This is a genomic window from Phycicoccus sp. M110.8 (genome assembly GCF_032464895.1).
Lineage (GTDB): Bacteria > Actinomycetota > Actinomycetes > Actinomycetales > Dermatophilaceae > Pedococcus.
Map to the genome: position 1 here is coordinate 1417713 of NZ_JAWDIC010000001.1, position 226003 is coordinate 1643715.

The 226003-nt window shown below is 73.8% G+C and carries 217 protein-coding genes, 3 tRNA genes, 1 pseudogene and 1 riboswitch (2 of these 222 only partly in view); of the genes and pseudogenes, 87 read left to right on the forward strand and 134 right to left on the reverse strand.

What is annotated here, in order from left to right:
- The 4 genes from RKE38_RS06740 to RKE38_RS06755 all read left to right on the forward strand — a co-directional run.
- Positions 1 to 681 carry the 3' portion of a hypothetical protein gene (locus RKE38_RS06740; protein ID WP_316006676.1) on the forward strand. Its footprint begins 246 nt before the window's first position, so only the last 681 of its 927 coding nucleotides appear in the window; its start codon lies off the left edge, out of view; its stop codon occupies positions 679 to 681.
- Positions 678 to 1052 (forward strand): GntR family transcriptional regulator, encoded by a 375-nt coding sequence (locus RKE38_RS06745; protein ID WP_316006677.1) that lies wholly within the window; start codon positions 678 to 680, stop codon positions 1050 to 1052. Before RKE38_RS06740 ends, RKE38_RS06745 begins: the two co-directional genes overlap by 4 nt.
- Positions 1053 to 1171: 119 nt before the next feature.
- A tRNA-Glu gene (locus RKE38_RS06750) sits at positions 1172 to 1244 on the forward strand.
- 29 nt (positions 1245 to 1273) lie between these two features.
- Positions 1274 to 1347 (forward strand) — tRNA-Asp (locus tag RKE38_RS06755).
- Positions 1348 to 1411: 64 nt separating this feature from the next.
- Here RKE38_RS06755 and RKE38_RS06760 read toward each other — a convergent pair.
- The 4 genes from RKE38_RS06760 to RKE38_RS06775 all read right to left on the reverse strand — a co-directional run bounded on the left by RKE38_RS06760 (position 1412) and on the right by RKE38_RS06775 (position 5547).
- The gene (locus RKE38_RS06760) at positions 1412 to 2992 is read right to left on the reverse strand and encodes an AbgT family transporter (RefSeq protein WP_316006678.1); all 1581 of its coding nucleotides are present in this window, start codon (positions 2990 to 2992) and stop codon (positions 1412 to 1414) included.
- 12 nt (positions 2993 to 3004) lie between these two features.
- On the reverse strand, positions 3005 to 4003 hold the full coding sequence (locus RKE38_RS06765; RefSeq protein ID WP_316006679.1) for a PHB depolymerase family esterase: 999 nt from the start codon (positions 4001 to 4003) through the stop codon (positions 3005 to 3007).
- An 81-nt stretch (positions 4004 to 4084) separates the two neighbouring features.
- On the reverse strand, positions 4085 to 4858 hold the full coding sequence (locus tag RKE38_RS06770) for a creatininase family protein (protein WP_316006680.1): 774 nt from the start codon (positions 4856 to 4858) through the stop codon (positions 4085 to 4087).
- On the reverse strand, positions 4855 to 5547 hold the full coding sequence (locus RKE38_RS06775; protein ID WP_316006681.1) for a FadR/GntR family transcriptional regulator: 693 nt from the start codon (positions 5545 to 5547) through the stop codon (positions 4855 to 4857). Before RKE38_RS06775 ends, RKE38_RS06770 begins: the two co-directional genes overlap by 4 nt.
- A gap of 96 nt (positions 5548 to 5643) precedes the next feature.
- On the opposite strand from RKE38_RS06775, the gene RKE38_RS06780 reads away from it, so the two are divergent.
- Complete coding sequence (locus RKE38_RS06780) at positions 5644 to 6594, forward strand: SDR family NAD(P)-dependent oxidoreductase (RefSeq protein WP_316006682.1); 951 nt, start codon at positions 5644 to 5646, stop codon at positions 6592 to 6594.
- Between the two features lie 90 nt (positions 6595 to 6684).
- Here RKE38_RS06780 and RKE38_RS06785 read toward each other — a convergent pair whose 3' ends face one another.
- A complete protein-coding gene (locus RKE38_RS06785) occupies positions 6685 to 7608 on the reverse strand; it encodes an NADP-dependent oxidoreductase (RefSeq protein WP_316006683.1) in 924 nt (307 codons plus the stop codon).
- Positions 7609 to 7747: 139 nt separating this feature from the next.
- On the opposite strand from RKE38_RS06785, the gene RKE38_RS06790 reads away from it, so the two are divergent.
- Entirely contained in the window at positions 7748 to 8383 is a 636-nt protein-coding gene (locus RKE38_RS06790) for a TetR/AcrR family transcriptional regulator (protein ID WP_316006684.1), read from the forward strand.
- Here the strand turns inward: RKE38_RS06790 and RKE38_RS06795 are convergent.
- The 7 genes from RKE38_RS06795 to paaA are packed head-to-tail and all read right to left on the reverse strand — an operon-like array spanning position 8371 to position 14392.
- Positions 8371 to 9246 (reverse strand): 3-hydroxyacyl-CoA dehydrogenase family protein, encoded by an 876-nt coding sequence (locus tag RKE38_RS06795; protein ID WP_316006685.1) that lies wholly within the window; start codon positions 9244 to 9246, stop codon positions 8371 to 8373. The genes RKE38_RS06790 and RKE38_RS06795 overlap by 13 nt on opposite strands.
- Positions 9243 to 10421, reverse strand: a complete 1179-nt coding sequence (locus RKE38_RS06800) for a thiolase family protein (protein WP_316006686.1) — start codon at positions 10419 to 10421, stop codon at positions 9243 to 9245. Before RKE38_RS06800 ends, RKE38_RS06795 begins: the two co-directional genes overlap by 4 nt.
- 27 nt (positions 10422 to 10448) lie before the next feature.
- A complete protein-coding gene (gene paaE / locus RKE38_RS06805) occupies positions 10449 to 11546 on the reverse strand; it encodes a 1,2-phenylacetyl-CoA epoxidase subunit PaaE (RefSeq protein WP_316006687.1) in 1098 nt (365 codons plus the stop codon).
- A complete protein-coding gene (gene paaD / locus RKE38_RS06810; RefSeq protein WP_316006688.1) occupies positions 11547 to 12110 on the reverse strand; it encodes a 1,2-phenylacetyl-CoA epoxidase subunit PaaD in 564 nt (187 codons plus the stop codon).
- Positions 12107 to 13057, reverse strand: coding sequence for a 1,2-phenylacetyl-CoA epoxidase subunit PaaC (gene paaC, locus RKE38_RS06815; protein ID WP_316006689.1), 951 nt, complete (start codon positions 13055 to 13057; stop codon positions 12107 to 12109). The genes paaD and paaC overlap by 4 nt, the downstream gene beginning before the upstream one ends.
- A gap of 7 nt (positions 13058 to 13064) precedes the next feature.
- Complete coding sequence (gene paaB / locus RKE38_RS06820) at positions 13065 to 13406, reverse strand: 1,2-phenylacetyl-CoA epoxidase subunit PaaB (protein ID WP_316006690.1); 342 nt, start codon at positions 13404 to 13406, stop codon at positions 13065 to 13067.
- Positions 13403 to 14392, reverse strand: coding sequence for a 1,2-phenylacetyl-CoA epoxidase subunit PaaA (paaA, locus tag RKE38_RS06825; RefSeq protein WP_316006691.1), 990 nt, complete (start codon positions 14390 to 14392; stop codon positions 13403 to 13405). Before paaA ends, paaB begins: the two co-directional genes overlap by 4 nt.
- Positions 14393 to 14538: 146 nt before the next feature.
- Here paaA and paaZ point away from each other — a divergent pair, with 146 nt between their 5' ends.
- Complete coding sequence (gene paaZ, locus RKE38_RS06830; protein WP_316006692.1) at positions 14539 to 16575, forward strand: phenylacetic acid degradation bifunctional protein PaaZ; 2037 nt, start codon at positions 14539 to 14541, stop codon at positions 16573 to 16575.
- Between the two features lie 139 nt (positions 16576 to 16714).
- On the opposite strand, the gene RKE38_RS06835 is transcribed toward paaZ, so the two are convergent.
- A complete protein-coding gene (locus RKE38_RS06835) occupies positions 16715 to 17392 on the reverse strand; it encodes a TetR/AcrR family transcriptional regulator (protein WP_316006693.1) in 678 nt (225 codons plus the stop codon).
- A 51-nt stretch (positions 17393 to 17443) separates the two neighbouring features.
- Here RKE38_RS06835 and RKE38_RS06840 point away from each other — a divergent pair, with 51 nt between their 5' ends.
- The 6 genes and pseudogenes from RKE38_RS06840 to RKE38_RS06865 all read left to right on the forward strand — a co-directional run bounded on the left by RKE38_RS06840 (position 17444) and on the right by RKE38_RS06865 (position 21880).
- On the forward strand, positions 17444 to 18370 hold the full coding sequence (locus RKE38_RS06840; protein WP_316006694.1) for a diiron oxygenase: 927 nt from the start codon (positions 17444 to 17446) through the stop codon (positions 18368 to 18370).
- 142 nt (positions 18371 to 18512) lie between these two features.
- Positions 18513 to 18589, forward strand: a tRNA-Phe gene (locus tag RKE38_RS06845).
- A 261-nt stretch (positions 18590 to 18850) separates the two neighbouring features.
- On the forward strand, positions 18851 to 19474 hold the full coding sequence (locus RKE38_RS06850; protein ID WP_316006695.1) for a hypothetical protein: 624 nt from the start codon (positions 18851 to 18853) through the stop codon (positions 19472 to 19474).
- A gap of 28 nt (positions 19475 to 19502) precedes the next feature.
- Positions 19503 to 21098, forward strand: a complete 1596-nt coding sequence (locus tag RKE38_RS06855; protein ID WP_316006696.1) for a hypothetical protein — start codon at positions 19503 to 19505, stop codon at positions 21096 to 21098.
- A gap of 58 nt (positions 21099 to 21156) precedes the next feature.
- Positions 21157 to 21336 (forward strand): annotated as a pseudogene (locus RKE38_RS06860) (SAM-dependent methyltransferase); the annotation flags it as partial.
- A 67-nt stretch (positions 21337 to 21403) separates the two neighbouring features.
- Positions 21404 to 21880 carry a hypothetical protein gene (locus RKE38_RS06865; RefSeq protein WP_316006697.1) on the forward strand — a complete coding sequence of 159 codons (477 nt, stop codon included), beginning with the start codon at positions 21404 to 21406 and terminating at the stop codon, positions 21878 to 21880.
- Between the two features lie 33 nt (positions 21881 to 21913).
- On the opposite strand, the gene RKE38_RS06870 is transcribed toward RKE38_RS06865, so the two are convergent.
- Positions 21914 to 22819, reverse strand: a complete 906-nt coding sequence (locus tag RKE38_RS06870) for a LysR family transcriptional regulator (protein WP_316006698.1) — start codon at positions 22817 to 22819, stop codon at positions 21914 to 21916.
- Positions 22820 to 22912: 93 nt separating this feature from the next.
- Here RKE38_RS06870 and RKE38_RS06875 point away from each other — a divergent pair, with 93 nt between their 5' ends.
- The 3 genes from RKE38_RS06875 (at position 22913) to RKE38_RS06885 (ending at position 27682) form a co-directional block, all read left to right on the forward strand.
- The gene (locus RKE38_RS06875) at positions 22913 to 23974 is read left to right on the forward strand and encodes a YeiH family protein (RefSeq protein WP_316006699.1); all 1062 of its coding nucleotides are present in this window, start codon (positions 22913 to 22915) and stop codon (positions 23972 to 23974) included.
- A 172-nt stretch (positions 23975 to 24146) separates the two neighbouring features.
- Positions 24147 to 26360: a glycosyltransferase family 4 protein gene (locus tag RKE38_RS06880; protein ID WP_316006700.1), complete on the forward strand. Its 2214-nt coding sequence runs from the start codon at positions 24147 to 24149 to the stop codon at positions 26358 to 26360.
- Complete coding sequence (locus RKE38_RS06885) at positions 26357 to 27682, forward strand: glycosyltransferase (RefSeq protein WP_316006701.1); 1326 nt, start codon at positions 26357 to 26359, stop codon at positions 27680 to 27682. Before RKE38_RS06880 ends, RKE38_RS06885 begins: the two co-directional genes overlap by 4 nt.
- Before the next feature lie 27 nt (positions 27683 to 27709).
- Here the strand turns inward: RKE38_RS06885 and RKE38_RS06890 are convergent, their stop codons facing one another.
- From RKE38_RS06890 to RKE38_RS07050, 33 genes are all read right to left on the reverse strand, one after another.
- Entirely contained in the window at positions 27710 to 28189 is a 480-nt protein-coding gene (locus RKE38_RS06890; RefSeq protein WP_316006702.1) for a hypothetical protein, read from the reverse strand.
- A gap of 1 nt (position 28190) precedes the next feature.
- Positions 28191 to 30242 carry a flagellar biosynthesis protein FlhA gene (gene flhA, locus RKE38_RS06895; protein WP_316006703.1) on the reverse strand — a complete coding sequence of 684 codons (2052 nt, stop codon included), beginning with the start codon at positions 30240 to 30242 and terminating at the stop codon, positions 28191 to 28193.
- A 93-nt stretch (positions 30243 to 30335) separates the two neighbouring features.
- The gene (locus tag RKE38_RS06900; protein WP_316006704.1) at positions 30336 to 31481 is read right to left on the reverse strand and encodes an EscU/YscU/HrcU family type III secretion system export apparatus switch protein; all 1146 of its coding nucleotides are present in this window, start codon (positions 31479 to 31481) and stop codon (positions 30336 to 30338) included.
- A complete protein-coding gene (locus RKE38_RS06905) occupies positions 31478 to 32251 on the reverse strand; it encodes a flagellar biosynthetic protein FliR (RefSeq protein ID WP_316006705.1) in 774 nt (257 codons plus the stop codon). The genes RKE38_RS06900 and RKE38_RS06905 overlap by 4 nt, the downstream gene beginning before the upstream one ends.
- On the reverse strand, positions 32251 to 32520 hold the full coding sequence (locus RKE38_RS06910; RefSeq protein WP_316006706.1) for a flagellar biosynthetic protein FliQ: 270 nt from the start codon (positions 32518 to 32520) through the stop codon (positions 32251 to 32253). Before RKE38_RS06910 ends, RKE38_RS06905 begins: the two co-directional genes overlap by 1 nt.
- Positions 32521 to 32527: 7 nt before the next feature.
- Positions 32528 to 33439, reverse strand: a complete 912-nt coding sequence (gene fliP, locus RKE38_RS06915) for a flagellar type III secretion system pore protein FliP (RefSeq protein WP_316006707.1) — start codon at positions 33437 to 33439, stop codon at positions 32528 to 32530.
- Complete coding sequence (locus tag RKE38_RS06920; RefSeq protein ID WP_316006708.1) at positions 33432 to 34007, reverse strand: flagellar biosynthetic protein FliO; 576 nt, start codon at positions 34005 to 34007, stop codon at positions 33432 to 33434. The genes fliP and RKE38_RS06920 overlap by 8 nt, the downstream gene beginning before the upstream one ends.
- Positions 34004 to 34723, reverse strand: coding sequence for a flagellar motor switch protein FliN (gene fliN, locus RKE38_RS06925; RefSeq protein ID WP_316006709.1), 720 nt, complete (start codon positions 34721 to 34723; stop codon positions 34004 to 34006). The genes RKE38_RS06920 and fliN overlap by 4 nt, the downstream gene beginning before the upstream one ends.
- Positions 34724 to 34877: 154 nt before the next feature.
- Complete coding sequence (locus tag RKE38_RS06930) at positions 34878 to 35747, reverse strand: flagellar motor switch protein FliM (protein ID WP_316006710.1); 870 nt, start codon at positions 35745 to 35747, stop codon at positions 34878 to 34880.
- 104 nt (positions 35748 to 35851) lie between these two features.
- Positions 35852 to 36319 (reverse strand): flagellar basal body-associated protein FliL, encoded by a 468-nt coding sequence (gene fliL / locus RKE38_RS06935; RefSeq protein ID WP_316006711.1) that lies wholly within the window; start codon positions 36317 to 36319, stop codon positions 35852 to 35854.
- A gap of 1 nt (position 36320) precedes the next feature.
- Positions 36321 to 37241: a flagellar motor protein MotB gene (locus RKE38_RS06940; protein WP_316006712.1), complete on the reverse strand. Its 921-nt coding sequence runs from the start codon at positions 37239 to 37241 to the stop codon at positions 36321 to 36323.
- Positions 37238 to 38014, reverse strand: coding sequence for a motility protein A (locus RKE38_RS06945; protein ID WP_316006713.1), 777 nt, complete (start codon positions 38012 to 38014; stop codon positions 37238 to 37240). The genes RKE38_RS06940 and RKE38_RS06945 overlap by 4 nt, the downstream gene beginning before the upstream one ends.
- Before the next feature lies 1 nt (position 38015).
- The gene (locus RKE38_RS06950; protein ID WP_316006714.1) at positions 38016 to 38267 is read right to left on the reverse strand and encodes a flagellar FlbD family protein; all 252 of its coding nucleotides are present in this window, start codon (positions 38265 to 38267) and stop codon (positions 38016 to 38018) included.
- Between the two features lie 94 nt (positions 38268 to 38361).
- The gene (locus tag RKE38_RS06955; protein WP_316006715.1) at positions 38362 to 39981 is read right to left on the reverse strand and encodes a hypothetical protein; all 1620 of its coding nucleotides are present in this window, start codon (positions 39979 to 39981) and stop codon (positions 38362 to 38364) included.
- Between the two features lie 223 nt (positions 39982 to 40204).
- The gene (locus tag RKE38_RS06960; RefSeq protein WP_316006716.1) at positions 40205 to 41449 is read right to left on the reverse strand and encodes a flagellar hook protein FlgE; all 1245 of its coding nucleotides are present in this window, start codon (positions 41447 to 41449) and stop codon (positions 40205 to 40207) included.
- A gap of 6 nt (positions 41450 to 41455) precedes the next feature.
- Entirely contained in the window at positions 41456 to 42022 is a 567-nt protein-coding gene (locus tag RKE38_RS06965) for a flagellar hook assembly protein FlgD (protein ID WP_316006717.1), read from the reverse strand.
- A gap of 7 nt (positions 42023 to 42029) precedes the next feature.
- Complete coding sequence (locus tag RKE38_RS06970) at positions 42030 to 43514, reverse strand: flagellar hook-length control protein FliK (protein ID WP_316006718.1); 1485 nt, start codon at positions 43512 to 43514, stop codon at positions 42030 to 42032.
- On the reverse strand, positions 43511 to 44632 hold the full coding sequence (locus RKE38_RS06975; RefSeq protein ID WP_316006719.1) for a transglycosylase SLT domain-containing protein: 1122 nt from the start codon (positions 44630 to 44632) through the stop codon (positions 43511 to 43513). The genes RKE38_RS06970 and RKE38_RS06975 overlap by 4 nt, the downstream gene beginning before the upstream one ends.
- Positions 44629 to 45057, reverse strand: coding sequence for a hypothetical protein (locus tag RKE38_RS06980; protein ID WP_316006720.1), 429 nt, complete (start codon positions 45055 to 45057; stop codon positions 44629 to 44631). Before RKE38_RS06980 ends, RKE38_RS06975 begins: the two co-directional genes overlap by 4 nt.
- Entirely contained in the window at positions 45054 to 46352 is a 1299-nt protein-coding gene (locus RKE38_RS06985) for a FliI/YscN family ATPase (protein ID WP_316006721.1), read from the reverse strand. The genes RKE38_RS06980 and RKE38_RS06985 overlap by 4 nt, the downstream gene beginning before the upstream one ends.
- The gene (locus RKE38_RS06990; protein ID WP_316006722.1) at positions 46349 to 47011 is read right to left on the reverse strand and encodes a FliH/SctL family protein; all 663 of its coding nucleotides are present in this window, start codon (positions 47009 to 47011) and stop codon (positions 46349 to 46351) included. The genes RKE38_RS06985 and RKE38_RS06990 overlap by 4 nt, the downstream gene beginning before the upstream one ends.
- On the reverse strand, positions 46998 to 48029 hold the full coding sequence (fliG, locus tag RKE38_RS06995) for a flagellar motor switch protein FliG (RefSeq protein WP_316006723.1): 1032 nt from the start codon (positions 48027 to 48029) through the stop codon (positions 46998 to 47000). Before fliG ends, RKE38_RS06990 begins: the two co-directional genes overlap by 14 nt.
- Positions 48026 to 49621, reverse strand: coding sequence for a flagellar basal-body MS-ring/collar protein FliF (gene fliF / locus RKE38_RS07000; RefSeq protein WP_316006724.1), 1596 nt, complete (start codon positions 49619 to 49621; stop codon positions 48026 to 48028). Before fliF ends, fliG begins: the two co-directional genes overlap by 4 nt.
- Positions 49618 to 49971 carry a flagellar hook-basal body complex protein FliE gene (locus RKE38_RS07005; protein WP_410055434.1) on the reverse strand — a complete coding sequence of 118 codons (354 nt, stop codon included), beginning with the start codon at positions 49969 to 49971 and terminating at the stop codon, positions 49618 to 49620. The genes fliF and RKE38_RS07005 overlap by 4 nt, the downstream gene beginning before the upstream one ends.
- Before the next feature lies 1 nt (position 49972).
- Positions 49973 to 50374, reverse strand: coding sequence for a flagellar basal body rod protein FlgC (locus tag RKE38_RS07010; RefSeq protein ID WP_316006725.1), 402 nt, complete (start codon positions 50372 to 50374; stop codon positions 49973 to 49975).
- Positions 50374 to 50733, reverse strand: a complete 360-nt coding sequence (locus RKE38_RS07015; RefSeq protein WP_316006726.1) for a flagellar basal body rod protein FlgB — start codon at positions 50731 to 50733, stop codon at positions 50374 to 50376. The genes RKE38_RS07010 and RKE38_RS07015 overlap by 1 nt, the downstream gene beginning before the upstream one ends.
- A gap of 199 nt (positions 50734 to 50932) precedes the next feature.
- Positions 50933 to 51841: a flagellar hook-associated protein FlgL gene (gene flgL, locus RKE38_RS07020; RefSeq protein WP_316006727.1), complete on the reverse strand. Its 909-nt coding sequence runs from the start codon at positions 51839 to 51841 to the stop codon at positions 50933 to 50935.
- Between the two features lie 76 nt (positions 51842 to 51917).
- On the reverse strand, positions 51918 to 53285 hold the full coding sequence (gene flgK / locus RKE38_RS07025) for a flagellar hook-associated protein FlgK (RefSeq protein WP_316006728.1): 1368 nt from the start codon (positions 53283 to 53285) through the stop codon (positions 51918 to 51920).
- Positions 53285 to 53626 carry a hypothetical protein gene (locus tag RKE38_RS07030; protein WP_316006729.1) on the reverse strand — a complete coding sequence of 114 codons (342 nt, stop codon included), beginning with the start codon at positions 53624 to 53626 and terminating at the stop codon, positions 53285 to 53287. The genes flgK and RKE38_RS07030 overlap by 1 nt, the downstream gene beginning before the upstream one ends.
- Complete coding sequence (gene fliS, locus RKE38_RS07035) at positions 53623 to 54024, reverse strand: flagellar export chaperone FliS (RefSeq protein WP_316006730.1); 402 nt, start codon at positions 54022 to 54024, stop codon at positions 53623 to 53625. Before fliS ends, RKE38_RS07030 begins: the two co-directional genes overlap by 4 nt.
- A gap of 26 nt (positions 54025 to 54050) precedes the next feature.
- Positions 54051 to 55934, reverse strand: coding sequence for a flagellar filament capping protein FliD (fliD, locus tag RKE38_RS07040; protein WP_316006731.1), 1884 nt, complete (start codon positions 55932 to 55934; stop codon positions 54051 to 54053).
- A 94-nt stretch (positions 55935 to 56028) separates the two neighbouring features.
- On the reverse strand, positions 56029 to 56856 hold the full coding sequence (locus tag RKE38_RS07045; RefSeq protein ID WP_316006732.1) for a flagellin: 828 nt from the start codon (positions 56854 to 56856) through the stop codon (positions 56029 to 56031).
- Between the two features lie 134 nt (positions 56857 to 56990).
- Positions 56991 to 57863, reverse strand: coding sequence for a sigma-70 family RNA polymerase sigma factor (locus RKE38_RS07050; RefSeq protein ID WP_316006733.1), 873 nt, complete (start codon positions 57861 to 57863; stop codon positions 56991 to 56993).
- Positions 57864 to 58007: 144 nt separating this feature from the next.
- Between RKE38_RS07050 and flgN the strand changes: the two genes are divergently transcribed.
- The 3 genes from flgN to csrA are packed head-to-tail and all read left to right on the forward strand — an operon-like array spanning position 58008 to position 59408.
- Positions 58008 to 58604, forward strand: a complete 597-nt coding sequence (gene flgN / locus RKE38_RS07055; RefSeq protein ID WP_316006734.1) for a flagellar export chaperone FlgN — start codon at positions 58008 to 58010, stop codon at positions 58602 to 58604.
- 16 nt (positions 58605 to 58620) lie between these two features.
- On the forward strand, positions 58621 to 59025 hold the full coding sequence (gene fliW / locus RKE38_RS07060; RefSeq protein ID WP_316006735.1) for a flagellar assembly protein FliW: 405 nt from the start codon (positions 58621 to 58623) through the stop codon (positions 59023 to 59025).
- A gap of 53 nt (positions 59026 to 59078) precedes the next feature.
- Positions 59079 to 59408 (forward strand): carbon storage regulator CsrA, encoded by a 330-nt coding sequence (gene csrA / locus RKE38_RS07065; protein WP_316006736.1) that lies wholly within the window; start codon positions 59079 to 59081, stop codon positions 59406 to 59408.
- A 3-nt stretch (positions 59409 to 59411) separates the two neighbouring features.
- Here csrA and RKE38_RS07070 read toward each other — a convergent pair whose 3' ends face one another.
- Complete coding sequence (locus tag RKE38_RS07070; protein WP_316006737.1) at positions 59412 to 59792, reverse strand: LysE family translocator; 381 nt, start codon at positions 59790 to 59792, stop codon at positions 59412 to 59414.
- A 223-nt stretch (positions 59793 to 60015) separates the two neighbouring features.
- Between RKE38_RS07070 and RKE38_RS07075 the strand changes: the two genes are divergently transcribed.
- A complete protein-coding gene (locus RKE38_RS07075; RefSeq protein ID WP_316006738.1) occupies positions 60016 to 63303 on the forward strand; it encodes a response regulator in 3288 nt (1095 codons plus the stop codon).
- An 81-nt stretch (positions 63304 to 63384) separates the two neighbouring features.
- On the opposite strand, the gene RKE38_RS07080 is transcribed toward RKE38_RS07075, so the two are convergent.
- The 3 genes from RKE38_RS07080 to RKE38_RS07090 all read right to left on the reverse strand — a co-directional run bounded on the left by RKE38_RS07080 (position 63385) and on the right by RKE38_RS07090 (position 65368).
- Positions 63385 to 63771, reverse strand: a complete 387-nt coding sequence (locus RKE38_RS07080) for a hypothetical protein (RefSeq protein ID WP_316006739.1) — start codon at positions 63769 to 63771, stop codon at positions 63385 to 63387.
- A 122-nt stretch (positions 63772 to 63893) separates the two neighbouring features.
- Entirely contained in the window at positions 63894 to 65018 is a 1125-nt protein-coding gene (locus RKE38_RS07085; protein ID WP_316006740.1) for a CaiB/BaiF CoA-transferase family protein, read from the reverse strand.
- A 161-nt stretch (positions 65019 to 65179) separates the two neighbouring features.
- The gene (locus RKE38_RS07090; protein ID WP_310151424.1) at positions 65180 to 65368 is read right to left on the reverse strand and encodes a BldC family transcriptional regulator; all 189 of its coding nucleotides are present in this window, start codon (positions 65366 to 65368) and stop codon (positions 65180 to 65182) included.
- A gap of 295 nt (positions 65369 to 65663) precedes the next feature.
- Here RKE38_RS07090 and RKE38_RS07095 point away from each other — a divergent pair, with 295 nt between their 5' ends.
- The 4 genes from RKE38_RS07095 (at position 65664) to RKE38_RS07110 (ending at position 69363) form a co-directional block, all read left to right on the forward strand.
- Complete coding sequence (locus RKE38_RS07095) at positions 65664 to 66755, forward strand: Glu/Leu/Phe/Val dehydrogenase dimerization domain-containing protein (protein ID WP_316006741.1); 1092 nt, start codon at positions 65664 to 65666, stop codon at positions 66753 to 66755.
- A gap of 244 nt (positions 66756 to 66999) precedes the next feature.
- On the forward strand, positions 67000 to 67191 hold the full coding sequence (locus RKE38_RS07100) for a DUF3073 domain-containing protein (protein WP_316006742.1): 192 nt from the start codon (positions 67000 to 67002) through the stop codon (positions 67189 to 67191).
- 154 nt (positions 67192 to 67345) lie between these two features.
- Positions 67346 to 68809 (forward strand): purine-cytosine permease family protein, encoded by a 1464-nt coding sequence (locus RKE38_RS07105; protein ID WP_316006743.1) that lies wholly within the window; start codon positions 67346 to 67348, stop codon positions 68807 to 68809.
- A complete protein-coding gene (locus RKE38_RS07110; RefSeq protein ID WP_316006744.1) occupies positions 68806 to 69363 on the forward strand; it encodes a cysteine hydrolase family protein in 558 nt (185 codons plus the stop codon). The genes RKE38_RS07105 and RKE38_RS07110 overlap by 4 nt, the downstream gene beginning before the upstream one ends.
- Here the strand turns inward: RKE38_RS07110 and RKE38_RS07115 are convergent.
- The 7 genes from RKE38_RS07115 to RKE38_RS07145 all read right to left on the reverse strand — a co-directional run bounded on the left by RKE38_RS07115 (position 69360) and on the right by RKE38_RS07145 (position 74997).
- On the reverse strand, positions 69360 to 69842 hold the full coding sequence (locus RKE38_RS07115; RefSeq protein WP_316006745.1) for a hypothetical protein: 483 nt from the start codon (positions 69840 to 69842) through the stop codon (positions 69360 to 69362). The two genes, RKE38_RS07110 and RKE38_RS07115, sit on opposite strands and share 4 nt — an antisense overlap.
- Positions 69843 to 69927: 85 nt before the next feature.
- Entirely contained in the window at positions 69928 to 70419 is a 492-nt protein-coding gene (locus RKE38_RS07120; protein ID WP_316006746.1) for a hypothetical protein, read from the reverse strand.
- A 24-nt stretch (positions 70420 to 70443) separates the two neighbouring features.
- Complete coding sequence (locus tag RKE38_RS07125; RefSeq protein WP_316006747.1) at positions 70444 to 70884, reverse strand: hypothetical protein; 441 nt, start codon at positions 70882 to 70884, stop codon at positions 70444 to 70446.
- A 49-nt stretch (positions 70885 to 70933) separates the two neighbouring features.
- Entirely contained in the window at positions 70934 to 72046 is a 1113-nt protein-coding gene (gene purM / locus RKE38_RS07130) for a phosphoribosylformylglycinamidine cyclo-ligase (RefSeq protein WP_316006748.1), read from the reverse strand.
- Between the two features lie 178 nt (positions 72047 to 72224).
- Complete coding sequence (locus tag RKE38_RS07135; RefSeq protein ID WP_316006749.1) at positions 72225 to 72725, reverse strand: VCBS repeat-containing protein; 501 nt, start codon at positions 72723 to 72725, stop codon at positions 72225 to 72227.
- A 409-nt stretch (positions 72726 to 73134) separates the two neighbouring features.
- On the reverse strand, positions 73135 to 74673 hold the full coding sequence (gene purF, locus RKE38_RS07140; RefSeq protein WP_316006750.1) for an amidophosphoribosyltransferase: 1539 nt from the start codon (positions 74671 to 74673) through the stop codon (positions 73135 to 73137).
- A 96-nt stretch (positions 74674 to 74769) separates the two neighbouring features.
- Complete coding sequence (locus RKE38_RS07145) at positions 74770 to 74997, reverse strand: hypothetical protein (RefSeq protein WP_316006751.1); 228 nt, start codon at positions 74995 to 74997, stop codon at positions 74770 to 74772.
- Between the two features lie 86 nt (positions 74998 to 75083).
- Between RKE38_RS07145 and RKE38_RS07150 the strand changes: the two genes are divergently transcribed.
- The 4 genes from RKE38_RS07150 (at position 75084) to RKE38_RS07165 (ending at position 79109) form a co-directional block, all read left to right on the forward strand.
- The gene (locus tag RKE38_RS07150) at positions 75084 to 76751 is read left to right on the forward strand and encodes a molybdopterin-dependent oxidoreductase (RefSeq protein ID WP_316006752.1); all 1668 of its coding nucleotides are present in this window, start codon (positions 75084 to 75086) and stop codon (positions 76749 to 76751) included.
- A gap of 232 nt (positions 76752 to 76983) precedes the next feature.
- A complete protein-coding gene (locus RKE38_RS07155) occupies positions 76984 to 77625 on the forward strand; it encodes a fasciclin domain-containing protein (protein ID WP_316006753.1) in 642 nt (213 codons plus the stop codon).
- A gap of 15 nt (positions 77626 to 77640) precedes the next feature.
- The gene (gene sigK / locus RKE38_RS07160) at positions 77641 to 78246 is read left to right on the forward strand and encodes an ECF RNA polymerase sigma factor SigK (protein ID WP_410055452.1); all 606 of its coding nucleotides are present in this window, start codon (positions 77641 to 77643) and stop codon (positions 78244 to 78246) included.
- On the forward strand, positions 78243 to 79109 hold the full coding sequence (locus RKE38_RS07165) for an anti-sigma factor domain-containing protein (protein ID WP_316006755.1): 867 nt from the start codon (positions 78243 to 78245) through the stop codon (positions 79107 to 79109). Before sigK ends, RKE38_RS07165 begins: the two co-directional genes overlap by 4 nt.
- 96 nt (positions 79110 to 79205) lie before the next feature.
- On the opposite strand, the gene RKE38_RS07170 is transcribed toward RKE38_RS07165, so the two are convergent.
- Positions 79206 to 80069, reverse strand: coding sequence for an LLM class flavin-dependent oxidoreductase (locus RKE38_RS07170; RefSeq protein ID WP_316006756.1), 864 nt, complete (start codon positions 80067 to 80069; stop codon positions 79206 to 79208).
- A 63-nt stretch (positions 80070 to 80132) separates the two neighbouring features.
- Here RKE38_RS07170 and RKE38_RS07175 point away from each other — a divergent pair, with 63 nt between their 5' ends.
- From RKE38_RS07175 to RKE38_RS07185, 3 genes are read left to right on the forward strand one after another with little or no spacing between them, the layout of a single operon-like run.
- Complete coding sequence (locus tag RKE38_RS07175; protein ID WP_316006757.1) at positions 80133 to 81179, forward strand: zinc-dependent alcohol dehydrogenase family protein; 1047 nt, start codon at positions 80133 to 80135, stop codon at positions 81177 to 81179.
- 2 nt (positions 81180 to 81181) lie between these two features.
- Positions 81182 to 81985, forward strand: a complete 804-nt coding sequence (locus tag RKE38_RS07180) for a fused MFS/spermidine synthase (protein WP_316006758.1) — start codon at positions 81182 to 81184, stop codon at positions 81983 to 81985.
- Positions 81986 to 82012: 27 nt separating this feature from the next.
- Positions 82013 to 83056, forward strand: a complete 1044-nt coding sequence (locus RKE38_RS07185) for a Gfo/Idh/MocA family oxidoreductase (protein ID WP_316006759.1) — start codon at positions 82013 to 82015, stop codon at positions 83054 to 83056.
- Positions 83057 to 83156: 100 nt separating this feature from the next.
- Here RKE38_RS07185 and RKE38_RS07190 read toward each other — a convergent pair whose 3' ends face one another.
- The 5 genes from RKE38_RS07190 to purS all read right to left on the reverse strand — a co-directional run bounded on the left by RKE38_RS07190 (position 83157) and on the right by purS (position 88200).
- Entirely contained in the window at positions 83157 to 83519 is a 363-nt protein-coding gene (locus tag RKE38_RS07190; protein ID WP_316006760.1) for a sterol carrier family protein, read from the reverse strand.
- Between the two features lie 187 nt (positions 83520 to 83706).
- Complete coding sequence (locus tag RKE38_RS07195; RefSeq protein ID WP_316006761.1) at positions 83707 to 84870, reverse strand: GAF domain-containing sensor histidine kinase; 1164 nt, start codon at positions 84868 to 84870, stop codon at positions 83707 to 83709.
- Positions 84871 to 84944: 74 nt separating this feature from the next.
- Entirely contained in the window at positions 84945 to 87260 is a 2316-nt protein-coding gene (purL, locus tag RKE38_RS07200) for a phosphoribosylformylglycinamidine synthase subunit PurL (RefSeq protein ID WP_316006762.1), read from the reverse strand.
- On the reverse strand, positions 87257 to 87940 hold the full coding sequence (gene purQ / locus RKE38_RS07205) for a phosphoribosylformylglycinamidine synthase subunit PurQ (RefSeq protein WP_316006763.1): 684 nt from the start codon (positions 87938 to 87940) through the stop codon (positions 87257 to 87259). The genes purL and purQ overlap by 4 nt, the downstream gene beginning before the upstream one ends.
- On the reverse strand, positions 87937 to 88200 hold the full coding sequence (gene purS, locus RKE38_RS07210) for a phosphoribosylformylglycinamidine synthase subunit PurS (protein ID WP_316006764.1): 264 nt from the start codon (positions 88198 to 88200) through the stop codon (positions 87937 to 87939). Before purS ends, purQ begins: the two co-directional genes overlap by 4 nt.
- A gap of 217 nt (positions 88201 to 88417) precedes the next feature.
- Here purS and RKE38_RS07215 point away from each other — a divergent pair, with 217 nt between their 5' ends.
- The 3 genes from RKE38_RS07215 (at position 88418) to RKE38_RS07225 (ending at position 91899) form a co-directional block, all read left to right on the forward strand.
- Positions 88418 to 89239: a histidine phosphatase family protein gene (locus tag RKE38_RS07215; RefSeq protein WP_316006765.1), complete on the forward strand. Its 822-nt coding sequence runs from the start codon at positions 88418 to 88420 to the stop codon at positions 89237 to 89239.
- The gene (locus tag RKE38_RS07220; protein ID WP_316006766.1) at positions 89232 to 90230 is read left to right on the forward strand and encodes an NAD(P)H-hydrate dehydratase; all 999 of its coding nucleotides are present in this window, start codon (positions 89232 to 89234) and stop codon (positions 90228 to 90230) included. Before RKE38_RS07215 ends, RKE38_RS07220 begins: the two co-directional genes overlap by 8 nt.
- 586 nt (positions 90231 to 90816) lie before the next feature.
- A complete protein-coding gene (locus tag RKE38_RS07225; RefSeq protein ID WP_316006767.1) occupies positions 90817 to 91899 on the forward strand; it encodes an HNH endonuclease signature motif containing protein in 1083 nt (360 codons plus the stop codon).
- A 405-nt stretch (positions 91900 to 92304) separates the two neighbouring features.
- Here the strand turns inward: RKE38_RS07225 and RKE38_RS07230 are convergent, their stop codons facing one another.
- The 3 genes from RKE38_RS07230 to RKE38_RS07240 are packed head-to-tail and all read right to left on the reverse strand — an operon-like array spanning position 92305 to position 95040.
- Positions 92305 to 93216, reverse strand: coding sequence for a phosphoribosylaminoimidazolesuccinocarboxamide synthase (locus tag RKE38_RS07230; RefSeq protein WP_316006768.1), 912 nt, complete (start codon positions 93214 to 93216; stop codon positions 92305 to 92307).
- A 22-nt stretch (positions 93217 to 93238) separates the two neighbouring features.
- Positions 93239 to 94531 carry a hypothetical protein gene (locus RKE38_RS07235; protein ID WP_316006769.1) on the reverse strand — a complete coding sequence of 431 codons (1293 nt, stop codon included), beginning with the start codon at positions 94529 to 94531 and terminating at the stop codon, positions 93239 to 93241.
- Complete coding sequence (locus tag RKE38_RS07240) at positions 94531 to 95040, reverse strand: SigE family RNA polymerase sigma factor (protein ID WP_316006770.1); 510 nt, start codon at positions 95038 to 95040, stop codon at positions 94531 to 94533. The genes RKE38_RS07235 and RKE38_RS07240 overlap by 1 nt, the downstream gene beginning before the upstream one ends.
- A gap of 165 nt (positions 95041 to 95205) precedes the next feature.
- Here RKE38_RS07240 and RKE38_RS07245 point away from each other — a divergent pair, with 165 nt between their 5' ends.
- Positions 95206 to 96666: an MFS transporter gene (locus RKE38_RS07245; protein WP_316006771.1), complete on the forward strand. Its 1461-nt coding sequence runs from the start codon at positions 95206 to 95208 to the stop codon at positions 96664 to 96666.
- Between the two features lie 163 nt (positions 96667 to 96829).
- Entirely contained in the window at positions 96830 to 97576 is a 747-nt protein-coding gene (locus tag RKE38_RS07250; RefSeq protein ID WP_316006772.1) for a phosphotransferase family protein, read from the forward strand.
- 21 nt (positions 97577 to 97597) lie between these two features.
- Here the strand turns inward: RKE38_RS07250 and purD are convergent, their stop codons facing one another.
- Positions 97598 to 98881 (reverse strand): phosphoribosylamine--glycine ligase, encoded by a 1284-nt coding sequence (purD, locus tag RKE38_RS07255; protein ID WP_316006773.1) that lies wholly within the window; start codon positions 98879 to 98881, stop codon positions 97598 to 97600.
- Positions 98882 to 99138: 257 nt separating this feature from the next.
- Here purD and RKE38_RS07260 point away from each other — a divergent pair, with 257 nt between their 5' ends.
- Both RKE38_RS07260 and RKE38_RS07265 read left to right on the forward strand, forming a co-directional pair.
- A complete protein-coding gene (locus RKE38_RS07260) occupies positions 99139 to 100182 on the forward strand; it encodes a helix-turn-helix transcriptional regulator (protein WP_316006774.1) in 1044 nt (347 codons plus the stop codon).
- A 181-nt stretch (positions 100183 to 100363) separates the two neighbouring features.
- Positions 100364 to 102580: a HelD family protein gene (locus RKE38_RS07265; RefSeq protein ID WP_316006775.1), complete on the forward strand. Its 2217-nt coding sequence runs from the start codon at positions 100364 to 100366 to the stop codon at positions 102578 to 102580.
- 122 nt (positions 102581 to 102702) lie between these two features.
- Here the strand turns inward: RKE38_RS07265 and RKE38_RS07270 are convergent, their stop codons facing one another.
- The 10 genes from RKE38_RS07270 to RKE38_RS07315 form a co-directional block, all read right to left on the reverse strand.
- Positions 102703 to 103266, reverse strand: a complete 564-nt coding sequence (locus tag RKE38_RS07270; protein ID WP_316006776.1) for a DUF402 domain-containing protein — start codon at positions 103264 to 103266, stop codon at positions 102703 to 102705.
- Positions 103259 to 104560 carry an adenylosuccinate synthase gene (locus tag RKE38_RS07275; RefSeq protein WP_316006777.1) on the reverse strand — a complete coding sequence of 434 codons (1302 nt, stop codon included), beginning with the start codon at positions 104558 to 104560 and terminating at the stop codon, positions 103259 to 103261. The genes RKE38_RS07270 and RKE38_RS07275 overlap by 8 nt, the downstream gene beginning before the upstream one ends.
- 98 nt (positions 104561 to 104658) lie before the next feature.
- Complete coding sequence (locus tag RKE38_RS07280) at positions 104659 to 105498, reverse strand: hypothetical protein (protein ID WP_316006778.1); 840 nt, start codon at positions 105496 to 105498, stop codon at positions 104659 to 104661.
- A 222-nt stretch (positions 105499 to 105720) separates the two neighbouring features.
- Positions 105721 to 106131, reverse strand: coding sequence for a DUF3151 domain-containing protein (locus RKE38_RS07285; protein ID WP_316006779.1), 411 nt, complete (start codon positions 106129 to 106131; stop codon positions 105721 to 105723).
- Positions 106128 to 107153, reverse strand: coding sequence for a class II fructose-bisphosphate aldolase (fbaA, locus tag RKE38_RS07290; protein ID WP_316006780.1), 1026 nt, complete (start codon positions 107151 to 107153; stop codon positions 106128 to 106130). Before fbaA ends, RKE38_RS07285 begins: the two co-directional genes overlap by 4 nt.
- Before the next feature lie 81 nt (positions 107154 to 107234).
- Positions 107235 to 108572, reverse strand: coding sequence for an RNA polymerase sigma factor (locus RKE38_RS07295; RefSeq protein ID WP_316006781.1), 1338 nt, complete (start codon positions 108570 to 108572; stop codon positions 107235 to 107237).
- Positions 108573 to 108585: 13 nt separating this feature from the next.
- Positions 108586 to 108948 carry a YciI family protein gene (locus RKE38_RS07300; protein WP_316006782.1) on the reverse strand — a complete coding sequence of 121 codons (363 nt, stop codon included), beginning with the start codon at positions 108946 to 108948 and terminating at the stop codon, positions 108586 to 108588.
- Positions 108949 to 108955: 7 nt separating this feature from the next.
- On the reverse strand, positions 108956 to 109318 hold the full coding sequence (locus RKE38_RS07305; RefSeq protein WP_316006783.1) for a YciI family protein: 363 nt from the start codon (positions 109316 to 109318) through the stop codon (positions 108956 to 108958).
- 10 nt (positions 109319 to 109328) lie between these two features.
- Positions 109329 to 109688 (reverse strand): YciI family protein, encoded by a 360-nt coding sequence (locus tag RKE38_RS07310; RefSeq protein ID WP_316006784.1) that lies wholly within the window; start codon positions 109686 to 109688, stop codon positions 109329 to 109331.
- Positions 109689 to 109703: 15 nt separating this feature from the next.
- On the reverse strand, positions 109704 to 110468 hold the full coding sequence (locus RKE38_RS07315; protein WP_316006785.1) for a TrmH family RNA methyltransferase: 765 nt from the start codon (positions 110466 to 110468) through the stop codon (positions 109704 to 109706).
- Positions 110469 to 110567: 99 nt separating this feature from the next.
- Between RKE38_RS07315 and RKE38_RS07320 the strand changes: the two genes are divergently transcribed.
- The 3 genes from RKE38_RS07320 to RKE38_RS07330 all read left to right on the forward strand — a co-directional run bounded on the left by RKE38_RS07320 (position 110568) and on the right by RKE38_RS07330 (position 114261).
- On the forward strand, positions 110568 to 111443 hold the full coding sequence (locus RKE38_RS07320; RefSeq protein ID WP_316006786.1) for an LLM class flavin-dependent oxidoreductase: 876 nt from the start codon (positions 110568 to 110570) through the stop codon (positions 111441 to 111443).
- 132 nt (positions 111444 to 111575) lie between these two features.
- The gene (locus RKE38_RS07325; RefSeq protein WP_316006787.1) at positions 111576 to 113486 is read left to right on the forward strand and encodes a TetM/TetW/TetO/TetS family tetracycline resistance ribosomal protection protein; all 1911 of its coding nucleotides are present in this window, start codon (positions 111576 to 111578) and stop codon (positions 113484 to 113486) included.
- Between the two features lie 85 nt (positions 113487 to 113571).
- Positions 113572 to 114261: a DedA family protein gene (locus RKE38_RS07330; protein WP_316007607.1), complete on the forward strand. Its 690-nt coding sequence runs from the start codon at positions 113572 to 113574 to the stop codon at positions 114259 to 114261.
- Positions 114262 to 114314: 53 nt separating this feature from the next.
- Here the strand turns inward: RKE38_RS07330 and RKE38_RS07335 are convergent, their stop codons facing one another.
- The 7 genes from RKE38_RS07335 to RKE38_RS07365 all read right to left on the reverse strand — a co-directional run bounded on the left by RKE38_RS07335 (position 114315) and on the right by RKE38_RS07365 (position 121360).
- Entirely contained in the window at positions 114315 to 115835 is a 1521-nt protein-coding gene (locus RKE38_RS07335) for a multicopper oxidase family protein (protein WP_316006788.1), read from the reverse strand.
- Entirely contained in the window at positions 115822 to 116307 is a 486-nt protein-coding gene (locus tag RKE38_RS07340) for a hypothetical protein (RefSeq protein WP_316006789.1), read from the reverse strand. The genes RKE38_RS07335 and RKE38_RS07340 overlap by 14 nt, the downstream gene beginning before the upstream one ends.
- A gap of 130 nt (positions 116308 to 116437) precedes the next feature.
- Positions 116438 to 117064, reverse strand: a complete 627-nt coding sequence (locus RKE38_RS07345) for a response regulator transcription factor (RefSeq protein ID WP_316006790.1) — start codon at positions 117062 to 117064, stop codon at positions 116438 to 116440.
- Positions 117061 to 118296 (reverse strand): sensor histidine kinase, encoded by a 1236-nt coding sequence (locus RKE38_RS07350; protein ID WP_316006791.1) that lies wholly within the window; start codon positions 118294 to 118296, stop codon positions 117061 to 117063. The genes RKE38_RS07345 and RKE38_RS07350 overlap by 4 nt, the downstream gene beginning before the upstream one ends.
- A gap of 38 nt (positions 118297 to 118334) precedes the next feature.
- Positions 118335 to 119144 (reverse strand): ABC transporter permease, encoded by an 810-nt coding sequence (locus RKE38_RS07355; protein ID WP_316006792.1) that lies wholly within the window; start codon positions 119142 to 119144, stop codon positions 118335 to 118337.
- Positions 119141 to 120130 (reverse strand): ABC transporter ATP-binding protein, encoded by a 990-nt coding sequence (locus tag RKE38_RS07360; RefSeq protein ID WP_316006793.1) that lies wholly within the window; start codon positions 120128 to 120130, stop codon positions 119141 to 119143. Before RKE38_RS07360 ends, RKE38_RS07355 begins: the two co-directional genes overlap by 4 nt.
- 33 nt (positions 120131 to 120163) lie before the next feature.
- Complete coding sequence (locus tag RKE38_RS07365; protein ID WP_316006794.1) at positions 120164 to 121360, reverse strand: MFS transporter; 1197 nt, start codon at positions 121358 to 121360, stop codon at positions 120164 to 120166.
- Between the two features lie 55 nt (positions 121361 to 121415).
- On the opposite strand from RKE38_RS07365, the gene RKE38_RS07370 reads away from it, so the two are divergent.
- On the forward strand, positions 121416 to 122042 hold the full coding sequence (locus tag RKE38_RS07370) for a helix-turn-helix domain-containing protein (RefSeq protein ID WP_316006795.1): 627 nt from the start codon (positions 121416 to 121418) through the stop codon (positions 122040 to 122042).
- A 348-nt stretch (positions 122043 to 122390) separates the two neighbouring features.
- Here RKE38_RS07370 and RKE38_RS07375 read toward each other — a convergent pair whose 3' ends face one another.
- Genes RKE38_RS07375 through RKE38_RS07385 form a run of 3 tightly spaced genes read right to left on the reverse strand, consistent with a single transcriptional unit; the run spans position 122391 to position 124555 of the window.
- Positions 122391 to 123137: a LemA family protein gene (locus tag RKE38_RS07375; protein WP_316006796.1), complete on the reverse strand. Its 747-nt coding sequence runs from the start codon at positions 123135 to 123137 to the stop codon at positions 122391 to 122393.
- A gap of 51 nt (positions 123138 to 123188) precedes the next feature.
- Positions 123189 to 123743, reverse strand: a complete 555-nt coding sequence (gene pyrE / locus RKE38_RS07380) for an orotate phosphoribosyltransferase (protein ID WP_316006797.1) — start codon at positions 123741 to 123743, stop codon at positions 123189 to 123191.
- 44 nt (positions 123744 to 123787) lie between these two features.
- Complete coding sequence (locus RKE38_RS07385) at positions 123788 to 124555, reverse strand: SDR family oxidoreductase (RefSeq protein WP_316006798.1); 768 nt, start codon at positions 124553 to 124555, stop codon at positions 123788 to 123790.
- Between the two features lie 46 nt (positions 124556 to 124601).
- Between RKE38_RS07385 and RKE38_RS07390 the strand changes: the two genes are divergently transcribed.
- Positions 124602 to 125387 (forward strand): exodeoxyribonuclease III, encoded by a 786-nt coding sequence (locus tag RKE38_RS07390; RefSeq protein ID WP_316006799.1) that lies wholly within the window; start codon positions 124602 to 124604, stop codon positions 125385 to 125387.
- Between the two features lies 1 nt (position 125388).
- Complete coding sequence (locus RKE38_RS07395; RefSeq protein ID WP_316006800.1) at positions 125389 to 126285, forward strand: alpha/beta hydrolase; 897 nt, start codon at positions 125389 to 125391, stop codon at positions 126283 to 126285.
- On the opposite strand, the gene RKE38_RS07400 is transcribed toward RKE38_RS07395, so the two are convergent.
- Positions 126282 to 127910 (reverse strand): MFS transporter, encoded by a 1629-nt coding sequence (locus RKE38_RS07400; protein WP_316006801.1) that lies wholly within the window; start codon positions 127908 to 127910, stop codon positions 126282 to 126284. The two genes, RKE38_RS07395 and RKE38_RS07400, sit on opposite strands and share 4 nt — an antisense overlap.
- A complete protein-coding gene (locus RKE38_RS07405; RefSeq protein WP_316006802.1) occupies positions 127891 to 128601 on the reverse strand; it encodes an LppX_LprAFG lipoprotein in 711 nt (236 codons plus the stop codon). The genes RKE38_RS07400 and RKE38_RS07405 overlap by 20 nt, the downstream gene beginning before the upstream one ends.
- A gap of 106 nt (positions 128602 to 128707) precedes the next feature.
- Here RKE38_RS07405 and RKE38_RS07410 point away from each other — a divergent pair, with 106 nt between their 5' ends.
- Positions 128708 to 129544 carry an NlpC/P60 family protein gene (locus RKE38_RS07410; RefSeq protein ID WP_316006803.1) on the forward strand — a complete coding sequence of 279 codons (837 nt, stop codon included), beginning with the start codon at positions 128708 to 128710 and terminating at the stop codon, positions 129542 to 129544.
- A 79-nt stretch (positions 129545 to 129623) separates the two neighbouring features.
- Here RKE38_RS07410 and RKE38_RS07415 read toward each other — a convergent pair whose 3' ends face one another.
- The 3 genes from RKE38_RS07415 to clpB form a co-directional block, all read right to left on the reverse strand.
- On the reverse strand, positions 129624 to 131312 hold the full coding sequence (locus tag RKE38_RS07415; RefSeq protein ID WP_316006804.1) for an alpha-amylase family protein: 1689 nt from the start codon (positions 131310 to 131312) through the stop codon (positions 129624 to 129626).
- 33 nt (positions 131313 to 131345) lie between these two features.
- A complete protein-coding gene (locus RKE38_RS07420; protein WP_316006805.1) occupies positions 131346 to 131810 on the reverse strand; it encodes a hypothetical protein in 465 nt (154 codons plus the stop codon).
- A 141-nt stretch (positions 131811 to 131951) separates the two neighbouring features.
- On the reverse strand, positions 131952 to 134540 hold the full coding sequence (gene clpB, locus RKE38_RS07425; RefSeq protein WP_316006806.1) for an ATP-dependent chaperone ClpB: 2589 nt from the start codon (positions 134538 to 134540) through the stop codon (positions 131952 to 131954).
- 211 nt (positions 134541 to 134751) lie between these two features.
- Between clpB and RKE38_RS07430 the strand changes: the two genes are divergently transcribed.
- Positions 134752 to 136290, forward strand: coding sequence for a glycoside hydrolase family 3 protein (locus RKE38_RS07430; RefSeq protein WP_316006807.1), 1539 nt, complete (start codon positions 134752 to 134754; stop codon positions 136288 to 136290).
- A gap of 94 nt (positions 136291 to 136384) precedes the next feature.
- Here RKE38_RS07430 and RKE38_RS07435 read toward each other — a convergent pair whose 3' ends face one another.
- The 6 genes from RKE38_RS07435 to dnaK all read right to left on the reverse strand — a co-directional run bounded on the left by RKE38_RS07435 (position 136385) and on the right by dnaK (position 142698).
- Entirely contained in the window at positions 136385 to 136720 is a 336-nt protein-coding gene (locus RKE38_RS07435; protein ID WP_316006808.1) for a ribonuclease E inhibitor RraB, read from the reverse strand.
- A gap of 115 nt (positions 136721 to 136835) precedes the next feature.
- A complete protein-coding gene (locus tag RKE38_RS07440; protein WP_316006809.1) occupies positions 136836 to 138551 on the reverse strand; it encodes a formate--tetrahydrofolate ligase in 1716 nt (571 codons plus the stop codon).
- 61 nt (positions 138552 to 138612) lie between these two features.
- The gene (locus RKE38_RS07445) at positions 138613 to 139071 is read right to left on the reverse strand and encodes a heat shock protein transcriptional repressor HspR (protein ID WP_316006810.1); all 459 of its coding nucleotides are present in this window, start codon (positions 139069 to 139071) and stop codon (positions 138613 to 138615) included.
- 2 nt (positions 139072 to 139073) lie between these two features.
- Positions 139074 to 140093, reverse strand: coding sequence for a DnaJ C-terminal domain-containing protein (locus RKE38_RS07450; RefSeq protein WP_316006811.1), 1020 nt, complete (start codon positions 140091 to 140093; stop codon positions 139074 to 139076).
- A 62-nt stretch (positions 140094 to 140155) separates the two neighbouring features.
- Complete coding sequence (locus RKE38_RS07455) at positions 140156 to 140806, reverse strand: nucleotide exchange factor GrpE (RefSeq protein ID WP_316006812.1); 651 nt, start codon at positions 140804 to 140806, stop codon at positions 140156 to 140158.
- Positions 140803 to 142698 carry a molecular chaperone DnaK gene (gene dnaK, locus RKE38_RS07460; RefSeq protein WP_316006813.1) on the reverse strand — a complete coding sequence of 632 codons (1896 nt, stop codon included), beginning with the start codon at positions 142696 to 142698 and terminating at the stop codon, positions 140803 to 140805. The genes RKE38_RS07455 and dnaK overlap by 4 nt, the downstream gene beginning before the upstream one ends.
- 278 nt (positions 142699 to 142976) lie before the next feature.
- Between dnaK and RKE38_RS07465 the strand changes: the two genes are divergently transcribed.
- From RKE38_RS07465 to RKE38_RS07490, 6 genes are all read left to right on the forward strand, one after another.
- Complete coding sequence (locus RKE38_RS07465; RefSeq protein ID WP_316006814.1) at positions 142977 to 143654, forward strand: class I SAM-dependent methyltransferase; 678 nt, start codon at positions 142977 to 142979, stop codon at positions 143652 to 143654.
- A gap of 163 nt (positions 143655 to 143817) precedes the next feature.
- The gene (locus RKE38_RS07470) at positions 143818 to 143958 is read left to right on the forward strand and encodes a hypothetical protein (protein WP_316006815.1); all 141 of its coding nucleotides are present in this window, start codon (positions 143818 to 143820) and stop codon (positions 143956 to 143958) included.
- Positions 143959 to 144060: 102 nt separating this feature from the next.
- Positions 144061 to 144462: a DUF488 domain-containing protein gene (locus RKE38_RS07475; RefSeq protein ID WP_316006816.1), complete on the forward strand. Its 402-nt coding sequence runs from the start codon at positions 144061 to 144063 to the stop codon at positions 144460 to 144462.
- A 136-nt stretch (positions 144463 to 144598) separates the two neighbouring features.
- Positions 144599 to 145240, forward strand: coding sequence for a hypothetical protein (locus tag RKE38_RS07480; protein WP_316006817.1), 642 nt, complete (start codon positions 144599 to 144601; stop codon positions 145238 to 145240).
- 163 nt (positions 145241 to 145403) lie between these two features.
- Entirely contained in the window at positions 145404 to 146810 is a 1407-nt protein-coding gene (locus tag RKE38_RS07485) for an HNH endonuclease signature motif containing protein (RefSeq protein WP_316006818.1), read from the forward strand.
- Positions 146811 to 146984: 174 nt separating this feature from the next.
- Positions 146985 to 147569, forward strand: coding sequence for a dihydrofolate reductase family protein (locus tag RKE38_RS07490; protein WP_316006819.1), 585 nt, complete (start codon positions 146985 to 146987; stop codon positions 147567 to 147569).
- Between the two features lie 99 nt (positions 147570 to 147668).
- Here the strand turns inward: RKE38_RS07490 and RKE38_RS07495 are convergent, their stop codons facing one another.
- From RKE38_RS07495 to mmsA, 4 genes are all read right to left on the reverse strand, one after another.
- Positions 147669 to 148724, reverse strand: a complete 1056-nt coding sequence (locus RKE38_RS07495) for a GDSL-type esterase/lipase family protein (protein ID WP_316006820.1) — start codon at positions 148722 to 148724, stop codon at positions 147669 to 147671.
- Between the two features lie 151 nt (positions 148725 to 148875).
- Positions 148876 to 149973, reverse strand: coding sequence for a sugar-binding protein (locus tag RKE38_RS07500; protein WP_316006821.1), 1098 nt, complete (start codon positions 149971 to 149973; stop codon positions 148876 to 148878).
- A 71-nt stretch (positions 149974 to 150044) separates the two neighbouring features.
- Positions 150045 to 151295, reverse strand: a complete 1251-nt coding sequence (gene mmsB / locus RKE38_RS07505; protein WP_316006822.1) for a multiple monosaccharide ABC transporter permease — start codon at positions 151293 to 151295, stop codon at positions 150045 to 150047.
- Between the two features lie 103 nt (positions 151296 to 151398).
- Positions 151399 to 153006: a multiple monosaccharide ABC transporter ATP-binding protein gene (gene mmsA / locus RKE38_RS07510; RefSeq protein WP_316007608.1), complete on the reverse strand. Its 1608-nt coding sequence runs from the start codon at positions 153004 to 153006 to the stop codon at positions 151399 to 151401.
- A gap of 197 nt (positions 153007 to 153203) precedes the next feature.
- Between mmsA and RKE38_RS07515 the strand changes: the two genes are divergently transcribed.
- On the forward strand, positions 153204 to 154214 hold the full coding sequence (locus RKE38_RS07515; RefSeq protein WP_316007609.1) for a LacI family DNA-binding transcriptional regulator: 1011 nt from the start codon (positions 153204 to 153206) through the stop codon (positions 154212 to 154214).
- Positions 154215 to 154329: 115 nt separating this feature from the next.
- Here RKE38_RS07515 and RKE38_RS07520 read toward each other — a convergent pair whose 3' ends face one another.
- The 3 genes from RKE38_RS07520 to RKE38_RS07530 form a co-directional block, all read right to left on the reverse strand.
- Positions 154330 to 156417: an elongation factor G-like protein EF-G2 gene (locus tag RKE38_RS07520; protein WP_316006823.1), complete on the reverse strand. Its 2088-nt coding sequence runs from the start codon at positions 156415 to 156417 to the stop codon at positions 154330 to 154332.
- A 56-nt stretch (positions 156418 to 156473) separates the two neighbouring features.
- Positions 156474 to 158777, reverse strand: a complete 2304-nt coding sequence (locus RKE38_RS07525) for an ATP-binding cassette domain-containing protein (protein ID WP_316006824.1) — start codon at positions 158775 to 158777, stop codon at positions 156474 to 156476.
- A 157-nt stretch (positions 158778 to 158934) separates the two neighbouring features.
- Positions 158935 to 159603, reverse strand: coding sequence for an ECF transporter S component (locus RKE38_RS07530; protein WP_316006825.1), 669 nt, complete (start codon positions 159601 to 159603; stop codon positions 158935 to 158937).
- Positions 159604 to 159693: 90 nt separating this feature from the next.
- A riboswitch (TPP riboswitch) is annotated at positions 159694 to 159796 on the reverse strand.
- Between the two features lie 69 nt (positions 159797 to 159865).
- Between RKE38_RS07530 and RKE38_RS07535 the strand changes: the two genes are divergently transcribed.
- A complete protein-coding gene (locus RKE38_RS07535; RefSeq protein WP_310151677.1) occupies positions 159866 to 160144 on the forward strand; it encodes a DUF4235 domain-containing protein in 279 nt (92 codons plus the stop codon).
- A 30-nt stretch (positions 160145 to 160174) separates the two neighbouring features.
- Here the strand turns inward: RKE38_RS07535 and hutI are convergent, their stop codons facing one another.
- From hutI to RKE38_RS07550, 3 genes are read right to left on the reverse strand one after another with little or no spacing between them, the layout of a single operon-like run.
- A complete protein-coding gene (gene hutI / locus RKE38_RS07540; protein WP_316006826.1) occupies positions 160175 to 161461 on the reverse strand; it encodes an imidazolonepropionase in 1287 nt (428 codons plus the stop codon).
- The gene (locus tag RKE38_RS07545; protein WP_316006827.1) at positions 161458 to 162783 is read right to left on the reverse strand and encodes a formimidoylglutamate deiminase; all 1326 of its coding nucleotides are present in this window, start codon (positions 162781 to 162783) and stop codon (positions 161458 to 161460) included. Before RKE38_RS07545 ends, hutI begins: the two co-directional genes overlap by 4 nt.
- Positions 162780 to 163973, reverse strand: coding sequence for an allantoate amidohydrolase (locus RKE38_RS07550; protein WP_316007610.1), 1194 nt, complete (start codon positions 163971 to 163973; stop codon positions 162780 to 162782). The genes RKE38_RS07545 and RKE38_RS07550 overlap by 4 nt, the downstream gene beginning before the upstream one ends.
- Before the next feature lie 227 nt (positions 163974 to 164200).
- Between RKE38_RS07550 and RKE38_RS07555 the strand changes: the two genes are divergently transcribed.
- The gene (locus RKE38_RS07555) at positions 164201 to 165232 is read left to right on the forward strand and encodes a LacI family DNA-binding transcriptional regulator (RefSeq protein ID WP_316006828.1); all 1032 of its coding nucleotides are present in this window, start codon (positions 164201 to 164203) and stop codon (positions 165230 to 165232) included.
- Positions 165233 to 165361: 129 nt separating this feature from the next.
- On the opposite strand, the gene RKE38_RS07560 is transcribed toward RKE38_RS07555, so the two are convergent.
- Complete coding sequence (locus RKE38_RS07560) at positions 165362 to 167299, reverse strand: glycosyl hydrolase family 28-related protein (RefSeq protein ID WP_316006829.1); 1938 nt, start codon at positions 167297 to 167299, stop codon at positions 165362 to 165364.
- Positions 167300 to 167451: 152 nt separating this feature from the next.
- Here RKE38_RS07560 and RKE38_RS07565 point away from each other — a divergent pair, with 152 nt between their 5' ends.
- The gene (locus RKE38_RS07565; RefSeq protein WP_316006830.1) at positions 167452 to 167925 is read left to right on the forward strand and encodes a YbaK/EbsC family protein; all 474 of its coding nucleotides are present in this window, start codon (positions 167452 to 167454) and stop codon (positions 167923 to 167925) included.
- Between the two features lie 44 nt (positions 167926 to 167969).
- On the forward strand, positions 167970 to 168092 hold the full coding sequence (locus RKE38_RS07570) for a hypothetical protein (protein WP_316006831.1): 123 nt from the start codon (positions 167970 to 167972) through the stop codon (positions 168090 to 168092).
- 12 nt (positions 168093 to 168104) lie between these two features.
- Here RKE38_RS07570 and hutU read toward each other — a convergent pair whose 3' ends face one another.
- On the reverse strand, positions 168105 to 169763 hold the full coding sequence (gene hutU, locus RKE38_RS07575) for a urocanate hydratase (RefSeq protein WP_316006832.1): 1659 nt from the start codon (positions 169761 to 169763) through the stop codon (positions 168105 to 168107).
- A 129-nt stretch (positions 169764 to 169892) separates the two neighbouring features.
- Entirely contained in the window at positions 169893 to 171458 is a 1566-nt protein-coding gene (hutH, locus tag RKE38_RS07580; protein WP_410055435.1) for a histidine ammonia-lyase, read from the reverse strand.
- Positions 171459 to 171661: 203 nt separating this feature from the next.
- On the opposite strand from hutH, the gene RKE38_RS07585 reads away from it, so the two are divergent.
- Entirely contained in the window at positions 171662 to 172669 is a 1008-nt protein-coding gene (locus RKE38_RS07585) for a hypothetical protein (protein WP_316006834.1), read from the forward strand.
- Between the two features lie 96 nt (positions 172670 to 172765).
- Complete coding sequence (locus RKE38_RS07590; protein ID WP_316006835.1) at positions 172766 to 173572, forward strand: hypothetical protein; 807 nt, start codon at positions 172766 to 172768, stop codon at positions 173570 to 173572.
- Between the two features lie 82 nt (positions 173573 to 173654).
- Here RKE38_RS07590 and RKE38_RS07595 read toward each other — a convergent pair whose 3' ends face one another.
- From RKE38_RS07595 to RKE38_RS07610, 4 genes are read right to left on the reverse strand one after another with little or no spacing between them, the layout of a single operon-like run.
- Positions 173655 to 174047, reverse strand: coding sequence for a universal stress protein (locus RKE38_RS07595; protein WP_316006836.1), 393 nt, complete (start codon positions 174045 to 174047; stop codon positions 173655 to 173657).
- Positions 174048 to 174056: 9 nt separating this feature from the next.
- Complete coding sequence (locus RKE38_RS07600; RefSeq protein WP_316006837.1) at positions 174057 to 175700, reverse strand: tripartite tricarboxylate transporter permease; 1644 nt, start codon at positions 175698 to 175700, stop codon at positions 174057 to 174059.
- A complete protein-coding gene (locus RKE38_RS07605) occupies positions 175700 to 176212 on the reverse strand; it encodes a tripartite tricarboxylate transporter TctB family protein (protein ID WP_316006838.1) in 513 nt (170 codons plus the stop codon). The genes RKE38_RS07600 and RKE38_RS07605 overlap by 1 nt, the downstream gene beginning before the upstream one ends.
- Positions 176209 to 177219: a tripartite tricarboxylate transporter substrate binding protein gene (locus RKE38_RS07610; RefSeq protein ID WP_316006839.1), complete on the reverse strand. Its 1011-nt coding sequence runs from the start codon at positions 177217 to 177219 to the stop codon at positions 176209 to 176211. Before RKE38_RS07610 ends, RKE38_RS07605 begins: the two co-directional genes overlap by 4 nt.
- 130 nt (positions 177220 to 177349) lie before the next feature.
- On the opposite strand from RKE38_RS07610, the gene RKE38_RS07615 reads away from it, so the two are divergent.
- From RKE38_RS07615 to RKE38_RS07660, 10 genes are all read left to right on the forward strand, one after another.
- Positions 177350 to 178969 (forward strand): ATP-binding protein, encoded by a 1620-nt coding sequence (locus RKE38_RS07615; protein ID WP_316006840.1) that lies wholly within the window; start codon positions 177350 to 177352, stop codon positions 178967 to 178969.
- Positions 178966 to 179685, forward strand: a complete 720-nt coding sequence (locus tag RKE38_RS07620) for a response regulator (protein WP_316006841.1) — start codon at positions 178966 to 178968, stop codon at positions 179683 to 179685. Before RKE38_RS07615 ends, RKE38_RS07620 begins: the two co-directional genes overlap by 4 nt.
- 61 nt (positions 179686 to 179746) lie before the next feature.
- Positions 179747 to 180538: an IclR family transcriptional regulator gene (locus tag RKE38_RS07625; RefSeq protein ID WP_316007611.1), complete on the forward strand. Its 792-nt coding sequence runs from the start codon at positions 179747 to 179749 to the stop codon at positions 180536 to 180538.
- Positions 180539 to 180707: 169 nt separating this feature from the next.
- Complete coding sequence (locus RKE38_RS07630) at positions 180708 to 181466, forward strand: D-alanyl-D-alanine carboxypeptidase family protein (protein ID WP_316006842.1); 759 nt, start codon at positions 180708 to 180710, stop codon at positions 181464 to 181466.
- Positions 181467 to 181481: 15 nt separating this feature from the next.
- Positions 181482 to 182069 (forward strand): molybdenum cofactor guanylyltransferase, encoded by a 588-nt coding sequence (locus RKE38_RS07635; RefSeq protein WP_316006843.1) that lies wholly within the window; start codon positions 181482 to 181484, stop codon positions 182067 to 182069.
- Positions 182066 to 183043 (forward strand): NAD(P)H-quinone oxidoreductase, encoded by a 978-nt coding sequence (locus RKE38_RS07640; RefSeq protein WP_316006844.1) that lies wholly within the window; start codon positions 182066 to 182068, stop codon positions 183041 to 183043. The genes RKE38_RS07635 and RKE38_RS07640 overlap by 4 nt, the downstream gene beginning before the upstream one ends.
- Positions 183044 to 183357: 314 nt before the next feature.
- Complete coding sequence (locus RKE38_RS07645) at positions 183358 to 184656, forward strand: MFS transporter (protein WP_316006845.1); 1299 nt, start codon at positions 183358 to 183360, stop codon at positions 184654 to 184656.
- A gap of 5 nt (positions 184657 to 184661) precedes the next feature.
- On the forward strand, positions 184662 to 185024 hold the full coding sequence (locus RKE38_RS07650; protein ID WP_316006846.1) for a DUF1304 domain-containing protein: 363 nt from the start codon (positions 184662 to 184664) through the stop codon (positions 185022 to 185024).
- 10 nt (positions 185025 to 185034) lie between these two features.
- Positions 185035 to 185556 carry a nitroreductase family deazaflavin-dependent oxidoreductase gene (locus RKE38_RS07655; RefSeq protein WP_316006847.1) on the forward strand — a complete coding sequence of 174 codons (522 nt, stop codon included), beginning with the start codon at positions 185035 to 185037 and terminating at the stop codon, positions 185554 to 185556.
- A gap of 15 nt (positions 185557 to 185571) precedes the next feature.
- Positions 185572 to 186177, forward strand: a complete 606-nt coding sequence (locus RKE38_RS07660) for a bacterial proteasome activator family protein (protein WP_316006848.1) — start codon at positions 185572 to 185574, stop codon at positions 186175 to 186177.
- A gap of 51 nt (positions 186178 to 186228) precedes the next feature.
- Here the strand turns inward: RKE38_RS07660 and RKE38_RS07665 are convergent, their stop codons facing one another.
- Positions 186229 to 187500, reverse strand: coding sequence for an MFS transporter (locus RKE38_RS07665; RefSeq protein ID WP_316006849.1), 1272 nt, complete (start codon positions 187498 to 187500; stop codon positions 186229 to 186231).
- A gap of 154 nt (positions 187501 to 187654) precedes the next feature.
- Between RKE38_RS07665 and RKE38_RS07670 the strand changes: the two genes are divergently transcribed.
- On the forward strand, positions 187655 to 189355 hold the full coding sequence (locus RKE38_RS07670; protein ID WP_316006850.1) for a DUF885 domain-containing protein: 1701 nt from the start codon (positions 187655 to 187657) through the stop codon (positions 189353 to 189355).
- 27 nt (positions 189356 to 189382) lie between these two features.
- Here RKE38_RS07670 and RKE38_RS07675 read toward each other — a convergent pair whose 3' ends face one another.
- Positions 189383 to 190141 (reverse strand): DUF6498-containing protein, encoded by a 759-nt coding sequence (locus tag RKE38_RS07675; protein ID WP_316006851.1) that lies wholly within the window; start codon positions 190139 to 190141, stop codon positions 189383 to 189385.
- Positions 190142 to 190339: 198 nt separating this feature from the next.
- Between RKE38_RS07675 and RKE38_RS07680 the strand changes: the two genes are divergently transcribed.
- Positions 190340 to 190930: a TetR-like C-terminal domain-containing protein gene (locus RKE38_RS07680; RefSeq protein WP_316006852.1), complete on the forward strand. Its 591-nt coding sequence runs from the start codon at positions 190340 to 190342 to the stop codon at positions 190928 to 190930.
- On the forward strand, positions 190927 to 192081 hold the full coding sequence (locus RKE38_RS07685) for an SGNH/GDSL hydrolase family protein (protein WP_316006853.1): 1155 nt from the start codon (positions 190927 to 190929) through the stop codon (positions 192079 to 192081). Before RKE38_RS07680 ends, RKE38_RS07685 begins: the two co-directional genes overlap by 4 nt.
- A gap of 120 nt (positions 192082 to 192201) precedes the next feature.
- Here the strand turns inward: RKE38_RS07685 and RKE38_RS07690 are convergent, their stop codons facing one another.
- Both RKE38_RS07690 and RKE38_RS07695 read right to left on the reverse strand, forming a co-directional pair.
- The gene (locus RKE38_RS07690) at positions 192202 to 193857 is read right to left on the reverse strand and encodes an FAD-binding dehydrogenase (RefSeq protein ID WP_316006854.1); all 1656 of its coding nucleotides are present in this window, start codon (positions 193855 to 193857) and stop codon (positions 192202 to 192204) included.
- A gap of 10 nt (positions 193858 to 193867) precedes the next feature.
- Positions 193868 to 194551: an HAD-IA family hydrolase gene (locus RKE38_RS07695; RefSeq protein WP_316006855.1), complete on the reverse strand. Its 684-nt coding sequence runs from the start codon at positions 194549 to 194551 to the stop codon at positions 193868 to 193870.
- A 59-nt stretch (positions 194552 to 194610) separates the two neighbouring features.
- On the opposite strand from RKE38_RS07695, the gene RKE38_RS07700 reads away from it, so the two are divergent.
- The gene (locus RKE38_RS07700; RefSeq protein WP_316006856.1) at positions 194611 to 196281 is read left to right on the forward strand and encodes a metallophosphoesterase; all 1671 of its coding nucleotides are present in this window, start codon (positions 194611 to 194613) and stop codon (positions 196279 to 196281) included.
- Positions 196282 to 196308: 27 nt separating this feature from the next.
- On the opposite strand, the gene RKE38_RS07705 is transcribed toward RKE38_RS07700, so the two are convergent.
- The 4 genes from RKE38_RS07705 to RKE38_RS07720 all read right to left on the reverse strand — a co-directional run bounded on the left by RKE38_RS07705 (position 196309) and on the right by RKE38_RS07720 (position 199410).
- Positions 196309 to 196701 (reverse strand): YkvA family protein, encoded by a 393-nt coding sequence (locus RKE38_RS07705; RefSeq protein ID WP_316006857.1) that lies wholly within the window; start codon positions 196699 to 196701, stop codon positions 196309 to 196311.
- Between the two features lie 78 nt (positions 196702 to 196779).
- Positions 196780 to 197694 (reverse strand): sucrase ferredoxin, encoded by a 915-nt coding sequence (locus RKE38_RS07710; protein ID WP_316006858.1) that lies wholly within the window; start codon positions 197692 to 197694, stop codon positions 196780 to 196782.
- Positions 197695 to 197740: 46 nt separating this feature from the next.
- Positions 197741 to 198991: a cupin domain-containing protein gene (locus RKE38_RS07715; RefSeq protein WP_316007612.1), complete on the reverse strand. Its 1251-nt coding sequence runs from the start codon at positions 198989 to 198991 to the stop codon at positions 197741 to 197743.
- Between the two features lie 20 nt (positions 198992 to 199011).
- A complete protein-coding gene (locus RKE38_RS07720) occupies positions 199012 to 199410 on the reverse strand; it encodes a hypothetical protein (protein ID WP_316006859.1) in 399 nt (132 codons plus the stop codon).
- Positions 199411 to 199652: 242 nt separating this feature from the next.
- On the opposite strand from RKE38_RS07720, the gene RKE38_RS07725 reads away from it, so the two are divergent.
- A complete protein-coding gene (locus RKE38_RS07725) occupies positions 199653 to 200711 on the forward strand; it encodes an SGNH/GDSL hydrolase family protein (protein WP_316006860.1) in 1059 nt (352 codons plus the stop codon).
- Positions 200712 to 200868: 157 nt separating this feature from the next.
- On the opposite strand, the gene RKE38_RS07730 is transcribed toward RKE38_RS07725, so the two are convergent.
- The 7 genes from RKE38_RS07730 to RKE38_RS07760 all read right to left on the reverse strand — a co-directional run bounded on the left by RKE38_RS07730 (position 200869) and on the right by RKE38_RS07760 (position 209791).
- A complete protein-coding gene (locus RKE38_RS07730) occupies positions 200869 to 202725 on the reverse strand; it encodes a glycoside hydrolase family 3 protein (protein ID WP_316006861.1) in 1857 nt (618 codons plus the stop codon).
- Between the two features lie 106 nt (positions 202726 to 202831).
- A complete protein-coding gene (locus RKE38_RS07735) occupies positions 202832 to 204496 on the reverse strand; it encodes a glucoamylase family protein (RefSeq protein WP_316006862.1) in 1665 nt (554 codons plus the stop codon).
- Positions 204497 to 204528: 32 nt separating this feature from the next.
- Positions 204529 to 205350 carry a carbohydrate ABC transporter permease gene (locus RKE38_RS07740; RefSeq protein ID WP_316006863.1) on the reverse strand — a complete coding sequence of 274 codons (822 nt, stop codon included), beginning with the start codon at positions 205348 to 205350 and terminating at the stop codon, positions 204529 to 204531.
- Between the two features lie 7 nt (positions 205351 to 205357).
- Positions 205358 to 206317: a sugar ABC transporter permease gene (locus RKE38_RS07745; RefSeq protein WP_316006864.1), complete on the reverse strand. Its 960-nt coding sequence runs from the start codon at positions 206315 to 206317 to the stop codon at positions 205358 to 205360.
- Positions 206318 to 206319: 2 nt separating this feature from the next.
- Positions 206320 to 207594: a sugar ABC transporter substrate-binding protein gene (locus tag RKE38_RS07750; RefSeq protein ID WP_316006865.1), complete on the reverse strand. Its 1275-nt coding sequence runs from the start codon at positions 207592 to 207594 to the stop codon at positions 206320 to 206322.
- A gap of 146 nt (positions 207595 to 207740) precedes the next feature.
- Entirely contained in the window at positions 207741 to 208772 is a 1032-nt protein-coding gene (locus tag RKE38_RS07755; RefSeq protein ID WP_316006866.1) for a LacI family DNA-binding transcriptional regulator, read from the reverse strand.
- A gap of 77 nt (positions 208773 to 208849) precedes the next feature.
- The gene (locus tag RKE38_RS07760) at positions 208850 to 209791 is read right to left on the reverse strand and encodes a sugar-binding transcriptional regulator (protein WP_316006867.1); all 942 of its coding nucleotides are present in this window, start codon (positions 209789 to 209791) and stop codon (positions 208850 to 208852) included.
- Positions 209792 to 209980: 189 nt separating this feature from the next.
- Here RKE38_RS07760 and RKE38_RS07765 point away from each other — a divergent pair, with 189 nt between their 5' ends.
- From RKE38_RS07765 to RKE38_RS07795, 7 genes are all read left to right on the forward strand, one after another.
- Positions 209981 to 211345 (forward strand): sugar ABC transporter substrate-binding protein, encoded by a 1365-nt coding sequence (locus RKE38_RS07765; protein WP_316006868.1) that lies wholly within the window; start codon positions 209981 to 209983, stop codon positions 211343 to 211345.
- A complete protein-coding gene (locus RKE38_RS07770; RefSeq protein ID WP_316006869.1) occupies positions 211345 to 212286 on the forward strand; it encodes a sugar ABC transporter permease in 942 nt (313 codons plus the stop codon). Before RKE38_RS07765 ends, RKE38_RS07770 begins: the two co-directional genes overlap by 1 nt.
- Before the next feature lie 178 nt (positions 212287 to 212464).
- Complete coding sequence (locus RKE38_RS07775) at positions 212465 to 213259, forward strand: carbohydrate ABC transporter permease (RefSeq protein ID WP_410055453.1); 795 nt, start codon at positions 212465 to 212467, stop codon at positions 213257 to 213259.
- 56 nt (positions 213260 to 213315) lie between these two features.
- Positions 213316 to 214833, forward strand: coding sequence for a mannitol dehydrogenase family protein (locus tag RKE38_RS07780; RefSeq protein ID WP_316006871.1), 1518 nt, complete (start codon positions 213316 to 213318; stop codon positions 214831 to 214833).
- Between the two features lie 4 nt (positions 214834 to 214837).
- On the forward strand, positions 214838 to 215860 hold the full coding sequence (locus RKE38_RS07785) for an NAD(P)-dependent alcohol dehydrogenase (protein WP_316006872.1): 1023 nt from the start codon (positions 214838 to 214840) through the stop codon (positions 215858 to 215860).
- Positions 215857 to 216912: a zinc-binding dehydrogenase gene (locus RKE38_RS07790; RefSeq protein WP_316006873.1), complete on the forward strand. Its 1056-nt coding sequence runs from the start codon at positions 215857 to 215859 to the stop codon at positions 216910 to 216912. Before RKE38_RS07785 ends, RKE38_RS07790 begins: the two co-directional genes overlap by 4 nt.
- A complete protein-coding gene (locus RKE38_RS07795; RefSeq protein ID WP_316006874.1) occupies positions 216913 to 218343 on the forward strand; it encodes a xylulokinase in 1431 nt (476 codons plus the stop codon). It abuts the gene before it with no gap.
- A gap of 34 nt (positions 218344 to 218377) precedes the next feature.
- On the opposite strand, the gene RKE38_RS07800 is transcribed toward RKE38_RS07795, so the two are convergent.
- Complete coding sequence (locus tag RKE38_RS07800) at positions 218378 to 219604, reverse strand: MFS transporter (RefSeq protein ID WP_316006875.1); 1227 nt, start codon at positions 219602 to 219604, stop codon at positions 218378 to 218380.
- 240 nt (positions 219605 to 219844) lie between these two features.
- Here RKE38_RS07800 and RKE38_RS07805 point away from each other — a divergent pair, with 240 nt between their 5' ends.
- Positions 219845 to 220294 carry a MarR family winged helix-turn-helix transcriptional regulator gene (locus tag RKE38_RS07805; protein WP_316006876.1) on the forward strand — a complete coding sequence of 150 codons (450 nt, stop codon included), beginning with the start codon at positions 219845 to 219847 and terminating at the stop codon, positions 220292 to 220294.
- Between the two features lie 125 nt (positions 220295 to 220419).
- Here RKE38_RS07805 and RKE38_RS07810 read toward each other — a convergent pair whose 3' ends face one another.
- Positions 220420 to 221334, reverse strand: coding sequence for a peptidase inhibitor family I36 protein (locus RKE38_RS07810; protein ID WP_316006877.1), 915 nt, complete (start codon positions 221332 to 221334; stop codon positions 220420 to 220422).
- A gap of 233 nt (positions 221335 to 221567) precedes the next feature.
- Here RKE38_RS07810 and RKE38_RS07815 point away from each other — a divergent pair, with 233 nt between their 5' ends.
- Entirely contained in the window at positions 221568 to 222056 is a 489-nt protein-coding gene (locus tag RKE38_RS07815) for a cupin domain-containing protein (protein ID WP_316006878.1), read from the forward strand.
- 36 nt (positions 222057 to 222092) lie between these two features.
- On the opposite strand, the gene RKE38_RS07820 is transcribed toward RKE38_RS07815, so the two are convergent.
- Positions 222093 to 223616 (reverse strand): helix-turn-helix domain-containing protein, encoded by a 1524-nt coding sequence (locus RKE38_RS07820; RefSeq protein ID WP_316006879.1) that lies wholly within the window; start codon positions 223614 to 223616, stop codon positions 222093 to 222095.
- 103 nt (positions 223617 to 223719) lie between these two features.
- On the opposite strand from RKE38_RS07820, the gene RKE38_RS07825 reads away from it, so the two are divergent.
- From RKE38_RS07825 to RKE38_RS07840, 4 genes are all read left to right on the forward strand, one after another.
- A complete protein-coding gene (locus RKE38_RS07825; RefSeq protein ID WP_316006880.1) occupies positions 223720 to 224997 on the forward strand; it encodes an FAD-dependent oxidoreductase in 1278 nt (425 codons plus the stop codon).
- A gap of 180 nt (positions 224998 to 225177) precedes the next feature.
- Positions 225178 to 225480 (forward strand): metal-sensitive transcriptional regulator, encoded by a 303-nt coding sequence (locus tag RKE38_RS07830; RefSeq protein WP_316006881.1) that lies wholly within the window; start codon positions 225178 to 225180, stop codon positions 225478 to 225480.
- Between the two features lie 44 nt (positions 225481 to 225524).
- Entirely contained in the window at positions 225525 to 225743 is a 219-nt protein-coding gene (locus RKE38_RS07835) for a heavy-metal-associated domain-containing protein (protein WP_310151819.1), read from the forward strand.
- Between the two features lie 59 nt (positions 225744 to 225802).
- A protein-coding gene (locus RKE38_RS07840; protein WP_316007613.1) for a heavy metal translocating P-type ATPase crosses the window boundary here: on the forward strand, positions 225803 to 226003 show its beginning. 2022 nt of this gene lie beyond the right edge of the window; only the first 201 of its 2223 coding nucleotides appear in the window; the start codon lies at positions 225803 to 225805; its stop codon lies beyond the right edge, outside the window.

Consider the following 226003-nt stretch of genomic DNA (forward strand, 5'->3'; position numbering starts at 1 on the left):
GTGGCCACGCTCGCCGGCGCGGTCGCGGAGCTCACCTGGCCCCACCCTGCCGGCACCGTCCGCACGGCGTCGCTGGACGCCCGGCGGCTCGCGCCGTCGCTCCTGCAGCGGCTGCTGGGGCTCGGGCTGGCCGCGAGCGCCGCCGCCCTCGTGGTGGGCACCCTGACCGCGGGCCCGGACGGCCGGTCCGTCACCAGGTCCGCAGGCGACGCCAGCAGCACCGCGAGCCCCTACCCCGGTGCCACGTATGCCGTGCCCGTCGGCATCGCCCTGGTCGTCCTCGGAGCCGCCGCCTGGTGGGCGGTGCGCCGGGTCGAGGCACGGCCCGCGCTGCCGGGGGGCTCGCCCGAGCTGGACCGCGCGGTGCGGCAGGAGTCGCAGGTACGGGTGCTGCGCCCGGCCGCCACGGGCGCACTGCTCACCGCTGCCGGCCTGTGGCTCACGCTCGGGCCGGCGGTCAACCGGGTCACCCAGAACCTGCGGATGGCCAGCGAGGACGCGCCACGGTCCCCCGGGGACTGGGTGCAGTGGCTGGGCTTCGCGGGAGCCGGCCTCGGTGTCCTCCTGGCCCTCGCGGCCGGTGTCGCACTCTTCTGGGTCGGCCCGGGCCTGCCCCGACCGGCACGCCCGGCGCACCCGGTGGCCGAGGCCACGCGTGGCGCCTCCGGGGGCGCGGCGTGAGCGAGCTGGCCGTGAGCGTCGACCTCTCGGCGCCGACCCCGCCGTACGAGCAGGTGCGCACCCAGATCGCCGGGCACATCGCCACCGGGTCGCTCGCCGAGGGCGACCGGCTGCCGACCGTCCGCGCCCTGGCCGCCGACCTCGGCCTGGCGGTCAACACGGTGGCGCGCGCCTACAAGGAGCTCGAGGCCGAGGGACTGGTCACCACCCGGCGTCGCGCGGGGACGATGGTCGCGCCGGGGTCGCAGTCCACGGACGTCGCCCTCGGTCGCAGCGCTGCGGAGTACGCCCAGCGGGCCGTCCGCGCCGGGCTGAGTGAGTCGGCCGCAGTGGACCTGGTGCGCGCGGCCCTGCGCGAGGCGCGGGCCTGAGGGCCTCCCGGGACCGAGGCGCGACCCCGTTTTGGAGATCGGGGCGGGGTACCCCTATGCTTTCCGAGTCCTCGACGGATCCGAGCGCAGTCGCTGGGCGAGGGTTCGGCGAAGTGCCGGTCCCCATCGTCTAGCGGCCTAGGACCCCGCCCTTTCACGGCGGTAGCACGGGTTCGAATCCCGTTGGGGATACTGTTTTGCAAGGCCTCAGAGCCATCCGAGGCCCCGTAGCGCAGTTGGTTAGCGCGCCGCCCTGTCACGGCGGAGGTCGCGGGTTCGAGTCCCGTCGGGGTCGCCCAGAGCGAAGGGCCCACACGAGAGTGTGGGCCCTTCGTCGTTCCCCGCTCGAGGGTGTGCGGTCAGCGCACCGGGGCACCGGGACCCAGCGGGACGCCGAGGGCCCACCACGCGTAGAACAGCAGGGTCCACGTGACCGTCATCGCCACCGCGAGCGGCAGCGTGTACGACGCGAGCGTCCCGATGCCCGCCGTCTTGCGGTAGCGCTGCAGGAAGCCGAGCGCCATCACGAAGTACGGGCTCATCGGCGTGATGGCGGTCGACCCCGAGTCGGCGATCCGGAAGATCGCCTGGGTCGTCTCCGCCGGCACGTCGAGCAGCAGGAGCATCGGCACCACCACGGGGGCCGCGATCGACCACATCGCCGACCCGCTCGTGACGAGGACGTTCACGACCGACATGAGCGCGAGGATCAGCAGGAACACCAGCGCGATCGGCACGCCGCTGGTCCGCAGCGCCTGCGCCGACTCGACCGCCACGACGTCGCCGATGTGGGTCCAGTCGAAGTACGCGAGGAACTGGGCGATGGCGAAGAACAGCACCAGGACCGGTGCCATCTGCCGCACCCCGTCGGCCATCAGCCGCGGGACGTCGCCCGGCTTGCCGATCGACCCCGACCGCCAGCCGTAGGTGATGCCGACGACCGCGAACAGCAGGGCCACAACGGCCGCGATGCCCTCGAGGAACGGCGAGTCGGTGATGCTGCCGTCCTCGCCGCGCAGGGGCGAGGACCCGGGCAGCAGCACGGCGACGAACGCGAGCAGCACCACGGCTCCCGCGGTCAGCGCGAGCCACAGCGCGGACTGGTCGCGGCGCGACAGCCTGAGGTCCTCGACGTCGTCGAGCTCAGCGTCGGGGTCCGCGTCGAGGTCGGGCCGCTTGGCCAGGACCCACTTGGTCACCAGCGTGATGACCGTGGCCAGCAGCAGGGAGGACGCGATGTTGAAGTACCAGTTGCTCACCGGGGACACGTACGCGTCGGGGTCCACGATCTTGGCGGCCGCGGTGGTGATGCCCGCGAAGATCGCGTCGTTGGGGGTCGGCACCGGGCTGGCGTCGTAGCCGGACGCGATGGAGGTGTACGCCACCACGACGCCGAGGATCGGGGACCTCCCCACGGCGCGGAACGCCAGGCCGCCGAGCGGCACGAGGATGATGTATGCCGCGGCGCTGGCCACGTGCGAGACGGTGCCCGCGAAGGCCACCGCGAAGACGACCCACGAGACCGGGACGCGCGACACCGAGACGCGCATCAGGGCCGCGAGGAACCCCGAGCGCTCGGCCACGGCGACGCCCATGATGACGACGACGATCGTCGCCATGGGCCCGAAGGACGCGAAGTTGTCCACGGCCGTGGAGACGGCCATCGCGAGCCCGTCGCCGCTGAGCAGGTTCTGCACCGTGACGCTCTTGCCGTCCTTGGGCGAGACGACGGTGACGCCGGCCGCCGACAGGACGGCGCTGACGACGGCGAGGACGCCCGCAAGGATCCAGAAGAGCCAGAACGGGTGCGGCAGCGCGTTGCCCAGGCGCTCGACGACGGCGAGCGCGCGCAGCACGCGGGGCAGCCGGTCCGCCGGTCGCTCGTCGGTCTCCGGGCCCTGGGCGGGGCTCGGCACGGGTGTCTGTGAGGTGGTGGTCATGTCGTCCTCCGGTCAGTGCTGCGGCAGTCGCTCGTCACGCAGGAACTCCCACATGACCTCGTGCGCCTCGATGGAGTGGGTGGCGTAGCCGCCACCGGAGTAGCTGTCCTGGCCGGGCCACGTGTGGCCCCCGCCGAGCACCGCCACGTGGGTCACCTCGGCACCGGCACGGCAGCCGACCCAGCGGCTCGTCGTCACGTCGGGCGCGGTGTCCTCGACGAGCGGGCCTGCCTGGCAGCCGTTGCGCGCCGCCCAGGCGGCGACCCAGTCGGGGATGGCGGGGAGCCCCCGGTCGGCGTCCCCGGCATACGGGATGGTCACGTCGCCGGTGCCGTGGAAGTCGATGACCGGCACGGGCCTGGTGGGTGTGCACGTGGGGTGCCCGGTGCCGTAGAAGGCGCCGGAGACCGGCGCGATGGCGGCGATCCGGTCGGAGAGCTCGCAGGCGAGGATGCCCGTGAACCCCGCGCCGTTGGACTTGCCGGTGGCGTAGACCCGCCGCGTGTCGACGCACAGGTCCGACTCGAGGGTGTCGAGCAGGTCTGCGGTGTACCTGACGTCGTCGACGCCCTCCGCGGCGTACGGCGCCCCCTCCCACGCCTGTCGCTCACCGCTGCCCGTGCCCACCACGCCGTTGCCGTAGGCGACGACCGCGGGCAGGTTGTCCAGCCCGGAGAACGCCTCGGTGCCGACGCCGGTGTTGCCGCGGCCGTGGAACACGAGCACGACCGGCCAGGCGCGGTCGGGGCGGTAGCCGTCGGGCAGGTGCAGCTGGTAGGTACGTTCGCGCCCACCGCTGGCCAGGGTGCGCAGGACGCTGTCCCCCGGCTGCTGCGGGGCGGCCGTCCCACAGCCGGCCGACCGGGTGGGGGCGTCGCCCGCCCCCGTCGCGGCCGCCCCGGCCCCTGCCGGGACGGCCAAGGCTGCGGTGACGCCTGCGGCGACCAGGGCGGCGCGCACAGCGGTACGCACCGCGGTGGTCCGGTGTCTCGCCGATGTCGTCGTTGACATGTGGACTCCTCTCGGCCGCGTGCGAGGGCACGGCGGCATGGCCCCGGGGCGCGGTCGCACCGGGAGTGGGTGGGGGTGGGGTCAGGCGGCCAGCCAGTCCTCGACGAAGGAGGTGATCCGGCTGGTGATGGCCTTGACGACGGCGGCCCCGTCGTCGGCGGTGGCCCGCCGGGGGTCGCCGAGCACGCCGATGGCACTCAGGCGGTCGTAGGGCAGCGTCAGCGCGGGCTTGCCGTGGGTGCGGGCGACCCGGCCGAGGCGGTCGAGCTGGTCCAGGGAGGTCGTCCCCGGCTCCAGGAGGTCGGGGTGGACGAGGTGGGGGGCGACGTGGAGCATCTGCGCCGTCTCGGCCTCGCCGGAGTGCCCGTGGACCTCCGGCGGGTCGAGCGCCGCGACCTCCTCGGCGGCCAGTGAGGTGAGGGGTGTCCAGGCCAGCTCGAGGTCGGGCAGGTCGACGAGCATGTCCTGCGCGAGGGTGGTGAGGGCGGCGTTGTTGCCGCCGTGTCCGGTCACGACGAGGACCCTGCGCCAGCCGTGGCGGTGCAAGCTCGTGACGTAGTCGCGCACGACCGCCACGAAGGTGCTCGTGCGCAGGCTCACCGTGCCGGCGAAGGCGAGGTGGTGCGGGGAGATGCCGACCGGGACCACCGGTCCCACCACGGCGCGGCCACTCAGCTCCGCGGCGACCGCGGCGCACACGGCCTCGGCGCGCACGAGGTCGGTCGAGAGCGCCATGCCCGGGCCGTGCTGCTCGAAGGCCCCCGCGGGCAGCAGCACGACCGTCCCGGCTGCCACCGCCTGCGCCGCCTCGGTGGTGGTCATGTCGGCCAGGTGGTGGGGTCGCCGGGTGCTCACGCGTCCTCCGCCTCGGGCAGGTCGGCGGCCGCGACCGAGTCACGGATGGTCGTGAGGTGCTCGCGGGTCAGCCGCTCGGCGGCCGCCGCGTCGCCCTCGCGCACCGCGGCGAGGATGTCGAGGTGCTCGGCGTGGTCGCGCTCGCGGTCGTCGTACCGGAACCGGATCTCGACCTGCTCCTCGGCCCGCAGGTGCAGGAGCGCCTCGACCGTCTGGTGCAGGAGCGGGTTGCCGCTGGCCCTCGCGAGCTCGGTGTGGAAGTGCAGCGCCGGCCGGACGCCGCGGGCGGGCGGCTCCAGCGCGTTGCCGGCGGCCTGCTCGAGCCGGGCCAGCGACTCTGGGTCGCGCGCCGTCGCGGCCAGCGCCGCGATGCCGGGCTCGATCACCAGGCGGGCCTCGGCCAGCTCCAGCACGGACTGCCGGGTGATCGACGGGCGGTGCGGGTTGGCGAGCAGCGAGCGCTCCAGCCCGGGCCCGATGTAGGTCCCCGACCCGTGACGGAGCTCGACGACCCCGGTGGCCTCGAGACGGCGCAGCGCCTCGCGCAGGGTCGGCGTCGTCACGTCGAAGCGGCGGGCGAGGTCCCGCGAGGACTCCAGCGCGTCACCGGGCGCGAGCCGCTCCGCGCGGATGAGGGCGACGATGTCGTCGGCCAGGCGTTCGGAGAGGGAGACTCGCGCTTGGGTCATAAAGTGACTAAATCACTTGGTCTGTTCCGGCGTCAAGGGTCGCCGAGGGAGCCCCGTCCGGAGCGCCTCCCCGAGGGCCTGCCTAGGGTTGGTCCCATGGCAGCGGTGACGGACGGGCTGGACTGGCTCCTCGACAAGTCGGTGGTGCTCGGCTACAGCAAGGTGGGCCCGGCGCTACGCCGTGCCTGGTGGCCGGCCGACCCCAGGCCGGGTGTCCTCGCCGGCCGCTCCGTGGTCGTGACCGGCGCCAGCGGCGGCCTCGGCCTCGCCACCGCCGCGGGCCTGGCCGGCCTGGGCGCCCACGTGCGCCTGGTCGGCCGCGACGCCGAGCGCCTGGAGGCCGCGCAGCGCCGGCTCGTCGCCGAGGTGCCGTCCGCCCAGGCCGACCTCGACGTGTGCGACCTCAGCGACCTCGACGCGGTGGAGGCGTATGCCGCGCGGCTGCGCGAGGAGCTGCCCTCGCTGCACGCCCTGGTCCACAACGCCGGCGTCCTCCCGCCGGAGCGCCGGGTGAGCCCGCAGGGGCACGAGCTGACGTACGCGACCCACGTCCTCGGCCCGCACGCCCTGACCTTCGCCCTCGGCGACCTGCTCGCGGGCGGCCGCGTCGTCGTCGTCTCCTCGGGCGGCATGTACGCCCAGCCGCTGCCGGAGGACGACTACGAGTACACCCGCGGCACGTACTCGGGGACCACGGCATACGCGCGCACGAAGCGGATGCAGGTGGTCCTGGCCGAGCGCTGGGCCCGCGAGCTCGACGGGCAGGGAACGGCCGTGCACTCGATGCACCCCGGCTGGGCGGACACCCCCGGGGTCACCGACTCGCTACCCGGTTTCGCCAAGGTGGCCGGCCCGATCCTGCGCGACGCCCGCGGTGGCGCCGACACCGTCGTCTGGCTGGTCGCGACGGAGGAGCCCATCGGGACGGGCCGGTTCTGGCACGACCGCCGGGCCCGGGCCACGCACTACGCGCCCGTGCGCGTGGAGTCCGAAGCCGCTCGTGAACGGCTCTGGCAGGCGGTCACCGAGGCGACCGGCCGGCCGTGACACGAGAGCGCCCCGGGAGGGGTCCCGGGGCGCTCTCGTGTCGTTCCTCACCCGGATCCCGTTGGTGCGCAACGGTTCCGGACCCTCGGGTCACTCGCTGACGCGGATCGCGATCTTGCCGCGGACGTGACCGCCCTGGCTCAGCTCGAAGGCCTTGGCCGTCTCCTCCAGGGGGAAGGACGCCGCCACCGGCACGCTCAGCTTGCCCTCGTCGGCGAGGTCGGAGAGCACCTGCAGGTCGGCCGCGTTCGGACGCACCCAGGCGTACAGGCCGCCCTTCTCCGCGACCGAGCCGTCCGCCACGGAGCCGTGCCGGCCACCCTCGGCGAGCACCGCGAGAGTGCTGTCGAGCACCTCGCCCACGAAGTCCGCGACGACGTCGACGCCCTGCGGCGCCAGCTTCCGCACCCGCTCGACGAGCCCGTCGCCGTAGGTGACCGGCTCCACGCCGAGCCCCCGCAGGAACTCGTGGTTGGACTCCGACGCCGTCCCGATGACGCGGGCGCCGAGCGCGCGGGCGACCTGCACGGCCAGCACCCCGACGCCGCCGGCGGCCGCGTGCACGAGGACCGTCTCACCCTCGCGCAGGCCCAGCCGCGTGAGCAGCTGGTATGCCGTGAGGCCGGCCAGCGGGAGGCCCGCGGCCTGGTCCCAGTCGAGGGAGGCGGGCTTGCGGGCGGCCGTGCGAGCCGGCACCGACACCACCTCGGCGAACGTGCCCTGCTGCACCCAGTCCTTGCGCGCGTAGGCGATGACCTCGTCGCCGACCGCGAACTCCGGGGTGTCCAGGCCGACCGCCTCGACGACACCCGCGACGTCCCACCCCGGGATGGCGGGGAAGTCCACCTGCATCAGCGGGTCGAGGTAGCCCGCCATCACCTTCCAGTCCACCGGGTTGACCGACGCCGACCGCACCCGGACCAGGACCTCGCCCGGGCCCACCCGGGGGTCGGGCCGCTCGGTGACCTCGAGGACGTCGGGACCGCCGTACTGCGCATACGTGATTGCTCGCATGGAGGGGACAACAGCGCACGCCCCGACTCCTCTTCCGCGACCTGTCCGAAATGAGACGTGACCTCCCGCACGTGTGCCGAGGTCCCTTTCCCGTCGCGACGACCCCTGAGGCACGAGGCCGTTGTGGGACAGTGGCCGCGTGAGCACGACCGACGGCGGGACGACCGCACCGCGGCGGGGGCGTCCCGGGCGCGACCAGCAGACGGTGCTGCGCCGGGCGGTCGACCTGTTCAACGAGCAGGGCTACGACGGCACCAGCATGGGTGACCTGGCTCGCGCCCTCGGGTTCAGCAAGTCCGCGATCTACCACCACGTCCCCGGCAAGGAGCACCTGCTCTCCCAGGCGCTCGACGAGGCGCTCGACGGCCTCACCGCGGTCATCGACGAGGCCGAGCGCCACGAGCCGGGATCCACTGCGTACCAGCGACTTCGCCGCGCCGTCCAGCTGTCGGTCGAGGTGCTCGTCGAGCACCAGCCCGCGGTCACCCTGCTGCTGCGCGTCCGCGGCAACAGCGAGGTCGAGGTGGAGGCCCTGCGCCGCCGCCGCGCCATCGACGCCCGCCTCGCGGCCCTCGTGCAGGAGGCCGTCGACGAAGGTTCACTCCGCTCGGACGTGTCGCCCCAGCTCGTGAGCCGGCTGCTCTTCGGGATGGTCAACTCGCTCGTCGAGTGGCACCGTCCCGGCGGCCCCGCCGACGCGCGGCAGCTCTCCGAGGCCATCACGACGATCGCGTTCGACGGCTTGGCGACCGCCACGGCCCGTCACCAGTCGTAGAAGCCGCGCCCCGCCTTGCGACCCAGCTCGCCGGCAGCGACCTTGTCCCGCAGCAGCTGCGGCGGCTCGAACCGCGGGCCGAGCTCGCGGGCCAGGTGCTCGGCGATGGCCAGCCGCACGTCGAGCCCGACGATGTCGGTGGTCCGCAGCGGCCCCACGGGGTGGCGGTAGCCGAGCGTCATGGCGGTGTCGATGTCCTCGGCACTCGCCACGCCCTCCTGCACCATCCGCATGGCCTCGAGCGCGATCGCGACCCCGAGCCGGCTGCTGGCGAACCCGGGCGCGTCCTGCACGGTGATCCCCGTCTTGCCCAGGGCCTCGACCCACGCGCGGGCGTCGTCGACGAGGGCCGGGTCGGTGCGCCTCCCGACGACGACCTCGACGAGGTCGCTGACGGGCACGGGGTTGAAGAAGTGCAGCCCGACGAGCCGCTCCGGACGCGACAGCCCGTCGGCGATCGAGTCGATCGACAGCGAGCTCGTGTTCGTGGCGAGTGCCGCGTCCGGCGCCGCCTGCTCCACCGCCGCGAACACCTGCCGCTTGAGCTCGACGTCCTCGGGCACCGCCTCCACGACCAGCGTCACCTCGGCGAGGTCGGCCGGGTCCGTGGTCGTCCGGTATGCCGCGCCCGCGGCCTCCGCCTCGACCCCGAGGGTCCCGCGCTCGGCCGCCTTCGCGAGGCTGCCGGCGATGCGCTCCCCCGCCGCCTGGGCCGCCGCTTCCGAGCTCTCGACGACGACGACCTGCGAGCCTGCGGAGACGAAGGCGTGCGCGATGCCGGCGCCCATGCGGCCACCCCCGTAGACGCCGACGTGGGCCGGCAGCCGGCGCCCGGCCGCGCCGGCCGCGCCCGCGGCGCTCACGGGCGCTCCAGCAGCAGCGCGGTGCCCTGCCCGACGCCGACGCACATCGTCGCCAGGCCACGCCGGGCGCCGGCGCGCTCGAGCCGGCCGAGCAGCGTCACGACGATCCGGGTGCCGGAGCAGCCGAGCGGGTGGCCGAGGGCGATGGCGCCGCCGTCGGCGTTGACGACCTCCTCGTCGAGCTTGAGGTCGCGGACGCAGGCGAGGGACTGCGAGGCGAAGGCCTCGTTGAGCTCGACGGCGTCGAGGTCGTCCACCGTCCAGCCGGCCCGGTCGAGGGCCTTGCGCGTGGCGGGCACCGGCCCGATGCCCATGACGTCCGGTGCGACCCCGGCACTGGCACCGCCGACGATGCGCGCCCGCGGGGTGAGGCCGTGCTTCTCCACGAACGCCTCCGACGCGACGACCACCGCCGCTGCGCCGTCGTTGAGGGCGCTGGAGTTGCCGGCCGTGACGAGGCCGTCCGGGCCGTGCAGCGGCCGCAGCCGGGCCAGCTTCTCCAGGCTCGTGTCGGCGCGGGGGCCCTCGTCGACCGCGACCTCGCCGTCGCCGACGGGGACCGCGACGGTCTCGGCCTCGAACCGCCCCGCCTCGATGGCCGCCACCGCCCGCTGGTGGGAGCGCAGCGCGAAGGTGTCGAGCTCCTCGCGGCTCAGCCCCCACCGCTGTGCGACCCGCTCCGCGGTCTGCGGCATGGTCAGCGTGGTGTCGGCGTCGAACCGCGGGTTGGTGAAGCGCCAGCCGATCGAGGTGTCGAACGCCGCACCCGGACGGGCGAACGCCTTCGCCGGCTTCTCCTGCACCCACGGCGCCCGCGTCATCGACTCGACCCCGCCCGCGACGACGACGTCGGCGTCGCCCGCCGCGACCATCTGCCGGGCGGTGGTGATCGCCGTCATGCCCGAGGCGCACAGCCGGTTGACGGTGAAGCCGGGCACCGAGTCGGGGAAACCGGCGAGCAGCCAGGCCATCCGGGCGACGTTGCGGTTGTCCTCGCCTGCCTGGTTCGCGGCACCGAGGACCACCTCGTCGACCAGAGCCGGGTCGACGCCTGCCCGACGGACGACCTCGCCGACCACGAGGGCAGCGAGGTCGTCGGGGCGCACGGACGCCAGCGCACCGGCATACCGGCCGATGGGGGTGCGGACGGCGTCGACGAGAAACGCTTCGGGCACGTCAATCTCCTTGCGGGACAGGGTCGGTCACGCGTCGAAGTCGACGGTGACGCGCTCGCTGACGGGGTAGGACTGGCAGGTCAGGACGAAGCCTTCGTCGACCTCGCCGTCCTCGAGGGCGTAGTTGCGGCGCATGTCGACCTCGCCCTCGCGGACCAGGGCGCGGCAGGTGCCGCAGACGCCGCCCTTGCAGGCGAACGGCAGGTCGGTGCGGGTGCGCTGGGCACCGTCGAGGATGCTCGTCGAGCGCGAGATCGGGGCGGTGCTGGTGAGCCCGTCGAGGACGACGGTGACCTCGCTCGTCTCCCCGGCGAGCTCCTCGTCGGGCCGGTGCAGCTCCGGCGGCGGCGCGTCGACGTAGAAGAGCTCGAAGTGAACGCGCTTCGGCTCGACCCCCAGGTCGGCCAGCGCCTCGCGTGCACCCTCGATCATGGCGTGCGGACCGCAGAGCCAGACGTGGTCGATCGAGTCGATCGGCACGAACGCCCCGGTGAGGGCGCGGATGCGGTCGGCGTCGAGGCGGCCGGAGAAGAGCGGGACGTCGCGCGGCTCACGGGACAGGACGTGGACGAGCTGGAACCTCGAGCCGTAGCGGTTCTTCAGGTCGGCGAGCTCCTCGGCGAACATCACCGAGCCGGTGGTGCGGTTGCCGTAGAACAGCGTCAGCTCGGCGTCGGGGTGGGCGAGCACGCTGGCGGCGATCGACAGCATGGGCGTGATGCCGGACCCGGCGGCGATGCACAGGTGCCGCTCGCCGACGCTCGGGTCGGCGCGGAACGAGCCCGACGGCGTCTGCACCTCGAGCACGTCCCCGGCCCTGACCTCGCGGACCAGCCAGCGGCTGAACAGCCCGTCGGGGATCTCACGGACCCCGATGCGCGGGCGCTCCCCCGCGGCGGCGCAGATGGAGTACTGCCGCCGCTCCTCCACCCCGTCGACGGTGCGCCGGATGGTGAGGGACTGGCCCGGCGCGAAGTCGTACTCGGCGGCGAGCTCCTCGGGAACGTCGAACGTGACGGCCGCAGAGTCGTCCGTGAGGCGCTCGACCGAGTGCACGGTGAGCTCGTGGAACCGCGGCCCGCGCCGGCGGCCGGCGGGGACGAGGAGGGAACCCGTGGCGGTCACTCAGATCTCCTTGACGTGCTCGAACGGCTCGAGGCAGGACGTGCAGCGGTAGAGCGCCTTGCACGACGTCGGCCCGAACTCGGAGGTGAGGGCGGTGTCGGCCGACCCGCACCGGGGGCAGGTCACGGCACGCCGGGTGGGCGCGAGGGTGAGCGGCACGGGTCCGCTGCCGACGCGACGGCCGACCGGGTGCGGGGCGGAGATCCCCGCCTCGGCGAGGGCGGCGCGACCCCGCTCGCTGATCCAGTCGCTCGACCAGGCCGGGGACAGGGCCACCGCCACCCGCGCCTCGAGGCCCGCCTCGGCGAGCGCACGCACGAGGTCGTCGCGCATCGTGGCCATCGCCGGGCAGCCGGAGTACGTCGGGGTGATCGAGACGACCACCGTGCCGTCGGCGTCGACCTCGACCCCGCGCAGGACCCCCAGGTCCTCGAGCGTCAGCATCGGCAGCTCGGGGTCGGTGACGGTGCGCGCCACGGCATACGCCCGCTCCTGCAGCCCAGCGGCCCCTCGCCGTGCCGGGGGCTCATGCAGCCCGTCGACGCGGGTGGACACGGCGGTCACCACTGCCCCATGGGGTGCGCGCGAGCGACGGACTGCATCTCGGCGAGGAGCCGGCTCAGCGCCTCGGTGTGCATGCCGTCGCGCCCGGTGCGGCCGGCCACCGCGGCGAGGCGCCCCGGGGCGGGCTGCTCGACGCCGCTCATCGCGAAGACCTGCGCCAGGACGACGCCGACCTCGTCCGCCACCGTGGACGGGTCCACCCCGACGCCCTGCTCGGCTGCGGCCCGCTCCGCGTCGTGGGTGTCGAAGAGCTCGGCGAACAGCGGCCAGACCGAGGTCAGGGCGGCGTCGAGCCGGCGGCGGGACTCCTCGGTCCCCTGCGCCAGGGTGAGGAACCACCGGCCGGCGAAGTCGCGGTGGTACGTCAGCTCCTTGACGCCCTTGGCTGCGACCGCGGCGAGCACGTGGTCGCGGCTGTCGGCGAGCCGCTCGAACACCGCGATCCGCGCGCAGGAGAACAGCAGCAGCTTGACGATCGTCACGGCGAAGTCGCCGTTGTCGAGCTCGACGAGCCGGACGTTGCGGAACTGCTGGTCGCCACGGAAGAACGCGAGCGCGTCCTCGGGCGGGACGGGCGAGCCCTCGGGCAGCGCCGGCACGAGCGAGGGGTCGGCCGCCGCAGCCCGGGCGAGCAGCAGCCGGGCCTGGCCGAGCAGGTCCAGCGCGATGTTGGCGAGGGCGATGTCCTCCTCGAGGTCGGGCGCGCGGCTGCACCACTCCGACAGCCGGTGCGAGGCGACGAGCGCGTCGTCGGCCAGCATGAGCGAGTACGCGCCGAGGACGGCGGGGTCGACACCCTCGGGGATGGTCGTGTCGACGCCGGCGAGCGGGTCCTCGAAGTCGGTGCCGAAGGCCCAGTGGGCGGCGTCGCCGGCCGGTTCGTGCTCGAGCAGCCCGTCGTAGACGGAGCCGTCGGCGGCGTTCGGGTCGGGGGTGGGGTGGCTCATCGGTCGCTCACATGTGGGGGACGTCGTCGGGGATCGTGTAGAAGGTCGGGTGCCGGTAGACCTTGTCGCCGCTGGGGGCGAACAGCGGGTCCTTCTCGTCCGGGCTCGACGCCGCGATGTCGACAGACTTCACGACCCAGATGCTCACGCCCTCGTTGCGCCGGGTGTAGACGTCGCGGGCGTGCATCAGCGCCATCTGGTCGTCGGCGGCGTGCAGCGACCCGACATGGACGTGGTTGAGCCCCCGCTTGCCGCGCACGAACACCTCGTACAGCGGCCACTCCGCGCGGACGCCCGAGCCGCCGTGCGCCGTCGTGCCGGCCTGCGCCGTCGTTCCCTGCTCGCTCATGCCGCACCCTTCTCGTCGTTCGCGGCGGCAGCCTGCTTCGCGGCATACGCGGTCGCGGCCTCACGCACCCACGCGCCGTCCTCGTGGGCCTTGCGGCGGTGGGCGATCCGCTGGGCGTTGCACGGCCCGTTGCCCTTGACCACCTGCATGAACTCGCTCCAGTCGGGCTGGGTGAAGTCGTGCGCGCCGCGCTCGGCGTTCCAGCGCAGGTCGGGGTCCGGCAGGGTGACGCCGAGCGCCTTCGCCTGCGGCACCGTCATGTCGACGAAGCGCTGGCGCAGGTCGTCGTTGGTGTTGCGCTTGATCCCCCACGCCATCGACTGCTGCGTGTTGGGCGACTCGGCGTCCGGCGGCCCGAACATCATCAGTGCCGGCCACCAGAACCGGTCGACCGACTCCTGCACCATCGCCCGCTGCTCGTCGGTGCCGCGCATCATCGTCATGAGCAGCTCGTAGCCCTGCCGCTGGTGGAAGGACTCCTCCTTGCAGATGCGGATCATCGCCCGGCCGTACGGCCCGAACGAGGTGCGGCACAGCGGCACCTGGTTGCAGATCGCGGCGCCGTCGACGAGCCAGCCGATCGTGCCGACGTCGGCGTACGACAGGGTCGGGTAGTTGAAGATCGAGGAGTACTTCTGCCGGCCGTCGATGAGCATCTCGGTGAGCTCCTGGCGCGAGACGCCGAGCGTCTCGCACGCGGAGTAGAGGTACAGCCCGTGGCCGGCCTCGTCCTGCACCTTGGCGAGCAGGATCGCCTTGCGCCGCAGGGAGGGCGCGCGGGTCAGCCAGTTGCCCTCCGGCTGCATGCCGATGATCTCCGAGTGGGCGTGCTGCGCGACCTGCCGGACCAGCGTCCTGCGGTAGCCCTCGGGCATCCAGTCCCGTGGCTCGATGCGGTCGCCTCGTGCGATGGTGGCGTCGAAGCCCGCTTCGTATGCCGCGTCGTCGCCCGCGTCGCCGCGGGTGCGTTCCGGAGCCGTCGTCATCGCGTCCTCCCGAGGGTGGTGGGAACCAGCATCCCGCGCCACCGAGAAGGAGCACAGACCGGTGGCACGGGAAGGGCCGCGCGGGCATTTACTGACCGAGCGGTCTGTAATAGTGTGGCACGCACCGAGGGAGAGGACAACACCCCATGTCGATGCTCGAGAGCTATGCCGCGGGCCGGTGGTTCCGCGCCACCGACGAGGGCGCCCCGCTGCGGGATGCCACGACCGGCGAGGAGGTCGCCCGGATCTCGTCCACCGGCCTCGACGTCGGCGCGATGGTGGAGCACGCGCGCAGCGTCGGCGGTCCCGCGCTGCGTGACCTGACGTTCCACGAGCGCTCGGCCCTCATCAAGGAGCTCGCCAAGCACCTCACCGCACACAAGGACGAGTTCTACGAGCTCTCCACCCGCACGGGCGCGACGAGACGCGACTCGGCAGTCGACATCGACGGCGGCTTCGGCACGCTCTTCTCCGTGGCGAGCAAGGGCACCCGCGAGATGCCGGCCGACACGGTCTACCTCGACGGGGGCCTCGAGCAGCTCGGCCGTGCGGGCCAGTTCGTCGGCCAGCACGTCTACACGACGCGGCCGGGCGTCGCCGTGCAGATCAACGCCTTCAACTTCCCGGTCTGGGGCATGCTCGAGAAGCTCGCGCCCGCCTTCATCGCCGGGGTGCCGAGCATCGTCAAGCCGGCCAGCCAGACGGCATACCTCACCGAGCTCGTGGTCCGGCGGATCATCGAGTCCGGGATCCTCCCCGAGGGCACCCTGCAGCTGCTCAGCGGCAGCGCGTCCGGCCTGCTCGACGCGCTCACCGTGCAGGACTCGGTCGCGTTCACCGGGTCGGCGCACACGGCCGGCATCCTGCGCAGCCACCAGAACGTGCTGCACGGCGGCGTCCAGCTCGGCGTCGAGGCCGACTCGCTCAACTGCTCGGTCCTCGGCCCGGACGTGACGGCCGACGACCCCGAGTTCGACCTGTTCGTCAAGGGCGTCGTCACCGAGATGACGGTCAAGGCCGGCCAGAAGTGCACCGCCATCCGGCGCACCATCGTCCCGGCGGCCATCGCCGACGAGGTCGTCGAGGCCATCGGCGCCCGGCTGTCCTCAACCACTGTCGGCAACCCGGCGAACCCGGACGTGCGCATGGGCGCGCTCGCCTCGGTGGACCAGCGCGACGAGGTCCGCAAGGCCATCGCGTCGCTCCAGGCCTCGAGCGACATCGTGTGGGGCAACCCCGACTCCGCCGAGCTCGTCGACGCGGACTTCGCGGTGGGCGCCTTCCTCGCTCCGGTGCTGCTGCGGGCCCGGGAGGGTGCGGTCGAGCCGCACGACGTCGAGCCGTTCGGTCCGGTGAGCACCGTCATCTCCTACGAGACCGTCGACGAGGCGATCGCGCTCGCGGCCCGCGGCAAGGGCTCGCTGGTGGGTTCGCTCGTCACGCACGACCCCTCCGTCGCCCGCGACGTGACCCTCGGCCTCGCGCCTTGGCACGGCCGGATCCTCGTGCTCGACCGCGCGGCCGCGCCGGAGTCCACCGGCCACGGCTCCCCGCTGCCGATGCTCGTCCACGGCGGTCCCGGCCGGGCGGGTGGCGGCGAGGAGCTCGGTGGCGTGCGCGGCATCCTGCACCACATGCAGCGCACCGCCCTGCAGGGCTCCCCCGACATGCTCACCGCCATCACCGGGCGCTGGACCAAGGGGGCGCAGCGTCGCGTCGAGGAGGTCCACCCGTTCCGGAAGTCGTTGGCAGAGCTGCGCATCGGCGACACGGTGCAGTCGGCGTCGCGCCGGGTGACGCTCGAGGACATCGAGCACTTCGCCGAGTTCACGGGCGACACGTTCTACGCCCACACCGACGAGGCGGCAGCTCAGAAGAACGAGCTCTTCGGCGGGATCGTCGCGCACGGCTACCTCGTGGTGTCGCTGGCGGCTGGACTGTTCGTCCAGCCGGACCCGGGCCCCGTCCTGGCCAACTTCGGCGTCGACAACCTGCGGTTCCTCACCCCCGTCAAGGTCGACGACGAGATCTCTGTGCTGCTCACCGTCAAGCAGCTCTCGCCGCGGCGCTCGGCCGACTACGGCGAGGTCCGCTGGGACGCCGTCGTGAGCAACGCCGACGGCGAGCCGGTCGCGACCTATGACGTGCTCACGCTGGTGGCCAAGGAGCAGCCGCAGTACTGACGAGCCAGGGGTGCCGCCGACCGGCGAGGCGCAGGGATCGCGCGTTGACGCCCAGTGGCTCCTCGGCCCCAGGGCCACCCTTGGTGATCGAGAAACGAACCTGGGTTTCGGAGTTCCGAAACCCAGGTTCGTTTCTCGATCACACCACCCTGGGGGCCAGCCCCTCCCACGCGAGCGAGGTGAGCAGCTCCACGAGCCGCTCCTCGGGAATGGTGGGCCGGTCGAGCCAGCGGTGGGTCGCGAGCTGCACGAGGCCCACCACGGCATACGCCACGTGCTCGTCGTCGTCCGCGGGCTCGCCGCGACGGGTGGCGAGCAGGGCGACGAGGGCCTGCGCGACCGCTGACTCCACGCCGCCCACGAAGTCACCGCCGTCGCCGAGTCCGTTGTGCGCGAAGGCGAACCGGTAGAGGTCGCGGTCCTCGCGCACGGTGGCGACATACGCGCGGACTGCCGAGGCGACGACGGCGCGGTCGTCGGCGGACTCGGCCTCGAACGCCTCGGCGAGCCGCGGGAGGAAGACGTCCTCGGCGGCGGACTCGAGGACGGCGCGGAACAGGTCGTCCTTGTCCTTGAAGTGGCGGTAGACCACCGGCTTGCTCACCCCCGCCACCGCGCAGACGTCGTCGAGGCCGATGCGTGGCCCGTGCTGGCGGATCGCCGCGATGGCCGCCTGGACGAACTCGCGGCGCCGCTCCTCGCGGTGGGTCCGCCAGCGCTCCGAGCGGCCGTCCGGGCGTGCGACCTCCGCGGGGGCCGAGCGCCCGCGCTCCGTGACGTCCGGTCGGGCGTCCCCCTTGACGGCGTCGCTCTTCATGTGAACCATAGTAGGCGTTACTCGGATTCACACATATCCTGAGGAGCCTCCATGACCCCCACGACGACCACCGCGCCGGCGCTCGAGCGCGTGCGCCCCCGGCACGACCGCGACACCACCGCCCGCCGCTTGCTCGCCTCTGCGGCGAAGACCTCCTACGACCCGCAGAAGGACATCGACTGGTCCGAGCCGCTCGAGCCGGGCCTGTTCGGCATGTCGGCGCAGTGGTCGACGCTCTACGGCACCGCGCTGTGGGACGACCTCACCCCCGAGCAGCGGGTCCGCCTGACCGAGCTGGAGTTCTGCTCGATCTCGGGGGTGGGCATCTGGTTCGAGATGATCCTGATGCAGATGATCCTGCGCGACGTCTACGACCAGGACCCGGCCACGCCGCACGTGCAGTTCGCGCTCACCGAGATCGGCGACGAGTGCCGCCACTCCGTCATGTTCGCGCGCACCGCGGAGAAGTTCGGCGCGCGGTCGTACCAGCCCACCGGACTGGACCACCAGCTCGGCCGGCTCTTCAAGACCCTCGCCACGGGGCCGTCGCTCTACGCCTCGATCCTCGTCGCCGAGGAGGTTCTCGACATCTTCCAGCGCGAGGTGATCGACGACGAGCAGGTGCAGCCGCTCACCCGTGCCGTCAGCCGGATCCACGTCGTGGAGGAGGCGCGCCACATGCGGTTCGCCCGCGACGAGATCGCGCGCCGTGCCGAGACGATGGGCCGCGCCGAGCGGGCGCGGCAGCGGCTCGTCCTCGGCGTCGTGGCCAACGTGATCATCCACAACCTCGTCCAGCCCGACGTGTATGCCGAGGTGGGCCTCGACCCCGACGTCGCCGTGCGCGTCGCGAGGGCCAACGAGCACCACACCGCCAAGCTGCGGGGCGCGGCCGAGAACCTGACCTCCTTCCTCACCGACTGCGGCCTCGTCGGGGGCACCTCGGCCCGGCTCTGGCGCCGCGCCCGGCTCGTCTGAGCCGCGGCCGGCCGCGCTTCCGAGCGCGAGCCCGCACCACCTCCGGGCGCGGACTCGCGGTGTCGGAGGGGGTCGGCGGATGGGCTATGATCGTCCGGTCGCGGCGGGCCACCCCGTCGCGATGGTGCGCCCGGCGCACCACGGCCAGGTAGCTCAGTTGGTACGAGCGTCCGACTGAAAATCGGAAGGTCGGCGGTTCGACCCCGCCCCTGGCCACCACCGAACCCGCAGGCCAGAGCACTGGCCCGCGGGTTTCGTGTTTGCCTGACAGGCCCTTGCGATGTCGATTGCCGCGGCCTGCGCGCCTCGTCGCCTGGCCGACTGACATTTGTCACGCGTGCGTCGAATCGCGTCCGAGGCCTGCTGCCGCGCCCCTACCGTGGTCCACGTCGGGGGCCGGCCGGAGCAGGTCCACAGAGGCTGTCGGCGGTGGGGCGCACGTCCCGGGGCTCGCCGACCACGGTGTCTTGGGGGGCCAGGATGATGACGGACGACCGGCCGCCGGCCGATGGCCGGCAGAGGTGGAAGTCGTACGGGTACGGCCCGCAGGTCAGGCGGCAGTTCCTCCTCACCTACGCCGTCTTCGGTTCGTTCCTGCTCGTGCTCGTGTTGGAGGCCGTGAGCGCCCTCGAGCAGCACCCGTGGGTGGGCGCGGTGGCAGCGGCTCTCGCGGCGTGGCTGTCCTTCTACCTCGGCAGGGCTGTCTACCGACACCTGTGGCTCATGACGCACCGCGAGGTCGTCCCCGTGACGCCACCCGCCCCCGACCCCACGAAGCGGGCCTGGGTGTGGTCCGCGGTGCGACAGGGACGGGTGCTGGAGCCCGAGGAGAGGGAAGTGGCGGCCGCGACGGCACGCAAGGTGCTGTGGAAGCCGTGGCAGATGGTGCTGAACGTCGTCGCACCGGCGTACTTCGCAGTGCGGATCCTCGTCCACCTCAACAACAGCCGGCTGACCGTCACGAGCGTCACGTGGTCCCTCATCGGCCTGGCGTTGGTGTGCGGCAGCCTGCTCGCGTGGGTCATGCAGGCCCGGCTGCGTCGGTGGATGGCGGCCAATTCGCTGTTGCCGGGACAGGCGGCCCCGCTGCAGCCCCCTCGGTGACGACAGGCTCCGGGATTACTGTCTGCGCATGACAGCGGCTCCAGCGGTGCCGTCCTCCCCCTCCGGGCCGAGGGCGCCCCGAACCGTCGCCCGGCTGTCCCGGCGACACCTGCTCCTGGTGGTCCTCGCGGTCGGCGTGCTCGCGGTCGCCGTCCGGGTCGGGACGATCCTCCGGGGCGGCGGGCCGCACGCCCTCTCGGTGTTCTACGACGACGGGGTCTACTACGCGGCGGCGAGCGCGGTGGCGTTCGGCCGGATGCCGTACCGGGACTTCGTGCTGCTGCACCCCCCGGGCATCGTGTGGGCGCTGCTGCCGTTCGCGTGGCTGGGACGGGTGACGACCGACACGGACGGCATGGCCGCCGCGCGGCTCGCCTGGGCGGTCCTCGGAGGTCTCAACGCTGCCCTGGTCGTGGTGGTCACGCGCAGGTTCGGCCTGGTCGCCGCGCTCGTCGGTGGCGTCTTCTATGCGTTGTGGCCCACCGCGATCCGCGTCGAGTCGGGGCCGTTGCTCGAGCCGGTGGGGACCTTGGCGCTGCTCGCCGCCCTGGCGCTCCTCTCCGCCCGGGGTGTCGCGGACCGCCGCGGTGTGCAGGTGGCCGCCGGCGCCGCGCTGGGCCTCGCCCTCGTCGTGAAGATCTGGTGGGCCGTACCGGTGGTCATCGTCCTCGGGTACGTCGCGCTGCGGTGGCGGGGCCGGGTGCTCCTGCGGGTGGTCCTCGGGGCTGCGGCGTCGGCATCCGTCGTGTGCCTGCCGTTCTTCCTCAACGCGCCGGGGACCATGTGGCGGATGGTCGTGCTCGACCAGCTGGGCCGCGGCCGGGTCTCGGACACCACGCTGGAGCGCCTGAGCCAGATCGGCGGGGCGGAGACGTTCAAGCTCCTGGGACGCAGTGCCACCCAGGTGGCCGGGGTGGGCTGGCTCGTGCTCGTGGTCCTCACGATCGCATGCGCCCTGGCCGCCTGGGGGTCGGTGGAGGGTCGGCTCTTCGCGGTCCTCACCGTGTCGGTCGTGGCCGTGCTCCTGACCGCCCCGTCGTTCTTCGGCTTCTACGCCGCGTTCGCGGCACCGGTGTTCGCCCTCGTGGTTCCCGCCGCCATCCACGGCGCGGCGGGTCTGGTCCCCGGCCCCGCGACATACGGGCGCCCGCGCAGGCGGCCCGTCGTGGCGGTGGCCGTCATTGCCGGCCTGTCCCTGGTGGTGGGCGCGGTCGAGGGCAGCACGTATGCCGCGGGCAAGCCGTTCCCGGAGCGCCGGCTCCAGCCGGTGGTGGCCGGCACTCGCTGCGTCACCTCGGACTCACCGTGGGGGCTCATCGAGCTCGACGCCCTCTCGAAGGACTTCCGGGACGGTTGCCGGGTCGAGATCGGCGTCAGCGGTGTCACGCACGACACGCTGCACCTCACCCGGGCCAACGGCAGCGAGGTCGCGCGGTCTGGCAACGCCGCCTGGCGGCAGTACCTGCTGACCTACCTGCGAAGTGGTGGCGCGACCATCATCATGCGCGCACCGAGCGGCGACGGGATCACCGGCAGGGAGCGCACGGTCATCGAATCCTGGCCCGTCCGCGGCCGGGCAGGCGGGTACGCAGTCCGCGACCCCGCCGCCGCACCGGCCGGGTAGGTCGCGCACGTGGGTCGCGGACGCCCGCCGCGGCAGCCCCCGGGCCTACGCTCCAACGGTGCCCGACCCCCTGTTCGCTGAGCCGCGCCTCGCACGTCTCTACGACGCGGTCGACGGCGAGCGGGACGACCTGGCGCACTACCTGGCGCTGGCCCACGAGCTGCGTGCGCGGCACGTCCTGGACCTCGGCTGCGGCACGGGAAGCTTCGCCGTCCTGGCGGCCAGGGAGGGTTTCACCGTGACGGGCGTCGACCCGGCGCAGGCCTCGCTCGACGTGGCCCGGACCAAGCCGGGGGGTCGAGCTGGTGACGTGGCACCTGGGCGAAGCCCACACCATCCCTCCGCTCACCGTCGACCTCGCCGTCATGACGGGCAACGTCGCCCAGGTCTTCCTCACCGACGACGACTGGGTCCGGGCACTCGAGGCGGTCCACGCGCAGCTCACGGCAGACGCGTGGCTCGTCTACGAGACGCGACGGGTCGAGGACCGGGCGTGGGAGCGGTGGGGTCGCGACGCCGACGAGAGGACGGTGACTATCGCGGGGACCGGTCCCGTCCGGCACCGCACCGAGGTCCTCGACGTCGACCTGCCGTTCGTGACGTTCGAGCACCACTTCGCATTCCCCGACGGCACCAGCCTCAGCTCGCGCTCGACGATCAGGTTCCGCCCCGACGACGAGAACCGGCAGTGGCTGGCCAGCACCGGGTACGACGTCGCGGACGTCCGGGACGCACCCGACCGCCCCGGACGGGAACGGGTCTACCTCGCCCGACGTCGCTGACCACCGCGCGGCGCGCCCGGTGCGTCCCTGACGTCAGCCGTCGCGACGGGCCACGACGACGAAGTCCGCTGCGTGGCCGACCGGTCGCCGACCACCGGCCCAGACCGCACGCAGCCTGCGCCGCATCGGCAGGTCCGGCACCGGGACGACCGCCAGGTCATCCGCGGCCACGGCGTCGAGCACCGCCAGTCGGCTGAGCACGGCCGGTGCCGTTCCCGCCATCGCGGCGACGCGGACGGCGGTGTTGCTCGAGAGCGCCTGCGCCGGCTCGGCGAGCGTGAGACCGCGGGCACGGCAGGCCTCCACCAGGGTCTGCAGCGTCCCCGAGCCTTCCTCCCGCACCACGAGCGCAGTGCGCGAGAGCTCCTCCGCCGTCACGGGATGGGTCCGGCGGCGGGTCCACGGGTGACCGGGGGCGACGACGACCACCAGCTCGTCGGTCGCCACCGTCGCCGAGCTCAGGGCGCGCGGGGCGCCCGCCGTCTCGACGAACCCGAGGTCGCGGCTGCCGTCGCGCACCGCCTCGACCACCCCCGCCGAGTTCATGACGGCGAGGTTGACGTCGACGTCGCCGTGCTCGCGCCTGAAGGCGGCCAGCCACCGAGGCACGAGGTGCTCGGCGGTCGTCATGCTCGCCGCGAGCGCCAGGTGCGAGCTGCGCTCCGCACGCAGGGCGTCGGTCGCCAACCGCAGCCGGTCGGCCGCGGCGAGGACGTCCCTCGCCCAGTCGACGTAGAGGGACCCCTCCGGAGTCATCGCCGAGCCGCGGCTCGACCGCTTCACCAGGGCCAGGCCCAGCCGCCGCTCCAGCCGCGCGATGCTGGTGCTGGCGCTCGGCTGCGAGACGCCCAGCCTGGCAGCAGCGGCGCCGATGCTGCCGACCTCCGCCACGGCGACCAGCAGCTCGAGCACCTCGAGGTCGGGCCAGCGAGCACTCACCCCACACCCCCGGTCCCAGCCATAGCCATGGCTATGAGTGTATGCCGGAATGCCCGGTACCAGCCGACGACCGCGTCCGTGAGGGTTGGCACCGTGGACGCGACTGCCGACCCCGACCGACCCCCGAACCTCCTCGCCGACCGTGAGGCGGACGCGGAGGAGGACCGACCCCCGGGCCGGCGGCCCTCGCTCCCGTGGCCCGGACTTGCCCTCGCCCTCGGCGTCGCCGTGGTCGCCGTCCTGCTGCAGCGCGTGGTCCCCGGCCTGAGCCCGTTGCTCGTCGCGGTCCTCGCCGGGGCCGTGCTGTCGAACACCCGAGCCCTCCCGGCGTCGCTCGGCCCCGGGCTGCAGGTCGCCTCGCGCCGGCTGCTGCGGGTCGGCATCGTCCTGCTCGGGCTCCAGCTCTCGCTCGGCGACATCGTCGCCCTCGGGGGCGGCACGATCGCCGTGGTGGTGGGCGTCGTCGTGCTCGGCATCCTCGGCACCCTGGCCGTCGGCCGGTGGCTGCAGGTGCCGCCCGCCCTGAGGCTGCTCATCGCCACCGGCTTCTCCATCTGCGGGGCCGCGGCGGTCGCCGCCATGGAGGACACGGCCGACGCCGACGAGGAGGAGGTCGCGACCGCGATCGGCATGGTGGTGCTCTTCGGGACCCTGATGATCGCCGTGGTGCCGGCGGTGACCGGACTGTGGGGCCTCCCCTCGCAGGCGGCCGGCTTGGTCGCCGGGGCGTCCATCCACGAGGTGGCACAGGTGGTCGCCGCCGCGGGCGTCATCGGCAGCGGCGCGCTCAAGGTGGCCGTCGTGACCAAGCTGGGCCGGGTGCTGATGCTGGCACCGGTGATCCTCGTCGCCGGCGCGCTCCGTCGCCGGGGCGCTGCCCGCGACACCACCTCGCGGCCGCCGCTCCTGCCGCTCTTCGTCGTGGGCTTCCTCGCCGCCGTCGTCCTGCGCAGCACCGTGCACCTCGGCCCGGCCCTGCTGACCGCGGCCTCCACCGTGCAGACCCTGCTGCTCGCGGCCGCGATGTTCGCCCTCGGCTGCGGCGTCCGGTTCGACAAGGTCCGGGGCATGGGCGCACGACCCCTGGTGCTCGGCACCATCTCTACGGCGTGGGTCCTCGAGATCGCGTGCGCGGGGGTCGCCCTCACCCGCTGACCGCACGACCGGCACCCGCCCACTCCAGCCACCCCACTGCAGCCAGCCCACGGCATACGGACCCCTGCGGACGGCACCACGAGGGCACCGGAAAGGGACGCGCGGGCCGCGCGACGCAGCCGGGTCTCTCTCCCGCGGGCGGATCCGGCCGCGCCGACTTACCGTTCCAGACATGGACCTCGGGGCGTCGATCGCCGCAGTCGCGTCCGCGCCCACCCTCCTCGAGGGCATGCGAGCCGCGGACGGGCTCGCGCGCGCCGCCGCGGCGGCCGGCGGCGACGCGGTGCCGACCCTGCGCTCGACGGTCCGGACCGCTGACCCCCTCACGGCCATCGCGGCGGTGCACGCGCTCGGCGCCTGCGCGGACGCGACCGCCGGCGAGGCCCTCGCCGACCTCCTCGGGGACGAGCGCCCGTTCGTCGCCGAGCACGCCCTCGACGCCCTGCGGCTCGCACCCGTGGTCGGGCGCGCGCTGCCCGCGCTGGTGGGCAGGTGCGCCGCCGGCGGCTTCCCCGGGATGCTCGCCCAGCGCACCCTCGAGCACTGGGCGGTGCAGGACCCCGACCGGGTGCGGGCGGCCCTGGCCACGGGGATCGCGTCCGCGGCCGGGATCGAGGAGCAGGCGCGGCTGGTCGAGACCGTCGGGCTCGTGCCCGGGGCGGCCTCGTCCCGGCTGCTCACCAGCCTCGCCTCGGGCGAGGTCGAACAGCCCGTCGCGGTGCGCCGGGCCGCCCTGGCGGCCCTGGGCGAGGGGCCGGCCGACGACCCAGGCGCCGAGGAGCTCCTGCTGTCGTACTCCCGGTGCGTCGGACCGCTGGCCGAGACGGCCCGGCTCGCCCTGCACGACCTCTTTCCCGGGCCCGACGCGCTGGTCCCGGACGGACCGGCGGTCGCCCAGCTGTTCCTCCACGCGGACGTCGACGGGCAGCTCCACCAGTCCGGCCGTGGCGACACCGGCGGCATCGCCACGCTGCTCGTCCAGCTCGGTGACGCCCTCGTCCGCCAGCGCCCCCACGGTGCACGGGTCCTCACGATCTCCCGCACCCGTGCGGACCTGGCGCACTACCCGCTCGGCCGCGGTCAGGCCGCGCTCGGCGCCCCGGGTGCGGCCACCGGGCACCGCGACCTCGGGCTGCGCGACCCCGGCCACCACTACGCCGGCGTCCCGCTCGTGGGGTCCCCGCAGGGCATCGCCCGGGCGTGGCCGGCCCGGGTCGCCGCGCGACGCGGCATACGTCGCATCCTGCGCGCCGCGGGCAGGGTGGACGCCATCCACCTGCGGATGGCCGACGTCGGCTCGATGGCGGCTGCGGAGGCTGCCCGCGAGCTGGGCGTGCCGTTCGTGCTGACCGCGGCACCGGACCCGCAGGCCCTCATCGAGGCGCGGGACACCGCGGGCACGCTGACCAGGGACGGCTTCGGCGAGGCGGACCTCGTCGAGCACCTGTGGTTCCGCGACCGGCTGCTGCGGGACCTCGCCGCCGATGCCGCCCACCTGGTGGTCCTGCCGCGGCTCGAGGTCGCCGGCGACCTGCAGCGCCTCCTCGGGATCGACCTGTCGAGCCGTGGCGTGCCCGTCTCGGTCGTGGGCGAGGGCATCGACCTCACCAGCGTCGACCGGGCCGTGCGCGAGGTCGGCGAACCGGCGCTGCGCACGCGCGGCACGGCCACCGCCCTCGCGCAGCTGGAGGACCTGCTCGAGACCCTGCCGCCTGCGCGCCGCGCTCTCCCGGTCGCGGTCTCGGTCGGCCGCCTGAGCCCCGTGAAGGGCATGGCCACCCTGGTCCGGGCCTGGGCCGACGACGCGACGCTGCGCAAGCGCTGCAACCTGCTGGTCGTCGGCGGGGACCTCGACGAGCCCAGCGACGACGAGGCCGCCGAGCTCGGCCGGATCGCCGACGTCGTCGACCTGGACCGCGCGGCATCGCTCGGGCTCCTGCTGGCCGGCCACCGCCCCAACGCCACCACGGCCGCCTGGCTGGCCGCGGTTCGCCGGGGCGACCCGGCATCCGGCCGACCGCCCGGCGCCTACGTCAGCGCCAGCCTCAAGGAGGAGTTCGGCATCGCGATCCTCGAGGCGATGGGGGTGGGCTTGGTCGTCGTCGCACCGGACGGCGGCGGTCCCGCGACCTACGTCGCGGACGGGCAGACCGGGTTCCTCGTCGACACCTCGTCCCCCGCCGCGCTCGTGCGGGGCGTCCACGCCGCCCTCGACCTCGCGGCCGTCGACGGCGCCGAGGACCGGGCCAGCCGGTCGCGCGCCATGGTGCGCAGCCGGTTCGGCATCGACGCGATGGCTGCGGCGCTGGCAGACGTCTACGACGACGTCGCGCGCCTCAGCGGCGCAGGCCGGGTGGCACCCGAGGCCGTGGAGGACGTCTCGTGACGCTGCTCGTGGTCAGCCCCGACTACGCCTCGCACCTCTACCCGCTCGCCACGCTCGCCACCGCCTGGCGCGACGCCGGTGAGCGGGTCGTCGTGGCCACGGGGCCCGCCACCGACGCCCACGTGCGCGGGTTCGGGTACGAGCGGGAGCACCTGCAGCTCGGCCGCGGCTCGAACCCCGGTGTCATCCGGGCCGAGGAGCAGCCGCCCGGCGAGGACGACGCGCTTCGAGGGTTCTTCGACGCCACCCGGCGGGGAGCGGTCGAGGCCCTGACGTTCCAGGCCTCGGCCCGGCGCGACGACCTGCTGTGGAACCCGGTCGGGGTCGGGCGCGCCGTGCAGGACGTCGTGGACCGGGTGCGCCCCGACACCGTCGTCGTCGACCACCTCGCCTTCGGCGCCCGGCTCGGGCTGACCGCCGCCGGCGTCGCGTACACGGACGTGGTGCTGGGGCACCCGTCCGCCCTGGTCGTCGGGGACGAGGTCTACGGCTGCCCCGAGGACTGGCCGGCCGCCTTCTCCCCCGACCCCGACGGCCTGGCCCGGCTCCGCCGGCTGTGCGAGCAGGTGCGCGACGAGTTCACGGCTCAGTGGAACGACGCCCTGGCCCAGCTCGACCCGGGGGCCGCCGCGAGCTCGGACGCGTTCGCGGAGACGGGCGACGTGCTGCTGCTCAACTACCCCGCGGAGCTGCACGACCCGCGACGCACCGCGCTACTGCCGCGGCACGAGTTCCTCGGGTCGTGCGTGCGGGACGAGTCGCGCGACGACGAGGTCGAGGCGTGGCTGGCCGGGGGCGCGGACGAGCCGGTCGTCTACGTCAGCCTGGGCAGCTTCCTCTCGGCCCGCAGTGACGTCCTCGCCCGCATCGTCGACGCCCTGCGCGGCCTCGACGCCCGGGTCGCCCTCGCCCACGGGTCGACCCCGCGGGCCGCCCTCGAACCGCTGCCCGGCCACTGGCTGGTCCGGGAGTCGCTCCCCCAGGTGACGCTCCTGCGGCACGCGGCGGTCGCGGTGACCCACGGCGGCAACAACAGCGTGACCGAGGCGCTCACCGCCGGGGTCCCCCTGCTCGTGCTGCCGCTGTCCACCGACCAGTTCTCCGGCGCTGCCGCGATCGAGCGGCACGGCCTGGGCGAGGTCCTGGACCCCAACGCCGCCGGACCCGAGGCTCTGCGCGCAGCCGTCGGCCGGCTGCTCGCGGGGGCGACCCGGGAGGACGCGGGTCGCGCACTGCTGGGTGAGCTGTCCACGTCGCTGCGCGAACGGCCGGGCCCGCTCCGCGCGTGGGAGGCGCTCGGCGAACGCCTGCCCGCGTCGTAGGCGCGCCCGGGCGGGGACGGGCGGGTCTCAGTCGGCCCGCGTCGCGGCCGCGCCGTCCACCCGCGCGGGGTCGGCGGGTGCCGGGCCTGCGTATGCCGGGTCGGCGCCTGCCGGTCCGGCGGGTGCCGGGTCGGCGGCCGCCGGTCCGGCGGGTGCCGGGTCGGCGACCTCTTCCGGTGCGAGCTCCGCCTGGTCGCCGCCGGCGGCGGAGGACCCGCCCCCCACTGTCGACAGCACGAGCGCGACCCCAGCGGTCGCGAACGCCCAGGCGCAGCCGAACCGGACCAGGGCGTCGTGCGGCGACAGCTCGCCCTTGGCGACGAGGTAGACCGCAGGGCCGGTGAGCAGCAGGGCCAGGACGACCGCGGCCCGGAAGCCCGACGGGGTGGACCCCGCCTGTGTCGCGCCGGGTGTCCTGACGGACCCCGCGGAGGCCGACGAGGCAGCGGCAGGGGCGGGCCGTCCGGCGGGGCGGGCGGGCGTGCCGGGCGCGGCAGTGGTCGTCACGTCAGGCCGCCGTCACGGTCTCGGCGAGGTCGACGACCCCGGCAGGCGTCAGGCGCAGGTTGCCGCCCAGCTCGGGGTAGGCGAGCACGGCGAGCTGCGGGGCACCCGGCTCGACGAGGCGGCGCACGGCCCGCCGCAGCGGCTGGGCGCAGACGAGCACGGGCAGGACACCCCGCTCCTCGGCGACCTGTGACACCCGCAGCGCCTCCGTCGCGAGCCGCTCGGCGAACCACGGGTCGAGCAGCAGCTGGCCGCCGCCCTCGCCGGCGCGCAGGGACTCGAGCAGCCGCTGCTCGAGCTGCGGGTCGAAGGTGAGCACGTGCAGCTCCCCGCCCACGGCGTGCGACGCGGCGATCGCGGGACCCAGCGCGCCGCGTACGACCTCCACCAGGCTGTCGGGGTCGGTCGTGGCGCGCGCCCGCAGCGACATCGCCTCGAAGATCCGGACGAGGTCGCGGATGCACACGCCCTCGGCGAGGAGCGCCTGGAGGCACCGTTGGACCTCCCCGAGCGCGAGCGGGGTCGGGGTGAGCTCGTCGATGACCGCCGGGTGGGTCGCCCGGACCGTCTCGACGAGCAGCTTGACGTCCTCGCGACCGAGCAGGTCCGAGGCGTTCTGGCGGACCATCTCGGCCAGGTGGGTCGTCACGACCGAGGACCGGTCAACCACGGTGGCGTCGACCTGCTCGGCCCGCCCGCGCTGGTGGATCGGCACCCACTTGGCGTCGAGGCCGAAGACCGGCTCGCGGGTGGGCGTGCCCTCGAGCTGACCGATCCGGTCACCGATGGCGAGCACCATGCCGGGCGGCGCCTCGCCGCGGGCGACCTCGACGCCGTGGATGCGGATGGCATACGTGTGCCGCGGCAGGTCGACGTTGTCGCGCGTGCGCACGAGCGGGATGAGGATGCCGAGCTCGTGGGCGAGCTTGCGCCGCAGGGCGCGCACCCGGTCGAGCAGGTCCCCGCCGGCGCTGGCGTCGACCAGGCCGATGAGGTCGTAGGCCAGCTCGAGCTCGATGGGCTCGACGCGGATGTCGTGGGCGATCGCCTCGGGGCTGTCCGGGGAGGGGGCCGGGGCCGCCGTGGCGGCTGCCTTCGCCGCTGACTCCTTGTCCTCGGGCTTGGGCAGCTGGCGGGCGATGAGCAGGGCGGCGCCGCCGACGAGCAGGAACGGCAGCTTCGGCAGGCCCGGGACGAGGGCGAGCCCCATGACTGCCGTACCGGCAAGCTGCACGGCCTGGCGCTGCTGGCCGAACTGGTGCAGCAGGTCGCTGCCCATGTCCCGCTCCGTGGTGGCCCGGGTGACGATGAGGCCGGTCGACATCGACATGAGCAGCGCGGGGATCTGCGAGACCAGGCCGTCGCCGACGGACAGCAGGCTGTACCGCGTGATCGCCTCGGAGAACGGCATGTGGTTCTGCACGACGCCGATCACGAGGCCGCCGACCAGGTTGACCAGGGTGATGACGATGGCCGCGATCGCGTCGCCCTTGACGAACTTGGACGCACCGTCCATCGCGCCGTAGAAGTCGGCCTCGGAGGACACCTCGGCCCGGCGCCGACGGGCCTCGTCCTCGTCGATGAGCCCCGAGTTGAGGTCGGCGTCGATCGCCATCTGCTTGCCGGGCATCGCGTCGAGGGTGAAGCGGGCGGCAACCTCAGCGACGCGTCCGGCACCGTTGGTGATGACCACGAACTGGATGACGATGAGGATGACGAAGATGACCAGGCCGACCACGATCGAGCCGCCCACGACGAAGTGACCGAACGCGTCGATCACCTTCCCCGCGAAGCCGTCGAGCAGCACCAGCCGGGCCGCGCTGACGTTGAGCGCGAGCCGGAACAGCGTGGCCACGAGCAGCAGCGACGGGAAGACGGCGAAGTCGAGCGGCTTCTGCACCCGCAGCGCCACGAGCAGGATGAGCACCGAGCCGGTGAGGTTGACCGCGAGCAGCAGGTCGAGCAGCACGCTCGGCAGCGGCACCACCATCATCACGACGATGCCGACGATGGCCGCGGGGATGCCGATCTGGCCGATCCGGTTGCGGGTCATCGCAGGCTCCGGCGCGGCGAGCGGCCGGTGGTCCGGCCGGTGGTGCGGCGCCGCAGGGCGGCAGGCGGGGCGACAGGTGTCATGACATCGGTCCTATCGGCGCACACGGCGCCCTCCTGAGGTGTGGCGGCCGGGATCGGCCAGCTCGCGCCGCGCGTGCGCTCCGGGGTTGCGGTGGAAGCCGGTGGTGAGGCCGCGCTGGCGCAGGCCCATGAGGAAGACGAAGACGCCCGCCACCGCGTCGTACAGCTCGGCCGGGATCTCCTGGCCCAGTGCGCAGCTGCGGTAGAGCATCCGCGTCAGCGGGACGTCCTCGACGAGCGGGAGCCGCTTCTCCGCCGCCTCCTCGCGGATGCGGGCGGCGACGAGGCCGGCCCCCTTGGCCACGACCCGGGGTGCACCGCGACCCGGTTCGTATGCCAGGGCGACCGCGACGTGGGTCGGGTTCACCATGACGACGTCGGCGGCCCCGAGGTCGGCGAGCATCCGGTTGCGGCTCAGCTCACGCTGCTTGCCGCGCAGCAGCCCCTTGAGCAGGGGGTCGCCCTCGGACATCCGGTTCTCGCGCTTGACGTCCTCGCGGCTCATCTTCAGCTGGGACCCGACCCGCCGCCGCTCCATCACGTAGTCGGCTGCAGCGAGGACGATCCCGACCACCGCGATGGTCCGCAGCACCGACAGCGCCGACTCGGTGGCCGCGGCGGCGGAAGCCCCGAGCGACCACTGTCCGGCCCCGGTCACCCGGTCGGTGATGCCGAGCACTGCGCCGTAGGCCACCCAGCCGAAGACGACGAGCTTGATGAGGGTCTTGGCGAAGGTCCACGCGGCGTGCGCCCCGACGAGGTTCTTCAACCCCTTGGCGGGGTTGAGCGTCTCGAACCGGGGCTTGAACTTCCCCGGGTACACGCGAATTCCGCCCTGCGCGGCATTCGCCACGACGGCGACGACCACCATCGTCGCGAGCAGCGGGGCCAGCACGGCGAGCGCTCCGGTCGCGGCGTCGTGCCCGACCTGCATGGCGACGGCGGTCTCCGGGTGCACGACGACCTTCTGCAGGTCGGCCATGGTGCGGCCGAACCGGTCCGCCAGTCCGCGCACGAGGTGCGGCACCACGACCGTGAACGCCAGCACCGACAGCCACGCCCCGAGCTCCTGGGTGCGCGGCACCTGCCCGTCGCGCCGCGCCTTGCGCAGCCGCTGGGCGGTGGGCTTCTCGGTCCGCTGGGACTTGTCGCTCAACTGGTCCCCAGCATCCTGGCGACCGCGCCCATGTCCTGGGCCGCCTGGCCGACGAGCCGGCTCACGGCACCGGGCAGCAGCGCGAAGGCGACCCCGCTCAGCGAGACCGCGAGCAGGATCTTCACGGGGAAGCCGACGGCGAAGATGTTGAGCGTCGGCACCGCCCGGCTGACCAGGCCGAGGGCGAGCTCGGCCAGGAACAGCACCACCATGACGGGAGCGGCGATCTCGAGCGCGGCGGTGAGGAACCGGCCGAGCCCGTCGGTCACGAGCCGCCCCACGTCGCCGAGCGCCATCGGCCGCAGGGGCGCGGTCCGGAAGCTCGTGACCAGCCCGCGCACGAGCAGCAGGTGACCCCCGGAGGCGAACAGCAGCGTGGTCGCCAGCAGCGCCTGCACCCGGCCGAACATGCTGCTCGACACGTTCGTCATCGGGTCGTAGAGGCTGCTCAGGGTGAACCCGCTGGCGAGGTCCACCAGCTCGCCGGCCGCCTGCACGGCGCTGAAGGCGAGGTAGACGACGAACCCCATCGTGGCCCCCACGAGCACCTGGTATGCCGCGCCGCCCAGGAGGCCGGTGAGGTCCAGCGTGGGCCCCTGGCCCTTGAGCCGCGGGGCGACGAGCAGCGCGATCGCGAAGGACAGGGCTGCCTTGACCCGGGCGGGGACGGCCCGGCTGCTGAACGGCGGGGCGATCGCGAAGAAGGCCGACAGCCGGACCGTGGCCATGAGGACGACCCCGAGGGTGTCGCCGCCGACGAGCGCCTCCATCAGTCGAGCAGCTGGGGCAGCAGGGCGAACAGGTCGCGGGTGAACCCGACGGTCTCCTGCAGCATCCAGTGACCGGAGACGAGCAGGACGAGGGCCACGCCGATGAGCTTGGGGACGAAGCTGAGGGTCATCTCCTGCACCTGCGTGACGGCCTGCACCAAGGAGACGGCGAAGCCGATCCCCAGCGCCACCAACAGGATCGGGAACCCGAGCTTGGCGCTGAGCAGCATGGCCTGCAGGCCGATGTGGACGACGTCTGAGTCGGTCATGGCGCCCTCAGTGGTAGCTCTGGACGAGGGCGGTGGCGATCATGCTCCAGCCGCTGACCATGACGAACAGCAGCAGCTTGAACGGCAGCGAGATCAGTGCCGGCGGCAGCATCATCATGCCCATCGACATCAGCGCCGACGAGACCACGACGTCGATCACGAGGAACGGCACGAAGATGACGAACCCGATGATGAAGGCCGACTTCAGCTCCGACAGCACGAAGGCCGGGACCAGCGTCGTCATCGGCACGTCGGCCGGCGTGGCGGGTGCCTCCTCCTTGCTGAGCTTGACCATCGTGGCGAGCTCGGCCGGCCGGGTCTGCTTCATCATGAAGTCGTGCAGCGGCTTGACGCCCGCGTCGTAGGCCTGGGACTGGGTGAGGTCGCCCTTGAGGTAGGGCTGCACGCCGGCGTCGTTGATGGCCGACAGGACCGGCGACATGATGAACAGGCTGAGGAACAGCGCGAGGCCGGCCAGGACCTGGTTCGGCGGGATCGTGGTGGTGCCCAACGCGTTCCGCGTCAGCGAGAGCACGACGATGATCTTGGTGAACGACGTGCACAGCACGAGCAGGGCGGGAGCCACCGACAGCACGGTGAGCAGCAGGATGACGTTGACGGCCTGGCTCGGCTTGCCGAGGTTGGGGTCGACCTTCACCGACACGGTGCCGGACGGCGACGGCGAGGGAGAGGGCGGCGTCGGGGCCGCCACCGCGGACGCGAACTGAGCCGCGGGCGTCGCGGAGAGCGCGGGCGTCGCGGAGAGCGCGGGCGTCGCGAGCCGCGAGGGGAGGCTCACGGCCACCGCCGTGGAGGGTGCGGGGGCGGCGGACGCCGCCGTGGCGCACGCGAGCACGCCGCCGAGCGCCAGGGCCGCTGCGGCGACGCCGCGCAGCAGGCGGGTGGACCGGTCAGCCACGACGGGCCTGCAGGGTCCGCAGGACGAACGACGCGGCCGACCACGGCCAGCCGTCCGGCACGGGGATCCGCGACGCGACCCCGTGCGGCCGCGACGTGGCAGCCACCGCGGGTGCGGCCACCCTGGCCGCCACGGGGGCACCGAACGCGGGTGCGGCGAACGGGCCGTCCACCGCCCCAGCGGCGAGCGGACCACCGGCCGCTTGGACCGCCTGCGCCGCGAGCAGCTGCTCGAACGCGTGCCGTCCGGGCACCTCGACCTGCCGCTGCGCGGCGACCGGCTCGGGCACGACGAGGTCCTCGTCGCCGAGCTCGCCCAGCACCGAGACGCCGTGCTCGGTCACGCCGAGCACCATGGTCCGGCGGCCGACCTGCACCACCTGCACCGAGGAGGTGCGGCCGAGCGAACGGCGGGACAGCACGTCGACGCTGACTCCCCCGCGCGGTGTGCGCGCGCCCCCGATGCCGCGTTTGGCGGCATACCGGGCGACCCACACCACGAGGGTGAGGACGGCGCCGAGCGAGACCAGCAGGCGCAGGACCGCGACGACGGTGGACCCGTCACTCATGCGCGCAGGCGGGCGTCGGCCTCGGGGCCGACGACCTCGGTGACGCGCACGGCGAACTCCTCGTCGACGACGACGACCTCGCCGCGGGCCATCAGGGTGCCGTTGACGAGCACGTCCACGGGCGCACCGGCCGGACGGTCGAGCTCGATCACCGCACCGGGCGCGAGGCCGAGCACGTCCTGCACGGTCATGCGCGTGCGGCCGAGCTCGACGCTGATGCCCATCTCGACGTCGCGCAGCAGGTGCAGGCGCCGGGGGTCGATGTCGGTCACGGGGGTGGAGGCGCCGAGCGGCGGCAGCGCGGCGGCCTGCACGGCCCGCGGGGTGAGCACGAGCGCGGCGACGAGTACATCGCCGTCGAGCACCGCCGCGACCCGCACGCCGGCACCGGCCGGGACGACCTCCCCGACCTCGACCTCGTGCGTCGCCGAGGGGACCAGGGGACCGAGCTCGAGGGCCATCGAGGAGATGCCCGCGGTGAGGGCCGTCTGCCGGTCGGCGGCGCGGTCGCGCGGGGCGAGGACGGCCACCTGGCCCTCCCAGGCGCCCTCCACGGTCGTCACCAGTGCCGGGGCGAGGTCGGCGGCCTGCAGCACCGGCCACTCGGCCGGGCCCAGCGCGCTCGCGGTGGCGCCCGCCGGGCCGCCGAGCCGTTCGGCGACGAGCGCCGCCGCGGTGAGGAGGGCGGCGTCGACCTGGGGCTCGGTGAGGGTCATGGGCGTTCCTTCGGTGCGGTGCGGCGGCGGGTGCGGGCGGAGCGGGAGGGGGCGGAGCTGGTGCGGGTCGAGCTGGGGCGGGCCGGGAGGTGGGGCGGACGGGGGCGGTGGGGGTGCGGGGCCGGGGCCTCGGGGGAAGGAGCGAGCCCGCGCCTCAGGGCGCGACCACCTGGCAGGCGATGCGCTTGCCGGAGCTGCCCGGGCGGGCGGCGGCGACGCGGGCGTCGTCGACGGCCACGACGAGCGGCTCCTCGACCGGGTGGTGCAGCGGGACGACGTCACCCACGGCCAGGGAGAAGACCTCCGAGGAGGTGAGCGTCACCTCGCGGAAGGCCACGCGGACGTCGACCTCCACCTCCCGGAGGCGGGACTCGACGGTGCGGGCTGCGGCGTCACGGGGACCGGCCGCCCCAGCCGACGCGCTCTGGTCGACGGCGGCGAGGACGGGCTTGAGCGTGGCCAGCGCCAGGCACATCGTGGCGGTCGCGACCTGGTCGCCGATCCGCAGCTCGACCTCGGTGGCGACCATCGGGTCGGCGGGCGGCGCCAGCTGGAGGAACTGGGTGTTCGACTCCAGCCCGGTCACCTCGGCGTGGACGGGGGCGATGGACTCGAAGGCGTAGGTGAGCTCACGGGCGACCTGGGCGACGACCCCGCGGATCAGCCCGGTCTCGATGTCGCTGAGGGCGCGGCTGGGCTGCTCCCGCCCGCCGGCGCCTCCGAGCAGGCGGTCGATGACGCCCATGACGACGCCCATCGGGAGCTGGAAGACCCCCGACCCGGGCAGGTCGCGGAAGCCCAGCACGGCCAGCAGCGAGGGGTTGGGCAGCCCGCGGACGTACTCGTCGTAGGTGACCTGGCGCACGGCGACGACCCGCGCGTAGACGACCGCCCGGAGGGTCGTCGACAGCACGGTCGACAGCTGGCGCGCGAACGTCTCGCTCGTCACCTGCAGGGCCCGCACCCGCTCACGGCTGAGCCGTCCGGGGCTGCGGAAGTCGTAGGAGACGGGCGCGGCGGTCACGAGCCCACAGATCGGCACCCCCGGAGGCGTCCTGAGGCTTCCGTGGGCAAACGCGGGCAGACTGGCCGAACGGACTACCCGCCGCGGACCACCGCCAGCCGGGGCTACTGCATGACGAACTCGGTCAGGTAGACCTGCAGCACCTCCCCGTCGTAGCGCTTGCGCACCTCGGTGTCGAGCGCGGCGAGGGCGGCCGACCTGCCCTTGGGCGACAGCAGCTGCTGGTAGCTGCGCTGGCCGAAGATGCCGATGGCCGCGTCACGCGCCTTGGCACCGTTCACCCCGCCCTCGCTGCCCTTGGCCGCCGGCGCGTCCGCCGACAGCTGCAGCGACAGCCCGACCTTGAGGAACCTGCCGTCGGCGAGGTTGAGGGTGAGCGGCTCGAGGTCGACGACCGCGCCGGGGGTGGGTGCCGCTGCGGCCTCGTGCCCCGACCCCTTCGTGAGCAGGTATGCCGCGGCGCCGCCGCCGAGCAGGACGACCAGGACGATCGCGATGAGGAGGGTGCGCTTGCGGCGGGGGGCTGGTTCGGCGCCTGCCTCGGTGGCGGGCGCGACGGTGGCGGTGGCCATGTCAGTCTCCTGGGGTGGGGATGGCGGAGGCGGCCTGCGCGGCCGAGCCGGAGGAGTCGAGCGCGTGCACCACGATCGCCACCCGGCGGTTGCGGGCGCGGCCGGCGGCGGTGGCGTTCGACGACAGGGGGCGCTGGTCGGCATACCCGGCGGCGGACACCTGCGCGCTCGGGACGCCGCGGGTAAGCAGGTACCGGAGCACGGTCGTGGCGCGCTCGGTCGACAGCTCCCAGTTCGAGGCGTAGCGGCCGCTGACCGGGACGTTGTCGGTGTGGCCCTCGACGGTCAGTGCGTTGGGCAGCCCGCGCAGGGCCGGCGCCACGGCGTCGAGGACCTTGCGGCCCTCGGGGCGCAGGGTCGCCTCGCCGAGCTCGAAGAGCACCCGGTCGGTGACGACGTTGACGACGAGGCCGTGGTCGCGCTGCTCGAACTGCACCGCGCCGGACAGGCCCCGGGACGCCAGCGACGCGGAGATCCGGCGCTGCACGGCAGCGAGGTCCTCGCGCTGGCGCGCGGCCTGCGCCCGGCCCGCGGCCTGCGCGGCCGCCTGGGCCGCCGCCTGGGCGGTCGACCCGCCCGGCCGCGGGATGATCGGGTCACCCGTGGCGGACGGGTTCGGGGTCGCGGCGTGGCCGTCGACCGCGGCCTGGGGGCTGCCGTCGAGGATGCCGGTCGAGCTGGTCTTGCTGGCCGGCTCGCCGAAGTACTGGTCGAGGCCGTTGGACAGCGCGATGAGCTTGGCCTGGTCGACCTGGCTGATCGCGAACAGGACGATGAACAGCGCCATGAGCAGGGTGATCATGTCGGCGTAGCTGAGCAGCCACCGCTCACTGTTCTCGTGGCCCTCCTCGTGGTCCTCCTCCACGACCCGGCGACGGCCCGCGCCGCCGGCCCGTGCGCCGCCCGACCGGCCGGTGCTCACGCCGCCTCCGTCGCCGCCGGCGCGTCGACGTCCGCGGACAACACGGCCAGGAGCCGCTTCTCGACGACCCGCGGACTCGTGCCGGACTGCACGGCCAGCACGCCCTCGAGCAGCAGCTCGAGGTGGGCGCACTCGACCTCGCTGAGCCGCTTGAGCTTGTTGGACAGGGGAAGCCAGATCGCGTTGGCGCTCATGACGCCCCAGAGGGTCGCGACGAACGCGCTGGCGATGAGCTCGCCCAGCGTCTCCGGCGAGGACAGGTTGCCGAGGACGTGGATGAGGCCGATGACGGTGCCGATGATGCCGATCGTCGGGGCGTAGCCACCCATGTCGGCGAAGAACTTGATGCCGAGGCGGTCCTGGCGCTTCTTGGAGGAGATGCGGGCGTGCAGGACGTCGTGGATCTCGTCGGCGTCGGTGCCGTCGACGGTCATCTCGATGCCCTGGCGCAGGAACGGGTCCTCGATGCCGCGCAGGCGCTCCTCGAGCGCGAGCAGGCCCTCACGGCGGGCGGTGTCGGCCATGGAGACCAGGTCCGCGACGGCGGCGTCGCTCTGCGGCGCCTTGGCGGTGAAGGCGCGGGCGACCTGCTTGCCGACGACCTTGACGTCGGACATGAACCCGCCTGCGACGGCTGCTCCGAGGGTGCCGACGATGACGAGCACGATCGGCGGCAGCAGCAGGATCGAGGTGGGCGAGGCGCCCTCCATGATCAGCGACGCGAAGACCGCACCGAGGACGACGACGATCCCGGCGAGGGTGGCCAGCTCCATGTCAGCGGTCGCTGTCCTGGACGACGTGCAGCCCCGGGCGCGAACCCGGCCCGGCGTGCACGTGCTCGGCGGCCGCGAGGACGGAGGCCCGGAAGTCGCGCACCTCGCGGACGACCTCGTCGACCGACTCCACCACCACGTAGCGGGCACCACCCACGAGCGTGATCACGGTGTCGGGCGTGGCCTCGACGCGTTCGATGAGGTCGGGGTTGAGTGCAAAGCAGGTGCCGTTACGGCGCGTGACAGCGATCATGGCGGGTCCGTCCTTGGTTGTGCAGAGCGCGACCATCCGTGGCGCGCACCCCTCCTATCGGCAGGCGCCCGGCATACCTGAGGACGGGCGGAGGTCAGCCCCCGGACCGCCGCCCGCGGGCGTGACGCCCGGTGGGCGGGTGACGGCGCAGCAGGAAGGCGCCCAGGAGCCCGCCGAAGGGCGCGAGGAGGAACCCGGCCCCGATCGCGAGGTAGAAGGAGCTCTCGACGAGGCCGGTCCATCCTGGAGCGAACACCACCTCGTCGTCCCCTTCGTAGTACGCCGGCAGGGACTGCCCGACGTCTGCGGAGGCGCCCACGATCTCCACGTCGGTCAACGACTGCGCGCCGTCGCTGCTGCGCCAGCTGCCGTAGTGGTGGCACGGGCCCTTCCCGCCGCACGACACCGACGTGACCGTCAAGCTGCCCGCCGTGCCCTTCCCGTGGGCTGCGTGCCACGCCGGTCCGACGTCGCCCAGTGCGAACGACAGCACCAGGACGCCCAGCCCGAGGCTGAACAGCTGGCGCAGGACCGGCAGCACAGCGGCGCCCCTGTCGGCCGCGGCGGCCACACGCGGGTGGACCTCCGGGCTCCGGAAGTCGAGTGGACGCCACCGGTACCTGGCCTGCAGCGGGCCGGACACCGGCAGCGGACCCTCCCGGGTGGTGATGGCGACCCAGCTGCCCGGTGCGACCCGCCCGGAGACCAGCGCGGGCTCGGCCGCGCCTCCCGGTGCCCCGGCGGCCCCGGCCAGGGAGACCGTCGCGACGGGTCGGGTGCTCCCGGCGAGTGCGAGATCAGCCCTGCCCTTGGGGGTGATCCGCACCCAGTGGGCTGCCACCGTGCGCGGGCGGCGGGTGTCCCGCAGGCCGGAGCCTGCCCGCACTGCCGACCAGGCGACGGCGAACCCGCCGAGCGCGACCCAGCCGAACCAGTACGTGTACCCCTTCGGCTCACTGGCCAGGCGCGCCCAGGACGGGTCCTGCGGGTCGAGCAGGACGACCCAGTCGCCGTCCAGGTCGAGCTCCTCGGCCACCTCGACGCGCACACGCTGGCCGGCGCGCGGACCGTCCTGCAGCTCGAACACCCGCCGGTAGTCCTGGCCGGTCAGGCTCACGACGCGAGCGTCGGTGCGCTCGGCGCGGGCCACGTGCGCCTCCTCTGCGGTCGTCTGCGCGACGTACCCGGCCACGGCGCCCCCGACGAGAAGGAGCCCTGCGACACCCACGGCCGGTACCCACCACGACACCCACCGCCGCGGCCTGATCTCCTCCCCTGCCGGCGCGAAGCCCACTGTGACGGGTGCGGCCGCGGCGGCGTCGTCCGCGACCTGTGCCTGGCGCGCGCGGATGGCGCGCAGCGCGGCGAGACCTCCCGCGGAGGCGCAGGCGAGGACGAGCCCGGCGCAGCGGCCCGGTGTGCTGGGATCGAACGCCGCGGCGAGCGCGCCGTAGGCGAGGCCGGCGACGAGAGCTGTTGCCGGTTCCCACCAGACGACGGACGCCGCGATGCCCGCGAGGGCGACGACGACGGGGAAGACACCATCGGGCTGACAGGGCTGGGCGACGGTGCAGACGGTGACCGGTTCGCCGACCGCGCTCGCGATGACAGAGCCCAGCAGCAGTGCCCACCACGCGAACGGCACCCACGCGGGAGGCTGCAGCACCAGCCACCGGTCCCCCGGCGCCCGGTCGAGCCAACCCTTCGCGGACACGATGAGGATTGTGCCCGCTCGTCACTCCTGCGCGGTCCCCCGACGCCACGTGTCCGAATCCGGCATACCCGAGGACGCGGACCCCGGCGACACGCGGCCGGCGACAGGCGGCCGGCGACGCGCCCGGACCGCGCACACGGCTGCCCGGACAACGCACACGGGCGGTGGCGCGGAGGAACTCCGCACCACCGCCCGTGGCGGCCCGTCTGCCCGGATCGACCGGTCAGCGCTTGAGGTTGACGAGGTCCTGGAGGATCTCGTCGGAGGCGCTCACGACGCGCGAGTTCGCCTGGAACCCGCGCTGCGCCACGATGAGGTTGGTGAACTCCTGGGCGAGGTCGACGTTGCTCATCTCGAGCACGCCGCTGGCCAGGGCGCCGCGACCACCGGTTCCCGCGGTGCCGACCGACGGGGCGCCCGAGTTGGCCGTGCCGCGGTAGAGCGAGTCGCCGGCCTTCTCCAGGCCCGCCGGGTTGGTGAAGCTGGCGAGCGCGACCTGGCCCAGCTTCTCGGTGCGGCCGTTGGAGAAGATGCCGACGAGGACGCCGGTGGTGTCCATGGTGAAGCTCTGCAGGCTGCCCATCGTCGAGCCGTCCTGGTTGCGGGCGGTGGCGCTGGCGGCCCCGGAGAACTGCGTGAGCGGGGTGCTGTCGCCGCCGATGGTGAGCGTCACGTCGGACGCGAACCGGTAGCCGGCGCTGGTGAGCGCGGCACTGGTGAGGCTCATCGAGGCGGTCGTGAACGACTTCGCGGCGGGGTCCCACGTCAGCGACGTGGTGCCGACGGTGGCCGTGCCGCCACCGGGCTTGGGGACGGTCGTGACGGCGGACCACGTGTCGGTGCCGGTCTTGGTGTAGGTCGTCGTGGCGGGGATGGTCGCGCCCTGCTCGTCGACGATGTCGATGCTGTGCGTCACCGTCGCACCGGTGGCCGCGTCGGCCGGGAGGTTGCCGCCGAGGTCGACCGTGCGCGTGGCGGTCGGCGCGAGCACCTGGCCGACCGGCAGGCGCAGGCCACCGACCGGGGCGTTGGTGTCGATGGCGCCCTTGGTGGCGCCCCAGCCCTGCACCGTCGCGCCCTCGGGAGTGACGAGGTTGCCGAGGGCGTCGAAGGAGAACGCGCCCGCGCGGGTGTACATCGTCTGGCCGTCCTGCTGGACGACGAAGAAGCCGTCGCCCTGGATCGCCATGTCGCTCTGGCGGCCGGTGACCTGGGTGCTGCCCTGGCCGAAGTTGGTGGTGACCCCGGCGAGCCTGACGCCGAGGCCGACCTGGGCCGGGTTGGTGCCGCCGCCGGTGCCCTGCGGGGCGCCCGCGGTACGCAGCGCCTGGCTCAGGGTGTCCTCGAAGACGGTCTGGGAGGACTTGTAGCCGGTGGTGTTGACGTTGGCGATGTTGTTGCCGATGACGTCCATCATCGTCTGGTGGGCGCGCAGGCCGGACACGGCCGAGAAGAGCGAACGGAGCATGGTCAGTCAGTCCTTTGCGGAGGCGGAGCCCGTGGTGGCCCCGGTCGGAGTGGTGCCGGAAGAAGCGGTGCCGGAGGTCGAGGTACCGGAAGAAGCGGTGCCGGAGGTGGTGGTGGCGGTGCGGGCGACCTCGGTGACCGACGACAGCGGCACCTCGGTGGCGTTCACGAGCAGGGTCGGGCCACCGGCGGTGAGCTTGACCGAGTCGACGGTGCCGCTGGCGGAGACCCCGCCGACGGAGTAGGTGACGCGCTGCCCGACGAGGGCCAGCGCGCTGAGGCTGTTCTGGCCGGCGATGACGGCGGCGTTCTGCGAGACCAGCTCGTGCAGCGTCTCGACCATCTGGAGCTGGGCGGTCTGTGCCATGAACTGCGCGCTGTCGACCGGCTTGCTCGGGTCCTGGTACTTCAGCTGGGCGACGAGCAGCTTGAGGAACGCGTCGCCGGACAGGGTCGGGCCCATGGCGCCGGAGGTGCCCTGGCCGGCGCTCGCCGAGGCGGACTGGGTCGGCTGTGCCGCCTGGGCTGCCTGGGCGGCGGCCGTGGCGTCGTACGTGCCGATGGGGGTCGTCACGAGGGCCTCACATTCTGACGTCGACGCGGACGTCGCGGGGTCGGGGTCGAAGGGGGTCGGTCGGGTCGGGGACGGTCGGGGCGTCGCGGCCGGGGTCGGCGCCGCCGGCCCTGGACGTCCAGCCGTCGAGGGGGCGTCCGTGGCGCTGCCACGTGCCGTCACGGGACGGGTCGCCACCGGTGTCGCCCGGCTCGGCCGCCCACGGACCGGGGTCGCGTTGACCCTGGTCGCGGGGACCGCGGTCGGTGGTCGAGCCGCCCTGCCCCGGGTCGCGCGCGGTGTCGACGGGCGCGACCTGGACGTCGATTCCCGCCGACCGCAACCCGATCCGCTCGAGGTGCGACCGCAGCTCGGGAGTCCCCTGCCGCAGCGCGTCGCCGGTCGCGGGGTCGACCGCGGTGAGCCGCACGGCCACCTCGCCCCCGCGGACCTCGAGGTGCACCTGCACCGACCCGAGGTGGGCCGGCGCGAGGTGCACCGTGAGCCGGTGGGTGCCGTCGGCCGTCGTCAGCAGCGGGGAGACCGCACGGAGCACCTGCGCCTGGGGTGGCAGGGCCGGCTGCGCCGGGCGCGCGTCGGCGGTCGTCGCCACGGGCGTGGCTGTGCCGCCGGGCGCCGCCCCCGCCGGCGTGAGGGCGTATGCCGGGGAGCCGTCGACGGTGCCTCCACCGGACGTCGGTGGGGCGCCGGGGTCGAGGGCGGAGCGGACCTCGTCCCCGGCGGGGCCTGCGGCGGGCACCGTGTCCGGCGACGGGGTGCCCGCAGCCACCGAGCCGGCCGCGGTCCCAGCAGCAGCCACGCCGTCGGCCTGTCCGGCTCGCACTCCGGGAAGGCCCGCGGCGGCGGCGTCGCCGTCGGCGGGGGCAGGCGCCGGGTCGCCGACAGCCGGGGCGGGCATCGGACTGGCCACAGCGGAGGCGTCCGCTGCCGCGGCCTGCCCACCGGGCGAGCTGGTCGGGACGTGCCCGGGGGCGACAGCGGGTCGCCCCGCACCCGGGACCACGGCGCCGGCTCCCGGCGAGGCAGCGCCGCCGGGCTGCTGCCCGACACCAGCCACACCACCCGAGGAGGGGACGGCCGCCGCCGACGGTGCGGTGCCGGCGGGGACGGCAGGGGCTGACGGAGCCGACCCGTCGGCGGGCTGCTGCGACGACGCGGGCGTCACGGCGGGGGCGGCGCTGTCGGGTCCCGCGGTGGGTGCAGTGGCGCCGGTCGGGGCGGCATCGCACCCCACCGCGCCGGAGGCGTCCGTGCCACGCTCCGGGGAGGTCGGCCCGGGCCGGCGGTCACGGGACCCGTCGTGGCCGTGCTCCCGGCTGCCGGGGCGCGCGGGGCCCGGTGCGGGCCGCTGGCTGTGCCCGCGCAGGACGGCCTCGAAGGCTCCCGGGCCGGCACCCGCTGCCCGGTCACCCGGGGCAGGGGTCGAGGACGCGGCTGCCGACGAGGCGGACACGCTGGGCGGCACCACGGCGCGCGGCGCGACGGCGGTCATGCGCCCACCCCCGCGTAGCCGAGCACCCGCTGGACGTACTGCTGCGTCTCCCGGTACGGCGGCACCCCGGCATACCGCTCCACCGCGCCGGGCCCGGCGTTGTAGGCAGCCAGGGCCAGTGGGGTGGACCCGAAGCGGCGCAGGTGGCTGGACAGCAGCCGGGCGGCACCGTCGACGGCCTGGGCCGGGTCGCGCGGGTCGACCCCGAGCCCGCGCGCGGTCGACGGCATGAGCTGCATGAGGCCCACGGCCCCCGCGGGGCTGACCGCGCCTGCATTGAAGCCGCTCTCGGCCCGGGCCACCGACGCCAGCAGCGCGGCGGGCACGCCGTGGCGGGCGGCGGCCGTCGCGAACAGCGACCGCCACTGCGCCGGCACCCACGACGGCACGCCGCCGGTCGACCCCGCCGCACCCTGCGCGGCGAGGGCGGCGGGCACGGTCGAGGAGCTGCCGGCATACGTGCGCAGGACGGGTCCTCCGGGCTCGGAGACGCGGCGGATCGCGGTGGGGGTGCGGTAGACGTCCTGGACCATGACGTCCTTGCCGGCGCGCGGGGCGACGAGCATCTTCCCGTCGCCGACGTAGATGCCGATGTGGTCGACCGGGCTGCCGAAGGCGACGAGGTCGCCGGGCCGCGCGTGCGCGAGGTCCGGCACGGCGGTGCCCACCCTGGCCTGGTCGGCGGCGACCCGCGGGAGCCGGACGCCCACATCGGCGTAGGCGCGCTGCACCAGGCCCGAGCAGTCGAGGCCCTTCGCGGGGTCGGTGCCGCCCCACACGTAGGGCACGCCGAGGTACTTCCGCCCGGCTGCGACGGCACGCGCGCCGACTCCGCCGTCGCTCGCCGGGTCGTCGGTCGCAGCCCCGCCGACGGCGCCGGCCCGGGTGAGGGCGTCGCCGAGGACAGCGTCGAAGGAGGTTCCCGGCGCGTCCGCACCGGTCGCCGCGGAGAGCAGGGACGTCGCCGACGAGACGCCCGTCGCCGAGGCCGCCCCGGAGGTCGTCGAGCCGGTCGTCGAGCCGGTCGCGGAGGCAGGTGCGGACAGGGCCGCGAACCGGCTCTGGATGGCCCCGATCCGGGCCAGGGCGGCCGCGGGGCCGCTGACGTCGATGCTCACAGCCACGCACCCCCGTCCCGGGACGCGCTCTCGTCGGCCTCGCGCTGGTCGGCCGCGAGCAGCTCGCGGTGCGCGACCTCGCGGGCCCGGTCGACGAGCCGCTCGAGGCCGGAGGTGCGGGTGCGGGCCTCGGTGAGCAGGACCCGCGCGCGCTCGGTGTCGCCGAGCGCGAGCTCGTACCGCGCGCCCGCCTGCGCGACGTGGCGGGCCCGGCCGCCGGCCCGCTCCCGGGCGGCCCGGAACGCTGCGGCCGCGCCGGGGTCGGGTGCGCCGGCCGAGGCGAGGTAGCGCTCGTGCGCCGCCCGGGTCTCCTGCTCGGCGGCAGCGGCGGTGGCCAGCGCGCGGGCCAGGTCGGCCTGGCGCAGCTCCTCCTGGATCCGGCGCACGCGCAGCACGACGGCCAGGCGGTTGCCGCGGACGCTCACCGCGCACCTGCCAGGGCGTGCAGACCGGACCAGCTCTCGGCGAGGTCGGCGACGTCGTCGAGGTCCTGGCGCAGGAACCGGTCGATGTCACCGGCCTGGGCGAGCGCGCGGTCGACCAGCGGGTTGGTGCCGGCGACGTACGCGCCGATCTCGACGAGGTCCTTGGCGTCGCGCCGGGCAGCGAGCAGCTGGCGCAGGGTCGAGGCGGACTCTCGCTGCGAGGCGTCGGTGAGCGACCGGTTCGCCCGCGACACCGACTCGAGCACGTCGATGCAGGGGAAGTGCCCCGACGTCGCGAGCCGGCGGTCGAGCACCACGTGGCCGTCGAGGATCGAGCGGACGGCGTCGGCGATCGGGTCGTTCATGTCGTCGCCCTCGACGAGCACGGTGTACAGGCCGGTGATGCTGCCGGCGTGCGACGTGCCGGCCCGCTCGAGCAGCCGCGGCAGCAGCCCGAACACCGACGGCGGGTAGCCGCGCGTGGCCGGCGGCTCGCCGGCGGCGAGCCCGACCTCGCGCTGCGCCATGGCCACGCGCGTGACGCTGTCCATGGCCAGCAGGACGTCCTGCCCCTGGTCCCGGAACGCCTCGGCGATCCGCGTGGCGGTGTATGCCGCGTGCAGCCGCACGAGCGCCGGCTCGTCCGAGGTGGCCACGACGACGACCGAGCGGGCGAGGCCCTCGGGCCCGAGGTCGTGCTCGACGAACTCGCGCACCTCGCGGCCGCGCTCGCCGACGAGGGCGAGGACGCACACGGGCGCGTCGGTGCCGCGCACGACCATCGACAGCAGGCTCGACTTGCCCACGCCGGAGCCGGCGAAGACACCCATGCGCTGCCCACGGCCGCAGGGGACGAGGGTGTCGATGGCACGGATGCCGAGGGCGAGCTGGGTGTCGATGCGGTCGCGGGTCATGGCGGGCGGCGGCGTGCCGTCGCTGGTCTCCCAGGTGACGTCGCGCAGCGGCGGTCCGCCGTCGATCGGGGTGCCGAGGGCGTCGACGACCCGGCCGACCAGCCCGGGACCCACGGGCACGCGCAGCGGGCCGCCGGTGGCGACCACCTCGGCGCCGCGGCGCACGCCGCGCAGGTCCGACACCGGCAGGCAGCGGGCCGTGTCGCCGTCGAGGGCGACGACCTCGGCGAGGATCGGCCCGGAGTCCCCCGACACCCGCACGGCCTCGCCGACGGCGACGTCGAGCCCGGCCACGTCGAGGCTCACGCCGACCGCGCGCGTGACGCGGCCGACGACGAGCGGGCGGGCGGCCCGGACGAGCTCCTCCAGCACAGCGGTCACCGGGCCAGCACCTCGCGGACCCGCGCGAGCGCGGCCTCGAGCCGGGCGTCGACGGTTCGGTCACCGAGGTCGGCGACGGCGCCGCCGCGGCCGACGGAGGCGTCGGGCACGAGCGTCAGGGTGGAGTCGGCGCAGAGCGCTGCGGTGTCCTCCGGCAGCAGGGGCAGGTCGTCGGGGTGCACGCGCAGGGTCACGACCGAGCCGCGCGGCACGTCCGCCAGCGCTCGGGTGACGGCGTCGAGCGCACTGCACTCCCCGACCCGCAGGTGGTGGCCCACGAGCGCCTCGGCGATCTCCACGGCGAGGGCCGCGGCGGTCGCGGTGACGTCGTCGACGGCTGCCTGCGCCCGGGCGCCGGTCACGGCCTCGCGGAGCCCGGCGAGGACGGCGTCCCAGCTGTGCCCGCGGGCGGCGGACTCGGCCGCCTCCCGTGCGGCGGCCGCCTGCGCCCAGCGCTCCTGCTCCCGGCGCGCCTCCAGCAGCCCCGCGGCATACCCGGCCGCGTGGCCCTCGTCCCACGCACGGGCGGGACCGCCGGTCTCACCGGCGGGACCGGCGCCCGGGGCGGCCAGCTGCTCGCCGAGGAAGCGGGCGGGACGCAGGGCGCCGTGGCCGACCCGCGGGAGGACGGTGGCGCGACGCGACTCAGAGGACGACATCGTCGCCACCCCCACCGCGCGAGACGACGATGTCACCCGACTCCTCCAGGGCACGGATGAGGCGGATGACGACGGCCTGCGCCTCCTCGACGTGGCGGAGCCGGACCGGTCCCATGACCTCGATCTCCTCGCGCAGGGCCGAGGCCGCGCGCTCGGACATGTTGCGCATGACCTTGTCGCGCACGTCGGCACTGACGCCCTTGAGCGCGAGCGCGAGCTGCTTGCTGTCGACCTGGCGCAGCACCACCTGCACGGCGCGGTCGTCGAGGCCGACGATGTCCTCGAACATGAACATGTGCGCGCGGACCTCCTCGGCGAGCTCGGGGTCGCGCTGCTCCAGGCCCTCGAGGATGAGCTTCTCGGTGGACCGCTCGGTGCTGTTGATGATGCCGACGAGCGGGGCGAGCCCGCCCACCGCCGAGTAGTCGGCGCTCTGCACGAGGTTGGCCAGCCGGCGCTCGAGGTGGGCCTCGACCTGCTTGACGATCTCGGGCGAGGTGCGGTCCATCACGGCGAGGCGGTGGGCGACGTCGGCCTGCATCTCCTCGGGCAGCCCGCTGAGCACCACGGCCGCCTGGTCGGAGGCCATGTGCGCCAGCACCAGGGCGATCGTCTGCGGGTGCTCGTCCTGCAGGAACGACAGCAGCAGCCGCGGCTCGACCCGGCGCAGGAACTCGAACGGCACCTGCATCAGCGACGCCGACAGCCGGCCCAGCACCTCCTTGGCGCGGTCGCGGCCCAGGGACTCGACGAGCATCTCCTCGGCGAGGTCGAGGCCGCCCTGGATGTAGTAGCGCTCGGCGCTGACCATCGCCTCGAACTCCTGGAGCACGTGGTCCTGGGTGTCGAGGTCGGTGCCCTCGAGCCGGGCGATCTCGGCGGTGAGCAGCTCGACCTCGCTGGGGCGCAACGCGCGCAGCACGTGGGCCGAGCTCTCCTTGCCGAGCTGCACGAGCAGCACGGCGGCCTTGCGGATCCCGGGGAGCGTCTGCGGGCCCCCGGTCGTCGTCACGGTCACGTCCGGTCCTCCGCCATCCAGCCGCGCAGCAGGCGGGCCACGTCGTCGGGTCGTTCGCGCGCCATCGTCGCCACCGTCTCCCGGCTGCGGCTGCGCAGCTCGGCGGCGCTGTCGGGGACGCGGTGCGGCAGGGCGGGGCGCAGCTCGGCCTGCTCGAGCAGCGCGTCGACCGGCGCGGGGCCGGTCGGCACGCGGTAGACCTCGATCTCCTGCGGCTCGGCCGGGCCCTGGCGGCGGCGCGAGCGCTTGAGCCCGATGAGCAGGGCGAGGACCAGGACGACGCCGAGGCCGACGGTCTTGCCGATGTCGACGTACTGCGCGCGCTGGCGGTCCTTGGCGGCCTGCTCGAGCTCCTTGGCGGCCGACGCGGCGGCCGTGGTGTCGAACGCCATCTGGCTCACCTGCACGACGTCGCCGCGCTTGGGGTCCAGGCCGGCAGCGGCCGAGACGAGCGACGACAGCTCGCCGAAGTTGACCGACCCGGCCGACTTCGCGTCGACGACGACGGCCACCGACATGCGGCGCACCTGGCCCGGCGCGGTCGTGGTCTTCTCCTTGACCGTGCCGACGGCGTTGGTGAGCTTGTCCTCGGTCTTGGTGTAGTTCGAGCCGGAGCCGCCGGTGGTCCCGCCGGTCGCCGTCGGGCCGAGGACCCCGCCGACCGGGGTGCCGGTGCCGGTGTACTTCTCGGTGGTCTTGGACGAGCTGAGCGGCGTCGCCGGCTGGGACGGGACGTACTGCTCGCGGTCGATGGTCTGCTGGTCGAAGTTGAGGTCGGCGTCGACCCGCACGACGGCCTTGCCCGGTCCCACGACGGTGTCGAGCATCGACTGCACGGTGGCCGCGGTGGCGTCGGAGAAGGCGCGCTTCTGCTGGTCGCGGGCGTCGGCGCCGGCGGTGTCCGAGCCCGGCGAGCCGGCGGCGTGCAGCACCTTGCCCGACGCGTCGGCCACCGTGACCTGCTCCGGGCTCAGCTTGGGCACGGAGCCGGAGACGAGGTGGACGACCGAGTCGACGATGGTCGGCGACAGCGTCACGCCGGGAGCGGTCTTGACCAGCACCGAGCCGGTCGGCTGGGCGGCGTCGGTGGTGAAGACGTCGTCCTGCGGGACGGCGAGGTGCACGACCGCGGCCTGCACGCCGTTGATCGACTCGACCGTCTTGGCGAGCTCGCCCTCGAGCGCCCGCTGGTAGGTCACCTTCTGCTGGAAGTCGCTGCTGGTCATGCTCTGCTTGTCGAGCAGCGAGTAGCCCTGCGTGCCGTCGGTCCCGGCGGGCAGGCCCTGGCCGGCGAGGTCGATCCGCTGCTGGTAGACGTCGGCCTGCGGCACCATGACCGTCTGCCCGCCGTCGGCGAGCTGGTACGGCTCGCCGGCCTCGGTGAGCTTGGCCGTGACGGCCGCCGCGTCGGTGCTGGAGAGCCCGGTGAACAGCGGCGCATACGTCGGCTTGGACGCCCACGACACGAACAGGGCCGCTCCCACGACCACGGCAAGGGCGGCGACACCGGTGACGACGCGCTGCCCCGGCGTGAAGCCGCTGAAGAGCCGACCGACGCGGGCGAGTAGGTCCTTGGGGTCGAAGCGGTTCACATCGGCATCCGCATGATCTCGGTGAACGCGTCGACGGCCTTGTTGCGGACGGCGACGGTCAGCTGGGTGGCGACCGCGGCCTCGTTGGCGGCGATCGTGTAGTCGTGGATGTCGGCGAGGTTGCCCGTCACCGCCTGCACGGCCAGGGAGTCGGTGGTCGAGTGCATGGCCTGGAGCTTCTCCAGGCCCTGGGTCACGGCGTTGCCGAACGCGGCCGGGTCGGTCCCGCCGGCGGCGACACCGGCGCCCGCGCCGGCCGGCGTGGTGCCGACGGCGCCGGGGGTCGCGGCACCGGCGAGGGGCATGGCTGCGGACAGCCCGGCGAGGGGGGAGATCGGGGAGATGCTCACGTCAGCGGCCCAGCCCGATCGCCTGCTGGTATGCCGCGGTGGCGCGCTCGACGACGGCGAGGTTCGCCTGGTAACCGCGCTGGGCCATGATCAGCTGCGACATCTGGTCGGCGAGGTCGATGTCCGGCAGCCGCACGTAGCCCTGGGCGTCGGCCAGGGGCGAGTCCGGCTGGTAGGTCATCCGGCCCTGGGCGTCGCCGAACTCGGCACCCGCCACGCGCACCCCGTCGGTGCCGCCGTAGTTGGCGGCCTCGGCGACGACGTACCGCGCGCGGAACGCCTCGCCGCTCGTCGGGCGGACCGTGTTGACGTTGGCGATGTTGTCGGCGACGGCGTCCAGCCACGTGCGGTGCAGCACCAGGCCGGTGCCGGCGGTGTCGATGGCGCCGAACGGCCCGGCCATCAGGAGGCCCCGCCCGCGGCGATGCGCAGCCGTGCGAAGTGGTCGGTCATCGCCTGCACGCCGAGCTGGTAGGCGAGGCCGGTCTCGGTGCCGGCGAGGGTCTCCTCGTCGAGGTTCACGTTGTTGCCGTCGGTCCGGGTGGGGGCCATCGAGCGCTCTGTTGTCACGGGTGCGTCACCGGCGTCCTCGCCGTCGGAGATCGCGGCGAGCAGGCTGGACTCGAAGTCGACCCGGCCCGCGAGGAACTGCGGGGTGTCGACGTTGGCGACGTTGTCGGCGATGGTCCGCTGACGCAGCGACAGGCCGCTCAGCGCGTGGCCGAGGGCGCGCAGCGTCGCGTCGCCGATGAGGTCGGTCATGGCACTCCTGGATGGCGGTCCGTCGCACCGTGGTGCCACGAACCAGTCGGGGGCGTGGTGCCACCCGTCCCTGGCGGCGTCCGGCCATCCATGGCCTGGCGCCCCCATCGGCCCGTGCCGCGGGCCACTGAGGAGTCAGGACATCAAACCGCGGCAAACGCGGTCGAACTCAGCCGTTCGGCTGAGGCTCGGCCGAGCGTCAGCGCAGGAAGTCCATGAGCGACGGCTGGACCACCTTGGCCGCGGCCCCGAGCGCGGCCTGGTACGCGGTCTGCTGGAGGCTGAGGTCGGTGATCGTCTTCGCCAGGTCGATGTTCTCGACGGCGGCCAGTCGGCTGGTGACGGTGTCGGCGCGCAGCGCACCGCTGGACTGGGCGGCGGTGAGCCGGTTCGCGCGGGCGCCGACGGTGCTCTGCGTCGAGCGCAGGGCCTCCCCGGCCGTGTCGAGGTCGCCGAGCGCGGTGCCGAGCGCCGTCGTGTCACCGCTGCGCAAGGCGGCGCTGATCCGGCCGAGGACGCCTGCCCCGGTCGGGTCCGACGGGTCGGCCAGCAGCGTCGTGAAGGCGGCGCTGCCGGGCACGCTGACGGGGACGCGGCCCGAGGCGGCGTCGTCGGAGACCGTGCGGTCGACGGTGGCGCCGTTGCCGAGGTAGGCGCCGGTGGCCGGGTCGTACGCCGAGGCGGTGTCCTGGGTGCCGGCGAAGACGGGGCGGCCGCCGTACTGGGAGTTGGCGAGCTGGAGGATCCCGGCGCGCAGCTGGTCGACCTCGGCGGCCATCGCCTCGCGCTCGGCCGGGCCGTTGGTGGCGTTGCCTCCGGCGAGGACGAGCTGGCGCACCCGCCCGAGCGAGCTGTCCGCCTGGTTGAGCGCGGAGTCGGCGGTGTCGAGCCAGGCGAGGCCGTCGTCGATGCTGCGCGACAGCTGCTCCTGCTGACCCTGCTGGGCCCGCAGCTGCATCGCCGCGACGGTGTCGACGGGCGAGTCGGACGGCCGGTTGAGCCGCCGCCCGGAGGAGAGCTGCTCCTGGGTCTGCTGCAGCCGGGACAGGCTGCTCTGGAGGCCGGCCATCACACCGCTGCTGAGGGTGGTGGGGGTGACGCGGGTCATGGGGATCGCTCCGGTGCGCTCGGCGGGGTCGGGGTCGGTCGGTGGGGTGGCCGGTGGTGGTGGTCGGTGGCGCGCCTCAGCGCGCCATCGTCATCAGGGTGCTCAGCGTCTCGTCGACCGCGGTCACGAACCGGGCGGCGGCGGCATACGCGTGCTGGTAGCTCATGAGGTTGGTCATCTCCTCGTCGAGGCTGACGCTGGAGACGCCCTGGCGCGCGGTGTCGACCTGGCGCAGCACGACCCCCTGCACGTCGGCCTGCCGGGAGGCGCTCTGCGACTCGACGCCGAGCTGCACGACGAGGCTGCGGTAGCTCGCGTCGGGTCCGGTCGCGTCGCCGAGGTGCGCCGCCATGGCGGAGGCGTTGCCGCCGTCGTATGCCGGGGGCGGCGCCGAGGAGGCCGCGACGCCCTGGGGGTCGTCCATCGCCACGCGGAGGGTGCCGGCGGTGGTGCCACCGAACAGCGGGCTGCCGGTGCCACCGGTGCGGTCGAAGCCGGCTGCCTGCTGGGCGTTCACGGTGGTGACGACCGACGCGGCAACCGCGTCGAGGGCGCCGGCGTAGGTGGGGATCGTGGTGGTCAGGGCGGTGAGCAGCCCCTGGGCGGTGCCGCCGCCGAGGGTGGCCGGGGTCCCCGAGGCGGCCCACGCGACGCCGGCGCCTCCCCCGGCGGCGCGGGTGGGCTGCCCCGTGACGGTCAGCTCGGAGGCCCGGTTCCCGCTCACCAGCGCCGTGCCGCCCACGGTGACCGTGACGGTGCCGTCCTCGGCGAGGCGGCCGACCGCGCCCACCGACTCGCCGAGCTGCAGGACGAGCTGGTCACGCTGGTCCGACAGCTCGTGCGCCGGCACCCCGGAGGCGGTGGCGCTGCGGATGGCGTCGTTGAGCCTGGCGACGTCGGCCGCGGCCTGGTTGGCCTGGGCCACGGTGGCGACCAGCTGCTCGCGGCCGTCGGACCACTGCTGGTCCAGGTCGTCCGCGACCCGGTTGAAGGCGCCGGCCAGCTGGGTGGCCTTGGCGAGCAGCGCGGTGCGGGGGGCGGTGCTGGTCGGGTCGTTCGCGACGTCGTGCCAGGCGTTCCAGAAGGCCGACAGCTGCGACTGCAGGCCGGTGCTGCCCGGCTCGCCGAAGGCGCCCTCGACGGCGCCGAGCGTGGACTGCGCGGTGGCCGCGAGCGCCTGCGAGCCGTGCACCTGCTGGGCGCGGGCCTCGAGGAACTCGTCCCGGATCCGCTCCGTGCCCGGGACCAGGACGCCGTCGCCGGTGATCGGTCCCGCGGCCCACATCGACGGCACGACGGAGGAGCCCTGCGCGACCTGGTCGAGGCGCTGGCGCGAGTACCCGGCGGTGTTCACGTTGCTGATGTTCTGTCCGCTGAGGTCGAGACCGCGCTGGGCCGCCTGGAGCGCACGGGCGCCCAGGCCGAGGCTGGCGAAGTCGGACATCAGGCCCTCGTGTCCAGGAAGGCCGGGTGACGGCGACCGCGGCTGCCGGGTGCGCCGCCCTCGGGGGCACGCTCGGTGACCCTGCGGAGCTCCCTGCCGGTGCGGGACAGCTCGCCGGCCACCCGGTGGGCGAGCGCGTCGGTGCGCGCCAGCAGGTCGCGGGCCCGGTCCCCCAGGTGCTCGGGGAGCGGGGTGCCCAGGTCGGGCACGAACGGCTCGGGCGCGACGGTCAGCGACCCACCGGACAGCTGCGCCTCGACGCGGTCGAGGTCCTCCTGGAGCCGGTCCAGTGCGCCGTCCCACGGCTGGCTCCAGGACAGCGCCCAGGACTCGGCGCTCACGACACGCCCTCGAGCGGCTCGGCCTCGGGGGTCAGCGCGGCGGTCGCGAACGCGTCGCGCAGCGGCTCGACGACCTCGAGGCAGTCCATGACGTAGGACTGCGACTTGGCCAGGTTGGCGCGCACGAGGGTGTGCGACAGGTACTCGTAGAGGGAGGCGAGGCTGCGTGCCTCCTCCCAGCGCTCGACGTCGAGCGAGCCGGTCAGCTCGGCGACGATCTCCTGCGCGTGGAGCAGGGCGTTGTGCGCGCCCGGGATGTCGGCGGACCCGATCGCCGTGTGCGCGGCATACAGGTCCTTGACGAGCCGGTCGTAGAGCATGACGACGAGGCGGCTCGGGGTGGCGGTGGTCACGGCGTCGGCCTGGTAGCGGCGGCGCAGCATCGCGGGGGTGGTCACGGTGGGAGCTCCTGGGTTGTCGCCGGCTAGTTCTTGCCGCTGGACGGGGTGGGCAGCGACGCGATCTGCCCCGCGAGCCACTGGCTCTGGGACTGCAGGCTGCCGAGCATGGTCTCGAGGGCGGCGTACTGGCGCTGGAGGCTGTCCTGCCGCATGGACATCCGGACCTCGAGGTTCGCGATCTGGTCGGTGTAGTCGCGGACCTGCTCCTGGGCGAGGTTCACCTGCCCGGTGACGTAGCCGTCGAGCGGGTCCGAGGCCGCCTTGACCGTGTCCGTGACGGCCGAGGCCATGGTCGTCAGCGTGCCCGCGACCGCGTCGGGGTCCTTGGCGTAGGCCGTGAGGAACGCCGTGCGGTCGAAGGTGAGGCTGCCGTCGCGCGCCACCTGGACCCCGACCATGCCCGGCGTGCTCGCCGAGGTGCCGACGGCCGTGTCCGTGATCCGCTGGGCCAGGTCGCGCGCCATCGAGCTGCCGAGGAGCGGCCCCGCGGTCTTGCTCGTGGCGTCGTACGAGGACTTGCTCGACAGGTAGGCCAGGACGTCGTTGGCGGCCTTGACCATCGCCTGGACCTTGTCCGCGATGCCGGCGCTGTCGTGGTCCACGGTGATGGTGACCGGGGTGGTGGGGTCGGCCTTGGCGGCCGTGACGGTGACGCCGGGGAGCAGCCCGGTGACGGACGCGGTCGGCGAGGTGACGTCGTACGCGCCGGGTCCCGTGCCGACCCGAAGGACGGTGTCGGTGCCCTTCTGCAGCTCGAGCATCGACCCGAGGGTGGAGGTCGAGGCGGGGAACGCGTTGTCTCCCAGGGTGACGTCGGACGCCGCCCCCGTGGTCATCGAGTTGAGCTGGAGCCGGTATGCCGTGGAGGACACCTGGACGGCGGTGGCCCGGACGCCCGCGCCGGCCCCGTTGATCGCCGAGACCACGGCCGTCAGGGAGGCGCCGGCCGCGACGTCGACGAGCGTCGCCGACGCGGTCCCGGCACGGAGGCCGCCGCTGAGGGTGAAGACGAGGCTGTCGCCGCCGGCGCCGTTGAGGCTCAGCTGGGTGCCGCGGGTCAGGCTCGAGACGGTGGTCGCGACCCCGTCGAGCGAGAGGACCGCGTCGGTGCCCGTCGCCGTGGTCGAGGTGTCGGTGAGGCCGAGGGCGGTGTTGGCGCCGGCCAGGGCGAAGCTGGCGGCCGAGCCCTCGTGGGTCGTGGCGACGCTGAGCGCACCGCCGGTCGTGGTGGAGGCGGTCAATGCACCGCCGGACGCGCGCGTGACCTCGGCCGCGAGCTGGTCGCGGGTGTAGGTGCCCTGCGCGAGGGTGAACGTCGTGGGGGTCGCCGAGCCGTCGAGCAGGACGGAGAGGCCTGCATTGGAGGCGTCGATCGTCACGGTGTCGGCCACCGGGGAGCCGGTGAGCGTCGCGCCGGCCGAGGACTGGGTGACCGCGACGGTGTGCTTCCCGGCCGCCAGGGTGGCGCCGGCCGTGGGCGAGGCGAGGCCGAGCGCGCCGAGGCCCTGGGCCAGCACGAACGGGCCGCCGGCGACGGCCGTGTCGAGGCTGGCGACCGAGCCGGAGGAGACCGCAGCCCCCGCGGTGGCGACCGACTGCACCGTGAAGGTCGTGCTGCCGGGCGTGGCGGTGGCGCCGGTGGTCGCGGTGGCGAGGGTCGCCTGCGAGGAGGTCGCCGTGGTCGAGGTCCAGGCGGAGGTCTTCGTGATGCTGTCGGGGACGAGGGCAGCGGCGGCCGTCTGCAGCGTGCTGAGGCTGCTGTTGAGCGCCTGCAGGACGCTGACCATCGTCTGGCTGGCCGCCTTGCCGGTGGTCAGGTAGGCGCCCGACTGCCGCTCGACCTGCATGAGGGAGCTGATGATCTGGGCGGTGTTCAGGCCGGAGACGAGTCCGTCGACCGAGGCCATGGCACTGCCTCCTTTCCTGGTGCTGGTGCAGGACGGGCGCGGGCCCGGGGCAGAGGGAGGGTCGCCCCCTCAGGCCCCGGGCCGCGCTCCGGACTCAGCCGAGCAGCTTGAGGACCGACTGCGGGGCGGAGTTGGCCTGCGCCAGCATCGAGACACCGGCCTGCTGCAGGATCTGCGACCGGGTGAAGGACGTCATCTCCTTGGCCATGTCGGTGTCGCGGATCCGGGACTCGGCAGCAGCCGAGTTCTCGGAGGCGACGCTGAGGCTGTTGATGGTGTGCTGCAGACGGTTCTGCACCGCACCGAGGTCGGCCCGGTTGCCCGAGACGGTCTTGATGGCGTTGTCGATCGCGGTGAGCGCGGTCGCCGCGCCGGCCGAGGTCGACACGTCCAGGGTGCCGGTGCCGAGGGTCGTCGTGTCGGCCTTCGCGAAGGCGACGTCGACGGTCTGGCCGCTGTTGGCGCCGATCTGGAAGGTGAAGGTGCCGGAGGTGCCACCGGTGCCGTCGAGGAGGTTCTGCCCGTTGAACTGGGTGGTGCTGGCGATGCGGTCGAGCTCGTCGTTGAGGGCCGTCACCTCGCTCTGGATGGCGGTGCGGTCGTCCGCGGTGTTCGTGTCGTTGGCCGCCTGGACCGACAGCTGACGCATGCGCTGCAGGATCGAGTGCGTCTCGTTGAGTGCGCCCTCCGCAGTCTGCACGAGGCTGATCGCGTCCTGCGCGTTCGAGGTGGCCTGGTTGAGGCCGTTGGTCTGGGCGCGCAGCTTCTCGCTGATCGCCAGGCCGGCGGCGTCGTCGGCGGCCCGGTTGATCCGCAGGCCCGAGGACAGTCGCTCGAGGCTGGTGGCCATCGAACTCTGCGTCGAGCTCAGGTTCCGGTACGCGTTCATGGCCGCGACATTGGTGTTGATCTGAAGACCCATGGTGGTTCCTCTCCTTGGATGGGGTCCCGGGGAGCCATCCGTGGCTCCCCGCGTCGGCCCAGGGGGTCGACACCGGCCCTATCGGCCGGGCCGAGCCGTCCCTGAGGACTTTCTCCGCGAGCGTGTCGCGGGACTCACTCGCCCACGACGCGGTGCGCGCGGTGGGTGCTCCCGATGCCGCCCGGGCGGCGGTTGTGGTGGCTGGCCCGGCCGGCGATCTCGGCGTAGTACGCGGCCCTGCGTCGGGCGACGACGCCGTCGGGTCGGGCCGGCACGAGCTCGGGGTCGAGGTGGGTGTTGAGCCCGTCGCGCAGCAGCCCGAGCGCCTCGGTGCGCAGCTGGGAGACGCGCGACTCGGTGACGCCGAGCTCCTCGGCCACCTCGCGGATCGGGCGGTCCTCGAAGAAGGTCCCGCGCACGACGGCCTGGAGCCGCTCGGGGAGGGCGTCGACGGCGGCGAGCAGGTAGGCGCGGCGCTCCCGCTCCACGACGAGCGACTCCGGTGTCGCGGTGGTGCGGGGCAGCAGCGCGTCGGCCTCGCCGTCCTCGCGCACGGCGTCGATCCGCAGCACGACCGACTGGTGCAGGTCCCGGCGCAGCTCGCGCAGCTCCTGGACCGACGTCCCCATCGAGGTCGCCAGCTCCTGCTCGCGCGGCTCGCGGCTCAGCCGGCCGGCGAGCGCCTCGCGGTGGGCCTCGCGCTCGCGGGCCCGGGCGCGCAGCGACCGCGACGCCCAGTCCATCGAGCGCAGCTCGTCGAGCAGCGCGCCGCGGATGCGCCGCGCGGCATACCGCCCGAACGGCACCCCGAGGGCGGGGTCGAACGAGCGGGCGGCGGCGACCAGCGCACCGAGGCCGGCCGACGTGAGGTCGTCGAGGGCGACGTGGCCGGGGAGGCGGGCGCTGAGCGAGCGCACCTCGTAGTGCACGATGGGAAGGTTCTCGCGGCAGGCCCGCTCGACGTCAAACTCGTCCAAACTGGCCTGAAAGCACTCAGTCGCGGTCACGTGGACGAGAATTGCGCACGCCACCGAGTGCTCCCGACCACCACAGCAGGTCTCCGCCCCTTCGGACAAGCAACCTCGGCCGTTCGGACGACGTTGGGTATGGAATGTGTCAGGAACCTGTGTTTGCGGCACTCCGCTGTGCTCATGGAAGCGCTTGCAGCCCGCGCGACCCTCGATGACGTCCCGAAACGGCTCAGGGATGCCGCCCGGCTGACGATGGGGGCGGTCGTGAGAACCGAGACCCGTGACGCCGCCCAGCAGTGCGCCGAGCTCTCCGGCGCCCTCTGGGCCGTCCGCGGGCTGCTCGAGCGCCTGGCCTACCGCCTCGAGGTGCAGCGCGCCCTGGTCGAGACCGGACGTGCCACCTGGGTGGCGCGGGCGGCGCAGGAGGTCGAGATCGCGCTGGAGCAGGTGCGTGGGGCCGAGCTGGTCCGCGCCGTCGACACCGCGCCGGTCGCCCTCGCGCTGGGCCTGGACGCCGACGCCACCCTGTCCCAGATCGCCGCGCTCGCGCCCGCGCCGTGGGACGACCTGCTCGCCGAGCACCGCACCGCCCTGCTCGAGGCGACCCGCGACCTGACCGAGTCCGCCGCCGCCAACCGCGACGTGCTCGCCGCCGGGGCCCAGGCGGTCGAGGACGTCCTCGCCCGCTTCACCGGGCCGACCCCTGCCGCGACCTACGGCCCGACCGGCGCCCGGCAGACCGACCCCACCCGCCGACTTTTCGACCAGAGCACGTGAGGCGACAATGACCGCGATGACCCTCGACGCCCCCTCCTCCACGACCACCCCTGTCGCGCACTTCGCCGAGGGCCTGGTGGGCTTCCCCGACGCGCACGACTACGCCCTGCACGGCGGCGAGGGTGGCGTCTTCGAGATGCTGCCGACCGACGGCTCGGGCCCGGGATTCGTCGTCGCCGCCGCGGGCGTCTTCTTCCCCGACTACCAGCCGGTCCTGGACGACGCCACCGCCCGGCGGCTCGGCCTCGAGGACGCCGACGACGCGCTCGTCCTGACGATCGTTACTGTGGGGGCGGACGTCAGCGCCGCCCATGCCAACCTGCTCGCACCGGTCGTGGTCAACACCCGCTCCGGAGTCGCCGAGCAGGTCGTCCTGAGCGGCCAGGACTTCCCGCTGCGGGCGCCGCTCGGCGCGCACTGACCACCGCAGGCGTCGACGACCATGGCCCGACGGGCCAGGGAAGGAGCCGGGGCGTGCTCGTGCTCAGCCGCCGTCCCCACGAGAGCTTCCGCATCGGCCACGACGTCGTGATCACCGTGCTGGAGGTCAACGGCGACAAGGTGCGGATCGGCATCGACGCGCCGTCGCACGTGCAGGTGCACCGGCAGGAGGTCTACGAGGAGGTGCAGCGGGCCAACGCCGCCGCGGCCGCCACCGAGCAGGGCGCGACGACCGACCTTGCCCGCGCCGTGCGCGGCGCCGCCGGTGACCGGGGCTCGGACCGAGCCGCAGGGACGGACGACGCCGCGACGTCGGCCGAGCCGGAGGAGCCAGGGCAGCCGGGCGCCGCTCCGGGGGCCTGAGCCTCACACCCGGGCCCGGGCGGGCACCTCGCGCGCCAGGACGACCGCGACGGCTCCCAGCAGCGTCCCCGTCACCCGGCGCTGCCACACCACCCAGGACGGGCGTCGCGTCAGCACCCCCGCGATGCCGCCCGCGGCCACGACGATGCCCGCGTTCACGGTCACGCTCACCGCGATCTGCACCGCGCCCAGGACGAAACCCTGCGCGACCGTGTGGCCGCGCGACGGGTCGACGAACTGCGGGATGAGGGCGAGGTACATGATCGCCGCCTTGGGGTTGAGCAGGTTGGTGACCAGCCCCATCCGGAACAGGCGTCCGGCACCGTGGCGGGCGGTGGGGTGCACCTCGAAGGGCCCCGGCCACCCGGCCGCAGCGCCTGCCACGCGAGGACCGCGACGTATGCCGCGCCGGCCGCCTTGAAGCCGATGAACAGCCACGGCACGGCGACGAAGACCACGGCGAGCCCGACGCCCGTCGAGACTCCCACGTGGCCAGCCTGTCACGGCACGGCGTCCGGTCGGGCCGGGGTCGTCCGAAGGGTCGTCCTTACGGCCCGGAAGCGCGCGTTTGCCCGGACAACGGCACGTTTGGTGCGAGGATTGGCCCGTGCCAGAGCCCCGCGACGTCGACCCCGCCGAGCTGCAGCGCTGGCTCGCAGAGGCGTCCCCCGACGGGCTGTGGGTGTTCGACCGCGAGGGCCGGACGGTCTACGCCAACGACCGGCTGGCCCAGCTGCTCGGACGCACCCCCGGCGAGATGCAGGGCCTGTCGGTGTTCGAGACGCTCGACGAGGTCGGGCGGCAGCAGTTCGCCCACCACCTGCGCGAGCTCGAGGAGACGGGTGAGCCCGGGGACAACCTCGAGTGCGCCCTCGTGCGCAAGGACGGCAGCCGGCTGTGGGCGCTGGTCAGCCACACCCCCATCCACGACGAGGTGGGGCGCCCGGTCGGCTGGCTGCACCGGGTCACCGACTACCGGCAGCAGCGGCGGCTCATCGAGAGCATGCAGCGCAGCGAGCAGCTGCTGGCCGAGGCGCAGCACATCGCCAAGATCGGCAGCTGGGAGTGGGACGTCGTCACCGACACCGTCACCTGGTCCGACGAGCTGTACCGCATCTACGAGCTCGACCGGGTGGAGGACCTGAGCCCCACCTACCAGGGCTTCGTCGACCGCATCCACCCCGACGACCGCGCCCAGGTCGAGGCGACCGTGCAGGCCGCCATGGAGACCGGCACGTTCGAGTTCGACGCGCGCATCATCCGGCACGACGGCGGGTTGAAGTGGATCCGCGGTCGCGGCCAGGCGACCCGCGACGCCACCGGCCGGGTGGTCCGCATGGGCGGCACGGCCCAGGACGTCACCGAGACCAAGGACGCCGAGCAGGCCCTCGCCCTCCTGACGTCGATGGCGACGGCGGCGAACGAGGCCACCACCATCACCGAGGTCATCCCGCGCATCCTGGCCGACGTCGCCGAGCACACCGGCTGGCGCGCGGTCGCGGCGTGGCGGGTGACCCACGACGGGGAGCTCGTCGCGGTCCCCGGCCGGACCCGCCCGGCGCCGCAGGCGGACGTCGACGAGGCGCGACGGCTGGCCAGGGCCGCGATCCGCAGCCTCATGCCGGAGATCTCGCGCAGCACCGAGGGCACCCACCTCGTCGCGGCCCCCGTGGTCGCGGAGGAGCGTGCCGCGTGCGTCATCGTCATGGACACCCGCGCCACGACCCCACCCACCGACAGCGACAGCGTCACCGTGGGGCAGGCGAGCGCGCTGTTCGCCCACGTCGCCGAGCGCGAGTGGGCGGCCGAGCGGCTCGCCCAGGCGCGCGACGACGCGATGCGGGCCTCGAGGGCCAAGTCGGACTTCCTGGCGACGATGAGCCACGAGATCCGCACCCCCCTCAACGGCGTCATCGGCCTGTCCGAGCTGCTCGGGCGCACCGAGCTGTCGCCGCAGCAGCAACGCCTCGCCGACGGCATCGACTCGGCCGGCCGCAGCCTGCTCGCCCTCGTCAACGACATCCTCGACCTGTCCAAGATCGAGGCCGGCCGGCTCGAGCTCGAGCGGGTGGAGTTCGACCCGACGAGCGTCGTCGAGCAGAGCACCACCCTGTCGGCCGAGCGGGCCCGGGCCAAGTCCCTCGAGCTCGCCGTCACCTGCTCCCCGGACGTGCCGCGGCGCGTCCTGGGCGACCCGGTGCGGTTCGGGCAGGTGGTCGCCAACCTGACCGCGAATGCCGTGAAGTTCACCGCGGCGGGCGAGGTCGTGGTGCGCTGCACCGTCGAGTCCGCCCGGGACGGGCACGTGCAGCTGCGTGTCGACGTGAGCGACACCGGCTCGGGGATCTCGCCGGAGGTCCAGGCCCGGCTGTTCACCGCGTTCTCCCAGGGCGACACCTCGACCACGCGGGAGTACGGCGGCACGGGGCTGGGCCTGGCGATCAGCCGGCAGCTCGTCACGGCGATGGGCGGCCGGATCGGGGTCAACAGCGAGGAGGGCGCGGGCAGCACGTTCTGGTTCACCGCGACCTTCGACGCGGCCGGCGAGGGGTCCGCGCCGCCGCCACCCACGAGCAGCGTCATCGCCGGGCTGCGCGCGCTCGTGGTCGACGACAACGAGACGAACCGGTTCATCCTCGAGGAGCAGCTGGCCGGGTGGAAGGTCGACGCGGTCGTCGCGTCGTCCGGCGTGCAGGGCCTCGGCCTGCTCGACGAGGCGGAGCGGCAGGGGGCCCCGTTCGACCTCGTGCTGCTCGACTACGTCATGCCCGGCGTCAACGGTGAGCAGTTCGCGCGGATGGTGCGCGCCGACACCCGCTTCGACGCCACGCGGATCATCCTGCTGACCTCGGCCATGGACCTCGGCTCGGGCGACATCGCCGCCGCCGGCATCGACGCCAGCCTGCTCAAGCCGGTGCTCCCCTCCGCCCTGCTCGACACCCTCAACACGGTGGGGGCCGCCAGCCGCCAGCCGGGTCCGGCCCCCGAGCCCGTCCCCGCCCCCGCCGCCCCCCGGCAGCAGGCGCGGTCGCTCGACCGGGGCCGGGTGCTCGTGGTCGAGGACAACGAGGTCAACCAGCTCGTGGCCGCCGGGATCCTGGAGTCGCTCGGCTTCGCCGTCGACCTCGCCGAGAACGGCCTGGCCGGCTACTACTCCTTCCAGAACGCCGACGGCGCCTACGACGCGGTGCTCATGGACTGCCAGATGCCGCAGATGGACGGCTACGACGCGACCCGCGCCATCCGCGCCTTCGAGGACGGCCGGCAGCACGTCCCGGTGATCGCGATGACCGCGTCGGCCATCGCCGGTGAGCGCGAGCGCTGCCTCGAGGCCGGCATGGACGACTTCCTCACCAAGCCCGTGGACATCGCGCTGCTGACCGACGTGCTCGACCGGCTCGTGGGTCCCAGGGCCACGAGCCCGGACGACGCAGCCGGGGCGGAGCCCACGCCCGGCCCCGCGCCGTTCGCTGCCGAGGCCGGGGCGGATGCCGCGCCCGGCCCCGCGCCGTTCGCTGCCGACCTCGCGCCCGAGCTGGCTGCCGCCCTCGACCTCGACCGGCTCGCCGAGCTGCTCGAGCTCGACCCCGACGACCCCAGCCTGCTGCTGCGGATGCTCGACCGCTTCGACTCCAGCACCGCCGAGACCATGGACACACTGCGAGCGGCGCACTCCGCCGGTGACGCGGAGGGCCAGGGGCGGGCGGCCCACAAGCTCAAGGGGACGGCCTCCAACCTCGGCGCGACCGCCCTGGCTGCCCTCTGCCTCGAGGTGGAGCATCTCGGCGAGGACGGTGTGCTGGTCGCCGACCCGGTGGTGCAGGAGCTCGAGCGGCAGCGGCGGCTGGCGGCCGACGCCCTGCGCGCCTACCGGGAGCAGGTCCGGCCCGGATGAGACCGACGCAGACGGCCGGCCGGAGAGGTCTCCGGCCGGCCGTCCGGCGTCTGGGCGGGAGCCGCCCGGGATGGGGTGGGTCTAGGCGGACTCGACGTCCGCGCCGAGCAGCCCGCTCGGGCTCGCGATGTACTGGCCCGTGCGCGCACCGAGGGCGAGCCGGCGGCGGACCTCCCTCATGAGGTCCTCGTTGGACGCGAGCATCAGGGTCTCGGTGGGGCTCAGGGGCGCCAGGACGTCCAGCCCGCAGCCCTGGGCGGCCTGGAGCACGAGCTCGCGCACGGGGAGGTTGAGCTCGCGCGCCAGCGCGGCCATGGCCCGCGGCTCGGGCCACTCCGGCAGGACCGGGGAGTCCAGGATGGCCTCGAGGGTCCACTCGTCGAGGGCGGTGCGCTGCATCAGCGTCTCCCGGCTCCAGCCGAGCAGGCGCATCTGCTCGAGGACGAACGTACCGAGACTGTTGGTCACAGTGGGCTCCCGAGGGTCACGAGGCAGGTGGTCGTGGGATGACTAAACCGCCGAACTGATACGCGGCACCGCGAACTTTGCCAAGCCTTGAATGACCACTCAACCGTTCGGACGAACGGAGTTCACTCTTCGGTCCCACCCATCCCGGGCAAACCGGGACGGGTGGGGCGCCCGGCCCGGAGCCCGGAGCCCGCGCCCGGGACGGGCGAGAAGCGCGGGACGACGCCCGGCTGGGTCGGCCCGGAGCCGCCCGGGTCCGGGAGGTAGGTGCCGCGCGCGGCGAGGTGGGGGTCCTGCGCCGCCTCGGCGAGCGAGAGCACCGGCGCCACGCAGGCGTCCAAGGCCTCGAAGAGCGCGGCCCACTCGTCGCGGGTGCGGGTCGCGAACGCGGCCTCGAGCCGGGCCGCGACCCCCGGCCACGTCGAGCGGTCGAGCTGCCGCTCCACGAGCTCGTCCGCCACGGCGCCGTCCAGCCCGAGACCCGCGAGCACGCGCGCCCAGAAGACCGGCTCGACGGCACCGACGGCCACCCAGCGGTCGTCGGCCGTCCGGTAGCAGCGGTAGAACGGGGCGCCACCGTCGAACAGGTTGGCGCCGCGCGGCCCCGGCCACAGCCCCGAGGCGACCATGGACTGCAGCATCGCGGTCGTCGAGGCGACGCCGTCGACGATCGCCGCGTCCACCACCTGGCCCTCACCGGTCGCGCGGGAGTGCAGGAGGGCCGACACCACGCCGAAGGCGAGCAGCATCCCGCCGGCGCCGAAGTCACCGAGAAGGTTCAGGGGCGGCACGGGCCGCCCGTCGGCCCCGGCGAACGCCTCGAGGGCACCGGAGATGGCGAGGTAGGTGATGTCGTGGCCGGCGCGACCGGCATACGGGCCCTCCTGGCCCCACCCGGTCATCCGTCCGTAGACCAGCGCAGGCCGGACCGACAGGAGGTCCTGCGGTCCGAGCCCGAGCCGCTCGGCGACCCCGGGGCGGAACCCCTCGAGGAGCACGTCCGAGCGCGCGGCGAGGTCGAGCACCGCTGCGCGGCCGTCCTCGGACTTGAGGTCCAGCTCCACGGACCGGCGGCCGCGCAGCAGCACGGCATGGGTCGGACGCAGGTCCTCCCCCGGCCGGTCCACGCGGACGACGTCCGCGCCGAGATCGGCCAGGAGCATGCCGGCATACGGGCCGGGGCCGATGCCCCCCAGCTCGAGCACGCGGACGCCGGACAGCGGTCCGGGACGCGGCGCACCACTCATGAAGGGCACGGTAACCGGTCGGGCACGACGGGACCGCCGGCGTCCCGTCCACCTCTGTCCCCTAGAGGTGGACGGGCTGCCGGCGACGCGGCTCGACCGCGAACGCCGGGGTGCGTGGCCGGTCCGAGCCCCTGAAACCCGGAGCCGGCCTCACTCCCCCGTCAGATGACGTTGGACAGGAGCGCCCGCACCTCCGCCTCCCGGTAGCGGCGGTGGCCGCCCAGGGTGCGGATCGAGTTGAGCTTTCCTGCCTTGGCCCAGCGGGTGACTGTCTTGGGATCGACTCGGAAGAGCGCAGCAACCTCTGCAGGCGTGAGCAGCTTCTCGACCTCCGTCGGACGAGTGACCATGTGTTCTTCTCCTACTTCAGGGGACGTCCACCCATAATCGGACAAGGGCCTCCCATTGGGAACATTCCGAACGGGCCATCCCGCATGGTCCGGAAGTACTAGTCACGCGGATGCCGTGAGCCGGCCGGCGCGCGGCCCGGTACCCGCCAGAGGCGGGCCGGGACGCGGCACCCCCGAGCTCGGGAGGCCGGCTGGGACGCGGGCACCCGGACCTCGCGCGCAGGAATACGCTGGGAGCACGACGCGCGACCCGCGCCGCCCAGCCCAGCGTCACCGAGCCCTAGGAGTCACCACCGTGACCGTGTCCTCGCCGCCCACGACCTCGATGTCCCAGCACGAGCAGGTCGTCTTCTGCCACGACAAGACCACCGGCCTGCGGGCCATCATCGGCATCTACAGCACGGCCCTCGGGCCGGCCCTCGGCGGGACGCGGTTCTACCCGTACGCCACCGAGGAGGAGGCCCTGGCCGACGTGCTGCGCCTGTCCAAGGGGATGGCGTACAAGAACGCCGTGGCCGGGCTGGAGCTCGGCGGTGGCAAGGCCGTCATCATCGGCGACCCGGCGACGGACAAGACCCCCGACCTGCTGCGCGCCTACGGACGCTTCGTCGAGAGCCTCGGCGGCCGGTACGTCACGGCGTGCGACGTGGGCACGTACGTCGCCGACATGGACGTCGTCAGCGAGACGACCCGCTTCGCCACCGGGCGCAGCGAGGCCAACGGCGGCGCCGGCGACTCCTCGGTGCTCACGGCGTACGGCGTGTTCCAGGGCCAGCGGGCGTGCGCCCAGCACGTGTGGGGCAGCCCGACGCTGCGCGGCCGGACCGTCGGCATCGCCGGCGTCGGCAAGGTGGGCCGCATCCTCACCGGGCACCTCCTGGAGGACGGTGCCCGCGTCGTCGTCACCGACGTCAACCAGGAGGCGCTCGAGGCCCTCACCGCCGCGCACCCCGAGGTCGAGGTCGTGGCCGACACCGACGCCCTCATCCGGTCCGACATCGACGTGTACGCCCCCTGCGCGCTCGGCGGGGCGCTCGACGACGCGACCGTGGCGGCGCTGCGGGCCACCGTCGTCTGCGGCGGCGCGAACAACCAGCTCGTCACCGAGGGTGAGGGCGGCACGGCCGACCAGCTCGCGGCGCGGGGCATCACCTACGCCCCCGACTTCCTCGTCAACGCCGGTGGCGTCATCCAGGTGAGCGACGAGCTGCACGGGTTCGACTTCGAGCGGGCCAAGAAGGCCGCGACGGCGATCTTCGACCACACCCTCGAGGTCCTCGAGACCGCGCAGGAGCGCTCGATCACCCCCGCCGCGGCGGCGGACCACATCGCCGAGGAGCGGATGGCGGCCAAGCAGGCCGGCGGCATCTGGCTGCCCGCGCGCTGAGCCCTCCCGGTGGGGGTGCGACGCGCTCCCCCACCCCGCCGCGCGCCCGTTCGTGCGGTGGCGGGACCCGCGCCTCGTCCGACCGGCTCGATCGGCGCGGGTCCCGCCGCAGAACTTGCGCGGCTCATGTAGCGTTGGACCCACGACACATACACATTTCCCGGGACCGCTCCGTGGAGCCGAGGCACCATAGGTGACTCGTCCAGGCGATGCCGTCCCGGCAGACGCATGAGGGGGTCACGCCATGGGGCGCGGCCGGGCCAAGGCCAAGCAGACCAAGGTCGCTCGGGAGCTGAAGTACTTCTCCCCGAACACCGACCTGAGCGCGCTTGAGCGAGAACTACACGGTTCGTCGTACACCGAGCCGGAGCGAGCCTCCGACGACGCCGACGACGAGTACGACGACTACGGGAAGTGGGTTTCGGGTCAGCGATGACCTGATCCACGACCTGCTCCACCCTCATGCACGGGCCGGTGGTCCGTGTCGGCCACGACGGTCCTCCGGGACCGCCTGCACCCCGGCCGCCACGCCGCCGCGCCTCCAGCCGCGCCACCCCTGAGGGGGCTCGGCCGGGGGCTACGCTCCGCTCATGAGCACAGACACGCGGGAGCGCACCCGCCGTCTCGGGGTCGAGACCACCGGCATCGAGATCATCGACGAAGCCGAGCGGACCGCTCGACCCCGAGACCTGTTCTGGCCGTGGTTCGCGGCCAACGTGTCCGTGTTCGGGATCAGCTACGCCGCGTTCGCCCTGGCGTTCGGGATCTCGTTCTGGCAGGGCGTGCTCGTCTCGGTCGTCGGCATCGTCGTGTCCTTCCTGCTGTGCGGCGTCATCGCGATCGCCGGCAAGCGCGGGTCGGCCCCGACGATGGTGCTCTCCCGCGCGGCGTTCGGCGTCACCGGGCAGAAGGTGCCGGGCGTCATCTCGTGGCTCACCTCGATCGGCTGGGAGACCTTCCTCGCCATCACGGCGACGCTGGCGACCGCGACGATCTTCCGCGAGCTCGGCTGGGGCGGCGGCACCGGCACCAAGGTGGTGGCCGCGCTCGTCACGGCCGCACTGATCGTGCTCGCGTCCGTGGCGGGCTACCACGTCATCATGCGGCTGCAGTCGTGGCTGACCTGGATCACCGGCGTGGTGACGGTCCTCTACGTCGCGATGACGGTGGACCACATCAGCTGGTCGACCGTCACGGCGATCCCGGCCGGCTCCACCCAGTCGGTCATCGGCGCGCTCGTGCTGCTCATGACCGGCTTCGGCCTGGGCTGGATCAACATCGCCGCGGACTGGTCCCGCTACCAGCGCCGTGACGCCTCCGGCTCCTCGATCGTCGCCTGGAACACGGTGGGCGGGGCGCTGGCGCCGGTCCTGCTCGTCCTCTACGGCCTGCTCCTCGCCGGCTCGGACCCCAAGCTGCGCGACGGCATCTCCGCCGACCCGGTCGGCACGCTCGCCACGATCCTGCCGACCTGGGTCCTCGTGCCGTTCCTCGTCGCCGCGATCCTCGCGCTGGTCAGCGGCGCGGTGCTGGGCATCTACTCCAGCGGCCTGACGCTGCTCTCGCTCGGCGTGCGCATCCCCCGCCCGAGCGCGGCGCTCGTCGACGGCGTCATCCTCACCCTCGGCACCATCTGGGTCGTCTTCTTCGCCCAGGACTTCCTCGGCCCGTTCCAGTCGTTCCTCATCACCCTCGGGGTCCCGCTGGCCGCCTGGGCCGGGATCATGATCGGCGACATCTGGCTGCGCCGGCGCGACTACGACGAGGAGGCGCTGTTCGACCCGCGTGGCCGGTACGGCGCGTGGGACTGGACCTCGATCGGGCTCACCGTCGTCGCCTCGGTCCTGGGCTGGGGCCTGGTCGTCAACACCTTCGCCAAGGACGCCTCGTGGAACAACTGGCAGGGCTACCTGCTGGGGCCGCTCGGCCTCGGCGGGCGTGACGGCGCCTGGGCGTACGCGAACCTCGGCGTGCTGCTGGCCCTCGTCATCGGTCTCGTCGGCACCCTGGCCCTGCGGCGCGGCACCGTCCGCCGCCAGGAGGGCCGCGCGTGAGCGCTGGGCCCTGGCTGGTCGCCGTCGACTTCCAGCGCGTGTTCGGCGACCCCTCGAGCGAGTGGCGAGCGCCCCGGTATGCCGCGGCGGCGGCGAACGCCGTGCGCCTCGCCGAGGCGTTCGGCGAGCGGGCGGTGTTCACGCGGTTCGTTGCGCCGCAGCGCCCGACCGGCGCGTGGGTCCCGTACTACGAGCAGTTCCCGTGGGCCCTGCAGCCGGCCGACAGCCCGCTCTACGAGCTCACGGACGAGGTCGCCCCGCACGCCGAGCGGGCGGCGACGGTGACGGCGACCACCTTCGGCAAGTGGGGGCCGGACCTGCGGGCCCTCGTCGGCGACCAGCCCGAGCTCGTGGTCGCCGGGGTCGCCACGGACTGCTGCGTCATCTCCACCGTGCTCGCCGCCGCCGACGCCGGGGCGTCGGTCACGGTCGTGACCGACGCCTGCGCCGGCTCGACCGACGACAACCACGCCAAGGCCCTGGACGTCATGGCCCTCTACGCACCCCTCGTGGCACTGACGACCACCGACGAGGCACTGGCGAGCGCCCGCTAGACCGACCCGGCGCCGAAACCGCTCTGCTGGGCGGCGTGCGCCCGGGCGTAGGCCCAGGCCTCCGCCGCCGGGTCGCCGTCCTTGCCGGGCCCACCGCCGTGGTCGACCCCGGGGTCGGCCGGCTCGCGGTCGGCGCCGTCCCAGTCGCCGTAGCCGCCGAGGAGACCGAAGGCCGCCTCCGAGCCGACGACGCGGTCCGCCAGCGCGTGCAGCGTCGCCGGGTCGCAGGCCCGCCGGAACTCACCCGGCGCCCGCTGCTCGCCGTGCACGACCAGCCGCGCGACGGCCGCGGTATCGTCCGGGCGCAACCGTCCACCCGCTACGAAGGCCTCCTGGACCGCGCGCAGGGCCGCCTCGCGTCCGCGCTCGTCCAGTCCCTCGAGCGCCTCGACGTGCGCTGCCTGCAGCGCGTCGGCCGGCGCGGTCGCGAGCAGGTACCGGTAGCGGCGGACCACCTGGTCCTCGGTCGGTGCGGTCATGGCTCCCCCTCCGTGACGGACTACCCGGTGACCGCAGCGTAGGGCTCCGGGCCTCCCCAGCGGGGCGCTTCCGGCCCCCAGCCGCTCACCAGCCGCGCGACCCGGCCGACCCGGGCACCGAGCGCCCGCCGCTGATGCCGCGGTAGGCCACGTGCTCCTCGACCGCGACGTGCCAGGGCTCGGCGTACGCGGAGTCGTCGACGCCGTCCTCCTCGGGCTCGGGGTCCGAGCCGTCCCACGCGGCATACCCGCCGAACCTGCCGAACGAGGCCTCGGCGACGATCACGCCCTCCGCCAGCGTGACCAGCACGGGCGTCGGGCAGGCGCGCAGGAAGTCGCCCGGGCGTCGCCGCTCACCGACGGTGACGAGGTGGGCGATGCGCCCCACGTCGTCGGGGGTCAGCCGCAGGCCGGTCACGAGGCCGTACTGGACGGCACGCAGGACGATCGAGCGGCGCGACCTCGGCATGGGCGTCAGCGCCTCGACGTGCGCCGCCTCGAGGGCGTCGAGCGGCGAGGTGCGCAGCAGCCACCGGTACTGGCGCACCGACTGGTCCTCCCCGTCCCACCCGGGCACCCTCCGACGCTAGCGCCGGTCGGCTCAGCCGGGGAAGCCCCCGGTGACCTGCGCGAGGACGACGAGCTCGGCTCCCGAGCAGAGGGCCGCTGCCGTCAGCCCGTTGGCCCACGGGGGCATCGTGACCGAGCGGCCGAGCCGGGAGGCCAGGGCGACCGCGGCGGCCACGGCCAGGACGGTCGCCACCGTGGTGGTCGTGAGCAGGTCGGTCAGCGTGCTCGCCGCGGAGGGCAGCTCGTCGGGGTCCGTCGTGGCCCACCCACCCGCCAGGCCCCGGGTGAGGCCGTAGGCAGCCCGGCCGAGGGTCTGGGCGACCGCCCACTCGACGACGAGGGCCGCCGTGGCGAGGAGCCCCGCGGTCGTGGTGGCCAGCCCGGCCCACCACATCGCGGAGCGACGACGCCCGCCGTCCGGGGCGTGGAGGGTGTCGATGGAGCCGGCGGACCCGGCTGCGGCGGTGGTCACGCGACCATGGTCGGGGCGCCGTCACCGGGCCCGCCATCCGCCGGCCTACTCAGGCGCGGTAGTCCCCGACGAGCTGGACCGCGCCACCCTCGACGCCCTTGGCGCCGCGGACGACCTCGTGGCCGGGGTCCGGGGTGGCGTCCGCCTCGTCGACGACCTCGCCCGCGACCCAGGCCGGTATGCCGCGCGCGGCGAGGAACGCGATGGCCGTGTCGACCTGCCCGGCCGGGAGCATCGCGACGAAGCCGACGCCCATGTTGAGGGTGCGCTCGAGGTCGTCCTGCGGCACGCGGCCGAGGGAGCCGACCGTCGAGAACACCGCCGGGGGCGTCCACGTGGAGCGGTCGACGCGGGCGAACGAGCCCGGGGGCAGCACGCGGGCCAGGTTGGCGGCCAGGCCACCGCCGGTGACGTGCGAGAGGGCGTGGACGTCGACACCGTCGGTGCGGATGAGGTCGACGAGGTCCGCGGCATACACCCGGGTGGGGGTGAGCAGCTCCTCACCGAGCGTGCGGCCGAACTCGGGGACCTCGCGCTCGAGCGCCCACCCGGCGGTCAGCACGACGCGCCGCACCAGGGAGTAGCCGTTGCTGTGCAGGCCGCTGCTGGCCAGGGCGAGGACGACGTCACCCGCGACCACGCGGTCGGGACCCAGCACGTCGGCGTGCTCGACGACGCCGGTGGCGGCGCCCGCCACGTCGTACTCGCCGGGCTCGAGCAGCCCGGGGTGCTCGGCCGTCTCGCCGCCCACGAGGGCGACGCGGGCCTGCTCGCAGGCGGCCGCGATACCCGAGACGATCGCCGCGACGCGCTCGGGGACGACCTTGCCCGTCGCGATGTAGTCGGTCATGAACAGGGGCTCGGCCCCGCACACGACGATGTCGTCGACGACCATGCCGACGAGGTCGAAGCCGATGGTGTCGTGCCGGTCGAGGGCCTGGGCGATGGCGACCTTGGTGCCGACGCCGTCGGTGCTGGTGGCGAGGACGGGGCGGGTCATGCGGGCGAGGGCGCTGGCGTCGAACATGCCCGCGAACCCGCCGAGCCCGCCGAGCACCTCGGGCCTGGTCGCCCGGCGCACGCTCGCCTTCATCAGCTCGACGGCCCGGTCGCCCGCCTCGACGTCGACTCCGGCGGACGCGTACGTGGTCGGCTCGCTCACGGGTCCCAGCGTAGAGCCCCTCGGCCTCCCCCCACGACGCCGCCCATTCCGTCCTCATCCGATCGACACCGCCCGCTCCCACGCTCTCCCACTTGTTGCCACGTGGTGGTCACCGGGACGCCAGATCGGCCGACCCGTGACCACGAGGTGGCAACAAGTGGGGGTAGGGGTCAGGCCGTCAGAAGATCGCGTCGAGGCCGTTCCAGCCGGTGCCGACACGGACCCGCGGCAGCCAGCCGCCGGCCGGCGTGCGGGCGTACAGCCACAGGTTGCCGTACCGGTCCCGCGCCAGGACGTCGGGGATGCGGTCGCCGGTCAGGTCACCGGGGCTCATGATCGCCGTCATGGCGTTCCAGCCGGTCCCGACGCGGACCCGCGGCAGCCACCCGCCCCTGCCGTTGCCGGGGTACAGCCACAGGTAGCCGGTGCGCGACTCGCGGGCCAGGACGTCGGCCGCCCCGTCACCGTTGAGGTCGCCCGGCGCCGCGAGCGCGCTGAAGGCGTTCCACCCCGAACCCACGCGGACCCGGGGCAGCAGCCCACCCGTGCCGTTGCCGCGGTAGAGCCACAGGTAGCCCGTGGAGCGCTCGCGCGTCAGCAGGTCCGGACGCTGGTCGCCGTTGAAGTCGCCCGGCGCGAGGATTGCGGAGAAGCCGTTCCAGCCCGTCCCGATCCGCACCCGCGGCAGCCGCCACCCGCGTTGGTCCTGGCCCAGGCGACCTGATCGGCGAGGCAGGGGTTCTCGGTGAACGGCAGGCCGGAGGTCAGGCCGATCACCACGAACTGTGCCGTGGTCGGCGGCATCGGGAGGCCATAGCCGCCCACGCCCGTGGGACACTGCGGCCAGGAGACGTCGTTGCCGAACAGCGGCAGCGTCACTGCCGGCGCCGCACCGCGCCCGGCAGCGTCGACCGGCCCGCCGAGCACCGCACCGCCCGTCACCGCCAGGGCCGTCAAGGCAGCGGCAGCCGCCACTCTGACAATCGGGTTCCTCGGCATGCGAACCACCTCCCACCCCGGCCAGTGCAGCACCGGGAGGAGGGAGCGACTAGGGACCTAGGGCCGGGGTCCGACCGATCAGGACAGGGTCAGGGGCGGCTGAGGGCGTCCTCGGCACCGCCGGCGACGCCGAGGCTCACGCCGTCGACATCGAGCGGCAGCGTCTCGAACAGGTTCTTGCCGAGCCGGGAGTCGTCGGGCAGCGGCACCGGGTAGCTGCCGGTGAAGCAGGCCGTGCACAGGGCCGAGCGCGGCTGCTCGGTGGCGGCGACCATCCCCTCCTCGGAGATGTAGCCGAGGGAGTCGGCCCCGATCGACGTGCAGACCTCGTCGACCCCGATGCCGGTCGCGATGAGCTCGGCCCGGGTCGCGAAGTCGATGCCGTAGAAGCAGGGCCAGCGCACGGGCGGCGAGGAGATCCGCACGTGGACCTCGGCCGCACCGGCCTCGCGCAGCATCCGCACGAGCGCCCGCTGGGTGTTGCCGCGCACGATCGAGTCGTCGACCACCACGAGCCGCTTGCCCTTGATGACGTCGCGCAGCGGGTTGAGCTTGAGCCGGATGCCGAGCTGGCGGATGGTCTGCGACGGGGCGATGAACGTGCGCCCCACGTAGGAGTTCTTGACCAGGCCCTGGCCGTAGGGGATTCCCGACTCCTGCGCGTAGCCGATCGCGGCCGGCGTGCCGGACTCGGGCGTCGGCATGACCAGGTCGGCCTCAACGGGGTGCTCGCGCGCCAGCGCCCGGCCCATCTCGACCCGGGCCTCGTGCACGCCACGGCCGCTGATGGTGGTGTCGGGGCGAGCGAGGTAGACGTACTCGAAGACGCAGCCCTTGGGCTCGGCCGGGGCGAACCGCTGCGAGCGCAGCCCCTCCTCGTCGATGGCGATGAGCTCGCCGGGCTCGACCTCGCGGATCATCGAGGCGCCGACGATGTCGAGCGCAGCGGTCTCGGAGGCGACGACCCAGCCGCGCTCGAGCCGGCCGAGCACCAGCGGGCGGATCCCGTGCGGGTCACGCGCGGCATACAGCGTCGTCTCGTCCATGAACACGAAGCAGAAGGCGCCGCGCAGCAGCGGCAGGATCTCCAGCGCCGCGGCCTCGAGCGAGCGGTCGGGGTCGTCGGAGAGCAGGGCGGTGACCAGTGCCGTGTCGGTGGTGTTGCCGCGGGTCAGCTCGCCGCGGCTGCCGCCGAACCCGTCGGCACGCCGGTCGGCGACGAGGTCGCGCAGCTCGGCGGAGTTGATGAGGTTGCCGTTGTGCGCCAGGGCCACGGTCGAGGAGTCGTGGCCGCCGAGCGTCGGCTGGGCGTTCTCCCAGGTCGAGCCGCCCGTCGTGGAGTAGCGGCAGTGGCCGACAGCGAGGTGCCCGCGCAGCGATGCCAGCGACCGCTCGTCGAACACCTGCGAGACCAGGCCCATGTCCTTGTAGACGAGGATCGAGCGGCCGTCGGAGGTCGCGATGCCGGCCGACTCCTGCCCGCGGTGCTGCAGGGCGTAGAGGCCGTAGTACGCGAGCTTGGCGACCTCCTCGCCGGGAGCCCACACGCCGAAGACCCCGCAGGCGTCCTGCGGGCCCTTCTCGCCGGGGAGGATGTCGTGGGAGAGCCGTCCGTCGCCGCGTGCCACGTGCCCCATCCTCCCACAGCCGCCGGTCGCGCCTGCGCGCGACGGCCGGGTCGGTCGCGGCGGCCCGGGAGCGTCAGCCGGGTCCGTCCGGGAGAGTCAGTCGCGGCGGTCGAGCAGCACCGCGACGACGGCGGCGAGCAGCCCGAACACGAAGGCCCCCAGCAGGCCGAGGAACATCACCGCGCTGCCCGGGCTGTAGGTGTGGCCGTACTCCGTCGTGTCCTCGGGGTTGAGGTAGGCGAACGCGGACCCGACGACGAAGCCCACGATGACGCCGGTGGCGATGAACGCGACGAAGTTGGGGTAGCGACGGGTGCGGCTCACCCCTTCACGGTACCTGCCGGTCGCGGGGCCCACCGACCCGGGCGTGACCTCCCATCCGCAACCCGCGGCGGGTACGAATGGGAGGTATGAGCACCCCCACGAGGACCACCCGCCTGACGTATGCCGTGAGCGGCCTGCTCGCCGCGGCCGCCGGCATGGCTGCGGGGCACCTCGTGGCGGCCTTCGTGAACCCGGCGGCCTCGCCGGTGCTCGCCATCGGCTCCACCGTGGTGGACGCGACACCCACCCCGGTGAAGGAGTGGGCCGTCCAGACGCTCGGCACCAACGACAAGCCCGTCCTGCTCACCACCGTCGCGGTGGTGACCGCGCTCGCCTCCGCGGGGATCGGGCTGCTGTCGCGCAGCCGGCACTCGCTCGCCAACGCCCTGCTCGTCGTGCTCGCGGCCCTCGCCGGGATCGCGGCCCTGCTGCGGCCAGCGTCCCTCCCCCAGGACATCATCCCGGCCGTGGTCGCGGGCACCGTGGGTGTCGCGGTCCTGTCCGGTCTGCGACTGCTCGCCGAGCGCATCGAGGACTCGGCGCAGCTCGCCGCCCGCGGGGGCGACCAGCGGTCCCAGCCCACCCCCGCCACCGTGCCCGACCGCGGCTGGGCCACCTCCCGCGGGGCATCCCGCGGTCAGGAGCCCGAGTCGCCGCTCGACCACACGGCATACGCGCCCGGCACCCCCGGCACGCCGGCCCGCCGCAGCTTCCTGCTGGGGGCGGCAGGGGTCACCGTCGGCGCCGCCGCCGTCGGCGCGCTGGGCCAGAAGCTCGGCGGCGGCGCCTCGACGCCCGCGGACGTCACCCTGCCCGCACCCGCGACGACGCTGCCGCCGCTGCCCACCGGGATCGAGGGGAAGGTCAAGGGGGTCAGCGCGTTCCGCACCCCGACGTCGGACTTCTACCGGGTCGACACCGCCCTGGTCATCCCCCGTGTCGACGTCGACACGTGGAAGCTCGAGGTCGACGGCATGGTCGACAAGCCGTTCTCGATGTCGTTCAAGGACCTGCTGGCCATGGACGTGATCGAGAAGGACATCACCCTCAACTGCGTCAGCAACGACGTCGGCGGTCCCTACATCTCCTCGACGCGGTGGCTCGGCGTGCGGGTGCGTGACGTCCTGGAGCGGGCCGGCATCCAGTCGGGGGTGGAGCAGATCTTCTCGGAGTCGGTCGACGGCATGACCATCTCGACCCCGGTCGAGGCACTCACCGACGACCGCGACGCCCTCATCGCGATCGCGATGGACGGGCAGCCGCTGCCACCGCGCCACGGCTTCCCCGCCCGGCTCGTCACGCCCGGCCTCTACGGCTTCGTCGGCGCGACCAAGTGGCTGAGCAAGCTGACCGCGACGACCTACGCCAAGGACAAGGCCTACTGGACCGAACGGGACTGGGTGACCGACGCCCCGGTGAAGACCCAGTCGCGGATCGACACGCCCATGGGCCTCGGGACCTACAAGCCGGGGAAGATCGCCGTCGGGGGCGTCGCCTGGGCGCAGGCGGGCGACGGGATCAGCAAGGTCGAGGTCCGCGTCGACGACGGGCCGTGGCGCGAGGCGACCCTCGGGCCCGACGGCGGCACCGTCTACTGGCGGCAGTGGAGCTGGGTCTGGGACGCCACGAGCGGCCGCCACGACGTGACGGTCCGGGCCACGAACGGGAAGGGCGAGGTCCAGACGGACAAGCGGGTCGACCCCTTCCCCGGTGGTGCCTCCGGGTACCACTCGATCGTCGTCATCGTCTCCTGACGACGAGGCCGCGCACCCACCGTAGGGGGAGGGTGCGCGGCCGACCCATGTCCCCGTGCGTGCGCGCCCCGCGCTGCGCCCGGGGCACTGTCGCGCCCCGGCCGGCACGCACCCCCGCGACCCGGGCACACCCACGACACACGCGGAATCTTTTCTCCCCCAGTCCAATCCGCCCCATGAGCGGCACCGAATCGCTGGTGTAACTCGAACCTCTACCAAGGAGCGTCACACCATGAGCACTGCACGTCGCAGCACCATCGCTGCCCTTGCCCTCGCCCTGCCGCTCGGCCTCGCGGCGTGTGGCAGCTCGGACAGCGCGAGCGCCGGAGCGTCGAGCAGCTCGTCCTCGAGCATGCCGAGCTCGTCCAGCTCGTCGTCCTCGTCCTCGTCCTCCGACATGATGGGCCAGCCGTTCGGCGCCGCCTGCAGCGCGGTCCCGAAGGACGGCAAGGGCTCGTTCTCCGGCATGGCCACCGACCCCGTCGCCACCGCTGCCAGCAACAACCCCGTGCTGAGCCAGCTCGTGGGCGCGGTCAAGGAGGCCGGCCTGGTCGACACCCTCAACAGCGCCAAGGACATCACCGTCTTCGCGCCCACCAACGACGCCTTCAAGGCCGTCCCGAAGGCCACCATGGACGCGGCGATGAAGGACCCGAAGGGCCTGCTCACCAAGGTCCTCACCAACCACGTCGTCCCCGGCAAGCTGACCCCGGAGCAGCTCCCCGGCGACCACAAGACCCTGGCCGGCACGACCATCAACGTCACCGGCTCGGGCGAGTCCTTCAAGGTCGGCGAGGCGAACATCGTCTGCGGCAACGTGCAGACCGCGAACGCCACCGTCTACATCATCGACGGCGTTCTCCTTCCGAAGTAAGCAACATCAGCCATGATGGTTCCCGTGGCAGCCACTTCCCCAGGTCCCGGAGCGACCTGGGGAAGTGCTGCCCCCCCATCGGACCTGGCGGCGCTGCTCAAGGCGTGCGCGCTGGGTGACGAGGGCGCGTTCAGCCGGCTGTACGACCTCGTGTCGTCCCGCGTCTACGGCCTGGTCCTGCGGGTCGTGCGCGACCCCGCCCAGTCCGAGGAGGTCGCCCAGGAGGCACTCCTGGACATCTGGCGGACCAGCTCCCGGTTCGACCCCGCGCAGGGATCAGCCATCAGCTGGATGCTCACGATCGCCCACCGCAAGGCCGTCGACCGGGTGCGTTCCGCCCAGGCCGCGACCGACCGCGAAGGTGTCTACGGCGCCCGCAACCAGGACCGCGAGTTCGACCAGACCGCCGAGACCGTCGAGCGCAGCCTCGACGCCCAGCGCGTCCGCAACGCCATGGAGACGCTCACCGAGACCCAGCGGGGAGCGCTCGAGCTGGCCTACTTCGGTGGCTACACGCACACCGAGGTGGCCGCCCTCCTGGACATTCCCCTGGGTACCGCCAAGACCAGGATCCGCGACGGGCTGATCCGGCTGAGAGACACGTTGGGGGTGCAGTCATGAGCGCCGACATCCACGGCCTCGTGGGCGCCTATGCCGTCGACGCCGTCGACGACCACGAGCGCGCTGCGTTCGAGACCCACCTGGCCGAGTGCCCGGAGTGCCGTGCCGAGGTCTCCTCGCTGCGCGAGGCGGCCGGCCAGCTCGGCCTGCTCGCCGAGACCGCTCCCCCGTCGAGCCTGCGCGACGCCGTGCTCAGCCGGATCGGCACCGTGCGTCCGCTCCCGCCGCTGGCCGACGACCTGCGCTCGACCCCGCCCGTCGCGGGCGGTCCGCCAGCGCCACACCTGGACACGCCGACCCACCTGGTGCCGGTGCCGGCCACCGGCAGCGTCGACGAGGGACCCGGCGGCACCGCGCACGACTCCACCCCGGTGGAGGAGTCGGGTGGCGGGGTCGTCGTGCCCCTGCGGCGGCGGAGCGCGCTCACCTGGCTTGCCGGGGTCGCAGCTGCTGCGGCCCTGGTGATCGGCGGCCTGGTGTGGAGCCCGTGGTCCGACTCCGGTCCGTCGACGCGGCTCACGGCCACCGAGCGGGTGCTCGAGGCCAAGGACGCGCAGCGGTTCGTCAAGGTGATCGACGGCGCCCGCGCCACGATCGTGCGCAGCCCGTCCATGGGCAAGGCCGTGCTCATCGCCGACAACATGCCCTCCGCCCCTGCCGGGAAGGACTTCCAGGTCTGGTTCGACCAGCCGGGCAAGGGGATGCAGAGCGCGCTGGTCATGCCGCACGGCAGCGCGCCGACGGTGACGGTGATGCTCGAGGGCGACGCGGCCACCGCGACCGGCGCCGGGATCACCCTCGAGCCGGCAGGCGGCTCCCCGGAGCCGACGTCGGCGCCGCTGGCACTGTTCTCGTTCAGCTGACGGTCGACGGCTGAGGGCCCCTCCACCACCGGCCCTCGGCCGTCGACACCCCACGGCGACCAGCCGGTCACGACCGCCCGGGTGCCCGGTCCCTGTTCAGCGCAGGGCCGGCATCCGGGCGGCGGCCTGCTCGAGCACGGCCTCGCTCCCGGCATACACACCGTCGGGGCGCGGCCAGTGGGTGACGACGTCGGTGAAGCCGAGCTGTGCCGCCCGGCCGACCATGTCCTCGAACAGGTCGACGCTCTCCAGCGAGAACCGGGGTGAGCCGTCGAGCGACAGGTAGCGGTCGAGCGGTCGCTCGCGCCCGGCCTGCGCCTCGGCCTCGTCGAGCCTCTGGGTGAGGCCTGCGACCCCTGCCCACCACTCCTCGAGGGTCTCGCCGCCGGCGCCGTACGTGACCCAGCCCTGGCCCAGGCGGGCCGCGAGCCGGAGCACGCGCGGCCCGTTCGCGGCCACGACGAACGGGAACCGCGGCCGCTGGGCCGAGCCCGGCAGCGTGCGCGCGTCGACGGTGCGGTGGAACCGTCCGTCGAGGTCGACGTGGTCCTGCGTCGCCAGGCGGTCAAGCGCCTCGACGAACTCGTGGAACCGGTCCACGCGCTCCTTGAGCGAGAGGTCCTCGCCGAGGATGCGCGCGTCGAGGTCGCCACCGGTGTCGAGGCCGCACAGCAGCCGGCCTCCCGAGATGTCGTCCAGGGCGAGGAGGTCGCGCAGGAAGACGTACGGGTGGCGGTAGTTGGGCGAGCTCACGAACGTGCCGAGGCCGATGGTGGAGGTCACCGTGGCGGCGGCGGTCAGCGTCGGGAGCGCGCCGAACCACGGCGAGTCCGGCAGCCCGGCCCACACGAGGTGGTCGTAGGTCCAGGCGTGGTCGAAGCCGAGCTCCTCGGCGCCGCGCCAGAGCCGTTCGGCGTCGGACCACCGGTGCTCGGGCAGGATCGTGATGCCGAAGCGCATGCGCCGAGCGTATGCCGGGGGGCACGTCGGGCCGGCCTCGATCCCGCGTGGCAGGCTTGCGTCGTGAAGGCAACGATTCTGGGCGCCCCCCGCGACATCCGGCTCGAGGACGTCCCCGACCCCACCCTGGTGGCCCCGACCGACGCGCTGGTCCGCGTGACGGCCGCGTGCGTCTGTGGCAGCGACCTGTGGCCGTACCGCGGCATCAACGAGGTGGCCGAGCCGACTCGGATCGGGCACGAGTTCGTCGGCATCGTCGAGGAGGTCGGCGCCGAGGTGCGCAGCCTGCGCCCCGGCGACTTCGTCATCGCCCCGTTCAAGTACTCCGACGGCACCTGCCCGCACTGCCGCGTGGGCATCCAGACGTCGTGCGTGCGCGGCGGCTTCTGGGGCGGCCCGGACCGTGACGGCGTCATGGTCGACGGCGGCCAGGGCGAGTACGTCCGCGTGCCCCTGGCCGACGGCACGCTGGTGGCCACCCGCGAGGTGCCGGGCGACGACCTCGTCCCCAGCCTGCTCGCGCTCAGCGACGTCATGGGCACCGGCTGGCACGCCGCAGTGGCCGCCCGGGTGCAGGAGGGCGACACCGTCGTGGTGGTCGGCGACGGCGCGGTCGGCCTCAGCGGTGTGCTCTCGGCTGCGCGCATGGGCGCCGAGCGGGTCATCGCGATGTCGCGGCACGCCTCGCGCCAGGCCATCGCCCGCGAGTTCGGTGCGACGGACGTCGTCGAGGTCCGCGGCGAGGACGCCGTGGCGGCCGTGAACGAGCTCACCGACGGCGTCGGCGCCGACGCCGTGCTCGAGTGCGTGGGCACCGACGAGTCGATGCAGACCGCCATCGCCGTCGCCCGGCCGGGTGCCACGGTCGGCTACGTCGGCGTGCCCCACGGGATCGAGTACCCGGTGCGCGACCTGTTCAGCCGCAACGTCGGCATCGCCGGTGGCGTCGCCCCGGTGCGGCAGTACCTTCCGCAGCTGCGCGACGACGTCCTCTCCGGTGCGATCAACCCGGGCCTCGTCTTCGACCTCGAGGTGCCGCTGGCCGACGTCGCCGAGGCGTATGCCGCGATGGACGAGCGCCGCGCGGTGAAGTCGCTCGTGCGGCCCTGACCGTGCCCGGCGCCCTGGAGCTGGTCGACGACGGCACCGGCGGGACCGTCGTCATGCTCGACGGCCACCCGCAGTCGTACGTGCAGCTCGACAACCCGCGGCTGCTCGTCTTCGAGTACGTCCAGTTCCTCGCCGCCGTCGTCGACTCCCTGCCCGAGGGGCCGCTCGCCGTCACCCACGTGGGTGGCGCCGGGCTGACCCTCCCGCGGTACGTCGCGCACACCCGCCCGGGGTCGCCGCAGATCGTGCTCGAGCCGGACGCCGCGCTCACCGAGCAGGTGCGCGCGGCGCTGCCGCTGCCCCGCGGCCACCGCATCCGCGTCCGGCCCGTCGACGGCCGCAGCGGGCTCGGCGCGCTCGCCGACGCCAGTGCCGACGTGGTGGTCGTCGACGCGTATGCCGGCGGGCAGGTGCCCGCGGAGCTCGTCACCACCGAGTGGTTCACCGAGGTGCGACGGGTGCTCAGGCCCGAGGGCGTGCTGGCGATGAACACGACCGACGAGCCGGCGCGGCGGCACCTCGCCCGACTGCACGCCTCGGTGCACGCCGTCCTGCCGCACACGGCCGCCATCGCGACCTCCGAGGTCCGCAAGGGGCGCCGCTTCGGCAACACCGTGCTGGTGGCGAGCGCGCGCAGGCTGCCGATGGACCAGCTCCCCCGCCGGGTCAACATGACGGCGTTCTCGGCGACGCTCGTGTCGGGTCGCGAGCTGCTCGGGTCGCTCGGCTCCGCCCGGCCCTTCACCGACGCGGACGCCGAGCCGACCCCCCAGCCGCCCGTGCTGGACCGGTGGCGCGTGCGCTGACCGGCCTGTGCCCGGCAGGATGGACCCGTGCCCGACCTCACCCTGCCGCCGCCCCGCACGCCCGACCCCCACGACGCCCCCGCGCTGCGGTGGGGCGTCATCGCCCCCGGCGGCATCGCCCGCGCCTTCACCGAGGCGGTCCACACCCGCTCCGGCCAGCGGGTCGTCGCGGTCGGCTCGCGCAGCATCGAGCGAGCGCAGGAGTTCGCCCGGGACTTCGACGTGGCCAGGGCCCACGGCTCCTACGAGGACCTCGTGGCCGACTCCGACGTCGACGCCGTCTACGTCGCCTCCCCGCACTCCGAGCACCGCGACCACGCGCTGCTCGCGCTGGGGGCCGGCAAGCCCGTGCTCGTGGAGAAGGCCTTCACCCGCAACGCCGCCGAGGCGCGAGAGGTCGTCGAGACCGCCCGCACCGCACGGCTGTTCGCGATGGAGGCGATGTGGACGCGGTTCCTGCCGCACGTCGACGTCGTCCGCCGGTGCCTCGAGGACGGCCTGCTCGGTGAGGTGCACACCGTCTTCGCCGACCACGGGCAGAAGCTGTTCCCCGACGGCCCGCAGCGGCTGTCCGACCCGGCCCTCGCCGGCGGCGCCCTGCTCGACCTCGGCATCTACCCGGTGTCGTTCGCCTCGTTCGTCCTCGGCGCGCGCGGCGAGTTCCGGTCGGTCACCGCGCACGGCACCGTGACCGACACCGGCGTCGACGGCCAGGAGGGCGTGGTCCTGGAGAGCTCCGGCGGCGCGGTCGCCTCCGTCCTCGCGACGATGCTCACCAAGACCGGGACCACCGCCAGCATCTGCGGCACCCGGGCCCGGATCGACATCACCGGCGACTTCTACGCGCCCGGCGCGGTCGTGCGGCTCACCTCGACGGACCACGAGGTCCTCGACGAGTACACCGATCCCGAGCCGCGGGTCGGCCTGCACCACGAGGCCGTCGAGGTGGCGCGGCGCATCGGCGCGGGCGAGCTCGAGTCACCGCTGCTGCCGCTGGACGAGACCGTCGCGATCATGGCCACGCTCGACGAGGTGCGTCGTCAGGTCGGGGTGTCCTACCCCGGGGAGTGAGCCCCTCTGGGGTGACCGCCGCGGGGAGTGAGCGACTCGGGGCTCGGGCCCAGCACGGCACCCACAGCCCGGCTGAGGGTGCGAGGTGCTGGCCAGTGCGTCAGGCGAGCGGCATGAGCGGGCCGAGATCGGCCCGGTGGCCGCTGACCCGCAGCCGCCCCGACTCCCAGGCCTGGTCCCACCCCAGGGCGCCCGTGGCGACCTCGAGCCAGGTCTGCGCGTCGGTCTCGACGACGTTCGGCGGGGTGCCACGGGTGTGGGTCGTCCCCTCGACGCACTGCACGGCACCGAACGGCGGCACGCGCACCTCCACGCTGCGACCCGGGGCGACGGCGGCGAGCTCCTCGAGCGTGTAGCGGACCGCCGTCGCGAGGTCGGTGCGGGCCGTGGCGCTGCCCTCCGAGCGCCACACGCGCACGGCGTCCCGGCCGGCGGGCACGGGGACTCGGCGACGCGGCGGCATACCGGCATCGTCGCACGGGGCGGCGACGCCACCGGCACCGGTCGCGGGCGGCCCGTCGCACGATGGGTAGTTCTACCCATCGACGGTGTCGGTGGTCCCTCCTACTGTTTCCGGTGGGGACACCACTGGGGACGAACGGCCCGGTCACGCGGGGGGACGCGTGACCGGGCCGCTCGGTGTCCAGGGGTCAGCCGGGGAGGGTGAACCAGACGCTCGCGCCGCCGGCGTCGGAGTCATCGATCCCCATGAGGCCGCCGTGCGCCTCGACGATCCGGCGGCAGGTGCTCAGCCCGATGCCGAGGCCGTCGACCGTGCTGGCGGCGCGCTCCATGAGGCCGAAGACGCGCTCGCGGTCGTCGGGCGTGACGCCGGGGCCGTTGTCGTCGACCGCGACGCGCCAGCCGTCGCTGATCTCGTCGCAGGTCACGGAGACGACGGGCGCGACGCCGGACTCGGCGGTGAACTTGACGGCGTTGGCGAGCAGGTTCTGCAGGAGGGCGCGCAGCATGGTCTCGTCGCCGGTGACCTCGGGGAGGTCGCCGGCCCGCACCGTGGCACCGCTGTCCGCGAGCTGGGCGTCGAGGTCCTCGACGACCGCCGCCACGACCGCGCCGAGGTCCACGGCGGTGCGGCGGGCCCGACCGCCCACGCGGGCGTACTCGAGCAGGTCCACCACGAGCGCGTTCATCCGGTCGGCGGCGAGCTCGGCCCGCGAGAGCGCCATCGTCGCGAACGGCGCGTCGGCGAGCTCGGGGCTGCTGGAGGCCAGCTCGAGGAACCCGCGCAGCGCCGCCAGCGGGTTGCCGAGGTCGTGGCTGACCTGCCCCGCGAACCGGGCCAGCTGCTCGTTGGACCGGGCCAGCTCGCGGTGGGTCCGCCGCAGCTCGAGGACGTCGACGACCTGGTCGGCGAGCAGCTCGAGGGACCGGGCCGCGGCGTCCGACAGCTCGCGCGTGTCCTCGTCGAAGACGCACAGGGTGCCGATGGGAATGCCGCCGGGCGTCACGAGCGGGCTCGAGGCGTAGAACCGGACCTTGCCGATGACCCCGGTGACGAACGGGTTCCGCGCGAACCGGTCGTCGGCCCGGGCATCGGGCACCACGACCCGGTGACCACCCTGGAAGACGAGGGCGCACATGGAGTCCTCGCGCGCGCAGACGGACGCCTCCATGCCGACCGCGGCCACTTGGTGCTGGTGCCGGTCGTCGATGATGTTGATGGCGGCGGTGGGGACGTCACACACGGCGGCCGCGAGCTCGACGAGCCCGTGGAGGTCCGCCTCCTCCGGGCGGCCGACGACGTCGTATGCCGCGATCGCCTGTCGCCGCGCAAGGTCCTGGGCCGTGCTCACGCCTCTCCCTCCGGACGCCTCCGCCTCGAGGAGACAATCACCCCGCAACGGGACATCTACCCGATGGAGGGATGTTAGCGACCGAAGACCGCCGGGAGGGTGCCGGTGTGCGCATCCCGGAGCGCCGCGTACGAAACGCTGAACTGCCCTTGGACGTCGAGGCCGTCCGTCTGGTCGTCGACGACGCCGATCCGGGCGTGTGCCTGGCCGCGCGCGGTGCACATGTCGGTGAACCGCACCTCCTCCGAGCGAGGCACGGCCACGACAGCGCGGGCGGTGGACTCGCTGAAGAGGGCTGTGAAGGCGTCGACGCCGTCGCGCTCGCAGACCTCCTCGAGCCAGATGCGCGCGCCGACGCCGTGGCGCAGCGTGGCCTCCGCGAGCGCGATGGCGAGGCCACCGTCGGAGAGGTCGTGCGCCGCGTCGACGAGCCCGTCACGGCTGGCGTTGACGAGGATGTCGCCGAGCAGCTGCTCGGCGGCGAGGTCGACCACGGGCGGGTGGCCGCCGAGGTGGCCGTGCACGACGTGCGCCCACTCACCGCCGTCGAGCTCGTCGCGGGTGGTGCCGAGCAGGTAGATGACCTGGCCGGGCGTCTTCCACCCGCTGGGGGTACGGCGCGCGACGTCGTCCATGACACCCAGGACGCCGATGACGGGCGTCGGGTGGATCGCGACGTCGCCGGTCTGGTTGTAGAAGCTGACGTTGCCGCCGGTGACCGGGATGCCGAGCGCCTTGCAGCCCTCGGCGATGCCCTTGACCGCCTCGCGGAACTGCCACATCACGCCCGGGTCCTCCGGCGAGCCGAAGTTGAGGCAGTCGGTGACGGCCAGCGGCGTGGCCCCCGCGGTCGCGACGTTGCGGTAGGACTCTGCGAGCGCGAGCTGCGCGCCGGCATACGGGTCGAGCTTGGCGAACCGGCCGTTGCAGTCGGTGGACACGGCGACGCCGCGCCCCGTCTCCTCGTCGACGCGGACGACGCCCGCGTCGTCGGGCATCGCGAGCGCGGTGTTGCCGAGGACGTAGCGGTCGTACTGGTCGGTGACCCAGGACTTGTCGCACAGGTTCGGCGACGCGAGGAGGGTGAGCAGGTCGGCGGCGATCGCCTCACCCGTGGCGGGCTTCGGCAGCGTGCCGGCGCCGTTGTCCTGCAACGCGTCGAGGTATGCCGGGCGCTCCAGCGGGCGGTGGTAGGTCGGGCCCTCGTGGGCGACCGAGCGCGGCGGGACGTCGACGACGACCTCGCCGTGCCAGGTGATGACGAGGTGGTCGCCGTCGGTGACCTCGCCGATCACGGTGGCCTCGACGTCCCAGCGCTCGCAGATGGCCATGAACTCGTCGAGCTTGGCCCCCGGCTCGACGACGGCCATCATCCGCTCCTGGCTCTCCGACATGAGGATCTCCTCGGGCCGGAGGCTGGCGTCGCGCAGCGGGACGAGGTCGAGCTCGACCTGCATGCCGCCGTCACCGTTGGACGCGAGCTCGCTGGTGGCGCAGGAGAGCCCGGCGCCGCCGAGGTCCTGGATGCCGTCGACGACACCGGCCTTGTACAGGTCGAGGCAGCACTCGATGAGCACCTTCTCGGCGAACGGGTCGCCGACCTGGACGGCCGGGCGCTTGGTCGGGCCGCCCTCGTCGAAGGTCTCGGACGCGAGGACCGAGACGCCGCCGATGCCGTCGCCGCCGGTCTTGGCGCCGAACAGGATGACCTTGTTGCCGACGCCGGAGGCCTTGGCGAGGTGGATGTCCTCGACGCGCATGGCGCCGACGCACAGGGCGTTGACGAGCGGGTTGCCCTGGTAGCAGTCGTCGAAGACGACCTCGCCGCCGATGTTGGGCAGGCCGATGCAGTTGCCGTAGCCGCCGACGCCCGCGACGACACCGGGCAGCACGCGCTGGGTGTCGGGGTGGTGCAGGTTGCCGAACCGCAGCGGGTCCATGACGGCGATCGGGCGCGCACCCATCGACATGATGTCGCGGATGATGCCGCCGACGCCGGTCGCGGCGCCCTGGTAGGGCTCGACGTAGGACGGGTGGTTGTGCGACTCGACCTTGAACGTCACCGCCCAGCCGTCGCCGATGTCGACGACGCCGGCGTTCTCACCGATGCCGACGAGCAGCTTCTCGCGCATCTCGTCGGTGGTGTTCTCGCCCCAGAGCGAGAAGTGCACCTTGGAGGACTTGTACGAGCAGTGCTCGGACCACATGACCGAGTACATGGCGAGCTCGGCGCTGGTGGGGCGGCGGCCGACGATCTCGCGGATGTTGGCGTACTCGTCGGGCTTGAGGCCGAGCTCGGCCCACGGCTGCTCGACCCCGGGGGTCTGCGCGGCGTGCTCGACGGTGTCGACGTGCGGGCGGTCGGTGGCGTGTCCGGTGGTGGTGCTCACGAGTTGACAACCTGCTTGAGGATCGAGGTGAAGAAGGGCAGGCCGTCGAGGCTGGGGCCGAAGCCCTCCTCGACGCAGTGCTCCGGGTGGGGCATGAGCCCGACGACGTTGCCGCGCTCGTTGGTGATGCCGGCGATGTCGCGGTAGGAGCCGTTGGGGTTCCGGTCGCCCTCGGGCACGACGTACCGGAACACGACGCGGCCCTCGCCCTCGAGCTCGTCGAGCGTGCGCTCGTCGGCCACGAACCCGCCCTCGCCGTTCTTGAGGACGATGGTGATCTCCTGGCTCTGCTCGAAGTCGGAGGTCCAGGACGTCTGCGCGTTCTCGACCCGCAGCGTCGTGTCCACGCAGTTGAACTTGCGGTGGTCGTTGCGGATCAGCGCGCCGGGCAGCAGGTGCGACTCGGTGAGCACCTGGAAGCCGTTGCAGATGCCGAGGACCGGCAGGCCGCCCTGCGCGGCCGGGACGAGCTCGTCCATGACGGGGGCGAACCGGGCGATGGCGCCGCAGCGCAGGTAGTCGCCGTAGGAGAACCCGCCGGGGAGGATGACGGCGTCGACGCCCTTGAGGTCGGCGTCGCCGTGCCACAGGCTGACCGGCTCGCCGCCGACGGCGCGGACCGCGCGGGCGGCGTCACGGTCGTCGAGCGACCCCGGGAACGTGACGACCCCGACCTTCACTGGCCGGGGTCCTCGTCCAGCGCCCGCACCGAGACGACGTCCTCGATCACCGGGTTGGAGAGCAGCTTCTCGGCTGCCTCGCGCGCGGCGGCGAGGTGCTCGTCCGTCACGTCACCGTCGACGGTGAGCACGAAGCGCTTGCCCTGCCGCACGTCGGTGAACTGGTCGAAGCCGAGCCGGGGCAGTGCCCCGCCGACGGCCTGACCCTGGGGGTCGAGGATCTCTGGCTTCAACATGACGTCGATGACGACGTGGCCCATTCGGGTGTCTCCTGGGACGAGGGGAGGCTGCCGGGGGCGAGTCTATCGGCGCCGCGGACCGGGTATGCCGCGCGGTCCGCCCCGCGGGCGCCCGGGACGGACGACGCGGTCAGGGCACACGGGGTCAGCGCCTCGACGACGGGAGCCACGACGGAGGGGTGAGCAGGCGGCATACGGGGTAGGGGGCAGCCACGACGTCCCCGAGGAGAGGCACACCATGCCCAGAGGAGCCCTGGTCACCACGTCCCGCTGGCCGAGCGAGCTGGTGCTCGTCAGGCACGGGGAGAGCCTCGGCAACCTGGCCGACGAGCAGGCGCGCGAGGCGGGCGCGGAGCGGCTCGAGATCGAGCTGCGGGACGCCGACGTGCCGCTGTCCGACACGGGCAGGGAGCAGGCGGACGCCGTCGGGCGGCTCCTGGCCGAGCTCGGCGCGGACGACCGGCCGGACGTGGTCGTGTCCTCGCCGTACCGCCGCGCCGCCGAGACGGCCGAACGGGCGCTGACGGCCGCCGCCCGGCCGGGGGACGGCGCGTCCGGGGCGCCGGGGCCGGACGACCTCGTCGTGGACGAACGGCTGCGCGAGCGCGACCTCGGGGCCTTCGACCGGCTGACGTGGCGCGGCATCGAGGCGGAGTACGCGGCGGAGGCGCAGCGGCGCAACCACGTCGGGAAGTTCTACTACCAGCCGCCGTCGGGCGAGAGCTGGTGCGACGTCACCCTGCGGGTTCGCTCGATCCTGGCCGACCTGCGCGAGGGGTACGAGGGGCGGCGGGTCTGGCTGTTCACGCACCAGGCGGTGATCATGTCGTTCCGGTACGTGCTGGAGGACCTGACCGAGGCCGAGCTGCTCGACATCGACAAGCGGGAGCGGCTGCCGAACTGCTCGGTCACGAGGTACCGGGCCGGGGAGCGGGCCATGCGGCTCGTGGCGTTCGCCGACACCGACGCGGTCGACCGGTTCGGGGCCGAGTACACGGAGGAGCCGAGCAAGGGCGAGCGGAGCGGCGCGGCCGCTGCGGGGGTGGACGTCGATGGCTGAGCGGGACGCCGGCAGTGGTCGGGGCGGCAGTGGTCGGGGCGGCAATGGTCGGGGCGACAGCGTGAGGGCCGGCGGCTCCGACAGGACGGGTGGGAACGGCGGCAACCGCGGGGCGACCGAACAGGTCACGCCGGCGCTGCTGCGGCAGTGGCCGCTGCCCGGGCCCGGCGGTGACAAGGAGTCCCGCGGCCGGGTGCTCGTCGTGGGTGGCACGGCCAGCACGCCGGGTGCGGTGCTCCTCGCCGGTGAGGCGGTGCTGCGCTCGGGGGGTGGCAAGCTGCAGGTGGCCACGGCCCACGAGGTCGCCGCCGCCCTGGCGGTCGCGGTCCCCGAGGCGCTCGTGCACCCGCTGCCCACGGATGGAGGTGGGTCGCTCGCGGCCGAGGCCGCCGACGAGCTGCGGGAGCTGGCCGACGGCGCGGACGCGGTGCTGGTGGGGTCCGGCTTCTCCGACGTCGAGGCGACCTTGGCGCTGCTGCACGCACTGGTCCCGCGGCTCGAGGCGCCGCTCGTCCTCGACGCGGTGGCGTCGGCATACCTGGGCAAGGGCGGGGGTGACGTCCACGACCTGGCGCACGGGTGCGTCCTGAGCGCGAACGTCGACGAGGTGGCCCTGACGCTGGGCGTCCCGACGCAGGAGGTGGGCCAGGACCCGGCGGGGGCGGCGGCCGCCCTGGCCTCGCGCAGCGGCGCGGTCGTGCTGTGCGGAGGGTCGACGAAGACGGTCGCCGCACCGGACGGGCGGGTGTGGTGGACGGACGCCGGCGGCCCGGGACTCGGCGTCTCGGGCTCCGGCGACGTCCAGGCCGGGATCGTCGCGGGACTGCTGGGTCGCGGTGCCGAGCCGGAGCAGGCCGCGGTGTGGGGCGCCTTCCTGCACGGCCGGGCCGGCGACGAGCTGGCCGGGCGGGTGGGCACGGTTGGGTTCCTCGCACGGGAGGTGCCCGGAGCCGTGCCGGCGCTCCTGCACGAGCTGACCAGCCAGGACTGACGCCGCCGCTCCCCGCTCCTGGCGCCCGGACGCCGTAGTGAGCGCCCGCCCACGCGCGCCCGCCCGGACGCCCGATCAGCGCCCGTTCACCGCTCCCCACTTGTTGCCATCTGGTGGTCACAACTGGCGGCATCATGCACCAGGACGACGGCCACGTGGCAACAAGTGGGACGTTGGTGCGGTAGCCGGAACCCATTGTGGGCCAATGAAATCCGGCGCACGACGTCGTCGCGGTTGACTGTCGGTGGTCGCCCCTAGCCTTGGTCCATGGCGATCGCACCGGACGACTGGGCAGGGCAGGGCCTCGAGCCTGCGTCCCGCCCCGTCCTCGGCGCGGTCAGTGCGGCGGTCGAGGCGCTGTCGCGGTCGACCCCCGAGCGCATCTGGGCCCTCAACGAGGGCGAGGTCGCCGAGGTCGTGCGGTTGCTCGGGGTGCTGTCCGCCAGCGTGGACGCCCACCTCGTGACGGCGCTGGCCGAGGCCGGCCGGCGCGGCCTGGGATTCGGGCGAGGGCTGGGACCGGCTGGACTGGGCACGGGCGCACGCCCCGCTCGTCCGGGAGCGAGCCCTGGCGGAGGCCCAGACGGTGGCCGACGCGGCGGACGACCTGCGCCTCGCCGAGGTGGTGGCCGGCGCCACCCGCGCGGCCGCCGTGGACCGCACGGGCGAGGGGCTCGAGGACGTCGTGCCGGTGGCGAAGGCGGCCCAGCTCGTGCGGTTCCACCGGTCGTACCGGGGCATGGCCGACGCCAGGGTGCTGGACGGCGCGACCCACGACCTCGTCGACGGCGCTCGCGGCCCGGGCGGCCTCCCGGAGAAGGTCCTGGCGGTAGCCGTGCGGCACACCAGCGACCTGCTGCGACCCGACCGGCTCGTCGAGCACGACGCCGCAGTTCGCCGAGCGCACCGCTCACTGGTGAAGGGTCCGGGGCCGATGGGTCTGTCGCGCTACACGCTGCTGCTCGACGAGGAGGGGGCCGCTGTCGTCGACGCCGCGGTCGACGCGCTGGCCAAGCCGTCCCGCGACGAGGAGACCGGCGACCTCGACCAGCGCACTCCCGCCGCACGTCGGGCCGATGCCCTGGTCGACCTGGTCCTGCGGGCTGTGGAGGCACCGGACGGCGTACCGCGTCAGGCGAAGACGAGCCTGGTAGTGACCGTGGCTCTCGACGTGCTCGCGAGTCGGTGCCGCGGCTCGGGCTTCACCACTGCCGGCGACCTGCTCACGGTCGAGGCGGTGCGCCGACTCGCCTGCGACGCGGACGTCGTCCCGGCGGTGCTCGGATCGCGGGGCGAGGTGCTCGAGCAGGGGCGCGCCAAGCGGTTGTTCAAGCGCGGCCAGATCCGCCACCTGTGGCTGCGGGACGGCGGGTGCAGCTTTCCCGGGTGCTCGAAGCCTGCCGCCTGGACCGACGCGCACCACCTCGTGCACTGGGCCGACGGAGGTCGCAGCGACGTCGCGAATGCCGCCCTGCTGTGTCGCGCGCACCACACCGTGGTCCACCAGGGCCGGTATGCCGGTGCGGTCGTGGACCGGGGTTCGGGGCCAAAGGTGGAGTGGGACCTGACGTACGGCTCCTACGACGACCGGCTCGAGGCACTCCGCCGCGCGGGGACCGTCCCACGCTGGCTAGACCCGATGGACGGCAGCGGCCCTCCCCTGCCATGACCCCGCCCCGCACCCCGCCCGCCCGGGCGGGGGCCGAGGCTTGCCCGGGCGACGGCGCACAACGGAGTCGGCCCCGATCGGTGGCGGGTCAGCCGGTGGTCAGGACATGAAGGTGGGCGGGGACGCCTTCCCAATCCTGGCGGACGCGGGAGTGGGGCCCGCGTCAGGCGGTGAAGGGTGCGGTCGGCCAGGCGCGGGTCAGGCGGTGAAGGTGCGGCCGGTCAGGCGCGGGTCAGGCGGTGAAGGGTGCGGTCGGCCAGGCGCGGGTCAGGCGGTGAAGGTGCGGCCGGTCAGGCGCGGGTCAGGCGGTGAAGGGTGCGGTCGGCCAGGCGCGGGTCAGGCGGTGAAGGTGCGGCCGGTCAGGCGCGGGTCAGGCGGTGAAGGGTGCGGTCGGCCAGGCGCGGGTCAGGCGGTGAAGGTGCGGCCGGTCAGGCGCTCGTAGGCCTCGACGTACTTGGCGCGCGTCCGCTCGAGGACGTCCTCGGGCAGCGGCGGCGGCGCCTCGCCGGACGCCTTGTCCCAGCCACTGGCCGGCGACATCAGCCACTCGCGGACGAACTCCTTGTCGAACGACGGCTGCGGGTGGCCCGGCTCCCACTGGTCGGCCGGCCAGAACCGTGACGAGTCCGGGGTGAGGACCTCGTCGGCGAGGACCAGCTGGTCGCCGTCGAGACCGAACTCGACCTTCGTGTCGGCGATGAGGATGCCTCGTTCCGCGGCGATCTCGTTGCCCCGCGCCAGGATCCGCGTGGTCAGGTCGCGCGCCCGCGCGGCCACGTCCGGACCCACGGCAGCCTCGACAGCGGCATACGACATCGGCTCGTCGTGCTGGCCCTCCGGCGCCTTGGTCGACGGGGTGAACACCGGCTGGGGCAGCCGCGAACCGTCCACCAGGCCCTCAGGGAGCCGGATGCCGCTGACGTGCCCGTCCGCCTGGTACTCGCGCAGGCCGCCTCCGGTGAGGTAGGCGCGCGCGACGCACTCGACCGGCAGCATCTCGAGCCGGCGCACGAGCACCGCGCGCCCGGCGACCTCGTCGGGGACGTCGGTGGAGACGAGGTGGTTGGGCACCAGGTCCTCGAGCTGCTCGAACCACCACAGCGACAGCTGCGTGAGCACGGCGCCCTTGTCGGGCACGGGCGTCTCGAGGATGAAGTCGAAGGCCGAGAGCCGGTCGCTCGCGACCAGCAGCAGCTGGTCGTCGCGGGCCTGGCCGGTGGCGGGGTCCAGCGGGGCGTAGAGGTCGCGGACCTTGCCGGAGTAGACGTGGGCGTAGCCGGGCAGGGCCGGCGGCGAGTCGAGCCGGGAGGACGTCATGTCCGACATCCTCCCAGCCCGGTCACCGCACCGCGCTCAGGAGGGTCAGGGCCGCCTCGTCGGTCCAGCGCGGCAGCAGTGGCTGCGGTCGCCCCTTGGCGTCGTTGACGGACACGCTCGGACTGCTGACGACCAGCCGCATCTCGCCGGAACTCGCCGTGGCCGGCACCAGCCAGAGCTGGCGACGGGTCGTCCGGTCCAACCACTCTTGCACCTCACCCTCGCCGCCCCAGGGCAGCGCGACCCGTCGCACCGAGCCGGAATCGGCGCGGTCGTCCCCGGAGAGGCCGCCGTAGCGCGCGACGTCCTTGCCGATGGACAGCGTCACGAGCTCGCCGCGCGACGGCTGGGGCTGGACCGACTGGTACCAGCCCTGGACGTCGTTCTGCCCGATGCCGCTGGAGAGGCTGTCCCACGCCTGCACCGCGACGCCGGTGTCGAGCTGGCTCGAGGCCCACGTCTCCCAGGTCCGGTCGGAGCACCGCTCGTGCGAACGCGAGCACCCCGGGCTCGCGACGACCTCGGCACCCGGCCCTGCCTGGCGCACCGCCTGCGAGCCGTAGAGCCGGGTCAGGAGGTCGGCGACGTTCGCCTCGGTCCACCACGCCGGGGCCCGGACGTCGTCCGACGTCTCCGAGTACGACCCGCCGACGGGGCCCTGGTTCGCGGCGTTGAGTACAACCTCGACGGCGGGTCGTGAAGCCGTCGACGGCAGCCGGTAGCTGTCGACGAGGTTGCCGCCGCCGTTCGATGTGAGCCTGCCCGCCTGGCCGGGAACGCCCGGCAGGGAGACCGGCTCGGGCCCGTGCGGAACCCCGCTCCCGGCCTTCGGCTCCGTCGTCGTGGGCGCGATGACCACCGAGAGGTGGACGTCCTGTATGCCGAGCACGGAGCTCACCGTCTGCTCGATGACCACCGTGCCGGGCTCGTACGCGTCGGCCGCCTCCGTGCGGACGGTCGCCGTGGAGTGGGCCACCTCCCGCGACCACGCTGCCACCACGGTCACGCACGTCTCAGGCTGCGTGACACAGCCACGGGGGCTCGGCGTCGTCGCGCTCGAGGAGGTCCCTCCCGTGCCCGCGGGCGCCAGGCCTTGGCGCCCACCGCCCTGCGACACAGCCGCACCGGCGAGCAGTCCCCCGACAGCCACGACGAGGGTCGCCACTCCGGTGACCACCGCTGCCCGACGGCGGCGCACCCGTCGCCGCCCCCCGGCGACCAGGTCGTCGACCGAGAACGACGGTGCCGCGAGCTGCTCCTCGTACTGCCGCAGGAACCGCTCGGGCACCCGCTCCATCGTGTCGTCCATCCCCATCACTTCCCTCGTCCCCCAACGGTTTCCAGCGAGGAGCGCAGCGCCCGCAGCCCGTCACTCGTCGTGCTCTTGACCGTGCCCTCGGAGCAGCCCATGAGCCGCGCGACCTCCGCCACCGACAGGTCCTCCAGGTGCCTCAGCACGACGGCCATCCGCTGCCGCTCGGGCAGCGCGGACAGCGCGACGTGCAGGTCCAGCCGCTGCTCCACGCGCTCGGTCTGCGCGGCGGCGACGACGTGGTGCCCGGCGTCCGCGGTCGAGCGCTCCCGCTGCCACCAGTGCCGTCGTTGCTCCGAGACCAGCGAGCGCACCAGGGTGGTGCGGGCGTATGCCAACGGGTCGTCGACGCCGTGGACCCGCGGCCACACGGCGTACAGCTTCTCCAGCGTCGTCTGGACCAGGTCGTCCGCACGGTGCGGGTCCCGGCACGTGGCCAGCGCGACCCGGCGCAGCCGCGGGATCGCGGCCGTCGCGAACGCGCGGAACTCCTCCTCGAGATCAGTCCTCACTGCACCTCCCCTTCCGGTGCGGGAGACGCGGTGAGGCCCCGGTCCGGTTGGGCCACCCTGCCAGACCGGTCGGGGAGGCCTGCCAGAGCAGTGGGGCCAGCCTGCCGGAGCGCTCACCGGAACCGGCTTGACTTCAAGTGGACTTCAACTTCCAGACTGTCCGGCATGGCCACCGCACCCCCCGAGACCCGCCCCTCGCTGCTCGCCCGCGAGCACCTCCCGTTCGCCACGGGAGCGGTCGCGCTGGTCACGCTCGGGGCGTTCGAGAACCGCGCGGTCTCCACGGTGCTGCCCACGGTGGCGCGCGACCTCGACGGGCTGTGGCTGTTCGGGGCCGCGAGCGCCGCGCCGCTCGTCACCTTCGTCGTCGCGACCACGGTCGCCGGCCTGTGGAGCGACCGTCGCGGCCCCCGGCCGGTGCTGCTCGCCGGCATGGCGTCCTTCGTGGCCGGCCAGCTGCTCAGCGGGCTGGCACCGACGATGACCCTGTTCGTCGGCGGTCGGTTGCTGGGTGGGCTGGCGGAGGGCCTCTTCGACGTCGGCCTCACCGTCCTCGTGGCACGGGCGCTCCCAGCGTCCCTGCGTCCCAAGGTGTTCGCCACGTTCGCCGCCGCCTGGGTGCTGCCCTCGCTCCTGGGCCCATCGATCGCCGGGCTCGTCGCCGAGCAGGTCGGCTGGCGCGCCGTGTTCCTCATCGGCGTGGTGCTGCTGGGCCCGGTGGCTGCCCTGCTCCGCCCGGCCATGTCGAGCGCGCCGGCGCGGTCCGGCGGGTCGTCCTCCGGGTCGTCCTCCGTGGCCTCGACCGGCGTGGCCACACCGGCCGCCGACGGACCGTCGCAGCCCGAGGGCCCGGTGCCGTCGAGGGCCGCGGGCTGGGCCGTCGTCGCCGCCACCGGCCTCGCCGCCCTGACGGCAGGGGGCTCACTGCTCCCGCGCGGCGGCCTCGAGGGACCCGTGGGCGGCCTGCTCGTCCTCGTCGGAATCGCCGCCCTCGTGCCGTCCCTGCGCGCGATCCTGCCGGCCGGCACCCTGACGGGGGCACCCGGCATACCCGCGCTCACGGCGGCGCGTGGGCTCCTCGGCGCCGCGTTCGGCACCACGGGCGGACTCCTGCCGCTCATGCTCACCGAGGTGCACCACGCCGGTCCCGCAGCGGCTGGGGTGAGCCTCACGATCACCGGCCTGTTCTGGGCGCTGGGGTCGCAGGTACAGGGACTGCGCGTGGTCCAGGACCGCACGTCCGTGGCGACGCGCCTGCGCATCGGTTTCGGGCTGCTCACGCTGGGGATGCTGGGGCCCGTGGCCCTCTCGCTCGAGGTGGTGCCGATGTGGCTCGGCCTGGCCGCGTGGGCGGTGGCAGGCATCGGGACCGGCATCAGCTCCCCCGCGATCAGCAACCACGTCCTGACCCTGTCGACCGAGGCGGACCAGGGACGGAACTCGGCCGCGTCGTTCCTCGCACCCTCGGTCACCCAGGCAGTGGCGTTCGCAGCCTCCGGTGCCGTCATCGCGTGGCGGGCCGACCAGCTCGGCGGCGGCGTGTTCGCCGTGATCATGGCCGGGTCGGTCGCGGCGGCGGCTGCCGGGCTGGCCCTCGCGCGACGCGCCGCCGGGCCCGCCGCCTGACGAGGCCCGCCGAGCGCACGGGTCCACAGTCCGCTGGCAGGGGGCGCCTGCAGGCGCCGCTGGCAGGCGCCGCTGGCAGGCGCTGCTGGCAGGCGCCGCTGGCAGGCGCCGCTGGCAGGGGCTGGGGAAAACCCGGTGACGCGGGCGGCCCTGCCCGACCATCATGCGGGGCGTGGAGCAGGTCGAGGTCGTCGTCGCCCACAGCGAGCGCGCGACGCTGCGGGTCGGGGACGTCTTCCTCAAGGTCGACACCGACCAGGCCCGCGCGGACGTCGAGGTCGACGCTATGGCGCTGGCGCCCGTGCCGACCCCAAAGGTGCTGTGGCACAACCCGCCCGTGCTCGCCCTCGCCGCCCTGCCGGGGGTGCCGCTCGGGCACCTCGGCGAGCCCTCCGGCGCGTCCCCAGGGGCGTGGACCGCGGCAGGGGCGGCGGTCCGGGCGTTGCACGACGCGCCGCTGCCACCGTGGCCCGGTCGGGACCCCGAGGCCCTCGCGGCGGAGCTCGCCCGGGAGTGCGACTGGCTGGTCGCGAACGACGTCCTCCCGGCCGAGGTCGTGCTGCACAACCGCCGGCTCGCCGAGACCGCCCTGCGGCCGTGGACGCCCGTCTTCGTCCACGGGGACCTGCAGGTCGACCACGTGTTCGTCGACGGCGACGAGGTCACCGGCATCCTCGACTGGTCGGAGGGCGCACACGGCGACGCGCTGTACGACCTCGCCACGCTCACGCTCGGGCACCCGGAGCACCTCGACGACGTCCTCGACGGCTACGGCACCGACGTCGACCGGGACCTCGTCCGGGCGTGGTGGTCGCTGCGGTGCCTGGGCAACGTGCGCTGGCTGGTCGAGCACGGGTACGGGCCGCCGGAGCACTACCCCGAGGTGGCGGTGCTGCTCGCGCAGCCGTGAGCCGGGTGACGGCGAGAGCCGCTACCCGACGTGCAGCTCGTTGCGCTCGGCCGCGAGCGCGATGTCGCTGCGGTGGTGCGACCCCTCCAGGGCGATCCGCTCGACGGCCTCGTAGACCCGCGACCGCGCCTGGCTGAGGCTGTCGCCCAGGGCGACCACGGAGAGCACCCGGCCCCCGGCGGAGACGAGCGTCCCGTCGTCCGCCCGGCCGGTGCCGGCGTGCAGGACGTATGCCGTGGGCACGTCGTCGACGTCCTCGATGCCGGTGATCGGGTCGCCGGTCCGGGGCGTGGCGGGGTAGTCGGCCGCGGCCACGACGACGGTCACGGCGTGCTCGCTGGACCAGGACAGGGCGCCGACGTCGTCCAGCGTCCCCGTGGCGGCCGCGTGCAGGAGCGCGCCGAGCGGGGTGGTGAGGCGGGCGAGGACGACCTGGGTCTCCGGGTCGCCGAAGCGGGCGTTGAACTCGATCACCCGCGGGCCCCGGGGCGTCAGGGCCAGGCCCACGAACAGGACGCCCACGAAGGGGGTGCCGCGACGGGCCATCTCCTCGATCGTCGGCTGGGCGATCCGGGTGACGACCTCGTCGGCCAGGCTCGCCGGCGCCCAGTCGAGCGGGGAGTAGGCGCCCATGCCCCCGGTGTTGGGCCCCTCGTCGCCGTCGCCGACCCGCTTGAAGTCCTGCGCGGGGGCCAGGGGCAGCACCATGCGGCCATCGCTCACGCAGAACAGCGACACCTCCGGCCCTGAGAGGAACTCCTCGACGACGACCCGGCCGCCGTCCTTGGCCAGGCAGGCCCGCGCGTGCTCCAGCGCCTGCTCACGGTCCTGCGTGACGACGACGCCCTTGCCCGCCGCGAGCCCGTCGTCCTTGACCACGTGCGGCGCGCCCATGGCGTCGAGGGCGTCGGCGACCTCCTCGACGGTCGTGCACACGCGCGCCAGGCCGGTCGGCACCTCGGCCGCGGCCATCACGTCCTTGGCGAAGGCCTTGCTGCCCTCGAGCCGGGCCGCGGCCGCGGACGGCCCGAACACGGCGAACCCCGCCTCGCGCAGCGCGTCGGCGACGCCGGCGACGAGCGGGGCCTCCGGTCCCACCACCACGAGGTCGACCCCGTGGCGCCGGGCGACCTCGACGGCCGAGGCGGAGTCGCTGATACCGCCGGGCAGCGGTTCGCAGAGGGCCACCGCGTCCATCCCGGGGTTGCCGGGCGCGACGACGACGGCGTCGACGGCCGGGTCGGCGCCCAGCGCCTTGACGATGGCGTGCTCGCGGGCACCGGAGCCGAGGACGAGAACCTTCACGGGGTCAGCGTAGAGGGCCGGGGCCGATCCCCCTGACGAAGAAAGAGCGCGGCGTCCCGGGGAGGCAGGGGGGACATTCTCCCGGGGACGCCGCGCAGCCGACGTGCGGTCACCTGGCGGGGGAACCTGCAACCAAGCACGTGGGTCGACAAGGTCGACTGCGACCAGAGTGGACCATCGGCGCGTGCGGGTAAAGCCCAAAGCTGGCGGACTTGCGTCATTGACGGATAGACGCCAGGCGGGTGACGATGTGCCGCATGGCCGGAGTCGACCCGCCAGCACCGGACGACCCGCCGCGCACGGGACCGACACCGGCCGACCTCGCCGCGGCCCTCGACCTCGACAGCAGCGAGGCCGAGCAGACCGTGACGCGGGTCTACCTCGCCGTGGTGCAGCACCCCGAGCCGAGCCGCTCGCTGCTGCTCGCCCAGGGCATGCAGGCCCCGCTCGTCGACCTGGCCCTGCGGCTGCTGGCCGACCGCGGCCTGCTGCGGGTGCACGCCGGCGGCGAGATCGAGGTGCTGCCCCCGGACATCTCGCTGCCCGCCCTCGCGCTCGCCTACGAACGCCAGGCCCGCGAGGCCCGGTCCGCCGCCCACGAGCTCGCCCAGGTCTTCTTCCAGGCGCGGGCGGCGTCGCGGGGCCGGGACGCGGGCGCCATCCGGCTGCTGGACTCGATGGACGAGATCGCCGCTGCGACGGCCGAGGCCGTGGCGTCGGGACGTGAGCGCATCCGCACCTTCCGCACCCTCTCGCCGCGCACCAGGGCCGTCTTCGCCAGCCCCCTGCACTCGCACGAGGAGACCAGCCGGGGCGTGGGCGGGACGACGCTGGACTACACGACGGTCTACGACACCGCGGTGCTCGAGGTGGACAACGTGCTCGAGGTGCTCGAGGCCAGGGAGCGCGGCGGCGAGCGGGCCCGCTTCAACAGCGCGGTGCCGTTCTCGGCCGTCATCGTCGACGACACCGCTGCCGTGGTCGACCTCAGCGAGTTCGACCCCTCGGGCTTCGGCTCCGTGGTGGTGCGCGCCCGGCCGATGGTGCTCGCGCTCATCGCCCTCGCCGACCAGCTCTGGGACAGCGGCTCACCCCTCCACCGCACGGCCCAGGGCGGGGACCGCCGCGACCGCACGATCCTGGCGCTCATGGCGGCGGGCGCCACCGACGCCACCATCGCCCGGCAGACGGGGATCTCCCAGCGCACCGTCGAGCGCAGGGTGCGCGCGCTGATGGACCAGCTCGGGGCGGGGACCCGGTTCCAGGCCGGGGTGCAGGCCGCGCGTCGCGGCCTCATCTGAGCCCGCCCCCGGGACGCGGAGCCGAGCTCGCCCGTCGGCACCCGGCTCCCCTGCCCGGCACCGGACCGGGGTCGACGGTGGTCGCCGTCATGCCGGTCCGTATGCCGTGGAGGGCGCACGAGCGCGCACGGCGCCGGGCTAGACTCGTGCGTTCGCAGGAGGGACAACAGGAAGACCTTTCGTGACCGATTCGGACCACACCACCCGCGCCGACACGGCGGAGGTGGCCCGTGAGATCGCCGTCGAGCAGGCCCATGTGGACCTCGTCTACGCCGAGCTCGCCAAGGCCCAGGCCCGGGCCGGCCTCGTCGAGGCCGACGGCCTGGCGCGCGGCCGCACCGACCGCACGGGCGACGTGCGCGACGAGGAGCTGACCGGTCTCTTCGAGCGCGACGCGCTGGTGTTCAACGCGGCCCGTCGCCGCTCCACCCTCGACACGCAGTACGAGGGGCTCGTCTTCGGCCGGCTCGACCTCGACCACGCCCTGTCCCGCGAGGGAGCGCCCCCCGACCGCGAGGTGCGCTACATCGGCCGGCTCGGGGTCCGCGACGACGACTACGAGCCGCTCGTCGTCGACTGGCGCGCCCCCGCGGCCGCCGCCTTCTACCGCGCGACCCCGGTCGAGCCGATGGACGTCCTGCGCCGCCGGGTGCTGCGCTGCAAGGGTCCTGACGTCGTCGGCGTCGAGGACGACCTCATGGTCGCCGAGGCACCCGACGACCTCGTCGTCGTCGGTGACGGCGCCCTCCTCGCCGCCCTGACCCGCAGCCGTGGCGCGCAGATGCGCGACATCGTCGCGACCATCCAGCGCCACCAGGACGAGGCCATCCGCGCCAGCGCCCGGGGCGTCACCGAGATCACCGGCGGCCCCGGCACGGGCAAGACGGTCGTCGCGCTGCACCGTGCGGCCTACCTGCTGTACTCCGACCGCCGGCGCTTCGAGTCCGGCGGCATCCTCGTCGTGGGTCCCTCGTCCGCGTACACGGCATACATCGAGCGGGTGCTGCCCTCGCTCGGTGAGGAGTCGGTGACCCTGCGGTCGCTCGGCGACGTGGTCGACGGCATCACCGCGACCCGGCTCGACTCCCCCGAGGTGGCCGCGCTCAAGGGCTCGCTGCGCATCCGGCGCCTGCTGGCGCGCGCCGCCGGGGGCCGGGTGCCCGACGCCCCCCAGGTGTTCCGCGCGTTCGTCGCCGGGCACGCGGTCCGCGTCGACACCCCGGCCCTCGACCGCATCCGCAGCCGGGTGCTGCGGGACCGGCAGCGCAACCTCGCGACCAAGGCCGTCGAGGCCGCGCTCGCCGAGGCGGCGTGGGCGAGCGTCCGCGAGGGCGACCGCGCCGAGTTCATGGACCGGTTCGACGGGCACCTCGAGGTGGAGGCGTTCCTGCAGCAGTGGTGGCCGCAGGTCGACCCGCGCGAGGTGCTGCTCTGGCTGGCCGACCCCGAGCTGGTGCGCCGACACGGCCAGGGCGTGCTGACGCCCGACGAGGCCGACCTGTTCGCCGCGTCGATGCGCGAGGCGCTCGAGACCGGCACGTGGTCGGTGGCCGACGCGGCTCTGGTCGACGACCTCGCGGCCCGGCTCGGCACCGTCCAGGACGCGCCCTCGGAGGAGCGGGGCTTCTACGAGATCGAGGAGCTCGACGACGTCTCGCAGTTCGGCGTGGCCGAGGTCGGCCCGTCCGCGGGGTCCGCCGGCGGTGCGGGCTCGCGGACCGCGCCCTCGGAACCGCGCGAGCGGCTCCTGCACGGGCGCGTCGAGGGTCCGGGCGAGTACGCCCACGTCCTCGTCGACGAGGCGCAGGACCTGTCGCCCATGCAGTGGCGGATGCTCGGCCGCCGGGGCCGCTACTCCTCGTGGACCGTCGTCGGCGACGCAGCCCAGGCGTCCTGGCCGGACGCTCAGGAGGCCGCCCGCGCGCGCGAGGAGGCGTTCGGCTCCCAGGAGCGCCGCCTCTTCCACATGGACACCAACTACCGCAACGCCCGCGAGATCTTCGACTACGCGGCGCGCGTGGTGCGGGCGGAGGTGCCCGACGCCGACATCCCGGCAGCCGTGCGCGAGACCGGCGTGCAGCCGGTCGAGGCGCGCACCACCGCGGCGGAGGTGGCGGTCGCCGTGCGCGACGCCGTCGAGGCCCTGCTCGAGGACGTCGAGGGCTCCGTCGCGGTCGTCACCCCGCGCCGGTATGCCGCGCAGCTTGCCGACGTGGACGGCGCCGCCGGCGGCCGGGTCGTGCTCATCGACCCCATGTCGACCAAGGGCCTGGAGTACGACGCCACGGTCATCGTCGACCCGCCCGAGATCACCCGGGAGTCGCCGGGTGGGATCCGGGTGCTCTACGTCGCCCTGACCCGCGCGGCGCACCGTATGACGGTGCTCGCCGTCGACTGAGGCGGCCCGGAGCACCGGGGTCAGCGCCACCACCAGGCCGTGCCCCCCACCAGGCCGCGTCACCACCAGGCCGCGTCACCACCAGGCCGCGTCACCACCCGAGGCGCCCGCGCCAGGGGAGCTCAGGAGCGGCCGAGGACCCCGTCGAGGACCCGGCGCCACGGTGCGGCGGTGGAGGTCGCGAACGTCGCCGCCCCGGAGGTGACCTCCGCGACGACCCGGTCGCACTCGGCGACCGCACCGGCGGCGACCTCGTCGGGGTAGCCGAGGGTGACCCGGTGCTCGGCGAACTCGTCCTCGTCGTCGACCAGCACGGTCCCGTCGAAGTGCCTGATGACGTCGAGGTCGAGGTCCACGGCCGTGACGAGGTCGCCCTCCCACACCGGGCGGGTGGTGATGTCGACGTACAGCTCGAACGCCTGCTCGGGGTGCGGCTGGTAGAACATCGCCGTCATGCCGCGGTCGCGGGGCACGAGCAGCACGTTGTCGGTGACGCTCCTGAACTCCTTGGGGCCGCCGGACCAGGCGTTGCCGGCCGGATCACCGAGCCAGTCGCCGTGCTCGTCGGCGCCGAGGTAGACCAGGTCGGCGCCGTGGTGACGGCGCCCGCCCCACTTGGTGTAGCGGCCGCGGACCGGGTGGCCCGCGGGGAGGCGACCCCCGGACCGACCGGCCGGGTCAGGCATCCAGCAGCGCGTGCCGGCTGATGATCTCGTCGCGGCCGGGGCCGACGCCGATGGCCGAGACCCGGGCGCCGATGAGCTCCTCAAGGCGCAGCACGTAGGCCTGCGCGTTCGCCGGCAGCTCCTCGAAGGTGCGGCAGGTGGAGATGTCCTCCCACCAGCCCGGCAGCTCCTCGTAGATCGGCTTGGCGTGGTGGAAGTCGGTCTGGTTGACCGGCATCTGGTCGTGCCGGACACCGTCGACGTCGTAGGCCACGCAGATCGGCACGGTGTCCAGGCCGGTGAGCACGTCGAGCTTGGTCACGACGAAGTCGGTGACGCCGTTGATGCGGGTGGCGTAGCGCCCCACGACGGTGTCGACCCAGCCGCAGCGGCGGGGGCGGCCGGTCGTGGTGCCGTACTCCGCACCCGTCTTGCGCAGGAACTCGCCCTTGTCGTCGAACAGCTCGGTCGGGAACGGCCCCTCGCCGACCCGGGTCGAGTACGCCTTGAGGATCGCGATGACGCGCGAGACCCGAGTCGGCGGGATGCCGGACCCGGTGCAGGCGCCACCGGCCGTGGCGTTGGACGACGTCACGAACGGGTAGGTGCCGTGGTCGACGTCGAGCAGGGTGGCCTGGCCGGCCTCGAGCAGGACGTTCTCGCCCCGGGCCAGGGCCTCCTCGAGCACCAGCGAGGTGTCGGCGACCATGGGGCGCAGCCGCTCGGCATACCCGAGCAGCTCGTCCATCACCTCGTCGACCTCGACCGCGCGGCGGTTGTAGATCTTGGCGAGGACCTGGTTCTTGAACGCGAGGGCCGCCTCGACCTTCTGGCGCAGGATCTTCTCGTCGAACAGGTCCTGCACGCGGATGCCGTTGCGCGCCATCTTGTCGGCGTACGTGGGGCCGATGCCGCGGCCGGTCGTGCCGATCTTCCGGGAGCCGAGGAAGCGCTCGGTCACCTTGTCCAGGACGCGGTTGTACGGGGGGATGATGTGCGCGCTGGCGCTGACCACCAGGCGGGAGGTGTCGACCCCGCGGGCCTCGAGCCCGTCGATCTCCTGGAACAGCACGGCCAGGTCGATGACCACGCCGTTGCCGATCACCGGGGTGCACGTCGGCGTGAGGATGCCCGACGGCAGGAGGTGCAGCGCGAACTTCTCGCGCTTGCCGTCCTTCTCGATGACGATGGTGTGGCCGGCGTTGTTGCCGCCGTTGAACTTCACGACGTAGTCGACGTCGGAGCCCATGAGGTCCGTGGCCTTGCCCTTGCCCTCGTCGCCCCACTGGGCACCCACCAGCACGATCGCCGGCATACCCACACCCTTCCTCGGTCGTCCAAGCGGCCCGTGGCGGGCCCGGTCAGGCAACAGGCCCCTGGCGTGGACGCACAGGGGCCCGGTACCCCGAAAGGCTACCGGTCGTCGCCACCGGTGGGGTCCACGAGACCCTCCCGGGCGACCGCGAGGCCGAGCTGGAACCGGGTCTGCGCCCCGTGGACCTCCATGAGCGCGGCGACCCGGCGGCGCACGGTCCGAAGGCTCACGCCGAGGTAGCGCGCGATCGACTCGTCCTTGAGCCCGAGGCCGAGCAGCCGCAGCAGCCGCAGGTCCGAGCCCGGCGCGTCGGAGTCGCGCGCCACGGGCAGGGAGCGCTCGAACGCCCGGTCGAACAGGGTCGTGAACGCCGCGACGAGCATCGGCTCGCGGATGAGGACGTAGTCGGCGGCGGCGTTGCCCCACTCCGCGACGGCCATCACCGCCTCGTCGCCGAAGACCGCGAAGTCGCTGGGCGGCACCAGGCTCACCCGCTGCTCCTCGCCCGCGTCCGCCCAGGACTGCACCCACGCCCGGCCCTCGGGGGTCACCATCGCGTCCGCCGGGTAGATGGTGCGCTGGCGCACGCGCCCCGAGCGCAGGATCTCCTGGGTGTGCCGGACGCTCTCCTCGTCCAGGCCCGGCCCCACGTCGAGGCTGAGGACGCAGCTGCGGATGGTCGTCGTCGTGCGCTCGGTCAGCTGGCGCAGCACGGGCGGCGCGAGGTCGGCGGCGACGCGCTCCCAGACGGGGGTCGGGCCGCCCCCACCGGCGGGCGCGGTCGTCTCCGAGGACAGCTGCAGGAGGGCGTGGCGCACCTCTGCGAGCTCGGCCCGGCGGCGCTCGATCTCCCCCTCGCTCCGCTCGAGGACGGCGTGGAGGCGGGCCACCGGGTCGTGGAACAGCCGGTTCACCACGATGGCGTCGTCGCTGGTCACGGACCCACCCACCCCTTTCCTGTCATCATCTGTCCAATGGCAGCATAGTGACACATTCTGGGGACGAAGCCGTGCAGAATGGGCGTCGCTGCAAGCCCTCCTGGAGAGGCAGGGGACGCACCGGGGAGCTGGCAGCCCAGCAGGCCACGGCCTGCGCAGGGGGCGGAGCCGGGGGACCCGACGAGAGTCGGGTCCCCCGGCATCTCCGCGCTTGGGGCCCTCTCAGAGGCCGAGCTCGCGCGCCCCGGTTGCCGAGGAGTCGCGCAGGAACTGCGCGCAGCGTTGCTCCTCGTCGGTCTCGCCGATCGCACCGGCCGCCCGTGACAGGGCGGCGAGCGCGCGCAGGAACCCGCGGTTGGGCTCGTGCTCCCACGGCACCGGCCCCTGGCCGCGCCAGCCGTTCCGCCGCAGGGCGTCCAGCGCCCGGTGGTAGCCCGTGCGGGCGTAGGCGTAGCCCTCGACCGTGCGACCGTCGGCCAGCGCGTCCTCGGCGAGGGTGGCCCAGGCGAGCGAGGAGGTCGGGTGGGCCGCGGCGACCTGGTCGGCCGCGACGCCCTGCTCCAGCTGCGCGGCCGCCGGATCGGCAGGCAGGCGGGTCTCGGGGATGCCCAGCAGGTTGTGGCCCTCGGTCATCGGTGCGTCCCGGCCGAGCGCAGGTGCTCGCAGGCCTCGACGACGCGGGCGGCCATCCCGGCCTCGGCCTCCTTGCCCCAGGCGCGCGGGTCGTACTGCTTCTTGTTGCCGACCTCGCCGTCGATCTTGAAGACCCCCTGGTAATTGGTCAGCATGTAGCCGGCGACCGGGCGGGTGAACGCGTACTGGGTGTCGGTGTCGATGTTCATCTTGACGACGCCGTAGTCGACGGCAGCCGAGATCTCCTCGGCGGTCGAGCCGGAGCCGCCGTGGAAGACGAGGTGGAACGGCTTCTCGTCCGGCGTGCCGAACTCCTGGTGCACCGCGTCCTGCGCCGCCTTGAGGACCTCGGGCCGCAGCTTGACGTTGCCCGGCTTGTAGACGCCGTGCACGTTCCCGAAGGTGAGCGCGGTCATGTAGTAGCCGTTCTCGCCGGTGCCGAGCGCTCGCGCCGTGGCGATGGCGTCCTCGGGCGTGGAGTACAGCTTGTCGTTGATCTCGTTGGCGACGCCGTCCTCCTCGCCGCCGACGACGCCCACCTCGATCTCGAGGACGACCTTGGCGGCCGCGCACAGGTCGAGCAGCTCGCGGGCGATCGACAGGTTCTCGTCCAGCGGCACGGCCGAGCCGTCCCACATGTGCGACTGGAACCACGGGGTGCCGCCAGCCTTCACCCGCTCGGTCGACGCGGCCAGCAGCGGCCGGACGAACCCGTCGAGCTTGTCCTTCGGGCAGTGGTCGGTGTGCAGCGCGATGTTGACGTCGTAGTTCTTGGCGACCTCGTGCGCGTACGCGGCCAGCGCCAGCGAGCCCGTCACCATGTCCTTGACCGTGGGGCCGGAGAGGTACTCGGCGCCGCCGGTGGAGACCTGCACGATGCCGTCGCTGCCGGCCTCGGCGAACCCGCGGATGGCGGCGTTGAGCGTCTGCGAGGACGACACGTTGATCGCGGGGTACGCGAAGGAGCCTGCCTTCGCGCGGTCCAGCATGTCGGCATACACCTCGGGGGTGGCGATGGGCATGGGGTCTCCTTCGAGCCATCGGTGGACGTCGTCGTCGCACCGATCCTTCCACGTCCGCAGGCCCGTCGGACACCCGCCGTCTCAGGTCGGCAGGGCGTCCCGGCGGCGCACCAGGAGGGCGCGCTCCGCGTCGTTGCCGCAGCGCTCGATGGCGAGGGCGTATGCCGCTCGGGCGGCGTCGACGTCGCCGGCGCGGGAGAGCAGCTCGGCCCGCACGGCAGCGAGCCGGTGGCCGTGCGCCAGCTCGTCCTCGAGGCCGTCGAGGGCGGCGAGCCCGGCCTGCGGTCCGTGGGCCTCGGCCACGGCGACGGCCCGGGCCAGCCGGGCGCTGGGGCCGGGAGCGAGCTCGAGCAGCTGGTCGTAGTGCGCCACGACACGCACCCAGTCCGTGTGCCCGGCGGTCGGCGCGGTGGCGTGCTCGGCCGCGATCCGGGCCTGGACGGCATACCCGGCCGCCTGCACGGTGATGGGGCCGGTGAGGTGCGGCGAGGCGAGCAGCCCGAGCGCCTCGTCCACCTCGTCGCGGTGCCAGCGGGTGCGGTCCTGGTCGGGCAGCAGCACGATGCCGCCGGCGGGGTCGACGCGGGCGTCGCGCCGCGAGTGCTGCAGCAGCATGAGCGCGAGCAGTGCCACGAGGACGGGCTCGCCGGGTCGCAGGGTCAGGACCACCCGCACCAACCGGATCGCCTCGCCGGCGAGCTCGGTGCGCACCGCGTCGGGCCCGCTGCCCGGGGCGTACCCGGCCGTGAACGCGAGGTAGGCAGTCTGGGCGACCACGTCCAGTCGCTGCGGGAGCTCGGCGGCGGACGGCACGGTGAACGGGATGCCGGCGGCCACGATCTTCTTCTTGGCCCGGGTGATCCGGGCCGCCATCGTCGCCTCCGGCACGAGGAAGAGCCGGGCCACGTCGGCCGTGGCCAGGCCCAGGACGAGCCGCAGCGTCAGGGCGCTGGCGGCCGCCGGGTCCAGCGCGGGGTGGGTGCACAGGAGGACCAGGCGCAGGAGGTCGTCCTCGACGAGGTCGCCCGGGTCGGCACGGACGGCACCGCCACGCTCGGCCTCGCCCTCGGACTCGACGACGAGCAGCGGCACCTTGCGCTGCGCCATCGCCTCGCCCCGCAGCCGGTCCAGGACGCGGCGCCGGGCGGTGGTGTGCAGCCAGCCGGCGGGGTTGTCCGGCACGCCGTCCCGGGGCCAGCGCCGGGCGGCCGCCTCGACCGCGTCGGCCAGCGCGTCCTCGACGAGGTCGAGCCGGCGGAACCGCGCGAGGAGCAGGGACACCAGGCGTCCCCACTCCTCGCGCACGACCCGCGCCAGGACGTCGGCGGGCTGGTGCCCGGCCGGCGCCACGTCGGCGGCCCCGCTGTCGACCGGCTCGTCACGCGCAGGCTCGTCGGGTCCCGGTCCGGCCGTGGTCACGAGGGCTCGCCGGTCACGACGCGTCGTACCCCTCGACCCGCACGGTCGGCCGGACCTCCACGGTGTACCCCCGCGGCAGCAGCGTGGCAGCGGCTATCGCGGTGTCGAGGTCCGGCAGCTCGACGTCGTAGTAGCCGCCGACCTGCTCGGCCAGCTCGACGAAGGGACCGTCGGTCACGGCCACGGTGCCGTCCTCGCGGTGGCGCACCGTGGTCGCCAGGTCGGCGCCGGCGAGGGCGGCACTGGAGACCCGGCGGCCGTGCCGGTCGACGTAGCGCTCGAAGGCGTGGTGGGCGTCGAAGTGCTCCTGGCGGACCTGCTCCGACGCGTCCTCCCACTCCGCCGGCCGGTACGCCATGAGCACGACGTACCTCACCGTCGCCTCACGACGGCCGGTCCTCGGGGGTCACGACCCGGCGGACCTCGATGCCGTCGCCGACGGCCGCGATGATCTGGCAGCAGTCCAGCAGGTCGTCGAGGTCGTCGGTGCGCACCTGGTAGAAGCCGCCCACCTGCTCGGTGACCTCCGCGAAGGGCCCCTCGGTGACCGCACCGCCGCCGGGCGGGATGCGCCGACCCTCGCTCGTGGCGTGCAGCTCGGCGCCGCCGGTGATGGTGTGGCCCCGCTTGGCCAGCTCCTCCGCGAACCGGGCGTACTCGGCATACCCGGCCTTGCGCTTGTCGACGTCCATGGTGGTCCACCAGCGGTCGGCGTCCCCCACGATCAGCACCACGTACTCGCTCATGTCGCTCCCCTCACATGCCCACGGTCGGGCGGATCTCGATGGCCGGGTGGAACGGCGTCGCGAGGAGCCGGCCGCACACGCGGGCCAGGTCCTCGACGTCGTCCGTCTCCACCAGGTAGTAGCCGCCGACCTGCTCGGCGCTCTCGGCGTATGGGCCGTCGGTCAGGGTGACGTCGTCGAGGGCGCTCCCCCGGACGACGCGCGACTGCGACGACGGGGTGAGCTGGGCGCCGCCGAGCCGCTTGTGGCCGCGGCGCTCGAGCAGCTCGACGAACTCGTTGTGGGCCGTGTGCAGGTCCTGCCTCTCCTGCTCGGTCGCGGTGGCGTACCGGCCCTCGGGGCTCGGCAGCAGAACGAGGTACTGGGTCATGGCTGGTTCCTCTCGTCAGTGGGTGTGCGTGCACCCTGGTGACGTACGGGCGGCGGCCGGATCGACAGCCTGGCCGGGGATCTTCTGCGCGGGCACCACCTGGTCGAAGACGTGCTGGCGCACCCACGCGTGCATCGCGATCGCCGCGGCGGCGCCGGCGTTGATCGAGCGGGTCGAACCGAACTGCTCGATGTGCAGCACCTGCGAGCAGGCGGCGCGCACCTCCTCGCTCAGCCCGGGCCCCTCCTGGCCGAAGACGAGGACGCAGTGCCGGGGCAGGGTCGCGGTCTCCAGCGGGAGCGAGCCGGGCAGGTTGTCGATGCCGACGAGCGGTATGCCGGTGGGCCGGCCCTCGCCGTCCGGCGGGCCTGCGGTGGCAGCCCAGGCCACGAGGTCGGCGACGGTGGGGTGGTGCAGCTCGTGCTGGTAGCGGTCGGTCACCATCGCGCCGCGCCGGTTCCACCGACGGCGGCCGACGATGTGGAAGGCGTTGGCGTTGAAGGCGTTGGCCGTCCGGACGACGGACCCGATGTTGAAGTCGTGGCCCCAGTTCTCGATGGCCACGTGGAAGTCGTGCCGGCGGGTGTCGAGGTCGGCCACGATCGCGTCGTGCCGCCAGTAGCGGTAGCGGTCGACGACGTTGCGGCGGTCGCCGTCGCGCAGCAGGTCGGGGTCCCAGTGGTCGCCGGCGGGCCAGGTGCCGGGCCACGGTCCGACCCCTACGTCGTCCGGGCGCGCGGTGTCCTGCGCCCCCGACCGGTCGACCGTCTGCTCACCCACGGGCCCACCCTAGGTCCGCGACCGAGCCGTGGGTGCGGTCGTCGGTGGGTGCGGTCGTGGTTGGGTGCAGTCGTCGGCGGTCGCTGCCACGATGCGGGGATGGCGCCCCTCACCCCACCGCGGCTCGGCATCGCCTTCGTCCCGACCCTGCCGCCGGAGTCGCTGCCCGAGCTGGCACGCGCGGCCGACGAGCACCTCGACGACCTGTGGGTCTGGGAGGACTGCTTCAAGCAGAGCGGCATCGCCTCTGCCGCGACCGCCCTGGCCACGACCAGCCGGGTGCGCGTGGGGCTCGGGCTCATGCCGGCGGCCCTGCGCAACGTCGCGCTCACCGCCATGGAGGTCGCCACCCTGGCCCGGCTGTTCCCCGGGCGCTTCGTCCCGGGCGTCGGGCACGGCGTGCAGGACTGGATGGCGCAGGCAGGAGCCCGCGTCGCCTCGCCCATGACGCTGCTCGAGGAGTACACCGAGGCGCTCGTGCGCCTGCTCGTGGGCGAGGAAATGACCACGCAGGGTCGCTACGTCCGCCTCGACCGCGTCCGGCTCGACTGGCCGCCGACGACACCCGTGACCGTGATGAGCGGGGGCCACGGGCCCCGCACCCTCGCCCTCGCCGGCCGGCTCGTCGACGGCATCCTGCTCGCCGGCGGGCTCGGCCTCGACGACCTGCGCTCGGCGGTCGCGACGGTCCGCGCCGCCCGCCCCGCCGACGCCCCCGCGCCCGAGGTCGTCCACACCCTGATGGCCGACACGGGTCCCGGCGCCGACGACCGCGTGGCTGCCGACCTGGCGGCCTGGGGGCTCGAGCCGACCGGGGGCCGGGCCGTCGTCGGTGACGCTGCCGCGGTGGCCGCCGCCGTGCTGCGCTGTGCCGAGCTGGGGGCGACCACCGTGGTCGTCCAGCCGACCTCCGCCACCGACGCGGCGGACTTCGCCGGCTGGGTCGGCCGCGAGGTCCGGCCCCTGCTCGCCTGAAAACCCTTTGCCACCAGCGGTCACCGCCTGCTGCCATGGAGGAGCACCGACCCACGACTGAACCGGAGAACCCGATGCGAGCTGCTCTCACGTCCCGCCAGGTACCCACCTACCGAATGGATGTGAAGGCAGTTGCGCACGTTGATCGTCGGGGTCGTCGCGCATGTTGACGCCGGCAAGACCAGCCTGACCGAACGGATCCTCCACGAGGCCGGGGTCCTCGACCACCCCGGGAGCGTCGACACGGGCGACACCCAGACCGACTCGCTCGACCTCGAACGACGTCGCGGGATCACGATCCGCTCCGCGGTCGCCTCGTTCGAGTGGCACGACACCCTCGTCAACCTGCTCGACACCCCCGGCCACTCCGACTTCGTCGCCGAGGTCGAGCGGGCCCTGGCCGTGCTCGACGCCGCCGTGCTCGTCGTGTCCGCGGTCGAGGGCGTGCAGGCCCAGACGCTGGTGCTCATGCGCGCGCTGCAGCGGCTCGGGCTGCCCGCCCTGCTCTTCGTCAACAAGGTCGACCGGGGGGGCGCCGACCCCGACCGGGTCCTCGACCAGGTCGCCGAGCGGCTCACGCCCGACGCGGTCGCCCTGGGCACCGTCGAGGCCCCGGGACGCGACGACGCGGCATACCGGCCGTTCGAGCTCTCGGCCGCGGAACGGGCCGACCTGCGCACGCGCACCCGGGCGGGCGAGGTGCACCCGGTCGTCCTCGGGTCCGCGATCACGGGCTGCGGCGTGCGCCCCCTGCTCGACGCGGTGACCGACCTCGTGGCGCACTCCGCCGACGACGCGGGTGGCGCACCCTGCGGCGTGGTGTTCAAGGTCGAGCACACCCCGCAGGGACGGCGGCGCGCGGTCGTGCGGATGACCGGGGGCACGCTGCGGGTCCGGGACCGGATCGACCTCCCCGGAGCGCGGGGCGAGCGGGTCACCGGGCTCGAAGTCTTCGAGCCGGGCGGCCCCAGACCGGCCCACGAGGTCGGCGCCGGCCGCATCGCGGTCCTGCGCGGCCCAGCCACCGCGCGGGTCGGCGACACGTTCGGTCCGTGCCGGGGGCGGCGGTATGCCGTGGAGCTGGCGCGCCCCAGCCTGGAGACGGTCGTGGACCCGGTGGACCCCCGCGACCGCGGCCGGCTCTTCAGCGCCCTCACCGAGCTGGCCGAGCAGGACCCGCTCATCGACCTGCGCCTCGACGACGGGCGCGGCGAGGTGTCGGTCTCCCTGTACGGCGAGGTGCAGAAGGAGGTCCTCGCCACGTTCCTCGCCGAGGACCACGGCGTGCTCGCCTCGTTCCGCGCGACCACACCGGTCTGCGTGGAGCGCGTCGAGCGTCCCGGGTCGGCCCACCGGCTCATCGACGTGGCGCCCAACCCGTTCCTGGCGACCGTGGGGCTGCGGGTCGAGCCCGCGGAGGTGGGCAGCGGTGTCGAGCTCGGCCTCGAGGTCGAGCTGGGCTCGATGCCGCCCGCCTTCTTCACGGCGGTGCGCGAGGGCGTCGGGGCCACGCTCGCGGAGGCCGTGCACGGGTGGGCGGTGCCCGACTGCCGGGTGGTGGTGACGCACTCGGGTTACTACCCCCGGCAGAGCGCCATGCACGCGAGCTTCGACAAGGCGATGTCGAGCACGGCCGCCGACTTCCGCAGCCTGGCCCGGCTCGTCCTCGCCGAGGCGCTCGTGCGCGCGGGGACGGTCGTCTGCGCTCCCGTCCACCGGTTCGAGCTCGAGGTGCCGCAGGACCTCCTCGGCGCCGTCCTCTCCGAGCTGCCGCGGCACCGGGCGGTGCCGCTCACGACCCGGGTCGCGGGGTCGTCGCGCACCTCCCCCGCGGTGCTGACGGGCCACGTCCCCGCCGAGGAGGTGCACGGCCTGCAGCAGCGACTCCCCCACCTGACACGGGGCGAGGGCGTGCTCACCACCGTGCTCGACCACTTCGGGCCCGCCGTGGGGCCGCCCCCGGAACGTCGGCGGGCGCAGCCGGACCCGTTCGCCCAGATCGGGGACTGGACCCGCATCTCGCGCAGCTGGCCGGCGGGCTGACCGGGGCGGCGCTGAGGAACCTCTCAGGCCGCTCACAGCGCAGGATTCGAGCGCGACCGGCCGCACCGCATACCCTTGGCGGGTGATGGCTCCCTCGCTCGGCCCCAACTGGATGGACCCTCAGTGGCTCCTCGGGCAGTTCGGCGCGCAGTTCTTCTGGGTCAGCGCGGCGATCGTCTTCGTCGAGTGCGGGCTGCTGTTCCCGATCCTCCCCGGTGACTCGCTGCTCTTCGCGGTGGGCCTGTTCATCGCCGAGGGCTCGATCAAGGTGAACATCGGGCTCGCCTGCATCGTGCTCAGCCTCGTCGCCTTCGCGGGCAACGTCGTCGGGTACGAGATCGGCCGGGCCGTGGGCGCACCGCTGTACCAGCGCGACGGGCGCATCCTGAAGAAGAAGTACTTCGACGACACGCACGCGTTCTTCGAGAAGTACGGCGCCAAGGCCCTGGTCATCGGCCGGTTCGTGCCGATCGTGCGCACCTTCATCACCGTGGTGGCGGGGATCGGCCGGATGGACCGGCGCCACTTCTTCGTGTGGTCGGGTGTCGGCGCGGTCCTCTGGGCCACGAGCGTCACCCTGCTCGGGTACTTCCTCGGCAACGCCTTCCCGATCCTCAAGGACCACCTCGAGGCCGCGATCCTCGCGATCGTGCTCGTCTCGGTCATTCCCATGGCGGTCGAGATCGTCCGGGCCCGACGCGGCCGGACCGCCAGCGAGGACGTCGTCGACGAGACCGCCGAGGCCGTCCGCGACCTGCGCGACCAGGCCTACTGACCGACAGGCCTGCTGACCGACCTGCCGACCGGACCTACCGACAAGCACCCGCCCTACTCGGGGCTGTTGACCGTGTCGCGGCCCGTCCGGACGCCCGTCGTGACGCCCTCGTACATGACGTGCGCGAGCAGGCCCTGCTGGGCGTGCGGCAGGTTGTGGCAGTGGTCCATCCAGATGCCGGGGTTGTCTGCGACGAACGCCACGTCGTAGCTCTGGCCGCTGCGCACCTCGAGCGAGTCGGTCCACCACGGGCTCCCCGTGGCCCGCACCCCGTCCCGGGCGAGGACCACCACGTGGTGGCCGTGCAGGTGCATCGGGTGGGCCTGGCCCGAGGAGTTGTCGATGTGCATGGTGACGACGTCGCCGCGGCTCACCATAAACATCGGCACCGCCGGGTAGAGGTGCCCGTTGACGGTCCACCACACGCCGGGCCGGCCCCGCACGAAGCCGGGTCGCCGCCCGATCCGGTACTCGAACCTCCGGTCCGCCGACGCGGGGTCGAACCCCAGCGGAGCGGGCTCCCCGTACGACAGCAGGTCCAGGGTCTGTCCCGGCGCGGGCGTCCGGGAGCCGGTGCTGCCGACAGGCCCCAGCACGACCGCCGAGCCGCCGAGCTCGACCCGCACCGCACTGCCGTCGACCGGCACCGGGACGGCGAGGTCGACCCGACCGCCCGCCGGGACGACGACCGAGCGGTCGCGCACCGGGGTGGGCCCGTGCACCTCGGTGCCGTCCACGGCGAGCACCCGGTATGCCGCCCCGCTCACCCACACCGGCACGACGCCGTTGTCGGTGTTCACCACGCGCACCCGCGCGGTGGCGCCGGGCCGGACGACCGCCGGCACGTCGCCCACGCGCCCCGCGACGGTGCGCCGCCCGGCATACAGGTGCGTGAGGGCCAGCACGTCGGCGTCCTCGGCGATGCCGCCCCGCGGGAGCACCACGACGGCGCCCAGCAGGCCCTTCACGACCTGCTCGTGCGAGACCTGGTGCGAGTGGTACCAGTACGTGCCGACCTGCCGCGCCACGAAGCGGTAGGTGTGCGACTGCGCCGGCCGGACGGCGTCCTGGGTCACCCCGGCGACCCCGTCCTCGGCGTTGGGGACGTCGAGGCCGTGCCAGTGCAGGGTCGCGCCGCCGGGGACCGACTCGTTGACGAAGGTGACCTGTACGAGGTCCCCCTCACGCGCAGTCACGGTCGGCCCCGGGGTGGTCCCGTTGAGCGTGTATGCCGGGACCGGCGGCCCGGACCCGAACCGCACCCTCTCCGCGCGGGCGGTCAGCGTGAGCGCGACGTCGGGGGCCCGGCCGGTGTCGGGCTCGACGATCGTGCGCACGTCGAGACCCGTCGCCACGAGCGCACCCGGCCCGTGCCGGTGCGCCGGTGCCGGGCCACCGCCGTAGTCGGGCGTCCCCATCTGGGCGACCGAGAAGCTGGCCGGCGCGAAGCTGGCCACCCACATCCACCCGATGGACGCGACGACCGCGGCCGTGGCCAGGAAGGCGACCGCGAGCCGGACCCGCCGACGGCGGGCCGGCTCGCCCACGACCTGCGAGGACTCAGACGGCGACACGCTGCTCGGCGGACTCCGAGGCCCCTTCGGCACGCCGGGTCAGCCGGGCCACGCGGATGCCGGTCCAGGCCGCGGTGGAGAAGAGCGCGAGCGCGTTGAGGCCGTGCAGGGCGCCGAGGATCGCCACCGAGTGGCCCAGCAGGCCCAGGGTCACCTGCAGGACGACGAGGCCCAGCACCGCCAGCGCGAAGACGACGCCGCGGGGCACCTTGGCGAAGAACGAGGAGACGACGAGCAGCAGGGCGAGTGCGGGGATGACCATCATCCCGTTCATGCCGTGGAAGACGAACGCCTGGAACTCGGCGAACGGCGCCTGGCCGGACTCGAAGGCGTTGTCGAACGTCGCCTTGTCGACGACACCGCCGTCCTCCACCCACAGGCCGAGGCCCGCGTCGCCGTAGACGATGAACATCGCTTGCACGGCGACCTCGAGGGCGACGAGGAACGCCAGAACTCGGTAGACGGTGCGCATGGGTATCCCTCCAGCGCGCGGCAGGCGTGCTGCGGAGACACGCGTGGGCTGCCGCGCGGGACCATGGTCCCGCCGGGCCGCAGCCCCGGGATCCGTCGTTTGGGCTAGGCCGCGTGGGGCCGCCGCCCCGTCAGAGCTCGATGAGCCCGGCGCGGTATGCCGCGGTGACGGCCGCCGTCCGGTCGGTCACCGCGAGCTTCTCGAACGAGCGCAGCAGGTGCGTCTTGACCGTGGCCTCGCCGATGTGCAGCTCGCGGCCCACCTGGGCGTTGGACAGGCCACGCGCCACGCACTGCAGCACCTGCGTCTCGCGGTCGGTGAGCACGGGTCCGGCCGGGGTCCGCATCCGGTGCGCCAGACGCGCCACGACCGGTGGGGCCAGGACCGTCTCGCCGCGGGCGGCGCGGCGGATGGCGTCGGCGAGGGTGTCGCGGGGTGCGTCCTTGAGCAGGTAGCCGTTGGCGCCGGCCTCGACCGCGCGGACGATGTCGGCGTCCGTGTCGTAGGTCGTGAGCACGAGCACCGCGGGTCCGTCCTCGTCGGCCCGCAGCCGGGCCGTGGCCTGCGCCCCGTCGACCCCCGGCATCCGCAGGTCCATGAGGACGACGTCGGGGCGGTGCCGCCGGGCGAGCACGACGGCCTCCTCCCCGTCAGCGGCCTCGGCCACGACCTCGACGTCCTCGAGGTCGGACAGCATCGCCACCAGGCCCATCCGCACGACGGGGTGGTCGTCGACCACGAGGAGCCGCAGGGTCACCGGGGCACCTCCACCCGCACCCGCGAGCCGCGGCCCGGGGCGCTGTCGACCTCGAACCGGCCGCCGACCTCCGCGGCCCGGGCAGTCGCCCCGTCGAGGCCGTACCCGGTGCGGTCCCCGGCGCTGTCGAAGCCGACCCCGTCGTCGGTGACCTCCAGCGACACGGCCTCGCCCTCGGCATACCGCAGGCGCACCTCGAACGAGCGGGCGCCGGAGTGCCGGCGCACGTTGGCCAGGCTCTCCTGGGCGCTGCGCAGCAGCACGACCTCGGAGTTGGCGGGGAGCACCTCGGGCACGCCGTCGACGACGAGGCGACCGGTCATGCCGCTGCCGTCGGCCACCGCGTCGACCAGGCGCTGTAGCGCCTCGGCCAGGGTGCGCGACTGCAGGTGGCCGGGCGTCGTCTCGGCGACGATGAGGCGGGCCTCGGCGAGGTTCTCCGCGGCTGTCTGCTCGATGACGCCCAGCCGCTCCCGGACGACGTCGAGGTCGCCGCGCTCGAGCGCCGACTGCGTCGCCCGGGTCAGGGTCACCACCGAGGTGAAGCCCTGGGCGAGGGTGTCGTGGATCTCCCGCGAGATGCGCTCGCGCTCGGCCGCCACCCCCTGCGCGCGCTCGACGGCGGCCAGCTCGTCCTGGGTGCGGCGCAGCTCGTCGATGGTCCGCGCCCGGGTGTCGGCCTCGCGGATGATCCGGTCGATGAACAGGCCGAGGGTGAGCGAGAGCACGAGCATGATGGCGGTGCTGATCGCGATGCCGACGAGCTCGTCCCCGGTGCGCGGCCCCTGCCACAGGCGGGCGAGGCCGATGCCGACGACGGCGAGGACGACGGCTGCCGCGGCCCGGTTGCGCGGCAGGCTCGCCCACGTCTGCGGGAACAGCCCGAAGGTCAGGATCCACGCCGTGCCCGTGCCGTCGAGCGCCATGAGGGCGACCATCAGCACCCACGCGACGGTGACGTAGGTGAGGGCGGCACGCGACTGCTGCTCCCCGAGCCCGCGACGGCCCCACACGGCGTATGCCGCGGCGATGCCGGCGGTGCAGGCGAGCTGCCAGGGCAGGTGCGCCTTGTCCTCGGCGAGCATGACGACGACGGTCGTCGCAACGAGCACCGCGAAGAGCACGTGCCACCACACCAGCTGGCGGCGCCACATCTCGTCGAGCTGGTGGGAGGACGTCCCGGGCAGGGGTGCGCAGTCCTGCGGACCGGCTGCGGGGTCGTGCACGCTCACGGTGCCATTGTGTCGCGCAGTCGCCGGAGCCGGAGCCGTCACGTCGTGCCGCGCTTGGTCCACCGGAAGGTGCGGACGCAGACCAGCAGGCCGACGAGCAGCCACGCGCCGAGCACCAGCGCGGTTCGGCCGTGCTCCCACGTGCCGGCCATCTCCTGGGTCTGCCAGTCCTGCGGGAAGAACACCGACCGCATGCCCTGGGCGATCCACTTGAGCGGGAAGACCGCGGCCACCTGCTTGAGCCACTCGGGCAGGTCGGTGAAGGCGAAGTAGACGCCCGAGATGAACTGCAGCACCAGCGTCGGCGCGATCACCGTCGCCCCCACCGAACGGGCCGAGGTCGCCAGCGAGGAGTAGGCGATCCCGAGGACGGTGCCGCCCGCCACGCCGAGCAGGAACACCCACAGGAACGTCAGCCAGCGCCCCGCGTCCGTCGGCAGCTGCACCCCGAACGCGAGGCGCGCCACCCCGATCAGCAGCACGAACTGGGCCAGGGAGGTCGAGGCGACCAGGCCGACCTTCCCGAGGAAGTACGACAGCGGCGGCATCGGCGTCGACCGCAGCCGCTTGAGCGTGCCGTCGTCGCGCTCGGCGGCGACCGACAGGGCCATCGACTGGAAGCTCGTCAGCATCACGCCCGCGGCCGCCATCCCCGGGAGGAAGAACCGTGCTGCGTTGACCCCGACGGCGGCGGCGTCGCCGTGCTCGAAGCCGGGGCCGAAGATCACCGAGAACATCGACAGCATGAGGATCGGGAAGGCGAAGGAGAAGAAGACCGCCTCCTTCTCGCGGAAGTACATCTTCAGCTCCAGGACGCTGCGGTCCCAGCCGATGGCGAGCGCGGTCATCGGGCGACCTCCAGGTCGGTGTCGGAGTCGGCAGTGTCGGAGTCGGCGGCGCCGGGTGCCGAGCCGCGTGCGTCGGCGGCGCCCGCTGCCGAGCCGCGTGCTTCGGTGGCGGTGGGGTCCACGGGCAGCTCGCCGGAGCCGGCGAGGTGGGGGGCGATGAGGGACAGGTAGGTGTCCTCGAGCGAGGGCCGCGTCACCGTGAGCGCGGGCACCTCGCCGCCGAGGCGCGCCGAGAGCCGCGCGACGAGCTCGGTCGGGGTGGACGTGCGCTCGGTGTGGCGCTGACCGGTCGGCTCCTCCCACGTGACCGTCGCCTCGGAGACGGCGCGGCCGCCGAGGTTCGCCGGGGTGTCGAGCGCGACCATGCGGCCGCCGGCGATGACGCCGACCCGGTCGGCAAGGTGCTCGGCCTCGTCGAGGTAGTGGGTCGTGAGCAGGATGGTGGTGCCGTTGCCGGCGAGGCCGGAGATGAGCCCCCAGAAGTCGCGGCGGGCCTGCGGGTCGAAGCCGGTCGTCGGCTCGTCGAGGAACAGCAGCTCGGGTGACCCGACGATGCCCAGGCCGACGTCGAGGCGGCGTCGCTGGCCGCCGCTGAGCCTGCCGATGCGGTCGTCGGCCTTGTCGGCGAGACCGACCGCCTCGAGCACCTCGTCCACCGGGCGCGGCGTCCGGTACACCTTCGCGGTGCTCGTCAGCGCCTCGCGGGGGGTGATGAGGTCCAGGCCGGTCGAGCTCTGGAGCACGATGCCGATCCGGTTGCGCCAGGCCAGGCCCGCGCCCTCCGGGTCCGCGCCCAGCACCTCGACGGTGCCGCCGTCCCTGCGGCGGAAGCCCTCGAGGACCTCCACGGTGGTGGTCTTGCCGGCGCCGTTCGGGCCGAGCAGGGCGAACACCTCGCCGGCCCGGATCTCGAGGTCGAGGCCGTCGACGGCTGCCCGGGTGCCGTACGTCTTGCGCAGGCCGGTGACGCGGATGGGGTGGTCCATGCGTCCAGCCTGCCGGGGCCCGGGTGGTCCCCGTCAGCCCCGGACGGTGGAGCGGGTGTCCACCGACCGGTGGACACGCCACACGGCGGCCGCCGCCACGAGCAGGCCGGCCGAGCCTGCGACGAGGTATGCCGTGCGCGGCCCGGACAGCGCGGTGAGGACGCCTCCGAGCGTGAGGGCGAGCACCGAGCAGCCCCGCGACACCCCGCTGACGAAGGCGACGACCGAGCCGCGCCGGGCTGCCCCGACCTCGGACAGGAGCAGCGCGAAGAGGAGGGCGTTCACCACGCCGAGGGCCGCACCCGACACCGCCGCTCCGGCGAGGTACGCGGCATACGCGGGAGCCAGGCCCTGGCCCACCTGCGCGAGCGCCACGACGACGACGGCGGCCAGGACGGCGCGGACCCGCAGCCCGGGACGGGTGACCGTGCCCGCCGCGAGGGCCCCCACGACGGCGGCACCGCCGTGCACCGCCTCGGCGAGGCCGTAGGCCGCGGCGGACGCGCCGAGGACGTCGCGGACGAGGAACACCTCGGCCGCGTTGACCGACTCCACCGCGACCACCACGGGGAAGAGGGCGAGCACGAGCACCCAGAGCACGGGGTGCCCCCGCAGGGCGGCCACCCCAGCGCGCGGCAGGACCGCGTCCCAGCCGCGGAGGCGGCGCGCCGGCGGGTCCGGTCGCGGGACGCTGAGGGAGGCACCTGCCAGCGCCAGGGTGAGGAAGCTGACCGCGTCGAGCGCCAGGACCGCGCCGGAGCCGGCCGACTGGACCAGCACGCCCCCGAGGCCGGCGCCGGCGGGCCCGGCGACCCCACGCAGGGCGTGCTGCAGGGAGACGAGCCGGCCGACCCGCTCCTCGCCCACGAGGGCCGGGCCGACCGCACCCCACACGGGCTGGCCGACCGCGAAGCCGGTCTGCATGACGAGGACGAGCAGGCAGGTCGCGGCCAGACCGTCGACGACCGCGAGCCCGGCAGCGGCCGCGGCCTGCACCAGGCCCGCGGCGAGCAGCAGGCGCCGCGGCTCGGACCGGTCCGCCAGCGCCCCGGCCGCCCCGGTGGTGGCCACCACCGGCAGGGCGAAGCACAGGAGCAGCGCCGCCACGGAGGCGGCGCCGCCGCTGTCCGCGTGCGCCCGCAGGACGAGGGCCACCATCGCGGCCGAGTCGCCGGCCACCGAGAGGGCCCCGGCGCCGAGGACGACGGCCACGCCGGGGGTGGTCGCCACCGCGTGCCATTCCTGAAAGAAACCTTTCACAATTTGTGAAGGTAGTCTTTCACGTATGCCACGGTCAACCGCTCGTCGCGCGTCACCGAAGAGTCCGGCACCGTCCCCCCGGGCCGCGTCGGACCGCAGCGAGCTGCGGATCACCGACCCGCGGGCCCTGCGGGCGCTGGCCCACCCGGCCCGGCAGCGGGTCGTGACCGAGCTCTACTCGGGCGAGGTCCTCACGGCGACCGAGGCCGCCCGGATCTGCGACGTCACCCCGTCGGCGATGAGCTACCACCTGCGGGCGCTCGCGACGTGGGGGATCGTCGAGCGGGTCGAGTCCGGGGACGGCCGTGAGCGACCGTGGCGTGCGGTGGCCGACAGCATCACGATCACCCCGGGGGCGCACCGGGCTGCCGGCATCGAGGACAGCCGGCTGTCGGTGCACGAGTGGTTCGCCGACCTCGAGGCGGGGCTCGACCGGCTCGCCGTGCTCGTGGCCGACGGGGAGGAGCACGGCATGACCGCCCGGGGACGGCTCTGGTTGACCGACGACGAGGAGCGCGAGCTGCGGGAGTCGCTGCACGCGCTGGTGCGCTCGTACGGGGGCCGCACCAGCCGCGACCACCCCGACGGCGCCCGGCCGTGGGACGTCTACGGCCTGGTGCTGCCCGCCCGCCGCGCCGACCCGCCGGCCTGACCCCCGGCTGATCCACGGTCTGGTCCACGGTCTGGTCCACGGTCTGGTCCACGGTCTGATCCACCCGCCCGGGCCCGGAGACGGCACGGGACGACGCACTGGTGCCGCGTCCTACGTCACTGATCGGCCGCCCCGATCACTGACGTAGCGAGCCACCGGGCGCATCGGCCCTGGGCCAAGTCACTGACCACCATCCGGATCAATGACGTGGCGACCCGCCGGGTGCATCGGCCCTGGGCTACGTCACTGACCACCATCCGGATCAATGGCGTGGTGAGCCGCCGGGTGCACCGGACCTGGGCTACGTCACTGACCACCATCCGGATCAGTGACGTAGGACGGGGAGGACTAGGGCTGGGCCGGGGGCTCGCCCTGCTGGGGCGGCACGGGCGGGGCCTGCTCGGGCGAGGGTGCCGCCGCCTCGGGGGCGGGGCCGGCCGCGGCCGCAGCACCGGCCGGCGGCACCGCACCCGCACCCGCACCCGCACCCGCACCACCGGCATACCCGCTCGGCGGGGGGATGGTGGCCTCGCGCTGGCCGAAGTCGACCTGCACCGGCTCGCGCTCGGCGGCCGTCTCGGTCTCGAAGTACTCCTCGCGGTGCACGCCGAACATCCCGGCGACGACGTTGGAGGGCACCGTCTCGACCTTGGTGTTGAGCTCGCGCACGTTGGCGTTGTAGTAGCGGCGGGCGCTGGCGATGCGGTCCTCGGTGGAGGTCAGCTCGCCCTGCAGGGCCAGGAAGTTCTGGTTGGCCTTGAGGTCGGGGTAGGCCTCGGCGACGGCGATGAGCCGCCCGAGGGCCGCCGACAGCAGCCCCTCGGACTGCGCCTGCTGGGCCGGGGACTGGCCACCGCTCATGGCGGCAGAGCGCGCCTTCATGACGTCCTCGAGCGTCCCGCGCTCGTGCGCGGCATACCCCTTGACCGTCTCGACGAGGTTGCCGATGAGGTCGTGCCGGCGCTTGAGCTCGACATCGATCTGGCGCCACGCCTCCTGCACGAGGTTCCGCAGCTTGATGAGCCCGTTGTAGATGCCGACCGCCCAGAGGGCGAGCAGCACGACGAGGACCACGATGACGATCGCGACGATCACGGACTTCCCCCTTGCCTGGTGCGGGCAGGACGCCTGCCGGTCGAGGCGATCCTAGGCCAGGCCGAGCTCCTCGAGCCCGTAGACGAAGCGGTACTCGAGCCCCGCGTCGGCGAACTTCTCCGCGGCACCCGTGGCCCGGTCGGCGATCGTGGCGACCGCCACGACCTCGGCGCCCGCCTCGCGCGCGGCGTTCGCGGCCTCGAGCGGCGAGGCGCCGGTGGTGGAGGTGTCCTCGACGACCACGACGCGGCGGCCCTCGATCGACGGGCCCTCGATGCGCTGCTGCAGCCCGTGGGCCTTGCCGGCCTTGCGGACGACGAAGGCGTCCTTGCGGTCCCCGGCGGCGGCGCTCGCGTGCAGGATCGCCGTCGCAACGGGGTCGGCGCCGAGGGTGAGGCCGCCGACCGCGTCGAACTCGAGGTCCTTGACCAGGTCGCGCATCACGATGCCGACGAGCGGCGAGGCCTCGCCGTCGAGGGTGATCCGGCGCAGGTCGACGTAGTAGTCGGCCTCCTTGCCGGACGACAACGTCACCCGGCCGTGGACGATGGCCTTGTCCTTGATGATCTCCAGCAGGCGGGCGCGGGCGGCGGCGATGTCGGTCACGGGCGACCAGCCTACCGAGGCCCGCCCGCGCGCCGCCGTGCCGTTCAGTCCTTGGGGCGGTGGGCCTTGCGTGCCCGGGACCGCACGAGGCCGCGCGGCAGGACGCGCAGGGCACCCACGATCGCCTTGTACTGGGCACCCGGGACCGACACGACGCGGCCCTTGGCGACGTCGTCGAGGCAGTCGCGCACGAGCCGGTCGGCGTCGAGCCACATGAACTCGGGGATGCTCGTCATGGTGACGCCGGCCCGCTCGTGGAACTCGGTGTGGGTGAAGCCCGGCAGCAGGGCCGTCGCCGTGACACCCGTGCCGGCGAGCTCGGTGGCCAGCCCCTCGGTGAAGACCGTGACGAACGACTTCACGGCCGAGTACGGGCCGGAGGCGATCTGCCCTGCCACCGACGACACGTTGACGATGGCGCCGTGGCCGCGCTCGCGCATGGCGTTGGCGGCGGCGTGCGACAGGACGAGCACGGCGCGGCCGAGGACGTCGAAGAGGGCCTCCTCGTCCTCGATGTCGTTGTCGAGGAACCGCCGCTTGAGCGAGTAGCCCGCGTTGTTGACGAGCAGGTCGACCGGCCGCGCCCGGTCCGCGAGCCGCTCGGCGACCTTGCCGGTCTCGGCCCGGTCGGACAGGTCGGCCACGAGGATCTCGGTCGAGACGCGGTACTTCGCCCGCAGGTCGTCGGACACGTTCTCCAGCCGTGCCCTGTTCCGCGCGACGAGGACGACGTCGTGGCCGCGCTCGGCCAGCTGGTGGGCGAAGGACAGGCCGATCCCGGCCGTTGCGCCAGTGACCAGGGCAGTGCTCATGCGGTCACTGTACGGCGGTTACCGAGGGTCACCTAGGGTGGCTTCCGTGCGTATCGCCACCTGGAACGTCAACTCGATCCGCTCCCGCATCGACCGCGTGGAGGCGTGGCTGCAGCGCCCCGACGTGGACGTCCTGGCGATCCAGGAGACCAAGGCGACCGACGCCCAGTTCCCCTTCGACCGCCTCCGGGCGCTGGGGTACGACGTGGCCCACCACGGCCTCAACCACTGGAACGGCGTCGCGATCGTCTCCCGCGTCGGGATCGACGACGTCGAGGCGTCCTTCCCCGGCGCGCCCGGCTGGGGCGAGCCGTCGGTGGTCGAGGCGCGCGCGCTGACGGCCGTGTGCGGCGGCGTGCGGGTGGCCTCCGTCTACGTCCCCAACGGCCGGGGCATCGGCGACCCGCACATGGCGTACAAGCTCGACTGGCTGGCCCACCTGCAGCAGCACGCCCGCGGCTGGGTCGAGCGGGGCGAGGCCGCCGCGCTGATGGGCGACTGGAACATCGCGCCGCAGGACGAGGACGTCTGGTCGATGGAGTACTACCTCGACAAGAGCCACGTGTCGCCGCCGGAGCGCTCGGCGTTCCAGTCGTTCCTCGACGCCGGCTTCGTCGACGTGGTGCGGCCGCACACCCCCGGGCCCGGCACCTACACGTACTGGGACTACACCCAGCTCAGCTTCCAGAAGCGCCGCGGCATGCGGATCGACTTCGTCCTCGGCACGCCGGCCTTCGCCGCGCGGGTGGCGGGTGCCGCGATCGACCGCGAGGAGCGCAAGGGCAAGGGCGCCTCCGACCACGCCCCCGTCGTCGTCGAGCTGGAGGACTGAGGTGGCGCGGGCGCGGGAGGCGGGCCGCCGCACCGGCGGCAGCCGTACCTTCACGGTCGCGGCACCCGACGGCGCGCTGCTGCGGGTCGAGGAGCACCTGCCGGCCTCCCCTGCCGACGGCCCCGCCCCGACCGTCGTCCTCGCCCACGGCTGGACCCTCACCCGCCGGTCCTGGCACCCCGTCGTCGAGGCACTGCTCGACCGCGGGCTGCGCGTCGTCGCCTACGACCAGCGCGGGCACGGCGGCTCCTCGCCGCTGCGCGGGGACGCCAGCGTCCGTGCGCTGGGGGACGACCTCGCGGCCGTCCTCGACGTCGTCGCCCCGCGGGACGAGGTCGTGCTCGGCGGCCACTCGATGGGTGGCATGACCGTGATGGCGTATGCCGGCCTGCACCCCGAGGCCTTCGAGGAGCGCGTGGTGGGGGTGGTCCTGGTGTCGACCTCCGCGGGCGACCTCCGTACGGCCCTGCCCTGGGTGCAGGGCGCCGCGATGCGCCTGGCGGCGCGGATGCCGGCCGTGCCGACCGGCCGGCTCGTCACCCACAAGGGACAGCGCCGCCTGCTCTTCGGCGACGAGGCCGACCCCGAGCTCGTGCGCCTCACCCGCGAGCAGGTGGCCGCGACGACGTTGCCCACGCTCGGGCGCTTCCACGCGGCCCTGGGGCTCCATGACGAGTCCGAGGCGGTCGATCGGCTCGCCGCGGTGCCGTCCGTGGTGCTCGTCGGGTCCCGCGACCGGCTCACCCCGCCGCGGCACGCGCGCCGTCTCGGCGAGCTCGTCCCGAGTGCCCGCGTCGTGGAGCTGGACGGGCGCGGCCACATGCTCATGTACGAGGCCACGGACGAGGTCGTCGCCGCCTTCGACTCGGTCCTGGCGGCGCGGTCCGACCACCGTTAGGCCTGGCGGCGCAGCCCCAGCCGCAGGGACACCAGCGCACCCAGCAACGCCGCGAGCGCGGCACCGAGGAACACCGTCTGCACCTGCACGACACCCGCGCCGACCAGGGCCCGGGTGTCCGTGGGATCGGGCAGGGAGGCCACGGCCGCGTAGTACCGGTGCAGGCCGATCGCGGTCAGCAGGGCGAGCCCGGTGACCATGCCCACCATCCGCGCGACGACGACGAGCGAGGCCGCCACGCCGTGCGCCTCGGCCGGTGAGTCGGCGAGCGCGGCGTTGTTCACCGGCGCGAGAGCGAGCCCGACACCGAGGCCGACGAGGACCAGCACGACCGTGGAGGGCCACGACCCGAGGGCGCCGTCGCCCCAGCGGCTCATGACCAACAGGCCTCCCGCGGCCAGCAGCAACCCCCCACCGCTGACCACCGCCTCGCCGAGCCGGCGCAGCGCCCACCCGCCGACGACCGCACCGACCGGGACCGCGACGAGGAAGCGCACGAGCACGAGCGCCGCCGTCGTCTGCGAGCCGGTGAGGGTGAGCCGGGCCAGCACCGGGACGTCGACGACCACCGCGACCAGCGCGACGCCGGTCAGGAGGCTGACGACGAGCGCGCTGCCGGTGCGCCCGCGGACGACTCCCCGAGGCACGAGCGGCTCCGCAGCCCGCCGGTGCCGCCAGAGGTACAGGCCGAGGGCGACCACGCCGACGGGAAGCAGCACGAGGCCGAGGGGGCCCACGACCTCGCGCTCGGGGTCGCTCGCGGCGAAGGTGAGGACGAGGGTGCCGAGCGCGGTCCCGAGCAGCAGCGCGCCGGGCAGGTCGGCGCGGCGCAGCACCGGCCAGGCGGAACGCACGACGAGGACGAGCCACACGGCGGCCAGCCCCAGACCGACGACACCGATCGGGGTCGCCAGCCGCGCGGCATACCCGTCGAAGGGGACGAACGGCACTCCCAGGGTGACGTCCGTGGCGAGCCGCGCCGGTGCCACCAGCGCCAACCCGGTGACGACGATGGCGAGCAGGCCCACCACGGTCGGCACGGCGCGCGGCGCCGCCGGGCGGGCACCCCCGGTGCCCACGACGAGGACCGCCAGCACCAGCCCGGCGACGGCGTTGAGCCAGAAGATCGCCCGCCAGTCGGCCACGGCCAGGACCAGGGCGCCCAGGACCGGCCCGAGGACGCTGCCGAGCTCCTGCACCGCGCCGACGACGCCGAGCGGGGTGCCACGGCGCCCGCGCGGCCACAGGTCGGCCACGATCGCCAGCGTCGCAGGCACCAGGCCACCGCCACCGACGCCCTGGAGCAGGCGACCGGCGACGAGCACAGGCAGCTCGACCGCCACAGCGGTGACGGCCGACCCGACGACGAAGACGAGCAGGCAGGTCAGCAGGATGCGTTGGCGGGCAACGAGATCCGCGAGCCTGCCGATGAGGGGTAGTACCGCGACGTAGCCCAGCAGGAAGCCCGAGACGATCGGGGTCGCCTCCTGCAGGGCGTCGATGCCGAGGCCGACGCCGGTCATCATGTCGGGCAGCGCGAGCACGACGACGTAGGTGTCGGCCGCCGCGAGGGCCACCGCGACGGACGCGGTGGCGAGCAGCGCCCTAGGGGCGGGGGATCGCAACGGCCTGGGGCAGCTTCGTGAGGCGCGCGGTGTAGGTCGAGGTCGAGCCGGCGTAGAACGGGCCCTTGAGCACCACGGACCGCAGCTCGTCACCGTCCTCGGCGACGCCATAGGTCACGTCGAACGTCCCCGACCGGTCGCCGATGACGAAGAGGTCGGCGACCGCGGTCCCGGGGACCTTCCCGGTGTAGGTGTCGACGATGGTGGCGCCGTCCCGGGTGCGCGGCCCGGCGGCGAGGCCGGTGGTCCTCGACACCAGGCTCGTCACGCCGGTCTGGGTGTTGAACAGCTGCGCCGGGTTCGGCGCCCCATACGTCTTGGGGTCGATCTTGCTGAAGCCGGGGGTGAAGAACTTGAGGTAGACGTCCTGCTCGACCGCGACCACCTCGACGGTGCCGGTGACGCCGCGGATCGTGGCGTTGAGGGTGCCCTTGAACGACGGCGGCCGGAACAGGCCCGTGCCCTGCGCCGCCGAGACGCCGACGGCTTTGCCGGGCAGTCCCTCCGACGTGAGCGTGAACGACACCGCCGGGCTCTTCTCGAGCGCCGCGCGCGCCTCCGCGAGCCGCTGGGCGGGCGGCAGCTGCGCCTTCGCGGCGGCCTTGCCCCCGCCGCTGCAGGCGGTGAGCAGGCCGGAGGCGAGGCCGACCGCGAGGGCGACGGCGACGGCATACCGACCGGGGGGACGCATGCGCACACGCTATCCGCCGGGGACCGCTCCCCATGGTCGCCACACGCGCCCCGCCCTAGCGTTCCCGGCGACCCGGCTGGAGCCGGCACACCACAGGGGGGACCCCATGAACCTGCTCTCGACCACCCGGCGCCGGCTGGCCACGGCCGCCGCGACCGCCGCCCTCGTCGGCGTCTCCGTCGCCGGCGCCCTCGCCGCGCAGGCGGCCGGCGCCACCGGCGTCGTCAACACCAAGGGCACCCCGGGCCCGGCGCTCACGGTCCGGCAGCAGCCGACCGCCGCGTCGGCCGCCATCGGGTCCCCGGCCGACGGCGCCCGCGTGACCATCACCTGCCAGACGTACGGGCAGAGCGTGACCGGGACGTACGGCACCAGCACGGTCTGGGACCGGCTCAAGTCCGGCGGCTACGTCAGCGACGCCTACGTCCGCACCGGGTCCGACGGCCTCGTCGCCCCGCTGTGCGCCGGCACCACGACACCCGAGCAGGGCACGCCGAGCGCCAAGGTCAAGGCGGTCATCGCCGCTGCGAAGTCCATGACCGGGAAGTACCCCTACTCCTGGGGCGGCGGCAACGCGTACGGCCCGACGAAGGGGATCTGCTGCAGCCCCAGCGGGATCGACGACCGCAACACCGTCGGCTTCGACTGCTCCGGCCTGATGGAGTACGCGTTCTACCAGGGCGCGAAGGTTCGGGTGTCGAGCACGTCGCGCAGCCAGTACGCCGACGGTCCGCGCGTCCCGATCAGCCGGCTGCGGGCGGGCGACATGGTGTTCTGGTCGGACTCGACGAGGTCCGCCTCGCGCATCCACCACGTGGCGCTCTACATCGGCGACGGGACGATCGTCGAGGCCGACCGGGTGAGCGGCCCGGACATCCGCGTCCGCGCCTTCTCCACCTCCGAGACCGGGGTCATGCCGTATGCCGTGCGCCCGGTGAGCTGACCACGTCCGGTCCGCCAGCCGGCGGTGCGCCCGGCGGCGCGGCACCCGCTGCGCCGCAGGGCGGACTCGTCGTCGTCCGTCAGCGCCGGGGCAGGTCGTCGCGGCGCACGCGGTACCAGCGGTGGTCGTAGCCCTCGAGCGCGACCTCGACGGTGCCGTCGCGCCGCGGCTCCTGCATCCCGCGGGCCACGAGGTCCTCCAGCCAGATGGGCAGGTCGCCCTCGAGGTCGCGCGGGTCGAGCGGGAAGGTCACCGTCACCGGCTCGGCCGCGAAGTTGTGCACCGCCACCACGGTCGACCCCTCCCAGGAGCACCGGTGCACCAGCACCTGGGGCAGGGGCTGCTCGAGCACCGTGAAGTCGCCCCAGCCGAGCTCGGGGCACTCTCGGTAGGTCTGGATCAGGCCGCGCACGTAGTTCCACAGCGAGTCGGGGTCGCGCTTCTGGTCCGCCACGTTGACGTGCTCGGGGCCGTAGCCGCCGGGGACGACCGGCTGCACGAGCTTGCGGGGCGGGGCGGACGAGAACCCGCCGTTGGCGGTCCGCTCCCACTGCATCGGCGTCCGGACCGCCATCCGGCCCTCGGAGGCGAGGTCCTCGCCCATGCCGATCTCCTCGCCGTAGTACAGCGTCGGTGTGCCGGGCAGGGAGAACAGCAGGCTGTAGACCATCCGGATGCGCCGGGGGTCGCCGTCGAGCATCGGCGGCAGCCGGCGCTTGAGCCCGCGACCGTAGAGCTGCATCTGCGGCTCGGGCCCGAAGGCGGCGAAGACCTCCTGCCGCTCCTCGTCGCTCAGCTTGTCGAGGGTGAGCTCGTCATGGTTGCGCACGAACGTCGCCCACTGGCAGTCCGGGTCGACCGCGGGCCGCGCCCGCAGGGCCTTCGCCAGCGGATGCGAGTCCTGCCGTGCCAGCGAGAGGTACATCGCCTGCATCGCGATGAAGTCGAACATCATGTGCAGCTCGTTACCGTCCGCGCCGCCGAAGTACTGCTTCTGGTCCTTGTGCGGCAGGTTCACCTCTCCGAGCAGGATCGCGTCCCCACGACGCCGGTTGAGGAACGCGCGCAGCTCCTTGAGGTACTCGTGCGGGTCCCCCGGCACGTCCGGCGCCTCGGTGTCGATGTCGTCGACCAGGTAGGGCACGGCATCGACCCGGAAGCCGGCCATGCCCACCTGGAGCCAGAACCCGATCGACTTGGCGATCTGGTCCCGCACCTGCGGGTTGGCGAAGTTGAGGTCGGGCTGGCACGTGTAGAAGTGGTGCAGGTACCACTCGCCGGTGCGCTCGTCGAGCGCCCAGATGCTGTCCTCCTTGTCGGGGAAGACCACCTTGTCCGAGGTGTCCGGCGGCGGGTCGGACCGCCAGACGTAGAAGTCGCGGTACGGGTTGTCCTTGCTGCGCCGGGCGGCCTTGAACCACGGGTGCTGGTCGGAGGTGTGGTTGACGACGAGGTCGGCGATGACCCGGATGCCACGGTCGTTCGCGGTGCGGATCAGCTCGACGAGGTCGCCGTGCGTCCCGAGCCGGGAGTCCACGCCGAAGAGGTCCGTCACGTCGTAGCCGTCGTCGCGGTCGGGCGAGGGGTAGAACGGCATCAGCCACAGGCAGGTGACGCCGAGCTCGGCGAGGTAGTCGATGCGCTGGGTCAGCCCGACCAGGTCACCGATGCCGTCGCCGTTGCCGTCGAAGTACGTCTCGACGTCGACGCAGTAGATGACGGCGTTCTTCCACCACAGGTCGCTGGTCTGGGACAGGCGTGTCGTCACGGTGCTCCTCCGGTCAGGTCCGGTCAGGTCCGGTCAGGACAGGCTGTCGGCCTGGAGATCCTGCGGGTCCAGGACCTCGGGCGACGGCTCGTGGCCCGGTTGGCCGTGGGTGCGCTCGCGCGTCTTCATCTCGGCCTCGTAGACGTGCCGCCGCCCGTCCATGAGCTCATCGCGCACCAGCTTCTCGATGCGCTGGAACTGCGCGTAGTAGCCCTCGTCGAAGGTCTCCACGATCTGGAAGGTCCACATGCCCGGCAGCACGTTGCGGCCCACCATCTCGCGGTCGACCGTGTCGGCGAGCTCGTCGTGGCCCGCCTTGCGCAGCAGCTCGACGGCCTCGCCCAGGGCCAGGTCGGCGGTGCCGACGAGCCGGTGCAGGCCGTAGAGCCGCCCGCGCACCTCCTCGATGGCCTCGAAGGCCTCGCTCACCTTGCCCACGGCCTCGACCGTGGCGTCGCTGGCGCCCTCCGGGCGCTGGTGCAGTGGCTCGTCCGTCATGCGCCCCAGTCTGCTGCGGGCGCCACGGACTCGCACGGCCCGCGCCGCCTCCCGCACCCCGCCGGGACGCGACGAGGGGGTAGGCCGTGGGCCCACGGCATACCCCCTCGTCCCCCTGTGCGACGGGTGGCGGGTGGCGGGTCAGGCCACGGCGTGGTCGGCCCCGCGCACGGTGAGCCCGTCGAGGCTGTCGTCGCGGTCGACGACGACGGTGTCGCCGTCGCGCACCTCACCGGACAGGACCGCCCGCGCGAGCCGGTCGCCGATCTCGCGCTGCACGAGGCGGCGCAGCGGCCGGGCGCCGTAGGCCGGGTCGTAGCCGGTGATGGCGAGCCACTCGCGGGCCGCGTCGGTCACCACGAGGGTGATGCGCCGGTCCACCAGGCGCGAGGCGAGCTCGCGGACCTGCAGCTCGACGATGTGGCCGAGCTCCTCGGTGCTCAGCGGGTCGAACACGACGACCTCGTCGAGCCGGTTGAGGAACTCGGGCTTGAAGGACGCACGCACCGCCGTCATGACCGCCTCCTTCTTGTCCTCGGGCGCCATCACCGGGTCGATGAGGAACTGGCTCCCGAGGTTGGAGGTCATGACGAGGATGACGTTGCGGAAGTCGACCGTGCGGCCCTGCCCGTCGGTGAGGCGGCCGTCGTCGAGCACCTGCAACAGGATGTCGAACGTCTCGGGGTGGGCCTTCTCGACCTCGTCGAGCAGGACGACCGAGTAGGGCCGGCGGCGGACCGCCTCGGTCAGCTGGCCGCCCTCCTCGTAGCCGACGTAGCCGGGCGGGGCACCGATGAGGCGCGCCACGGCGTGCCGCTCGGAGTACTCGCTCATGTCGATGCGGACCATCGCCCGCTCGTCGTCGAAGAGGAAGTCCGCGAGGCTCTTAGCGAGCTCGGTCTTGCCCACGCCCGTCGGGCCGAGGAAGAGGAACGACCCGGTCGGGCGGTTGGGGTCCGCGAGGCCCGCGCGGGAGCGCCGGACGGCGTCGGACACTGCCCGGACCGCCGTCTCCTGGCCGATGAGCCGGGCGCCGATGATCGACTCCATGCTGAGCAGCTTCTCGGTCTCGCCCTGCAGCAGGCGGCCGGCCGGGATGCCGGTCCACGCCGAGATGACCTCGGCGATGTCGTCGGCGCCGACCCGCTCCTTGACCATGGCGTCGGCCGGCGTGGCGGCGTCCTCCGCGGCCTGGGCGGCGGCCAGCTCCTTCTCCAGCGCCGGCAGCTCGCCGTAGCGGATGCGCGAGGCGCTGCCGAGGTCGCCGTCGCGCTCGAAGCGGTCGGCCTGGGTGCGCAGCTCGTCGACCTTGGCCCGCAGCTCACCGACCTTGTTCAGGCCGGACTTCTCGGCCTCCCAGCGGGCGTTGAGGGCGGCGAGCTGCTCGGCCTTGTCGGCCAGCGTCGCCCGCAGCGCCTCGAGGCGCTCGCGCGAGGCCTCGTCGGTCTCGGTCTGCAGGTGCAGCTCCTCCATCCGGAGCCGGTCGACCTGCCGGCGCAGCTCGTCGATCTCCACCGGGCTGGAGTCGATCTCCATCCGCAGGCGGGAGGCCGCCTCGTCGACGAGGTCGATCGCCTTGTCGGGCAGCTGGCGGCCGGAGATGTAGCGGTCGGAGAGCGAGGCGGCCGCGACGAGCGCGGAGTCCTCGATGGTCACCTTGTGGTGCGCCTCGTACCGCTCCTTGAGGCCGCGCAGGATCGCGATGGTGTCCTCGACGCTGGGCTCGCCGACGAAGACCTGCTGGAAGCGGCGCTCGAGGGCGGGGTCCTTCTCGATGTGCTCGCGGTACTCGTCGAGGGTGGTGGCGCCGACGAGGCGCAGCTCCCCGCGGGCGAGCAGCGGCTTCAGCATGTTGCCCGCGTCCATCGCGCCCTCGCCGGTGGCGCCGGCCCCGACGACGGTGTGCAGCTCGTCGATGAAGGTGACGACCTGCCCGTTGCTCGTGCGGATCTCCTCCAGGACCGCCTTGAGCCGCTCCTCGAACTCGCCGCGGTACTTCGCGCCGGCCACCATGGCGCCGAGGTCGAGGCTGACGAGCCGCTTGCCGCGCAGGCTCTCGGGCACGTCGCCGTCGACGATGCGCTGGGCCAGGCCCTCGACGACAGCGGTCTTGCCGACGCCGGGGTCGCCGATGAGGACGGGGTTGTTCTTGGTGCGGCGGCTCAGCACCTGCACGACGCGCCGGATCTCCGAGTCGCGGCCGATGACCGGGTCGAGCTTGCCGTCGCGCGCCATCTGGGTGAGGTCCGTGCCGTACTTCTCCAGGGCCTCGCCCTCCTCGACGGGCGTCTCGCTGGTGACCTTGCGGCCCCCGCGCAGCGCGTCGATCTTGGCCTCCATGTCCTTGGCACCGCGCTTCTCCACGGCCGCCAGGTGGCCGGTCTCGGCGAGCGCGAGCAGGAGCAGGTCGAGGGCGAGGTAGGTGTCGCCCTTGGCGCGCATGAGCGTGTCCGCCTGCTGGAGCACGGCAGCCGCCTCCCGTCCGAGGCCGGGGGTCGCGCTGGCGCCCGAGGTCGTGGGCAGCGTGCGCAGGCGGGCGTCGGCCTGCCCCAGGACGTGGCCCGCGCCGGTGCCGGCCGCCTGGAGCAGCGCGTCGGCCAGGGGGGTGTCGAGCTGCACGGCTGCGCTCGTGAGGTGGTCCGGGGTGATCTCCGGGTGGCCGGCGGTCTGGGCGGCGCGCTGCGCGAGGGCGAGCGCCTCGGCGACCTTGGCGGTGGGCTTCAGCTCCATGCCTGGTGGGTTCTCCTGTGCTCGGTGGTGCGTCGGTGCTTCGGTGTCTTGGTACCGCGTGGGGTCGGACGCGCCCGGTGGTGCGCGTCCACGAGGGACAACCTCGGCAAACTTGAGCGTATTCCGCTCAACCTTGACCGGCAACTGCTCGATCCCGGGGCTGTCGCCGCGGTGACGGCCGTGACCTTGACCGGCCTCCTAGAGTGCGGCCATGTCGCTCGCGTCGCGCTCCCCCTACCTGGCCCGCCTCGCCCTCGCCGTCGTCCAGCCCGGTTTCGTCGGCGAGACCGCTCCGTCGTGGCTGCTGGCGCGGCTCGAGCAGGGCCTCGGGGGCGTCGCGCTGTTCGGGCGCAACATCGTCGACCCGGGGCAGGTGGCCCGGCTCACCGCGCAGGTCCACGAGGCGAACCCCGCCGCGCTCGTCGCCGTCGACGAGGAGGGTGGCGACGTCACCCGGCTCGAGCACCGGACCGGGTCGTCCTGGCCCGGCAACCTGGCCCTCGGCGCGGTGGACGACGTCGACCTCACCGAGCGGGTCGGCGCCGAGATCGGGCGGTCGCTCGCCGCCTGCGGCATCGACCTCGACTACGCCCCGGACGCCGACGTCAACGTCGAGGCCGCCAACCCGGTCATCGGGGTGCGCAGCTTCGGGTCCGACCCCGCCCTCGTGGCCCGTCACACGGCGGCCTGGGTGCGCGGCCTGCAGTCGGCCGGCGTCCTCGCCTGCGCCAAGCACTTCCCCGGCCACGGCGGCACGCGCGTGGACAGCCACCTCGACGTCCCTGTCGTCGACGTGCAGGACCCCGAGCACGACCCGGCGCTCGAGCCGTTCCGCGCCGCGGTCGACGCCGGGGTCGCCGCGATCATGAGCGCGCACATCCGCCTGCCCGTGCTGGACGACCGCCCGGCCACGCTCGTGCCCGCCGTGATGACCGGCCTGCTGCGCGACACGCTGGGGTTCTCGGGGCTCGCGGTCTCGGACGGGCTGGAGATGGGCGCCGTCGCCCGCACGGTCGGCCTCGCCGAGGGTGCCGTGCTGGCGCTGGCCGCCGGGGTCGACGCCCTGTGCATCGGCGGCGACACCGCCGGAGTCGAGACGCTCGACCTGGTCGTGGACGCGGTCGTCGAGGCCGTGCACGCGGGCCGGCTCGGCGAGGAGCGCCTCGCGCAGGCCGCGGCCCGGGTCGCCGAGGCCGCAGCGCGGCGCGACGCGGTGCGCGACCGCGCACTCCACCCCTCGGGCGATGGGACGCAGGCGGGCCGGGAGGCGGCGACCCGGTCGCTGCGCGTGCGCGGCGACGCCACCCCCGGGCCGGAGCAGCCGCTGCTGCTGGTGCTCGAGGCCGGGACGAACATCGCCGTCGGGTCCGAGACGCCGGTCGGAGTGGTCACGGCCGCGCGCCGGCACTGGCCGGAGGTCGAGGTGCGTCGGCTGGGGGCCTCCGACGACGTCGCCTCCGCGGCCGCCGCAATGGCGGGGCCGACTGGCGGCGCCGCGACGGCGGCTCCGACCGGGGGTGCACCCACGGAGGGACGGCCGCTCTGGGTCGTCGTTCGCGACCCGCACCGGCACGCCTGGATGGACGAGGCGGTCCGTGCCGTCGTGGCGACCCGTCCGGACGCCGTGGTCGTCGACACGGGGTGGCCCGGGTGGGAGCCGCCGGCGGGCACGACCCACGTCGTGACCCACGGCGCCTCGTGGGCCGCGGGCGAGGCAGTGGTGTCCCGGCTGGCCGGCGGTCCGGCCTGACGACTCCGCCTCTGGAGACTCCGCCTCTGGAGACTCCGCCTCTGGAGACTGCGCCTGACGAGTCCGCCTGACGACTGGGTGTGACCAGTTGGCCCTAGGCGGGGGTCGACTCGGCCGCGCCCGGCGCCTCGGCCCGGTGGGCGACCACGCCGGGCGGGGTGGACCAGCCGTCGGGCTCGGGGTCGTACCAGCCGTCGTGCTCCTCCACGAGCGCCTTGAACCGGTCGCGCAGGCCGCCCTCGACCGGCCCCGACTCGTCGGCCACCATCTCCTCGACGACGTGGACGCCCCACTCGTGCGACTCGGAGTCGTCCTCGCCGGCGAGCGCCTCCCGGACGACGCGCACCTCGGTGAACCCCTCGTCGCGCAGCTCATCCGCCACCTGCTCGGCGACGTCGCGGTCGGGGAAGACCAGCAGGTGCTCGCTCATGGGTCGAGTATGCCGCCAGCCGCCCGAGTCGGCCGGTCACCGATGTCGTCCCGGCCGGGTCGACACCCAGCCGCACCGGCGACCGCACGCACGTCACCGACGTCCCGGGTGGGCCTCAGAAGAGTCCGACGACCTCGCCGTCCTCGTCGAGGTCGATCGAGGCAGCCGCGGGGTGCCGCGGCAGGCCGGGCATCGTGCGCATCTCGCCGCTGATGGCGTAGACGTAGCCGGCACCGGCCGCTGCGCGGACCTCGCGCACGGGCAACCGCCACCCCCTCGGCACCCCGATCAGGGTGGGGTCGGACGAGATGGACAGGTGGGTCTTCGCGATGACGACGGGGAACCCGCCGTACCCGAGGACCTCGAACCGCTCGAGGTCCTTGGCGGCCGTCGGAGAGAAGTCGACCCCGTCGGCGCCGTAGACCTTCGTCGCGACCGCCTCGATCTTGTCCCGGAGGGTGTCGTCGAGCTCGTAGGTGAACCGGAGCTCGTGCGGCTCGGCGCAGGCCGCGACCACGGCCTCGGCCAGGTCGAGCGCCCCCTTGCCGCCGTCGGCCACGTGCGTGGAGACCGCGACGCGCGCGCCCTCGGCCTCGGCGACCTCCCTGATCACCGCGTGCTCGGACTCGAAGTCGGTCGGAAACGCGTTGACCGCCACCACCGGCGACAGCCCGAACGACCGCACGATTTCGAGGTGGCGGCGCAGGTTGTCCGCGCCGGCACGCACCGCGCGCGGGCTCTCGTGCAGCATCTCCGGCGGCAGCGGCCTCCCGGCCACGACGGAGTAGTTGCCGGAGTGCGCCTTGAGCGAGCGCACCGTCGCCACGAGGACCGCGGCGTCGGGCCGCAGCCCCGAGACCCGGCACTTGAGGTTGACGAACCGCTCGGCCCCCATGTCGGAGCCGAAGCCCGCCTCGGTCAGCAGGTAGTCGCCCGTGTGGATGCCGAGGTGGTCGGCGACCACCGACGAGTTGCCGGTGGCGATGTTGCCGAACGGCCCCGTGTGCACCAGCACCGGCGTGTTCTCGGTGGTCTGCAGCAGGTTCGGCTTCAGTGCGTCCTTGAGGATGACGGCCATCGCGCCGGCGGCGTGGACGTCGTCCGCGGTGACCGGCCGCCCGGCATCCGTGAAGCCCACGACGATGCGGCCCAGCCGCTCGCGCAGGTCGCGCAGCGACGTCGACAGCCCGAGGACCACCATGACCTCGCTCGCGGCAGTGATGTCGAAGCCGCTCTGCCGCGGCACCCCGTCGATGCGCGCGCCGAGCCCCTCGACGATGTTGCGCAGGGCGCGGTCGTTGACGTCGAGCACCCGCCGCCAGGCGATGCTGCGCGGGTCGAGGCCGAGCTCGTTGCCGTGGTGCAGCGAGCTGTCGACCATCGCGGCGAGCAGGTTGTGCGCCGCGGTCACGGCGTGGAAGTCGCCGGTGAGGTGCAGGTTGAGCTGCTCCATCGGCAGCACCTGGCTGTGGCCCGCGCCGGCGGCGCCGCCCTTGATGCCGAACGTCGGGCCCATCGACGGCTGCCGCAGCGCCAGGGTCGCCCGGTGCCCGAGCAGCGAGAGTCCCTGCGCCAGCCCGACGGCCGTCGTGGTCTTGCCCTCGCCGAGCGGTGTGGGGGTGATGGCGGTGACGACGACGTACTTCGCGGGCGGCCGGTCGGCCAGGTCGCGGACGGCCGCCAGGTCGACCTTGGCGACGTGGCGGCCGTACGGCTCCAGGTGTTCCTGCGGTATGCCGGCGGCGCGCGCCACCTCCGCGATCGGCTCGAGGTGGGCGGCTCGCGCGATGGCGAGGTCGCTGCTGGCTGGGGACGGCGAGGACGTGGACACACCCGCACTGTCCGCCGGGCACGGCCGGAGCGGCAGGGCCTTTCGTCCGTGGTGTCCGGGGTCAGCGGGGGTCGGGCCGCCAGACCACGAGTGCCTGCGAGCGCTCGGGCCGAACGCGCTGGCCGGCCCGCAGCGCATACACCTCGCCGCTCGGGCCGACGGCGAAGACGCGGGCGCCGGGGCCGCCGTAGCCGGCCGCCGCCCGCGCCTCGTCGAGCTCGGCGCGCAGCTCGCGCACGCGCGACTGCAGCGCCGAGACCTGGTCCTCGAGGGCGAGGATCCGCTGGATGCCGGCCAGGCTGATGCCCTCGTCCTGCGACAGCCGCTGCACCTCGCGGAGCAGCGCGACGTCGCGCCCGGAGTAGCGGCGTCCGCCACCCCGGGTGCGCGACGGGCGCACCAGGCCGAGCCGGTCGTACTGGCGCAGCGTCTGCGCGTGCATGCCCGCGAGCGCGGCGGCGACCGAGATCACGAAGATCGGCGCGTCGTCATCGGGCCGGAACTCGGGCTCGGTCGCCATGCTCACCTCCGCGCCTTGTCGAAGAGCTCCGCCCGCGGGTCGTGCCCGCCGTCGAGCTCGCGCAGCGTCTCCACCGCAGCCTTCGCCTCGTCGGACAGCCGCTGCGGCACCACGATCGCCACCTTGGCCATGAGGTCACCCGCGGAGTCCTTGCGGGGGACGCCACGGCCCTTGACCCGCAGCACCCGGCCACTCGGCGTCCCTGGCGCGATCCGCACCTTGACCGGCTCACCGTCGAGGGTCGGCACCGAGACCGTCGCGCCGAGCGCGGCCTCGGCGAACGTCACCGGCAGGTCGACCGTGAGGTTGTCGCCCTCTCGCCCGAAGACGGGGTGCTTCTCCACCGTGATGGTGAGGATGAGGTCGCCGGCAGGGGCGCCGGAGTCGCCCGGCTGGCCCTTGCCGCGCAGCCGGATCTTCTGGCCGTCCTTGACCCCGGCGGGGATCCGCGTGGTGATCTGGCCACCGCTCGAAGTGCCCAGGGTCACCGTGGCGCCGTTGACGGCGTCGCGGAACGACAGCGTGGTGCGGGCGGTGAGGTCCGCGCCCTTGCGGGGCCCCGTCGGTGCGCGGAAGCCCGTGCCGCCGCCGTATGCCGGGCCGCCGCCACCGAACATCCCGCCGAGGATGTCCTCGAGGTCGGGCTGGCCGCCGCCACCGGTGGAGTACCGGACGCGGGTGCCGCCGCCGGGCCCGGCGCCGCCGCCGAACATCGAGGAGAAGATGTCCTCGAAGCCGCCGGTGCTCGCGCCGCCGGGACCGCCGGCGGTGAACCGGGCGCCACCCCTGGCCATCTGGCGGATGGCGTCGTACTCGCGCCGCTTCTCGGGGTCGGACAGGACCGAGTGGGCCTCGCCGACGTCCTTAAAGCGCTGCTCGGCCGCGGTGTCCCCGGGGTTCTGGTCGGGGTGGTGCTTGCGGGCGAGCTTGCGGTACGCCTTCTTGATCGCCGCCTCGTCAGCGTCCTGGGGGACGCCGAGGATCGCGTAGAAGTCCTTCTCGAACCAGTCCTGGCTGGCCATGGCGTCCTCCTCTCAGCGGGACGAGTCGGTGGATCGTACTGATGTGGTGGCGCGGGACCGGGTCACTCGGGGTCGGCGACCGCGACGCGGGCGGCGCGCAGGACCTGCTCGCCGGCACGGTAGCCGGGCTGCAGGACCTGGACGACCGTGGTCGAGTCGCCCGAGAGCGAGCCGTCGGACGGCCACGCCGCGTGCATGAGCGCCTCGTGCAGGTTGGGGTCGAACTCCTCCCCCACCGCGCCGTAGCGCTCGAGGCCGAACCGGCCGAGGGTCGACTCGAGCTTGTCCGCGATCTTGGCGAACGGGCCGTCGGTCAGGTCGCCGTGCTCACGCGCGCCGGAGATGTCGTCGAGCACCGGCAGCAGCGTCTCGAGGACGTCGCGGACGGCGCGCTCCTGCACGACCGCGCGGTCGCGGTCGACCCGCCGCTTGTAGTTGACGTACTCGGCCTGCAGCCGCTGCAGGTCGGTCAGCCGCTCGGCGGCCAGGGCCGTGTCCGGGTGGACCTCGGAGCCCTCGGCGCCCGCACCCTGCCCGGTGGCGGAGCCGCTTGTCCCAGCCCCACCGGTCACGGTCTCACCGGCCGGCTGCTGGTCCGCGACAGCGGCCTGCTCGGCGGCCGCCGCCTCGGCGGTGGTGGGCTCGAACTCCTCCGAGCCCACCATCGCCTCGGCTCCGTCGGGCTGGTCGGCCGTCGGGTTCTGGTCGGTCACTTCTTCTCCTCGTCGTCCTCGACGACCTCGGCGTCGACGACGTCGTCGTCGGAGGCACCGGCACCGCCGGCGGCACCGTCACCGGCGTCCGCACCCTCGGACCCGGCGGACGCGTCCGCGGCCGAGGCCGCGGCATACATCGCGGTGCCCATCTTCTGGGACTCCTCGGAGAGCTTGCTGCTCTTGGCGGAGATGTCCTCGGGGGTCGCGCCGGACTCGGGCTTCAGGGCCTCCTTGAGGTCCGCGAGGGCCTCGTCGACCGGCTTGCGCTGGTCCTCCTGGAGCTTGTCGGCGTTGTCGGTGAGGAACTTCTCGGTCGAGTAGACGAGGTTCTCGGCGGTGTTGCGGGCCTCGGTCTCCTCGCGGCGCTTCTTGTCCTCGGCCGCGTGCTCCTCGGCCTCGCGCACCATCCGCTCGATGTCCTCCTTGGGGAGGGCCGAGCCGCCGGAGATCGTGATCTTCTGCTCCTGGCCGGTGCCCCGGTCCTTGGCGGAGACGTTCACGATGCCGTTGGCGTCGATGTCGAAGGTGACCTCGATCTGCGGCACGCCGCGCGGGGCCGGCGCGATGCCGGTCAGCTCGAAGGTGCCGAGCGCCTTGTTGTGCTGCGCGATCTCGCGCTCGCCCTGGAAGACCTGGATGAGCACGCTGGGCTGGTTGTCCTCGGCGGTCGAGAACACCTCGGAGCGCTTGGTCGGGATCGCGGTGTTGCGCTCGATGAGCTTGGTGAACAGGCCACCCTTGGTCTCGATGCCGAGCGAGAGCGGCGTGACGTCGATGAGCAGGACGTCCTTGCGCTCACCCTTGAGGACACCGGCCTGCAGGGACGCGCCCACGGCGACGACCTCGTCCGGGTTGACGCCCTTGTTGGGCTCCTTGCCGCCGGTGAGCTCCTTGACCAGGGCGCTGACGGCGGGCATGCGGGTCGAGCCGCCGACGAGGACCACGTGGTCGATGTCGCCCACCGAGATGCCGGCGTCCTTGATGACGTTGGCGAAGGGCTGGCGGGTGCGGTCGAGCAGGTCCTTGGTCATCTGCTCGAACTGCGCGCGGGTGATCGTCTCCTCGAGGTGGATCGGCCCGTTCTCGGACATCGACAGGTACTGCAGCGACACGGTGGTCGAGGTCGAGGAGGAGAGCTCCTTCTTGGCCTGCTCCGCCGCGTCACGCAGGCGCTGCATGGCGATCTTGTCCTTGGCCAGGTCGACGCCCGAGGTGTTCTTCACGACGGTGAGCAGGTGCTGGACGATGCGCTCGTCCCAGTCGTCGCCACCGAGCTGGTTGTCACCGGAGGTCGCGCGGACCTGGATGGTGGAGAAGCCGTCCTCGGGGTCCTTGCCGACCTCGAGGAGGGAGACGTCGAAGGTGCCGCCGCCGAGGTCGAAGACGAGGATGAGCTCGTCCTCCTTGCCCTTGTCGAGGCCGTACGCGAGGGCCGCGGCGGTGGGCTCGTTGATGATGCGCAGGACGTTGAGGCCCGCGATCTCACCGGCCTCCTTGGTGGCCTGGCGCTCGTGGTCGTCGAAGTACGCGGGGACGGTGATGACGGCGTCGGTCACGTCCTCGCCGAGGTAGGCCTCGGCGTCGCGCTTGAGCTTCTGCAGGATGCGCGCGGAGATCTCCTGCGCGGTGTACTGCTTGCCGTCGATCTCGGCCGACTTCCAGTCGGTGCCGATGTGGCGCTTGACCGACCGGATGGTGCGGTCCACGTTGGTGACGGCCTGGCGCTTGGCGATCTCGCCGACGAGGACCTCGCCCCCCTTGGAGAAGGCGACGACGGACGGCGTCGTGCGACCGCCCTCCGCGTTGGCGATGATGGTCGGCTCCCCGCCCTCGAGGACGGCGACAGCCGAGTTGGTGGTACCGAGGTCGATGCCGACCGCACGTGCCATGGTGGTTTCTCCTGTGGTGCTCGGGGATGGTGCTCGGGTTGAGTTGTCGTGACTCAAGTTAGGAGCCGGTATGCCGCGTGGCAAATCGGGGCGTCCGAACTTGCGCTCACCTGACTCAACTTTGCGTGCGGCCCGGATGTTCCCACCCGGGGGCAGGGGATCTGTGATGGGCACTGGATCGGCGCGGGGACGGGGAGCTCCCGCGGCCCGGACGGGATGCCCCGGCGTGGGGACCGTGCGTGGGGACCGTGTGGGGACCGCGCGTGGGAGGGTGGGCCATGGCCCGCACCCAGGACTCCCCGGACTCCTCCACCGACCTGCGCCGCCCCGTCTTCAGCCGGGTCTACGCCCGCGCCAGCGAGCGGATCGAGCCGGCAGGGATGGCGGACCTGCGCCGGGAGCTGCTCGCACCGCTGCGCGGGCGGGTGGTCGAGGTGGGGTGCGGCAACGGGCTGAACTTCGCCCACTACCCCGCTGCGGTCACCGAGGTCGTCGGGGTCGAGCCGGAGCCGCGGCTGCGCGAGCTGGCGGTGCAGCGGGCCGGCGAGGCATCGGCGGCCGGTCGCCCGGTGACCGTCGTGCCGGGACGGGCGGAGGAGCTCCCGCTGCCCGACGCGAGCGCGGACGCAGCCGTCCTGTGCCTCGTGCTGTGCTCGGTGGCGGACCCGCAGCGTGCGGTCGCCGAGGTGGCACGGGTGCTGCGGCCCGGGGGGACGGTGCGGTTCCTCGAGCACACGGTCGCCGAGGGGGCGGGACTGCGTCGCGTGCAGCGTCTCGTCGACGCGACGCTGTGGCCCCTGCTGGTCGGCGGCTGCCACACCTCCCGCGACCAGGTGGCCGACCTCGAGGCCGCCGGGTTCGAGGTCACCGGGGTGCGGCGGTTCCGCTTCCCCGACACCGGCCCGACGACCCCGGCCAGCCCACACGTCCTCGGCGAGGCCCGCCTCCCCGCCTGACCGCGGCCCCGCGGGAGGCGGAGCGTCGCCACCGATCGTTGCCCGCCACCCCTGCCGGCCGCCCCACCCCTGCCGGCCGCCGCCACCCCTGCCGGCCGCCGCCACCGCTGGCCGGCCGCCGGCAGGGACCCCGCTGTCGGTGGGTGGTCCTAGCGTTCGGGTCATGGCACAGCAGCGTTCCCGCCACCTGCGGGTGGTCCCGGCCCAGCAGGCATCCGACGTGCGCGAGGACCGGGACCGTAACGAGTACTGGGCCCAGGTCCAGTCCCTGCGGGAGCAGCGCCGTCGGCTCCGAGCCGGCTGAGCCGCTCCGGGCCTCCTCGGCAGGGGGCCCGGCGGGTCCGAGGGTCCGGGCCACCGCCCCTCCGGCGGAAGGGGGCCGGAGGAGCGGTGGCACAGTGGGGCGATGGCACTGCGAGTGGTACGCCTCGGGTCGCCGAGGCACGAGGATGAGGGTCTGCGCGTCGGGACGGTCCGCCGTCCCCCGCGCGGCGTCCCGAGGGCGGAGTTCGCCAGCAGGGACTGGTACGACGTGTGGCTGCCCGAGCTCGCCCCGAGTGCGGCGCTCGTGACCCGGGCGCTGGCCGCCGGCACCGACCGGGAGTGGGCCGCGTTCGTCCGGGCCTACCGGCGGGAGATGGCCCAGCCCGGGGCGCGGCACCTGCTCGACCTGCTGGCCGCGACGTCCCACCGCACCGACGTGTCCGTCGGCTGCTACTGCGAGGACGAGTCCCGCTGCCACCGCTCCGTGCTGCGCGAGCTGCTCGTGGCGGCAGGGGCCAAGCTCGCACCGGACGACAGGCACTGACAGGGCCCCAACGCGGCACCAGGGCTGAGCGAGCCCGCGACATCCGCCCCCTGCCGGGCCACCTCCCGCACCACCGGAGGCGAGGGAGCCCGTCGCGGCACCAGCGCCGCAGGAGCCGCTCGGGTACCGTCGCCCGGTGGACGACACCCTCTTCCGGCGGACCGTCGAGGAGCTCACCGCCTCGGACGAGCACCTCGCCGCGCTGGTCGAGGCACACGGCACACCGTCGCTCTGGCTGCGCCCCGCCGGGTTCCCCAGCCTCGTCCTGTTCATCCTCGAGCAGCAGGTCTCCCTCGCCAGCGCCGCAGCGGCCTACACGAAGGTCCTGGACCGGATCGGGGTCATGACTCCCGCGGCGGTCCTGGCGGCGACGCCGGAGGAGCTGCGGGCCGACGGGGTCTCACGGCAGAAGGACCGCTACCTACGGGCGCTCGCGACGGCGGTGCTCACCCAGCGCCTGGACCTGGACGGCTTGGCCGAGCTCGACGACGACGGCGTGCGCCGGGAGCTCACGACCCTGCCGGGCATCGGGCGGTGGACCGCCGACGTCTACCTCCTGGCCTGCCTCGGGCGCCCCGACCTGTGGCCGGTGGGCGACCGGGCGCTGCAGGTGGCGACCGCCGAGGCCCTCGGCCTCGCCGTGGTGCCGACCCAGGGGGAGCTCGAGGACCTCGGCGAGCGGTGGCGGCCGCACCGCTCCACGGCGGCACGGCTGCTGTGGCACGGCTACCTCGACCGCCGGGGCCGGGTCGAGACCCCGGTGACCGTCCTCGGCTGAGGCCGGGTTCCCCCCTCGGGCGGGCTGCGCAAGGGGAGGACGGACGGCACGTCGGCAGGGCACGGTACGGGTGGCAGCGAGCGGTCTCATTCCCCTCGAACGCGTTGCGCTGCAACGGATTCGACCCCGGACCACTGTCAGTGGTCGCCGCTAGGTTGGGTGCATGTCAGGGGGCATGGCACTCGAGCAGCGTCGCGAGGCGCTCGAGCTGGCCTGTGCCGCCCTCGACGGTCTCGGCGACGAGCTCTGGTCGGCGCAGGGCACGGACCTGGGGCCCCTGCTGACGCTGGTCGACGAGGTCGGCTCGAGGGTCGGCGCGGGTCGGGTCGCCGTGCTCGCCGAAGCCGTCGAGCGTGGCGAGGCCTCGGGTGGCACGACCGGTGCGCAACGCTGGCTGCGCGACCACGCTCCCTCGCTGCGGGCGGGCGGTTCGGCGCCGGTCGTGGCGGTGGTCGAGCACACGCGGCTGCCCCGCTACGCGCTGCTCAGGGCGGCGGTGCTCGAGGCTCGCGTCCCGGTCGTCCACGCCGCCTGCGTGGTCGACGAGTACGAGCGGATCGGGCACCGGCTCCACCCGGCGGCCCAGGGGCCGGTCATGGAGACGCTCGTCGGCATCGCCGCTGAGAGCACCCGGCGGGACATCCGCGCCGTGCGCCGGCGGCTGGTGGCGCGCTACGGCCACGACGGTGAGTTCCAGGGCGAGCAGGACCGGCTGCACGAGCGCACGTCCATGTCGCAGCCGATGGACGACGGCTCCGGCCTGTACGAGTACCGCCTGGTGGCGGATGCCGAGGGCCGGGCGGTGCTCGAGGCCGCCGTGCAGGCGCTGTCGGCACCACGCCCGGCCGACGGCCAGCCCGACCGGCGACCCTCCGGCCAGCGCCGGTTCGACGCCCTCGTCGAGGTCGTGCGTCGCGGGGTCGCGTCCGCCGACCACGTGCCGACCACCGCCAAGGCGGAGCTCTTCGTGACGATGGACCTCGACGAGCTCAGCGCGAGGGTCGGGGCGGGCACGGTCTTCGGCTCCGGCGACGTGGGTGGGTTGCTCGGTCCCGAGACGGTGCGCCGGATCGCGTGCGACGCCGGGGTCGTCCCGGTGGTGCTCGGCTCGTCGGGCGAAGTCGTCGACCTCGGGCGGCGGCACCGGTTCTTCAGCAGCGCGCAGGTCCGCGCGCTCTGGCTGCGCGACGGACACTGCTCGTTCCCCGGCTGCTCGGTGCCGGCGTCCTGGTTCGACGCCCACCACCTTTGGCACTGGGCCGATGGGGGCCCCACCGACCTCGAGCACGCGGCGTTGCTCTGCGGCCGGCACCACACGGTCGTGCACGCCAGGGGTTTCCACGGCACCGTCCGCGAGGGCCGGGTCGACTGGGACCTCACACCCGGCGCGTACGACTCCTGGCTGGCGCAGCGGCGCGCCCGCTGCGCCGACATGCTCGCCGCGCCCCCGGCGTCCGCGGCGGGGTCGCCTTCCGGGCAGGTGGCCTGTGCGAGCGCCCGGGTCTTCGATGAATGGGGACAGGTGGCGACCACAGCAGGCGCGCGACCAGCTCCGCCGTGGCGACCGTGACCCCGCTCCGCACCCCGCTGGCGCCCGCGGGGTCGCTCGTATGCCGTGGGGCAGCGAGCGAACGCACACTCCCGTGTGACTTGTGGTGAGCCACCGGGCCCGGGTCTTCCGGTGGGGGCCAACGGGCGGCAGGATCGCGGTGTCGGGGCGGGCACGGACGGAGGGGAAAGTGCGATGGGTGGCAAGGTCGTCGTCAACAGGTGCATGTCGCTGGACGGGTTCATCGCGGGTCCGGGCGACTCGATGGACTGGGGTCGCGGGCGGCAGCTCGCGGACTTCGTCGACCCGGACGACATGGCCCGGATCGCCGGCGCCACCGGGGCGATGCTCGTCGGCCGGCGGACCTGGGACGTCGGTGAGCGGATGCGCGCCGAGTCGCCGGACCTCGTGGACTACCCGTTCAGCGGTTCCATGTTCGTCCTCACCCACCGCGCGCTGGACCCTGCTCCGCCCGGGGTGACCCCCGTCTCGGGGGACATCCGCGCTGCCGTGGCGACAGCCCGCGAGGCTGCGGGCGACAAGGACGTCGAGGTCCTCGGCGCCGACGCCGCGGGCCAGTGCCTGGAGGCGGGTCTCGTGGACGAGGTCCTCGTCTACGTCCTGCCGGTGCTGCTCGTCGACGGCACGAGGTTCTCCTCGCCGACGACCCCGCGGACGGACCTCGAGCCGATCGACAGCACGCGCTCGGGGGACGCCACGATCCTGCGGTTCCGAGTCCTCGGCGGTCCCGGCATGGTCGGCCACGCGTCCCGCACGTAGCGCCGCCACGGCCGGAACCACCCCCGGCACGTGGTGCTGCCGGACGACGCGCGGTTCTGCCACTCCGGAGGGACGCGGCGCGCCCTGGAGGGTACGGCGCTAGCGGGTCAGCGGGGCGAGGAAGGTGCGCAGCGAGCGCGCCCACGCGGCCTGGCCGAGGGCGTTGGGGTGGTAGACGTCCGCCGCGTCCGCACGCGGTGTCTGGAACCCGTCGAACCACGGCACCGAGGCCGTCACACCGGCCGTGCCTGTCGTGCCCGTCGCCGACCCACCCGCGGCGCCCAGCTCGTGGCCGGCGAACAGCCGCACCGCGGAGGTGTCGAGGTACGTGCGCACCCCACCGCCGCCCGGCACGCGCGCCCGCACGGCCCTGACGACCCGGTCCTGCATGGCGACGCCGTCGGTGCCGAGGGCACGGACGCCGGCGTTCGCGTCGTAGCCGCCCTGCTGGACGAACGGCCGGTCCGGGGCGAGCAGCGGGTAGGCCCGGACGACGAGCACGGCATCGGGGCGCATGCGGGAGCGCACCCGCACCAGCGCGTCGGTGAGCGCCGTCTGCACCTGCGGCAGCAGGCTCCGGGCCCGGGAGACCTCGTCGGCGCAGCCGCCGGGCCGGGACCCGGAGGCGAGCAGGAAGCACTGGGTGACGAAGTCGCCGAACCCGACGTCGTTGCCGCCCATCGTGAGCACGACGACGTCGGCGCGCTGGTCGACGACCGAGTCCTGCGCCGGGTTCCCCGACCTGTCGGGTGAGACGAGGTCGGACACCACGGCGCCGCTGCACGAGGCGTCGAGGACACGGGCGCCCACGGCCGCGGCATACAGGCGCACTGCGCTGCGCGGGCTGCGGTAGCAGGCGCCGGTGGAGCCGCCCGCGCCGTTGCCGGCCGAGTAGGAGTCGCCGAGCACGACGACCGTGCGCACGCCGGAGCGGCCGCCGGGGGCTGAGGAGGCTCCCGAGGTCGTGCCCGGCCCCGGGGTGACGGCCGCAGCCGTGGGCGGTGCCGTGGTCCGGCTGGTGGCGGTGGGCCCCGGCCTCGCCGGCGACGCACCGGCCCGGTCGCCGTCGTGCTGCGCGACCGCGAGGGCCGCCCCACCGCCGAGGACGACCGCGACGAGCAGGGCGGCCAGCGCTCCCGCACGGCTGCGTCGCACGGCACCTCCCTGGGGTCGACGGGTCACGGCGTGGCACGGGGGCCACGCCTGTCGTGGCCGCCTGTCCACGACGCTACGCGACCCTGCGGACGCGGACGGGCCCGGCCACCGCAGGGGTGGCCGGGCCCGTCAGTGACGAGACTCCGTCAGCTCACTGGGTGAGCTTGGACAGGGTCGGGTCGTTGGCGTACGCCTCCTTGGCGTTGTCCTTGGTGACGATGAGCGGCGGGAGCAGCTCGGCCGGGACGACCTTGACACCGTTGTTGTACGACTTGGTGTCGTTGATCTTCGGCTGGTCACCCTTCTGGATGGCCTGGATCATCTCGATCGTGGCCTTGACCAGGTTGCGGGTGTCCTTGTTGATCGTCGAGTACTGCTCGCCGGCCATGATCGACTTGACCGACTCGACCTCGGAGTCCTGGCCGGTGACGACCGGGACGGGCTTGCCGGCGGCCTTCACCGAGGTGATGATCGCGCGGGCCAGGGTGTCGTTCGGCGACAGGACGCCGTCGATCGCGGTCGAGGTGTAGTTCGCGGACAGCAGGGTGTCCATGCGCTTCTGCGCGTTCTCGGCCTTCCAGCCCTGGGTGACGACCTGGTTGAAGCTGGTCTGCCCGGAGACGACCTTGAGGGTGCCGTCGTCGATCTTCGGCTTGAGCACGCTCATCGCCCCGTCGAAGAAGACCTGGGCGTTGGCGTCGTCGGGGGACCCGGCGAACAGCTCGATGTTGTACGGGCCGTTGGCCTTCTTCTTCTTCATGCCGTCGAGCAGCGCGTTGCCCTGCAGGACACCGACCTTGAAGTTGTCGTAGGCGACGTAGTAGTCGACCGCGTCCGTGTTCTTGAGGAGGCGGTCGTAGGCGATGACCGTCGCGCCGGAGTCCTTGGCAGCCTTGACCTGGGTGCCGAGCTGCGAGCCGTCGATCGCGCCGACGACGATCACCTTGGCGCCCTTGGTGACCATCGACTGGATCTGGTTCTGCTGCTCGGTGACGCCGCCGTTGGCGAACTGCACGTCGGCCTTGAAGCCGGCCGCGGCGAGGTCGGTCTTGAACAGGTTCTCGGCGAGGACCCAGTTCTCCGACGTCTTCTGCGGGAGGGAGACGCCGATGAGGGCGTCCTTGGGGAACTTGTCGGAGCCACCACTGCCGGAGCTGCCGGAACCCGAGCCGCTGTCGGACCGGCCGCATCCGGCCAGTGCCATCGCAGCAATGGCGGAGACCGCCATCACCTTGGTGAGAGATCGCATACGGATCATGTTTCCTTTTCTGTGAGTTGCATGGGAGAGCAAGGACGGAGGTCCACCCGCGACGACTGGCGTCACGCCTCCTGCCCGGCCTTCTCCCCTGTGCCCTCGGTGGCTCGGCCCCCGAAGTTCTTCATGAGCATGCCGGTGATGGACCGGCGCCCCTGGCTCTTGTTGTAGACGTCGAACGCCACGGCGGCGAGCAGCACCAGGCCCTTGTAGATCTGGGTCTGGTCGGCGCCGACCCCGAGCAGCTGCAGGCCGTTGTTGAGGACGGCCATGACGAGGCCACCGATGACGGACCCGACGACCGTGCCGACACCGCCGCTGACGGCCGCGCCACCGATGAAGACGGCCGCGATCACGTCGAGCTCCCAGCCGACACCGTCGAACGGGCCGGAGGCGTTGGACCGGGCGACGAACATCATGCCGCCGAGGGCGGCGAGGATCGACATGTTCATCATGACGAGGAAGTTGATGCGCCGGCTGCGCACGCCCGACAGCTCGGCCGCGTGGCGGTTGCCGCCCACGGCATACACGTGGCGGCCGACGATGGTGCGCGTGGAGATGAAGCCGTAGAGCAGCACCAGCACACCGAGGATGAGGGCGGACACCGGCAGCGAGGTGCCCTTGCGGCCCGAGGCCATCAGCATGGACGCGGCGAGGATCGCGACGCAGATGAGGGCGGGACGCACCCACACGAACCAGCCGGTCTGGACTTCGATGCCGATCTTCCGCTGGTTCCTGCGGTTGCGGACCATCCCGACAATGATCGCGGCGCACAGCAGGATGCCGAGCAGGAGCGTGAGGTTGTTGTACCCCGTGTCGGGCCCGACCTCGGGCAGGTACCCGGCACCGATGACCTGGAAGTCGTTGGGCACGGGGACGGTGTTGGAGTGACCGACGGCCTGGTTGGCACCGCGGAAGATGAGCATGCCGGCGAGGGTGACGATGAAGGCGGGGATGCCCACGACCGAGACCCAGAAGCCCTGCCAGGCACCGACGATGGCGCCGATGACGAGGCCCAGCACGATGCCCAGCCACCACGGGATGCCCCAGTCGCGCATCGCGATCGCGACGACGATGCCGGCGAACGCCGCGACCGAGCCGACCGACAGGTCGATGTGCCCGGCGATGATGACCAGGACCATGCCGATCGCCATCACCAGGATGTAGCTGTTGCCCTGGAAGATGTTGATGACGTTCTCGGGCTTGAGCGTCAGCCCGTCCGTGAGGATCTGGAACAGGACGATGAGCGCCACGAGGGCGAAGATCATGCCGAACTGGCGGGTGTCACCGCCGAAGATCTGCTTCAGCTTTTCCATGGGCGTCTCGCGGTCCTCGCTGGGTCGGGGGTGGATCGGGCAGGTGTGATGAGGCGGGCAGGGTGGTGCCGGCGGGTCGAGGTCGGGGGAACGGTGCGGAAGCTCAGCCCGTGGGGGCCTTGGTGCCCGACTCGGCACCGGTGGGCTCGGCCTGCGCCTCGCCGTCGACGACGTCCGGGGCGCGCTCGCCCTCGGGCGTGTGCACGGAGCTGGTGACCGTCATGAGCCGCATCAGCGACTCCTGGTCGGCCTGGCCCCGCTCGAGGACGCCGGTGATCCGGCCCTCGCAGATCGTGTAGATGCGGTCCGACAGCCCCAGGAGCTCGGGGAGCTCGGAGGAGACGACGATGACGCCCTTCCCCTCGTCGGCGAGCCGCTGGATGATGCCGTAGATCTCGAACTTGGCACCGACGTCGATGCCGCGGGTGGGCTCGTCGAGGATCAGCAGGTCGGGGTCGGTGAACAGCCACTTGGCCAGGACGACCTTCTGCTGGTTGCCGCCCGACAGCTTGGCGACGCCGTAGTCGACCGAGGGGGTCTTGGTCCGCAGCGCCTGCCGGTACTCCTCGGCCGCCTTGTGCTCGGCCCGGCGGTCGACGACGAAGTTGCTCGCGATCTTCTTGAGCTTGGCCGACACGGTGGTCGTCTTGATGTCGTCGAGCAGGTTGAGCCCGAGCACCTTGCGGTCCTCGGTGACGTAGGCGATGCCCGCGTCGATCGCGGCGGGGACGCTGCGCAGCCGGACCTCCTTGCCGTTGAGCACCATGGTGCCCTTCACGAAGGTGCCGTAGCTGTGCCCGAAGATCGAGCGCATCAGCTCGGTGCGGCCCGAGCCCATGAGGCCCGCGAAGCCCACGATCTCGCCGCGGCGCACGAAGAAGTCGGAGCCCTTGGCCACGAGCCGGTCCGGGATGTTCGGGTGGGCGACGGTCCAGTCGCGTACCTCGAAGAAGGTCTCGCCGATGTGCGGGGTGTGGTCGGGGAACCGCGACTCCAGCGACCGGCCGACCATGCCGCGGATGATGCGGTCCTCGTCGACGGCGCCCTCGCGCACGTCGATCGTCTCGACCGTCTGTCCGTCGCGGATGATCGTGATCGCGTCGGCGATGGCCTCGATCTCGTTGAGCTTGTGGCTGATCATGATGCAGGTGATGCCGCGCTGCTGCAGGCCGCGGATGAGGTCGAGCAGGTGGCGCGAGTCGTCCTCGTTGAGGGCCGCGGTCGGCTCGTCGAGGATGAGCAGCTTGACCTGCTTGCTCAGCGCCTTGGCGATCTCGACGAGCTGCTGCTTGCCGACGCCGAGGTTCTTGATCGGGGTCTCGGGGTCCTCCTGCAGGCCGACGCGGGCGAGCAGGTCGCGGGCACGGTTGTTCGTGGCGACCCAGTCGATGACGCCGTTGGTCGTCGTCTCGTTGCCGAGGAAGATGTTCTCGGCGATCGACAGCTCGGGGATGAGCGCGAGCTCCTGGTGGATGATGACGATGCCCGCGTGCTCGGAGTCGCGGATGCTGGAGAACTCGACCGGCTTGCCGTCGAAGACGATCTGCCCCTCGTAGCTGCCGTGGGGGTGCACGCCCGACAGGACCTTCATCAGGGTCGACTTCCCGGCGCCGTTCTCGCCGCAGATCGCGTGGACATCGCCACGACGCACGGTGATGGTGACGTCGGAGAGGGCCTTCACGCCGGGAAATGTCTTCGTGATCCCGGTCATCTCCAGGATGGTCCCACCGTCGCTCACGCCGCCTCCTCGTCGAGGTTGTGGCGCTCCTCTTCCGGCCGCGCCGCCGTCACTTGACAACGTTGTCAGGCCCGAGTTTTAGTCAGCACGCCGAGCCAAGTCAACTCCCCGCACCCACGAGAGTCGAGACCGTGACAAAGATGTCCGATCGGCCCCGTTCGCGCGCCACCATGCGCGACGTGGCCGCCGTTGCCGGCGTGAGCGTCAAGACCGTCTCGCGCGTGGTCAACGACGAGCCCGCGGTGTCCCCTGCCGCGGCCACTCGGGTGCGCCGCGCCGTCGAGCAGCTCGGCTACCGGCACGACCTCACCGCGAGCAACCTGCGCCGCTCGGTGCGCCGGCCCACGACCGTGGCGGCGATGCTCCAGGACCTCAGCAACCCCTACTCCGCCCGGCTGCTGCAGGCCATCGAGCTGGTCGCCCACGAGCGCGACGTCGCCGTCGTAGCCTCCAGCCTGGACGAGGAGCCCGAGCGCGAGCGGCGCCTCGTCGAGGGGCTGGTGCGGCGCCGGGTGGACGGCCTGCTGCTCATGCCTGCCACGACGCGTCAGGACTACCTCCTGCCCGACCTGCACGCCGGGCTCGAGGCCGTCTTCGTCGACCGGCGACCGCACGGTGTCGACGTCGACTCGGTCACCGTGGACGGGGCCCGCGGCGCCGCGATGGCCGCCGCGCACCTGCTGGCCGCAGGCCACCGGCGGATCGCGTTCCTCGGCGACCTGCCGCGCATCGAGACCGCTGCCGCGCGGTGTGCCGGGTTCGTCGGCGAGCTCGACCGGCAGGGCACCCCAGCCGACCCGCGGCTGGTCGTCACCGGCCTGCGCACCCCCGCCGACGCGACCGGGGCGCTGCTGGGACTGCTCGACCTCGACGAGCCGCCCACGGCGGTGTTCGCCGCCCGCAACACCCTCGCGGAGGGTGCGGTGCGCGCGCTGCGCCAGCGGGACGCCGCGTGGACGACTGCGCTGGTCGGCTTCGACGACTTCCCGCTGGCCGACCTGCTCGACCCTCCGCTGACCGTGGTCCGGCAGGACGTCGAGGCCATCGGCTCCGAGGCGGCCCGGCGGCTCTTCGCCCGGCTCGCGGGCGACGACTCGCCCCCGTGCCACATCGAGCTCGAACCCGTCCTCGTCACGCGGGGCTCGGGCGAGATCGCGCCGCCCGCTGCCCGTCGGCGCTGAGCCCACCCGCTCTCCGTCGCCGCCGACCCGCCCGCTGTACGTCGGCGCTGAGCCGGGGTGCCCAACCCGGTCGGCACCGACCCGCGGGGATGTCCATCGGCGCCGACCCGCCCGGCTACTCGCCGGCGCTGACCTGCCGGGCCAGTGCGGGCGGCATGTAGTCGTACCGCACGAAGCTGCGGGTGAAGGTGCCCGTGCCGTGGCTCACCGACCGGAGGTCGACCGGGTACCGGGAGAGCTCGTGGGCGGGGACCTCGGCGAGGATCACCGTGCGCCCCTCGGTGTCGCACGGCTCGGTGCCGTGGACCTGGCCGCGGCGTCCGCGCAGGTCCGCCAGCACGCTGCCGACGGCGTCGTCGGACACCTCGATGCGCACCGAGTCCACCGGTTCGAGCATGGCGACCGTGGTCTCGTTGGCCGCCTCCCGCAGCGCCATCCCGGCCGCCGTCTGGAACGCCATGTCCGAGGAGTCGACCGAGTGCGCCTTGCCGTCGGTCAGCGTGATCCGCACGTCGACCACGGGATAGCCCGCGAGGACGCCGCGCTCGAGCTGCGCCCGCGCACCCTTCTCGACCGAGGGGATGAACTGCCGGGGCACCGCACCACCGACGACCTTGTCGACGAACTCGACCCCCGCACCGCGGTCGAGCGGCTCGATGACCAGGTGGCAGACGGCGTACTGGCCGTGGCCGCCGGACTGCTTGACCAGCCGGCCCTGCACCTCGGTCCGCTGCACGAACGTCTCGCGCAGGGACGTCCGCACGGGCTCGGCCTCCACCGCGACGTGGTAGCGGGACTCCAGCGTCGCGATGAGCTGGTCGACGTGGGCCGGGCCCATCGCCCAGATGACGAGCTGGTGCGTCTCGGCGTTGTGCTCCAGCCGCATGGTCACGTCCTCGGCGACCAGCCGCTGCAGCGCGGTCGCGAGCTTGTCCTCGTCGCCCTTGGAGCGGGCGTGGATCGCCACGGGCAGCAGCGGCGTCGGCAGCACCCAGGGCTCGACGAGGGCCGGACGGTCCCTGCGCGAGAGGGTGTCCGAGGTCTCGGCGCCCGACAGCTTGGAGACCAGGACGACCTGGCCAGCCATGGCGGTGCCCAGCGGGCGGGTGTCCTCCACCACCGGTGCCAGCAGCGGGCCGACGCGCTCGTCGTCGGTGTCGTGGTCGGCGTGCTCGTCGGTGAGGTGGGTCGCGAACTGCTGGAGGTGGCCCGAGATGTGGATCGGCTCGTCCGGCCGCAGCGTCCCGAAGAAGACGCGCACCAGCGACTGCCTGCCGACGAACGGGTCCGTCGTCGTCCGCACGACCTCGGCCACGAGCGGGCCGTCGGGGTCGCACCTGACCTCCCCGAAGTCGGCGCCCGCAGGCGTGTAGACCTTGGGGACGGCCGCGCCGACGGGCGAGGGGAACCCCTTCTCGAACAGCTCGAGCAGCGCCTCGACGCCGACGCCAGCAGGCGCGTGCGTGGGGATGATGGGGAAGAACCGGGCCGTCGCGACGGCGAGCCGCAGGTCGGCGGACACGGAGTCGACGTCGACCTCCTCCCCGCCGAGGTAGCGGTCGAGGAGCCCCTCGTCCTCGGACTCCTCGATGACCGACTCGATGAGGTCGCCGCGCTGGGCGTCGATGAGCTCGCCCTCGTCCTGCGTCGGCTCCCGGTCCGTGGGCGTGCCACCGCTGTGGTCGGTGACGATGCGGCGCAGCAGGTTCAGCAGGCCGACGACCGACCCGCCGTCGACCAGGGGCAGCGCCAGCGGCTGGGCGTCACCGAACGCCCGCTGGACCGCGTCGACGGTCGCGTCGAAGTCCGCCCGCGCCTGCTCGAGCCGGGTCACGGCCACGGCACGCGGCATACGCAGGACCTCGCACTCGCGCCACAGCATCCGGGTCGCCTCGTCGACGCCGTCGGCGGCCGAGACGACGAACACCACCGCGTCGGCGGCCCGCAGCCCGGCGCGCACCTCGCCCACGAAGTCGGGGTGGCCGGGGGTGTCGAGCAGGGTCACGCTCACCGGTCCGGGCAGCGTCGCGGCCGACAGGGCGACCGTCGCACTCCCCCCTTCACGAGAGCGGCGGCCCGGGATCCGGGCCGCCACCACACCGTCGAACAGCGCCGTCTTGCCGGCGCCGCTCGCCCCCACCAGGACGACATTGCGGATGTCCTCGGGCGACGCGGGCCCGCTGACGTCATCAGGACGGTTCATGGGGTCACCTTCCTCCGGGCGGCAGCCGGGCACAAGGGCCTGCCGGCGTACGCCCGTCACCCCAGCAGCGCCACCACCAGGGGCAGCAGCGAGGCGCCGACGAGCAGCGCGTCGGCACGGGTCCAGGGTGCCGGTGCGGCCCACGTGCGCCGCTGCGCGGTGGCGAAGCCGCGGGCGTCCATGGCGACCGCGAGCTCGGCGGCGGTCTGCAGCGAGCGCACGAGCAGGCCGGTCGTGAGCGCCCACAGCTCGACGAGCACCGAGCGCGGCGAGCGGGCGCTGGCACCCACGCCGCGCACGCGGCGGGCGCGCGCGATCTCCGACCACGTGTCGCCGAAGGTGTGCACCCGCTGCAGGGCCGCCGCGACGGCCACGACGGGTCGCGCGGGCAGGCGCAGCCGCTGGCCGAGGTGGTCGCCGAGGGCGTCGGCGTCGACCCAGCGCACGAGCACCGCCGACGGCAGGACGATGACGACGACGCGCAGGGCGGCCGTCACGGCCACGTCGACGTCGTGCCCGCCGAGCAGCCACGTGGACCAGCCCACCGACAGCGCGCCGACGAGTCCCGGCAGCAGCCGGGCCAGCACCGCGCGCGTGCGCCCGGTGGGAGCCGGTCCGTCGCCGGGCGCGGACAGCCCCACGACCGTGAGCAGCACCTGTGCGGCCACGACGGCGAGGCTGGTGGTCCAGTGCGGGGAGACGACCCCGGCCGGTATGCCGAGGGCGGCCGCCGCGAGCAGCGCGAGCGGGCCGCACCGCGCGACGAGGGGTCGCCGTGGGGTGGGCGGCTCGGCGGGCTGCGACGGCCGGGCGATGGTGGTCGTGCGGTCGGCCCGCGCGACCACCGCGTCGTCGTGGGTCGTGAGGACGACCGCGGTGCCGGCGTCACGCAGGGCCTCCAGCACCCCGAGCACGGCCGCCCAGGTGAGCCGGTCCTGCCCGACGGTGGCCTCGTCGGCGAGCAGCACGGCGGGCTGGTGGACCGCGGCGGCGGCCATGGCGAGCCGGCGCTGCTCGCCGCCGGAGAGGTGGCGGGGGTCGGCCTGCTCGAGGTGGGCGAGCCCGAGGGCGCCGAGCAGGACGCGGGCCCGCGCCAGGGCCTCGTTCTCGACGAGGCCGAGCGCCCGGCTGGTCGCCATGACCTCGTCGAGCACCGTGTGGGCGACCACGGTCGATGCCGCCCACTGCGGCACCCAGGCGAAGGCGGCGGCGAGCTCGGTGGTGGACCAGCGGGCAGGGTCGGGGGGCCGGTGGCCGGCGAGGTCGGGGTGGGCCCGCACGTCCCCGGCCTGTCGGTGCAGCAGCCCGGCGAGGGCCAGCAGGAGGGTCGACTTGCCGGAGCCGGACGGGCCGACGAGGGCGTGCAGCTGGCCGGCCCGCGCGGTGAGCGACTGGTCCCGCAGGGCCACGCTCGTGCGCGTCGAGCCGTCGAGGCGGCGGACCGTGCGCTCGACGGTGACGTCCGTGGCGGTGAGGGCTGCGAGGTTGGCACCGAGCGCGGAGGTGTCGAACGTCCCGGCGGGCATGCCGTGCGGCACCGGGTCGGGCACGCCCGGGACCCAGATGCCCTGGGCGGCCAGGGCATCCCCGTGCTCGTCGAGGACCGTCGCCGGCTCCCCGTCGGCGACGACGCGGCCGTCGGGTCCGAGGACCACGAGGCGGTCGACGAGGTCGAGCCACGGCCCGAGCCGGTGCTCGACGACGACCGTGGTGAGCGACCGGGCCCGGACGACCTCAGCGACGCTGGCCCGGACCGAGGCGGCGTTGCCGGGGTCGAGCATCGCGGTCGGCTCGTCGAGCAGCAGCAGGGTCGGCTCGAGGGCGAGGGCACCAGCGAGCGCCAGCCGCTGCGTCTCCCCGCCGGAGAGCGCGTGGGTGGGGGTGTCCTGCGGCATGGTGAGCCCCACCGAGGCCAGGGCGTCGGCGACGCGGGCCGGCATCTGCTCGCGCGGGAGCCCGACGTTCTCCAGGCCGAACGCGACGTCACGCCCGACCGTCGCCGAGGCCACTCCCGCACCGGGCTCCTGCAGCACGAGGCCGACGGTGCCGGCGCGTGCCCCGGGATCGGCACCGTCCACGTGCACCGTGCCGGTGCGCTCACCGGAGTCGGCGACCTCCAGCACACCGGCGAGGGCGCGCAGGACGGTCGACTTGCCCGACCCGGAGGGGCCGACGAGCAGCACCCGCTGACCGGCCGGGATGGTCAGGTCCAGCCCCGGGATCACCGGCTGCCGCCGCCCGAACGGGCGCCAGGTCAGGCCCCGCACCTCGACCAGGCCGCGCTCGGGCGTGACGGAGGTGGACGCGCCGTCCGACGCGGGGCCGGTCGGGCGGTCGGTCACCGGCGCAGGGTCAGTCACCGGCGCAGGGTCGGCCCCCGGTGCCCGGTCAGTCACGGGCCGAGGGTGCGTCGCGGGCGCAGGGTCGGTCGCTGGCGCAGGGTCGGTCGCGGGCGCAGGGTGGACCCCGGGCAGTGGCCCCGTGGTGGGGCCACTGCCGGGGTCGACGGCCGTCCGTTCAGACAGCGCGGTGCTCCCGCGCCTCCTGGCCGGGCGGGAAGGCGTTGAGCGCGCCGGCCGTGGCCAGGCCCCGCGTGAGCAGCCAGCCGAGGCCGCCGGCGACGACCGCACCGGCCGCGGTGAGGATCAGGCCGTAGGCGATCTTGTAGCCCCAGCCCCAGTCGGTCCAGTAGACGAACCACTCGTAGACGGCCTCCAGCGGCGCGCTCAGCGCGCCGGCCAGGAGCGCGGCGCCCAGGCCGAACGCGGCATACCCGAGGAGCGCGAAGGCGATCTCGGCGCCCAGGCCCTGGAGGATCCCCGAGACCAGGGTGGCGAAGCCCCACTGGGTGCCCGGCAGCATCGAGACGAGCGCGGCCACGACCTCGCAGAGCAGCGCCGCGCCGGGGCGGCGCACGACGAGGCCGCCGACGACACCGGCCATGAGCCACGGGGCGCCGGTGATGCCCTGCAGCGGCGGGAAGAGGCCGCCGAGGGCGTTGGCCGGTGCCTGGTAGGCCAGGTCCCAGCCCCAGTAGGCGATGCCGAACGCCGCGCCGAGGAACGCGATCGTCAGCAGGTCGACCGTGCGCCACCCCATCAGGGGTGCGGTCGCGCGGATGCTGCCGCGGCGGGCAGCGGTGGGGCCGGTCGCCGTGGCGCCGGCCGGGGTGTTGGTGGTGCTCATCTGTCGTCTCCCGTGGAATCCGTGGTTTCGGTGGATACCTCGGGGGAGGCCTCTGCCGGGAGGCCGCACCGGGGCGGGACCGCCCGACAGGTGCCTGAGAACTCGACTCCCTACGCCGGTGCGAACCGGATCAGGTGTGAGGGTCTGCGGTCGCCCGCACTCTCAGCGCTCGCGCGCTCCCCTGTCGTTGCCCGACCGACGATACTCCACCGTCTGTGGCAGGGTGGAAACCGCAGGTCACGAACGGTGGAAGGCGGAAGGGATGGGAACCATGGTCTGGCGGGTCCTCGGTACGGGCGGAGCCGTCCTCGCGGGCGTGCTCGCCAGCAAGCTGGTCACCGTCGTGTGGAAGAAGGCCGGTCGCAACGAGGTCCTCGACCCGCGCGACCCCCGCACCCCGGCCCGTGACGCGGTCCTCTTCGCCGCCCTCACCGGCCTGGCCGTCGGCGCCGCGAAGACCCTCGCCACCCGCAAGGCCGCGCAGTACTACCAGAAGTCCTCCGGCCACCTGCCCAAGCCGATGCAGCACGGCGACGCCTGACCGACCTCAGGTCACGACGCCTGACCGACCTCAGGTCAGCTCGAGCGCACGGGCGATCGGCACGCCGGCACGGTAGGACAGGTGCACGTGCGACGGCGCGTCGAGCACCGTGAGGTCGGCCCGCGCGCCCACCTCGATGCGCCCGATGTCGGTCCGCCGCAGCGACTTCGCCGACCCGGCCGTGGCGGCGTGCACGGCCTGTCCCGGCGTCAGGCCCATCTCGCGGGCGGCCAGGGCGATGACGAACGGCATCGAGCTCGAGTAGCACGTCCCCGGGTTGCAGTCGGTGGCCAGCGCGATGCTCACGCCGGCCCGCAGCAGCCCCTCCGCGTCGGGGTACGGCGACCGGGTCGAGAACTCGACCCCCGGTAGGAGGGTCGCCACGGTGGTGTCCGACGCGGCGGCGAGGGCGTCGACGTCGTCGCCCGACAGGTAGGTGCAGTGGTCGACGCTGGCCGCCCCGAGCTCGACGGCCAGCTGCACCCCGGGGCCGTGCCCGAGCTGGTTGCCGTGCACGCGCAGCCCGAGGCCGGCGTCGCGACCGGCCACCAGCACCGCACGCGCCTCCTCGGCGGTGAAGGCGTGCGCCGAGTGCGGTTCGCAGAAGACGTCCACCCACCGGGCGTGCGGTGCCGCCGCCTCGAGCATGGGGCCGGTCACGAGGTCGAGGTATGCCGCGCGGTCCGCGGCGTACTCGGGCGGCACCACGTGCGCGCCGAGGAACGTGGTCTCACTCGTGACCTCTGCCGCGAGCCGCAGGGCCCGCGCCTCGTCCTCCACGGTGAGGCCGTAGCCGCTCTTCACCTCGACCGTCGTCGTGCCCTGGGCCCGCATCTCGGCGACCCGGCCGGCGAGCAGCCGGCGCAGCTCGTCGTCGCTCGCGGCGCGCGTCGCGGCCACGGAGACGCCGATGCCGCCGCCGTCGTACGGCGTCCCGGCCATGCGTGCGCTGAACTCGGCACCGCGGTCGCCGGCGAAGACGAGGTGGGCGTGGGAGTCCACGAAGCCAGGCAGCACCGCCCGCCCGTCCACGTCGATGACGCGGTCGGCGGCCGGCGCGTCCGCTGCCGCGCCGACCCAGGCGACCCGGCCGTCCTCGACCACGACGGCGGCGTCGGGGCGCAGTCCCAGCCCGTCCGGGCCCGTGCCGTCACAGGTGACCAGCTCGGCGATCCCGGTGACCAGGGTGCTGCCTGCGCGGACGTGGTGGCCGGCGCGGTGTGCGGCGGCGCCGTGCGCGGCCGCGTGCCTGCCGTGATGCGGGGCGTGACCGTCGGTGGCGCCACCCCGGCCGCCCTGAGCGGTCGCGTCGCTCATCGGTGGTCCCGGACTGCCGACAGGGAGGACGCGAGGAGGCCGGCGACGTCGCCGAGCCGGTGCCGTCCGCCCTCGACGACGGCACGGCCGCCGACGACGACCGTGTCGACGTCGGTGCGCGACGCCGAGTAGAGGACCTGCCCGGGCTTGGAGCCGACGGTGCCGACGGTGTCGAGCCGGACCGCCACGAGGTCCGCGAGCGCGCCGGCCTCGAGCCGTCCGCCGTCGGACCAGCCGAGGCAGTCGTAGCCGCGGGCCGTCGCGATGTCGAGCAGGTCGTCGGGTGCGAACCGTCCCCGCTCGTTGCTGGCCAGCCGCTCGTGCATCTCCAGCCCCCTCGCCTCCTCGAACGGGTCGACCACCGCGTGCTGGTCCGAGCCCAGGGACAGCCGGGCCCCCGCCTCGGCCAGCGCGCGCGCCGGCCCGATGCCGTCGGCCAGGTCGCGCTCGGTCGTCGGGCAGAAGCACGCCGTGGCGCGGGCGGCGCCGAGCGCCTTGACGTCGCTGTCGGTCAGGTGCGTGGCGTGGACCGCGGTGAACCGGTCGTGGAGCAGCCCCGCCTCCGCGAGCAGCTCGGTCGGCGTCGCGCCGTAGTGCACCTGCGTGGCGAGGTTCTCCCCGGGCTGCTCGCTGACGTGCGCGTGCACGACCCGGCCGCGGGCGAGCTCGGCCAGCGGCCGGAGCTGGTCGCGCGGCACGGCGCGGACCGAGTGCACAGCGGCCCCGATGCGGGTCGTGTCGTCGCCCTCGAGAGCGGCGACCCGCGCCGCCCACGCCTCGACGTCGCCGTCGGAGAAGCGCTGCTGCACGTCGTCGAGGGGCAGGTGGCCGTCGCCGGTGAGACCCCCGGCCAGGTAGCAGGTGTCGAGCAGGGTCAGCCGGACGCCCGCCTCGCGCGCGGCCGCGACGAGCGCGTGGCCCATGGCGTTCGGGTCGGCGTAGGGGCGGCCGTCGACGTCGTGGTGCAGGTAGTGGAACTCCCCGACGACCGTCATGCCCGCGAGCGCCATCTCGGCGTACACGGCCCGGGCGAGCTCGAAGTAGGTGTCGGGGTCGAGGTGGCGCGTCACGGCATACATCTGCTCGCGCCAGGTCCAGAAGTTCCCGCCGCCCGCGTGAGTGCGTCCGCGCAGCGCGCGGTGGAACGCGTGGCTGTGCGCGTTCGCCAGCCCGGGCAGGACGACGCCGGGCAGTCGGACGTCGCCGTCGCGGGGGCGGGTGCGCGGGGTGACGGCGGTGAACCGGCCACCGGCCTCCTCGATCCGCACGTCGGTCGCGAGCCCGTCCGGCAGCCAGGCGTGCTCGGCCCACCAGGTCGTCATGCGGCGTCCCCGGCGAGGTCCTCGAGGACGGCCGCGAGCGCCGCGACGCCCTCGAGGCAGTCGGACAGCTCGGCGTGCTCGGCCGGCGAGTGCGAGACACCGGTGGGGTTGCGGACGAACAGCATCGTCGAGGGGATGCCGGCGTTCGCGAGGATGCCGGCGTCGTGGCCGGCGCCGGTGCCGAGGACCGGTATGCCGCCGAGCCGGGTCTGCAGCCGGGCGGACAGCGCGGCGTCGAAGACCGTCGCGGGGGTCCACGACTCCTCGGCGACCTCGCCGCCGGACTGCTCGACCATGGAGCGGATGTCGGCCACGGCGCGGCGGACGGCGCGGGCACTGGAACCGCGCGCGTCGAGCCAGCCGGTGACCCGGCTCGGGATCGCGTTGACCCCGCCGGGCGTGACCGCGACCTTGCCCACCGTGGCGACGCAGCCGTGGGTGACGGCCGCCTCGCGGGTGGCCAGGACGGCCGCGGCGTAGCCGAGCATCGCGTCGTGCCGGTCCTCCAGGCGCGTGGTGCCGGCGTGGTTGGCCTCGCCGCCGAAGTCCATCCGCCACCGCCCGTGGGGCCAGATGTCGGACGCGACGGCGACGGGGTGGTCGAGGTCGACGAGGCCGCGCCCCTGCTCCACGTGCAGCTCGACGAACTGCCCGACGCGGGCGAGGGTCTGCTCGTCGCGCCCGATGGCGTGCGGGTCCCGGCCGGCGGCCTGCAGCGCCTCGGCCATCGAGATCCCGTCGACGTCGCGCAGGCTGCGGGCGCGCCGCGCGGTCATGGCGCCGGTGATGACGCGGGAGCCCGCGCAGGCGACCCCGAAGCGGGCGCCCTCCTCGTCGACGAAGTTGACCACCCCGATGGGGCGCGAGGGCTCGAAGCCCCTCTCCTGCAACGCGTCCACGGCCGCGAGCGCACTGACGACCCCGAGCGGGCCGTCGAACGCGCCACCGTCCGGCACGCTGTCGAGGTGCGAGCCGGTGACGACGCCCTTGCGACCGCGGCGGACCGCCTCGTCGGGGTCGCCCCACCACGCCCACTGGTTGCCCATGCGGTCCTCGGTGAGGTCGAGGCCGCGGTCGGCGCACTCCCCCGCGAACCACTCCCGCAGGTCGGAGTCGTCGCGCGTCCACGCGAAGCGGCGGTAACCCCCCGAACCGCCGTCACGACCCACGGGCTCCAGCGCGGCCCACATCGACTCGAAGCTCACGCAGGTCCTTCCTCGGGGCGTCACGGCGACGGCCTGGTGGAGGTCCCAGGCCGGGACCAGACCATTGCACACCAGGGGCGGCCCGCGCACCGGGGGTCGCGACCCCGGATGTGTCTCGGATCGGAGACCGGAGCCCGGGTCGAGCACGTCTGCCCGGCGGACCGCGTCGCCTCACTAGGCTGGGGCGACGGTGGGCAGGGCAGGAGGTTCGGGTGCACGGCGTGACCAGCGCGGACGTCGCGCGCGACAGCGGCGTCTCGCGGACGACCGTCAGCTACGTCCTCAACGACACCCCCGGCGTCCGGGTGTCCGAGGAGACGCGTGCGCGGGTCCGGGCCTCGGCCGACCGGCTCGGCTACCACCCCTCCGTCGCGGCCCGCACGCTGCGCACCGGCCGTAGCGACCTGGTCCTCTACGTCCTGCCGGACTGGCCGCTCGGTCCTGCCGTGGACACGCTGCTGGACCGGCTGGCCGGCGCACTCGCCGAGCGCGGCCTGAGCCTGCTCGTGCACCACGCCCGCTCCGGCCGGCCCCTGCACGAGCTGTGGCGAGCGGTGACCCCGCGCGCGGTCGTGGGCCTCCAGGCGTTCAGCGCCCGCGACCGGGACGCCATGCGCCGCGCGGGGATCCACGTCGTCGCGTCGTCCATCTCCGGCGACGTCCCCGACGTCTTCGCCGCTACCCAGCAGGGCATCGGGCGGCTGCAGGCCCGTCACCTCCTCGAGCGCGGGCACACCCCGGTCGGGTATGCCGCGCCGACCGACCCGCGCGTCCGCGCGTTCGCCGAGCTGCGCCTCGCCGGGGTGCAGGCGGTCTGTGCCGAGGCCGGGCTGCCGGCCCCCGTCGTGGTCCCGGTCGAGCTCACGCAGGACTCTGCGCGGGCAGCGGTCCGGGCGTGGCGCGACGCCGCCGCGGGAACGGCAGGGACGGCTGGACCGGGCGCAGACGGGACGGCCGCGCCGGCGGTGGCCGGCGTCGCGGCATACAACGACGACGTGGCGCTCGCGGTGCTGGCCGGGGCGCGCGCGGAGGGCGTGCCCTGCCCGGGCGAGCTGGCGGTGGTGGGTGTCGACGACATCCCGGCGGCCCGGTTCGCGGAACCCGCGCTGAGCACCGTCTCCCAGTCGCTCGACACGCAGGCCGAGCACCTGGCCGCGGCGGTCGTCGCGGCCCTGGACGGCACCGACTCCGACGGCGGCCCCGTCCCGGACACGCTGGAGCTCGTCGAGCGCGCCTCGACCTGACAGCGGCGTCGGGCGGGGACCGGGGTGGAACCGGTCCTCGCCCGACGCCTCCCGCGCCGGGCCGACCTCAGGGGTCGGCCCGGCCGGGGGTCTGGTGGCGCCCGGCTGTCGCCGGGCGCCGGGGCGTGCCTACGGGGTCGGGTAGTCCTCCACGTAGACCGGGACGCCGACCTTGCTCGTGTCGGCTGCCGCGCCCACGCCGTTGACGACGTGGTCGAGGGTGCCGGCGTCGAGGTTCACCGTGAGCAGGTGGTGCAGCCGGACGCCCGGCGTCTGCGGCACCTCGAACGCGTTCTCGGTGTGGATCGAGGGGTTGTTGCGGTTGTAGACATAGGAGCCTCCGCCGTAGAGGTGGTGGGTCCGCACGTCGTCGGCGACCTTGTACGCCGCCCAGCCCCGGATGCCGTCGTGGTCCCAGTCGGCCTGGGTGGGCGGGTCGTACGGCAGCTCGTTCTGGAAGAAGATCGTCGTGCCGCGCTCGCCGTTCCACACGACGTTGTGCTGCTGGAAGTGCTCGACGAACAGCCCGGTGGCGGTGACGTCGTCGCCGTTGACGACCACGCCGGTGCGGCCGGTGTTGGTGCGCCAGCGGTCGGTGTCGCCGCTCACCCCGGCCGTGAACGGCTCGAGGCCGTGGTCGGCGCGCCAGACCCAGGTGTGGTCGATGAGCACGTCGTCGCTGTTGACCTCCAGCGCCGTGTCGGTCTTGCCGATGTGCGGGCCACCCACGCGGAAGTACACGTCCGACAGGGTGGTCGGGTCGTTCGCCGCGTCGTGGGCGGCACCCGAGTTGCCGTTGCGGCTGCCGACCCGCAGCAGGGCGGGCGACTCGACGGTGCCGGCGTCGATGGTGACACCCGCGACGACCACGCCCGGGACGTCGGCGACGGTCAGCGGCACGGCGCCGCCGACCGAGGTCAGCGTCGCGTGGCCGAGGCCCAGGACGACGGTGTCGGCGCGCTTGACGCTGATGCTGCGGTCGACGTCGTAGACGCCGGGGGTGAGCAGCAGGTCACGGCCGCGGGCGAGCTGGTTGTCGATCTCCTGCACCGGTGTGGCGGGCGTGGCCACGAAGAAGTGGTCGAGCGGGACCGTCCGGCCCGGCGTCATGCCCGCACCCCAGGAGATGCCGCGGCTGTCGCGCTGGGCGCTCGGGACGCGCACGGCATACCGGCCCTGGCCGTCCCTGAACAGGTAGGGCTTCTCGCGGCTCACCGGAGTGCGGTCGAGGGTGGTGTACGGCGGGTTGGGCCAGCCGGCCTCGGTGGGCGCACCCACGACACCGGAGAAGACGGCGTTCCAGACGCCATTGCTCCAGCCCGCGACCTCGCTGTTGCGGGTGAACCACTGCTGCTGGGAACCGTTGATGGTGAACGGGATCCGCGAGTCGGCGATGAAGCCGCCACTGGCGTACTGCGGCCCGGCCGTGCAGTAGTCCATGAGCGAGAGGTTGGAGCCGGAGATGTCGACGCGGCGCATCGAGACCGCCTGGGAGACCGCCCAGAAGTTGGCCGAGGCGCGGCAGCCGTCCTGCCCGGCGCCGTCGATGTGCAGGGTGAGGTTGGACAGCGTGCGCCAGAAGTTGTTGAGGGCGACGCAGTAGCTGGTGCCGCCGCCCTCGAGGCAGCGGTTGTAGACCTCGATCTTGCCGTTGATGGTCACGTCGCCCGGCGAGGCGCCCAGGCCGGCGATCTCGGTGTAGTAGCCGACCTTGACCTGCAGCGGCTGGGCGGCGGTGCCGTAGGTGCCCGGCGCGAAGAGGAACGCGTGGCGGGCGGTGCCCATCTCGTTGTCGGTCTGCTGGGCGGCGAACGCGTCGAGGGTCGACTGGATCTGCGAGACCGGCATGCTCGGGTCGAACACCGTGACGGCCGAGCCGAGGTCGGGCGCGGCGGGGTTCGTGGGGGAGGGTGCAGCGGTGCTGGCGCTGGGGGCGGCCGCACCGGCACTGGGGGCGACCAGCCCGCCGAGGGCGAGGGCCGCCGCGACGGCGAGGCCGAGGGTGGCTGCGCGGGGACGGGCTGATCGGGAGCGCGCGCGCAGGCGCGGCAGGACGCTGTCGGACACGGCGGACCTCTTCGTCGAGGGATGTGGTGACTCGTGTCACCCTGGGTGCAGCGTGCTGGTCGGCACCCGCCGTGTCAAGGGAGCGTCCGGGCGGCCGCGTGGTCGGGACAGCGGCGCAGCGGCACAGGGCGAGGGCGCCCTACGCTGGCGCCATGACGGGCGACGGAGCGGAGCGGGCGGCGCAGGCCCTGGCCGACAGCGGCATCGAGCACACCATCACCCGGCACGGCCCGGTGCGCTCGCTCGAGGAGGCGGCCGCCGCGCGCGGCCTCGAGCCCCGGGACGTCCTCAAGACGCTCGTGGTGCGCCGCGGCGCCGACGACTACCTGTTCGTGCTGGTGCCCGGTGGGCGCGAGATCTCCTGGCCGAAGCTGCGCGCCCACCTCGGGGTGAACCGGCTGTCGATGCCCGACGCCGAGACGGCCCGGGACGTGACCGGGTACGTCCGCGGCACGATCACGCCGTTCGGCTCGACCCACCCGTGGCCCGTCGTCGCGGACAGCTCCATCCTCGGCCGGCCGGTGTCGATCGGCGGTGGCGACCACGGAGTGGCCGCCACCGCGCAGGCCGACGACATCGTGCGCGTCCTGGGTGCCGACGTCGCCGACGTCACCGACCCGGCATGAGCCGCCCCCGCACGGGCCGGCGCCGCCGCGCGTAGGCGCCGGTCATGCGCATCGGGAACGTCGACGTCCGGCCCCTCGGCGGGGCAGCCGGCTGCCTGACCATGATCCTCATCTCGGTCCTGCTGTCCGTGCTGCTGACCGTCGGGCTCAACCTGCTCCTGCGCTGAAGGGCCGCCGGCTCAGCCCTCGCGCATCGGGATGCGGACGCCCTGCTGCTCGGCGGTGAGCTCGGCGATGTCGTAGCCCGCGTCGACGTGGCGGATGACGCCCATCGCCGGGTCGTTCGTCAGCACCCGGGCCAGCTTCTGCGCCGCGAGCTCGGTGCCGTCGGCGAGCGAGACCTGCCCGGCGTGGAGCGAGCGGCCGATGCCGACGCCGCCGCCGTGGTGGATGGAGACCCAGCTCGCGCCCGAGGACGTGTTGACCAGGGCGTTGAGCAGCGGCCAGTCGGCGATGGCGTCGGAGCCGTCGAGCATCGACTCGGTCTCGCGGTACGGGCTGGCGACCGACCCGGTGTCGAGGTGGTCGCGACCGATGACGACCGGCGCGCTGACCTCGCCGGTGCGGACGAGCTCGTTGAACGCCAGCCCCGCCTTGTCCCTCTCCCCCTGGCCCAGCCAGCAGATGCGGGCCGGCAGTCCCTGGAACGCGATCCGCTCCTGCGCACCGCGGATCCACTTGTGCAGCCGGTCGTTGTCCGGGAACAGGTCCAGCACCGCGCGGTCGGTCGCCGCGATGTCCTTGGGGTCACCGGAGAGCGCCGCCCAGCGGAACGGGCCCTTCCCCTCGCAGAAGAGCGGCCGGATGTATGCCGGGACGAAACCGGGGAACTCGAACGCCCGGTCGTAGCCGCCGAGCCGCGCCTCGTCGCGGATCGAGTTGCCGTAGTCGAAGACCTCCGCGCCGCCGTCCTGGAACTCGACCATGGCCTGCACGTGCTTGGCCATCGAGGCCCGCGCGCGGTCGGTGAACTCCTCCGGCTTCTTCTCCGCGTACTCGTGCCAGTCGCCGACGTCGATCCCCTCGGGCAGGTAGGACAGCGGGTCGTGGGCCGACGTCTGGTCGGTGACGATGTCGATGTCGACGCCGCGGCGCAGCAGCTCGGGGAAGACCTCGGCCGCGTTGCCGACCACGCCGACCGACCAGCCACGGCGCTCGGCCTTGGCACGCAGCGCCTTCTCGACGGCGTCGTCGAGGTCGTCGGCCACCTCGTCGAGGTAGCGGTGCTCGACCCGGCGGTGCAGGCGGGCCGGGTCGACGTCGACGATGAGGCAGGCCCCGCCGTTGAGGGTGACGGCGAGCGGCTGGGCGCCGCCCATGCCGCCGCAGCCACCGGTGAGCGTGAGGGTGCCGGCGAGGGTGCCACCGAACTTCTTCTCGGCGACCGCGGCGAAGGTCTCGTAGGTGCCCTGCACGATGCCCTGGGTGCCGATGTAGATCCACGACCCGGCGGTCATCTGGCCGTACATCGTCAGCCCCAGGTGCTCGAGCCGCCGGAACTCGGGCCAGGTGGCCCAGTCGCCGACCAGGTTGGAGTTGGCGATGAGCACGCGCGGCGCCCACTCGTGGGTCTGCATGACCCCGACCGGCTTGCCGCTCTGGACGAGCATGGTCTCGTCCTGCTTGAGCGTCGACAGCGTGCGGACCATGGCGTCGAAGGACTTCCAGTCCCGCGCGGCACGGCCGGTGCCGCCGTAGACGACGAGGTCGTCCGGCCGCTCGGCCACCTCGGGGTCGAGGTTGTTCATGAGCATCCGCAGCGGGGCCTCGGCCCCCCAGTGGGTGGCGTGCGTGAGGGCGGTGCCGCGCGGTGCGCGGACGGGGCGGGCGCCTTCCATGGTGGTTCTCCTTCGTCTGTCGTGCGGGGTCTTTGCGCGATCTCGGCGGTCAGGACCGCGGGGAACGCTCAAGGACCTGGGTCGCTCGGGTGGCCGGGACAGTTGGGGTGGTCGGGTGTGCCGGGGGCGTCAGTCGAGGGGGCCCGTGACCGACTCGGCCGCGGCGACGGCGGCGCCGCTCGCGACGAGCTGCACGGCGACCTCGATCTCGGGGGCGAGGAACCGGTCGGTGCCCGGCCCCTGGGCGCCCGCCTCGCGCAGGGCGCGGACGACCGCGGCCGTCGCGGGAGCCGGCTGCAGCGGGGCGCGCAGGTCGAGGGCGCGGGCAGCGGTGAGCAGTTCGATCGCGAGCACCCTGGTGAGGCCGTCGACCGAGCGGCGCAGCTTGCGGGCCGCCGACCACCCCATCGAGACGTGGTCCTCCTGCATCGCGCTCGACGGGATCGAGTCGACCGAGGCCGGGGCCGCGAGGCGCTTGAGCTCGGAGACGATCGCGGCCTGGGTGTACTGCGCGATCATGTGGCCGCTGTCGACGCCCGGGTCGTCGGCGAGGAACGCGTGCAGCCCGTGGTTGCGCGCCACGTCGAGGAACCGGTCGGTGCGCCGCTCGCTGATCGAGGCGAGGTCGGCGGCGACGATGGCGAGGAAGTCGAGCACGTAGGCGACCGGCGCCCCGTGGAAGTTGCCGTTGGACTCGACCCTTCCGTCAGGAGTGACGACCGGGTTGTCGACGGCTGACGCCAGCTCGAAGCCGGCGACCGTCGCGGCATACTCCACCGTGTCGCGCACCGCCCCTGCGACCTGCGGCGAGCAGCGCAGCGAGTACGCGTCCTGGACCCGGGTGCACGCCTCGGGGTCGCGGTGGCTGTCGCGGATCGGGCTGTCCTGCAACAGCTTCCGCAGGTTCGCAGCGGAGCGCGCCTGGCCCGGCTGGGGGCGCAGGGCGTGCAGGTCGGCGGCGAAGACGTCGTCGGTGCCGAGCTGGCCCTCGACGCTCATGGCGGCCGTGAGGTCGGCGACGGTGAGCAGCCTGCGCAGGTCGGTGATGGCGAGGACGAGCTGACCGAGCATGCCGTCGGTGCCGTTGATGAGGGCCAGGCCCTCCTTCTCGCGCAGGTCGACCGGGGTGATCCCGGCGGCGGCGAAGGCCTCGGCCGTGGGCATCCGCTGCCCTGCGGCGTCCCGGACGACGCCCTCGCCCATGAGGGCGAGCGCGCAGTGCGAGAGCGGCGCCAGGTCGCCGGAGCAGCCGAGCGAGCCGTACTCGTGCACCACCGGGGTGATGCCGGCGTTGAGCATCGCGACGTACGTCGACAGGGTCTCCTCGCGGATGCCGGTGCGGCCCGTGGCCAGTGTGGAGATGCGCAGCAGAATCAGGGCGCGCACGACCTCGCGCTCGACCTCCGGGCCGGACCCGGCGGCGTGCGAGCGGACCAGCGAGCGCTGCAGCTGCGCGCGCAGCTCGACCGGGATGTGCCGGGTGGCCAGGGCGCCGAACCCGGTCGAGACGCCGTAGTGCGGCTGGGCGTCGTCGGCCAGCGCCTCGATCACGGCGCGGGTCCGCCGGACCTCCGCGAGGGCTGCGGTGTCGAGCTCGACCCGCGCGTCGTGGCGGGCGACGGCGACGACGTCGTCGAAGGACACCGGGCCCGTGCCGACGGTCACCGTCGCGACGGAGGGGGACGTGGTGGTCATGTCCTCCATTGCAGCGGAGCGGGGCGGCGGCGCACAGCCACGGCGGCGGCATACTGTCTCGGATCCCAGACCGTCCGACGGCGCCGGACGGGGGGCGCCCCACGGCCCGGGCTGGCCCGGGCCGGGCAGGATGCCGTCGCCGACCCCTCGTCATCGGCGCCGGCGCCCTGTAGGTTGCGCCCACCGCAACGGAGGGGGAACCGGTGTTCAAGAAGCTCAACGACGCCCGCAAGGCCATGAGGGACGGACCGGGGTTGACGGCCCAGCTGGCACCGGACGACGCGGTGGTGGTGGACGCACCCGCCGACTTCGCGCTCCCGGCCGTCGAGGCCGCCCTGCGCGGCGAGCACGCCCCGGCCGCCGAGCTGCTCGCCTGGACCCGGCAGAACCGGGCCTGGGGCGACCGCAGCCACCTGGTCGCCACGCTCGGCCAGGCGTCCCTGCAGGCGCCGCAGTGGCTGGAGGCCTGGCGGGCCGAGGCGCCCGACGACCCCGACCTGGCGGTCGTCGCCTCCCGGCTCCTGGTCCTGCAGGCCTGGGAGCAGCGCAGTCACGCGCGCGCCAAGGACGTCACCCAAGAGCAGTTCGAGGCCTTCCACACGACGCTGGCCGACGCGACCGCGCAGATCCAGCGGGCGGTGGACCTCTCGCCGGGCGACCCGGAGCCGTGGGCCCTCGCGATCGTCCACGCCCGCGGGCTCGAGGCGCCGGCCGACGTCCTGCGGGGCTACGTCGAGACGTTGTGGGAGGTCGACCGGTACCACTACGAGGGCACGTCGCAGGCGATGCAGTTCCTGGCGAAGAAGTGGTTCGGCTCGCACGAGCAGATGTACGCGTTCGTGCACGAGGCGGTCGACGGTGCGCCCGCCGACGCGCGCATCCAGGAGCTGCCGCTCGACGCCGTCCTCGAGCACCTCGCCGAGGACCCGTCGACCGCGCTGACCCAGGACCCCGCGCGGGTCGAGGACGCCGTCCGTCGCGGACAGGCGTACGTCGAGGCGAACGCCGACGCCGGCCACCACCTCACGGCGCAGACCCGCAACCTTCTGGTCCGGGTGCTGTTCCACCTCCACCGGTTCGACGAGGCCTACGACCAGCTCGTCGCGGTCGGACCGCACGCGACCGAGTTCCCCTGGGGCTACTGGGGCGACGCCCGAGAGGAGTTCCTCACCTACCGGCGGCACGTGGTCACCAAGAAGGCCACCGGGTGAGGACGGCGGGCGAGGGCGGCCGGCTACCGCGCACGACCGGTCGCACGACATGACGGTGCACGGCAGGTCCGGTCACGGCACCTGCGGTGGTGGGGCGTGACCGCGATGGTGCTCATGGTCCGGGCCGCACCCGCGGACCTCGAGCGCCGGGCCGTCTGGGCCCTGTCGACCGTGCGGATCGCACCCGCGACCACACCGGGGTGGACCCTCGTCGACGTCGGCTCGGACGACCAGGCGGCGCTCGAGCGGGTCGCGGAGGAGGTCAGCAAGGTCGGGCCGGGGCTGCTCCTCGTTGTCGGGGAGTGGCGCAGTGCGCTGCAGCTGTGGGCGCGGGGCCGGCGACGGGCCACCGTGGGCTGGACCGCGGGGAGGGTCAACGGCCTGGACGCGGAGGCGTCCCGCTCGACGGCGGCCGAGCTCGAGCGGTGGCTCGGGGTCGACCCGCAACCACTGCTCCTCGTGCTGCGCTCCCCCGCATCGCCCGAGGACGGTTGGCAGTCGCTGGCCACCGTGCTCGGGCTGCCCGTGCCGTCCGGGTTCCCATACCGCGGGGCGGGCGAGCTCGACTCCGACCGGGCCCGGGTGCTCGAGCGCCGCACGCTGCTCGAGGCGGCCGCCGACGACCACGGTTCCGGCCAGCTGCCCTCTGCACCCGACCGCACGCCGGAGCCCGCGTGGCGGCTCGCCGGGCGCGTCCTGCTCGTGCTGGTGTTCGTCTCCGGCATCGCCTGGACGCTCAGCCGCGACGACCCCCGGTACGTCACGGTGGTGGCCCTGGCCCTCGGGACCGTCGCGAGCGTGCCCGAGGTCGTCCGGCAGGTCGGCCTGCGCCGGCGCGCGGCCGGACGCGCGCGGCCGACCGGGTCGGGTCCGGCTGGACCCGACCCGGTCGACGGCGACTGACCTCGCACCTGCGCGCCTGTGTGGGAGCGGGCCGGTGCGGGCGCGAGCTGGTGTGGGCGCGGGCGGGACCGTGTGCCGCGGGTCAGCCGGGCTTGACCGCCAGGACCGGGCAGGGGGCGTCGAGGAGGACGCGCTGCGCCGTCGACCCGAGGATGAGCTTGCCGACCGGGGTGCGGTGCCGCAGCCCGATGACGAGCACCGAGGCGTCGACCTCCCGAGCCACGGCGAGCAACGCCTCGGCGGGGTCGCTGCCCTCCTCGACCCGGCGCACGCTGGCGTCGAGGCCGAGCTCGGCCAGGTCGCGGCCGACCCGCGCGAGCTGGTCGTCGGGCGCCCGGTGGGCGTCGGCGAGCACGTCGTCGCGGGACATGTTGACCACGAGCAGCGGCTCGTGCCGCCGGCGGGCCTCCTGCGCGGCGTGCGAGAGCGCCGCTTCGCCGAACGCGTTGGGGACGTACCCCGTGAGCACCGTCATCGTTCCTCCTCAGCCGGCCCAGCCGGGTTCGCTGCCACCACGACCGGACTGCGCGACCGCGGCCCGTGCGTCGACCGGCCGCTCCTGCGGGCCCGTCGCGTCGAGGTCGGCGTGTGCCGAGCCGTCGCCGCTGCCGTCCCCACCACCGGGACGGTCACCGCCGCCGCCGCCACGGCCACGCCGCAGCAGACCGCCGATCAGCGGCCACGCGAGGGCGACCACGATCAGCACGTAGCAGACCCAGGCCACCGGACCGCCGACCAGTCCCGAGATGTCCCCACCCGTGAGCTGGAGCGACTGCCGACCCTTGCGCTCGACGAGGGGACCGAGGATGACGCCCACGATGAGCGGCAGCACCGGCAGCCCGAACCGCCGCATGGCGAACCCGAGCAGGCCCAGCACAAGCAGCAGCCACAGGTCGAACGGCTGGCTGTTCACGGCATACGCACCCATGGACGCGAAGAACAGGATGCCCGCGTAGAGGTAGGGCCGCGGGATCTGCAGCAGCTTGGCCCACGCCGGGGCGAGGGGCAGGTTGAGCAGCAGCAGCATCGTGTTGCCGATGAACAGGCTGGCGATGAGCGCCCACACCAGCGCCGGCTCCTTGGTGAGCAGGAGCGGTCCCGGCTCGATGCCCCAGCCCTGGAGGGCGGCGAGCATGATCGCGGCGGTCGCGTTGGTCGGCAGGCCGAGGGCGAGCATCGGCACGAGCGTCCCTGCGGCAGAGGCGTTGTTGGCCGCCTCCGGCCCGGCGACACCCTCGATGGCGCCCTTGCCGAACTCCTCGGGGTGCTTCGAGAGCTTCTTCTCGGCCGTGTAGGACAGCAGCGTCGGGATCTCCGCGCCACCGGCCGGCATCGCCCCGAAGGGGAAGCCGAGGAGGGTGCCGCGCAGCCACGGCTTCCACGAGCGGGACCAGTCGCTGCGACCCATCCACGGCCGCCCGACCGGGATGACCTCGCCGGCCTTGCGCCGCAGGTGGGCGGCGACCCACAGGGCCTCGCCGACCGCGAAGATGCCGACCGCCACCACGACGACGTCGATGCCGTCGGCGAGCTGCGGCAGGCCGCCGGTGAGGCGCTGCTGGCCGGTGACGAAGTCGATCCCGACGACGCCGATGGTCAGGCCCACCAGGAGCGAGGCCAGGCCACGCACGCGCGAGGCGCCGAGGACGGCGGTGACCCCCGTGAAGGTGAGCAGGATGATCGCGAGGTACTCGGGCGCGCCGAGGCTGATCGCGAACTTCGCCACCTGCGGCATGAGGAAGACGATCCCGAGGGTGCCGATGGTGCCGGCGATGAAGGACCCGATGGCCGAGGTCGCCAGCGCCTGGGCGGCGCGGCCGGCCTTGGCCATCTTGTTGCCCTCGATGGCCGTGACCACCGACGCCGACTCACCCGGGGTGTTGAGCAGGATCGAGGTCGTCGACCCGCCGTACATGCCGCCGTAGAAGATGCCGGCGAACAGGATCAGGCCCTCGACGGGCTGCAGGCCGTAGGTGATCGGCAGGAGCAGGGCGACCGTCATGGCCGGCCCGATGCCCGGCAGGACGCCGACGGCGGTGCCGACGGTCACGCCGAGCAGCGCGATGAGGAGGTTCATCGGCGACAGCACGTCGCCGAAGCCCCCGAGGAGGCTCAGGAGGTTGTCCATCAGAGGATTCCCTGGAGGATGCCGGCGGGCAGGTTGACCCCGAGCCCGATGGCGAACGCGTAGAAGGTGACGAGGGACAGGGCCACCCCGGCCGCGAGGCCACGGACGTGGTGGCGGTTGCCGAGCGCGAACGCCGAGCCCCAGAAGAGCAGGGCCCCGCTGATCACCCAGCCGAGCGGCTCGATGAGCAGGGCGTTGACCGCGAAGGCCGCGACGAGCAGGCCGATCGTGCGCCAGTCGACGCTCGTGGAGAGGTCGACGTCCTCGCCCTCCTCCGCCTCGCCGGCGCCGCCGCGGGCGACGTCGATGGCGTAGAAGACGGCGACGACGAGGAGCAGCACCCCGAGCAGGATCGGCATGGGCTTGGGCCCGACCGGGTCGTTGCTGCTGGAGACGTGGCCGATGCGGCTGGCGTCGAACAGGACGTAGGCGCCGAGCAGGGCAAGGCCCGCGCACAGTCCGTACTGTGCGCGGTCCTTGACCTGCGGGCGGCCCGAGGTGGGCTGGGTCATGCCAGGCCGAGCTGCTTGAGGATCTCGGCGACCTGCGTGTCCTGCTCCTTCATGAAGGTGCTGAACTCGTCACCGGTCTGGAACGCGTCGGTCCAGCCGCGCTTCTTCTCCTCGTCCTTCCACGCCTGGGTGTCGTGCATCTTCGTCAGGGCGTCGGTCCAGGCCTTCTTGTCGGCGTCCGAGATCCCGGGGGGCGCCACGATGCCGCGCCAGTTGGTGAAGACCAGGTCGATGCCCTGCTCCTTGAGGGTCTTCACGTCCTTGAGCGCCTCGATCGGCTGCTCGCTGGTCACCGCCAGGACACGCACGTCGCCGGCCTCGACCTGGTCGAGGAACTCGCCGAAGCCGCTGGCGCCGAAGGCGATCTTGTTGCCGAGCAGCGCCGGGAGGAGCTCGCCGCCGCCGTCGTAGGAGACGTAGCTGACCTGCTTGGGGTCGATGCCGACGGCCTTCGCGAGCTGCATCGGCAGCAGGTGGTCGGGGCCACCCGGGGAGGAGCCACCGCCCACGGCGACCTTCTTCGGGTCGGCCTTCCACGCGGCGACGAGCTGGTTGATGTCCTTGTACGGGGAGTCCTTGGGCACGACGATCGCACCGGCCTCCTCGATCAGCTTGGCGATCGGCGTGGTCTCCGCGAGGGTCGCCTTCGACTTCTGGGTGTATGCCGCGCCGACGACGCCCAGCCCCATCTGCATGGCGAGCTTGCCGTTGCCCTTCTCGTTGACGACGCGCTGCAGGCCGACGGTGCCACCGGCACCGGGCAGGTTGAACACCTGGACGGAGCCGGTGATCTTCTGCGCCTCGAGGACCTTGGCCGCGGTGCGGGCGGTCGTGTCGTAGCCACCACCGGGGCTGTTCGGGACCATGAGCTGCAGGCCGGTCGCGGGCTTGCCGCCGTCGGCCGAGGACGACGCGGTCCCCTTGGCGGCCGTGGCGCCACAGGCGCTGAGCAGCAGGGCGGCCACGGCGGTGGCTGCCGCGAGGGCGGTCGTGGGACGGGCTCTCATCGTTGAGACCTTTCGTCGTGCAGGACGTTCAGGGGGGAGACTTCCGCTCGCGGGGAGGCGAGCGCCATGATCGTGGCGGCCACCTCCCCGGCCCGTCCCCCTTCTGTCAGCAGTGAAGGTTGAGTTCATAGTGTTCGTACGCCGGCGCCGGCGGCCCACCCTGGCCGGCCAGCTGCTCGTCCTGCAGCTGGCGGTGGTCGTCGTGGTGCTCGTGCTCGTCGGTGCAGTGTCCCTCGCGCAGTCCGAGGCGACGTTCCGCGGGGTCGAGGGCCGGCGGGTCAGCGCGCTGGCCGAGCAGCTCGGGGGCAACCCCCTCGTCCGGTCCAACCTCGCCACACCCTCGACCCGCACCGGCCTGGCCACGCTGGGGCAGTCGGTCGTGACGCAGTCCCGGGTGACGTCGGTGACCTTCGCCGACGCCGACGAGGACGTCCGCACCTCGACCGACCCGTCGCTGGAGGGCGGTCGGATCCCGTTGCCGCGCAAGGCCGTTGCCGACGGGGCGAGCTGGTCGGGGACGCTCGAGCTGTTCGGGCAGCGGCAGATCGTGAGCCAGGTCCCGGTCTTCAGCGTGGCGGACAAGCACGTCGGCGAGCACCTCGGCACCGTCATGATCACCGAGGCGTTCCCGTCGGCGTGGCAGCGCCTGCGAGGCGCGTCGTCGTACCTGCTCACCTACCTCGGGACTGCGCTCATCGTGGGGCTCGTCGGGTCCTGGCTGCTGGCGGAGCGCATCAAGCGGCAGACCCTGGGCATGGAGCCCGAGGAGATCACCGGACTCGTGGAGCACCGCGAGGCCCTGCTCTACGGCATCGCCGAGGGCGTGGTCGCGCTCGACCCGCAGGGACGCATCACGCTCGTCAACGACGTCGCGCGCCGGCTGCTCGACCTGCCCGAGCACGCGACCGGGCTGAGCCTCGCCGACCTGCGGATCACCGGCCGCCTGCTGTCGGTGCTCACCGGTGACGGCGAGGCCACCGACGAGGTCGTCGTCCGGCGCGGCCGGGTCCTGGTCATGAACCGGATGAGCGTCGACAAGGACGGCCGCCACCTGGGCACCGTCACCACGCTGCGCGACCGGACCGCCCTGGCCGCGCTCGAGCGCGAGCTCGGGTCGTTCCGCAGCAGCACCCAGCTGCTGCGGGCCCAGCGGCACGAGTTCGCCAACCAGCTGCACACGATCAGCGGCCTCATCCAGATCGGCGAGTACGACGAGGTGGTGCGCTACGTGGACGCCGTCAGCGAGCGCCGCCACTCCCTCGACCTGTCGGTCAACAGCCGGGTCCGCGACCCCGCCGTCGGGGTGCTCCTCATGGCCAAGGCGTCGATCGCGGCCGAGCGGCGCGTCGACCTGCGGATCAGCGACGACACCTCGCTCGACCGGCTCGACACCGAGGACTCCGCCGACGTGGCCACCGTCGTCGGCAACCTCGTCGACAACGCGATCGACGCCGCCGCCGGCAGCACCGGCTCGTGGGTCGAGGTCGGCATCGCGCACGACAGCACGACGGTGCGGATCACCGTGCGCGACTCGGGTCCCGGCGTCGCGGACGACGTCGCCGACTCCGTCTTCGACCAGGGTGTCACGAGCAAGACCGACGGCGAGGGCGAGCACGGGATCGGCCTCGCGCTCACCCGGCTGGTGTGCCGCCGGCGCGGCGGTGAGGCGGAGTTCCACAACACCGCCGACGGCGCCGTCTTCACCGCCCACCTCACGGTCACCCCGGTCCCCGAGGCGGTGGCCCGGTGAGCGGCCCGACGCCCACCCGGGCCGACGGCGCGGTGGCCGGGAACGGCATACGCGTCCTCATCGTCGACGACGACTTCATGGTGGCGCGGGTGCACACGGGCTTCGTCGAGAAGGTCGAGGGGTTCGAGGTGGTCGGCGTCGCACACACCGCCGCGGACGCCCTCGCCCAGGTCACCGAGCACCAGCCGGACCTCGTGCTGCTCGACATGTACCTGCCCGACCGGTTCGGCCTCGACGTCCTCGGCGAGCTGCGCCGCGCTGGCCGCGACTGCGACGTCATCGTCATCACCGCGGCCCGCGAGCTCGACGCCGTGCGCGGGGCGATCCAGCGCGGCGTGGTCGACTACGTGCTCAAGCCGTTCGGCTTCCAGGACCTGCGCGAGCGCCTCGAGCGGTATGCCGCGCAGCGCCAGCTCCTGCGCGGCGACGCCGACCAGGTCGACGGCCAGGCCGAGATCGACCGGGTCCTCGCCCGCGCCGGCTCGGGTTCGACCGTGCTGCCCAAGGGCCTCAGCCCGGAGACCGTGGCCGTCGTCGCCGACGCGCTGCGGACCGCCGACGGCACCCTGTCGGCGACCGAGGCCGCCGAGGCGGTCGGCATCTCCCGGGTGAGCGCCCGGCGCTACCTGGAGTACTTCGTCAGCACCGGGCGGGCGGAGGTCACCCTCCGCTACGGCAGCACCGGCCGTCCCGAACGGCGCTACCGCCGTGCCTGAGGCGCAGGACCGCGAGCCGGCCGGCCCCGAGCTGGCCGGCCCCGGGCTGGCCGGCCCCGGGCTGGCTGGCCCCACGGGACGCGCCGCGTCCTCCGCCAACGCCCCCGCCGCCCGGCACGCCCTCGACGTCCTCACCCTGCTGGCCCGGCACACCGAGCCCCTGCCCGCAGGGGCCATCGCCCGCGACCTCGGCCTCCCGCGCTCGACGACCTACCACCTGCTGGCGGTGCTGCGGGACGCCGGCTTCGTCACCCACCTGCCCGAGGACCGCCGCTACGGCCTGGGCGTCGCGGCCTTCGAGCTGGGCTCGGCCTACCAGCGCCAGGCACCGCTGCAGCGCATCGCCCGCCCGCTCCTCGGCCGGCTCGTGGACGCCACGACCCACAACGCCCACCTGGCGGTGCTCCACGGCCGCGACGTCCTCTACGTCATCGAGGAGCGCGCACCGGGCCGGCCCCTGCTCGTCACCGATGTCGGCGTGCGGCTGCCGGCCACCCTCACGGCGAGCGGCCTGGCCATGCTGGCCGAGCTGCCCGCCGCGCAGGTGCGGGCGCTCTTCCCGCACCGCGACACGCTGGTCCAGCGCGACGGGCGGGGGCCCGCGAGCGTCACCGAGCTGCGGCGGGAGCTCACCGCCGTGCGCGCCCGCGGGTACGCCACAGAGGACGGTTCGGTGAGCCCCGGCCTCGCGTCGGTGGCGCGGGCCGTCCTGGACCACACCGGCCACCCGGTCGCGGGGATCGCGGTCACCTTCCCCCGGGACGAGGTCGACGCGGCCGAGCAGGAGCGCCTCGTCGCGGCCGTGACCCGCACCGCGGCCGCGCTGACGGCCCGCATCCGCGGAGCTCGCTGACTCCATCGGCGACAGCCGCACCGACACCAGCCGCCGCTGGAAGCCACCCGCCGCCGCCCGCGGTCCTTGAGCGACTGCAGCGGTCCGGGCCGCTGCAACCGCTCAAAGACGCTAGCTCCACGGTCGACCCGGGTCCTGCCACACTGGCCTGCGGGACCGAGGGGGGACCATGACGACGACACACCAGTCGGCGGGACGCCGGCGACGGCGAGTGGTGCGCAGGGCTGCCGCCGCGGCCGTGGCCCTCCTCGTGGCCGGCGGAGCCGCCGGGTATGCCGCGTGGAGCCGGGACGCCGCGACGACCGGTCGGGCACCGGCCCCGGCGGTCGCGGCCGGCGCACGAGGTGGCCTCGCTGCGCGGACGCCCGGCGGGACGACCCCGCCCGCCGGCGCGGCACCGACGACCCCGCGGCCACGCACCACCTCGACGGCCGGCACGCCCACCCGGGGCGCCGGGACGCAGGCGCACCGGCCCGCCGGCACCACGGCATTCGCCCCCGTCGTCACCGACCGCATCCCGGCACCCGCCGTCAGCATCGCCCTGACCGCGCCGGTCCCGGGGACGACGAACATGCAGCCGTCGGCGGCCCACGCGTTCGAGCGCGCGTTCGCAGCGGCCCGGGCGCAGGGCCTGAGCCCGCAGATCCGCTCGGCCTGGCGCAGCCGCGCCTACCAGCAGGTCCTGTTCGACCGGGCCGTCGCCACCTACGGGTCGGCGGCCGAGGCAGGCAAGTGGGTCCTGTCGCCCGGCCGCTCCGCCCACGTCAAGGGGTACGCCGTCGACGTCCACCCGCAGGCCGTCGCCGTGTGGCTCGAGGTGCACGGACCGGCCTACGGGATCTGCCGCACGTACGACAACGAGTGGTGGCACTTCGAGTACCTCGCGACGTCCACCTGCCCGCCCAGGCTGCCGACCGCCGCCGGCTGACCCCACAATGGCCGGGTGCCCGACACCCCCGTGACCGCCGTCGTGCTGTGCGGCGGCACGGGACGGCGCTTCCGCGGGGACAAGACCCGCGCCGACCTCGGGGGCGCCAGCGTCCTCGACCGCCTGCTCGACGGCATCCCGGCCGACTGGCCGGTGCTGTGCGTCGGCGAGCGCCGCCCGACGGCGCGCGAGGTCACCTGGCTGCGCGAGGACCCGCCCGGCGGCGGGCCCGTCGCCGCGCTCGCCGCCGCCCTCCCCCGCGTCGACACGCCCGTCCTCGTCGCCCTCGGCGGCGACATGCCGTATGCCGGGCCGGCGGCGGCCGACCTCGCAGGGCGCCTCGTGGCGGGTCGCGAGCCCGGGGAGGGCGACGCCTGCGAGGTGGTGGCCGCGCGCGACACCGGCGGGCGGGTGCAGCCGCTGCTCGCGGCATACCGGGTCGACTCCCTGCGCGCGGCGGTCCCGACGCCGGCCGCTGGGTCCCCGCTCATGCGGCTGCTCGACCGCCTGCGGGTCGAGGCGGTCGAGGTCGCCGACCCGGCCGCGCTGGACGTCGACACCCCGGACGACCTCGAGCGGGCACGCCATAGGCTCGAGCCGTGAAGGCCATCACCATCCCCCAGCCCGGAGACGCCGACGCCCTCGTCCTCGACGAGGTGCCCGACCCCCAGCCCGCGGCGGGCGAGGTCCGGGTGCGGGTCGCGGCCGCGGGCGTCAACCGCGCCGACGTCATGCAGCGGATGGGCCACTACCCGCCGCCGCCCGGCGCCCCGGAGTACCCGGGCCTGGAGGTCAGCGGCACGGTCGACGCCGTCGGCGAGGGCGTCGAGGGCTGGGCCGTCGGCGACGAGGTCTGCGCGCTGCTGTCCGGTGGCGGCTACGCCGAGCTGGTCTGCGTCCCGGCCGGCCAGCTGCTGCCGGTCCCCGCGGGGGTGTCGCTCGAGGACGCCGCGGCCCTGCCGGAGGTCGTGAGCACGGTCTGGTCCAACGTCTTCATGACGGCCAACCTCCTTCCCGGGCAGACCCTGCTGGTCCACGGGGGTTCCTCCGGCATCGGCACCATGGCCATCCAGCTCGCGCGCGAGGTCGGCGCGCACGTCGCGGTCACCGCCGGGTCGGCCGAGAAGCTCGAGGCCTGCCGCGCGCTGGGCGCCGAGGTCCTCGTCAACTACCGCGAGGAGGGCTTCGTCGAGCGGGTGCGGGCCGCGACCGGCGGGGCAGGGGCGGACGTCGTGCTCGACAACATGGGCGCGAAGTACCTGGCGCGCAACGTCGACGTCCTCGCACCCAACGGCCGGCTCGTCGTCATCGGCCTGCAGGGCGGCCGCACGGCCGAGCTCGACCTCGGGAAGCTCCTGGCCAAGCGGGCCGCCGTCATCGCCACCTCCCTGCGCGCGCGGCCGGCGGCCGAGAAGGCCACGATCGTGGCCGCCGTGCGCGAGCACGTCTGGCCGCTCGTCGAGGCCGGGCGGGTGCGCCCGGTCGTCCACGGCCGGTACCCGCTCGCCGACGCGGCCGCCGCCCACCGGGAGCTCGAGTCCAGCGGCCACGTCGGCAAGATCCTGCTCACCCCCTGACGCCACCGGCCGCAGGCCCCCGCGTCCCCGCTCGCCGTCCGCGCCCGGCATACCGCACGCCCTCCCGCTGACCCGCCGGCCCGCTCAGGCCTCCCGCCCGGAGCTCGCCCCGTTCCTCTGTGCAGACCCCCGTCCCACTGCGCAGTGAGCGGGTCCCTGCGGAGTGGGACGGGGGTCTGTGCGCAGACGAGCGATCCGTCCGTGCCCTGGCGGCGGGTATCCTTGGGGGCAGCAAAGGGTTCCTGTGCGTCTTGGAGGCGGGTGCGGCGCACGCCCGTTTCGGCGTGCCCTCGCCCCGCACAGAACGAGAACCCGTGTCACCCATCGCCTCCTACCGCCGCCTGTTCTCGGTGGCCGGTCCCGCGTACGTCGTCACCACCTTCCTCGCGCGCCTGCCGCTGGCCATGAGCCAGATGGGCGCCCTCCTGCTCGTGTCCCACACGACCGGCTCGTATGCCGCGGGCGGCCTGGCCGCCGGCACCCTCGCCGTCGTAAGCGCGGTCGCCTCGCCGCTGGCCGCCGCCGTCGCCGACCGGGTCGGCCAGCGGCCCGTCCTGCTCGTGCAGTCCGTGGTCGCGGGCCTTGGCCTGCTGGCCCTGGTGGCCCTGGCCGCGGACGGACGACCCGCGGCCGTCCTCGTCACGGCGGCCGGCGTCGCCGGTGCCTTCCTGCCCCAGGTCGGGCCCATGGCCCGGGTGCGGTGGCGGCCGCTGACCGCCGGACAGGGACCGCTCCAGCCCCGGCTGGTCTCCACGGCGTTCTCCTACGAGGGCGCGGCCGACGAGGCGTCCTTCGTCCTCGGCCCGGCGCTCCTGGGCGTGCTCGTGTCGGTCGCCGCGCCCGGTGCCGGGCTCGTGCTGGCGGCGGCGCTGCTGCTCGTGTTCGGGACGGCGTTCGCGCTGCACGACTCCGCCCGGCTCACCCACGCGGTCCGGTCCGTGGCCGGTGCGCGGACCCGCCTGTGGACCGTCCCGCTCGGCGTCCTGCTGCTCGCCCAGCTCCTCATCGGCACCGTCTTCGGCTCGGTGCAGACCGGCACGGCCGTCCTCGCGACCAGCGCCGGCCACCCCGGCAGCGCCGGACTCGTGCACGCCCTGCTGGGCGTCGGGAGCGTCGCGGCCGGCGTCGCGCTCGCGGCGGTGCCCGAGCGGGTGGCCCTGACGACGCGCCTGCTCGTCGCCGCCGGCGGGCTGCTGGTGCTGTCCCTCCCGCTGCTGCTCGTGGGGTCGCTCGGCTCGCTCGTGGCGGTCGTGCTGCTGCTCGGCTTCGTCGTCGCGCCCTACATGATCACGACCTTCACCCTCGGTGAGCGCGTGGCGCCGCCGACCCGGGTGGGCTCGGCGATGACCCTGCTGGCCGCCTCGACGGGCCTGGGCTACGCGCTGGGCTCCGCGGTCGCCGGCCGGCTGGCCGACGACTCCGGCCACCGGGCGGCGTTCGCCGTGGCCGTGACCGCCACGGCCACCGCCCTGCTCGTCGCGCTCGTGGCGCGGGTCGTGCTGCGCCGGTTCGACCGGGCCGGCCACGCCCCGGCGGTGCCGGCCGCACCGGGCGACGGCGTCGGCGAGCCGGTCGGGAACTGCTCCCTCGCGGCCGACGCCGTGCCACGCTGAGCGGCATGAGCGTGCTCGCCACCGTGCTGGTGACCCTCGTGGCCCTGGTCCACGTCTACATCGTGGTGCTGGAGATGGCGCTGTGGACGACCCCGCGCGGTCGTGCGGCGTTCGGCCTCACGCCCGAGTTCGCCGAGGCGACCCGCACGCTGGCGGGCAACCAGGGCCTCTACAACGGCTTCCTCGCGGCCGGGCTCGTCTGGAGCCTCGTGGGGCCGGAGCACCTGCGCTTCGGGTTCGCCGTCTTCTTCCTGCTCTGCGTCGTCGTGGCCGGGCTGTACGGCGCGGCCACCGCGAGCCGGCGCATCCTGCTCGTGCAGGCCCTGCCGGGCGCCCTGGCGCTGGCCGCCGTCCTCCTCGCCGGCTGACCCTCTCGCCATGGGACTGTGGGCGGACCTCGACCTTCCGCCGGTCCGCACGAGCCGGGCGCGACGGGCCCTGCAGGCCGTGGCGGCCAGCACAGCAGGCGCCCGCGTCGCGAGCCGGGTCGCGGCCCCGCTCGACACCGCCGTGCGCCGGGTGACGAGGGGGCGCACGGCCACCGAGGTCCTTGCCGGGTTGCCGACCGTCGTGCTCACCACGCGGGGCGCCCGCACCGGCCGGGAGCGCCACAGCCACCTCCTCGCCGTCCCGTGCGGGGAGGACGTCGCGGTCATCGGGTCGAACTTCGGCGGGGAGCGCACGCCGGGCTGGGTGCACAACCTGCGGGCCGGTGCGACCGCCGCGGTCGGCTACCGCGAGCGGTCGGTCGCCGTCACGGCCCGGGCGCTCGACGGCGAGGAGGCCGAGCAGGTCTGGACCACGGCCGGCGCGCTCTACGCCGGCTACCCGGCATACCGGCAGCGGGCGGCGCACCGCACGATCACGGTCTGGCTCCTCCAGCCCGCCCCGCCCGGCTGAGGCAGGATGGGACGCATGAGCGAGCAGCCGCGACCGGAAGGCCAGACCAGCCCCGACGCCGAGGGCGACCGCGACCCGCACCGGGTGGTCGTCGTGACCCAGGACGGCATGGGCGTCTCCCACCACGAGGAGAGCGGGGACGGGCCGACCAACCCCGCCGACCTCGTCGAGCAGCCGGCCAAGGTCATGCGGATCGGCTCGATGATCAAGCAGCTGCTCGAGGAGGTGCGCAACGCGCCGCTCGACGAGGCGGGGCGCGCGCGGCTCGCGGAGATCCACCGGCGCTCGATCAAGGAGCTCGAGGACGGCCTGGCGCCCGAGCTCATCGAGGAGCTCGAGCGGATCGCCCTGCCCTTCAAGGAGGACGAGGCCCCGACGGACGCCGAGCTGCGGATCGCGCAGGCCCAGCTGGTCGGCTGGCTGGAGGGCCTCTTCCACGGCATCCAGACCGCGCTGTTCGCCCAGCAGATGGCGGCGCAGCAGCAGCTCGCGCAGATGCGGCGCGCGCTCCCGCCCGGCCAGGGGCCGATGGAGGGCGCCCCCGGGATGCCGGGTGGCCCGGGTCTGGCGCCGGGTGGTCCCGAGCACCGCGAGAGCGGCCCGACCGGCCAGTACCTCTAGCCCCACCGCGGCCGGGTTCCGGCGCCGGTTCGGTTCGCCCGCGGGACCTGCTCAGGTGGTGGGCGCCGCTTCACGCTCGTGGGCTATGCGGCGCAGCGGCGAGAGCCAGGCGTATGCCGCGGCGAGCACGCCGACGGCGACGACGCTCACCATCGCGCGGCGCACGCCCCACTCGTTGGCCAAGCCTCCCGCGGCGAGCGCACCGACCGTCCAGCCGATGCCCCAGGAGAGCATCCGGCCGGCGGTGTTGACCCGGCTGAGCAGGTGCTCCGGCGTGACCTGCTGGCGGTAGGTCAGGGAGTTGATGACGACGAGCTGGTATGCCACACCCCAGCCGACCATCGCGATGACCGCGACGAGCCACGTGGTCGTCGTCGCGACGACGAGGCCGGCCGTGGCCGACACGGGGATCGCGAGCAGCGTGAGCCGGGCGGTCCCCACCCGCCGCAGCAGCCGGGGCGTCAGCCAGGCGGCGAGGATGCCGCCGACGCCCCACATGCTGAAGACGACGCCGAACCGCCACCCGCTGGTTCCGACGCCGAGCACCCGGTCGCACCACGGCACGGCGAGCGCCATGAAGCCGGCGCCGGCCAGCGACTGCAGCGCCCCGATGACCGTGTTGGACCGCACGCCCGCGTGCCGCCACAGGAACCGCTGGCCGTCGCGGATGTCGGCGAGGACCGACCGGGCGCCGACCGCGAACCCGGCCGAGGCGGCTCGCTCGCGGGCGGTGGACAGGGCGCGGCCGATCGACCGGACGAGCAGGGCCGACACGAGGAAGGTGAGGGCGTCCAGCACCAGCAGGTCGGCCGGGTGCAGGACCGCCAGCGCGAGGCCGACCGCGGCGGGGACGCACAGGTCGAGCAGGCCTCCCACGCCCCAGATCGCGGCGTTCGCCTCCCCGACCCGCTCGCGACCGACCAGGACGGGCAGTGCGCCGAAGTTGGCGCCGTCGAAGAAGGTGAAGAGCGACTGGGCGACGAACCCCGCCACGAGCACGTGGGCCACCGTGAGGTGACCCAGCCACCACGCGAGCGGCACCGTCCCGATGACGACGACGTTGGCGAGGTCGGCCCCCACCATGACGCGCTTGCGGTCGAGCCGGTCGCCGACGACGCCCGAGAACAGGCCGAAGAGCAGGTACGGCAGCGCCTCCAGGGTGGTGGTGAGCGCGGTGAGGCCCGGCGAGCCGCTGATCCGGTAGACGAGCACGGGCATGGCGACGGCCGTGACGAGCGACCCGGTCAGCGAGGTGAGGCGCGCCGTCCAGTAGCGGCGGAAGTCCGGGTCGGCGCGCAGCCGGCCGGGGGCGGTGGTCGTCACCCGGACAGTCTGCCCCGGCCGGCCGGGGACGGTGAGGCGCTCGGCGGAACCATGACCCACTCCGGGGCAATCGGTGGGGCGCTGCTGGAAAGTCCGTGGCGGGGCTGCGGAAACCGGCTGTCGGGCGTCGCCACGCACCGATACGTTCGGGACCATGACTGACGCGACGAGTGGGACGACCGGGGCGGGGAGCGCGACCAGCGGGGGCGAGGCGGTCCGGCAGCTGGCCGAGGACTTCGACGCCTGGCAGATGACCACGAACCCGACGTGGGCCCACATGATCGGCGACTACCGCCACGCGGGGCGGTACGAGGACGCGAGCCGGGCCGCGGAGGACGAGCAGGTGGCGGCAGCGCGCGAGTTCGCCCAGCGGGCGCGGGCCATCCCCGACGAGGGCCTGGAGCTGCAGGACCGCATCACCCGCGACATGGTCGGCTTCGACGCCGACAGCCAGGCCGACGTCGCCGCCACGCGCATGGCCGAGCTCAGCGCGAACCCGGTCTTCGGCATCCAGTCCGACCTGCAGGTGACGGTGCCGATGCTCGCCCTGCCGACGGTCGAGGTGGCCGAGGCGATGGTCGACAAGTACCGCGGCATCGGCCGGCACCTGCACGACCTGGCGCAGCGGCACCGCGAGGGCGTCGCCGACGGACGCACGCCCGCGGCATTCGCCGTCGAGGGCGTCGTCGAGCAGGTCGACCAGTGGCTGGCCCTCCCGCTCGAGGACGACCCGCTGCTCGTGACGGCCACGGCGCCGGAGGGGCTCGACACCGACGCGTGGCGGGCCGCGCTGCGCGAGGCGGTCGAGCAGGACGTGCGCCCCGGCCTGGCCCGGTACCGCGACGTGCTGCGCGACGAGGTGGCGCCACACGCCCGCGACGACGAGCACGTCGGCCTCGTGCACCTCCCCGACGGGCCCGCCACGTACGCCACGCTCCTGGCGCACCACACGACGACGTCCCTGTCCGCGCAGGAGATCCACGACATCGGCCTGGCCCAGATCGAGGCGCTCGACGAGGAGTACCGGCAGCTCGGCGGCGAGGTCTTCGGCCTCGAGGACCCGGCCGCGGTCCGCGAGCGCCTGCGCGCCGACCCCGACGGCCGCCACACGAGCAGCGAGGACATCGTCGCGGCGTCCGAGGCCGCGTTCGCCAAGGCCCGCGAGGCGATGCCGCAGTGGTTCGACCGGTTGCCGCAGGCCGACTGCGTCGTCCAGGCGACCGAGCACGGCGCAGCGGCGTACTACTACCCACCGGCCGACGACGGCTCGCGGCCCGGCACGTTCTTCGTCAACACCTCGCCGCCCTCCCGCTGGGGCCGGCACGAGATCGAGGCGCTGGCGTACCACGAGGGCATTCCGGGCCACCACCTCCAGCTCGCCATCGCGGTCGAGCTCACCGACCTGCCGGACTACCGGCGGCACGTCGTGTTCAACGCCTACGCCGAGGGCTGGGGCCTGTACACCGAGCGGCTGTCCGACGAGATGGGCCTGTACTCGGGGCCGCTCGAACGGCTCGGCATGCTCACGATGGACTCGATGCGGGCCTGCCGGCTGGTGGTCGACACCGGCATGCACGCGCTCGGCTGGAGCCGCCAGCAGGCCGTCGACTACATGGCCGGGCACTGCGCGATGGCGCTCGAGGGCGTCCGCGCGGAGATCGACCGGTACGCCACCTACCCGGCGCAGGCGTGCAGCTACATGGTCGGCCGGCTGGAGCTGCTGCGGATCCGGCGCGAGGCGCAGCAGCGCCAGGGCGACGCCTTCGACATCCGGCAGTTCCACAACGCCGTGCTCGACTCCGGGTCGCTGCCCCTGGCCGTCCTCGACACCGTGGTGCAGATCCGCCTGCCCTGAGCTGCAGCCGTCCACACCGTCCCCGGGTCAGGCCACGGGGACGGTGAGCGGTGCCGGCACCTCCGCCACCCGGTGGGCGCGCAGGTGGAGCCCCGCGTCGATGAGGGTCTTGAGGACCACGAGCGCGACGGCCGGCAGCACCGCGGTCGCCCCGACGACGGGGCCGCCGGTGTCGAGCCCGGCCCCGTCACGGGCGATGAGGAACGCGCTGCCGAGGACGACGACGTGCAGCACCACGACGCGGCCGTACGGCTGGGCCATCGCCTGCTGGGGCCCGGTCGTCAGCCGTTCGCCGCGCGCGAACCAGTGCACGCCCGTCGCCACGCCGTGGCTGGCGACCAGCGCGAGCAGGACGAGGAGGTACCCGCCGACGCTGCCGGTCGTCCCGATGCGGTGCGCGAGCCGCCAGGTGAAGATTCCGTGCGCCAGCGTGAACGCGCCGTAGTGCAGGCAGAAGAACCCCATGAAGAAGACCCGCGCCGCCACCGCGGGGATCGCGATCGCCGGCCCGCCCGTGAAGGCCATGGCCGGGGCACCGCTGCGCGTGGGGGCGAGAGCACCCAGAGCGGTCCCGATACGGACCAGCGTCCACACCCCGACCGCGACGTTCTCGAGCCAGAAGACCACGAGGACGTCGCCGGCACCCCAGCGCCCGGTGGCAACGGCCCACAGCGGGGTGGCGTTGGCGAGCACGAGGACGAGCAGCGTGGCCGACCGCGCCGCCCGCGGCGGCAGCGTGGCGGCGAGCGACCCCAGGGCCTGCAGGCCCAGCAGGCGCAACAGCATCGGCGGGACTCCCCCTGCTCGTCCGGTGTGCGACGACGCGAGGGTATGCCGCGTGCCTCCTCGCCCACGCGGCTTCCGGGCCGCCGGTGGCCGAACGGCTGAGTCCGTGCAGAGCCCGGACCCCGGCCCGGACCCCGGCTCGACGCGGCGTCGGACGATTGCCTACACTCATTAGGCAACCGACTGAATGGAGTAGGAATGCCACGCGCCGGACTCACCGCCGAGCGGCTCACCCTCGCGGCGGCCGAGCTCGCCGACGCCGAGGGGCTCGAGGCGGTGACCGCCGCTGCGGTCGCCCGCGGCTTCGGGGTGCGGACCGCCAGCATCTACGCGCACGTCGGTGGCACCCCCGACCTGCGGCGCCGGGTCTCGCTGCTCGCGCTCGACGAGACCGCCGACCTGCTCGCCGACGCGCTGGCCGGGCGCTCGGGCCGCGACGCCCTCGGTGCCCTGGGCGACACCTACCGCCGGTATGCCAGCAGCCACCCCGGTCGCTGGGCCGCGATGCAGACACTGCTGGATGCCGCGACCGCCGCCGACAGCGCCGGGCCCCGCCACGCGGACCTGCTGCGCGCGGTGCTGCGCGGCTACGACCTCAGCGGGGACGCGCAGACCCACGCGGTCCGCCTGGTCGGCAGCGTCGTCCACGGGTTCGTCGACCTCGAGCTCGGCGGCGGGTTCGACCACAGCACGCCCGCGGCCACGAGCAGCTGGACCGCGATCCTCGACGCCGTGCACCACACCCTGCAGACCTGGACCGTCCACGACCCCATCGGAGACCAGCAGTGATCCACACCCCCCTGACCACGGACCTCGTCGTCGGCGTCGCCGAGCTCGAGCAGACCGAGCGGGCGACCCGGCTCCACCGGCTCCCGGCGGCGGCTCGCCTCCGCGCCGGCGGCGACCCCCAGATCCTCATGGCCCAGGCCCAGCCCGCGGGTGCGCGGCTCGCGTTCCGCACCGCCGCCGACCGGGTCGAGCTCGACGTGCTGCCGACCAAGCGGGTCTACCCGGGTGCGCCGCCCCGCCCGGACGGGCGCTACGACGTCGTCGTCGACGGCGAGGTCACCGACGGGCTCGCGGCGGCAGGCGGCGACGAGCTCGTCATCGACCTCGCGACCGGTGTCGCCGAGCTGCACGAGGGCGCGCCCACGACCCTGGCCATCGCCCTGCCGCCGGGCGAGCACGAGGTCGAGGTGTGGCTGCCGCACAACGAGGAGACGGCCCTCGTCGCCCTGCGCAGCGACGCTCCGCTGCTTGCGCTCCCGCGCACACGTCGCCGGTGGGTGCACCACGGCAGCTCGATCAGCCAGGGCTCCAACGCGACCCGCCCGACGGGCACCTGGCCGGTGGTCGCCGCGCGCGCGGCCGACGTCGACCTCGTCAACCTCGGGCTCGGCGGAAGCGCACTGCTCGACCCCTTCGTGGCGACGACCATGCGCGACACCCCGGCCGACCTCGTCAGCCTCGCGGTGGGCATCAACCTCGTCAACGGGGACATGATGCGTCGCCGCGCCCTCGGCCCTGCCCTCCACGGGTACCTCGATACCATCCGCGAGGGCCACCCGACGGCGCCGCTGCTCCTCGTCTCACCGCTGTACTGCCCCATCCACGAGCAGACGCCGGGACCGGCCGCGTTCGACCCCGCGTCCTTCGGCACCGGGCAGCTGCGCTTCGTGGCCACCGGCGACCCGGCCGAGGTCGCAGCGGGTCGGCTCACCCTCGAGGTCGTGCGCGAGGTGCTCGCGGAGGTCGTGGCCGCGCGGGCGGCCGAGGACGGCGCGCTGTATCTCCTCGACGGGCTCACGCTCTACGGGCCAGCCGACGAGGCGCGCCTGCCGCTGCCCGACGACCTGCACCCCGACGCCGAGACCCAGCAGCTGGTGGGCGAGCGGTTCGCCGCCGCGGTCTTCGGCGCGGGCGGGCCGTTCGCGGCCTGACCCCGGCACCTGGGTCACTGATCCGCCCGGCGGATCAGTGACCCAGCTCCCGCGGCACCATCGATGGCGCGGCTCCGTCGATCGTGCGGCTCCGGTCAACAGGTCGGCAGACGCCGCGGGTCAGCCGACCTCGGCCGCGGCGGCGCGGCCGGCGGTGCGCCCGCTGAAGATGCACCCGCCGAGGAACGTCCCCTCGAGCGAGCGGTACCCGTGCACCCCGCCGCCGCCGAACCCGGCGACCTCGCCCGCGGCATACAGGCCGGGCACCGGCTCCCCCGACGCGGACAGGACGCGCGCGGAGAGGTCGGTCTCGAGGCCGCCGAGGGTCTTGCGGGTCAGGACGTTGAGGCGCACCGCGACGAGCGGGCCGGCCTCGGGGTCGAGGATCCGGTGCGGCGCGGCAGTGCGGATCAGCTTGTCCCCACGGTAGTTCCGCGCCCCGCGGATGGCGGTGACCTGCGCGTCCTTGCAGAACGCGTTCTCGACCTGGGCGTCGCGGTCGCGCACCTGCCGCTCCACGTGGGCGAGGTCGAGGGGGGCGTCGGGGGTGAGGCGGTTCATCCGCTCGACGAGCTCGGCCAGGGTGTCGGCCTGCACGAAGTCGGCCCCGCGCTCGAGGAACGCCCGCACCGGCGCCGGCATGTCGGTCCTCGCGCGGTTGAGGACGCCCGTGACCGACTTCCCCGTGAGGTCGGGGTTCTGCTCGCTGCCGGAGAGGGCGAACTCCTTGCCGAGGATCCGCGTGGTGAGGACGAACCACGAGTGGTCGTGCCCGGTCTGCCGCAGGTGGGCGAGGGTCCCGAGGGTGTCGAAGCCGGGGAAGAACGGCGCCGGGAGGCGGTCGCCGTTGCCGTCGAACCACATCGAGCTCGGGCCGGGCAGGATGCGGATCGCGTGGGCGGGCCAGATCGGGTCCCAGTTCGAGATGCCCTCGACGTAGTGCCACATCCGGTCGCGGTTGACCAGGCGCCCGCCCGCGCGCTCGGTGATGGCGAGCATGCGCCCGTCGACGTAGGCCGGGACGCCCGTGATCATGCGCTCCGGCGGGGTGCCGAGCCGCTGCGGCCAGTTGACACGGACGAGGTCGTGGTTGGCGCCGATGCCACCGCTGGTGACGACGACGGCCTGCGCGGTCAGCTCGAACTCCCCGACCGCCTCACGGTTCGTCGGCCGCCCGCGCTCGGCGTGGTCGTCGGCGAGCCGGGTCCCGCGCACCCCGGTGACCGCACCGGCCTCGGTGACCAGCTCGTCGACCTGGTGCCGGTGACGGATCGTGACGCGCCCGGTCGCCACGTGCTCGCCCACCCGGCGCAGGAACGGCTCGAGCACGCCGGGGCCGGTGCCCCAGGTGATGTGGAACCGCGGCACGGAGTTGCCGTGGCCGGAGGCGCTGCCGTCGCCGCGCTCGGCCCAGCCCACGACCGGGAACCAGCGCATCCCCTGCTGGTGCAGCCACGACCGCTTCTCCCCCGCGGCGAAGTCGCAGTAGGCGCGGGCCCACTGGACCGGCCAGCGGTCCTCGTCATCGAGCCGGTCGAACCCGGCCGAGCCCTGCCAGTCCTGCCACAGCAGGTCGGCGCTGTCCCTGACGCCCATCCGCCGCTGCTCCGGGCTGTCGGCGAACAGCAGGCCGCCGAAGGACCAGAACGCCTGTCCACCGAGGTTCGCCGGGCTCTCCTGGTCGACGACCAGGACGCGGCGTCCGGCATCGGCGAGCTCCGCGGTGGCGACGAGACCGGCCAGGCCGGCCCCCACGACGATGACGTCAGCGTCCATGCGCCCCAACCTACGGCCGGGTAACTCCCGTCGTCACGCGAACGCGACCGTCGTGGACGGCGAACCGCACCTCGCCGAGGTCGGTGACCACCGCGTCGGCGAGCAGGTCCGCCGGGTCGGTCGTCGTGGTGACGGCGAGCGTCGCGCAGCCCGCCGCCCGCGCGGCCTCGAGCCCGCCCGGGGCGTCCTCCACGACCAGGCAGTCCGCCGGGTCGACGCCGAGGCGGCGCGCGCCGAGGAGGTACGGGTCTGGGTGCGGCTTGCCCCGCTCGACGTCGCTGGCCGTGACCACGACCGCGGGGGCGGGCAGGCGGGTGGCGCCGATCCGGACCGCGGCCAGCGGCTCGGTGCACGACGTGACGATGGCGCAGTGCTGGGGGTCGGTGGCCGTGAGCACCTCGAGCGCCTCGAGCGTCCCGGGCAGCACCCGGATGCCCCCGGTGTCGCCGAGCTCGATCTCCTCGATCCGGTCGACGGCGGCGTCGACGCGTTCCGCCGGCAGCAGCGCCTCCACCACGCCCCGGGCGGGCACGCCGTGGAAGCCGGCCAGCCGCCGCGGGTCCACGCCCATCTCGCCCGCCCACTGCACCCACGAGCGGATGACCACCGGGATCGAGTCGATCAGCGTCCCGTCCATGTCGAACAGCACGGCCGCGAAGTCGCGGCCCTCGAGGGGGCGTGGGCTCGGCGGCATACCGGCAACCCTAGGTGCCGTCCCCGGTGCCCGCCGGGAGAGCCGGTTACGGTGGTCGGGTGGGCACGCCGGCAGGAAGCGCGCGACGCGGCACCGGTGTGCTCCGCTGGGTCGTCCGTGCCGCGGCGGTGCTCGTCCTGTTCGTGGCCTGCAACACCGGTGGCGTGGCGGCGACCACCCTGTTCCCGGTGCACGCTGGCACCCTCAACTACGACGCGACGCTGCGGCTGTCGCTCGACCCCGGCGACATCTCGACCATCACGGCACCGACGACGTTCGGCAACATCCGGCTGAAGTTCGGGGGCATCGTGCCTGCGCCGGGCGTCCGCGCCGAGGTGCAGGTCAAGGAGCGGATCACCGAGCTGCTCTCCCGGCCCAACATCTCGGTCCGCTCGCTGCAACCGGGGCCGCTGGAGCTCGAGCGCGCCGCCCGCGACGCCGCGACCGGGCTCGCCCTGCGGTTCGCCCTCGGCGCGCTGCTCGTGGCCGCCGTGCTGCTCGGCGGGTATGCCGTGTGGCGCCGGCAGCGGGCCCGCCCTGACGGGCGCGGCCACGCCCTGCGCCTGGTGCAGTGGGGGACGGTCCTGACCTGGACGACGTCGTGCCTGGCGACGTTCGCCGTCGTGGTGTGGACGTACCAGCCGGCGCGGCTGGCGACGTTCTCCACCACGGGGATCCTGAGCGCGGTGCAGCGCAACGCCGACCTCCTCGAGGGCGTCGAGACCCGGGCCGAGCAGACCACGCCGTACCTCAAGAACCTGCTGGCGCTGTCGTCCGCGCTGCAGGACAAGTACGCGCCGCAGAACCTCAGCAGCCCGGTGGCGGCCCGGTTCCTGCTCGTCTCCGACATCCACGGCGGCAACCAGTACCCGCTGATGCGCACGATCGTGCAGCAGGAACGCGTCGACGCCGTCATCGACTCCGGCGACCTGGTCAACTTCGGCACGGCGACCGAGGCCGAGGCGGCCGGGGTCTTCAAGGGCATCGCGTCGCTCGGGGTCCCCTACCTGTTCGTCAAGGGCAACCACGACGCGCGCTCGGACGTCGACCGCGAGCTGCTCGACCGGCTCGCGAAGGTCCCCAACGTGGTGCTGCTGCAGCCCGACGACACGACCTACCGGGTCGAGTCGATCGGCGGCGTGCGGATCGCGGGCTTCAATGACCCGCGCTGGTTCGGCGACGACAACAAGGAGAACGCCGCCAAGCAGAAGCCGGCCGCCGAGCGGTTCATCGCGGCCATGGCCGACCAGCCCTCCCCCGACATCCTGGTCTCGCACGAGCCGGCCGCCGTCGAGGACGTGAAGCGGGCCGGCATACGCGTCAACGGGCACATGCACACGGCGGCGCTGGAGGGGAACCGGATCCAGGTCGGCACCTTCACCGGCGGCGGCCCGTTCAGCCACTTCGTCGCCGAGGGCGGCAACGGCGAGGAGCTCACCGGGCAGCCGTCGGCGTTCGACATCGCCGCCTTCGGGGACGACTGCCGGCTCGCCTCCCTGACGCGCTACCAGTTCCGCAACGTCGTGGAGGGCAGGCCGGCGTACGACGACGTGACGCTCATCAACGGCTCGCGGATCGAGTCCGCCGCACCGCCGCTGCCAGGCGCCACCCGGTCGACCGGCACCGCGACGGCGAGCAAGGGCGCGTCCCCCGCGCGCACGTGCTCCCCGGAGCTCGGCCGCACGACCGAGCGCATCACCGCCACGACGCCCGTGTCGCCGGGCCCCTGACCCGCGGCGCCCGCGTCGGGGTCCGGGTCAGGTGCGGGTCAGTCGGCGCAGGGCCTCGAAGCCGTCGTCCGTGCCGCGCCAGCGCCGGCGGCACTCCTCGACGCCGACCCGGCGCAGGACCGACCGCAGCGTCCAGAGCACGACCACGACGTCGTCGGCGTACCCGACCACGGGGATGAAGTCCGGCACCAGGTCGAACGGCAGGGCGAGGTAACCCGCCAGGGCGACGAGGCGCCACCGGACCGACGGCGGTTGCGACCGGTCGGTCACGAGGTCCTTGACCAGGCGGACGAGGTCGGGCAGGAGCCGCAGGGACTCGGTCAGCGCGCTCCCGCGAGGACGTGCCACGAGCAGCGCGACGACGAGCGCCACCCAGGCCACGGCCAGGGCGACCACGAGCGACACGACCACCTCACGCACGCGGCCATCCTCCCAGCGGCGGCTTGCCGGCCAGCGACGCGTCCACGGAGCGCGGGTGTGGCGCGCGTTCCCCTGCGGTCATCGGGTGCGGGGCACGGCGGCATACGTGTATGCCACGGCCTCACCCGGCGCCCGGCAGGTGAGGCGCGTCGCGGGCTGGGTGCCGCGGCGCACGTCGACGAGCGTGTGCGCGGGCACCCCCGCGGCACCGAGGACCTCGACCTCCCACGTGTCGGGGCCGGTGGCGGTGACCGCGCCGGACCGGACGTCGCGCGGGCCCCCGCCGTGGTCGCGCAGGACGGCGGCGAGGGCGGCCTGGACGGGCGGCGGGGCCGTCGAGAACCCGCGCAGGTGCTCGAGGTCGACCCGGCCGGACAGGTGCTGCTCCACCACGGCGACGGCGGAGTCGGGGTCGAGGCCGCCGTACGTGGTGCCGTCCGGCACGACCAGCAGGTTCGCGGCGAACCGGTCGCCGCCGATGTGCGAGCACTCCCACGTCGACTCCGGCCACCGGGCAGCCACGGCGGCGGCGACGGGCCTGCCGCGGACGGCGCAGCAGACGTCGTGCCGACCATGGGTGCACACGAGCAGCTGCGGGCCCGGATCACCCGGATCGCCAAGGCCGCCGGCGGGGCCGGAGCCGCTGCCCGGGTCCGGCCCGTCGCGCAGGGCTGCCACGGCGGCCTCGAGGTCCTCGGCGCCGGACCAGGTGGCCCACTGCTGGGGCCCGTCGGTGTCCACGACGCCCCAGTGGCGGGGCGCACCCGCAGGGCGGCGGCCGGGTCGGCGGACGAGGACGGCGCGGCCGCCGACGGCGAGCGCGGTGCGGTGCAGGGTCGCCCCGACCCCGGTCGGCAGGCCCGGGCTGTCGAACGCAGCGGGCAGCCAGCCTCCCGGATGCTCGAGGAGCAGCCAGCGGGTGGCCGGTGCAGCCGTGCCGAGCATGGGGTCGCCGCGACGCCGGGCCGACGTCGCGCAGCGGGGCGTGGTCACCGGAACGCCGTCGGTGGCGCGCCCCCGGTGCCCCACAGGACGCCGGTCATGCCGGGACGACGACACCCGTGCGCAGCAGCGTGCGCGCGAGCTCGACCCCCAGGGCAGCAGCGGTCGCCTGCCCGTCCGCGAGGAGCGCCTCGACCGCGGCGAGGTCGCCGCCCGCCACGGGCAGGGCGCCCACGCGGCTGCGCAGCACCGTGCCGCCCGCGCCGCCGGGGGCGGGCTCGAGCGTGGCCTCGACGTGGTCGCGGACGCGGACGCGCGTCGACTCGTCGGCGTGCGCGGCCGCCTCCGCCTGCGCGAGCGGGGAGAGCGGGGCGGGCCGCTGGGCGGCGCGGGCCGCACCGGCCAGGCCGGCTGCGAGCTCGCTGGCGTCGACCTCGGCGATGGCGTCGAGCAGGGCCCGGCGGACCGCCTCGACGTCGTCGCGGCCCGGGCCGGTGCCGACGAGGTCGGTGCCGACGGCCAGGGCGGTGCGCAGGTCGGGGCCGCGGGACGCGCGGGCCACGGCGGCCCGCACGAGCTGGTCGGCGACGTGACGCCGCGTCCAGGCGTGCACCCCGATCGTGAGGTGGATGCTCGTGCCGCCGAGCGCCGTGGCCGAGTGCAGGTAGCCGCGCGGCAGGTAGAGGCAGTCGCCGGGGCGGAAGGTCGTCTCGATCAGGGGTTCGGCGCCCTCGGCCGCCTGCTCGACGGCGGCGCGGTGGTCCGTCCACGGCTCGTCGCGCAGGGGCAGCGGGTGCACGGGCGGCCGGATGCGCCAGCGCTTCTCACCGGCGACCTGCAGGACGAAGACGTCGTGGACGTCGTAGTGGTCGCTGAACCCGGTGTTCTGCGGCGGGGTCACGTAGGCGTTCACCTGCACGGGGTGGCCCAGTGCGGCGGCGAGGGACTGGGAGAACCGGACCACCGGCTCCCACGTCCGGTGCAGGCCCTGCAGGACGAGGGTCGCGCCGTCGGCGAAGTGCGACAGGACGGCGTCGTCGCTGGCCTGGTCGGCGATGGCCGCGCCGATGCCGCCGCCGCGGGTGAAGCTGCGCTCGGGCAGCGTCGTGCCGTTCTGCGCCATGCGCAGGAACGGCGTGCGCAGGCCGCGGGTCGAGACGAGCTCGTCCACCGCCGCCGCCGAGAACAAGTCGTCGAAGGGCAGCGGCAGGTCGGCCGCCCGGGTCAGCAGCGGCTCGCGGGACCAGTAGCGGCCCGCGAACTCCTCGGGCCCGACCCCCACCAGGCGCGACAGCACCGGGAGCCCGCCCGACTGGACGTGCTCCCGGTGCTGGTCGGTCGTCGTCACGACGGTCGGCTCAGGAGCGCTCACAGACCCCGGTCGGTCGCGTCCGCGCCACCGTCGGCACCGCCGTCGTGACCGCCCGGGTTCGCCCCACCGTCTGCCGGGCCCTCGCCACCGGCACCACCGTCGGCACCGCCTTCCGCACCACCGTCCGCACCACCGTCGGCGCCGCCATCCGCGCCGCCGTCGTGGCCACCGGGGTTCGCCCCGCCGTCGGCCGGACCCTCGCCACCGGCACCACCGTCCGCGCCACCGTCCGCACCGCCGTCGTGGCCACCGAGGTTGGCGCCGCCGTCGGCCGGGCCCTCGGCACCGGCGCCGCCGTCGGCACCGCCGTCGTGGCCGCCTGCGTTCGCGCCGCCGTCAGCCGGGCCCTCGCTCGTGCCCATCGTGTCGTCGTCGTTCATGGGGGTCTCGCTCATGGCTCTTCTCCCTGGGTTCGGCGACGCCCGTGCGCCGCCCGTCCTTCCTATGCCCTCGCCGCGCGGGCCGCCACTCGAGCGGACGGCGTCTCCGCAGGTCAGGGCCGGGTCGCGGCGCGAGGTCGCGGGCCGGCCTGCGGATGGTCAGGACTTGGCAAGGGTCCGCCCTCGACCCTCCCGCCGCGAGCGGGCACCGCCCTAGGGTGCGGACCACCGACCCACTGGACCGCAGGGAGACCTCAATGGCGAGAACCCGCACGTTCGGCGCGCTCGCGGCACTCGGTGTCGCGACGGCCCTGACCGTCACCGCAGCACCCGCATCGGCGGCGAGCTCCTACGTCGCGCTCGGCGACTCGTACTCCTCCGGTGTGGGGACCCGCACGTACATCAACGACGGCACCTCGTGCCAGCGGTCGGTCTACGCGTACCCCTCGCTCATCGCGGCGAACAAGGGACTGGCGCTGAACTTCCGGGCCTGCTCCGGTGCCAAGGTCGCCGACGTCACCAACACCCAGCTGTCGGCCCTCGGCTCCGGCACGACCTACGTGTCGATCTCGGTGGGCGGCAACGACGCCGGGTTCGCCGACGTCCTCACCGAGTGCGCCCAGCCGGGCTGGATGAGCGACTGCAACGGCGCCATCGACGACGCGCAGTACATCATCAACAACGTGCTCCCGGGCCGGCTCTCGACCCTCTACTCCTCGATCCGGGCCAAGGCGCCAAACGCACGGGTCACCGTCGTCGGCTACCCGCGCATCTTCAACGGCGAGGACTGCAACGCGTTCACGTGGTTCTCCCCCACCGAGGAGTCGCGCCTCAACTCGACCGCCGACCTGCTCAACAGCAAGCTGTCGGCGCAGGCCTCGGCCAAGGGCTTCTCCTTCGCCAACCCGACGAGCCGCTTCACCGGCCACGCCGTCTGCGACAGCACCGAGTGGCTCAACGGCCTGTCCAACCCGGTGAGCGAGAGCTACCACCCGAACGTCGCCGGACACCGAGACGGCTACGCGCCGCTCGTCAGCACACCGCTCACCGGCTCGGCACTGACCGTCACCGCAGCCACCCTGCGGGTCGCGGCCGACTCCAGCACGACCCTGGCGACGCAGCAGCGCCGGTATGCCGCCGCCGACCGCACGATCGTGCCCGAGCAGTTCCGCGCGCCCGACCTCACGACCGCGCGCGCGAGGGCTGCGGCGAAGCGGGCCGGCGTGGACCTGTCGAGCCGGGCGAGCATCGACGCGGCCGACCGCCTGTGGTCCCAGCGCCAGGACCGCGCCTGGTCCGCCGCCCACCCCCACTGACCCGAGCCGCCTGGCCCGACCGACCCCGCTCGCCAGTCCCCCTCGGGCAAGACAACGGTTGTCCGGCTTTCCGCGGGTTCTCGTCCCGCGGTTTGCCGGGCAACCGTTGTCTTGCGGTGGCAGGGGTGGGGGTGCGCGTATGCCGGGAGGCGGCGGCTCAGTCGGGGCGCGACGGCAGGCCGAGGCCGTGGCCGAAGGCGAAGAGCGGGTCGTCGTACCCGGGGACGTCCTCGCCGTGCTGCCGCACCTGCTCCATCGACCGCGGCAGGTCGAACGGCAGCCGGCCGACGGGCTCGACGACCCCGGTGAGGGCGTCCACGAGCGCGGAGTCGTTGCTGCCGTAGCTGCCGACCACCGCGCTCGCGAACGGCAGCAGCGGCGTCAGCACCGCCGGACGGTCGAGCACCACGTCCAGGACGAGGGGGCACGACCGGGCGATGCGTTCGAGCCGCGACACGAGCCCGGGGGCGAAGTCGAGCGACCCCTGGTGGAACCACGACTCGAGGAACAGGTCCGACCGCGGCTCGAACGGCGCGTGCAGGCGCACGACCGCCACGTCGGCGTCCTCGGGCCGCTGCACCACCTCACCGAGAGCCGCAGCCGCCTCCGCGGACAGGTTCTCGACGTAGACGCGGCGGCCCCCGCGCCCCAGCGGCAGCACCGGCGCGCGGTGCTCCGTGCCGTTCTGGAGGACCGTCACCGACGCCGCCTGCGCGGCATACCCGGCGTCGCGGAAGTCCTTGCGCCCCACGGTGACCGCCGCCGCGTCCTCGTCCACGTAGGGGTCGTCGAAGAGGCCGAGCCGGAACTTCACCGCGAGCAGCCGGGCGGCGGACTCGTCGATGCGCGCCTCGCTGACCCGGCCGTCGCGGACGAGGTCGAGCAGCACCTCGACGCACTCCTCGCCGCCGAACTGGTCCGCACCCGCCTCGAGGATGAGCTCCATCCGGCCGTGCGGGTCGAGGTGCTCGACGCCCCAGGACCGCGCCGGGAGCACCTGGTCGCCGACGTGGTTGTCGTTGACGAGCTCCCAGTCGGTGAGGACGACCCCGTCGTAGCCGAGCTTCTCGCGCAGCAGGCCGGTCACGACCTGCCTGTTGTAGCCGAAGCCGACCTCCTCGATCTTCTCGCCGTCGATCTCGAGCCCGACCGGCATGCCGTAGTAGGGCATGATCGCCGCGGTCCCGGCCTCGATGACCGCCGGGAACGGCTTGAGGTGGTCCGCGAACCGCCCACCGGGGTAGACCTGCTCGCGGCCGTAGGGGAAGTGGGCGTCCTCTCCGTCCTTCTGCGGGCCGCCGCCGGGGAAGTGCTTGCTCACGCAGGCCACGCTGTCCGGGCCGAGGGCGTCCTGCTGGAAGCCCTTGAGGTACGCCACGCCCAGCCGGGTCACGAGGTCGGGGTCCTGGCCGAACGTCCCTGACTGCCGCGCCCACCGCGGTTCGGTGGCGAGGTCGAGGGTCGGGTGCAGGGCCATCCGGATGCCGACCGCGACGTACTCCTGCCGGGCGACGTCGCCGAACCGGCGCACGAGGTCCTCGTCGCGCAGCGCGGCCAGGCCCAACGCCTCGGGCCACTGCGAGAACGCCTTGGCTGCGAACGAGGCGCCGGCGTTCTCGATGAAGGCGTGCCGGGGGTCCGTCGACACCGTGACCGGTATGCCGTGCGGCGCCTGCTCGGCGATGGCCTGGAGGGCGTTGTGCCAGCGGGCCGCCATGCGGGCGTCGTCGAGGGCGTGCACGTTGAAGTGGGTGAGGTGCTTGCGGAGCACGACCTCGCTCGTCGGCGACTTGCTGATCGCCCCCGGCGCCTCCTTGACCGTGCCGTCCGCGCCGGCCTCGATGACGGTGTGGAACATCAGGCCGGCCTTCTCCTCGAGGGAGAGCCGTGGCAGCAGGTCGGCGACGCGCTCCTCCACGGACAGGCGGGGATCCTCGAACGGGTCCATCCGGCCGTTGCGGTTGAGGTCGCGGTACTCGACTCCGTCCGGTGAGGTCTTCCTCACGGGCTCCATGCGTGCCTTTCGTCGTGGGGACGTGCGGTGCCCGTCGCCTCCGCGACGGGTCGGGTGGAGCCCGTGGACGCGTCCCCGTCAGGGGGTGGGGACGCGCCCACGGGGGTCAGGCGGGTCCGGCCCCGAACTCTTCCACACCGAGGACGGGGCGCAGGGCGCGCTCGACGTCACGGGTGCTGAACGCGCGACGGATCACGTTGTCCGCCAACACGTTCCCGATCGAACCCATCACCATCGCCTGGTCCAGCGACAGGTAGCGGCGCGCCACCGTGCCGGACCGGACGGCGACGGCGTCGAAGAAGCCGCCCCTGCCGTAGGCCCCGAGCTCGTCCTGGATCCTCGCGAGGTTGGCGGCGGCCTGCTGCGGCTCGTGCATCATCGCCAGGAACGACGCGTGCGGGGTGACCACGCCGTCGCCGAAGCTGGGGTGCGGGTTCGTCCCCTCCCGGCAGTCGCCGAAGCCGGCGTCGACGTTGGTCTTCTCCTGGTCGGAGAAGTAGCCGTCGGGGTTCATGCCGAGCTGGTCCACGCCGTACTCGCGGTAGCCGCCGGCGGGGTTGCTCGACGGTGAGAAGCCCCAGTAGCCGTAACCGGCCTCGAGCAGCCCGTGCTCGCGCTGGGCCCGTACGTGCAGCAGGTGGTTGAGCCCCCACGACCGCGGCGCCCAGCTCGACTCGGGGACGAACATGTCGGGCATGAGCTCTTCGAACATGCTGCCGCCCCAGCCCGGGACGATCCGCATGCCGCGGTAGGTGTACGCCCCCTCGAAGACCTCGATGCCGTCGTAGGTGCGGGCCTCGCCGACCGGCTGCGTCTCCGGCCAGGCCCAGTCGCAGCTCGCCGGGAAGGTGCGCCACATCGCGTAGTACTGCTTCCCGGGGATCTGGCCGGTCAGGATGCCGAGGTAGCTGGTGATGCGCGTCTCGGACACGGTGGTGTCGTAGTGGTGGTTGGTGTACCAGACGTCCGGGCCGACCCCGATGTGGTTGCCGGTGTAGCCGGAGAACCCGGGCGGCGGCGGTGCGTCGTAGAAGCCCCCGTGGATGAGCCCGCCGGGACGGACGCCAGGGTGGGAGGTGTCGGCGTCGTAGAACATGTCCCAGCGCATCCGCCCGAAGATCCGGCGAGCCAGCGGGGCCGCACCGGGGTCGGCGCTCATGACGACCCGCAGGGCTGCGCCCAGCCAGCCGTTGTCGACGCTCGACAGGAACGGGTAGACGCGGTTGCCGTCGTCGGGCCAGGTCGTGAGCACCTCGCCGGTCGCCTCGTCGTACCAGTTGTAGAACATGCCGCTCGGGGTGTGGTGCTCCAGCCGGTCGACCGTGCGGAGGGTGCGCAGGAGGCGGCTCGTGCACTCGCCGCGGCTGATGATCCCGAGGTCCCGCGCGACGACGGTCGACCACAGCAGGCCGCCGATGTTGGTCGGCGACGTGTAGCCCGAACGGTCCTGCGCCGCAAGGGACTCCGGGATGTTGTCGGCCGGCAGGCCGGTCCCCGGGTCGGTCATCGCCACGAGGCTGCGCCACGTGTCGGCCGCCCAGGTGCGAATGCGCGCGGCGTCGACGGTGCCCGAGTCGCCGCGGAGGTGTGCCGGGGCGCCGGCCGCGCGCGCCGGCGCACCGGCATACGTCGAGGCACTCGCCCTGGGGGCGGTGAGGCCGACGGCGGCCGCGGCGGTGGCACCGACGAGCAGCTGGCGGCGCGTGGGGGTCGGCAGGGACGGAGCGGGCAGGGAGAGGGTGGGACGGGAGTCGGGCGAAGGGGTGGCCATGACGGTTCCGATCTTCAGGGGGTGGGGGGACATCACTTGATGCCGGTGGTGGCGATTCCCTCGATGAAGCGGCGCTGGAAGGCGAGGAAGATCGCGAGGACGGGGATGACGACGACGGTGGCCCCGGCGAGGAGCAGGCCGTACTGCGTCGAGTTCTGGCCCTTGGAGTAGAGCGCGAGGGCGACGGGGAGGGTGTACCTGCTCTCCTCCTGCGCGACGACGAGCGGCCACAGGAAGTTGTTCCACGAGCCGAGGAAGGTGAGGATCCCCAGGGTCGCGAGTGCGGGTCCGCACAGCGGCAGGAACACCCGCGCGAAGATCCGCAGCTCGCCGGCGCCGTCGACCCTCCCGGCGTCGAGCAGGTCCCGCGGCAGGCCGCTGATGTACTGCCGCATCAGGAAGACGCCGAACGGGCTCACGAGGAACGGCAGGATCAGGCCCGGCAGGCTGTTGGCCAGGCCGACGTTCGTCACCAGGACGAACAGCGGCACGAAGGTGACCACGCCGGGGATGAGCAGCGTGCCCATGACGACGAGGAACAGCGCCCGGCGGCCGGGGAAGTCGAGCATCGCCAGGGCGTATCCGACCATCGAGCAGAACAGCAGGTTGCCCGCGGTCACGCACACGGCCACCACGGTCGAGTTGAGGAAGTACTGCGAGAAGTTCAACCGGGAGAACAGCCGCGTGTAGTTGTCGAGCGTCGCCGTCTGCGGCCACCAGGTCGGCGGGTTGGACAGCAGCTCGCCCTGGGTCTTGAAGCTGCCGAGCACCATCCAGACGAACGGGGCGATGACGGCGAGCAGCACCAGGGTCAGGACGACGTAGAGCCACCACTGGGATCGGGTCCGGGTCATGGCGTCCTCACGTGTTCTCGCGCAGCAGCCGGAACTGCACGGCGGTGACGACGGCGACGATGACGAAGATGAGGTAGCTCATCGCCGCGGCGAGGCCGTAGTTGCCGAACCCGAACTGCCGGTACGTGTACATGGACATGGAGATGGTGCTGTTGAGCGGGCCGCCGTTGGTCATGACGAACGGCTCCTCGAAGAACTGCAGGTAGCCGATGCCGGTCGTCACCGAGACGAACAGCAGGGTCGGCCGCAGCAGCGGAAGGGTGATGTGGCGGAACCGGCGCCAGGCACCGGCCCCGTCGATGGCCGCGGCCTCGTGCAGCATCCACGGGACGGCCTGCAACCCGGCGAGGAAGATGATCATGCCGGTGCCGAAGTTGCGCCAGGACGCCATGAGGATGAGGCCCGGCATGGCCCAGTGCGGGTCGCCGAGCCAGTTCGGCCCGTCGATGCCGACCCACCCGAGCACGGTGTTGATGAGCCCGTAGTTGCGCTCGAGCAGGAACCGCCACACGACGGCCACGGCGACGATCGAGGTGATGACCGGCGTGTAGAACCCCAGCCGGAACAGGCCGCGCAGCCGGCTGATGCCACGGTCGAGGGCGACGGCGGCGGCGAGCGCCAGCACCATCGTGAGCGGGACGCCGACCACCACGAAGTAGGCGGTGTTGAGCATCGACTGGCGGAAGATCGGGTCGGAGAGCGCCTTGGCGTAGTTCTCGATCCCCACGACGTCGACCGCGAACGGGGTCCGCAGGTCCCGGGCCCGGGTGTCCGTGAAGCTCATGCAGAGCGACTGGAGGACCGGCCACGCCGTGAAGACGAGGAACAGCAGGCAGAACGGCAGGGCGAGGACCCAGGCCGCGATCCCCTGGCGCCGGCGCGCGGCTCCGGCCACGCCGCCCCCGCGGGGGGACGGACGGGTCTCGTCCGTCCCCTCGCGCGGTGCGGTCACCGTGGTGGCACCCATGGTTACCGGCCGGTGCCGATCGACTCGGCCTGCTGCTGGGTGGCCTTGAGCGCGGCCTCCGGGTCGGCGCCGGTCTTCATGACCTTCTCCATCTCGGTGTCGAAGGCGGTCGCGACCTGCTCCCACGACGGGAAGCTCGGCGGGGCCTGGGCGGTCTCGAGCTGCTTGCCGAACTTCGCCAGCTTGGGGTCACCGGAGATCGAGGGGTCGTCCCACGCCGACTTCACCGAGGGCAGGTCGGTCGACATGCCGTACCACTTGGCCTGCACCTTGGGGTCGGACAGCCACTTCACGAGCTTCCAGGCGCTGTCCCGGTTCTTCGACTTCTTGAAGACCGCGAAGTTCGAGCCGCCGACGAACGAGGAGGACTTCTCCTTCGCGGGCACCTGCATGACGTCGTACTGGTCCTTGCTCACGCCGACCTTCTCGACGGCGGACATCATCCAGGGACCGGAGATGAACATCGGGACGCGGCCGGACTTGAAGTCGGGCTCGGTGGTCGGGGTGTTCGGGGCGGCCTTGTCGGAGATCCCGTCGGTGAAGTAGCTCTGGTAGTACTTCACGGCCTCCAGGATCTTCGGGTCGTCGAAGTTGTAGGCCTTGCCGCCGTCCTTGGTGAGGTCGGCGCCGTTCGACCACGCGAACGGCATGATCGACTGCCACGACCCCTGGCCACCGGCCTGGAAGCCCATGCCGTACTTCGCGCCGGCCTTGGTCTGCATGGCCTTGGCCATCGACTTCAGGCCGTCCCAGTCGGTGGGGGGCGTCGTGATGCCGGCCTTCTTCGCCAGGTCGGTCCGGTAGAACACGAGCCGGGTCTCGACGTACCAGGGGATCCCGTAGTTCGTGCCGTCGACCTCGTTGGTCTTCTGCGCGCCCTCGAAGAACGAGCTGGTGTCGATCGACGGCGGCACCGGGTCGAGCGCGCCGAGGCCGGCGAACTCACCCATCCACGTGCTGCCGACCATCGCCGCGTCGGGCGTGGTGCCGGCCGTGATGGCGGTCGTGAACTTGTCGTGGGCGGAGTCCCACGGGATGGCGGTCACGTTGACCTTGACGCCGGGGTTGGCCGCCTCGAAGTCCTTGAGCAGGTCGGGCAGCTTGTCGCCCTCGGCGCCCATCGCCCAGACGGTGAGCGTGCCGGTCGCCTTTCCGGAGCTGATGTCCTTGGCCTTCTCGGCGCCACCGCCGGCCGCGGCGTTGTCACGGCCGCAGGCACTCAGGGCCAGCGCGGCGGCGGTCAGCGTCGCGACCGCGATCGCGGGTGTGCGTCTCATCGGGGTTCCTCTTTCCTGGGGGGTGCGGACGGAACGGTGTCGGGGACGTGGTGGAGGTGTTCGGGGGACTGAGCGTGGAGGTGTTCGGGCAGCGTGCGTGGAGCGGGGAACGGCGGGGAGGGGACTGGCCGGCGCGGCAGCGGTCGTCAGCGCCGTGGCACCGGCTCGGCGGCGCAGCCGCACGAGGACCGGATGACGAGCTCGGTGGGGATGATCCGGGTGTCGCGCAGCACCGGCGCACCGGTGATGCGCTCGTGCAGGCGGTCGGCGGCGAAGGCGCCCAGCTCGCGCACCGGCTGGCGGACCGTGGTCAGGCCCGGGACCACGTACCGGGCAGTCATCACGTCGTCCCAGCCGGTGACCGCGACGTCGTCGGGCACGGACAGGCCGCCCTCGCGCAGCCGCTTCATGACGGCGAGGGCGATCTCGTCGTTGGCGCAGACGAGCGCGTCCGCCCTGACGGCGCCTGCGAGCAGGCGGTCCGCGAGCTCGCTTCCGGCGCTCTCGCGCAGCGCGACCCGCTCCGGCTGAGCGGCCACGAGGCCGGCCTCCTCGTGGGCGGCGACGAAGCCGGCATACCGCTCGCGCACGTCGGGGCCGGAGTCCGGGTCACCCACGAAGACGACCCGCGACCGGCCGTGGCCGAGGACGTGCACCGTCATGGCGTGCGCGCTGCCGGTGTTCTCGGAGGTGACGGCGTCGATCTCGGGCCTGGCCTCGCCGGCGATGAGCACCACGGGCTTGCTGCCGCGCAGTGCCGTGACTGCCGCGTCGGGGATGGCCGAGGAGCCCAGCATGGCCACGCCGTCGACGCGGGTCGCGAGCTTGCGCACCGCCGCGGCGACGTCGCGCTTGCCCTCGGCCAGCATGAGGACGACGCTCTGGCCGAGCTCGCCCGCGCGCGACTCGAACCCCATGAGCAGCTCGGAGTAGTACGGACCGGAGAGCTCCGGCAGCAGCAGCCCGTGTGCCTCGTGGTGCCGGACGGCCAGGCTGCGGGCCGCACCGAGCGGCACGTACCGGAGCTCGTCGGCGGCCTCGAGCACCCGCCGGCGGGTCGTCTCCGAGACGGCGCTGGAGCCCTGGAGGACCCGCGAGACGGTGGCGATGGAGACACCTGCGCGCTCGGCGACGGAGTAGATCGTCGCTCCTGCGCGGGGACCGGGGGAAGTCGCCACGTCGTCCGCCTCTCATCGTTGAAAGCGCTTACATGGGTGACTTTCCCACAGACGCCCAGGACCTGGCAAGGGGTCCCTCAGTCGGCGAGCAGCGCCTCGGCGAGCCCGGTGTCGACCACCAGCCCCTGCACGAGCGCGCCGCCGAGGGCGGCCCGGACGGCGGGCGCCTTGGCATGACCCGAGGCCACCGCGATGACCTCGGGTATGCCGGCGAGCACGTCGGCGTCGATGGTCACGAAGCGCGCAGCGACCTTGGGGCGCAACGGTTTTCCGTTCGAGTCGAAGAAGACCCCGGCCAGCTCCCCGACGACGCCAGCCCGGGCCAGCTCCGCGCGCTCGGCCTCGTCGAGGAGGTCGTGGATGGTGGACTGGCCCTCGGCCCAGCGGCCGATCCCGACGACCGCCTTGGTGACCCGGGCAGCCGCCTGCATCCCGTCGGCGACGGCCGGCTGGCGGCGAAGCGCGTCGGCGCTCGCCTTGCTGTCGAGGACGAACGGCGCGTAGAAGACGCGGGCCGGGCCACCGGCCAGCCGGGCCGCCCGCCGGACGATGTCGACCGCACTGCTGTCGAAGTCCGGCAGGGCGATCGCGCCCGTGAGCTGGACGACCTCGACGGGGGGCAGCGAGGTCAGCGCCCCCACCATGGCGTGCACCATCCGCGACCAGGGCAGACCCAGGACGTCGCCGGGCTCGAGCACCTCGGCGAGCAGCTCGGCGGCCGCGCGGCCGAGCTGGTGCCGCACGGACCCGGGGTCGTGGTCGGCCGGCTCCACGACGACGGCGTGGCGCAGGCCGTAGCGCTCCTGCAGCCGGGCCGACGCGTCGACGTCGAGCGCCCCCTGGCGGACGATCTCGATCCGGACGAGGCCGCGCTCGCGGGCGGACTCGAGCAGCCGGGCGACCTTGAACCGGCTGATCCCGAGCTCCTCGGCGATCTCCACCTTGGACTGGTTCTGCAGGTAGTGCCGCCGTGCCACCGCTGCGAGCAGGACGAGCTCGGCGGGTCCGTCGTCGCTCACGGCTCCATCCTCCCCGTTGACAGCGTCCCCCGGCGCGGTTTTACTCGGGTTACTCGTTTGCGCATCATCGCGCTCATCTGAGCGCAAGGCAAGCCGTTCCATCAGGGCACGTCGTTCCATCAGGGCACGTCGTTCCATCACGGCGAGCCGTTCCATCAGGGAGCCGTCGACGGTGACGGAGGAGGACGCGTGCGGATCCGGATCTCACGAGCAGCGGTGGTGGCTGCGGTCACGGCGACGGCCCTGGGCCTGTCGGCCTGCGCCGGCTGGGGCGGCGGCGGAGGGGGCGGCGGCGGCAAGGACAGCATCAACGTCCTCATGGTCAACAACCCGCAGATGGTCGACCTGCAGAAGCTGACCGCCGCGAACTTCACCAAGCAGACCGGCATCAGGGTGAACTTCACCGTGCTGCCGGAGAACGACGTGCGCGACAAGATCAGCCAGGAGTTCTCCAGCCAGGCCGGGCAGTACGACGTGGCGTCCCTGTCGAACTTCGAGATCCCCATCTACGCCAAGGCCAAGTGGATCGCCCCGCTGGACGGCTACATCGCCAAGGACCCCTCGTTCGACCAGCAGGACATCCTGAAGCCGATGCGGACCTCGCTGTCCAGCAACGGCAAGGTCTACGGGGAGCCGTTCTACGGCGAGTCCTCGTTCCTCATGTACCGCAAGGACATCCTGCAGGCGAAGGGGATCACGATGCCGCAGAGGCCGACCTGGCAGCAGGTCGCCGACATCGCAGCGAAGGTCGACGGCGCCAGGCCCGGCATGCGCGGGATCTGCCTGCGCGGGCAGCCCGGCTGGGGGCAGCTCTTCGCACCGCTGACCACCGTCGTGAACACCTTCGGTGGCACGTGGTTCGAGAAGGACTGGACCCCGAAGGTGAACGCGCCGGAGTTCACCCAGGCAGTCCAGTTCTACGTCGACCTGGTCCGGGCCCACGGTGAGAAGGGCGCACCGCAGGCCGGCTTCACCGAGTGCCTCAACAACCTCGTCCAGGGCAACGTCGCCATGTGGTACGACGCCACGTCCGCGGCCGGCTCGCTCGAGGCCGACAACTCACCGACCAAGGGCAAGTTCGGCTACGCCCCGGCCCCCGTGGTGAAGACCGACTCCTCGGGCTGGCTCTACGCCTGGTCGTGGTCGATCCAGCAGGCCAGCACCAAGAAGGACAACGCCTGGAAGTACATCTCCTGGGCCAGCGGCAAGGACTACGAGAAGCTCGTCGGCACCCAGCTCGGCTGGGCCAAGGTGCCGGCGGGCAAGCGCGCCTCGACCTACGAGAACCCCGAGTACCTCAAGGTGGCGTCCGCCTTCGCCGGGCCGACCAAGGCCGCCATCGAGGCCGCCGACCCGGAGAACCCGGGCGTGCAGCCGCGGCCGGCGATCGGCATCCAGTTCGTCGACATCCCCGAGTTCCCCGACCTCGGTACCCAGGTCAGCCAGGACGTGAGCTCGGCCATCGCGGGCAAGACGTCGGTGAAGGACGCGCTCGACAAGGGACAACAGCTCGCCGACGACGTCGCCGAGCGCTACCAGGCAAGGGGGCAGTGATGGCGACCGCGACGACGGCCCGCACCGGGCGGGACCAGCTGGACGCACCGAGCCGGGCCCTGCAGAAGTCGGGCGCCTGGGCGCGCCGGGCGCCCCTGCTGCCGGCGCTCGCCTTCATCATCGTCATGACCCAGGTGCCGTTCCTCGCGACCCTGGTCATCTCGTTCATGAACTGGAACGCGTACTACCCGGACGAGCGGGGGTTCGCCGGCTTCGACAACTTCGCCCGCGTGTTCACCGACACCAACACCCGCTCGGCCGTGCTCGTCACGATCCTTCTGACCGTCAGCGTGGTCGTCGTCAGCCTCGTCTTGGGCCTGGCGATCGCCCTGCTCCTCGACCGCAAATTCGCCGGTCGTGGTGCGGTCCGCACCCTGATGATCACCCCGTTCCTCGTGGTGCCGGTCGCGGCGGCGCTGCTGTGGAAGCACGCGCTCTACAACCCCGAGTACGGCCTGCTCAACGGGCTGCTCAAGGCGGTGTTCGGCGACAACGCGCCCCAGCCGGACTGGATCACGAACAACCCGCTGATCGCGATCATCGCCGCCCTGGTGTGGCAGTGGACGCCGTTCATGATGCTGATCCTGCTGGCGGGCCTGCAGAGCCGGCCGCTCGACGTCGTCGAGGCGGCCCGCATCGACGGGGCCAGCTCGTGGCAGATCTTCCGCAGCATGACCTTGCCGCACCTGCGCCAGTACATCGAGCTCTCGGCGCTGCTCGGCGCGATCTACGTGGTGCAGAACTTCGACCACGTCTTCACGATCACGTCCGGCGGCCTCGGCACCGCGAACCTGCCCTACTTCATCTACCAGACCTTCTACACCGCACAGGACTACGGCCGGGCGTCCGCCGCCGGGGTGGTCGTCGTGATCGGCACCATCCTCATCGCGACCGCCGCGCTGCGCACCGCCTTCAGCCTGTTCAAGGAGGAGACCCGATGACCGCCCCACACAGTTCTCCGCTCCTTCGTCGCTCCGACACTGCGCGGGGACCCCGATGAGCACCGCTGCCGAGCCGGAGACCACCGCGACACCGACCGGGGAGGCTCGCCGGTCCGGCACCGTCCCGGGATCGGGCCCGCGCCAGGACATCCGGTATGCCCGTGCGCCCCGCAGCGGGATGCTCCTCACTGCTGCCGCGTGGGTGGTGGGGATCCTGTTCGCGCTTCCGGTGCTGTGGATGATCCTCACGTCGTTCCACAAGGAGACCGACGCCGCGAAGAACCCGCCCGACGTGTTCGCACCGCTGTCGCTCGACGGCTACCGCACCTTCTTCGACGCGGGCCCGTGGCCGCCGCTGCTCAACTCCCTCACCGCGAGCATCCTGTCGACGGTGCTGGTGCTGCTGCTGGCCTTCCCGGCCGCCTACGCCCTGTCGATCCGCCCGGTGAAGAAGTGGACCGACGTCCTGTTCTTCTTCCTGTCGACCAAGATGCTGCCGATCGTGGCGGGCATCCTGCCGCTGTACCTCTTCGCCCAGAAGGTGGGGCTGCTCGACAACATCTGGTGGCTGATCCTGCTCTACACCTCGATGAACCTGCCGATCGCCGTCTGGATGCTGCGCTCGTTCCTGGCCGAGGTGCCGGTCGAGATGCTCGAGGCCGCGTCGGTCGACGGCGCGAGCCTCACCCGCACCCTCAAGGACATCGTGGCGCCGGTCGTCATGCCGGGGATCGCCTCGGCCGCCCTGATCTGCTTCATCTTCAGCTGGAACGAGCTGCTGCTGGCGCGGGTGCTGACCGGCACGGTGGCAGGGACGGCGCCGGTGTTCCTCACCGGCTTCGTCACCAGCCAGGGGCTCTTCCTCGCCAAGGTCTGCGCGGCCTCGTTCGTCGTGTCGCTGCCCGTCCTGGCAGCCGGTTTCGCCGCCCAGGACAAGCTGGTCCAGGGCCTGTCGATGGGAGCCGTCAAGTGACCGGAGCAGCAGCACCCGACCAGGGAGGCGAAGCTCCGGGCACCACGCCTGTCCCGTTGTCGGACAAGACCGTCGGCGACCTCGACCCGCGCGTTGCCGTCCCGGCATACGACCGGTCGCGGGTGACCGCGAGCATCGTCCACTTCGGCGTCGGCGGGTTCCACCGCGCGCACCAGGCGATGTACCTCGACGCGCTCATGAACGACGGCGAGGCGCTCGAGTGGGGCCTGTGCGGGGTCGGGGCGCTGCCGCACGACCGGCGGATCATCGACACGCTGCGGGCGCAGGACGGCCTCTACACGCTCGTCGTCAAGCACCCTGACGGGCACCGCGAGCCGCGCGTGATCGGCAGCATCGTCGACCTGCTCTTCGCCCCCGACGACCCCGGCGCGGTCGTGGACCGTCTCGCCGACGAGCGCACCCGCATCGTGTCGACGACGATCACCGAGGGCGGCTACCTCGTCAACCAGGTCACCGGCGAGTTCGACGCGCAGGACCCGTCGATCCAGGGCGACCTCGCCGCCGACTTCGCCGCGGGTGACGCACCGACGACGGTGTTCGGCTTCATCACCGCGGGGCTGGACCGCCGGCGCCGGGAGGGACGGGCGCCGTTCACCGTGATGAGCTGCGACAACCTGCCCGACAACGGCGACGTCGCCCGGCGGATGATCACCGCGTTCGCCCGCCTCAAGGACCCCGAGCTCGCCGACTGGATGGACCGCGAGGTGGCGTTCCCCAACTGCATGGTCGACCGCATCACCCCGGTCACCGCGCCGGAGGACATCGAGCGGCTCGCCGAGGAGTTCGGGGTCCGCGACGGGTGGCCGGTCGTCTGCGAGCCGTTCACCCAGTGGGTGCTCGAGGACTCGTTCGGCAGGCAGGGGCGTCCGCCGTTCGAGGACGCCGGGGTGCAGGTGGTGGACGACGTCGTGCCGTACGAGCTGATGAAGCTGCGGCTGCTCAACGCCAGCCACCAGGCCCTGTGCTACCTCGGCTTCCTCTCCGGGTACCGGTACGCGCACGAGGTCTGCCAGGACCCGCTCTTCCGCCGGTTCCTGCTGGCCTACATGGAGCGCGAGGGCAGCCCGACCCTGCCGGAGGTGCCGGGGGTCGACCTCGACGCGTACCGGCACGAGCTCGTCGAGCGGTTCGCCAACCCCGAGGTGCGCGACACCCTCGCCCGGCTGTGCGCCGAGTCCTCCGACCGCATCCCGAAGTGGCTGGTCCCGGTGATCCGGGAGAACCTGCGCAGCGGCGGCGAGGTCGAGCTCTCCGCGCTCGTCGTCGCCTCGTGGGCCCGGTATGCCGAGGGGCGCGACGAGCAGGGCGAGCCCATCGAGGTGGTGGACCGGCTCCGGGACCGGGTCATGGCCGCCGCGGCGCGCCAGGGCGAGGACCCGCTCGCCTTCGTCCGCGACCGTGACCTCTTCGGAGACCTCGCCGACGACGAGCGGTTCGCCGCGGCATACACCTCGGCCCTGGACCGGCTGCACACCGTCGGTGCGCGGGCGACGCTCGAGGCGTGGGACGCCGCGCACCGGGCGGCCGAGGTGCCGGGCAGCGGGGCAGACTGACCGCATGCGCGTCGCAGTCCTGACCTCGCCCGGCGTCGTCGAGCTCCACGAGCGCCCCGACCCGGTGCCCGCCCGCGACGAGGTGCTCGTGCGCGTCCGGGCCGTCGGCGTGTGCGGCTCCGACACCCACTACTTCGACCACGGCCGCATCGGGCGGTTCATCGTCGAGTCGCCGCTCGTCCTCGGCCACGAGGCAGCCGGGGTCGTCGAGGCAGTGGGCGAGGACGTCGACCCCGCGCGGGTCGGACAGCGGGTGTCGGTCGAGCCCGGCGTGCCGTGCCGGTCGTGCGAGCAGTGCCTCGCCGGGCGGTACAACCTGTGCCCCGACATGGTGTTCCACGCGACCCCGCCGGTCGACGGCTCGCTCGCCGAGCTGGTCGCGATCCACCACGCGTTCGCCCACCCCGTGCCCGACTCGGTCAGCGACCTCGAGGCCGCGCTGTGCGAGCCGCTGTCCGTGGGCGTCTGGGCCTGCCGCAAGGGCTCCGTCGGGCCCGGGTCGCGGGTGCTGGTCACCGGCGCGGGCCCGATCGGGCTGGTGTGCGTGCAGGTCGCCCGGGCGGCGGGGGCCAGCGAGGTCGTCGTCGCCGACATCAACCCCGACCGGCTCGCGGTGGCACGTGAGCTCGGCGCGACTGGCACCGTCGACTCCGGCGAGCAGGCGCTCGCCGAGGCGTATGCCGGTGGGCCGGCTCCCGAGGTGCTGCTCGAGTGCTCAGGGCACCCGGGGGCGACGGTGGACGGCATCCGCGCGCTCGCGCCGGCCGGTCGCGCGGTGCTCGTCGGCATGGGCGGTGACGAGCTGCCCCTGCCCCTGTCCGTGGTGCAGGAGCGCGAGCTGGTCGTCACCGGCACGTTCCGGTACGCCGGGACCTGGCCCACCGCGATCGCCCTCGTCGCCTCGGGGCAGGTCGACCTCGAGCGGCTGGTGACCGGCCGGTTCCCCCTGGCCGACACCGCCGCCGCCCTCACCGCCGCCCGGGACACTCCCGGGTCGGTCAAGTCCGTCATCGAGCCGCAGTCATGAGCCTGCCGGCGACCATGCGGGGCGTGCGGCTGCCCGGCGACAGCACCGTCGAGCACGTGACGGTCGACGTGCCCACGCCCGGTCACGGCCAGGTGCTGCTGCGGATGCGCGCGTCCTCGATCTGCGGCAGCGACATCCGCGCCATCTACCGCGAGCACCTCGGCCACGGCGCCGAGGCGTACCAGGGCGTCGTCGCCGGTCACGAGCCGTGCGGTGAGGTGGTCGAGGTCGGGCCCGGAGGGCGGAGCCTGGCCGTCGGCGACCGCGTGGTCGTCTACCACATCGCCGGGTGCGGGATGTGCGACGAGTGCCGTCGTGGGTATGCCGTGGGCTGCCTCTCGCCGTTCCGCGCCGCGCACGGTTGGCAGCGCGACGGCGGCCACGCGGAGTACCTCCTCGCCGAGGAGGCGTCCTGCCTGCAGCTGCCGGAGCCGCTGACCTTCGTCGACGGGGCGCTGGTGTCCTGCGGGTTCGGCACGGCGTACGAGGGGCTGCTGCGGGCGGGCGTGTCCGGTCGCGACCGGCTGCTCGTCACGGGTCTGGGCCCGGTCGGGCTGGCCGCGGCGATGCTCGGCAGGGCGCTGGGGGCGACGACGGTCGTCGGGACCGACACCTCCCCGGAGCGGGTCGCGCTGGCGGCGGGGCTCGGGCTGGTCGACGTGGCCGTGACCGCGGACGAGGTCGACGAGGCCGTGGCGGCCGCCACCGGCGGGGAGGGCTGCGAGGTCGCCGTCGACTGCTCCGGCGCCGCGCCGGCTCGCGTGGCCGCGCTGCGCAACACCCGCCGCTGGGGCCGGTGCGTGTTCGTCGGCGAAGGAGGACGCGTGGACTTCGCCGTGTCGGACCTGCTGATCCACAAGCAGGTCACGCTGCACGGCTCCTGGGTGACGTCGCTGCAGCACATGGACGAGCTGCTCCACCTGCTCGTGCGCACCGGCCTGCACCCCGAGGTGGTCGTGACGCACCGGTACTCGCTCGCGGAGGCGGGCACGGCATACGAGGTCGCGGACGCCGGCTCCGCCGGCAAGGTCTGCATCGTGATGGAGGACTGAGTGGGCACCAGCACCGACCCGACCGCACCGACGCTCGTCGCCGGGGTCGACTCCTCGACCCAGTCCTGCAAGGTGGTCGTCTGCGACGCGGCGACGGGCCGGGTGGTCCGGACCGGGCGGGCGCCCCACCCCGACGGCACCCAGGTGCACCCCGAGCGGTGGTGGGAGGCCTACCTCGCCGCCACCGCCGACGGCCTGCTCGAGGGCGTGTCGGCGATCGCGGTCGGCGGCCAGCAGCACGGTCTCGTGGCGCTCGACGAGGACGACGAGGTGCTGCGGGAGGCGATGCTGTGGAACGACACGAGCTCCGCGCAGGCCTCCCGCGACCTGATTGAGGAGCTGGGCGGCGCAGCCGAGTGGGTCGACCGGACCGGCCTGGTGCCGGTGCCGAGCTTCACCGTCACCAAGGTGCGCTGGCTGGCCGAGCACGAACCGCAGCACGCCGAGCGGTTGGCGAGGGTCGTCCTCCCGCACGACTGGCTGACCTCACGGATCCTGAAGCAGGGCAACGGGTTCCGAGAGCACGTGACGGACCGCGGCGACGCGTCCGGCACCGGGTACTTCTCGGCCGTCGACGACGCCTACCTGCCCGACCTGCAGCGGCTGGCGCTCGGGCGCGAGTTCGGGACGCCGCGCGTGCTGGGGCCGGCCCAGGAGGCAGGCCGGACCGAGTCCGGGATGGTCGTCGGGCCGGGGACCGGGGACAACGCCGGGGCCGCCCTCGGCCTGGGGCTGCGGCGCGGCGACGTCGTGGTGTCCCTGGGCACGAGCGGGGCGGTGTTCGCCGACGCCGCGAGCCCGGTGCGGGACGCGAGCGGCGACGTGGCCGGGTTCGCGAGCGCGAGCGGCGGCTTCCTGCCCCTGATGTGCACCCTCAACGCCGCCCGGGTGCTGACGGCGGCGGCGCAGCTCGCGGGGACCGACCTCGCCGGCCTCGACCGGCTCGCCCTCGCGGCGGAGCCCGGCGCCGGCGGGCTGAGCCTGCTGCCCTACCTCGACGGCGAGCGGACCCCCAACCTGCCGCACGCGACCGGCACCCTCGGTGGCCTGACCCGCACGAACGCCACCCCGGAGAACCTCGCCCGCGCCGCCGTCGAGGGCATGCTCGCCAACCTGGTCGCGGGGGTCGAGGCCCTGCGGGCGCTGGGCACGCCGGTCGAGCGCGTGCTGCTCATCGGTGGGGCTTCGGCGTCGGCAGCGGTCCGCGAGGTGGCCCGGTCGCTGTTCGGCGTGCCGGTCGCGGTGCCCGAGCCCGGCGAGTACGTCGGGCTCGGGGCAGCGCGCCAGGCCGCGTGGGTGCTGTCGGGATCGGCGGGGCCGCCGGCGTGGCAGGTGCGGGTCGAGGAGACCCTCGACCCGGCGGACGACGGCTCGTCCGCCGAGGTCCTGGGCCGGTATGCCGCGCTGCTCGCCACCGTCCACGACCGCTGACCGCGGGTCCCGTGGAAGCGCCGGCTCGCCGGGGTCAGGCGGAAACGGTGTGCCGCTCCGTGGCCGCGTCGGCCGGGGCAGCGCTGCCGGTACCCGGCTCCGCGACCGCGCGGCGCGACCGACGGGCCAGCTGGTCCGCGACGACCAGCACCACGAGGGCGCCGAGGCTCAGGCCCGCCCCGTCCCACAACGTGGAGGCGTAGCCGAGGCCGGCCGAGATCGTCAGGCCGCCGAGCCACGCCCCCGCCGCGTTGCCCACGTTGAACGCCGCGATGTTGGCACCGCTGGCCAGGGTCGGTGCCGACCCGGCATACGCCATGATCCGCATCTGCAGCCCCGGCACGGTGGCGAAACCGAACGCGCCCATGAGGACGAGCGAGACGACGGCCAGGACGGGCGAGGAGGCGGTGAGCGCGAAGACCGCCATGACGACCGTGAGCGCGGCGAGGACCACGGCCAGGGTGACGGGGACGGAACGGTCCGCCGCCCGACCTCCGGCCCAGTTGCCGGCGAACAGGCCCACGCCGAAGAGGACGAGCAGCCACGGCACGGTCGTCGCGGCGAACCCGGAGACCGACGTCAGCGTGTAGGCGATGTAGGTGAACGCCCCGAACATGCCGCCGAAGCCGAGCACGGTGACGAGCAGGGACAGCCACACCTGGCCGGACCGGAACGCGCCGAGCTCCCCGCGCAGGCCCGCTGCGCCGCGCTCGGCCGGCTGCGACGGGACGAGGGTGGCCATGCCGGCGAGCGCGAGCACGCCGATGACCGTGATCGCCCAGAACGTCGAGCGCCAGCCGAGCTGCTGCCCGAGCAGCGTGCCGAGCGGGACGCCGAGGACGTTGGCGGTCGTGAGCCCGGCGAACATCATCGCGATGGCGCCGGCCTTCTTCTCCGGCGCGACCAGCGAGGCCGCGACGACCGAGCCGATGCCGAAGAAGGCGCCGTGGGTGAGGGCCGCGAGCACGCGACCGAGCAGCATGACCTCGTAGGTGGGCGCCACGGCGGAGACGAGGTTCCCGGCGATGAACAGCACCATGAGGGCGGTCAGGACGTGCTTGCGGTTGAAGCGGGTGACGGCGGCGGTGAGGCCGACCGCACCCACGGCGACGCTCAGTGCGTAGCCGGAGATGAGCCAGCCGGCGGCGGCCTCGTCGACGTGGAAGTCGGCGGCCACCTCGGGGAGCAGCCCGGCGATGACGAACTCGGTGAGTCCGATGCCGAAGCCCCCGATGGCGAGGGCGAGCAGGGCGAGGGGCATGACAGGGGTCCTCCAGGGTCGGGAGATGGGTCCGGGCGCGGCACGGAGCGCGCCCCGCGGCCGGCGCCGGTCCTCGTCGACCCACCGTGCCGCGTGCCGGTATGCCGCGTGTGCAACTACCGGCGTCGACAGCAAGATAGTTGCACACGCGCTATGTTGCAAAAGCGCGTTAGACTGGTGGCAACGACGACGCTGACGAACCGCGCCCCCGGCGCGGCGCACCACCCAGGAGGAGGAGCCATGGGCATCGCCGACGACGCGGTCGAGGTCCGCGCCCAGGGGTGGCGCACCCTGGCGGCGCTGCACGGGCTCCTCGAGGCGGCCCTCGAGCGCGAGCTCACCAGCGCCCACGACCTCTCCGTCGTCGAGTACACCGTGCTCGACGCCCTCTCCCGGCAGGACGGCTGGCACCTGCGCATGTCCCAGCTCGCCCGGGCCGCCGCCCTGTCGAGCTCGGCGACCACGCGCCTCGTGACGCGGCTCGAGGACCGCAAGCTGCTCAAGCGGATCCTGTGCGAGGACGACCGGCGCGGGATCTACACCGAGCTCACCCCGGCGGGTTCGCGACTGCTGGCCGCGGCTCGCCCGACCCACGACCGGGTGCTCGAGCAGGCGCTGGAGCAGGCGGTGCAGACGCCCGAGCTCGCCCCGCTCGTCGACGCCCTGCACCGCCTGCCCGCCCCGGCCTGACCCCCACCTCAGCCGCCCCCCACCGGCCGTTGTCCCCGGGTCCTTGAAGGGTTTCCCGCCCCCTGGGGTGGAGAACCCTTCAAGGACTGCCGGGTGGGGTGGCGTCGGTGGGGTGAGCCGGCGCCTCAGCTGACGCGGGCGTCCCGGTAGTAGTGCCGCAGGATGGTGGCGTAGCCGGCGCCGTTCCGCGCCAGGTCGGCCGAGCCGTACTGCGAGAGCCAGTTGCCGTCGACCCACGCGCCGCAGGCGGTCGTGGTGGAGCAGTAGTGCGCCTGCAGGACGTTGCCGCTGCGGCTGAGGCGGGACCCCCACGTGGCGTCGACCGCCGCGCTGGTCGCCGGGAGCGCCGATCCGGGCTTGTAGACCTGGTCGCCGGTGTCGTCCCGGACGTCGTAGCAGTGCCCGGCAGGGGTCTTCCGGGTCGAGTGCAGCGCCCAGTACCAGGCGTAGCTCTTGGTCGACATCGCGCCGGCCTTGAGCGACTCGCGCGGCCAGCTCGGGATCCACTCGTTCGGCAGGACGTTCTTGACGTAGGTCCTGAAGTCGACGCGGTCGACCCGGCCGAGCTTCACCCGGTAGACGAGGATCGTCGAGGGCAGGCGGGTCTCGGTGCCGTCGGTCCGGCAGCCGGTGGGGACGGTGCCCGAGCGCAGGAACTGGTGCGAGGCGTTCTCGTTCTTCAGCGCCGCGCGGAGGTTGGCCCTCGCCCCAGGCCTGATGTCCTGGTAGGCGCCGGCGAAGTTGCTGTTGTAGTAGACGCGGACCGTCTTGCCGGTGCGGTTCCAGACCGAGGCCGCGTGGTTCTTGACGCACAGCCCGCGACCGGCGCCTCGGCCCTTGAACTCGTAGCACGACGGCTGCGTGGCGCCGTAGTCGTCGACCGACCCGGTGAAGTCGGAGACCGACCCCTGCTCGTCGCTGTTGTAGTAGTAGCAGAACTCGCCGGTGGTGCAGCTGCCGTCGCGCGAGGCGGCCTGCGCCGGTGCGACCACCAACGCCGGCGCCGCGGCCGCGGCGAGCAGCCCCACCACCGTCAACACCTTGCCGAGCCTGCTTCTCGGCAGTCGCCGTGCCAGTCGTCCCATCGTATGCCCCTCCAGATCCGTTGTGCCCGTGTGGTTTCCGAGCCGACACTGGATCGGGTACCGGGCACCGGCAATGGGGAGGACTCCCCCGGAGCACGAGGGGAGGACTCCCCCGGGCCGTGCCGTCGCACCGGCGGGCCTCCTCAAAACCGCGTGACCCCTCCCGCCTCCGCGGGCACGATGGCGCCATGAGCTATCCCCCACCGATCTACGACGGCGAGACGGGCGAGGTGAGCGCGCGGGCGAGGCTGGCCGGCGGCGAGCCGGACCTGGTGTACCCCAACGGGAACCGCGTCCACTACCTCACGACCGGCCAGGGCAGCGGCGGCACCTACGGGCTCTACCGCTGGGAGTTCGCCGGCCCGCGCAGCGGTCCCGACGCCCACTTCCACCGGACCATCACCGAGTCGTTCTTCGTCCTCGAGGGCGAGGTCTCGATCTTCGACGGGAAGGCGTGGAACGCCATGCGCCCCGGCGACTTCGTGCACGTGCCCGCCGGCGGCCTGCACGGCTTCCGCAACGAGTCGGGCCCGGCGTCGATGCTGCTGCACTTCGCTCCGGGCGCGCCGAGGGAGGCCTACTTCGAGGGGCTCGCGCGGCTGGGTGCCGGGGAGACCATGACCGACGCCGAGCGTGACGAGTTCATGCGCTACCACGACAACCACTGGGTGGACTGACAGCGCACCTCGCCGACGGAAATCGCGGCCGCACGGCTAGGCCGTCGGCGCACCCTCCAGCGCCGCGAGCTGCAGGCGTACGGCCAGCCGCACGGCCGGGTCGTCGAGGTCGAGCCCGGCCAGGTCGGCGACCCGGTTCATCCGGTAGCGCATCGTGTTGGGGTGCACGTGGATCGCTCGGGCGGCCGCGCTCGGCGCACCGGGGTGGTCCAGCCAGGCCGCGAGGGTCCGCAGGTGGTCGGTGGCGTGCACCGCGTCGTGCTCCTGCAGCAGGCGCAGCGGACCCAGCGCCTCCTCGGGGAGGGCTGCCGCCGCGCGCGCGATGGTCACCTGCGCCCAGACGTCCTCGTGGCGCGCGACGGCCTCGGCAGACGGCGTGACCCGGTCCGCCTCCTGCGCCTCGCTGCGCGAGCGCTCCAGAGCGGCCGGCTGGTGGGCCGGCCGACCCGCCCGGACCACCAGGTCGAGCCCCTCGCGCCGCGCCCGCTCGACCACGGCGCACAGCCAGGGCCACGAGCCCGGCGCGGCGTCGTCGGTGTCGCGCACCACGGCATACACCCGGCCGTCGAGCTCGGCGATGAGCGGCGAGTTCCACGCCTGGCGCCGCAGCACCGACTCCCACACGTCGAGGGTGCGGCCGGCGTCACCCGCGGCCCCCAGGGCGGCGACCCGCCACGGCCCCGGCGGGAGCCACTCGTCGGCTCCCGCGGTGCTGCCGGACAGCACACCGCGGAGCCGGTCGGCGGCCACGCGCCGCGACAGGTCGCTCTGCGCCCGCAGGCGCAGCAGGTGGAGCGCGACAACGGCCGACGTCTGCACGAGCTCGGCCACGAGCGCCGCCGGTGGGCGCTGCTCGACGACGACCCAGATCGAGCCGAGCCACTCCCCGCCGGCGCGCACCGGGACCACGAGGCGCGGCTTGGTGCCACCGGACGCGGGCACGTACACCGGCTCGCTCGAGCGGGCGAGGCGCCGGAAGACTCCCTGGGCACGCAGGGTGGCCAGCACCTCGTCGGGGACACGTCGCCCGACGATCGTCGACACGCGGGCGGGGTCGGTGAGGTCCTGGCGGGAGGAGTACGCGAGCACGCGTGACTGGGCGTCCTCGATGGTGACGGGGGCGTCGACCAGGCCGGCCGCCGCGTCCGCGAGCGCGAACAGGTCGTCCTGCACGGGCGCGTCCTCGCGACGGCCGGGGCCGACCGCCGCACGGTCAAGGACTCCACGCAGGAGCCAGACGAGGTGCGCCCACGAGGCCTGGTCGGCCAGCTCGACGAGCGCGATGCCGTCCCGCCGCGCGCGGCTCCGCACGTCGCGGCGCCGGCCGAGGGACCGGCGCAGGACCACGCCGCCCGCGCCGGCCGCGGCCGCGTCGGCGACCACGGTGAGGGCACCCTGCGGGCCGTCGACGCCGACGCCGAGCACGAGGTCGCCGGGCTGGCCGACGACGCCGTGGGCCGGTTCGGCGATGGTGAGGTCGTCGACCTCGGCCCCCTCGTGCGGCACGGCGAGGGTGAGCAGGCCCGAGAGGGTGCCCACGAGGTCGGTCACGGCCAGCACGGACCCAGTGTCGGTCAGGTTGTGCTGCGGGCACAACTGGCTTGCTTGGATTCATGCTGCGGCACCAAGGCGGCGGCGTTGGCCTCCTGTCACGCTCGAGGACATGACCTCCTCCCCCGCCGTCACCGCTGCCGGTCTCCCCGCCCCCCGTCGTGTTGCCGTCGTCGGCGCCGGCATGGTGGGCCTGTCCACCGCCTGGTTCCTCCAGGAGCACGGCGTCGAGGTCGTCGTGCTCGACCGCGAGGGCGTGGCCGCCGGGTCGTCGTGGGGCAACGCCGGCTGGCTGACGCCGGGCATCGCGACGCCCCTGCCCGAGCCCGCGGTCCTCAAGTACGGCATCCGCGCCGTCCTGTCGCCGTCGTCGCCGGTCTACGTGCCGCCGAGCGCGAACCCGGACTTCCTGCGCTTCGTCACCGGCTTCACCCGGCACTCGACGATGAAGGCCTGGAAGAAGGCCATGGGCTCGCTCGTGCCGGTGAACGACCTGTCGCTGGAGAGCTTCGACCTGCTCAAGGCGGGCGGGGTGCAGGCCGACACGGTCGAGGCGAGGTCGTTCCTCGCGTCGTACCGCACCGAGGCCGAGCGCCGCACGCTGCTCGAGGAGATCGAGCACATCCACGCCGCGGGTCAGGCGATCGAGTTCGAGGCGCTCACGGGCGACCAGGCGCGGGCGATCGAGCCGAGCCTGTCCGACGAGATCGGCGCGGCGATCCTGCTCAAGGGCCAGCGGTTCATCAACCCCGGCGCCTACGTCCACGCCCTCGCCGACTCGGTGCGCGCCCGGGGCGGCAAGATCGTCGACGGCGCCACGGTGTCCGACATCCGCGACACCGGTCGCGGCGTCGCCGTCACCACCGCCGAGGGCGCGGTCGAGGAGTTCGACGCCGCCGTCCTCGCGACGGGCGCCTGGCTCGGGAAGCTGGCGCGGCAGTTCGGCGTCCGGAACGTCGTCCAGGCCGGCCGCGGCTACTCGTTCTCGGTCGCGATCGACCACGTCCCGAACGGCCCCGTCTACTTCCCCGCCCAGCGGGTCGCCTGCACGCCGATCGGCGACCGGCTGCGCGTCGCCGGGATGATGGAGTTCCGCAAGCCCGAGGCGGCCCTCGACCAGCGCCGCATCTCCGCCATCGCCGAGGCCGCCCGCCCGCTGCTGCGCGGCGCCGACCTCGACGCCCGCCAGGACGAGTGGGTGGGCTCGCGCCCCTGCACGGTCGACGGCCTGCCGCTCATCGGTGCCACCAAGAGCCCCCGGGTGTATGCCGCGGGTGGCCACGGCATGTGGGGGATCACCCTCGGCCCGGTCACCGGCCGCCTGCTCGCCCAGACCATGGTCACCGGCAAGCAGGTCGAGCAGCTCAAGCCCTTCAACCCCCTGCGCTGACCCTCCGCCGGGGCGCCCGCGCCCGGCATACACCGCACCGTCCCTCGCAAAACGGCAGTTGCGGACGTGAAACGGCAGTCCTGAAGACCCGTCTCATGTCAGCAACTGCCGTTTTGCTGTCTCCACCCGACCTGCCCCTCGCCCGGAAATACGGGCGGGGGGTATGATGTTGGCATGGCCATGAGCGAGACAGAGTCCCCGGTGCACGGGTACACCCCGATGAAGGACAGCCACCTCAAGCGGCTGCGTCGCATCGAGGGGCAGGTGCGCGGCCTGCAGCGGATGGTCGACGAGGACAAGTACTGCATCGACATCCTCACCCAGGTCGCCGCCGCCACCAAGGCGCTGCAGTCCTTCTCGCTCGAGCTGCTCGAGGAGCACCTCGAGCACTGCGTCGTCGACGCCGCCCGCAGCGGCGGCCCCGAGGCGCAGGAGAAGGTCCGCGAGGCCAGCGACGCGATCGCCCGCCTCGTCCGCTCCTGAGCCCGGACCTGACCACGACCGACCGAACCCCTGAGGAGAACCCCATGAGCACCCAGACCTTCGACGTCGTCGGCATGACCTGCGGCCACTGCGCGAGCGCCGTGACCGAGGAGCTCACCGCCCTCGACGGTGTCAGCGACGTCCAGGTCGACCTCGTGGCCGGCGGCACGTCCGCCGTGACCGTGCAGGCCGACCGCGAGCTCACCCCGGCCGAGGTGTCCGCCGCGCTCGACGAGGCGGGCAACTACAGCCTGGCGCAGTGACCACGACCGGGCCTGCGGGCACCACCGCCACCCGGGACGTCGAGCTCGTCATCGGGGGGATGACCTGCGCGTCCTGTGCCGCCCGGATCGAGAAGAAGCTCAACAAGCTCGAGGGCGTCACGGCGTCGGTCAACTACGCGACCGAGAAGGCCCGCGTGACGTTTCCCGACACCCTCACGCCCGCCGACCTCGTGCAGACGGTCGAGCAGACCGGCTACACCGCGCAGGTCCCCGCACCCCGGGAGCCCGCAGCGACCGCC

What these genes read in the sequence shown, in the direction of transcription:
- RKE38_RS06760 (WP_316006678.1), bottom strand. Translation starts at nt 2,992, where the DNA reads ATGACCACCACCTCACAGACACCCGTGCCGAGCCCCGCCCAGGGCCCG.
- RKE38_RS06765 (WP_316006679.1), bottom strand. Translation starts at nt 4,003, where the DNA reads ATGTCAACGACGACATCGGCGAGACACCGGACCACCGCGGTGCGTACC.
- RKE38_RS06775 (WP_316006681.1), bottom strand. Translation starts at nt 5,547, where the DNA reads ATGACCCAAGCGCGAGTCTCCCTCTCCGAACGCCTGGCCGACGACATC.
- RKE38_RS06780 (WP_316006682.1), top strand. Translation starts at nt 5,644, where the DNA reads ATGGCAGCGGTGACGGACGGGCTGGACTGGCTCCTCGACAAGTCGGTG.
- RKE38_RS06785 (WP_316006683.1), bottom strand. Translation starts at nt 7,608, where the DNA reads ATGCGAGCAATCACGTATGCGCAGTACGGCGGTCCCGACGTCCTCGAG.
- paaC (WP_316006689.1), bottom strand. Translation starts at nt 13,057, where the DNA reads ATGAGCCACCCCACCCCCGACCCGAACGCCGCCGACGGCTCCGTCTAC.
- paaB (WP_316006690.1), bottom strand. Translation starts at nt 13,406, where the DNA reads ATGAGCGAGCAGGGAACGACGGCGCAGGCCGGCACGACGGCGCACGGC.
- paaA (WP_316006691.1), bottom strand. Translation starts at nt 14,392, where the DNA reads ATGACGACGGCTCCGGAACGCACCCGCGGCGACGCGGGCGACGACGCG.
- paaZ (WP_316006692.1), top strand. Translation starts at nt 14,539, where the DNA reads ATGTCGATGCTCGAGAGCTATGCCGCGGGCCGGTGGTTCCGCGCCACC.
- RKE38_RS06835 (WP_316006693.1), bottom strand. Translation starts at nt 17,392, where the DNA reads ATGAAGAGCGACGCCGTCAAGGGGGACGCCCGACCGGACGTCACGGAG.
- RKE38_RS06840 (WP_316006694.1), top strand. Translation starts at nt 17,444, where the DNA reads ATGACCCCCACGACGACCACCGCGCCGGCGCTCGAGCGCGTGCGCCCC.
- RKE38_RS06850 (WP_316006695.1), top strand. Translation starts at nt 18,851, where the DNA reads ATGATGACGGACGACCGGCCGCCGGCCGATGGCCGGCAGAGGTGGAAG.
- RKE38_RS06855 (WP_316006696.1), top strand. Translation starts at nt 19,503, where the DNA reads ATGACAGCGGCTCCAGCGGTGCCGTCCTCCCCCTCCGGGCCGAGGGCG.
- RKE38_RS06880 (WP_316006700.1), top strand. Translation starts at nt 24,147, where the DNA reads ATGGACCTCGGGGCGTCGATCGCCGCAGTCGCGTCCGCGCCCACCCTC.
- flhA (WP_316006703.1), bottom strand. Translation starts at nt 30,242, where the DNA reads ATGACCCGCAACCGGATCGGCCAGATCGGCATCCCCGCGGCCATCGTC.
- RKE38_RS06905 (WP_316006705.1), bottom strand. Translation starts at nt 32,251, where the DNA reads ATGGAGGCGCTCGTCGGCGGCGACACCCTCGGGGTCGTCCTCATGGCC.
- RKE38_RS06910 (WP_316006706.1), bottom strand. Translation starts at nt 32,520, where the DNA reads ATGACCGACTCAGACGTCGTCCACATCGGCCTGCAGGCCATGCTGCTC.
- RKE38_RS06920 (WP_316006708.1), bottom strand. Translation starts at nt 34,007, where the DNA reads ATGAGTGACGGGTCCACCGTCGTCGCGGTCCTGCGCCTGCTGGTCTCG.
- fliN (WP_316006709.1), bottom strand. Translation starts at nt 34,723, where the DNA reads ATGACCCTCACCGAGCCCCAGGTCGACGCCGCCCTCCTCACCGCGGCG.
- fliL (WP_316006711.1), bottom strand. Translation starts at nt 36,319, where the DNA reads ATGGCCACCGCCACCGTCGCGCCCGCCACCGAGGCAGGCGCCGAACCA.
- RKE38_RS06945 (WP_316006713.1), bottom strand. Translation starts at nt 38,014, where the DNA reads ATGGAGCTGGCCACCCTCGCCGGGATCGTCGTCGTCCTCGGTGCGGTC.
- RKE38_RS06950 (WP_316006714.1), bottom strand. Translation starts at nt 38,267, where the DNA reads ATGATCGCTGTCACGCGCCGTAACGGCACCTGCTTTGCACTCAACCCC.
- RKE38_RS06960 (WP_316006716.1), bottom strand. Translation starts at nt 41,449, where the DNA reads ATGCTCCGTTCGCTCTTCTCGGCCGTGTCCGGCCTGCGCGCCCACCAG.
- RKE38_RS06970 (WP_316006718.1), bottom strand. Translation starts at nt 43,514, where the DNA reads ATGACCGCCGTCGCGCCGCGCGCCGTGGTGCCGCCCAGCGTGTCCGCC.
- RKE38_RS06990 (WP_316006722.1), bottom strand. Translation starts at nt 47,011, where the DNA reads ATGTCGTCCTCTGAGTCGCGTCGCGCCACCGTCCTCCCGCGGGTCGGC.
- RKE38_RS07010 (WP_316006725.1), bottom strand. Translation starts at nt 50,374, where the DNA reads ATGGCCGGGCCGTTCGGCGCCATCGACACCGCCGGCACCGGCCTGGTG.
- RKE38_RS07015 (WP_316006726.1), bottom strand. Translation starts at nt 50,733, where the DNA reads ATGACCGACCTCATCGGCGACGCGACGCTGCGCGCCCTCGGCCACGCG.
- flgL (WP_316006727.1), bottom strand. Translation starts at nt 51,841, where the DNA reads ATGACCCGCGTCACCCCCACCACCCTCAGCAGCGGTGTGATGGCCGGC.
- flgK (WP_316006728.1), bottom strand. Translation starts at nt 53,285, where the DNA reads ATGTCCGACTTCGCCAGCCTCGGCCTGGGCGCCCGTGCGCTCCAGGCG.
- fliD (WP_316006731.1), bottom strand. Translation starts at nt 55,934, where the DNA reads ATGGCCTCGGTCGACGGACTCGTCTCCGGCCTGAACACCGCCCAGATC.
- RKE38_RS07045 (WP_316006732.1), bottom strand. Translation starts at nt 56,856, where the DNA reads ATGGGTCTTCAGATCAACACCAATGTCGCGGCCATGAACGCGTACCGG.
- flgN (WP_316006734.1), top strand. Translation starts at nt 58,008, where the DNA reads ATGGAAGCGCTTGCAGCCCGCGCGACCCTCGATGACGTCCCGAAACGG.
- fliW (WP_316006735.1), top strand. Translation starts at nt 58,621, where the DNA reads ATGACCCTCGACGCCCCCTCCTCCACGACCACCCCTGTCGCGCACTTC.
- RKE38_RS07085 (WP_316006740.1), bottom strand. Translation starts at nt 65,018, where the DNA reads ATGAGTGGTGCGCCGCGTCCCGGACCGCTGTCCGGCGTCCGCGTGCTC.
- RKE38_RS07090 (WP_310151424.1), bottom strand. Translation starts at nt 65,368, where the DNA reads ATGGTCACTCGTCCGACGGAGGTCGAGAAGCTGCTCACGCCTGCAGAG.
- RKE38_RS07100 (WP_316006742.1), top strand. Translation starts at nt 67,000, where the DNA reads ATGGGGCGCGGCCGGGCCAAGGCCAAGCAGACCAAGGTCGCTCGGGAG.
- RKE38_RS07105 (WP_316006743.1), top strand. Translation starts at nt 67,346, where the DNA reads ATGAGCACAGACACGCGGGAGCGCACCCGCCGTCTCGGGGTCGAGACC.
- RKE38_RS07115 (WP_316006745.1), bottom strand. Translation starts at nt 69,842, where the DNA reads ATGACCGCACCGACCGAGGACCAGGTGGTCCGCCGCTACCGGTACCTG.
- RKE38_RS07150 (WP_316006752.1), top strand. Translation starts at nt 75,084, where the DNA reads ATGAGCACCCCCACGAGGACCACCCGCCTGACGTATGCCGTGAGCGGC.
- RKE38_RS07155 (WP_316006753.1), top strand. Translation starts at nt 76,984, where the DNA reads ATGAGCACTGCACGTCGCAGCACCATCGCTGCCCTTGCCCTCGCCCTG.
- sigK (WP_410055452.1), top strand. Translation starts at nt 77,641, where the DNA reads ATGGTTCCCGTGGCAGCCACTTCCCCAGGTCCCGGAGCGACCTGGGGA.
- RKE38_RS07165 (WP_316006755.1), top strand. Translation starts at nt 78,243, where the DNA reads ATGAGCGCCGACATCCACGGCCTCGTGGGCGCCTATGCCGTCGACGCC.
- RKE38_RS07170 (WP_316006756.1), bottom strand. Translation starts at nt 80,069, where the DNA reads ATGCGCTTCGGCATCACGATCCTGCCCGAGCACCGGTGGTCCGACGCC.
- RKE38_RS07190 (WP_316006760.1), bottom strand. Translation starts at nt 83,519, where the DNA reads ATGCCGCCGCGTCGCCGAGTCCCCGTGCCCGCCGGCCGGGACGCCGTG.
- purS (WP_316006764.1), bottom strand. Translation starts at nt 88,200, where the DNA reads ATGGGCCACGTCGTCATCGACGTCATGTTGAAGCCAGAGATCCTCGAC.
- RKE38_RS07215 (WP_316006765.1), top strand. Translation starts at nt 88,418, where the DNA reads ATGCCCAGAGGAGCCCTGGTCACCACGTCCCGCTGGCCGAGCGAGCTG.
- RKE38_RS07220 (WP_316006766.1), top strand. Translation starts at nt 89,232, where the DNA reads ATGGCTGAGCGGGACGCCGGCAGTGGTCGGGGCGGCAGTGGTCGGGGC.
- RKE38_RS07230 (WP_316006768.1), bottom strand. Translation starts at nt 93,216, where the DNA reads ATGACGTCCTCCCGGCTCGACTCGCCGCCGGCCCTGCCCGGCTACGCC.
- RKE38_RS07235 (WP_316006769.1), bottom strand. Translation starts at nt 94,531, where the DNA reads ATGGGGATGGACGACACGATGGAGCGGGTGCCCGAGCGGTTCCTGCGG.
- RKE38_RS07245 (WP_316006771.1), top strand. Translation starts at nt 95,206, where the DNA reads ATGGCCACCGCACCCCCCGAGACCCGCCCCTCGCTGCTCGCCCGCGAG.
- RKE38_RS07250 (WP_316006772.1), top strand. Translation starts at nt 96,830, where the DNA reads ATGCGGGGCGTGGAGCAGGTCGAGGTCGTCGTCGCCCACAGCGAGCGC.
- RKE38_RS07260 (WP_316006774.1), top strand. Translation starts at nt 99,139, where the DNA reads ATGGCCGGAGTCGACCCGCCAGCACCGGACGACCCGCCGCGCACGGGA.
- RKE38_RS07270 (WP_316006776.1), bottom strand. Translation starts at nt 103,266, where the DNA reads ATGCCTGACCCGGCCGGTCGGTCCGGGGGTCGCCTCCCCGCGGGCCAC.
- RKE38_RS07275 (WP_316006777.1), bottom strand. Translation starts at nt 104,560, where the DNA reads ATGCCGGCGATCGTGCTGGTGGGTGCCCAGTGGGGCGACGAGGGCAAG.
- RKE38_RS07285 (WP_316006779.1), bottom strand. Translation starts at nt 106,131, where the DNA reads ATGACCGAGGGCCACAACCTGCTGGGCATCCCCGAGACCCGCCTGCCT.
- fbaA (WP_316006780.1), bottom strand. Translation starts at nt 107,153, where the DNA reads ATGCCCATCGCCACCCCCGAGGTGTATGCCGACATGCTGGACCGCGCG.
- RKE38_RS07305 (WP_316006783.1), bottom strand. Translation starts at nt 109,318, where the DNA reads ATGAGCGAGTACGTGGTGCTGATCGTGGGGGACGCCGACCGCTGGTGG.
- RKE38_RS07310 (WP_316006784.1), bottom strand. Translation starts at nt 109,688, where the DNA reads ATGACCCAGTACCTCGTTCTGCTGCCGAGCCCCGAGGGCCGGTACGCC.
- RKE38_RS07320 (WP_316006786.1), top strand. Translation starts at nt 110,568, where the DNA reads ATGGCGCCCCTCACCCCACCGCGGCTCGGCATCGCCTTCGTCCCGACC.
- RKE38_RS07330 (WP_316007607.1), top strand. Translation starts at nt 113,572, where the DNA reads ATGGCTCCCTCGCTCGGCCCCAACTGGATGGACCCTCAGTGGCTCCTC.
- RKE38_RS07340 (WP_316006789.1), bottom strand. Translation starts at nt 116,307, where the DNA reads ATGCGCACCGTCTACCGAGTTCTGGCGTTCCTCGTCGCCCTCGAGGTC.
- RKE38_RS07355 (WP_316006792.1), bottom strand. Translation starts at nt 119,144, where the DNA reads ATGACCGCGCTCGCCATCGGCTGGGACCGCAGCGTCCTGGAGCTGAAG.
- RKE38_RS07360 (WP_316006793.1), bottom strand. Translation starts at nt 120,130, where the DNA reads ATGGACCACCCCATCCGCGTCACCGGCCTGCGCAAGACGTACGGCACC.
- RKE38_RS07370 (WP_316006795.1), top strand. Translation starts at nt 121,416, where the DNA reads ATGCCACGGTCAACCGCTCGTCGCGCGTCACCGAAGAGTCCGGCACCG.
- RKE38_RS07385 (WP_316006798.1), bottom strand. Translation starts at nt 124,555, where the DNA reads ATGAGCACTGCCCTGGTCACTGGCGCAACGGCCGGGATCGGCCTGTCC.
- RKE38_RS07405 (WP_316006802.1), bottom strand. Translation starts at nt 128,601, where the DNA reads ATGCGTCCCCCCGGTCGGTATGCCGTCGCCGTCGCCCTCGCGGTCGGC.
- RKE38_RS07410 (WP_316006803.1), top strand. Translation starts at nt 128,708, where the DNA reads ATGAACCTGCTCTCGACCACCCGGCGCCGGCTGGCCACGGCCGCCGCG.
- RKE38_RS07420 (WP_316006805.1), bottom strand. Translation starts at nt 131,810, where the DNA reads ATGACGGACGAGCCACTGCACCAGCGCCCGGAGGGCGCCAGCGACGCC.
- clpB (WP_316006806.1), bottom strand. Translation starts at nt 134,540, where the DNA reads ATGGAGCTGAAGCCCACCGCCAAGGTCGCCGAGGCGCTCGCCCTCGCG.
- RKE38_RS07430 (WP_316006807.1), top strand. Translation starts at nt 134,752, where the DNA reads ATGTCGCTCGCGTCGCGCTCCCCCTACCTGGCCCGCCTCGCCCTCGCC.
- RKE38_RS07435 (WP_316006808.1), bottom strand. Translation starts at nt 136,720, where the DNA reads ATGAGCGAGCACCTGCTGGTCTTCCCCGACCGCGACGTCGCCGAGCAG.
- RKE38_RS07445 (WP_316006810.1), bottom strand. Translation starts at nt 139,071, where the DNA reads ATGGCGACCGAGCCCGAGTTCCGGCCCGATGACGACGCGCCGATCTTC.
- RKE38_RS07450 (WP_316006811.1), bottom strand. Translation starts at nt 140,093, where the DNA reads ATGGCCAGCCAGGACTGGTTCGAGAAGGACTTCTACGCGATCCTCGGC.
- dnaK (WP_316006813.1), bottom strand. Translation starts at nt 142,698, where the DNA reads ATGGCACGTGCGGTCGGCATCGACCTCGGTACCACCAACTCGGCTGTC.
- RKE38_RS07465 (WP_316006814.1), top strand. Translation starts at nt 142,977, where the DNA reads ATGGCCCGCACCCAGGACTCCCCGGACTCCTCCACCGACCTGCGCCGC.
- RKE38_RS07470 (WP_316006815.1), top strand. Translation starts at nt 143,818, where the DNA reads ATGGCACAGCAGCGTTCCCGCCACCTGCGGGTGGTCCCGGCCCAGCAG.
- RKE38_RS07475 (WP_316006816.1), top strand. Translation starts at nt 144,061, where the DNA reads ATGGCACTGCGAGTGGTACGCCTCGGGTCGCCGAGGCACGAGGATGAG.
- RKE38_RS07485 (WP_316006818.1), top strand. Translation starts at nt 145,404, where the DNA reads ATGTCAGGGGGCATGGCACTCGAGCAGCGTCGCGAGGCGCTCGAGCTG.
- RKE38_RS07490 (WP_316006819.1), top strand. Translation starts at nt 146,985, where the DNA reads ATGGGTGGCAAGGTCGTCGTCAACAGGTGCATGTCGCTGGACGGGTTC.
- RKE38_RS07500 (WP_316006821.1), bottom strand. Translation starts at nt 149,973, where the DNA reads ATGCGATCTCTCACCAAGGTGATGGCGGTCTCCGCCATTGCTGCGATG.
- mmsB (WP_316006822.1), bottom strand. Translation starts at nt 151,295, where the DNA reads ATGGAAAAGCTGAAGCAGATCTTCGGCGGTGACACCCGCCAGTTCGGC.
- mmsA (WP_316007608.1), bottom strand. Translation starts at nt 153,006, where the DNA reads ATGACCGGGATCACGAAGACATTTCCCGGCGTGAAGGCCCTCTCCGAC.
- RKE38_RS07515 (WP_316007609.1), top strand. Translation starts at nt 153,204, where the DNA reads ATGCGCGACGTGGCCGCCGTTGCCGGCGTGAGCGTCAAGACCGTCTCG.
- RKE38_RS07520 (WP_316006823.1), bottom strand. Translation starts at nt 156,417, where the DNA reads ATGAACCGTCCTGATGACGTCAGCGGGCCCGCGTCGCCCGAGGACATC.
- RKE38_RS07530 (WP_316006825.1), bottom strand. Translation starts at nt 159,603, where the DNA reads ATGAGCACCACCAACACCCCGGCCGGCGCCACGGCGACCGGCCCCACC.
- RKE38_RS07535 (WP_310151677.1), top strand. Translation starts at nt 159,866, where the DNA reads ATGGGAACCATGGTCTGGCGGGTCCTCGGTACGGGCGGAGCCGTCCTC.
- hutI (WP_316006826.1), bottom strand. Translation starts at nt 161,461, where the DNA reads ATGAGCGACGCGACCGCTCAGGGCGGCCGGGGTGGCGCCACCGACGGT.
- RKE38_RS07545 (WP_316006827.1), bottom strand. Translation starts at nt 162,783, where the DNA reads ATGACGACCTGGTGGGCCGAGCACGCCTGGCTGCCGGACGGGCTCGCG.
- RKE38_RS07550 (WP_316007610.1), bottom strand. Translation starts at nt 163,973, where the DNA reads ATGTGGGCCGCGCTGGAGCCCGTGGGTCGTGACGGCGGTTCGGGGGGT.
- RKE38_RS07565 (WP_316006830.1), top strand. Translation starts at nt 167,452, where the DNA reads ATGACGGGCGACGGAGCGGAGCGGGCGGCGCAGGCCCTGGCCGACAGC.
- RKE38_RS07570 (WP_316006831.1), top strand. Translation starts at nt 167,970, where the DNA reads ATGCGCATCGGGAACGTCGACGTCCGGCCCCTCGGCGGGGCAGCCGGC.
- hutU (WP_316006832.1), bottom strand. Translation starts at nt 169,763, where the DNA reads ATGGAAGGCGCCCGCCCCGTCCGCGCACCGCGCGGCACCGCCCTCACG.
- hutH (WP_410055435.1), bottom strand. Translation starts at nt 171,458, where the DNA reads ATGACCACCACGTCCCCCTCCGTCGCGACGGTGACCGTCGGCACGGGC.
- RKE38_RS07595 (WP_316006836.1), bottom strand. Translation starts at nt 174,047, where the DNA reads ATGACGGTGCTCACGGGGTACGTCCCCAACGCGTTCGGCGAAGCGGCG.
- RKE38_RS07600 (WP_316006837.1), bottom strand. Translation starts at nt 175,700, where the DNA reads ATGGACAACCTCCTGAGCCTCCTCGGGGGCTTCGGCGACGTGCTGTCG.
- RKE38_RS07605 (WP_316006838.1), bottom strand. Translation starts at nt 176,212, where the DNA reads ATGACCCAGCCCACCTCGGGCCGCCCGCAGGTCAAGGACCGCGCACAG.
- RKE38_RS07610 (WP_316006839.1), bottom strand. Translation starts at nt 177,219, where the DNA reads ATGAGAGCCCGTCCCACGACCGCCCTCGCGGCAGCCACCGCCGTGGCC.
- RKE38_RS07630 (WP_316006842.1), top strand. Translation starts at nt 180,708, where the DNA reads ATGACGACGACACACCAGTCGGCGGGACGCCGGCGACGGCGAGTGGTG.
- RKE38_RS07650 (WP_316006846.1), top strand. Translation starts at nt 184,662, where the DNA reads ATGAGCGTGCTCGCCACCGTGCTGGTGACCCTCGTGGCCCTGGTCCAC.
- RKE38_RS07655 (WP_316006847.1), top strand. Translation starts at nt 185,035, where the DNA reads ATGGGACTGTGGGCGGACCTCGACCTTCCGCCGGTCCGCACGAGCCGG.
- RKE38_RS07660 (WP_316006848.1), top strand. Translation starts at nt 185,572, where the DNA reads ATGAGCGAGCAGCCGCGACCGGAAGGCCAGACCAGCCCCGACGCCGAG.
- RKE38_RS07670 (WP_316006850.1), top strand. Translation starts at nt 187,655, where the DNA reads ATGACTGACGCGACGAGTGGGACGACCGGGGCGGGGAGCGCGACCAGC.
- RKE38_RS07675 (WP_316006851.1), bottom strand. Translation starts at nt 190,141, where the DNA reads ATGCTGTTGCGCCTGCTGGGCCTGCAGGCCCTGGGGTCGCTCGCCGCC.
- RKE38_RS07680 (WP_316006852.1), top strand. Translation starts at nt 190,340, where the DNA reads ATGCCACGCGCCGGACTCACCGCCGAGCGGCTCACCCTCGCGGCGGCC.
- RKE38_RS07690 (WP_316006854.1), bottom strand. Translation starts at nt 193,857, where the DNA reads ATGGACGCTGACGTCATCGTCGTGGGGGCCGGCCTGGCCGGTCTCGTC.
- RKE38_RS07695 (WP_316006855.1), bottom strand. Translation starts at nt 194,551, where the DNA reads ATGCCGCCGAGCCCACGCCCCCTCGAGGGCCGCGACTTCGCGGCCGTG.
- RKE38_RS07720 (WP_316006859.1), bottom strand. Translation starts at nt 199,410, where the DNA reads ATGAGCGAGACCCCCATGAACGACGACGACACGATGGGCACGAGCGAG.
- RKE38_RS07725 (WP_316006860.1), top strand. Translation starts at nt 199,653, where the DNA reads ATGGCGAGAACCCGCACGTTCGGCGCGCTCGCGGCACTCGGTGTCGCG.
- RKE38_RS07730 (WP_316006861.1), bottom strand. Translation starts at nt 202,725, where the DNA reads ATGGAGCCCGTGAGGAAGACCTCACCGGACGGAGTCGAGTACCGCGAC.
- RKE38_RS07735 (WP_316006862.1), bottom strand. Translation starts at nt 204,496, where the DNA reads ATGGCCACCCCTTCGCCCGACTCCCGTCCCACCCTCTCCCTGCCCGCT.
- RKE38_RS07740 (WP_316006863.1), bottom strand. Translation starts at nt 205,350, where the DNA reads ATGACCCGGACCCGATCCCAGTGGTGGCTCTACGTCGTCCTGACCCTG.
- RKE38_RS07745 (WP_316006864.1), bottom strand. Translation starts at nt 206,317, where the DNA reads ATGGGTGCCACCACGGTGACCGCACCGCGCGAGGGGACGGACGAGACC.
- RKE38_RS07750 (WP_316006865.1), bottom strand. Translation starts at nt 207,594, where the DNA reads ATGAGACGCACACCCGCGATCGCGGTCGCGACGCTGACCGCCGCCGCG.
- RKE38_RS07770 (WP_316006869.1), top strand. Translation starts at nt 211,345, where the DNA reads ATGGCGACCGCGACGACGGCCCGCACCGGGCGGGACCAGCTGGACGCA.
- RKE38_RS07775 (WP_410055453.1), top strand. Translation starts at nt 212,465, where the DNA reads ATGCTCCTCACTGCTGCCGCGTGGGTGGTGGGGATCCTGTTCGCGCTT.
- RKE38_RS07785 (WP_316006872.1), top strand. Translation starts at nt 214,838, where the DNA reads ATGCGCGTCGCAGTCCTGACCTCGCCCGGCGTCGTCGAGCTCCACGAG.
- RKE38_RS07790 (WP_316006873.1), top strand. Translation starts at nt 215,857, where the DNA reads ATGAGCCTGCCGGCGACCATGCGGGGCGTGCGGCTGCCCGGCGACAGC.
- RKE38_RS07800 (WP_316006875.1), bottom strand. Translation starts at nt 219,604, where the DNA reads ATGCCCCTCGCCCTGCTCGCCCTCGCCATCGGGGGCTTCGGCATCGGA.
- RKE38_RS07805 (WP_316006876.1), top strand. Translation starts at nt 219,845, where the DNA reads ATGGGCATCGCCGACGACGCGGTCGAGGTCCGCGCCCAGGGGTGGCGC.
- RKE38_RS07815 (WP_316006878.1), top strand. Translation starts at nt 221,568, where the DNA reads ATGAGCTATCCCCCACCGATCTACGACGGCGAGACGGGCGAGGTGAGC.
- RKE38_RS07825 (WP_316006880.1), top strand. Translation starts at nt 223,720, where the DNA reads ATGACCTCCTCCCCCGCCGTCACCGCTGCCGGTCTCCCCGCCCCCCGT.
- RKE38_RS07830 (WP_316006881.1), top strand. Translation starts at nt 225,178, where the DNA reads ATGAGCGAGACAGAGTCCCCGGTGCACGGGTACACCCCGATGAAGGAC.
- RKE38_RS07835 (WP_310151819.1), top strand. Translation starts at nt 225,525, where the DNA reads ATGAGCACCCAGACCTTCGACGTCGTCGGCATGACCTGCGGCCACTGC.